129 protein-coding genes, 1 tRNA gene and 8 pseudogenes (2 of these 138 running past the window's edge) are annotated in these 230,686 nt (G+C 72.3%); 43 read left to right on the forward strand and 95 right to left on the reverse strand.

What is annotated here, in order from left to right:
* Nucleotides 1–652, reverse strand: the 5' portion of a protein-coding gene (locus AC0KTA_RS03900; RefSeq protein WP_481053675.1) for an ArsR/SmtB family transcription factor. The gene continues 179 nt to the left of window position 1, outside the view; 652 of the gene's 831 nt are visible here — the first part of the coding sequence; it begins with the start codon at nucleotides 650–652; its stop codon lies off the left edge, out of view.
* Between the two features lie 149 nt (nucleotides 653–801).
* Here AC0KTA_RS03900 and AC0KTA_RS03905 point away from each other — a divergent pair.
* Nucleotides 802–969: pseudogene (locus tag AC0KTA_RS03905) on the forward strand (MFS transporter); the annotation flags it as partial.
* A 144-nt stretch (nucleotides 970–1,113) separates the two neighbouring features.
* On the opposite strand, the gene AC0KTA_RS03910 reads toward AC0KTA_RS03905, so the two are convergent.
* The 5 genes from AC0KTA_RS03910 to AC0KTA_RS03930 all read right to left on the reverse strand — a co-directional run bounded on the left by AC0KTA_RS03910 (nucleotide 1,114) and on the right by AC0KTA_RS03930 (nucleotide 9,899).
* On the reverse strand, nucleotides 1,114–1,287 hold the full coding sequence (locus AC0KTA_RS03910) for a hypothetical protein (protein WP_481053676.1): 174 nt from the start codon (nucleotides 1,285–1,287) through the stop codon (nucleotides 1,114–1,116).
* Between the two features lie 248 nt (nucleotides 1,288–1,535).
* Nucleotides 1,536–3,023, reverse strand: coding sequence for an SDR family NAD(P)-dependent oxidoreductase (locus AC0KTA_RS03915; protein ID WP_481053677.1), 1,488 nt, complete (start codon nucleotides 3,021–3,023; stop codon nucleotides 1,536–1,538).
* A gap of 74 nt (nucleotides 3,024–3,097) precedes the next feature.
* On the reverse strand, nucleotides 3,098–4,492 hold the full coding sequence (locus AC0KTA_RS03920; RefSeq protein ID WP_481053678.1) for a wax ester/triacylglycerol synthase family O-acyltransferase: 1,395 nt from the start codon (nucleotides 4,490–4,492) through the stop codon (nucleotides 3,098–3,100).
* A 180-nt stretch (nucleotides 4,493–4,672) separates the two neighbouring features.
* Nucleotides 4,673–7,012 (reverse strand): GH92 family glycosyl hydrolase, encoded by a 2,340-nt coding sequence (locus AC0KTA_RS03925; protein ID WP_481053679.1) that lies wholly within the window; start codon nucleotides 7,010–7,012, stop codon nucleotides 4,673–4,675.
* Between the two features lie 229 nt (nucleotides 7,013–7,241).
* Entirely contained in the window at nucleotides 7,242–9,899 is a 2,658-nt protein-coding gene (locus AC0KTA_RS03930; protein ID WP_481053680.1) for a PA14 domain-containing protein, read from the reverse strand.
* 182 nt (nucleotides 9,900–10,081) lie between these two features.
* Between AC0KTA_RS03930 and AC0KTA_RS03935 the strand changes: the two genes are divergently transcribed.
* The 5 genes from AC0KTA_RS03935 (at nucleotide 10,082) to AC0KTA_RS03955 (ending at nucleotide 16,000) form a co-directional block, all read left to right on the forward strand.
* The gene (locus AC0KTA_RS03935; protein ID WP_481053681.1) at nucleotides 10,082–11,095 is read left to right on the forward strand and encodes a LacI family DNA-binding transcriptional regulator; all 1,014 of its coding nucleotides are present in this window, start codon (nucleotides 10,082–10,084) and stop codon (nucleotides 11,093–11,095) included.
* Between the two features lie 170 nt (nucleotides 11,096–11,265).
* Complete coding sequence (locus tag AC0KTA_RS03940; protein WP_481053682.1) at nucleotides 11,266–12,420, forward strand: ABC transporter substrate-binding protein; 1,155 nt, start codon at nucleotides 11,266–11,268, stop codon at nucleotides 12,418–12,420.
* Nucleotide 12,421: 1 nt separating this feature from the next.
* Nucleotides 12,422–14,020 carry a sugar ABC transporter ATP-binding protein gene (locus AC0KTA_RS03945; protein ID WP_481053683.1) on the forward strand — a complete coding sequence of 533 codons (1,599 nt, stop codon included), beginning with the start codon at nucleotides 12,422–12,424 and terminating at the stop codon, nucleotides 14,018–14,020.
* Nucleotides 14,013–14,978 carry an ABC transporter permease gene (locus tag AC0KTA_RS03950; RefSeq protein ID WP_481053684.1) on the forward strand — a complete coding sequence of 322 codons (966 nt, stop codon included), beginning with the start codon at nucleotides 14,013–14,015 and terminating at the stop codon, nucleotides 14,976–14,978. Before AC0KTA_RS03945 ends, AC0KTA_RS03950 begins: the two co-directional genes overlap by 8 nt.
* A gap of 29 nt (nucleotides 14,979–15,007) precedes the next feature.
* Entirely contained in the window at nucleotides 15,008–16,000 is a 993-nt protein-coding gene (locus tag AC0KTA_RS03955) for an ABC transporter permease (RefSeq protein WP_481053685.1), read from the forward strand.
* A gap of 14 nt (nucleotides 16,001–16,014) precedes the next feature.
* Here the strand turns inward: AC0KTA_RS03955 and glgC are convergent, their stop codons facing one another.
* The 3 genes from glgC to AC0KTA_RS03970 are packed head-to-tail and all read right to left on the reverse strand — an operon-like array spanning nucleotide 16,015 to nucleotide 19,282.
* Nucleotides 16,015–17,235 (reverse strand): glucose-1-phosphate adenylyltransferase, encoded by a 1,221-nt coding sequence (glgC, locus tag AC0KTA_RS03960; protein WP_481053686.1) that lies wholly within the window; start codon nucleotides 17,233–17,235, stop codon nucleotides 16,015–16,017.
* Nucleotides 17,236–17,257: 22 nt separating this feature from the next.
* On the reverse strand, nucleotides 17,258–18,427 hold the full coding sequence (gene glgA, locus AC0KTA_RS03965) for a glycogen synthase (protein WP_481053687.1): 1,170 nt from the start codon (nucleotides 18,425–18,427) through the stop codon (nucleotides 17,258–17,260).
* 36 nt (nucleotides 18,428–18,463) lie between these two features.
* A complete protein-coding gene (locus AC0KTA_RS03970; protein ID WP_481053688.1) occupies nucleotides 18,464–19,282 on the reverse strand; it encodes a (2Fe-2S)-binding protein in 819 nt (272 codons plus the stop codon).
* A gap of 238 nt (nucleotides 19,283–19,520) precedes the next feature.
* Here AC0KTA_RS03970 and AC0KTA_RS03975 point away from each other — a divergent pair, with 238 nt between their 5' ends.
* Nucleotides 19,521–20,747: a DMT family transporter gene (locus AC0KTA_RS03975; RefSeq protein WP_481053689.1), complete on the forward strand. Its 1,227-nt coding sequence runs from the start codon at nucleotides 19,521–19,523 to the stop codon at nucleotides 20,745–20,747.
* Between the two features lie 21 nt (nucleotides 20,748–20,768).
* On the opposite strand, the gene AC0KTA_RS03980 is transcribed toward AC0KTA_RS03975, so the two are convergent.
* The 3 genes and pseudogenes from AC0KTA_RS03980 to AC0KTA_RS03990 form a co-directional block, all read right to left on the reverse strand.
* On the reverse strand, nucleotides 20,769–21,317 hold the full coding sequence (locus tag AC0KTA_RS03980) for a M23 family metallopeptidase (protein ID WP_481056300.1): 549 nt from the start codon (nucleotides 21,315–21,317) through the stop codon (nucleotides 20,769–20,771).
* An 87-nt stretch (nucleotides 21,318–21,404) separates the two neighbouring features.
* A pseudogene (locus AC0KTA_RS03985) lies at nucleotides 21,405–22,082 on the reverse strand (transglycosylase family protein); the annotation flags it as partial.
* 151 nt (nucleotides 22,083–22,233) lie between these two features.
* The gene (locus AC0KTA_RS03990) at nucleotides 22,234–23,211 is read right to left on the reverse strand and encodes an acetylxylan esterase (protein WP_481056301.1); all 978 of its coding nucleotides are present in this window, start codon (nucleotides 23,209–23,211) and stop codon (nucleotides 22,234–22,236) included.
* Between the two features lie 109 nt (nucleotides 23,212–23,320).
* Between AC0KTA_RS03990 and gndA the strand changes: the two genes are divergently transcribed.
* Both gndA and AC0KTA_RS04000 read left to right on the forward strand, forming a co-directional pair.
* Nucleotides 23,321–24,760, forward strand: coding sequence for an NADP-dependent phosphogluconate dehydrogenase (gene gndA / locus AC0KTA_RS03995; RefSeq protein WP_481053690.1), 1,440 nt, complete (start codon nucleotides 23,321–23,323; stop codon nucleotides 24,758–24,760).
* Between the two features lie 153 nt (nucleotides 24,761–24,913).
* Nucleotides 24,914–25,435 carry a hypothetical protein gene (locus AC0KTA_RS04000; protein WP_481053691.1) on the forward strand — a complete coding sequence of 174 codons (522 nt, stop codon included), beginning with the start codon at nucleotides 24,914–24,916 and terminating at the stop codon, nucleotides 25,433–25,435.
* Nucleotides 25,436–25,983: 548 nt separating this feature from the next.
* Here AC0KTA_RS04000 and AC0KTA_RS04005 read toward each other — a convergent pair.
* The 5 genes from AC0KTA_RS04005 to AC0KTA_RS04025 all read right to left on the reverse strand — a co-directional run bounded on the left by AC0KTA_RS04005 (nucleotide 25,984) and on the right by AC0KTA_RS04025 (nucleotide 29,891).
* Nucleotides 25,984–26,424 carry a nitroreductase family deazaflavin-dependent oxidoreductase gene (locus tag AC0KTA_RS04005; RefSeq protein ID WP_481053692.1) on the reverse strand — a complete coding sequence of 147 codons (441 nt, stop codon included), beginning with the start codon at nucleotides 26,422–26,424 and terminating at the stop codon, nucleotides 25,984–25,986.
* 35 nt (nucleotides 26,425–26,459) lie between these two features.
* Nucleotides 26,460–27,158 (reverse strand): aspartate/glutamate racemase family protein, encoded by a 699-nt coding sequence (locus AC0KTA_RS04010; protein ID WP_481053693.1) that lies wholly within the window; start codon nucleotides 27,156–27,158, stop codon nucleotides 26,460–26,462.
* Nucleotides 27,152–27,511 (reverse strand): GNAT family N-acetyltransferase, encoded by a 360-nt coding sequence (locus tag AC0KTA_RS04015; RefSeq protein WP_481053694.1) that lies wholly within the window; start codon nucleotides 27,509–27,511, stop codon nucleotides 27,152–27,154. Before AC0KTA_RS04015 ends, AC0KTA_RS04010 begins: the two co-directional genes overlap by 7 nt.
* 104 nt (nucleotides 27,512–27,615) lie before the next feature.
* Nucleotides 27,616–28,041, reverse strand: a complete 426-nt coding sequence (locus tag AC0KTA_RS04020) for a cold-shock protein (protein ID WP_481053695.1) — start codon at nucleotides 28,039–28,041, stop codon at nucleotides 27,616–27,618.
* A 164-nt stretch (nucleotides 28,042–28,205) separates the two neighbouring features.
* Complete coding sequence (locus AC0KTA_RS04025) at nucleotides 28,206–29,891, reverse strand: flavin monoamine oxidase family protein (RefSeq protein ID WP_481053696.1); 1,686 nt, start codon at nucleotides 29,889–29,891, stop codon at nucleotides 28,206–28,208.
* A gap of 82 nt (nucleotides 29,892–29,973) precedes the next feature.
* On the opposite strand from AC0KTA_RS04025, the gene AC0KTA_RS04030 reads away from it, so the two are divergent.
* Both AC0KTA_RS04030 and AC0KTA_RS04035 read left to right on the forward strand, forming a co-directional pair.
* A complete protein-coding gene (locus AC0KTA_RS04030; RefSeq protein ID WP_481053697.1) occupies nucleotides 29,974–30,744 on the forward strand; it encodes a hypothetical protein in 771 nt (256 codons plus the stop codon).
* A gap of 101 nt (nucleotides 30,745–30,845) precedes the next feature.
* Nucleotides 30,846–31,094 carry a DUF5988 family protein gene (locus tag AC0KTA_RS04035; RefSeq protein WP_481053698.1) on the forward strand — a complete coding sequence of 83 codons (249 nt, stop codon included), beginning with the start codon at nucleotides 30,846–30,848 and terminating at the stop codon, nucleotides 31,092–31,094.
* A 113-nt stretch (nucleotides 31,095–31,207) separates the two neighbouring features.
* Here AC0KTA_RS04035 and AC0KTA_RS04040 read toward each other — a convergent pair whose 3' ends face one another.
* The 3 genes from AC0KTA_RS04040 to AC0KTA_RS04050 are packed head-to-tail and all read right to left on the reverse strand — an operon-like array spanning nucleotide 31,208 to nucleotide 35,577.
* Nucleotides 31,208–33,394 (reverse strand): MMPL family transporter, encoded by a 2,187-nt coding sequence (locus tag AC0KTA_RS04040; protein WP_481053699.1) that lies wholly within the window; start codon nucleotides 33,392–33,394, stop codon nucleotides 31,208–31,210.
* 60 nt (nucleotides 33,395–33,454) lie between these two features.
* Complete coding sequence (locus AC0KTA_RS04045) at nucleotides 33,455–35,029, reverse strand: PH domain-containing protein (RefSeq protein ID WP_481053700.1); 1,575 nt, start codon at nucleotides 35,027–35,029, stop codon at nucleotides 33,455–33,457.
* The gene (locus AC0KTA_RS04050) at nucleotides 35,026–35,577 is read right to left on the reverse strand and encodes a PH domain-containing protein (RefSeq protein WP_481053701.1); all 552 of its coding nucleotides are present in this window, start codon (nucleotides 35,575–35,577) and stop codon (nucleotides 35,026–35,028) included. Before AC0KTA_RS04050 ends, AC0KTA_RS04045 begins: the two co-directional genes overlap by 4 nt.
* 196 nt (nucleotides 35,578–35,773) lie before the next feature.
* On the opposite strand from AC0KTA_RS04050, the gene AC0KTA_RS04055 reads away from it, so the two are divergent.
* Nucleotides 35,774–37,084 (forward strand): sensor histidine kinase, encoded by a 1,311-nt coding sequence (locus AC0KTA_RS04055; RefSeq protein ID WP_481053702.1) that lies wholly within the window; start codon nucleotides 35,774–35,776, stop codon nucleotides 37,082–37,084.
* A gap of 160 nt (nucleotides 37,085–37,244) precedes the next feature.
* Here the strand turns inward: AC0KTA_RS04055 and AC0KTA_RS04060 are convergent, their stop codons facing one another.
* The gene (locus tag AC0KTA_RS04060) at nucleotides 37,245–37,907 is read right to left on the reverse strand and encodes a response regulator transcription factor (RefSeq protein ID WP_481053703.1); all 663 of its coding nucleotides are present in this window, start codon (nucleotides 37,905–37,907) and stop codon (nucleotides 37,245–37,247) included.
* 9 nt (nucleotides 37,908–37,916) lie between these two features.
* Nucleotides 37,917–39,266 carry a sensor histidine kinase gene (locus AC0KTA_RS04065; RefSeq protein WP_481053704.1) on the reverse strand — a complete coding sequence of 450 codons (1,350 nt, stop codon included), beginning with the start codon at nucleotides 39,264–39,266 and terminating at the stop codon, nucleotides 37,917–37,919.
* A 346-nt stretch (nucleotides 39,267–39,612) separates the two neighbouring features.
* On the opposite strand from AC0KTA_RS04065, the gene AC0KTA_RS04070 reads away from it, so the two are divergent.
* Nucleotides 39,613–39,813: a hypothetical protein gene (locus tag AC0KTA_RS04070; RefSeq protein WP_481053705.1), complete on the forward strand. Its 201-nt coding sequence runs from the start codon at nucleotides 39,613–39,615 to the stop codon at nucleotides 39,811–39,813.
* A gap of 279 nt (nucleotides 39,814–40,092) precedes the next feature.
* Here AC0KTA_RS04070 and AC0KTA_RS04075 read toward each other — a convergent pair whose 3' ends face one another.
* The 5 genes from AC0KTA_RS04075 to AC0KTA_RS04095 all read right to left on the reverse strand — a co-directional run bounded on the left by AC0KTA_RS04075 (nucleotide 40,093) and on the right by AC0KTA_RS04095 (nucleotide 45,992).
* Nucleotides 40,093–40,842, reverse strand: coding sequence for a thioesterase II family protein (locus AC0KTA_RS04075; protein ID WP_481053706.1), 750 nt, complete (start codon nucleotides 40,840–40,842; stop codon nucleotides 40,093–40,095).
* Between the two features lie 119 nt (nucleotides 40,843–40,961).
* Nucleotides 40,962–42,080, reverse strand: coding sequence for an agmatinase family protein (locus AC0KTA_RS04080; protein WP_481053707.1), 1,119 nt, complete (start codon nucleotides 42,078–42,080; stop codon nucleotides 40,962–40,964).
* A gap of 53 nt (nucleotides 42,081–42,133) precedes the next feature.
* Nucleotides 42,134–43,450, reverse strand: a complete 1,317-nt coding sequence (locus tag AC0KTA_RS04085) for a cytochrome P450 (protein ID WP_481053708.1) — start codon at nucleotides 43,448–43,450, stop codon at nucleotides 42,134–42,136.
* Nucleotides 43,450–44,427, reverse strand: a complete 978-nt coding sequence (locus AC0KTA_RS04090; RefSeq protein ID WP_481053709.1) for an ACP S-malonyltransferase — start codon at nucleotides 44,425–44,427, stop codon at nucleotides 43,450–43,452. The genes AC0KTA_RS04085 and AC0KTA_RS04090 overlap by 1 nt, the downstream gene beginning before the upstream one ends.
* A 128-nt stretch (nucleotides 44,428–44,555) precedes the next feature.
* Nucleotides 44,556–45,992: a class I adenylate-forming enzyme family protein gene (locus AC0KTA_RS04095; protein WP_481053710.1), complete on the reverse strand. Its 1,437-nt coding sequence runs from the start codon at nucleotides 45,990–45,992 to the stop codon at nucleotides 44,556–44,558.
* A gap of 261 nt (nucleotides 45,993–46,253) precedes the next feature.
* Here AC0KTA_RS04095 and AC0KTA_RS04100 point away from each other — a divergent pair, with 261 nt between their 5' ends.
* On the forward strand, nucleotides 46,254–47,861 hold the full coding sequence (locus AC0KTA_RS04100) for an ArnT family glycosyltransferase (protein ID WP_481053711.1): 1,608 nt from the start codon (nucleotides 46,254–46,256) through the stop codon (nucleotides 47,859–47,861).
* A 77-nt stretch (nucleotides 47,862–47,938) separates the two neighbouring features.
* Here the strand turns inward: AC0KTA_RS04100 and AC0KTA_RS04105 are convergent, their stop codons facing one another.
* From AC0KTA_RS04105 to AC0KTA_RS04140, 8 genes and pseudogenes are all read right to left on the reverse strand, one after another.
* Nucleotides 47,939–49,390, reverse strand: a complete 1,452-nt coding sequence (locus AC0KTA_RS04105; protein ID WP_481056302.1) for an amidase — start codon at nucleotides 49,388–49,390, stop codon at nucleotides 47,939–47,941.
* Nucleotides 49,391–49,542: 152 nt separating this feature from the next.
* Nucleotides 49,543–50,310, reverse strand: coding sequence for an alpha/beta fold hydrolase (locus tag AC0KTA_RS04110; protein WP_481056303.1), 768 nt, complete (start codon nucleotides 50,308–50,310; stop codon nucleotides 49,543–49,545).
* Between the two features lie 276 nt (nucleotides 50,311–50,586).
* Nucleotides 50,587–62,379 (reverse strand): annotated as a pseudogene (locus tag AC0KTA_RS04115) (SDR family NAD(P)-dependent oxidoreductase); the annotation flags it as partial.
* 86 nt (nucleotides 62,380–62,465) lie between these two features.
* On the reverse strand, nucleotides 62,466–78,512 hold the full coding sequence (locus AC0KTA_RS04120) for a type I polyketide synthase (RefSeq protein ID WP_481053712.1): 16,047 nt from the start codon (nucleotides 78,510–78,512) through the stop codon (nucleotides 62,466–62,468).
* A 110-nt stretch (nucleotides 78,513–78,622) separates the two neighbouring features.
* Nucleotides 78,623–88,906, reverse strand: a pseudogene (locus AC0KTA_RS04125) (type I polyketide synthase); the annotation flags it as partial.
* A 12-nt stretch (nucleotides 88,907–88,918) separates the two neighbouring features.
* Entirely contained in the window at nucleotides 88,919–104,779 is a 15,861-nt protein-coding gene (locus AC0KTA_RS04130) for a type I polyketide synthase (RefSeq protein ID WP_481053713.1), read from the reverse strand.
* Nucleotides 104,780–104,926: 147 nt separating this feature from the next.
* A complete protein-coding gene (locus AC0KTA_RS04135; RefSeq protein WP_481053714.1) occupies nucleotides 104,927–114,637 on the reverse strand; it encodes a type I polyketide synthase in 9,711 nt (3,236 codons plus the stop codon).
* A gap of 147 nt (nucleotides 114,638–114,784) precedes the next feature.
* On the reverse strand, nucleotides 114,785–130,471 hold the full coding sequence (locus AC0KTA_RS04140; protein ID WP_481053715.1) for a type I polyketide synthase: 15,687 nt from the start codon (nucleotides 130,469–130,471) through the stop codon (nucleotides 114,785–114,787).
* 284 nt (nucleotides 130,472–130,755) lie between these two features.
* Between AC0KTA_RS04140 and AC0KTA_RS04145 the strand changes: the two genes are divergently transcribed.
* Nucleotides 130,756–131,700, forward strand: a complete 945-nt coding sequence (locus AC0KTA_RS04145; RefSeq protein WP_481053716.1) for an ABC transporter ATP-binding protein — start codon at nucleotides 130,756–130,758, stop codon at nucleotides 131,698–131,700.
* Complete coding sequence (locus AC0KTA_RS04150) at nucleotides 131,697–132,530, forward strand: ABC transporter permease (protein ID WP_481053717.1); 834 nt, start codon at nucleotides 131,697–131,699, stop codon at nucleotides 132,528–132,530. Before AC0KTA_RS04145 ends, AC0KTA_RS04150 begins: the two co-directional genes overlap by 4 nt.
* A gap of 112 nt (nucleotides 132,531–132,642) precedes the next feature.
* Here the strand turns inward: AC0KTA_RS04150 and AC0KTA_RS04155 are convergent, their stop codons facing one another.
* Nucleotides 132,643–134,271, reverse strand: a complete 1,629-nt coding sequence (locus AC0KTA_RS04155) for a flavin monoamine oxidase family protein (RefSeq protein WP_481053718.1) — start codon at nucleotides 134,269–134,271, stop codon at nucleotides 132,643–132,645.
* A gap of 528 nt (nucleotides 134,272–134,799) precedes the next feature.
* Here AC0KTA_RS04155 and AC0KTA_RS04160 point away from each other — a divergent pair.
* The gene (locus AC0KTA_RS04160; protein ID WP_481053719.1) at nucleotides 134,800–135,549 is read left to right on the forward strand and encodes a P-loop NTPase family protein; all 750 of its coding nucleotides are present in this window, start codon (nucleotides 134,800–134,802) and stop codon (nucleotides 135,547–135,549) included.
* Nucleotides 135,550–135,595: 46 nt separating this feature from the next.
* On the opposite strand, the gene AC0KTA_RS04165 is transcribed toward AC0KTA_RS04160, so the two are convergent.
* On the reverse strand, nucleotides 135,596–138,415 hold the full coding sequence (locus AC0KTA_RS04165) for a helix-turn-helix transcriptional regulator (RefSeq protein ID WP_481053720.1): 2,820 nt from the start codon (nucleotides 138,413–138,415) through the stop codon (nucleotides 135,596–135,598).
* A gap of 1,386 nt (nucleotides 138,416–139,801) precedes the next feature.
* Here AC0KTA_RS04165 and AC0KTA_RS04170 point away from each other — a divergent pair.
* Both AC0KTA_RS04170 and AC0KTA_RS04175 read left to right on the forward strand, forming a co-directional pair.
* Complete coding sequence (locus tag AC0KTA_RS04170) at nucleotides 139,802–141,037, forward strand: glycosyltransferase (RefSeq protein WP_481053721.1); 1,236 nt, start codon at nucleotides 139,802–139,804, stop codon at nucleotides 141,035–141,037.
* A complete protein-coding gene (locus tag AC0KTA_RS04175) occupies nucleotides 141,034–141,861 on the forward strand; it encodes a 4'-phosphopantetheinyl transferase family protein (RefSeq protein ID WP_481053722.1) in 828 nt (275 codons plus the stop codon). The genes AC0KTA_RS04170 and AC0KTA_RS04175 overlap by 4 nt, the downstream gene beginning before the upstream one ends.
* Here AC0KTA_RS04175 and AC0KTA_RS04180 read toward each other — a convergent pair.
* Nucleotides 141,821–142,396 (reverse strand): TetR/AcrR family transcriptional regulator, encoded by a 576-nt coding sequence (locus AC0KTA_RS04180; RefSeq protein WP_481053723.1) that lies wholly within the window; start codon nucleotides 142,394–142,396, stop codon nucleotides 141,821–141,823. The genes AC0KTA_RS04175 and AC0KTA_RS04180 overlap by 41 nt on opposite strands.
* Before the next feature lie 368 nt (nucleotides 142,397–142,764).
* Nucleotides 142,765–144,666: an ABC transporter ATP-binding protein gene (locus tag AC0KTA_RS04185; protein ID WP_481053724.1), complete on the reverse strand. Its 1,902-nt coding sequence runs from the start codon at nucleotides 144,664–144,666 to the stop codon at nucleotides 142,765–142,767.
* A 179-nt stretch (nucleotides 144,667–144,845) separates the two neighbouring features.
* On the opposite strand from AC0KTA_RS04185, the gene AC0KTA_RS04190 reads away from it, so the two are divergent.
* A complete protein-coding gene (locus AC0KTA_RS04190) occupies nucleotides 144,846–147,149 on the forward strand; it encodes a glycoside hydrolase family 3 N-terminal domain-containing protein (RefSeq protein ID WP_481053725.1) in 2,304 nt (767 codons plus the stop codon).
* 58 nt (nucleotides 147,150–147,207) lie between these two features.
* Here the strand turns inward: AC0KTA_RS04190 and AC0KTA_RS04195 are convergent, their stop codons facing one another.
* Entirely contained in the window at nucleotides 147,208–148,107 is a 900-nt protein-coding gene (locus AC0KTA_RS04195) for a GNAT family N-acetyltransferase (protein WP_481053726.1), read from the reverse strand.
* A 169-nt stretch (nucleotides 148,108–148,276) separates the two neighbouring features.
* Nucleotides 148,277–148,990: a TetR/AcrR family transcriptional regulator gene (locus AC0KTA_RS04200; RefSeq protein ID WP_481053727.1), complete on the reverse strand. Its 714-nt coding sequence runs from the start codon at nucleotides 148,988–148,990 to the stop codon at nucleotides 148,277–148,279.
* Between the two features lie 145 nt (nucleotides 148,991–149,135).
* Here AC0KTA_RS04200 and AC0KTA_RS04205 point away from each other — a divergent pair, with 145 nt between their 5' ends.
* Nucleotides 149,136–150,269, forward strand: coding sequence for a medium chain dehydrogenase/reductase family protein (locus tag AC0KTA_RS04205; RefSeq protein ID WP_481053728.1), 1,134 nt, complete (start codon nucleotides 149,136–149,138; stop codon nucleotides 150,267–150,269).
* Between the two features lie 288 nt (nucleotides 150,270–150,557).
* A complete protein-coding gene (locus AC0KTA_RS04210) occupies nucleotides 150,558–152,594 on the forward strand; it encodes an ABC transporter ATP-binding protein (RefSeq protein ID WP_481053729.1) in 2,037 nt (678 codons plus the stop codon).
* On the opposite strand, the gene AC0KTA_RS04215 is transcribed toward AC0KTA_RS04210, so the two are convergent.
* From AC0KTA_RS04215 to AC0KTA_RS04265, 11 genes and pseudogenes are all read right to left on the reverse strand, one after another.
* Nucleotides 152,506–154,521, reverse strand: coding sequence for a helix-turn-helix domain-containing protein (locus tag AC0KTA_RS04215; protein WP_481053730.1), 2,016 nt, complete (start codon nucleotides 154,519–154,521; stop codon nucleotides 152,506–152,508). The genes AC0KTA_RS04210 and AC0KTA_RS04215 overlap by 89 nt on opposite strands.
* Before the next feature lie 60 nt (nucleotides 154,522–154,581).
* Nucleotides 154,582–155,702 (reverse strand): annotated as a pseudogene (locus AC0KTA_RS04220) (MFS transporter); the annotation flags it as partial.
* Nucleotides 155,702–156,061 (reverse strand): annotated as a pseudogene (locus AC0KTA_RS04225) (SDR family NAD(P)-dependent oxidoreductase); the annotation flags it as partial. The pseudogenes AC0KTA_RS04220 and AC0KTA_RS04225, both read right to left, overlap by 1 nt.
* 180 nt (nucleotides 156,062–156,241) lie before the next feature.
* Nucleotides 156,242–156,727: a phospholipase gene (locus AC0KTA_RS04230; RefSeq protein WP_481053731.1), complete on the reverse strand. Its 486-nt coding sequence runs from the start codon at nucleotides 156,725–156,727 to the stop codon at nucleotides 156,242–156,244.
* A gap of 258 nt (nucleotides 156,728–156,985) precedes the next feature.
* The gene (locus tag AC0KTA_RS04235; protein WP_481053732.1) at nucleotides 156,986–158,920 is read right to left on the reverse strand and encodes a DUF2264 domain-containing protein; all 1,935 of its coding nucleotides are present in this window, start codon (nucleotides 158,918–158,920) and stop codon (nucleotides 156,986–156,988) included.
* Nucleotides 158,917–159,897, reverse strand: coding sequence for a hydroxyacid dehydrogenase (locus AC0KTA_RS04240; protein WP_481056304.1), 981 nt, complete (start codon nucleotides 159,895–159,897; stop codon nucleotides 158,917–158,919). The genes AC0KTA_RS04235 and AC0KTA_RS04240 overlap by 4 nt, the downstream gene beginning before the upstream one ends.
* A 23-nt stretch (nucleotides 159,898–159,920) precedes the next feature.
* Nucleotides 159,921–160,784 (reverse strand): carbohydrate ABC transporter permease, encoded by an 864-nt coding sequence (locus AC0KTA_RS04245; RefSeq protein ID WP_481053733.1) that lies wholly within the window; start codon nucleotides 160,782–160,784, stop codon nucleotides 159,921–159,923.
* Nucleotides 160,781–161,767, reverse strand: a complete 987-nt coding sequence (locus AC0KTA_RS04250) for a carbohydrate ABC transporter permease (RefSeq protein WP_481053734.1) — start codon at nucleotides 161,765–161,767, stop codon at nucleotides 160,781–160,783. Before AC0KTA_RS04250 ends, AC0KTA_RS04245 begins: the two co-directional genes overlap by 4 nt.
* A 148-nt stretch (nucleotides 161,768–161,915) precedes the next feature.
* Nucleotides 161,916–163,259 carry an ABC transporter substrate-binding protein gene (locus tag AC0KTA_RS04255; protein WP_481053735.1) on the reverse strand — a complete coding sequence of 448 codons (1,344 nt, stop codon included), beginning with the start codon at nucleotides 163,257–163,259 and terminating at the stop codon, nucleotides 161,916–161,918.
* 106 nt (nucleotides 163,260–163,365) lie between these two features.
* Nucleotides 163,366–164,526, reverse strand: coding sequence for a substrate-binding domain-containing protein (locus tag AC0KTA_RS04260; protein ID WP_481053736.1), 1,161 nt, complete (start codon nucleotides 164,524–164,526; stop codon nucleotides 163,366–163,368).
* A gap of 195 nt (nucleotides 164,527–164,721) precedes the next feature.
* Nucleotides 164,722–164,795 (reverse strand) — tRNA-Pro (locus AC0KTA_RS04265).
* Nucleotides 164,796–164,939: 144 nt separating this feature from the next.
* On the opposite strand from AC0KTA_RS04265, the gene AC0KTA_RS04270 reads away from it, so the two are divergent.
* The 3 genes from AC0KTA_RS04270 to AC0KTA_RS04280 all read left to right on the forward strand — a co-directional run bounded on the left by AC0KTA_RS04270 (nucleotide 164,940) and on the right by AC0KTA_RS04280 (nucleotide 168,566).
* A complete protein-coding gene (locus AC0KTA_RS04270) occupies nucleotides 164,940–165,539 on the forward strand; it encodes a DUF309 domain-containing protein (RefSeq protein WP_481053737.1) in 600 nt (199 codons plus the stop codon).
* Nucleotides 165,540–165,584: 45 nt separating this feature from the next.
* Nucleotides 165,585–166,361, forward strand: coding sequence for a precorrin-6A synthase (deacetylating) (gene cobF, locus AC0KTA_RS04275; RefSeq protein ID WP_481053738.1), 777 nt, complete (start codon nucleotides 165,585–165,587; stop codon nucleotides 166,359–166,361).
* A 99-nt stretch (nucleotides 166,362–166,460) separates the two neighbouring features.
* A complete protein-coding gene (locus AC0KTA_RS04280; protein WP_481053739.1) occupies nucleotides 166,461–168,566 on the forward strand; it encodes an MDR family MFS transporter in 2,106 nt (701 codons plus the stop codon).
* A 10-nt stretch (nucleotides 168,567–168,576) separates the two neighbouring features.
* Here the strand turns inward: AC0KTA_RS04280 and AC0KTA_RS04285 are convergent, their stop codons facing one another.
* The 8 genes and pseudogenes from AC0KTA_RS04285 to AC0KTA_RS04320 form a co-directional block, all read right to left on the reverse strand.
* Nucleotides 168,577–169,329 (reverse strand): cobalt-precorrin-6A reductase, encoded by a 753-nt coding sequence (locus AC0KTA_RS04285; RefSeq protein WP_481053740.1) that lies wholly within the window; start codon nucleotides 169,327–169,329, stop codon nucleotides 168,577–168,579.
* Nucleotides 169,330–169,376: 47 nt separating this feature from the next.
* Entirely contained in the window at nucleotides 169,377–170,162 is a 786-nt protein-coding gene (locus AC0KTA_RS04290) for a sulfite exporter TauE/SafE family protein (protein ID WP_481053741.1), read from the reverse strand.
* Nucleotides 170,163–170,262: 100 nt separating this feature from the next.
* Nucleotides 170,263–171,450 (reverse strand): thiolase family protein, encoded by a 1,188-nt coding sequence (locus tag AC0KTA_RS04295; RefSeq protein ID WP_481053742.1) that lies wholly within the window; start codon nucleotides 171,448–171,450, stop codon nucleotides 170,263–170,265.
* Nucleotides 171,451–171,603: 153 nt separating this feature from the next.
* A pseudogene (locus AC0KTA_RS04300) lies at nucleotides 171,604–172,581 on the reverse strand (NAD(P)/FAD-dependent oxidoreductase); the annotation flags it as partial.
* The gene (locus AC0KTA_RS04305; protein ID WP_481056305.1) at nucleotides 172,578–174,071 is read right to left on the reverse strand and encodes an FAD-dependent oxidoreductase; all 1,494 of its coding nucleotides are present in this window, start codon (nucleotides 174,069–174,071) and stop codon (nucleotides 172,578–172,580) included. The pseudogene AC0KTA_RS04300 and the gene AC0KTA_RS04305, both read right to left, overlap by 4 nt.
* Nucleotides 174,072–174,079: 8 nt before the next feature.
* Complete coding sequence (locus AC0KTA_RS04310; protein ID WP_481053743.1) at nucleotides 174,080–175,519, reverse strand: FGGY family carbohydrate kinase; 1,440 nt, start codon at nucleotides 175,517–175,519, stop codon at nucleotides 174,080–174,082.
* A 186-nt stretch (nucleotides 175,520–175,705) separates the two neighbouring features.
* Entirely contained in the window at nucleotides 175,706–176,692 is a 987-nt protein-coding gene (locus AC0KTA_RS04315; protein WP_481056306.1) for an endonuclease/exonuclease/phosphatase family protein, read from the reverse strand.
* Between the two features lie 116 nt (nucleotides 176,693–176,808).
* Nucleotides 176,809–177,447: a M15 family metallopeptidase gene (locus AC0KTA_RS04320; protein ID WP_481053744.1), complete on the reverse strand. Its 639-nt coding sequence runs from the start codon at nucleotides 177,445–177,447 to the stop codon at nucleotides 176,809–176,811.
* An 87-nt stretch (nucleotides 177,448–177,534) separates the two neighbouring features.
* On the opposite strand from AC0KTA_RS04320, the gene AC0KTA_RS04325 reads away from it, so the two are divergent.
* Nucleotides 177,535–178,230, forward strand: coding sequence for a response regulator transcription factor (locus tag AC0KTA_RS04325; protein ID WP_481053745.1), 696 nt, complete (start codon nucleotides 177,535–177,537; stop codon nucleotides 178,228–178,230).
* Nucleotides 178,223–179,317: a sensor histidine kinase gene (locus AC0KTA_RS04330; protein WP_481053746.1), complete on the forward strand. Its 1,095-nt coding sequence runs from the start codon at nucleotides 178,223–178,225 to the stop codon at nucleotides 179,315–179,317. Before AC0KTA_RS04325 ends, AC0KTA_RS04330 begins: the two co-directional genes overlap by 8 nt.
* A 26-nt stretch (nucleotides 179,318–179,343) precedes the next feature.
* On the opposite strand, the gene AC0KTA_RS04335 is transcribed toward AC0KTA_RS04330, so the two are convergent.
* A complete protein-coding gene (locus AC0KTA_RS04335) occupies nucleotides 179,344–179,715 on the reverse strand; it encodes a winged helix-turn-helix transcriptional regulator (protein ID WP_481053747.1) in 372 nt (123 codons plus the stop codon).
* A gap of 93 nt (nucleotides 179,716–179,808) precedes the next feature.
* Here AC0KTA_RS04335 and AC0KTA_RS04340 point away from each other — a divergent pair, with 93 nt between their 5' ends.
* A complete protein-coding gene (locus AC0KTA_RS04340; protein WP_481053748.1) occupies nucleotides 179,809–180,648 on the forward strand; it encodes an SDR family oxidoreductase in 840 nt (279 codons plus the stop codon).
* A 70-nt stretch (nucleotides 180,649–180,718) separates the two neighbouring features.
* Here AC0KTA_RS04340 and AC0KTA_RS04345 read toward each other — a convergent pair whose 3' ends face one another.
* From AC0KTA_RS04345 to AC0KTA_RS04365, 5 genes are all read right to left on the reverse strand, one after another.
* Nucleotides 180,719–181,297 (reverse strand): L,D-transpeptidase family protein, encoded by a 579-nt coding sequence (locus AC0KTA_RS04345; RefSeq protein ID WP_481053749.1) that lies wholly within the window; start codon nucleotides 181,295–181,297, stop codon nucleotides 180,719–180,721.
* A 154-nt stretch (nucleotides 181,298–181,451) separates the two neighbouring features.
* Nucleotides 181,452–182,159 carry a hypothetical protein gene (locus AC0KTA_RS04350; protein WP_481053750.1) on the reverse strand — a complete coding sequence of 236 codons (708 nt, stop codon included), beginning with the start codon at nucleotides 182,157–182,159 and terminating at the stop codon, nucleotides 181,452–181,454.
* Nucleotides 182,160–182,369: 210 nt separating this feature from the next.
* Nucleotides 182,370–182,663, reverse strand: coding sequence for a hypothetical protein (locus tag AC0KTA_RS04355; RefSeq protein ID WP_481053751.1), 294 nt, complete (start codon nucleotides 182,661–182,663; stop codon nucleotides 182,370–182,372).
* Between the two features lie 112 nt (nucleotides 182,664–182,775).
* Nucleotides 182,776–184,770 (reverse strand): APC family permease, encoded by a 1,995-nt coding sequence (locus tag AC0KTA_RS04360; protein ID WP_481053752.1) that lies wholly within the window; start codon nucleotides 184,768–184,770, stop codon nucleotides 182,776–182,778.
* Between the two features lie 102 nt (nucleotides 184,771–184,872).
* Nucleotides 184,873–185,664 carry an MBL fold metallo-hydrolase gene (locus AC0KTA_RS04365; protein WP_481053753.1) on the reverse strand — a complete coding sequence of 264 codons (792 nt, stop codon included), beginning with the start codon at nucleotides 185,662–185,664 and terminating at the stop codon, nucleotides 184,873–184,875.
* A 79-nt stretch (nucleotides 185,665–185,743) separates the two neighbouring features.
* Between AC0KTA_RS04365 and AC0KTA_RS04370 the strand changes: the two genes are divergently transcribed.
* Nucleotides 185,744–186,352 carry a CGNR zinc finger domain-containing protein gene (locus tag AC0KTA_RS04370; RefSeq protein WP_481053754.1) on the forward strand — a complete coding sequence of 203 codons (609 nt, stop codon included), beginning with the start codon at nucleotides 185,744–185,746 and terminating at the stop codon, nucleotides 186,350–186,352.
* 508 nt (nucleotides 186,353–186,860) lie between these two features.
* Here the strand turns inward: AC0KTA_RS04370 and AC0KTA_RS04375 are convergent.
* On the reverse strand, nucleotides 186,861–188,096 hold the full coding sequence (locus tag AC0KTA_RS04375; RefSeq protein ID WP_481053755.1) for a glycosyltransferase: 1,236 nt from the start codon (nucleotides 188,094–188,096) through the stop codon (nucleotides 186,861–186,863).
* Between the two features lie 330 nt (nucleotides 188,097–188,426).
* Between AC0KTA_RS04375 and AC0KTA_RS04380 the strand changes: the two genes are divergently transcribed.
* Both AC0KTA_RS04380 and AC0KTA_RS04385 read left to right on the forward strand, forming a co-directional pair.
* Nucleotides 188,427–189,674, forward strand: coding sequence for a glycosyltransferase (locus tag AC0KTA_RS04380; protein WP_481053756.1), 1,248 nt, complete (start codon nucleotides 188,427–188,429; stop codon nucleotides 189,672–189,674).
* A gap of 423 nt (nucleotides 189,675–190,097) precedes the next feature.
* A complete protein-coding gene (locus AC0KTA_RS04385; protein ID WP_481053757.1) occupies nucleotides 190,098–190,826 on the forward strand; it encodes a class I SAM-dependent DNA methyltransferase in 729 nt (242 codons plus the stop codon).
* Nucleotides 190,827–190,960: 134 nt separating this feature from the next.
* Here the strand turns inward: AC0KTA_RS04385 and AC0KTA_RS04390 are convergent, their stop codons facing one another.
* The 4 genes from AC0KTA_RS04390 to AC0KTA_RS04405 all read right to left on the reverse strand — a co-directional run bounded on the left by AC0KTA_RS04390 (nucleotide 190,961) and on the right by AC0KTA_RS04405 (nucleotide 196,925).
* A complete protein-coding gene (locus tag AC0KTA_RS04390; RefSeq protein ID WP_481053758.1) occupies nucleotides 190,961–192,193 on the reverse strand; it encodes a glycosyltransferase in 1,233 nt (410 codons plus the stop codon).
* 308 nt (nucleotides 192,194–192,501) lie between these two features.
* A complete protein-coding gene (locus AC0KTA_RS04395; protein ID WP_481053759.1) occupies nucleotides 192,502–194,349 on the reverse strand; it encodes an aminotransferase class I/II-fold pyridoxal phosphate-dependent enzyme in 1,848 nt (615 codons plus the stop codon).
* A gap of 296 nt (nucleotides 194,350–194,645) precedes the next feature.
* Nucleotides 194,646–195,992, reverse strand: a complete 1,347-nt coding sequence (locus AC0KTA_RS04400; RefSeq protein WP_481053760.1) for a glycosyltransferase — start codon at nucleotides 195,990–195,992, stop codon at nucleotides 194,646–194,648.
* 198 nt (nucleotides 195,993–196,190) lie between these two features.
* Nucleotides 196,191–196,925, reverse strand: coding sequence for a LicD family protein (locus AC0KTA_RS04405; protein WP_481053761.1), 735 nt, complete (start codon nucleotides 196,923–196,925; stop codon nucleotides 196,191–196,193).
* Between the two features lie 501 nt (nucleotides 196,926–197,426).
* Here AC0KTA_RS04405 and AC0KTA_RS04410 point away from each other — a divergent pair.
* A complete protein-coding gene (locus tag AC0KTA_RS04410; protein ID WP_481053762.1) occupies nucleotides 197,427–197,972 on the forward strand; it encodes a transposase in 546 nt (181 codons plus the stop codon).
* Nucleotides 197,973–198,143: 171 nt separating this feature from the next.
* Here AC0KTA_RS04410 and AC0KTA_RS04415 read toward each other — a convergent pair whose 3' ends face one another.
* Nucleotides 198,144–198,476: a hypothetical protein gene (locus AC0KTA_RS04415; protein WP_481053763.1), complete on the reverse strand. Its 333-nt coding sequence runs from the start codon at nucleotides 198,474–198,476 to the stop codon at nucleotides 198,144–198,146.
* A 209-nt stretch (nucleotides 198,477–198,685) separates the two neighbouring features.
* Here AC0KTA_RS04415 and AC0KTA_RS04420 point away from each other — a divergent pair.
* Nucleotides 198,686–199,705: pseudogene (locus tag AC0KTA_RS04420) on the forward strand (MFS transporter); the annotation flags it as partial.
* An 83-nt stretch (nucleotides 199,706–199,788) separates the two neighbouring features.
* On the opposite strand, the gene AC0KTA_RS04425 reads toward AC0KTA_RS04420, so the two are convergent.
* From AC0KTA_RS04425 to AC0KTA_RS04460, 8 genes are all read right to left on the reverse strand, one after another.
* Nucleotides 199,789–200,859: a helix-turn-helix transcriptional regulator gene (locus AC0KTA_RS04425; protein ID WP_481053764.1), complete on the reverse strand. Its 1,071-nt coding sequence runs from the start codon at nucleotides 200,857–200,859 to the stop codon at nucleotides 199,789–199,791.
* Nucleotides 200,860–200,992: 133 nt separating this feature from the next.
* A complete protein-coding gene (locus tag AC0KTA_RS04430; RefSeq protein ID WP_481053765.1) occupies nucleotides 200,993–201,763 on the reverse strand; it encodes an MBL fold metallo-hydrolase in 771 nt (256 codons plus the stop codon).
* Between the two features lie 40 nt (nucleotides 201,764–201,803).
* Entirely contained in the window at nucleotides 201,804–202,823 is a 1,020-nt protein-coding gene (locus tag AC0KTA_RS04435; RefSeq protein ID WP_481053766.1) for a Leu/Phe/Val dehydrogenase, read from the reverse strand.
* A gap of 92 nt (nucleotides 202,824–202,915) precedes the next feature.
* Nucleotides 202,916–203,707 carry a class I SAM-dependent methyltransferase gene (locus AC0KTA_RS04440; RefSeq protein ID WP_481053767.1) on the reverse strand — a complete coding sequence of 264 codons (792 nt, stop codon included), beginning with the start codon at nucleotides 203,705–203,707 and terminating at the stop codon, nucleotides 202,916–202,918.
* Nucleotides 203,707–204,711: a hypothetical protein gene (locus AC0KTA_RS04445; protein WP_481053768.1), complete on the reverse strand. Its 1,005-nt coding sequence runs from the start codon at nucleotides 204,709–204,711 to the stop codon at nucleotides 203,707–203,709. The genes AC0KTA_RS04440 and AC0KTA_RS04445 overlap by 1 nt, the downstream gene beginning before the upstream one ends.
* Nucleotides 204,708–205,151, reverse strand: a complete 444-nt coding sequence (locus AC0KTA_RS04450; protein ID WP_481053769.1) for a MauE/DoxX family redox-associated membrane protein — start codon at nucleotides 205,149–205,151, stop codon at nucleotides 204,708–204,710. Before AC0KTA_RS04450 ends, AC0KTA_RS04445 begins: the two co-directional genes overlap by 4 nt.
* Nucleotides 205,152–205,223: 72 nt before the next feature.
* The gene (locus AC0KTA_RS04455) at nucleotides 205,224–205,670 is read right to left on the reverse strand and encodes a hypothetical protein (RefSeq protein WP_481053770.1); all 447 of its coding nucleotides are present in this window, start codon (nucleotides 205,668–205,670) and stop codon (nucleotides 205,224–205,226) included.
* Nucleotides 205,667–205,984, reverse strand: a complete 318-nt coding sequence (locus tag AC0KTA_RS04460) for a DUF427 domain-containing protein (RefSeq protein WP_481053771.1) — start codon at nucleotides 205,982–205,984, stop codon at nucleotides 205,667–205,669. The genes AC0KTA_RS04455 and AC0KTA_RS04460 overlap by 4 nt, the downstream gene beginning before the upstream one ends.
* Nucleotides 205,985–206,129: 145 nt before the next feature.
* Here AC0KTA_RS04460 and AC0KTA_RS04465 point away from each other — a divergent pair, with 145 nt between their 5' ends.
* Complete coding sequence (locus AC0KTA_RS04465; protein ID WP_481053772.1) at nucleotides 206,130–206,453, forward strand: hypothetical protein; 324 nt, start codon at nucleotides 206,130–206,132, stop codon at nucleotides 206,451–206,453.
* 94 nt (nucleotides 206,454–206,547) lie between these two features.
* Here AC0KTA_RS04465 and AC0KTA_RS04470 read toward each other — a convergent pair whose 3' ends face one another.
* On the reverse strand, nucleotides 206,548–207,402 hold the full coding sequence (locus AC0KTA_RS04470; protein ID WP_481053773.1) for an alpha/beta fold hydrolase: 855 nt from the start codon (nucleotides 207,400–207,402) through the stop codon (nucleotides 206,548–206,550).
* Between the two features lie 164 nt (nucleotides 207,403–207,566).
* Between AC0KTA_RS04470 and AC0KTA_RS04475 the strand changes: the two genes are divergently transcribed.
* Entirely contained in the window at nucleotides 207,567–208,067 is a 501-nt protein-coding gene (locus AC0KTA_RS04475; RefSeq protein ID WP_481053774.1) for a MarR family transcriptional regulator, read from the forward strand.
* Between the two features lie 174 nt (nucleotides 208,068–208,241).
* On the opposite strand, the gene AC0KTA_RS04480 is transcribed toward AC0KTA_RS04475, so the two are convergent.
* The 4 genes from AC0KTA_RS04480 to AC0KTA_RS04495 all read right to left on the reverse strand — a co-directional run bounded on the left by AC0KTA_RS04480 (nucleotide 208,242) and on the right by AC0KTA_RS04495 (nucleotide 210,400).
* Nucleotides 208,242–208,670: a VOC family protein gene (locus tag AC0KTA_RS04480; RefSeq protein WP_481053775.1), complete on the reverse strand. Its 429-nt coding sequence runs from the start codon at nucleotides 208,668–208,670 to the stop codon at nucleotides 208,242–208,244.
* A gap of 163 nt (nucleotides 208,671–208,833) precedes the next feature.
* Nucleotides 208,834–208,974 carry a hypothetical protein gene (locus tag AC0KTA_RS04485; RefSeq protein ID WP_481053776.1) on the reverse strand — a complete coding sequence of 47 codons (141 nt, stop codon included), beginning with the start codon at nucleotides 208,972–208,974 and terminating at the stop codon, nucleotides 208,834–208,836.
* 164 nt (nucleotides 208,975–209,138) lie between these two features.
* Nucleotides 209,139–209,531: a hypothetical protein gene (locus AC0KTA_RS04490; protein ID WP_481053777.1), complete on the reverse strand. Its 393-nt coding sequence runs from the start codon at nucleotides 209,529–209,531 to the stop codon at nucleotides 209,139–209,141.
* A gap of 122 nt (nucleotides 209,532–209,653) precedes the next feature.
* Nucleotides 209,654–210,400, reverse strand: a complete 747-nt coding sequence (locus AC0KTA_RS04495) for a phosphotransferase family protein (RefSeq protein WP_481053778.1) — start codon at nucleotides 210,398–210,400, stop codon at nucleotides 209,654–209,656.
* Between the two features lie 412 nt (nucleotides 210,401–210,812).
* Here AC0KTA_RS04495 and AC0KTA_RS04500 point away from each other — a divergent pair, with 412 nt between their 5' ends.
* Together AC0KTA_RS04500 and AC0KTA_RS04505 are read left to right on the forward strand one after the other, a co-directional pair.
* The gene (locus AC0KTA_RS04500) at nucleotides 210,813–211,820 is read left to right on the forward strand and encodes a hypothetical protein (protein ID WP_481053779.1); all 1,008 of its coding nucleotides are present in this window, start codon (nucleotides 210,813–210,815) and stop codon (nucleotides 211,818–211,820) included.
* A gap of 75 nt (nucleotides 211,821–211,895) precedes the next feature.
* Nucleotides 211,896–213,422, forward strand: coding sequence for an amino acid permease (locus AC0KTA_RS04505; protein ID WP_481053780.1), 1,527 nt, complete (start codon nucleotides 211,896–211,898; stop codon nucleotides 213,420–213,422).
* Nucleotides 213,423–213,496: 74 nt separating this feature from the next.
* Here the strand turns inward: AC0KTA_RS04505 and AC0KTA_RS04510 are convergent, their stop codons facing one another.
* Genes AC0KTA_RS04510 through AC0KTA_RS04520 form a run of 3 tightly spaced genes read right to left on the reverse strand, consistent with a single transcriptional unit; the run spans nucleotide 213,497 to nucleotide 216,145 of the window.
* Nucleotides 213,497–214,057, reverse strand: a complete 561-nt coding sequence (locus AC0KTA_RS04510) for a GNAT family N-acetyltransferase (RefSeq protein ID WP_481053781.1) — start codon at nucleotides 214,055–214,057, stop codon at nucleotides 213,497–213,499.
* A gap of 13 nt (nucleotides 214,058–214,070) precedes the next feature.
* Nucleotides 214,071–214,802, reverse strand: coding sequence for an SDR family NAD(P)-dependent oxidoreductase (locus tag AC0KTA_RS04515; protein WP_481056307.1), 732 nt, complete (start codon nucleotides 214,800–214,802; stop codon nucleotides 214,071–214,073).
* 32 nt (nucleotides 214,803–214,834) lie between these two features.
* Nucleotides 214,835–216,145 (reverse strand): radical SAM protein, encoded by a 1,311-nt coding sequence (locus AC0KTA_RS04520; protein WP_481053782.1) that lies wholly within the window; start codon nucleotides 216,143–216,145, stop codon nucleotides 214,835–214,837.
* Nucleotides 216,146–216,537: 392 nt separating this feature from the next.
* Between AC0KTA_RS04520 and AC0KTA_RS04525 the strand changes: the two genes are divergently transcribed.
* Nucleotides 216,538–217,998 carry a CAP domain-containing protein gene (locus AC0KTA_RS04525; protein ID WP_481053783.1) on the forward strand — a complete coding sequence of 487 codons (1,461 nt, stop codon included), beginning with the start codon at nucleotides 216,538–216,540 and terminating at the stop codon, nucleotides 217,996–217,998.
* Here the strand turns inward: AC0KTA_RS04525 and AC0KTA_RS04530 are convergent.
* Nucleotides 217,995–218,405, reverse strand: coding sequence for an LD-carboxypeptidase (locus AC0KTA_RS04530; protein WP_481053784.1), 411 nt, complete (start codon nucleotides 218,403–218,405; stop codon nucleotides 217,995–217,997). The two genes, AC0KTA_RS04525 and AC0KTA_RS04530, sit on opposite strands and share 4 nt — an antisense overlap.
* A gap of 212 nt (nucleotides 218,406–218,617) precedes the next feature.
* On the opposite strand from AC0KTA_RS04530, the gene AC0KTA_RS04535 reads away from it, so the two are divergent.
* Entirely contained in the window at nucleotides 218,618–220,378 is a 1,761-nt protein-coding gene (locus tag AC0KTA_RS04535; RefSeq protein WP_481053785.1) for an RICIN domain-containing protein, read from the forward strand.
* A 62-nt stretch (nucleotides 220,379–220,440) separates the two neighbouring features.
* Here the strand turns inward: AC0KTA_RS04535 and AC0KTA_RS04540 are convergent, their stop codons facing one another.
* The 6 genes from AC0KTA_RS04540 to AC0KTA_RS04565 form a co-directional block, all read right to left on the reverse strand.
* A complete protein-coding gene (locus AC0KTA_RS04540) occupies nucleotides 220,441–221,454 on the reverse strand; it encodes a Gfo/Idh/MocA family protein (RefSeq protein ID WP_481053786.1) in 1,014 nt (337 codons plus the stop codon).
* A complete protein-coding gene (locus tag AC0KTA_RS04545; protein WP_481053787.1) occupies nucleotides 221,451–222,488 on the reverse strand; it encodes a Gfo/Idh/MocA family protein in 1,038 nt (345 codons plus the stop codon). The genes AC0KTA_RS04540 and AC0KTA_RS04545 overlap by 4 nt, the downstream gene beginning before the upstream one ends.
* Before the next feature lie 36 nt (nucleotides 222,489–222,524).
* Nucleotides 222,525–223,418: a carbohydrate ABC transporter permease gene (locus tag AC0KTA_RS04550; RefSeq protein ID WP_481053788.1), complete on the reverse strand. Its 894-nt coding sequence runs from the start codon at nucleotides 223,416–223,418 to the stop codon at nucleotides 222,525–222,527.
* Nucleotides 223,411–224,355, reverse strand: coding sequence for a carbohydrate ABC transporter permease (locus AC0KTA_RS04555; RefSeq protein ID WP_481053789.1), 945 nt, complete (start codon nucleotides 224,353–224,355; stop codon nucleotides 223,411–223,413). The genes AC0KTA_RS04550 and AC0KTA_RS04555 overlap by 8 nt, the downstream gene beginning before the upstream one ends.
* A complete protein-coding gene (locus AC0KTA_RS04560) occupies nucleotides 224,352–225,617 on the reverse strand; it encodes an ABC transporter substrate-binding protein (RefSeq protein ID WP_481053790.1) in 1,266 nt (421 codons plus the stop codon). Before AC0KTA_RS04560 ends, AC0KTA_RS04555 begins: the two co-directional genes overlap by 4 nt.
* 105 nt (nucleotides 225,618–225,722) lie before the next feature.
* On the reverse strand, nucleotides 225,723–226,850 hold the full coding sequence (locus tag AC0KTA_RS04565) for an ROK family protein (RefSeq protein WP_481053791.1): 1,128 nt from the start codon (nucleotides 226,848–226,850) through the stop codon (nucleotides 225,723–225,725).
* A 273-nt stretch (nucleotides 226,851–227,123) separates the two neighbouring features.
* Here AC0KTA_RS04565 and AC0KTA_RS04570 point away from each other — a divergent pair, with 273 nt between their 5' ends.
* From AC0KTA_RS04570 to AC0KTA_RS04585, 4 genes are all read left to right on the forward strand, one after another.
* Nucleotides 227,124–227,936: an SAM-dependent methyltransferase gene (locus AC0KTA_RS04570; protein ID WP_481053792.1), complete on the forward strand. Its 813-nt coding sequence runs from the start codon at nucleotides 227,124–227,126 to the stop codon at nucleotides 227,934–227,936.
* A 78-nt stretch (nucleotides 227,937–228,014) separates the two neighbouring features.
* A complete protein-coding gene (locus AC0KTA_RS04575) occupies nucleotides 228,015–229,076 on the forward strand; it encodes an SPFH domain-containing protein (protein WP_481053793.1) in 1,062 nt (353 codons plus the stop codon).
* A complete protein-coding gene (locus tag AC0KTA_RS04580) occupies nucleotides 229,073–229,981 on the forward strand; it encodes a diacylglycerol kinase catalytic domain-containing protein (RefSeq protein ID WP_481053794.1) in 909 nt (302 codons plus the stop codon). The genes AC0KTA_RS04575 and AC0KTA_RS04580 overlap by 4 nt, the downstream gene beginning before the upstream one ends.
* A 170-nt stretch (nucleotides 229,982–230,151) precedes the next feature.
* A protein-coding gene (locus AC0KTA_RS04585) for a helix-turn-helix domain-containing protein (RefSeq protein WP_481053795.1) crosses the window boundary here: on the forward strand, nucleotides 230,152–230,686 show its 5' portion. The gene runs 455 nt beyond the window's last position; 535 of the gene's 990 nt are visible here — the first part of the coding sequence; it begins with the start codon at nucleotides 230,152–230,154; its stop codon lies beyond the right edge, outside the window.

Consider the following 230,686-nt stretch of genomic DNA (forward strand, 5'->3'; position numbering starts at 1 on the left):
CCGGGCCGTTCCCGTCCGCAGGAGTGCCCTCCCGCGCAGGGCCGTCCGCCGCCACACGCCCCGCGACCGGCAGCCTGGCGAAGAACACCATCACCTGCTCGGCCCGTGGATCCTCCGCGTCGCGGGCCGCGAGTTCCTCCAGCTTGTCCTCGTACGCCTGCTGGAGCTCGGCAAGGGACTCGGGCGTCAGGCGCGGCATCAGGTCCGCGATCCCGGAGTGGTCGAGCCACTCGCGCCCGAGCCGTCCTGCGGCGACGTCCGACTCGTACCGCGCCAGGGACGCCCCGAGGTGCTCGATCTGGCGCCGGGCCATGATGCCCGCGAAGTCGCGGCCGACCGGTGCGGCGTCCATCGCCGAGTGGTCCCAGGTGGTCACCGCGTGCACCGCGCGCCAGCGGCGCTCGCGTCCGTCGCGGTGCTCCGCCTCGGCGACGAAGGCGTACTTCGCGAGGACCCGCAGGTGGTAGCTGGTGGAGGCGGACGACTCGCCCGTCCTGGCCGCGAGCTCGCTCGCGGTGGCGGGCCCGTCCATGCGCAGCAGGCCGAGCAGCCGGATGCGCAGCGGGTGCGTGAGGGCCTTGACGGCGGCGGGCTCCCGCTCGGGGTCGAGCTTCCGCCGGCGTCCGGTCGACGGGCGTTCTTCGTCTGCCATACGGCGAGCGTAGGACGACGACAGGACTTCGCAAAAGTATTTTTGCAGAATTTCTTTGGGAAACTTAGTCAGCGCAGCACGGCCGCCAGCAGGTCGGTCCCCAGCGCCGTCAGGTCGGGCAGATTGAGGGTGTGGCGGACGTATCGACCGTGCCGCCGATCGCGCTCCCCCTGGTCCTGGTGACGCAGTTGCACGCGTCCCCGGTGTGGTCGGCGGCCGTCTTCGTGGCCAACACGGTGCTGGTGGTCACCGTGGTCTGCACCGTCGGCGAGATCGTCCATGCGGGCAGCGCCACCGCGCTCGTCACCGCCCTCGCCGGTCGCCACCGAGAAGGATCAAGGAACACGGCTCAGGGGTTCCTGACCTGTGTCAGACCGCTCGGAGAGCGGTGTGCCCCGCGCATGCCACGCCCCCCGCCGCGGGATCACGGCGGGGGGCGCAGGGCGCACGCGTGCAGGGGGTCAGTCGATACTGGGGAGGATGTGCGGCTCCGCGAGGTCGTCCTCGTATCCGGCGAGCCGGATAGGTGCCGCCTTGGCCCAGGCCTCCAGGTTGCGGAGCTTCTGGGGCCGACCGGCCCGCTCCCCGCCCCGCTCGGCCGACCGCTTCTCCTGCTGGGTCAGATCTGGTGTCACCGCGCACTCCTTCGTGTCGCGAAACGAAAGAACAATGGCTGCGCTTGCTCGCGCTGTCTGCTCGGTCGCGGTGGCGCCGTGTCCTGGCGGGATCGCGGCCGTTGGTCGCAGCCTGTCCCAGGACGGTGGAGGGGCGCCGGTGTGCGCCTTGTGGCCGTCCGTTCGCACTAGGTTAACCAAATGAGCGCGGCTCTGCTCGATGGCGCTCCCCCAAGGGGAGTAATCCGGACATCCCTGCTACGGAGTCGTCACCATTTGCCGGGCTTGTAGTCCTTGAGGAACACCCCGTACAGGTCCTCGCCCACCTCGCCGCGCACGACCGGGTCGTACACGCGGGCCGCGCCGTCGACGAGGTCGAGCGGGGCGTGGAAGCCCTCCTCGGCCAGGCGTAGCTTGTCGAAGTGGGGGCGCTCATCGGTGATCCAGCCGGTGTCGACCGAGGTCATGAGGATGCCGTCGGTCTGGAACATCTCCTGGGCGCTGGTCCGCGTCACCATGTTCATCGCGGCCTTGGCGGCATTCGTGTTCGGGTGACCCGCACCCTTGTAGCCACGGCCGAAGACGCCCTCCATCGCCGAGACGTTGACGACGTAGGCGCGGCCGCTCGCCGCCTTCTTCGCGGCGTCGGCCATCATCGGCCGCAGGTGGCTGATGAGGATGAACGGCGCCGTGTAGTTGCACAGCTGGGTCTCGAGCAGTTCCACCGGGGAGATCTGCTCGATGGTCTGCACCCAGGTGTTGCTGTCCACCACGTCCGGCACCAGGCCGCCCGCGTCGATGGCGCTGCCGTCGCGGTGCCGCTCGATGCTGGCGTGGCCCGCGACCAGGGCGAGATCGGCGACCTTCTGCGCGTCCAGGCCGCTGACGCCGACGGGCAGCGCGGTCAGACCGTCCACCGCGCCCGAGTTGAAGGCGCCGATGACGTGGTGGGCGGGCAGTTCCCCGGCGGGCAGCGGGGCGCTCTCGCCCTCGACGAGCGCGGCGTAGGCGGAGGGCAGGCGGCGCACGGTCTGCGTCGCGTTGTTGATGAGGATGTCCAGCGGGCCCTGCCCGGCGACCTGCTCGGCCAGGCCCACCACCTGCGCGGGGTCGCGCAGGTCGATGCCGACGACCTCCAGGCGGTGGATCCAGTCCGCCGAGTCGTCCATGGCCTTGAAGCGGCGGATGGCGTCCTTGGGGAAACGCGTCGTGATGGTGGTGTGCGCGCCGTCGCGAAGGAGGCGCAGCGCGATGTACATGCCGATCTTGGCGCGGCCGCCGGTGAGCAGCGCGCGCTTGCCGGTGAGGTCGGCGCGCGCGTCCCGCCGTGCGCGGTTCTCGGCGGCGCAGTCCTGGCAGAGCTGGTGGTAGAAGTAGTCGACCTCGACGTACCGCGCCTTGCAGGTGTAGCAGGAGCGCGGGCGCTGGAGTATCCCCGCGATCTCGCCCTTGGCCGTCGCCGACTGCGGCAGGATGCCCTCCGTCTCGTCGTCGATGCGCTGGGCGGAGCCGGTGGCCGTGGCCTCGGTGACCGCCTTGTCGTGGGCGGTCTTGGCGGCCCTGCGCTCCTGTCGGCGACGCTGCTTCACGGTCCGGTAGATCCCGGCGGTGGCGCGGCGCACGGTGACCGCGTCGGGGTGGTCGACGTCGAGCTTGTCCAGCTCGTCGAGCACGCTGAGGCAGACGGCGAGCCGCTCGGGGTCGATGCCCGGTCCGTACGAAACGGCGCCTTCCTGGCTGTCCTCTGTCACGGTCATCGCCGCTGTCGTTCCTCACCGCACTCGTGCCGCGGCTCGTCTGGGGTGACCGCGGAAGCTCCAAAAGCGGAACTTTACGTAGCCCGGGCGCCCGGTACCAAACCCGAACGGTCGCCCGCCACCCGCGGCCTCTCCTCGCAGGCCGCCACCAGAGCGGCCAGTTCGGCGCGCACGCACCGCGCGAGGAGGTCCAGGTCCGGCACCGCGGCGGCGTCCGCGACCAGGCCGTAGTGGACCCGGCCGCGGTACGTCGAGACGGCGACCGCGAGCGCCTGCCCGCGGGCCAGCGGGGCGAAGGGGTACACCTCCGTGAGCGGGTGGCCGGCCAGGCGCAGGCCGAGGCCGGGCAGCGGCACGCTGGTCACGAGGATGTCGAAGAGCAGCCGGGCGGCGTGCGCGACGGCGGGGCCGCCGACGCGGTGGCCGAGCGGCGGCACGTGGTCGGCGAGCAGCGCGACGGCGCCGGCGCCGCGCGTGGGTCCGCCGTCCTTGTTGCGGTCCATGGCACGGCGCACGGCGCGGAGCCGGGCGAGCGGGTCGGCGTCGTCGACGGGCAGCCGGACCAGATAGCCGGAGAGGCGGTTGCCCTGCGGGTGGGCCGCGCGGGGGCGGCGGCGCGAGACGGGCACGAGGGCGCGCGGGGCGACGCCGTCGCTGCCGTCGCCCCGCTCGTCGAGCCAGCGCCGCAGCGCCCCGGCGACCACGGCGATCAGGACGTCGTTGACGGTGCCTCCGGCCGTCTTGCGCACGCGGTGCACGTCGTCCAGGTCCAGCGCGACGCCCGCGGTGCGGCGGCTCCCGGTGGCCCGGGAGGTGAGGGCGTCGCAGGACCGCACGCCCCAGTTCGCCCGCGCCACGGAGGCGCCGATGTCCAGGGCCTGCCCGACGTCGGCGACCGTGGACCGGACGGTGGTGGCGACCCGGCCGGGCAGTCGGCGCGGGTCGAGGGCGCGCCACCAGGGCGGGACGGCGGCGGAGCGGGGTTCGCGCGCGGGCGGCAGCTCCGTGGGGTCCATGACGGCCGCGGCCAGCGTCAGCGCCCGCAGCCCGTCGGCGAGGGCGTGGTGGAACTTGAACAGGACGGCGAACGACGTCCCGTCCTCGGCGGGCAGGACGTGCGCCTCCCACGGCGGCCGGTCCCGGTCGAGCGGCCGCTGCATGAGCGCGCCCGCCGCGGCGTGGAAATCCGCGGCGGGCGGGGCGAGGTGCACGTGGTCGAGCGGGTCGAAGCCGGGCGCGGGCCGCCGCGCGGCGCCGCCGGGAGGCAGCAGCACGTCACGTATGCGCATGCGCATACCCGGCACACCCGCCGCGCGGGCGGCGAGCAGATCGGCGGCGTGCGCCGCGGCGGACGGCGAGTCGGCCGCGAAGACGCCGAGCGCCCCCAGATGCATGGGGTGTTCGGCGGACTCGATGCTCCAGAAGGCGAGATCGAGAGGGGCGAGCAGGTCTGAGCTCTCTGAGGTCATGGCTCGCTCTCGCGTCGGCAGTCTGCAACGGGAGCCAGCAGCCAATCACCCTCTCGCAATTACGGTCAAGTACGATCTAGCTACGCACAGTTAACAACAGATTAAGGCCCGCCCTTCCCGGAAACTCTCGGAACTCCTGGAACCTCCCGGGGAAGAGCGGGCCTCGCGGGACGCCTGTGGTCACCTCACCACGGGCGGCGCCGCCTCCGCCGACGTACCCCAGCGCGAGGGCTTCTCCCCCACGGTGAACGACAGCTCCCGCAGCCCCCGGATGTCACCGGTGCGCAGATACGTCTGGCCGTAGTCCGCGCCGTCGGCGCTCACCGACCGCACGTACCGCCGCTCCGGCGACGTACCGGGCGCCTTCACCGTGAACCGGCCGCGCGGGTAGTAGCGGCGGTCCAGGGCGAGGTCGACGCGCTCGAAGACGGGCGTCGACAGGCCCCAGGCGTCCGTGCCCGGCTGCACCGGGAAGATCCCGATGGACGAAAGCACGTTCCAGGCGGACATGGTGCCGAGGTCGTCGTTGCCGGTCATGCCGGTCGGGGTGTCCGTGAAGAGCGTGAGCGCGGCGTGCACCACGTCGGTCGACTTCCACGGCTGCCCGGTGGACAGGTACGTGTACGGGGCGATCAGGTCGGGCTCGTTCTGGGGGTTGTACTTGTCCGCGTTGTAGTAGTCGTAGGGGCCGTTGACCCATACCTCGCGTGCGGTCTTCGCCGGGTCCTTCAGGAGCTGTTCGTAGGCAAAGAAGGAGTCGAGGCGGTCGTTCGTGGCCTGCTTGCCGCCGATGAGGTCCACCATGCCCGGCAGGTCCTGCGGCACCAGCCACTGGTACTGCCAGGACGTGCCCTCGTGGAAGCCCTCGCTCTTGGCCGGATCGGCCGGTCCCGTGAACGCGCCGGCCTTGTCCCGGGCCCGGAAGAACCCGGTCGAACTGTCGAAGATCTTCCGGTAGTTCTGCGCACGAGCCGCGTATCGGGCGGCGTCCTCCTCATGTCCCAGCTCGCGCGCCATCTGCCCGAGCATCGCGTCCGACAGGGCGTACTCCAGCGTGGCCGACGCGCCGTGGTCGTAGTCGGAGTCGCCCGGCTTGGCGTGCGGGCGGCCCTTGACGTACGGCGCGAAACCCTCCGCAATGTACTCCTTGTTGGCCTCCCGGCCCACCGGCGCCGAGTCGGCCGGCGGCACCCCGTCGGCGTTCTTCTTCAGCGCGCGGTACGCGTCCTCCTCGTAGCCCTTCAACAGGCCCTGCTGGTAGGCGTTGGTGAGGAACGGCGTGACCGGGTCGCCGGTCATGATGTTCGTCTCGACGGTGCCGTAACCCCACTTGGGCAGCCAGCCGCTCTCGGCGTCGATCCTGAGGACGGACATCGCCATGTCGCGGGACTCGCGCGGCGCGAGCAGCGCGAGGAGCTGGGCCTGGGTGCGATAGGTGTCCCACAGGGACCAGTTCTGGTAGTAGGTGAAGCCCTTCGCGCGGTGGGTCTGCTGGTCCCAGCCGGTGTAGCGGCCGTCCACGTCGCTGCCAATGTTCGGCGCGAGGAACGAGCGGTAGAGGGACGAGTAGAAGGTGCGCCGCAGCGTCTCGCCGCCGCCCCGGGCCCGTACGTCGTCCAGCCGGTCCTCCCACTTCGCCCGCGCCGCGCGCTCGACGCGGTCGAAGGAACGGCCGCCCTCCGCACGGAGGTTGAGCGCCGCGCCCCTGGCGTCGACGTACGAGAGCGCGGTCGTCGCCTCGACGGTGCGGTCCTTCGCCGTGTCGAAGCGGACGTACGCGCCGTTGCGCTCGGCGTCGGCCGAGGACTTCTTGGAGCCCGCGGTGACGGTCCCGCCCTTCCAGGTGCCGGACGAGGCGAAGGGACGGTCGAAGCGGGTGACGGTGTAGAGGGTGTACGGCTTGGTGTCCTGGCAGAAGCCGCTGCCGGTGATCTTTGTGCGGACGGTGCGGCGGTCGAGGATCTCGACCTCGGTGCGGACCGACTTGTGCAGCGACTGGCCCGCGTTGATGAGGACGTTGGCCTTGTCCGTGGCCGGGAAGGTGTAGCGCTGCACGCCGGTGCGCTCGGTCGCGGTCAGCTCGGCGTCGACGCCGGACTTCAGGCCGACTTTGTAATAGCCGGGGCGCGCCTTCTCGGTGTCGTGGCTGAACTCCGCCGCGTACTTGGCGTAGTCCGTCTCCGTCACGTTCCCCGTCGTCGGCAGGACCGGCAGGTCCCCGCCGAGCCCGCAGCCCACGCCGGACAGATGCACGGCGGAGAAGCCGCGGATGTGTGTGTCGGAGTGGTCGTACCCGGTGTTGTGGCCGGTGTCGGGCGAGAGCTGCACCATGCCGAAGGGCACCGCGGCGCCCGGGTAGGTGTTGCCCTCGTTCTCGGTGCCGATGAACGGGTTGACCAGGTCGGTCAGCCGCTCCCCGGCCGGCGCGGCCTGGGCCGGCGGGACGGCGAGGACCCCGCCGAGGAGCGCGGCCGCCACGGCCACCGTCCCCGCGCCGCGCAGCCGTCGGTTCCATCTCATGGGTGGGAACGCCTCCTTGGACTCCTTGGACAACGTTGTCACTGCATCGGGCGCGCCCATTCTTCGGCCGCCTGCGTGTACTCGTCAAGGGTCGCGACGGGGTGGCGACGGGGGCGCCCCGACAAGGTCCGCACCCGCTGCCGGGGTACGGCGACGCGCCCCGGCCCGCCCCGCAGGGAGGACGAACCGGAGCGCATCGATCCGTCAGGCCGTCACACACTCAGGCCCTTCAGGCGCAGCCCCGCACAGGCGCCTGCGAGGCGTCCTTGATCAGGGACTCGTGCGCGGCGCGCAGCCGGGGCACATCGGGCTTGACGACGGCGCGGTCATACGTGAGCAGTCCGTTCAACTCCCCTTCCACATCGGAGATCTGGGTGTACACGGCGCCGTTGCCACCCTTGCAGGCGAGGGCGCGCACCTCGCGCAGCTTGGTGAGGTACTCCTCCGTGTACTTCGCCGGGTCCACGTCGACGTAGCTCTGCTGGACGGACCAGGCGTGGCCGGGCACCGCGAGTCCGAGGCCGCCGTACTCGCCGTTGATCAGGGCGCGTCTGCCGTCCGGTGACGGTGGCAGCGCGGGGCTGGGATAGCCGTGCTCGTCCATGATGTCGCCCTTGCCGCCGTCGGCCCCGAGGTTGAGCCCGGACATGCCGTTGACGAGGCGCGTGGGGTCCCAGGCCTTGGCCTGCTCGGCGACGCGGCCCATGTCGTACTGGCCCCAGCCCTCGTTGAAGGTGACCCACATGACGATGGACGGGCTGTTCGCGTGCTCGTCGATCATCTGCTTCATCTCGTGCTCGAACTGGGCCCGGGCGGCGGCGCTCGGGTTGCGGTCCGACCGCATGGACGGCATGTCCTGCCACACCATCAGGCCCAGCCGGTCCGCCCAGTAGAACCACCGGTCGGGCTCCACCTTGATGTGTTTGCGGACCGAGTTGAAGCCCATCTCCTTGTGCATCTTCAGGTCGTACGCGAGGGCCTCGTCGGTGGGCGCGGTGTGCAGGCCGTCGGGCCAGAAGCCCTGGTCGAGGGTGGCCATCAGGAAGACGGGCTTGCCGTTGAGGACGGTGCGCGGGGTGCCGTCGATCTTCTCGACGGCGATGGAGCGCATGCCGAAGTAGCTCTGCAGCCGGTCCACGCGCTTGGTGCCGCCGACGGTGACCTTCAGGTCGTACAGGAAGGGATCGTCGGGCGACCACAGGTGCGGCTTCTTCAGCGTGAGCTTCAGCGGCTTGCCGGTGCGGCCGCTCGCCTCGGCGACCTTCTGCTTCCCTTCGTACGCCGCTGCCCGTACGGGCACGCCCGCGCGGACGCCTTTGGGCTCGACGGTGACCTGCTTGGTGCCGACGTCGGGGGTGATCTTCAGGGATTCGGCGTGGTCGCGGGCGACCGGTTCCATCCACACCGTCTGCCAGATGCCGGACGACGGGGTGTACCAGATGCCGGACGGGTCCAGGCGCTGCTTGCCGACAGGCGGGTTCTCGCCGCTCGGTGAGTCGGTGGGGTCGTGGACGCCGACAATGAGTTCCTGGGTCCTGCCGGGCTTCAGAGCGTCGGTGACGTCGGCACTGAACTTGTCGTAGCCGCCCTTGTGGTCGGCGACCTCGGTGCCGTTGACGTACACCTTCGCGTGCCAGTCGACGGCGCCGAAGTTCAGCTTGAGCCGGCGGCCGTTCTCGGCGTCGCCGACCTGCCAGTCCGCGGGCACGGTGAAGGTGCGCCGGTACCACATGCGGTCCTCGTGCCGCTGGAGTCCGGAGAGCTGGGACTCGACCGGGTAGGGGACGAGGATCTTCTCCTTGAGCTTCTTGCCGACCGGCGGCCGCTCCCCCGCCTTGGCGGCGGCGAACTGCCAACTGCCGTTCAGATTGCGCCAGTCGGGGCGCTTGAGCTGCGGGCGCGGGTACTCGGGCAGCGCGTTGCCGGGGCCGACGTCGTCGGCCCACTTGGTGCGCAGTTCGTACGTCGACTCGTTGGGGCCGCTGCTCCAGAACGCGCCGACGTGCTTGCCGTCGGCGCCGGCCAGGCCGCCCTTGCCGTCGTAGCGCAGGTCGGCCGTGCCGCGGGCGGTGCCGGTCTTGTTGCCGACGACGGGCTGCTCGAGGGTGACGAGCAGGGCGCGCGGGTCGGCCGGGTCCAACTTGGCTGAATGCAAGGGCCACTTGGCGCCGCCGATGACCGCCTCGATGTGGTCGGTGAGTCCGGCCGGGGGTGCGGCGAGTTCCTGGACGAACTCCAGCTTCAGGGCGCGGCCGTCCTGCTGCACGGCGGCGGAGGTCGCGCCGTCGTAGTCGAAGCCGTCGGGGAGGCGGAAGGCGGACTGGGGGACGGCTTCCTTGGTGCCGCCGGGCTCGGTCCAGCGCAGGTGGAGGTTGGAGCCGCCGTAGTGCTCGAAGTACTCGACCTTGAGGTCGTAGGCCTTTCCTGCGGTCAACTCGACGGGCTGCGCGGTCTGTTCGCGGTCCCAGTCGTCGACCCAGTGGTCGATGGCGAGCTTGCCGTCGACCCACAGCCGGAAGCCGTTGTCGCCGATCATGGAGAAGGTGTGGGCGCCGGACTTCTCCGGGACGACCTTGCCGGTCCAGCGGACCGTGGCGTCGTCGGACTTCCCGGTGGCGAAGTTCAGCCGGGGTTCGAGGGTGTCGAAGTCGATGTTCCGGTCGAAGCCGGTGGCCTTGAGCTCGTGGAAGTCGAAGGCGCCGGGGGCGGACTGGGTGTAGTACTCGCCCTTCAGGCCGTGGACTTCGGGGGCCTGGACGCGCGGGGCCGGTGCCTCGTCCCCCGCCGCCGTCGCGGTGGACGCGGCGGCGAGGCCGGTGAACACGAGGGCGACGCTGAGCAGCAGGGCCAGTTGGTGCCGGAGCGTTCCTGATCGTCTAGGGCGCACGGATCCTCCTTGTCGAGGAAGGGTGGCGGCTCGTCGCTCCAGTCGGTACAACGAGTCTGTACAACGTTGGAAGAAACGGCAGTTGGCATGACAGCACGGCTCCGGCGCGCTGTCCAGGGTCGCGGCCGACATGCCAGAACGGCCCCGGCCGCCGGGGCACCCATCGACGCGAGGAGTGGCACGTGCGGGTGAGCCTCAAGGATGTCGCGGAGCGCGCGGGCGTCTCCATCAAGACCGTCTCGAACGTGGTGAACAAGTACCAGCACGTCACCCCGGCGATGCGGGCCCGTGTGCAGCAGGCCATCGACGAACTGGGCTACCGCCCGAACTTGACGGCCCGTCATCTGCGCAAGGGCCGCACCGGCATCATCGCGCTCGCCGTCCCCGAGCTCGGCAACCCGTACTTCGCGGAGCTGGCCGGAGCCGTCATCGACGCCGCCGCCGAGCACGACTTCACCGTCCTGCTCGACCACACCCGCGGCGACCGCGAGCAGGAGATCCTGGTCAGCCAGGGCTTCCGGGCCCGCGTCATCGACGGCTTGATCCTCAGCCCGCTGGAGCTGGAGTCGGAGGACCTCCGCAGCCGCGACGACGACGTGCCCCTCGTCCTGCTCGGCGAGCGCGAGTACGACCTGCCCCACCCGCACATCGCGATCGACAACGTCGCCGCCGCGCGCGTCGCGGTACGCCACCTCATCGGCCGCGGCCGCGGCTCCATCGCCTACCTCGGCGCCCGCACGGACTCCGCCAACCGCCCCGCCCACCTGCGCCTTCAGGGCTGGCGCGCCGAGCTGGCCGAGGCCGGCATCCCCGCGCCGGAGTCCCTGGTCGGCGCGGTCGGCGGCTGGAACAGGGACGACGGCGCGCAGGCGATGGCGCGGATGCTGGACTCCGGGGTGCGGCCGGACGCGGTGTTCGCGTACAACGACCTGGTCGCGATCGGCGCGATGCGGGTGCTGCACGAGCGGGGCCTGAGGGTGCCGTGGGACGTGGCGGTGGTCGGCTTCGACGACATCGCGGAGGGGCAGTTCGGCGCGGTGACGCTGACGACGATCGCGCCGGACAAGCAGGCCATCGCGCGGCTCGCGGTGGCCTCGCTGCTGCGCAGCCTGGAGGGGGCCGGGGAGCCCGAAGGGCAGGAACTCACCGCGGAATTCCGGCTGGTGGAGCGGGAGAGCACGCTCGGGCGGCGGTGAATCGCGGGCCCCGCTCGCGGGACAGCTCGGCCGACCGGCGGCGTGCGCGGAGGGTTTACAGCCTTCTTTCAACGATGTAAAAAGCTCCCCGTACCGCTGAGTTGACCGCAAACCCGTTCTTCCCGTGAGCGCTCTCAGTGTGCGCCGGGGCCGTGCCGTTTGGGGACTCCATGAAGCCGAACATCTTCCTTCGCCGTACCTCGGGCCGTACTTGGGGCCGTACTCCAGGCCGTACTTCGCGCCGCGCCTCGGCCGGCACCCTGCTCGCCGTCGGCCTCGCCGCGAGCCTCGCGCTCGCCGCCACTGGATGCGCCAAGTCGGAGGACGACTCCGACGGATCCGGGGACTCCAAGTCCGGTGCCGCCGAGGGCGACGCCGGGCAGGTCGTCTCCTCGCCGGGCGTCGGCGCCGAGACCTGCGTGATCGGTGACTACGGCGCCAAGAAGCTGGACCTGAAGTCCGCGACCGTGGGTTTCTCGCAGTCCGAGAAGGAGGCCAACCCGTTCCGGATCGCCGAGACCGCCTCCATCAAGGCCGAGGCGAAGAAGCGCGGCGTGCGACTCCTGACGGCGAACGCCCAGTCGCAGTTCTCCAAGCAGATCAGCGATGTCCAGGACCTCATCGCCAAGGGCGCCGACCTGCTGGTCGTCGCCCCGCTGAACTCCGACGGCTGGGAGCCGGTGCTCCGCCAGGCCAAGGCCGCGCACATCCCGATCGTCACCATCGACCGCAAGATCAACGCGGCTCCCTGCAAGGACTACGTGAGCTTCATCGGCTCCGACTTCGTCGAGCAGGGCCGGCGCGCCGCCGACCGCATGATCGCGGCGACGGGCGGCAAGGGCGAGATCGCGATCCTGCTCGGCGCGGCGGGCAACAACGTCACCACCGACCGCACCAAGGGATTCGAGCAGCAGGTCAAGAAGAAGGCCCCGGACCTGAAAGTTGTCTTCAAGCAGACCGGTGAGTTTGCGCGGGAGAAGGGCCAGCAGGTCACCGAGCAGCTGATCCAGTCCAAGCCGGGCATCGACGGGATCTACGCCGAGAACGACGAGATGGGCCTCGGCGCGGTCGGCGCGCTCAAGGGCGCGGGCAAGAAGGCCGGCGACGTGAAGATCGTGACCATCGACGGCACCAAGAACGCCGTCCGCGGCATCGTCGACGGCTGGATCGACGGCGTCGTCGAGTCCAACCCGCGCTTCGGACCGCTCGCCTTCCAGACCCTGGACACCTTCACCAAGGGCGGCAAGGTCGCGCGCGACATCGTTATCAAGGACAGCGCCTACACCAAGGACAACGCGGAGTCGGACCTCGGCAAGGCGTACTGACGTGCCGCCGGTGACGAACTCCGCCGTGCCGTCGGCGACCGGCTCCGCCGTCCTGTCGGTGTCGGGGCTCGGCAAGTCCTTCCCGGGCGTACGCGCCCTGGACGGCGTCGACTTCACGGCCCGCGCGGGCGAGGTGCACGCGCTGATCGGGGAGAACGGCGCCGGGAAGTCCACCCTCATCAAGGTCCTCACCGGCGTGTACCAGCCGAGCGAGGGCGAGGTGCGGTACGACGGCGCGGCCGTCCGCTTCGCCACGCCCCTCCAGGCCCAGCACGCGGGCATCTCCACCATCTACCAGGAAGTCAACCTGGTCCCGCTGATGAGCGTGGCCCGCAATCTCTTCCTCGGCCGCGAGCCGCGCGGCCGCCTCGGCCTGATCGACTTCCGCCGTATGCACCGCGAGGCGGAGGAGGCCCTGCGCGGCCTCGGCGTACGCGTCGACGTGCGCCGCCCGTTGCGTGAACTCGGCGTCGGCGCCCAGCAGATGGTGGCGTTGGCCCGCGCGGTGTCGGTCGACGCGCGCGTCGTCATCATGGACGAGCCGACGTCGTCCCTCGAACCGCGCGAGGTGGCCACGCTGTTCGACGTGATCCGGATGCTGCGCGGGCGCGGCATCGCGGTGATCTACGTCAGCCACCGCCTCGACGAGCTGTACGAGGTGTGCGACACCGTCACCGTGCTGCGGGACGGCAAGGCGGTGCACACCGGCCCCATCGCCGAGCTCGACCGGCTGCGTCTGGTCGCACTGATGCTCGGCCGGGAGGTCGGCGACGTACGCGAAGAGGGTCTGACGAAATTCAGCGGGAGCCACGACACCGAGTCCCAACCCGTCCTTGAAGCAAGCGAGTTGACGGCCCGGCATCAGCTCGACGGGGTGTCCCTGACGATCCGGCCCGGGGAGGTCGTCGGGCTCGGCGGGCTGCTCGGCTCGGGCCGCAGCGAGACCGCGAAGGCCATCGCCGGGGCGCTGCCGCCGGACTCGGGCCGGGTGGTGGTCGCCGGGGTGCCGGTGCGCACCGGCTCCACGCCCGCCGCCATCCGCGCCGGGGTCGGCCTGCTGCCGGAGGACCGCAAAGCCGAGGGCATCGTGCCGGGTCTTTCCGTCCGCGAGAACATCGCGCTCGCCGCGCTGCCGGGCCTGTCCCGCTTCGGCCTGGTCGACGAAGCGCGCGTCGACCGCGTCGTCGACACCTTCATGAAGCGCCTGCGCATCAAAGCGTCGGGGCCGCACCAGAAGGTCGGCGAACTCTCCGGCGGCAACCAGCAGAAGGTGCTCCTCGCCCGCTGGCTCGCCATGAACCCGAAGGTGCTGCTCCTGGACGAGCCGACGCGCGGCATCGACGTCGGCGCCAAGGCCGAGGTGCAGAAGCTCATCGACGAGCTGGCCGGCGACGGGCTCGGCGTGCTTCTGATCTCCTCCGACGTGGAGGAGCTGATCGAGGGCAGCGACCGCGTGGTGGTCCTCAAGGACGGCGCGGTCGTCGAGGAACTCACCGGTGACGCCGTCACGGAGGACCGCCTGATGCGCGCGATCGCGGCCACGCCCGCCACACAAGCCACGACCGCCACCGCCGCCACGCCTGGAGGTGACGATGACTGACATCGGCCTCGGCGACCGGACCCGCCTCGACCGCGACCGCCTCCTGCGGCTGCTCCAGGACTACGGCGTCCATCTGGGCGTCGCCGTCCTGCTCCTGGTGAACATCGCCTTCACCCCGCACTTCCTGTCCGCCGAGAACTTCCGCACCCAGGCCGTCCAAGTGGCGCCCGTCCTGATCGTGGCGCTCGGCATGGCGCTCGCCATCGGCAGCGAGGGCGTGGACCTGTCCGTCGGCTCGGTGATGGCGCTCTCCACGTCTCTGCTCTCGCTGTATCTCGGCTACGGCATGTGGATCGCGCTGCTCGTCGCCGTGCTCGGCGGGATCGCGGTCGGCGTGGCGAACGGGGCGCTGATCGCCTTCATCGGCGTCCAGCCGATCGTCGCCACGCTCGCCCTGATGGTGGCGGGCCGGGGCCTCGCCCAGGTCCTGCTCCCCCAGCTCAAGGACGTCCGCGACCCGACCATGGCCTCGCTCGGCTCCGGCGACCTGCTCGGCGTCCCCTACCTGGTCCTTATCGCGGTGGCGCTCGCGCTGCTCGTCGCGTTCGTCGTACGCCGCACGACCTTCGGCCGCCAGCTCCTGGCGATCGGCGACAGCCGCCCGGCGGCCAGGCTCGCCGGGCTGCCGGTGCGGCGGGTGCTCGTCCTCGTGTACGTGTGCTCGGGCGCCCTGGCCGCGATCGCGGGCGTCCTGGCGACCGCGCGCCTGACCGCGAGCGACCCGACGTCGCTCGGCAATCTGATGGAGCTGTCCGCGATCACCGCGGTCGTCGTCGGCGGCACCCCGCTCAGCGGCGGGCGCGTGCGCGTCGGCGGCACGGTGGCGGGCGCCGTCCTCATCCAATTGCTCACGGCCACGCTCATCAAGCACGACGTGTCGCCGTCGTGGACGCAGATCGCGCAGGCCGTGGTGATCGTCCTGGCCGTGTACACGGCACGCGAGAGGGGGAAGCGATGACGGTCGGCACGGAGAGTCCGGTGCGGCCCATGAGCACCGTCACGGAGGACGAGCCGCTCGGCGCGACGCGCTCGGAGCGCCTCAGCGCGCTGGCCCAGCAGCACGGCGCCCTGGTCACCCTGGTGATCGCCGTCCTCGCGGCCTGGCTGTCCTTCGACACGTTCATGACGGCCGACAACATGCAGAACATGGCGGTGTCCTCGGCGTTCCTGGCCGTCGTCGCGCTCGGCATGACGTTCGTGATCGTCACGGGCGGCATCGACCTGTCGGTGGGCTCGACGTTCGCACTCGGCGGCGTGCTCGCCGCGTGGGGCTCGCAGTACGGCTCGGCGGTGGCGCTGCTGCTTCCGCTCGCGGTGTGCGGGCTCATCGGTCTCGTGAACGGCCTGCTGATCGCCCGCTCCCGGCTCGCCCCGTTCATCGTGACGCTGGCGGCGCTGCTCGGCGCGCGCGGCATCCTGCTCGCCGTCACGGACGAGGGCTCGAAGACGTATCTCGTCGACAAGGACTCGTTCTTCGCGACGCTCGGCCAGGGCAAGCTGCTCGGCATCGGCACACCGGTGTGGATCACGGTGGGCCTGTTCGTGGCCGGTGCCGTCGTGCTGCGGCGCAGCCGCTTCGGGCAGTACGTGTACGCGGTCGGCGGCAACGAGGACGCGGCGGCGCTGATGGGCGCGCCCGTGGCCCGCACGAAGACGGCCGTCTACACCCTGTCCGGCCTGTGCGCGGGCCTCGCGGGCGCGCTCAACGCGGCCTGGCTCGCGTCCGGTGTGACCATCCTCGGCTCCGGCATGGAGCTGGAGGCGATCTCCGCCGTCGTCATCGGCGGCACGCTCCTGTCCGGCGGCTTCGGCTTCCTCGGCGGCTCGCTCGTCGGCGTCCTGCTCCTGAAGGTCATCCAGAACGTCATCAACCAGATCGGCTCCCTGGACTCCGCCTACCAACAGGTCGTCAGCGGCGGCTTCCTGGCGGTGGTCGTGGTCGCGCAGACGTGGCTGGGGCGCAGACGCCGGGTGCTGTAGCCGTACGTCCCGTACTACATCGGTACGTCCTGTCCCTTCCCCAGCGCGATCACGCCGCCCTTCGACACCGTGTACAGCTCCTCGTCCCGCTCCGGGTTCACGCCGATCGTGGCGCCGGGCGGGACGTCGACGTTCTTGTCGAGGACGGCGCCGCGCACCACCGCGCCGCGGCCGACGCGGACGTTGTCGTGCAGCACCGAGCCCTGGACGACGGCGCCCGAGCCGACGCTCACCCCGGGCGACAGGACGGAGCGGGTGACCTGGCCGCGGATGACGCAGCCGGGGCTGACGACGGACTCGCTCGCGATGCCGCCCGCGCAGAACTTGGCGGGCGGGAGCTGGCCGGGGTGGGTGTAGATGGGCCAGCGGTGGTTGTCGAGGTTGAAGACGGGCTGGTCGGAGATCAGGTCCATGTGCGCTTCGTAGTACGCGTCCAGGGTGCCGACGTCGCGCCAGTAGCCGTGGTCGCGGGCGGTCTCGCCGGGGACGTGGTTGTCGGCGAAGTCGTAGACCTGCGCGACGCCGCGCTCGGTGAGGGACGGCAGGATCGAGCCGCCCATGTCGTGCACGGAGTCCTGGTCCTCGGCGTCCCGTTGCAGCGCGTCGACGAGCGCCTTGGTCGTGAAGATGTAGTTGCCCATGGAGGCGAGCACCTGGTTCGGCGAGCCGGGCAGGCCGGGCGGTGCGGTCGGTTTCTCCAGGAAGCTCTCCACGCGGGTGCCGTCCCCGGCCGGGGTGATGATCCCGAACTGGGCGGCGTCCGCGCGCGGCACCCGGATCCCGGCGACCGTGACGCCCGCGCCGGACTCGATGTGCCGGGCCAGCATGTGGCGCGGGTCCATGCGGTAGACGTGGTCGGCGCCGAACACCGCGATGTAGTCGGGCTGTTCGTCGTGCACGAGGTTCAGGGACTGCAGGATGGCGTCGGCGCTCCCCAGGTACCAGCGCGGGCCGAGGCGCTGCTGGGCGGGGACGGGCGTGACGTAGTTGCCGAGCAGGCTGGACATCCGCCAGGTGGTGGAGACGTGCCGGTCCAGCGAGTGCGACTTGTACTGGGTGAGGACGCAGACGCGCAGGATGTCGCCGTTGACGAGGTTGGAGAGCACGAAGTCGACGAGGCGGTACGTCCCGCCGAAGGTCACCGCGGGTTTCGCCCGGTCGGCCGTGAGCGGCATCAGGCGTTTGCCCTCCCCGCCCGCCAGAACGATCCCGAGCACCGAAGGTCCACCGCGCATGGCCGCCCCCTGCCGCTGTCCGTCAGTTCTTGCGTAACTCCATGACGCCCTCGTACACGTCGACGGTGCGCCGCGCCACCGTGTCCCAGCCGAACTCGCGTACCGCGCGGTGCCGTCCGGCCGCTCCCATCGCGCCCGCCCGGCGCGGGTCGGCGGCCAGGTGGTTCAGGAGCACCGCGAGGTCGTGCTCGAATCGCTCCGGCGCACCGGCGTCGTACGGCGCGAGCAGGCCCGTGGTGCCGTCCGAGACGACCTCCGGGATGCCGCCGACGCGGGAGGCGACGACGGCGGTGCCGCAGGCCATCGCCTCCAGGTTCACGATGCCCAGCGGCTCGTACACCGAAGGGCACACGAACGCCGCGGCGTGGGTGAGGAGTTGGACGACCTCAGGGCGCGGCAGCATGCGCGGGATCCAGGTGACCCCGTCGCGTGCGCGGTTCAGTTCCTCGAAGAGGGTGCGGAACTCCCGGTCGATCTCGGGGGTGTCGGGGGCGCCCGCGCACAGCACGAGCTGGATCCCCGGGTCCAGCCGGCGCGCGGCGCGCAGCAGGTGGGGCACGCCCTTCTGGCGGGTGATGCGGCCGACGAAGAGGACGTAGGGGCGGCCGGTGTCGATGCCGTGGCGGTGCAGGGCGCTGGTGCCGGGGTCGGGCCGGTACAGGTCGGTGTCGATGCCGTTGTGGACGACGTGCACCTTCGCCGGGTCGACGGCCGGGTAGCAGCCGAGGATGTCCTCGCGCATGCCGTGGGAGACGGCGATGACGGCGTCGGCGGCCTCGACGGCGGTGCGCTCGGCCCAGCTCGACAGGGCGTATCCGCCGCCGAGTTGCTCGGCCTTCCAGGGGCGCAGCGGCTCCAGCGAGTGCGAGGTCATGACGTGCGGGATGCCGTAGAGGAGCTTGCCGACGTGGCCGGCGAGATTGGCGTACCAGGTGTGGGTGTGGACCAGGTCGCGGCCGTCGAGCGCGGCGGCCATGGACAGGTCCACGGACAGGGTGCGCAGCGCGTCGTTGGCGGTGTCGAGGTCGGCCCAGGCGCGGTGGCGAACGACACCGTCGGCCGCGCCCTCGCCCCAGCAGTGCACGTCAAGCTCGGTGAGGGCGCCCAACTCCCGTGCAAGGAACTCGACATGGACGCCCGCGCCGCCGTAGACGTCCGGCGGGTACTCGCGGGTGAGCAGTCCCACTTTCACGAGCGGAGCCCCCCTCGTCGGCCGGCTCCCTCATGCTCACCCAGACGCCGCTTCGTGGGAAGACCGCTGCGGCGGCCGGTCGAAACAGCAGTCGCCGCACAGGCCGCCGTTCGGACAGCGGTAGTAGAGGCAGCAGCTCCGGCGCCGGAAGGCGGTCCCGTCGAGGGTTCCGGTGGAGTTCAGCGCGGGCTGGGCGAAGAGTGCGGCGGCGAGGGCGAGGGCCCGCTCCCCCACGTCGGTCCTCCCGGTGCGCGCGGCCCAGGCGTGCAGCTCGCGGGCGGCGCCGGCGAGGGCCGAGCCCGCGTTGCCGCGCAGGAGGGCCGGGGAGATCCGGTAGCGGGCGTGCAAGGCGCGGGCGAGCGGCGCGAGGTGGCGGTTCTGTACGACGTCGTGGATGCGGGCGGCGTCGGCCGGGTAGGTGCGCCCGCCGGTGAGCCACAGGTCGTCCGGCGAGGTGCCGTCCGCGTCCCACAGCAGCAGCGCCGGGTCCAGGTCGGGCACCCGCCCGAACAGCGCGGCCGGGCCGAGCGCGAGGGACCACAGCCGGGCGGCGAGGCCGAGCTGCGCCACGGACGCGGCGACGCGGACCTCGGGGGCGCCGAGGCGGGCGCCGACCTTGGCGACGCGAAAGGCCAGCGGGTCACGGGCGACGTGGGAGGCCAGCGGGTCGCGACTCTCGTCACATCGAGTATGCGAGCTGTCACTCTTCGCAACCGAGTCGTCGCCTTCGTAGACACGTGCCAACGACACATGGCCCTCACCAGGCGTTTCTCCGACCTCGCCCGTCCTCACGGCGAAGAAGCCCCCGACGGACGCCACGGTCTCCCAGTCGATGCCCCGCGCTTCAGTGGTCATCGCAGCAGTACAGCAGGACACTGGTCAGCAGGGGCAACCAGACCTGGGGAGGACGTGGAGGTGGTCGTACTCCATCGGTAGTAGGACGGATTGACTGCTCAGGGACGACGACTTGGAGCGCTGCGCGCGACATTGTGGTGAACATGGAAGCCGACCGCTCGCCGCACCGGACGCACCGGATGCACAGGGACCCCCACGACCGCACCCACCGGTCGTGCCACGCGCCGGGGAGCACCTCATGAGCGCCCTCGCGCTGTCCGTCCTGCTCTCCCTGGTCTCCGCCGTGGCCTACGCCGGCGGCGCGATCATCCAGGAGCAGGTGGCGGCGAAGACCGCGGAACAGCAGTACGCGCCACTGCGCAACGGCGCCTGGTGGGTCGCGGTCGTCCTCAACGGCCTGGGCGGTCTCCTGCACGTCGTCGCGCTGGCCTTCGGCCCGCTGAGCGTGGTGCAGCCGCTGGGCGCCCTCACCATCGTGTTCGCGCTGCCGATGGCCGCGATGTTCGTACGCCGCCGGGCCGGGGCGACCGCGTGGCGCGGCGCCATCATGGCGACGGTCGGTCTCGCGGGGCTGCTCTCGCTGACACAGGCCACCGCCTCGCAGTCGCTCGCCGACACCGAGCGCGTCCTGCTCGCGGTCGGCACCGGCGCCGCGGTGGTGACGCTGATGTTGCTCGCGCACGCCGCCCACCGGCAGCCGGCGGTGCGCAGCATGCTGCTCGCCACGGCGGCGGGCATCGCGTTCGGCATCTCCTCGGTGTTCACCAAGACGGTCGCGGTGGACTGGGACGCGCACGAGCCGCTCATGCGGCAGGTGCCGAGCCTCGCGGTCATCGCGGTCCTCGCCGTGAGCGGGCTGCTGCTCTCCCAGGCCTCCTACCGCGGCGCGGGTCTCGCGGCGCCGCTGTCCGCGGTGACCGTCGTGAACCCGGTGATCGCGGCCGCGGTCGGGCTCACCCTGTTCGGCGAATCCTTCCGCTACGGCGCGACGGGCACAGCGGTCGCGCTCACCTGCGGTGTCGTCGCGGCGGGCGGTCTCATCCTGCTGACGACGGAACGTATCGGCGCCGGGCGCGCGACGGACGCGCCCGCCGCGACGGCTGAGGCGGCCGCCGAACAGCCCGCAGGGACGGGGGCGCAGGCCCTGACCATCGAAGGCGTCGGTGCTCTCGACGAGCTCAACGGGCTCAACGGCCCTGCCGGTGTCGACGCCCGGGATGTCGCCGCCGCGTCGTCCGCCGCCCGCACCGCCGAGGACGCCCAGGTCGCCGAGCAGCGCAGACCCGTCCACGACGAGCGCCCGTCGGTCGAACCCGGCAGCCGCCCACGGGCCGGAGAACAGCCCGCGCCGGAACAGCAACTGGTGACCGACTGCCTGGCGGGGCTGCCGCTGCAGCCGACGGTGAAGACGGCGTTCTCGCGTGCGCCACTGGCACGCCCTGCGCACGAACACAGCGTGTCCTGAACGGATCGGTTCACATACGGTTCAAATACGGACGCCGCGTGCCCGCAGGTAGGCGAGTGGGTCGATGTCCGAGCCGAAGCCCGGGCCGGTGCGGATCTCGAAGTGCAGGTGCGGGCCCGAGCTGTTGCCCGTCGAGCCGGAGCGGGCGATGCGCTGGCCCGCGCCGACCTTCTGCCCGGCCTTCACCGTGAGCGCCGACAGATGGCCGTACTGCGAGTACCTGCCGTCGGCGTGGCGGATGACGACTTCGTAGCCGTAACTGCCGCCCCAGCCCGACGAGACGACGGTGCCCGCGGCGACCGCCTTCACGGAGGTGCCGGTGGGCACCGGGAAGTCGACGCCCGTGTGGTAGCCCTTCGACCAGGAGCTGCCCGTCGCGTGGTACGGCGTGCCGATGGAGGCCGCGACCGGCGCGGTCGCCCCCGCCGACGACCCGGTGGCCTCGGCCCGCTGCCGGCCGGCGGGCGCGGTGTCGCGCTTCGGCTTGGGCTTGGGGGCGGGCTTGGCCTCCTTGGCCGGGGGACGCGTCCGCTCGGGCTTGTGCTCGGGCTTCTTCTGGTCGTGCTGCACGGGCCGCTTCTCCGGGCGCTTCTCGCGCTCGGGCGGGGTGCGGCGCTCCGGCGGGCGCGCGGGCTCCTTGCCCTTCTCCGCGCCGCGCAGCGAGAGCCGCTGCCCCGGCGAGATGAAGTCCGGGTCGCCGCCGATGGTGCGGCGGTTGTTCTCGTACAACTGCGGCCAGCCGCCCTGGACGCGGCGCTCCTCGGCGATGCCGGAGAGGGTGTCGCCGCGGACGACCGTGTACATCCGGGCGGTGCCCGCGGTGGACTGCGGCGTCACTTCGGGCTTGACGTCCCGCACCGTGCGCTTGGGCGTCTTCGGCGCGCCGTCGGTCTTCGCCGCGCCGGTCGACTTCTGCGTCTGCGGCGCTTCGGCGGGCCTGATGTCGGGGCTGTCGCCGCCGCGGGTGAGGCCGGCGCGCTCGGAGCACACCGGCCAGGCCCCGGGTCCCTGCCCGTCGAGGACCTTCTCGGCGACGGCGATCTGCTGGTCCCTGGTGGCGAGGTCGGCGCGCGGGGCGTAGGCCGTGCCGCCGTAGGCCTCCCAGGTGGACTGGGTGAACTGGAGACCGCCGTAGAAGCCGTTGCCGGTGTTGATGCTCCAGTTGTTGGTGGACTCGCAGGCCGCGACCTTGTTCCAGGTGTCCGCGTCCGCGGCGTGGCCCGTGCCCGCGGACATCAGCGGGAGGGCGATTCCGGCGCCGCCCGCCGTGACCGTGAGCGAGGCACGGTTGATCCGGCTCGGCTGGTACCGGCGATGCCGACCTCGTAAGGCCATGAAAGCCCCCTCAGACACACGTCAGACTATTGGTCACGCGTCAGCCACAGGACAAGCCCGCAAGCTAGCCGGTCGGCCATGGCTGTGACAAGAGCGGGACGCCGAAAGGGAGTTGAACCGGTCACCGGCGAGCCGGTTGTGCGCCGGTTCTTCAGCGGTCCCTCAAATGCCCCGGAAGCCACCGGAGTTGCACATCCTTCTGATAAGCACCGCCGCCCTCATGGTCGTTGAAGGAGTACACCTCCATCGACCTTTCCGACCCCGCATAGGCATTGAATGCCGCGAAAACGGTCGAGGGCGGGCAGGTTTCGTCCTCCAGCGCCGCCGAGAAGAGCGCGGGCGCACGCCCGCGGGCGGCGAAGTGCACGCCGTCGAAGTAGGAAAGGGTCTCGAACACGCGCGCCTCGAGGCCGCGCCGGGTCCGCAGGTAGTGGCCGATCTCCCGGTACGGCAGGCGGCCGGAGAGCGTCGTGGCGCGCGGGAAGTCGCACAGGAACGGCACGTCGGGGGCGATCGCCGCGAGGTCGGGCACCAGCCCGCCGACGGCCAGCGTGATGCCGCCGCCCTGGCTGCCGCCGACCGCGGCGACGCGCGCGGCATCCACCAGCGGGTGGGCGCGCGCGGCCTCCACGGCGCGCACGGCGTCGGTGAAAACGCGCCGGTAGTAGTAGTCGTGCGGGTCGTCGATGCCGCGCGTCATGTACCCGGGGTGCGCCGGGCCGCTGCCCACCGGGTCCGGGGTATCGCCCGCTCCCGTGCCGCCGGCGCCCTGCCCCCGCGTGTCCATCACGAAGTGCGCGAACCCGGCCGCCGACCACAGCAGCCGCTCGTGCGGCAGCCCGCGCCCGCCCCCGTACCCGATGTACTCGACGACGGCGGGCAGCGGCCCGTCCGCCCCCGCCGGAACCAGCAGCCACCCCTTGACCGGCTGGCCGCCGAAGCCCGCGTACGTCACGTCGAAGACCTCGACCGTCGCGAGCGGCACCTGGACGCGCTCGAACCGGGCATCCAGATCGTGGGCGCGGGCCGCCGAAAGGGTTTTCTCCCAGAACGCGTCGAAGTCCTCCGGCTCCGGCAATTCCGGTCGGTATCGGCGGAGTTCATCCAGAGGCAGGTCGAAATGGGGCACGGGCGGCTCCTCCTTCGGACGCTGTGTCGGGAAGTCACGGTACGCCGCGGGGTGATACTGGCGCCCGGATGCGGTACTTCGGATTTCCCAGGAACTCAGGAGCCAGAGCATGAGTGCTTCAGCGCAGATCGGTGTCACGGGACTCGCGGTGATGGGGCGCAACCTCGCCCGGAATTTCGCCCGCAACGGCTATACGGTCGCGGTGCACAATCGCACGGCGGCGAAGGCCCGGGCCCTCGTGGACGAGTTCGGCGACGAGGGCGAGTTCGTCCTCGCGGAGAGCCCCGAGGACTTCGTCGCCGCCCTGGAGCGCCCGCGCCGGCTCGTCGTCATGGTCAAGGCGGGCGAGCCGACGGACGCCGTCATCAAGGAGTTCGCGCCCCTCCTGGAGCCGGGCGACATGATCGTGGACGGCGGCAACGCGCACTTCGCGGACACCCGGCGGCGCGAGCGCGAACTGCGCGAGCGGGGCATCCACTTCGTCGGCACGGGCGTGTCCGGCGGCGAGGGGGGCGCGCTGAACGGCCCGAGCATCATGCCGGGCGGCTCCAAGGAGTCGTACGACGCGCTCGGCCCGATGCTGGAGAAGATCTCCGCGAAGGCCGCGGACGGCAGCCCCTGCACGGCGCACATCGGCCCGGACGGCGCCGGTCACTTCGTGAAGATGGTGCACAACGGCATCGAGTACGCGGACATGCAGCTCATCGCCGAGGCGTACCAGTTGCTCCGCGAGGTGGCCGGATACCGCCCCGCCGAGATCGCGGACATCTTCCGCACCTGGAACACCGGCCGCCTCGACTCGTATCTGATCGAGATCACCGCCGAGGTCCTCGCGCACGTCGACGCCGCGACCGGCGAGCCGTTCGTGGACGTCGTCCAGGACCGGGCCGAGCAGAAGGGCACCGGCCGCTGGACCGTGCAGATCGCCCTCGACCTGGGCGTGCCGGTGTCGGGCATCGCGGAGGCGGTGTTCGCCCGCTCGCTGTCCGGTCACAAGGACCTGCGCGACGCCTCGCGGGGCCTCGCGGGCCCGAAGCCGGAGCCGCTCACGAAGAACGAGGCAGCCGCGTTCGCCGACCGGGTCGAGCAGGCGCTGTACGCCTCGAAGATCGTGTCGTACACGCAGGGCTTCCACGAGATCGCGGCGGGCAGCGAGGAGTACGGCTGGGACATCGACCTGGGCGCGGTGTCCGCGATCTGGCGCGGCGGCTGCATCATCCGGGCCGCCTTCCTCGACCGCATCCGCGCCGCGTACGACGCCCGCGCCGACCTGCCGAGCCTGCTCGCCGACGAGGGCTTCGCGCGCGAGATCGGCGAGGCGCAGGACGACTGGCGTGCGGTGCTCGTCGCCGCGACGCGCCAGGGCGTGCCCGCACCGGGCTTCGCCGCGGCCCTCGCGTACTACGACGCGCTGCGCGCGGACCGGCTGCCGGCCGCGCTCACGCAGGGGCAGCGGGACTACTTCGGCGCGCACACCTACCGGCGCACGGACCGCGAGGGGTCGTTCCACACGCTGTGGGGCGGGGACCGCTCGGAGGTGTCGGCGTGACCGGCTGACCGGCGCAGGCGCACGGCCTCCCCTGACGCGTGTTTCGGCCCTGCCCGAAAGCCCTGCCTCCGTTCCCCGGCACGCGGCAGCGTGTACGCATCAAGGGGGAAGGCGCACCGGCCCCACAACTGCGGTGCGGAACGGGGAACACACATGCACTCCGCTCGAAAGGCCCTCATCGGCATAGGGGCCGCCTCCGTGCTCGCGACCGGCGGCGTGAGCACGGCGGCGGCGCAGTCCGCCACCGGAGCCCACACCACCGGTGCCGCCTCCGTGGCCTCGGCCGAGGACAGCCGGGTGATGGCGCCGGTGAAGGGCAAGGTGACGGCGAAGAAGAGTGGGATCGGCAAGGCGCAGGCCACCTTCAAGTGGAAGGGGCAGAACCGCACCGGCCCGTTCAAGATCTACGTCAAGGACACCAGCTGCGACGGGTATGACGCCTTCACCTTCCTGCAGTTCAAGATCAAGAAGCACGGCAACTTCAAGGTGATCACCGGCGACAGCCGCCTCTATGACTACACCTGTCGGCAGGGCGGCGGCGAGAGCAAGAAGCTCAAGCGCTACATCACCTCCTACAAGCTCCACAGCATCCGCATCGCCGTGTGCCAGAACGACAAGCTGGGTACGGGAGACACCTGCCACTTCGGGAAGTGGAAGAAGAACCCCAAGTACTGAGCGCGGAACCACCCGACGAGCAGCAGCGTGACTGTGCGCCCGGCCTCCCGGAAGGGGCCGGGCGCACACACGTTTACGGGGGCGGTTCTGGCGCGATCCTGCGGGATGTGGCCCGGGCACTAACCCCGCAGCGGCCTGGGCCGCCCCATCGGTGACGGTTCGGGGTCGGGGTCCGGCACGGGGTCCGGGCCCGGCGGCTTCGGTACCGGGGACGGCGGGGGTTCCGGCAGCGGCACGGGGTCCGGGTCGGGGCGCGGGGGGCCGCCGGGGTCGGGCGGCGGGCCCGGTTTGGGGCCCGGGCCGGGGCCGGGGCCCGGCGTGGGTCCCGGTGGTACGGGGTCGGGGAACGGGTGGGTCATGGTTCCTCCAGCGGGTCGGAGGCGGGTCGTGGCCGGGGCCGACGGGGGGGGCGGGCCCCGGCCGTTTCCACTCTCTCCCGCCTCGCGTGCCCACGCTCGGCGAGTCCACGCGTCCACTGCTCCGAAGGCGTGGCGGCGCGGGTCTTCGCGGTGCGGGTGGCCGCGATCGGCGGGCGCGGGCGGCCGCGGTCAGCCCTTGGTGCGGCTGAGGCGGACGACGGGGATGTCGCGGCTGGTCTTGCGCCGGTAGTCGGCGTACGGGGCGAAGATCTCGACGAGATGCGGCCAGACGCGTTCCTTGTCCTCCGCCGAAAGGGTCTCGGCGCGGGCGTCGAACCGCTCGGTGCCCACGCGCAACCGGACGTCCGGCTCGTCGCGCAGGTTGACGTACCACAGCGGGTGCTCGTCGGCGCCGCCGTTGGACGCCACGATCAGGTAGTCGTCGCCGTCGCGGCCGTAGATGAGGACGGTGCGCCGCCACTGCCCGGTGCGGCGGCCGCGGTAGTCGAGCAGGAGGCAGGGGGCGCCCTGGACGGTGGTGCCCTTGGTGCCGCCCGACTCCTCGTAGAGACGGGCCTGTTGGGCCACCCAGCCCGTCGGGCTGATCACGGCTTCTTCGGGTGAGGTCATGATCGAACCCTAGGACGGGCGACCGGCTCCCCGCCTCATGCCTGGGGCTGATCCACGGCCGGTTCCGGCTCCCGCGGCCCGCGCAGCCGCGCGGCCGCGCGCAGGCCCGTGCGGGGGCTGGCGAGCACGGGCACGGCGGCGGTCACGCGGTCGGCGGCGTCGGCCATGGACGCCTGCGCGAGGACGACGGCGTCGGCCGATCCGGCGATCTCCTCGACGGCGTCGACGACCAGCCGCAGGAACGCCTCCCGGTCCCCCGCCTCGAACCGCTCCCAGGCGCCGTCGACCAGGACGGTGCGTACGTCGACGGGGCGGCCGGCGCGCTCGGCCTCCTCCGCCACCAGGGCGCGGGTCGGCTCCAGGGTCGAGGCGACCGTGGCGACGACGGCGACGGTGCCGGTGCCGGTGCCGGACGAGCCCGCCCGCACCGCCGCGGCCGCCATCGGGCGGTCGACCCGGAGCACGGGCACGCCCACGGCGGCGGCGTGGGACTCGGCGATGCCGCCGATGGTCGAGCAGGTGCACAGCACGGCGTCCGCTCCCCCGGCGGCGGCTGCGACGAGCGCGGCCCGGACGTCGTCCGCGACGGCGTCCGGGCCTTCGGCGCGGGCGCGGGCGAGCAGGTCCTCGTGGACGGCGTGGCGCAGCGCGAGACCCGGGTGGTCCGCGTCGCGCAGCGCGTCGAAGACGGGGACGTGCACCGTCGAGGTGTGCAGCAGCGCCAGCGTCACCATGCCGAGGGGTCCTCCTTGGCCTTGGCGAGCGCGGCCTCGACGAGCGGGGCGGACGGGACCGGGGCGGCGCCCGGGTGGAGTTCGGCCCACTTGGCGACGTACGGACACAGCGGCACGACGGCGAGGCCCTCGCGGGCGGCCGTCGCGTACAGCTCCCGGGCGAGGGCGCCCGCGATGCCGCGGCCCGCGTGGGCCGACGGCACCTCGGTGTGCACGGGCACGAGCGCGGGCCGGGGCGTGCCGAGCGTGAAGTACACGATCTGCCCGACGGTCTCGCTGCCCCGCTCCGCGTTCAGGACGCCTTCGCCCCGGTGGTCGCGGATGTCGAAGTCCCTGCCGGTGTCGGTCATCATCACCACTCCTCTGCACCGTTCCTCTTCGAAGTGGCCCGGCTCCGCTATGAGTTGCCCGGCTTCGTTACGAGTTGACCCGTCTCGTTACGAGGTGACCCGGCTCGTTACGAGGTGACCCAGCCCCGTGCCCGCGCCAGGTCGACGACGCAGGCCCGCACCTGCTTGATCTGATCGCCCGTCAGCGAGCCCACGGAGTCCAGCAGGGCCTCCGTGAGGTCCCGCGTGAACGCGTCGGCCGCCGGCGCGGTCCGCTCGCCGGCCGGGGCGGGCGCGGACCGCACCGCCAGGCCGCCGCGCGGCAGTTGATGCGAGTTCGACTGGTGGACCAGGCGGATGTGGGAGGCCTTGGGCCCCTTCTCCCCCATCTCCATGAAGAACTCGACTTCGCTTCCCTCCTGGTAGAGATACTTCTCGTCCACCAAGTCGTTCGCGTGCATGAAGACGTCCTCGTCGCCCACCTCGGGGGCGATGAATCCGTACCCGCGGACCTCGTCGAACCGCAGGACCTTCCCCGCCGTCAGCCCGTCCATTGCCACCACACCTCACAGCCACCACACGACGGCATCACCCTGTGTGAGACCGCCACAGCCGAATGAACCCCGTATCCCGATCCCGGTGGATCGGTGTCCGGATGAACCTGTAGTCCGAATCTACCTTGCGGCGCGCCTCCGCGGCGACGCCGGCCGACCGCGCCTCAAGTGCACCCGCCGCACCCCAAGTGCTCCGTGAGCACGGCCTCCGCACCGGCGACCGCCCCTTCGACCGATCCGGGGTCGGGTGTCCAGCAGTCGCTGACGATGTGCACCGCCTCGCCGGGCAGCGGGGTGCGGACCCGGGGTGCGACGGCGTCGGGGTCGTGCCCCGGGCGCCACACGTGCCACGCGCCGTCGTGCGGCGGGCTGCCCCAGTCCTGCGCGAGGGCGGACAGCGGGGCCTCCAGGTGCGGCAGGCCGTGCATCCGGGCGAGCAGGCGGTGGGCGTGCCCGGCCCTGGCGCCGGGCTCGCGCAGGGCGCCCCACTCCCTTCCGGCGGGACCGCTCGGGTAGGCGGCGAGCAGCAGCGCGGGGCCGTCGTCGCGGGCGGGGCCGGGCGGCGGGCAGGTGCCGCCGTACCAGAGCTGCCGCAGCGGCAGGTCGGTCGTGGCGCGCCCGCGCGTCATGCCGAGCCGCTGCCACCACGCCGTCCGGTACAGCAGGAAGAGCTTGTGCGCGGGCACGGCCTCGACCGCGGCCAGGTCCGCGCGCAGCCGGGGTGTGAAGGGCAGTCCGTCCTGGTCGAGCCGGAGCAGCGGTCCCTGCGGCAGGGCGAGGACGACGGTGCGCGCGTGGACGTGGACGCGTTCCCCGGTGGCGCGGCCTTCGGGGTCCTCCAGGGCGAAGGTCAGGCGGTAGCGGGCGGGGCCCGGGGGCGGGGCGTCGTCCGGCACCGCGCGGCCCGGGGCTCCCGGCGTCGCGCGGTCGACGCGCAGGAGCCGGTGTCCGAGGCGGAGGCTGCCGCCGGCCGCCGTGAACCGGTCGCACAGGGCGAGCGGAAGGCTCTGCATGCCATGCCGCAGCGTCACGTACTCGGCGTCGGGTGGGGTGCGGAACTGGATGCCGAGTTGTTCGGCGGCGTTCTCGCCGCTGGAGACGATGTCGTAGCCGCCCGTGTCGTGGAGGAGCGCGAGGGCCTCGGCGCCGAGCACCGACCGCAGGGCCTCGGGGTACGTCGCCTGCCTCAACGGGCGCCCGTCGAGGGCCACTTGGTCGCTCCCTCTGCGGAATTCGGCGGCGCATCGCGCGGCCCGGCACGCGTCGCCCTGTGCCAGCGCCTCGTGGTGGGACCGGCGCAGCTCGGTGAACCCGGGGACGAGCGTGTTCGCCGCGCGCAGGACCAGCTCGCCGGGGCTCAGGCCGCGCTCGTCGTCCGCCAAGTCGTACGGGAGTGCCGCCGGGTCGGTCAACTGGCTCTGGCGCAGGCTCACTCCGCGTACGTGGACGAGGTTCTCGGGCCGGCCGAAGTCGAAGGGCACCAGGTCGGAGGCGAGGCCTGCCTCCTGGACGACGTCGAGGACCTGCCGCAGTCCGCGGTGCAGGCGCATCGCCCCGAGGTCGGCGATGAGCCCGTCCCCCATCGGCTCCGACCACAGCCGGCCGCCCACCCGGTGCGTGCGCTCGAAGAGCGCCACCTGTTCGGGCCGGAATTCACCGGCGCGTTCCCGGTGACGCGCGAGACGATGGGCCACGAGAGATCCACCGATTCCCGCGCCGACTATCGCGACGTCAAGCCAGGGAACGGCCGGAAACTGCCGGTGAGTTCGCGCGGGCGCCCGCGTATCCGTGTTTGCCACTGCATGGTTTACCGCGCTCTCTTGTTGATCTACAGTCGCGTTCACGTACACGTCTTAGCACATTCGGTTCCCCCTTCCCTTTTCGGACCGGACCGCACGTGTGAGCACTCCTGAGCGCGCTGGAGAGAAACTCATGATCTTCCGCAAGGATGTCGTCGCCGAAACCGCGGACGCCTATGGCACGTTGGCCGCCTACTTCCAGGACGTACGGTCGTTCTTCGAAGTCCTCAGCGTGCGTTTCAGCCTGCCCGAGTACGGGGTGCGGCTTCGCCCCATAGCCGGGAACGAACTGTTCTCGAATGCCAACAGCTATCTGCTCTCCGACGACAGTTCCTACCCGTACTACCTGTGGCTGCCGAGCTGGCTCGGCCGTTTCTACATCGACGCCGACCGGATCCCCGAGGGGCGGCGGGCCGACGACGTGAGCACGGCGCACGCCCGGCACATCGCCTTCGTCTGGCCGTGGCTCGGCTTCAACGACGCCTACGTGAAGGACGCCGGAGAGCCCGAGTGCTGGTTCGGCGTGGCCGACCCGCGGCCGCAGGATCCGGGCGAGACGGTGCGCACCACCGCGCAGAGCCTGTTCAACCACTTCCGTCTCGAGCACACCCTCGACGGCGCACACCACGGCTGGCTGACCGGCCACTTCACGCCCAACTCGGCGATCGGCTGCAACCTCGCGGGCCGCTGGCACCTGCGCCGGGTGCCGCTGTCGGCGCTCACGAGCTACTACGAGGTCGAGAAGAACGTCATTCAGCCCCTCGGGGAGAAATTCAGTGAGCTCGCGGGCCGTTCGGCCGGTTCGGAGGGATCGGCGAGTTCCGACCCGAGCCGTCGACTGTGCGATCGTGAACACCCCAGGGAGCACCTGCTCGTGAAGCAGCCGGGCGATAGGGGTTGTTGAGGGGTGCCGTGGGGCTATCCGAACCCCGCGTACCGCAGAACAATCTCACACGTCCGAGGTGCCAAGACGAGAGGTGACCCATGCGAGGAATCGACAACAGCATGTCCGCCATCACATTGAACTCCGTCCACCTCGAAGGCGGTCCGAGCACGCTTTCCGGGACTGTCGTCCTCGCCGATCTCAACGAAGTGATCTGCTCCACGGAGAAGATCAAGATTCGGCTCGGGAACGGTTATGAGCACTACGAGTTCATCGACGCCCCGGTGCGCTTCCAAGCGGCGGAAACCCACGACGAGGAATCCGGCCCCCTGAAGCTGCGCTGGGTCGGCCGCACAAAAATCGCCGAGTAGGCGGAATGGATTGGACGGAGTAAGGCGAGAGCCCGGCTTCGGATAGCCCCCCCCACGAGAATCGTGCCCCACCGCATTGCGCGGTGGGGCACGATTCTCGTGGGGGTCGTCGGTCAGTCGCGTCGGCCGCGCGGGGCGTACGAGCCGCCCTGGGCCGGAACCGGCGGCTGATGGTGGGATCCCGCGTGCGGTGGCACACCCTGCCGCGGCTGCCGCGGCCTGATGCGGCGCGGCCACCACGCGGCCCGCCCGAACAGGGCGGTGAGCGCGGGCGTGAAGAACATCGCCATCACGAACGCCCCGATGACGATGCCGAAGGCGACCGCGAACCCGATCTGGGCGAGCGAGACATCGCTGGCGAGCATCATCGACGCGAACGAACCCGCGAGGATCACACCGGCCGCGGCCACCGTCGGGCCCGCGTGCTGGATGCTCTTGGCGGTGGCCTCACGCGGGCCGAGCCCTTCCTTCGCCTCTTCCCGCAGCCGCGCGACCATCAGGATGTTGTAGTCGGTGCCGATGGCGACCACGAACAGATACATGATGACGGGCAGGAAGAACGTCAGGCCCGACTGCCCCTGGATCTGCTGGAAGAGGAGCACGCTGGCGCCGAGCGTGGCACCGAAGCCGAGCGCGACCGACACCATCAGATAGATCGGCGCGACGATGCTGCGCAGCAGCAGGCCGAGGATGAGCATGATGAGCGCCGCCGCGGTCGGGAAGACCACGGAGAAGTCCCGGTTGACGGCCTTGTTGATGTCGACGAACACCGACGTGACGCCGCCCACCTTCGTCTCGGTGCCCGGCGGGGCCGCTTCATGGGCGGCGGTGCGCAGCGGGCCGCGTACGACGTCCATCGCCTCGCGGCCGTTGGGGTCCATCGTCAGGACGGCGTTGAACTCGGCGGTCGTGCCGTCCTTGCTGAGCTGGGTGCGCGAGGCGCTGCCCACGCCCTTGACCTGCTTGAGCTCGGCGATGAAGGCCTTCATGTCCGCGTTGCGGAGCTTCTCGCCGTTGGTGGAGCGCATCAGGACGGTGCTGGGGTTGGTGCTGCCCGCCGGCAGGTCCTTGCTCATGGTGTGCAGCGCGACCTGCGACTCCTTCTTTGAGTTCTCGTCCTCCTGGCTCGCGAACGTCGGCTTGTAGCCGAACGCGCCCAGGGCGAGGACGATCATCAGCACTCCGGAGCCGATCACGAACAGTCCGGGGCGGCGCGCCACCGACTTGCCGACGGCCTCGAAGCGGGCCGCGCGCGGCTCCCGCTGCCACGACTTCGACGGCCAGAACACCTTCGTACCCATCAGCGAGATGATCGCCGGGATCAGGGTGAGACTGGCGAGCAGGGTCACGCCGATGGCGATGGCGAGGGCCGGGCCCATGGAGACCAGGAAGCTGAGCGAGGACAGCAGCAGCGCAAGGAAGCAGACGATGACGGCTCCGGCGGCCGAGGCGATGGCCTCACCGACCCGCCCGACGGCGGAGATCATCGCGGTCTTCGGATCCTCACCGAGCCGCAGCCGCTCCCGGTAACGGAACATCAGGAACAGGATGTAGTCGGTGCCGACGCCGAAGAGCACCACGATCAGCAGGGACGACACCGAACTGTCGGCCTTGAGGTGGAACTCCTTGGCGGCGATCGCGATCAGGCCGTTGGCGATCTGAGAGACCAGCGTGATGCCGACGATGGTGAGGACGGTGATCGTCGGACTGCGGAAGATGATCGTCATCAGGACGACGATCAGGACGATGGTGCCGATGAAGATCAGCCCGTCGGCCTTCTTGGACGCCTCCTCGTTGTCGAGCTGAGTGGCCGCGTCACCGGTGACGCCCACCTTGAGCCCCGAATCGGCGACGAGCGGCTTGAGGTCGTCGCGCATGTCCTCGACCGCGTGCTGCTGGCCCTTGTCGCCCGCCTTCACGTCGGCCATCGACACCATCACCGTCTGCACCTTCTTGTGCGGCGACGGCGGCGCCGTGATGACCTGCTCGACCTTCTCGTACTTCTTGGCCGCGAGCGCCTTGCCGACCTTGGTGACCTCGGCCGAGTCGGCCTTGTCCAGGGGCTTGCCGTCCTCGCGTGTGAACACCACGATCGCCGAGGGGCTGAAGCCCTTCGGGAACGCCTTCTCCTGGATCTTCTGCGCCTGGATCGACTCGTAGTGCTTGGGAAGGAACTCTGCCTGATCCGTTGTGGTGGTCAGCGACGGGGCGTAGCCGATGACGGCCGCCCCGGCGATGAGCCAGCCGATGATCACCAGCCATCGGTGGCCGACGACGAAACGTCCTAGTGCTTTGAACACGGTTCCTTCCTCCACTCCGGAACACACCGGAGTACTTGGTCTTTCAGGGGCTTTGTGGGGTCAGGGAAGTTCCGTCGGCGTATCGCAGAACGGTCTGAGCAGGCCCGGCAGCGCCGCCTCCGCGAGGCCGAGGCCCTCGGCGACGCCGATGTCGCGGATCCGCACCGCGCCCTTCCCGGCGGCGGTGGTGGCGGTCAGCGTGCACAGCCCGGCGCGTCGCTGCGGGTACGACTGCCTGCCGGTCCAGCCGACGATCCGGTCGCGCCTGAGCGCCACCGTGCGGCGGACGAACGTGCCCTGCCGTACGACGAGGTAGTCGCCGTGCAGCGCGTGTCCGAGGCCGCGGTAGGCGTCCCATGCGAGCGGGGCGCCGCAGGCCGCGGTGAGCAGGGCGGCCGCGGCGACGGTCCACCAGGGCAGCAGTCCACTTGCCGCACCGGCCCCGGCCAGGGCGGCCGCCGCGGCCGGGGCCAGCAGGCATCCGCGCACCAGACGGCGGCGCAGTGCGGGCCGGGGGTGACCGCGCAGCGCTGCCCGGGTGATCGGCGAAGTCGTCTCGTCGAGGACGTCCGCCGTGATCCGGTGCGCGGAGTCGAGCGGCGCGGCGGGCATCAGCTGCGCCGGGTTGGAGAAGCGGGCGCTGTGCCCGCCGAGCCCGGTGGCCAGGAGGTTCAGCCGGGCCGCGGCGAGCAGCCGCAGCGGCAGCGGCCGGGTGAGCTCCACGCCGCAGATCCGCCGCTCGGCCACGGACACCGACCGGGAGGTGAGCAGTCCGCGGACGAGGTGCAGGGAGCCCTCCGGTTCGCGTTCGAGGCGGTATCCGTACCAGGCCTCGGCGAAGGTCACCAGTGAGCCCGCGACGCCGACGGCGAGCAGCACCAGCGCGACGACGGCGACGGCCAGGGCGGGCGGCACGGAGGTCAGCCAGTCCCAGACGTCCCGCGCGGTGCCGCTGTCGGTGAGGTCGAGGCCGAGGGTGTCGAGGAGCTTGGAGGCGCCGGTGACCACGGCCAGGACCCCGGCGACGGTGGTGACGGTCAGCGGCGCGTACCGGGCCCAGGACCAGCGCAGCCGCGCGAGCGGCACGGGCAGCGCCGGGCTCGCGGCGGAGCCGTCGGGGTGCGTCGCGCCGCCGCGGCTCAGGAGCAGCGCGCGGAACTGGAGGGCCTGCTCGCGCGAGATCCCGTCGAGCACCAGCTCGTCGTCCTCGCTGCGGGCGGTGTGCTGACCGGTGCCGACCTTGACGGCCGCGAGCCCGAACAGCCGGTGCACCGGGTTCGCGGTCAGGTCGGCGCTGCGGACGCGGTCGCGGGGAATCGACTTGTCGGTACGGAAGAAGAGGCCGGAGTGCAGCTCGACCTTGCCGTCGGTGATCCGGAAGCGGGTGGTCCGGTAGCGCACCCACTCGTGGCCCGCCTGCACGCCGGCCACCACGATGTAGGAGCCGAGCACGATCAGGCCGTGCGCGTTGAGCAGGTCACGGGCCACGAAGATGGCGCCGAGCAGCGGCACCGCCGGGCCCACGAGCCAGCTCACGCTGACCACGATCATGCGGGGGTGGAGCCGCTGCCATGGCTGTCCGGCGTCCGGCTGCGGCGATTCGGGTGCGTCGAGCACCGGTGTACGCGTGCTCACGTGCCGTCCTCGTGCAGGGCGCGGACGCGCTCGGTGAGGTCCTGGACCAGGGCGGCGGCGAGGTCCTTGTCCAGGCCGTCGATGGTGACCGGGCCCGCCGCGGACGCGGTCGTCACGGTCACGGCGGACAGGCCGAAGAGCTGCATCAGCGGGCCGCGCTTGGTGTCCAGGGTCTGGATGCGCGTGAAGGGCACGACCCGCCATTCGCGGGTGAGCCAGCCGGACGTGGCGCACACGGCCTCGGTGCTCGCCTCCCACCGGTGCACGCGGTAGCGGTACCAGGGGGTGAGCAGCGCGTAGCCGACTCCCAGCGGGCACACGACCGCGAAGGCGGCCCACGACCAGGACGGGGCGTCCGGTAGCAGCGCCAGGGCCGCGAGCCCGGCGAGGACCGGCACGACGACCAGCAGGTTCTGCGTCAGCCACCAGTGGACGGCACGCCGGTCCGGGCGGCGGCCGGGCCTCGGCTCCGCGAGCAGGCGCGGCACGGCGGCGTCAGGGACCGCCTCCGGCCTGTCTCGTGGTGTCTGCCGCATCTGCTGTGGCACTGCCCCTCCGGCCCCTTGGCTGTTCTCTCCGGAACAGCCAAACAAGCGGGGCGGCGAGGCAGGCAGAGCGGTTCGTGTGGAGTGGAAGCGACCAAGGTTGCAACTTCAGCGGCGCGCTACCCACTTTCGTACGCTCCGCTGTTTCGTAGGGACCACGTCTGCTTCCGGGGCGCGCGGGCGACAGTAGGGTGACCGCGTGATAGGGCCGATTCGATGGTTGGGCCGCAGCGCCGTTCAGGACACCATCCTCGTCGCCACACTCGTCGCACTCAACGTCTTCGTCGCCTTCTGGAGCGGCTTTCCCCGGGAAGAGGATCCGCGGTTTGGGCCGTGGGCGGGGTTGGGGTTGCAGGTGGGTGTGGTGGTGGTGTTGGTGGTGCGGCGGGTGTGGCCGTTGGTGGTGTTGGGTGTGGCGACGGTGTCGGCGGTGTTGATGTCGTTGTCGGTGTGGTGGGTGCCGGGGTTGTTGGTGACGTCGGTGGATGGGTCGGGGGTGTGGGTGCCGTTGGCGGCGCCGTTTGCGGCGTATTCGGCGGTGGTGTATTCGTCGCGGCCGCGGGGTGCGTGGGTGTTGACGGGTGTGTTGACGCTGGTGGCGACGCGGTTGTGGGAGTTGTCGTTTGCGGTGGCGGCGTCGGGGGTGTTGTTGACGGCGGTGCCGGCGTTGTTGGGGATGTATGTGGCGGCGCGGCGGGGGTTGATTGTGGCGTTGACGGAGCGGGCGGAGCGGGCGGAGCGGGAGCAGTTTTTGTTGGCGGAGCGGGCGCGGGCGGAGGAGCGGGTGCGTTTGGCGGGGGAGATGCATGATGTGGTGACGCATCGGGTGTCGTTGATGGTGTTGCAGGCGGGGGCGTTGCGGGTGGTGGCGTCGGATGAGCGGGTGCGGGCGGAGGCGGAGGGGTTGCGGGCTGCGGGGTGTCAGGCGTTGGAGGAGTTGCGGGATTTGGTGGGGGTGTTGAGGTCGCCGGAGAGTGCGGCGGGGTTGGTGGATGCGGGGTCGGGTGTGGGGTCTGGTGTGGGTGGGTCTGGTGTGGGGTCGGGTGTGGGGGTGGGTGATTGGGGGTTGTCGGTGTTGGTGGAGGAGTCGCGGGCGGTGGGGGTTGAGGTGGAGTTGAGTGAGGTGGGGGATCGTTCGGTGTCGTCTCCGGTGGTGGCGCGGACGGCGTATCGGATTGTGCAGGAGGCGTTGACGAATGTGCGCAAGCATGCGCCGGGGAGTGGGGTGCGGGTGGAGGTGCGGTATGAGGCGGATCGGGTGCGGTTGAGGGTGCGGAATTCGGCGCCGACGGCGGTGGTGGACCGGGAGCTGGCGTCGAGTGGTTCGGGGAGTGGGTTGAAGGGGCTGCGGCAGCGGGTCGAGCTGGTGGGCGGGACCTTCGAGTCCGGACCCCGCCCCGACGGCGGCTTCCACGTCAAGTCGGTGCTGCCCACGTACGTTCCGACGACGGTGACCTGGATCCGCACGGACGGCCCGCCGGCGCCGGCGGGCCGGGCCTTCAACGAGTGACGCGCCGGACCGCCGAACGGTCACGTCGCGTACGCGGGCAGGTCGGTAGGTCGCGTACGCGGCAAGCGGGCAGGTGAACATAGGGGTGGGCCGGAACCTTGGTTCCGGCCCACCCCTATGTTCGACGTGAGGAGTACGTGGCCACCGGGGCCCGCGGCCCTCAGCGGGTGACGAGACCCGCGTCGTAGGCCAGCAGTCCCGCCTGCGTTCTGTTGGTGCACTCCAGCTTCACGAGCATGCGGGACACATAGCCCTTGACCGTGGCCTCGCTGAGGAACAGCTTCGTGGCGATCTGGGCGTTCGACAGGCCCTCGCCGAGGCAGGTGAGGACGTCCGTCTCGCGCTCGGTGAGCTTGCCGACCAGCGCCTTGGCCCGCTCGCGCGCCGCGTCCTCGTCGGACGAGGCGGCCACGATGCGGCGCATCGCGACGGGCGAGAGGACGGTGTGGCCGTCGGCGGCGACCCGGACGAGCCCGATGAGATCCTCGGGCGGAGTCGATTTCACAAGAAATCCGCTCGCACCGCTCCGCAGCGCCCGCATCACATACTGGTCGGCGTCAAATGTGGTGAGCGCGACGACCTTTGGCGGCTGGTCGAGTTTCATGATGCATTCGATCGCCGTGAGGCCGTCCACGCCCGGCATCCGCAAATCCATGAGGACGAGATCGGGGCGATGCCGCATCACGGCCTCCACCGCGGCGGCTCCGTCGTGGGCCGCGTCGACGACGTCGATATCCTCGGCCGAGCCGAGAATCGTTCTCAAATGCGCACAGACCATGGGTTCGTCATCAACGACCAGCACCTTTACGACTTCATGACCCATGTCGACAGTCTATCCATGGGGACCTTCCAGCGGCAGTACGGATTCGACGTGGAAGCCGCCGTCGGGGCGGGGTCCGGACTCGAAGGTCCCGCCCACCAGCTCGACCCGCTGCCGCAGCCCCTTCAACCCACTCCCCGAACCACTCGACGCCAGCTCCCGGTCCACCACCGCCGTCGGCGCCGAATTCCGCACCCTCAACCGCACCCGATCCGCCTCATACCGCACCTCCACCCGCACCCCACTCCCCGGCGCATGCTTGCGCACATTCGTCAACGCCTCCTGCACAATCCGATACGCCGTCCGCGCCACCACCGGAGACGACACCGAACGATCCCCCACCTCACTCAACTCCACCTCAACCCCCACCGCCCGCGACTCCTCCACCAACACCGACAACCCCCAATCACCCACCCCCACACCCGACCCCACACCAGACCCACCCACACCAGACCCCACACCCGACCCCGCATCCACCAACCCCGCCGCACTCTCCGGCGACCTCAACACCCCCACCAAATCCCGCAACTCCTCCAACGCCTGACACCCCGCAGCCCGCAACCCCTCCGCCTCCGCCCGCACCCGCTCATCCGACGCCACCACCCGCAACGCCCCCGCCTGCAACACCATCAACGACACCCGATGCGTCACCACATCATGCATCTCCCCCGCCAAACGCACCCGCTCCTCCGCCCGCGCCCGCTCCGCCAACAAAAACTGCTCCCGCTCCGCCCGCTCCGCCCGCTCCGTCAACGCCACAATCAACCCCCGCCGCGCCGCCACATACATCCCCAACAACGCCGGCACCGCCGTCAACAACACCCCCGACGCCGCCACCGCAAACGACAACTCCCACAACCGCGTCGCCACCAGCGTCAACACACCCGTCAACACCCACGCACCCCGCGGCCGCGACGAATACACCACCGCCGAATACGCCGCAAACGGCGCCGCCAACGGCACCCACACCCCCGACCCATCCACCGACGTCACCAACAACCCCGGCACCCACCACACCGACAACGACATCAACACCGCCGACACCGTCGCCACACCCAACACCACCAACGGCCACACCCGCCGCACCACCAACACCACCACCACACCCACCTGCAACCCCAACCCCGCCCACGGCCCAAACCGCGGATGACCCTCGTGGTGGGTCTCGTTCCAGACGGCCACGACGACGTTCAGCACGATCAGGACGGTCAGCAGGACGATGTCGGAGGAGGTGGGGCGCAGCGAGGGGCGCTTGCGGGACCGCTTGACGGAGGACTGGCCGGAGGATTGGGCAGAGGGCTGGTCGGGCGCCTCCGGGGTCGCGTCGGACCGCTGCTCTCCGGTTGTCCTTGCTGGCTGCACGACAAGCCCACCCCCGTACATGTCGGCTTCGCGCTCAGTGGGTCGTGGAGAGCTTAATGCGTACCGCCGCCAGACCGTAATCCCGGCTCTGACCTGGGACTTTAACGCCCTCTTAGCGGCTTTCGTGAGCTCCGTGCGGTGCCCGGGCCGCCACGGCCGTGCAGCTGCGCCGGGCGGCGCGCCAGGTCCACGAGAGGGGGAACGCCGTACTCGGTCACTACTTTCGTCGGTAGTGGTACCTACGTTTCCCTCTGCCCCGCCATGGGCCCGCACTGGTTGAATAGTTCTTGTTGGCAGAGCGAGAAGCACAAGACTGCTCACCCGAACAGAAATTTTGAGGAGCGACATGCTGTGGGTCGGCATCGTCCTGGCGGTTCAGGGATTCGGTTCATTCCTGACCGAGCGCATTTGGGACACAAAATTCGGTGTCACGGCATTGCTGGGCGATGACACGCCCTCGTGGGTGAGCCTGGTGATCGGTGTAGTGGGTCTCGTCGTCCTCGCGTTCTGCGCGAGTTCACGTTCCCGTAAGGCCGTTCACAACTGACCGTTCACAACTGACACAACGAGCGCCCCCTCCCCCAAGGGTGCTTCCCCCCTCCCCTGCTGCTGCGGGGGACACAGATTCCCGGTGGCCGGTTCTCCCCCGTAACTGGCCACCGGGTTTGTCATGCCCGTGAAACATATGGCGGCAAAAGCGGCTTGGCGGGGAGGTCACCACGTACACACGCGTGGTGACCTCCCCGCCAAGAGTCTTTTTATGAGGCCTTGAAATCTACGAGACCTTGAAATCTATGAGGTCCTCGCAGCTACGAGGTCCTGGAAGCTACGAAGTGAAGTGCGCCTTGAGGAGGGCGATGACCTCCTGGGCCTGGTCGGTCAGATAGAAGTGGCCGCCGGGGAACACCTTCATGTCGAAGGTGCCCAGGGTGTGCGGCTCCCAGGCGCGCGCCTCGTCGAGGGTCGTGCGCGGGTCGTCGTCGCCGACCAGGACGGTGATGGGGCTGCCGATCTGCGCGCCCGGCTCGGCCCGGTAGGTCTCGATGGCGGTGTAGTCGCTGCGGATCGCGGGCAGCACCATGCGCAGCACCTCGTCGTCGCCCAGGATCCGCGGGTCGGTGCCGCTGAGGCTGCGCATCTCGGCGATGACGCCGTCGTCGTCGCGCTGGTGGACGTTCTCGTTCCGGTGGCTGGAGGGGGCGCGGCGGCCGGAGGCGAAGACGTGCACCGGGGCCCGGCCGTTCTGTTCGAGACGGCGGGCCACCTCGAAGGCGAGCACGGCTCCCATGCTGTGGCCGAAGAAGGTCAGCGGCAGCGACGAGTCGTCGTAGGCCAGCAGGGCCTCGGTGGCGCGGTCCGCCAGTTCCGCGATGGTCTCTATGCCCTTCTCCGCATGGCGGTCCTGCCGGCCGGGGTACTGCACGGCGACCACGTCGGCGACCGGGCTGAGGGCGGCCGAGACGGGGAAGTAGAAGGTGGCCGAGCCGCCGGCGTGCGGGAAGCAGACGAGACGGGCGGTGGCGTCGGGCGTGGGGTGATAGCTGCGGACCCACAGGTCGGCGGCGGCTGTCGTCATGACGGGGTTCCCATCGTGGTCATCGTAATCTCGGCAGGACGTAAGGGTGGAGCAGGAGTTGAACGTACCGAAGGCGGGCCGTGGCCCGCCTTCGGTACGTGAGCGGTGTACGCCCGGGTTCACTTGAGCGGGAAGCGGACTTCACCGGCCACGATCGGGTTCGCGTAGTTCTTGCTGGAAATCTTGATCCGGTTCAGGGCGAGACCGGTCAGCGCCTCGAAGACGGCCCGGCGGGCGTTCATGGCGGTGGAGTAGCCCGCGTCCAGGTGGGGGGCGACCTCGACCACGTCCATGCCGATCAGGTCGGTCTCGTGCGCGATGCGGCGCAGCGCGGTGAACAGTTCGCGGGTGGTGAGCCCGGCGGGCTCGGGGGTGCCGGTGCCGGGTGCGAAGGCGGGGTCGAGGACGTCGATGTCCAGGGACAGGTAGACGTGGTCGGCGACCGCGCGGGCCTCCTCGATGACCTTGTCGATGACGGCGGCGAAGCCGATCCGCTCGATCTCGGCCATGAAGTGGGAGCGCATCCCGGCCCGGCGCATCCAGTTGAACAGCTGGTCGTCGGGGCCGGAGATGGTGCGGATGCCGACCTGGATGATGTTCGGTCCCGGCACCATCTCCTCGTCGATGAGGCGCCGGATCGGCGTGGTGTGGGTGGCGCGGTGCCCGAACAGCTCCTCGTGGCAGTCGGGGTGCGCGTCGAAGTGGATGACGGCGATGGAGCCGCGACCGTGCACCTCCGACAGGGCGCCGACGCTCGGCCACAGCAGGGAGTGGTCGCCGCCGAGCACGACCGGCCGGGCCCCGACCTCGGCGATCTCGCGGACCAGGCCGCGGATGGGCTCCATGGACCGGGTGATGTCGAAGGGGTCGACGGCCGCGTCGCCGTAGTCGACGACCTTGAGGATGTTGAACGGGTTGACGCGGGTCGCGGAGTGCACGAACCCCTCGGGCGTGCTGTAGAGGTAGCGCTCGTCGGCGCGGATGGCGCGCGGCCCGTAGGCGGCGCCCCGGTGTCCGCTGGAGACGTCCACCGGGCAGCCCACCACGGCCACGTCGACGCCGCCGGCGCGCAGGTCCTCCTGGGTGAGGGCGAGCGGGACGCCCATGAAGGTGGGCACGCCCGAGTAGGACGGCTGGACGTAGTAGCGGCGCAGGTCGATGGGGCCGGGGTCGCGCCGGGGGAAGGTGGAGCGATCGACCTCCCGCCGCCAGGCCTCGGACTCGGGTGTCTCGCTCATCTCTCTCCTCGGATACGCAAACGCTTCGCTGTGATTGCCACGATGGGCCGTCGTTAGCCTGCGGGCCGTCGTGGCTGGTCGCGCAGTTCCCCGCGCCCCTTCGGGGCGCTGCCGGTGACGGGCAGCCGGGTGCAGCCGCTGATCACCGGCGAGCTGCGGCGCCGCACCGGCCCGGCGACCCGCAGGTCGGGCAGCCGTTCGGCGAGGACGCGCAGCGCGGTCTCGCCCTCCATGCGGGCCAGCGGGGCGCCGATGCAGTAGTGGATGCCGCCGGAGAACGACAGGTGCTCGGCCGGGTTCTCGCGGGTCAGGTCGAAGCGGTCGGGCTCCTCGTACGCCTCGGGGTCGCGGTTGGCGGCGCCGATGAGGACGACCACGGAGCTGTTGGCCCGGATGTGGTGGCCGGCGAGCGCGATGTCCTCGTGCGGGACGCGCTGGGCCTGCAGGGCGGGCGAGTCGTAGCGCAGGGTCTCCTCGACGGCGCGCGGCGCGAGGTCCGGGTCGTCGCGCAGCAGGTCCCACTGGGCGCGGTCGCCGGTCATGGCGAGGACGGCGTTGCCGATGAGGTTGGTGGTGGTCTCGAAGCCGGTGACCGCGAGGACCGTACAGAAGGCGAGCAGTTCCTCGGTGGTGAGCTTGCCCTCGCCGTTGGCCACGGTGAGGCGGCTGATGAGGTCGTCGCCGGGGTCCTTTGCGCGCAGCGCGATCAGTTCGGTGAAGACCTGGTCGAGGTCGTCGACGGCGCCGCGGAACTCGCGGGCCATCTTCAGGGACTTGACGCCGTCGATGACCGGCCCGACCTTGCGGCCGGCGCGGATGAACCGCTCGTGGTACTCCTCGGGCACGCCGAGAAGTTCGCCGATCACCAGCAGGGGCAGCGGCCCGGCGAAGTCCTCGATGAGGTCGAAGCCGTCGCGGGCGGACAGCTGGTCGAGCAGGCCGTGGCACAGCTTCTCCACCTGGACCCGGTACTTGCTGATCATCCGGGGGCCGAAGGCGGGCTGCGCGAGGCGGCGCAGGCGGGTGTGGTCGGGCGGGTCGAGGCCGAGGATGGAGCTGTTCCAGGGGATCTCTTCCATCATCTCGTGCCCGGGCACGCCGCCCTGCTCGCGGTTGAGGAACAGGGCACGGTCGCGCAGGATCTTGCTGCCGAGCTCGTGGCTTCCGGTGACCCAACTGCCCAGGTGGCTGCGGTGGATGGGGCCCCGCCGACGGACCTTCTCGTACAGCGGATACGGGTCCTCGCGGCCCTGGAGGAGATGGGTGAACGGGTCGCCGAAGAGGCCGAAGGCGCGCAGGATCGCGCGGGTCGCGCCGAGCTTGGCGCTGAACTTGAACCCGGCCGACTTGCTGTCCATGAGCGTGGCCATCACTGCTCCTTGTGCGCGGAGGACGAGGCGGCGGACCGGGCGGAGGGCCGGGCGGGCCTGAGGGCCTGCTCGGGCCCGAGCGCCACGACGTCGAAGTGGCGGGTGGTGATGTCGAGGCGGTGGATGAGCCGGTCGGGGCCGGTGACGTGGACCGTGCGCACGCCCTGGTCGCGCAGGGTGTCCACGACGGGATGCCAGCGGACCGGGTGGTCGAAGGTGTCGAGGAGCAGCGTCCGCATCTGGTCCGCGCTCGTCACCAGGGAGCCGTCGTGGTCGGCGACGACCGGCAGTTCGGGGTCGGCCAGGTCGAACTTGGCCAGGACCTCTTCCTCGGCGCGGGCGCGCAGGCCCGACAGGGTCCGACAGTGCGCGGGCGGCTTCATCGAGTACAGGGAGTAGCCGCCGACGGCGCTGATGCGGCGCTGGAAGGACTCCAGGACCTGCTCGCGCATCGTGACCATGTGCATGCCCTCGTCGAGGTGGCCGGAGACCTCGTGGAACTCGCCGCGCTCGGCCAGTTCGCCCAGGACCTCCTGGAGCGCTGACTGGGGCACGCGGGTGAGGGTGAGCGTGACCAGGTCCTGGTGCTCCTCCTCGAAGAACCGCTGTTCGCAGAGGGCGAGTTCATGGGTGAGGCGGACGGCCTCGGTGAACGGCAGTGCCCCGCTGAACGCGGTCGCCGCCTTCTGGCCGAAGCTGAACCCGGCGCAGACGTCGGGCTCGAGGCCCTGGGTCTCGACGGCCCGGTCGGCCAGGGCCACCGAGTTGATGAAGAACGCGACCTGGGCGAATTCCCCGAAGTCCGTTCCCGCCGTGCGGAATCCGTCCAGGACCGAGCGGCCCAGTGCCTCGTCGGCGGCGGCGAGGCGCTTGCGCACGAAGGGGTCGATCATCATGAACTTGCCCACGTCGGTGAAGCGCGAGGGCCCCATGCCCGGAAACACCACGGCGCTGCGTGCCTGGTCGGTCGTCATCATGTCCGCTCTGTCTGGTCCGTCGGGTGGTTCTGGTGGTACGTGGGGGGGGGCTGCGCCGGTCTCCCGGGAGCGGCCGGCCGTTCGCGCAGGGGGCAGTCGTACGCGAACGGGGCCGCACCCGGGGGGTCTCAGGCGGAGGCGGCGAGTTCCTCCGTGGCCCGCTCGGCGGCCCGCTGTTCCAGGGCGCGCCGGTCGGGCTTGCCGTTGCGGTTGAGGGGGAAGCTGTCGATGACGACGACCCGGTTGGGGTGCTCGTACGAGGGCAGGGCGTCCTTGATGCGGGCGCGCCACTCGGCGGCCTCCCGGCCTGCCGGGTCCTCGACGAAGAAGACGAGTTCGCTGCCGCGGGCGTCGTCGGGCAGGGCCACCACCTTGACGGCGCAGCCCGCCACCGCGGCCTTCCGCTCGATGATCTCCGGGTAGAGCGTGTATCCCATGCGGTGCACGGCGAGCTTGCGGCCCGCGACGAAGAGGTTGCCGTCCGCGTCGAGGTGACCGAGGTCGCCGGTGCGGTACCAGCCCTGCTCGACGGGGGCCAGGGTGCCGTCCTCGGCGAGGTAGCCGGCCATCATGTCGGGGGTGTCGACGACGAGTTCGCCCATCTCGCCGGGCGCGAGGACATTGCCGTCGTCGTCCTGGACCGTCAGTTCCAGGCCCTTCATGACGCGGCCGCAGGCGACCGGGTTGTCGATGGTGGCGAAGGCGATGTTGCCGAGTTCGGTGCTGCCGTAGCTGTCGAGCAGCGGCTTGCCGAAGTCCTCGACGTACGCGTCGGACAGCGCCGGGTCGAGCGGGGCCGCGCCGCTGCAGAACATGCGCACGCCCCCCAGGGCGGCGCGCACGTCGGGCTGGCGCCGGGCGAGGTTGAGCATGCTGCGGTAGGTGGCCGGGGTCGCGTCGACGACGGTCACCCCGCACTGGCCGCCCATGAGCAGCGACCGGTCGAGCCGCCGGTGGGGCGCGACGACGAGGGAGCACTCGGCGAGCCAGGCGATCAGGACCATGGACAGGCCGTACTGGTGGGCGAAGGGCAGCAGCGGCAGCAGCACATCGCCCTTGCCGTGCCCCATGTGGTCGGCGTTGCGCCGCAGGTTCTCCAGGAAGCGGCCGCCGTTCTTCACGACGCCCTTGGGGGTGCCGGTGGAGCCGGAGGACCACATGATCAGGCCGTCCGGCAGGGCGCACCACGCGTCGAAGTCGAGGGCCGGCTCGGTCGGGACCAGGCCGGACGCCTCGACGAGCAGCTTGTACAGGTAGACGGCGTCGCGGGTCTCCGCCGGTACGGGGGCGTCGTCGTCGTACAGACAAAGCCGGGCGCGGGTGCGCTCGACGATGCGCGCGGTCTCGCGCGCGTGCTCCTGCTGGTCGACGAGCACGATGGAGGCGCCGACGTGCATCAGCGCGAAGAACGCGTTCAGCCAGGCCGCCGAGTTGCCGGCCTTGAGCAGCACCCGGTCTCCCGGCCCGACGCCCTGTGCGCGCAGGACCATCGCGACCCGCAAGGTGTCCTGCTCGAATTCGGCGAAGGTACGTGCCGAATCCCCCGTGAATATGTTGGGTGTCATCAAAGCCGCCCCCTTTCCCAGTTCTGAGAATCTTCGGGCACGATAAGGACGATAAGGTCGAGCTTTTCTCCCGCCCCGGTCAAGTCGCCGAGGACCTAGGGTAGAAGTTATTGAGCCCGCCTGAGCAGCAGAACCCCTATCTTCCCCCTAGCGGCCCCTGAGCAGTCGACTTGCCGCTTTCAGGGGCGAGCTGACGGGCCGTGCCAAGCGCTACCTTCGACGGTGTTTACGCCCTGTATCGCATAAGCCGCGGAGGCCCCGGTGGGAGTTCGGACGCAAGCCGGTCAAGTACCGGACCAGGAGCAGGATCAGGAACAGAATAAAGAGCAGCCGGGAGCGACGGCAGTCCAACAGGGGGAAAAGCCGCCTGCGGAAGGGGCACGGCCGCCGGAAAGTTCCGCGCCGCCGCCCTTCGCCGGTCGCTGGGTCGGCGCGGTCGCGGGCGCGTCCGGTCTGGCGCTGCTCCTGGTCAGCACGCGCTACGGCTTCCAGGGCGACGAGCTCTACTTCCTGGGCGCCGGGCAGCACTTGAGCTGGGGGTACGCGGACCAGCCGGTGCTGCTGCCGCTGCTCGCCCACGGCATCGACGCGCTGACCGGCGGCTCGCTGTTCGCGCTGCGGCTGCTGCCCGTGCTGCTCACCGTGGCGGGCGCGCTCGTCGCCGCCCTCATCGCCCGCGAGTTCGGCGGGGAGCGCCGCGCGCAGCTCCTCACCACGGCCGCCTACGGCTTCGCCCCGGCGGTCCTGATCAGCGGGCACGCGCTGTCCACGATGGCCGTCGACCTGTTCCTGTGGACGCTGGTCAACTGGCTCCTGGTGCGCTGGGTGCGCACCCGCGAGGACCGGCTGCTGCTGTTCGCCGGGCTTGCCACGGCCCTTGCCCTGCAGGGCAAGTATCTGATCGTCGGCTTCTGGGCGGTCCTGGCCGTGTGCCTGCTCGTCGTCGGCCCGCGCGAGCTGCTGCGCCGCAAGGCGCTGTGGCTCGGCGCGGCCGTCGCCGTCGTCACCTCGCTGCCCGGCCTCATCTGGCAGGCGCAGCACGACTGGCCGCAGCTGGAGATGTCCTCCGTCCTCGCCGACGAGGGCATCCTCGGCGGCCGCGCGGGCTTCCTGCCATATCTGATCGTCCTGTCCGGCGGCGTGTTCACCGTCGTCCTGGTCTACGGCCTGGTGCGGCTGTTCCGCTCGCCGCGGCTCGCGCCCTACCGGTTCCTGGCGTGGACGTTCCTCGGTCTGACGGCCGTTTTCCTGGTCACCGGCGGCCGGCCCGCGTACGTGGTGGGCGCGTTCGCGCCGCTGTGGGCGGCAGGCGCGGTCGAGCTGGCGCGCGGAGGCGGTGCCCGCTGGTGGCGGTGGCTGGCCGCGTGGCCGGTCGTCGCGCTGACGGCGCTGGTGACGGTGGCGCTGTCACTGCCGGTGTATCCGGTGTCGCAGGTGACGAAGACCGAGCAGCCGGACAACAACCCGATGACCGCCGAGACGCTGCGCTGGCCCAAGCTCATCGACGCGGTCGACAAGGCGAACCGCTCGCTGCCCGAGGCCGAGCGGAAGCGTGCCGTGGTGGTCACGCAGTACTACCAAGAGGCGGGCGCCGTCGACCACTTCGGCCCCGACCGCGACCTGCCGCCCGCCTACAGCGGCCACCGCGGCTACTGGTACTTCGGCGCACCGGCCGACTCCTCGGGCCCCGTCCTGTACGTGGGCTCCGACGTGGCGAAGCTCAAGCCGTACTTCTCGACGGTGAAGAAGGCGGCGACGGCCGCGGGCGGCCCCGGCGAGAGCTTCGTCGACGGCGTTCCCGTGTGGGTGCTCGACGGCCGCAAGAAGCCGTGGTCCAAGATCTGGCCGGACTACGGGCACCTGTCCTGATCCCCCTGAGGGACCGCACGGCGAAGGGCGAAGCGCTCGGCTGGGGTTTCCCGGCCGAGCGCTTCGCGTGGAGCGCCCTACTTCGGTGCCTGGAAGCCGCCGATCCGCTGCTCGAGCAGTTCGGCAAGACGCAGCGGGGTCCGGTCCTCGTACATCGGGCCGATGAGCTGTACTCCCACCGGCAGCCCCTCGGGGGACCGGCCCGCCGGCACGGCGGTGGCGGGCAGACCGGGCATGGTGGCCACACCGGCCCAGACGAGCTGGTCGAAGTACGGGTACTCGACGCCGTCGATGTCGAGCCGGCGTTCCCTCGGATCGGGGTGGTGGTCGTGCGGGAACGCGGGAGTGGGCGTGATGGGACACACCACGGCGTCGAACTCGGCGAAGAGCTGCCGCCAGCCGTTGCGGTGGAGCTCACGACGGCCGTGCGCCGCGACCCAGTCGCGGTGGCTGAGCACCATGGCGCGCAGCCGTGCCGCATCGAGGCTCTGGTCGTCCGCGCTCAGTCCGGCGGCGCGCGTCCGCAGCTCCTCGTACGCCTCGACGGGAAAACGCGCGACGGTGCTCGAGAACATCAAGTGGAAGTAGATCGTGGCGGCTTCGGCCAGGTCGGGCAGCAGCGGACTGTGCCGCTCGACGCGGGCGCCGCCGTCGGCGAGCGCGTCTGCCACCCGGTCCACGCCCGCCCGTACGGCGGCCCCGGTCGGAATGCAGGGATGCTCGTCGAGGACCAGGACCCGGAAGTCGCGGAGCCGCTCGTGGCGCGCGGGCGGCAGCCTCAAGTCGTGCGCCACACCGGACGTCAGCGGGTCCGGTCCCGCCATGACGTCGAGCAGGAGCGTGAGGTCGCGGGCAGAGCGCGCCATCGGACCGACGACGGCGAGGTCGGCTTCGGTGGGCAGGGCCGGTGCGGGCGGCGGGACCATGCCGCGGATTGCCGCCAGTCCGAGTGTCGGCTTGTGGGCGTAGACACCGCAGAAATGGGCGGGGGTGCGCAACGATCCCGCGAGGTCGGAGCCGATGGACAGGGCGCCGAATCCGCACGCCAGGGCCGCCGCCGAGCCGCCGGATGATCCGCCCGACGTACGACCGTGATTCCACGGGTTGTTGGTGGTTCCGTAGATCTCGTTGAAGCTCTGGATGTCCTGCAGCCCCACGGGCACATTGGTCTTGCCGAGCACCACGGCGCCCGCGGCCTTGAGGCGCGACACCTGCACCGCGTCCTCGGCCGGCAGGTGGTTCCGGTGCGCCGACATGCCCCAGGTCGTGGGCAGCCCGGCGACGTTGTACGACTCCTTGACCGTCACCGGAATGCCGAGCAGCGGCCGGTCCTCACCGCGGGCGCGCGCCCGGTCGGCGTCGCGCGCGGCGTCCCGTGCACGGTCGAAGTCCGGCACACAGATCGCGTTGATGTCCTTGTCGTCCCGCTCGATACGGGCTATCGCCTCGTCGGTCAGCTCCGCCGACGTCACGTCACCGGCACGCAGAGCAGCCGCGAGTTCTTCGGCCGTCAGATGGTTCCACTCCATGTTTTGGTCCATGTTTTGGACCGTATAGGCCCTTCTGAGAGGCCAGAAAATGCCGCTTCGCGCAACCACCGTGCGCCAGGGGCCCTGCCCCCGCGTTCTGCGGGGGCAGGGCCCTCACCGTGCTCGTGCCGCCGGGTCCGCCCGGCCGTCCGTCAGAGCCGGTCCAGCCACTCCTCCACCGTGCGGGCCGTGGTGCGGGAGTGCTCCTCCATCACCGTGAAGTGGGTGCCGGGCACGTCCACGGCGGTGTGCTCCAGCTTCCAGGACGGCCGCCAGTCGTACTCCTGGGTCCACTCCAGCAGCGGCTCGCTCGCCCGGACCAGGAGCGTCGGTGCCTCGATCGGGTCGGGCAGCAGGCCGAGGAACATGTAGCGGGCCATGGCGGTGACCCAGGCGTCGCCCCAGTCGTCGGCGTCCGCGCTGACCTCGGTGGTGTGCTCGGTGACCGGCCCGGAGTCGTAGCGGTCGCTGAGCTGCTTGCCCATCGCGGCGGCCATGTCGCCGAGCGCCTTCTCCTCGACGTACGTGTCGACGAGCACCACGCCCGCGGGCCCCGCGCCGCGGCTCTCCAGCTCCCGCGCGACGGCGTGCGCGACGAGCCCGCCGGAGGAGTGACCGGCGAGCACGACCGGCTTGCCGCCGGTGTGCCGCAGCACGGTGTCCGCGTGCAGCCGCACCAGGGCCTCCTTGTCGGCGGGCAGCAACTCGCCCTCCAGGAAACCGGGATGGGTGATCACGCTGACGTCGCGCCGGTCGCGGAAGTACGCGCCGAAGCGGGCGTAGTCGTACGCGCTGGAGCGGCCCACGAACGACGTGAAGAGCACCACGCCGACCGGGTCCGCGCCCCGGGACAGCGTGAACGGGACGCGCGGCGCGCCCAGTTCGGCCTCGTCGGTGAACGAGGCGCGGAACTGCGCCATGGTCCGCAGGAGCGGGATCAGGTCGTCGGCGCGGCCCTGCCGTGCGGCCTCGTCGTACAGCTCGGCGAGGCCGGTCGCGGGGCGGGGGTCGGCGGCCGGGAGGGTCGCGGCGGGGGCCGTCGCCTCCGGTGCCGGGGAGTGCCGGCGCGCGGCGTCCGACTGCTGTGGGGCCGGGGGCTGTGGTGCCCGGGCCTGCCGGGTGCTCTCCGGCTGCCCGGCCGCCGTCCGCTCGCGCGTCGGCGCCGTGTTGTCCCGGACCGCGGGTGCGGCCTGGTCCAGGTCGGCGGCGAGGCGCTCGGCGAGCGACCTCGGCGTGCGGTTCTGGAAGACCAGAGTCGCCGGGAGCCGCAGGCCGGTGGCGGCCATGAGGCGGTTGCGCAGCTCGACGCCGGTCAGGGAGTCGAAGCCGAGCTCCAGGAAGCCGCGCTCGTCCTCGACCCGGTCGGCGGACGCGAGGCCGAGTACGGCCGCTGCCTGGTCCCGGACCAGGGCGAGGAGCAGACCGGCGCGCTCGTCGGCGGACGCGGCCGCAAGGCGGCGGGCGAACGCCTCCGCCTCCGAGGCCGCGGCGCCGACGGCGGCCCGTCGGGCGGGGACCCGCACCAGGCGCCGCAGCAGCGGCGGCACGGCGTCCCCCTGCCGGGCGCCCGCGCGCAGGGCCGCCGTGTCGAGTCGTACGGGGAGCAGCAGCGGGGTGCCCGAGGAGCGGGCCGTGTCGAAGAGGGCGATGCCCTCCGCCGAGGACAGCGGCAGGACGCCGCCGCGCGAGATCCGGGTGCGGCGGGCCTCGTCGAGGTGCCCGGTCATCTCGCTGCTCTCGGCCCACAGGCCCCAGGCGAGCGCCGTCGCGGGTACGCCTCGTGCGCGCAGGTGGTGCGCGAAGGCGTCGAGGAAGGCGTTGGCGGCCGCGTAGTTGCCCTGTCCGGGGCTGCCGAAGGTGGCGGCGGCCGAGGAGAACAGGACGAACTCCGCGAGGTCGTGCCCCGCCGTCAGCTCGGCGAGGTTGAGGGCCGCGTCCAGCTTCGGCCGCAGCACCGCGTCCACGCGCTCGGGCGTCAGGGACGCGACGAGGGCGTCGTCCAGGACTCCGGCCGTGTGGACGACGGCGGTCAGCGGGTGCGCCGCCGGGACCGTGGCGAGCGCGGCGGCCAGCTCCTCGCGGTCCGCCGCGTCGCAGGCGACGACGCGGGCCTCGGCGCCGAGGGCCGCCAGTTCGGCGACGAGCTCGGCGGCGCCCGGGGCGTCCGGCCCCCGGCGGCTGGTCAGGAGCAGGTGCCGGGCGCCGTGCTCGGCCACCAGGTGGCGGGCGACGAGGGCGCCGAGGGTGCCGGTCGCGCCGGTGATGAGGACGGTGCCTTCGGGGTCGGGGGCGGGGCTGGGGGCGTCCGGGGTGGCCGTCGGTGCCGTCGCGGGCACCAGGCGCGGCACGAGGAGCGCTCCCCCGCGTACCGCCAACTGCGGCTCGTCCAGGGCCAGCCCGTACGACAGGAGCGCGGTGGCGGACTGCGGGGCGGCCGCGTCGGCGTCCAGGTCGACCAGGACCAGTCCGGCCCCGTCCGGTCCGCCCGCCTGCTCGGACTGGGCCGAGCGGGCCAGGCCCCACAGCGGGGCGTGGGCGAGGTCCGGGGCGTCGCCGTCGGTGGCGGCCACCGCGCCGCGCGTCAGCAGGACCAGGCGGGTGGCGGCGAGGCGTGCGTCGGACTGCCAGGTCTGGAGCAGGCCGAGGGCCCGGTTCAGGGCGGTGCGGGCCTGCTCGGCGGTGTTTCCGTCTCCGTGCGCGAAAGTGCTTCCGTCTCCGTGCGCGAACGTGACGAGCACCGTGTCCGGGGTGTCGGCGCCGGCGTCGAGGGCGGCGTACAGCGCGTCGGTGTCGGCGTACGTGTCCACGCGCGCGCCGGACGCGGCGAGTTCGGCGCCCACGTTCAGGGGGTCGGGGTTCAGGGGGTCGGACCCGACCGTCGCCCAGGTCGTGCCCGCCACGTCGGCCGCGCCTGCGGTCACCGGTGTCCACTCGACGCGGAACAGCGCGTCCCGGTGGCCGCCGTCGGAGGCCGCCCGCAGGTCCTCGGGGGCGACGGGGCGCAGTTCGAGGGAGTCGGCGCGGGCGACCGTGGCGCCGGTGTCGTCGGCGAACAGCAGCTCCACGCCCCCGGTGCCGGCGGGCCGCAGCCGGACGCGCAGGACGGTGGCGCCCTGCGCGACCAGGCCGACCCCGCTCCAGGCGAACGGCAGCCGCACCCCGTCGGCCTCCGCGAAGGGCGCGAGGGCCACGGCGTGCAGGGCGGCGTCGAGGAGAGCCGGGTGCACGCCGAACGCGCGGGCGTCCCGGTGTTCGCTGTCGGGCAGGTGCACCTCGGCGTAGACGGCGTCGCCCGCGGGGTCGCGCCAGGCGGCCCGCAGCCCCTGGAACGCGGGGCCGTAGGCGAGTCCGCCGTCGGCGAGGCGCTCGTAGAACCCGTCGAGGTCGACGGCCTGGGCGCCCTCGGGCGGCCACACGGTCAGCGGCTCGTCGGGCGCCTGCGGGGTGTCGGCGAGGGTGCCGGTGGCGTGCCGTGTCCACGGGGCGTCGGGGGTGCCCTGGGTCCGCGAGGACACCGTCAGCGGGCGCCGCCCGGTCGTGTCGGGGGCGCCGGCCCACACCTGGAGGGTCACGGTGTCGTCCTCGGCGACAACGAGCGGCGCGTGCAGGGTCAGTTCGTCGACGAGATCGCAGCCGACCTCGTCGCCGGCGCGCAGGGCCATCTCCACGTACGCGGTGCCGGGCAGCAGCACGGTATCCCCCACGGCGTGGTCCGCGAGCCAGGGGTGGGTGCGGCGGGAGAGGCGTCCGGTGAGCACGTACTGGTCGGCGTCGGCGAGTTCCACTGATGCGCCAAGCAGCGGGTGACCTGCCGACTCGATGCCCACGGCGGTGACGTCGCCCGTGCCCGCGGCGGCGGGCTCGGGCCAGTAGCGCTGCCGCTGGAAGGCGTACGTGGGCAGGTCGAGGGTGGTGCGGGCGCCGGGAAGCAGCGCCTGCCAGTCGAGTTCGGCGCCGTGGGCGTGCGCTTCTGCCAGGGAGGCGAGCAGCTGGTCCTGGCCGCCTTCGTCGCGGCGCAGGGAGCCGAGCGCGACGGCGTGGGTGTGCGGGGTGGCGTCGATGGTCTCCTGCACCGGGACGGTGAGCACCGGGTGGGGGCTCATCTCCAGGAACAGGCCGTGGCCTTCGGCGAGCAGGCCGCGCGTGGCCTGCTCGAAGAGGACGGTGTGACGCAGGTTGCGGTACCAGTACCCGGCGTCCATCGCGGTGTCGTCCAGCCAGGAGCCGGTGAGGGTCGAGTAGACCTGGACCTGGGCCTCCTGCGGAGCCACGTCCGCCAGGGCGTCCAGGATCCGGGCCTCGATCTGCTCCACGTACGTCGAATGCGAGGCGTAATCCACCGGGATCGTACGAGCCCTGATCTCCCGCTCGGCGCACCGGGCGACGAGTTCTTCCAGGGCCTGCGGGTCGCCGGAGACGACCACCTGGGAGGGGCCGTTGACGGCGGCGATCTCGACGCGGCCGTCCCAGGTCTCCAGGAGCGCTTCGGCCTCGCTCTGCGGCAGTACGACAGAGACCATGCCGCCCTTGCCGGACAGTTCCCGGATGGCCTGGCTGCGCAGGGCCACGACACGGGCCGCGTCCCGCAGCGACAGCGCCCCGGCCACGCAGGCCGCGGCGATCTCGCCCTGGCTGTGCCCGACGACGGCGGCAGGCTTCACACCGGCCGCCTGCCAGACGGCGGCGAGCGAGACCATCACGGCGAAGAGGACGGGCTGGACCACATCGACGCGGTCGAACCGCTCGCCGCCCAGCTCCTCCAGCAGGTCCCAGTCCACGAACTCGGACAGCGCGTCGGCGCACTCCCCCATCCGCTCCGCGAACACAGGGGACTCTTGGAGGAGTTCACGCGCCATGCCCGCCCACTGGGAGCCTTGCCCCGGGAACACGAACACCGGGCGGACCGTGCCGCCCTGGGCGCGGCCCGCGACGACGCCCTCGGCGGTCGTGTCGCCCTGCGCCAACCGGTCGAGTCCGGCGAGGAGTTCGTCGCGGTCCCGGCCGATGACGACGCCCCGGTGCTCGAACCGCGACCGTGTCAGAGCCAACGACCGGGCCACGTCGCCCAGTTCGAGGTCGGCGTGCTTGAGCAGATGTTCCCGGAGCCGGTCCGCCTGGCCCCGCAGGGCCTCCGGGGACTTCGCGGAGAGGGCCAGCGGTACGAGGCCCGGGACCACCGACGGCTCCGAGGCCTTCCCGGGCACCGGCTCCTCGGTGTCCGGCGCCTGCTCCAGGATCACGTGCGCGTTCGTCCCGCTGATGCCGAAGGAGGAGACACCCGCGCGGCGCGGCGCGCCGTCCTCGCGCGCGGGCCAGTCACGGGTCTCGGTCAGCAGCTCCACTCCCCCGCCGGTCCAGTCGACCTCGGGGGTGGGGGCGTCCACGTACAGCGTCTTCGGCAGGATGCCGTGCCGCATCGCCATGACGGTCTTGATGACGCCGCCGACACCGGCGGCGGCCTGGGTGTGGGCGATGTTGGACTTCAGGGAGCCGAGCCACAGCGGCCGCGCTGCGTCACCGGGCCGGTCCTTTCCGTACGTGGCGATGAGGGCCTGGGCCTCGATGGGGTCGCCGAGCGTGGTGCCCGTGCCGTGTGCCTCGACGGCGTCGACGTCGGCAGGGGTGAGCCGGGCGTTGGTGAGGGCGGCGCGGATGACGCGCTGCTGGGAGGGGCCGTTCGGGGCGGTCAGGCCGTTGCTCGCGCCGTCCTGATTGATCGCGGAGCCGCGTACGACGGCGAGGACCTGGTGGCCGTTGCGGCGCGCGTCGGAGAGCCGCTCCAGGACGAGCATGCCGACGCCTTCGCCCCAGCCGGTGCCGTCCGCCGACGCGGCGAACGACTTGCAGCGGCCGTCGGGGGCGAGGCCCCGCTGGCGGCTGAACTCGGCGAAGGAGGTGGGGGTCGGCATGACCGCCGCGCCGCCCGCGAGCGCCATCGTGCACTCGCCCTGGCGCAGCGCCTGCACGGCGAGGTGCAGCGCGACGAGCGAGGACGAGCAGGCGGTGTCGACGGTGACGGCCGGGCCTTCGAAGCCGAAGGAGTACGAGAGGCGGCCGGAGGCGACGCTCGCCGCGTCACCGGTCATGACGTAACCCTCGACGCCTTCGGCGCCGTTGAGGGTGGTCGAGTAGCCCTGGGTCGACAGGCCGACGAAGACGCCGGTCGCGCTGGCGCGCAGCGCCGACGGCACGATGCCCGCGCGCTCGATGGCTTCCCAGGAGGTCTCCAGGAGGAGCCGCTGCTGCGGGTCCATGGCGAGGGCCTCGCGCGGGTTGATGCCGAAGAACTCGGGGTCGAACTCGTCGGCGTCGTGGAGGAAGGCGCCGGTGGTGACGTACGTCAGGCCCTCGTCGCCGTCCACGCCGGCACCGTCGCCGTCGAAGCCCGCCGGGGCGGTGACGTCCCAGCCCCGGTTCTCGGGGAACCCGGACAGGCCGTCCGCACCGTCGAACACCATGCGCCACAGGTCCTCGGGCGAGCGTACGCCGCCGGGGTAGCGGCAGCTCATCGCGACGACGGCGATGGGGTCGTCGTCCTGCTCGGCCGCCTGGTCGGCGGTGCTCCGCGCGGCGGCGGGGGCGGCGGACTCGGGGAGCGAGCCGAGGAGTTCCGTCCGCAGGTGTCCGGCGAGGGCGACGGGCGTGGGGTAGTCGAAGACGAGACCGGCCGGCAGGCGCAGCGCGGTGGCGGCGCCGAGCCGGTTACGCAGCTCGACGGACGTCAGCGAGTCGAAGCCGAGCTCCTTGAACGCCTTGGTGGCGTCGACGGATTCGGGCGAGGGGTAGCCGAGTACGGCGGCGACGTCGGCTCGTACGAGGTCGACGAGGAACTGTTCGCGCTCCTCCGCGCCGAGTGCGGTGAGACGCTCGGCCAGGGATTCCTGGTCGTCGGCCGCCGAGGCGCCCGATTGCGGGGCGGCGGCCCTGCGGACCTGGGCGCGGATGAGGCTGCGGAACAGCGGGGGTATGTCGGTGCCGAACTGCTGGCGCAGGGTGTCGGTGTTGAGCTTCATCGGGACCAGGGCGCCGTCGGGCTGGGCCAGCGAGGCATCCAGCAGGGCCAGACCCTCCTCCGCCGACAGGGCCGCGACACCGGCCCGGTTCATGCGGTCGATGTCACCGTCCGCCAGCGCTCCGGCCATACCGCCCTGATCCGCCCACAACCCCCACGCAAGCGAGGTCGCGGGCAGTCCCTGCGCGCGACGGTGCTGGGCCAGCGCGTCCAGAAAGGCGTTGGCAGCCGCGTAGTTGGCCTGCCCCGCGCTGCCCAGCACACCGGCCGCCGAGGAGAACAGCACAAACGCCGACAGATCCAGACCCGCGGTCAGCTCGTGCAGGTTCACGGCCGCGTCCACCTTCGGCCGCAGCACCGTGTCCAGACGCTCCGGCGTCAGCGCGGTGACCACACCGTCATCGACCACACCCGCCACATGCACGACCGCGCTCAGCTCGCCGCGTACGTCCTCTACGAGCGCGGCCAGCGCGTCACGGTCGGCCACGTCGCAGGCGGCGATGGTGACGTTCGCGCCCAACTCCTCCAGTTCCGCCCGCACTTCACCCGCGCCCGGGGTGTCCTCACCCCGGCGCGAGACCAGCAGCAGATCCCGTACCCCGTGCTGCGCGGCCAGGTGCCGGGCCACGACCCGGCCCAGCCCACCCAGCGCACCCGTCACCAGCACAGTCCCCCGGCCCTCGAAGTGCGGCGGCAGGGTCAGCACCACCTTGCCCACATGCCGGGCCTGGCTCAGGTACCGGAACGCCTCCGGCGCCCGCCGCACATCCCACGCCTTGACCGGCAGCGGCTTCAGCACGCCCCGCTCGAACAGGGACAGCACCTCCGCCAGCATCTCCCGAATGCGATCGCGTCCTGCGTCGATCAAGTCGAAGCTCTGGTAGGTGACTCCGGTGTGCTCCTCGGCGACGGCGTGCGGGGCGCGGAGGTCGGTCTTGCCCATCTCCACGAAACGCCCGCCGCGCGGCAGCAGCCGCAGCGACGCGTCCACGAACTCCCGCGCCAGGGAGTTCAGTACGACGTCGACGCCCTGGCCCTCGGTCCGCTCAAGAACCGACGCCTCGAAGTCCAACGTCCGGGAGGACGCGATACGAGAGTCCTCGACCCCCAACTCCCGCAGCACGCCCCACTTTCCGGTGCTCGCGGTCCCGTACACCTCGGCACCGAAGTGCCGGGCCAACTGCACCGCGGCCATGCCCACCCCACCGGCAGCCGCATGCACCAGAACCGACTCGCCCGCCTCCAGGCCCGCCAGGTCCCGCAGCGCGTAATACGCCGTCAAGAACACCGTCGGCACCGACGCGGCCTGCGCGAACGTCCAGCCCTCCGGCATCCGCGCCACCATCCGCGCGTCCGCCACCGCCAGCGGCCCGAACGCGGCCTCCAGCAAGCCGAGGACCCGGTCACCGACGGCCAGGTCGGTGACCTCGGACCCGACTTCGACGACGACACCGGCGCCCTCGGTGCCCATCACCGCGTCGCCGGGGTACATGCCCAGCGCGATCAGCGGGTCACGGAAGTTGACACCGGCGGCGCGCACCTCGACCCGTACCTCGCCCGCTCCCAGGGGCCTGCCGCCGGACACTTCGGCGTCGTCGGCCACCGGCAGCAGCGCCAGGTTCTCCAGCGTGCCCCGGCCCGTCACCCCCAACTGCCAGGAATCGCCCGCCGGAACCGCCAACGCGCCACCACCGGCGCGCACCAGGCGCGGCACCCACACCACGTCGCCGCGCACCGCCACCTGCGGCTCGTCCAATTCCAGCGCTCCGGGCAGCAGCGCGAGAGCCTGCTCGCCGCCGTCGACGTCCGCGAGGACGAGCCGCCCCGGGTTCTCCGACTGCGCGGACCGCACCAGACCCCACACCGGCGAGTCCACCAGACCGGCCGTCGACACCACGTCACCGGAACCCACACCCACGGCCCCGGACGTCACCACCACCAGACGGGAGCCGTCGCCGCCCTCGAAGGCCAGCCACTCCCCCACGGTGCTCAAGGTGTCGTACAGGGACGAACGTACGGACCCGGCGACGCCCGGCGCGTGGTCGGCGGAGGCGGCGGCGCAGGCGACGAAGACGGTTTCGGGTACGGCAGCGCCGCCCTCGACCGCCGCGGCCAGAGCGGCCACGTCCGCGTACGCCGCCACCGTCGCACCGGCACTCTCCAGCGCGGCGCACAACCCCAACTCGTCCGCCCCCAGGACGGCATAGGCACCGCCCGACGCGGGCGCGGGCGCGGACACCACGCTCCAGTCCACGCGGAACAGCGAGTCGTGGCGGCCGCTCTGTTCGGCACCCGTGTCCGGTGCGGCGATGGGCCGCAGGACGAGGGAGTCCACGGCGGCGACCGGTGCGCCGGAGGCATCGGCGATGGACAGGGCGACGCCGTCCGTTCCGGCGGCGGTGAGGCGCACGCGCAGCGCTGACGCGCCGGTCGCGTGCAGGGTCACGCCGGTCCAGGAAAACGGCATGCGGCCCTGCTCGGTGTCGGACACGAAGGTGCCGAGGCCCAGCGGGTGCAGGGCGGCGTCGAGGAGCGCCGGGTGCAGGCCGTACGCGGCCGCCTCGTCGCGCTCCTCGTCGGGCAGCGCGACCTCGGCGAAGAGTTCGTCGCCGCGCCGCCACACGGATCGCAGCCCCTGGAACGCCGGGCCGTAGCTGAATCCGGCGGCGGCGAGGCTGTCGTACAGCGCGTCGGTCCCGGCCTGTTCGGCGTCGGCCGGGGGCCACTGGGTGAGGTCGGCGTCGGCGGGGTGGCCGGCCGGGGCCGGGGCGAGCGTTCCCGTGGCGTGGCGCAGCCAGGGCTCGTCGGACCACAGTTCGTCGGAGGACTGCTCGTGGGAGGGCGCTGCCTGGGTGCGCGAGTAGAGGTTCACCGGGCGGCGGCCGAAGGTGTCGGCGGCGCCCACGGCGAGCTGGAGCTGTACGGCGCCGCGCTCGGGCAGGACCAGGGGTGCCTGGAGCGTCAGCTCCTCCAGGTGGGCGCAGCCGACGCGGTGCCCGGCGTGCAGGGCGAGTTCGACGAAGGCCGTGGCCGGCAGCAGGACCGTGCCGCCCAGGGCGTGGCCCGCGAGCCAGGGGTGGGACGCGAGCGACAGTCTGCCGGTGAAGAGGTAGCCGTCGATGTCGGCGAGCGCGACGGCGGCGCCGAACAGCGGGTGCTCCGCCGGGTTCAGGCCGGTGGCGCGGACGTCGCCGGTGCCGCCGGTGCCGGGACGCGGCCAGTAGCGCCGGTGCTGGAAGGCGTATGTGGGGAGGTCCACGCGGCGGCGGGACTCGGCCGGGGCGTAGAGCGGCGTCCAGTCGACCTCGACGCCGCGCACGTGGGCCTTGGCGAGGGCGGTGAGGAAGGTGTCCGTCTCCGGGCGGTCCTTGCGCAGCGCGGCGATCAGGCCGGTCTGTGCGGCCGGGTCGGTGAGGGTGTCGTGGGCCATCGCCGTGAGGACGGAGTCGGGGCCCAGCTCCAGCAGCGTCGAAACGCCGAAGTCGGTGAGGGCGCCGAGGCCGTCGTGGAAGCGGACGGCTTCGCGGATGTGGCGGACCCAGTAGGCGGGGTCCTTCAGTTCGTCGGCGGTGGCGAGGCGCCCGGTCAGGTTCGACACGACCGGCAGGGCGGTGTCCCGGTAGGTCAGGTGCTCGGCGACCTTGCGGAAGTCGTCCAGGATCGGGTCCATGAGCGGCGAGTGGAAGGCGTGGGAGACCTTCAGCCAGCGCACCTTGCGGCCCTCGCCACGGAGAGTCTTCTCCAGGCCTTCCAGGACTCCGCGCTCGCCGGAGAGCACCACCTGTGCGGGACCGTTCACCGCCGCCACACCGGCACGGTCCTCCATGCCCTCCAGCAGCGGCAGCACGTCGGCCTCGGCCGCCTGCACGGCGAGCATCGCGCCGCCCTCGGGCAGGGATTGCATCAACTTGCCGCGTGCAGCGACCAGTTGGGCCGCGTCCTCCAACGACCAGAGTCCTGCTACGTGCGCGGCTGCCAGCTCGCCGATCGAATGCCCGCCGACGATCTCAGGCCGCACCCCGAAGGACTCGGCAAGCCGGTATAGGGCCACTTCCACGGCGAACAGCGCGGGCTGCGCGTACCCCGTCTGCTCCAGCAGCTCGGCATCCTCGCCGAACATGACGTCCCTCAGTGGACGCTCCAGCAAGGCATCCAGGTGGGCGCACACCTCGTCCAGCGCCTCGGCGAACACCGGGAACGTCTCGTACAACTCCCGGCCCATACCGATGCGTTGGCTGCCCTGCCCTGTGAACAGGACCCCCAGACGCCCCTCGACCACGAATCCCAGGACGGCCCCGGGCCCGCCGGAGGCGACGGCCTCAAGGCCGCCGAGGAACTCCTCCCGCTCCCGGCCGAAGACAACAGCCCGGTGTTCGAGGGGGGATCGCCCGGACAGCAGGGTCCAGCCGACGTCGACGGGGTCGAGGGCGCCGTCGGCGGTGACGTGGTCGCGCAGCCGGTCTGCCTGTGCCCGCAGGGCCTCCGCGCTCCGCGCCGACACCAACCACGGAACGGCACTGGATAGAACGCTCGTTTTAGTGGACTCGGTGGTCTCCTCCACCGGAGCCTGCTCCACGATCACGTGCGCGTTGGTGCCGCTCACGCCGAACGACGAGATGCCCGCGCGGCGCGGGCGTCCGGCCTCCGGCCACGCGCGGGCCTCGGTCAGCAGCTCGACGGCGCCCGCCGACCAGTCGACGTGCGTGCTGGGCCGGTCGGTGTGGAGGCTCTCGGGCAGGATGCCGTGGCGCATCGCCATGACCATCTTGATGACGCCCGCGACGCCCGAGGCGGCCTGGGTGTGGCCGATGTTGGACTTCACCGAGCCGAGCAGCAGCGGGCGGTCGGCGGGCCGGTCCTGGCCGTAGGTGGCGAGCAGCGCCTGGGCCTCGATGGGGTCGCCGAGGACCGTTCCGGTGCCGTGGCCCTCGACGGCGTCGATGTCGTCGGTGGCGAGGCGGGCGGCCGCGAGGGCCTGGCGGATGACGCGCTGCTGGGAGGGGCCGTTGGGGGCGGTGAGGCCGTTGCTGGCGCCGTCCTGGTTGACGGCGGAGCCGCGTACGACGGCGAGGATCTCGTGGCCGTTGCGGCGGGCGTCGGACAGGCGCTCCAGGGCGAGGACGCCGACGCCCTCGCCCCAGCCGGTGCCGTCGGCCGCCTCGGCGAAGGGCTTGCAGCGGCCGTCGGAGGCGAGGCCGCCCTGGCGGCCGAACTCCGCGAACGCGCCGGACGTGACCATCACGGCGACGCCGCCGGCCACGGCGAGGTCGCACTCGCCCTGCCGCAGCGCCTGCGCCGCCAGGTGCAGGGCGACCAGCGACGACGAGCAGGCCGTGTCGACGGTCACCGCGGGGCCTTCGAGGCCGAACACGTACGACACCCGGCCGGAGATGACGCTGGAGACGTCGCCGGTGAGCAGGTAGCCGTCGACGTTGTCGGGCGACGCCATGAGGGCGGGGCCGTAGCCCTGGGCGGTGGCGCCGACGAACACGCCGGTGCGGCTGCCGCGCAGCGAGGCCGCGGGGATACCGGCCCGCTCGAAGGTCTCCCACACGGACTCCAGGAGGAGGCGCTGCTGCGGGTCCATGGCCATGGCCTCGCGCGGTGAGATGCCGAAGAAGGCGGCGTCGAAGTCGCCCGCGTCGTAGACGAAGCCACCACCGCGCTCGGGGCGGCCGGAGCCGTCCGCGCCGCCCTCGGTACGGCCGTTGAGCGCGTCGACGTCCCAGCCCCGGTCGGTGGGGAAGGCGGAGAGCGCGTCGCGCCCGTCGGCGACGAGCCGCCACAGGTCCTCGGGGCCGCGTACGGCGCCGGGGTAGCGGCAGCTCATGCCGACGACGGCGACGGGCTCGGGCTCCTCCGCCTCGGCTTCGCGCAGCCGCCGGCGCGTCTCGTGGAGGTCGGCGGTCACCCGCTTGAGGTAGTCGAGGAGCTTTTGCTGGTCCGCCATCGGAAACTCACCTGTTCGCGTAGTCACAGAAAAACCGCACCGGTCGGGCCGGCCGGGCCGTGCGCCGGCCCGGCCGGACTGATTGGAGAAAATGCCGACACATGCCGGCTGATTCAGGACATGCCGAGCTCCTTGTCGATGAAGTCGAAGACCTCATCTGCCGACGCCGACTCGAGCCGCGAGGAGACCTCCTCGCCCTCGGCCGGTGTCTCGGCGTCCGCGCCCTTCCACTTCGACATCAGCGCCTCCAGGCGCATCGTGATGCGCATGCGGGAGCTGTCGTCGGGCGCGATGGAACCGAGGCCCGCCTCCAGGCGGTCCAGTTCACGCAGGGTCGAGTCCACTCCGTCGGCGTCGTCCTGGAGCAGCTCGGTGCGCAGGTACTGGGCCAGGACGACGGACGTCGGGTGGTCGAACACGAGGGTGGCGGGCAGCCGCAGCCCCGTGGCCTTGTTGAGCCGGTTGCGGACCTCCACGGCCGTCAGGGAGTCGAAGCCCAGCTCCCTGAAGGCCAGGTGGGCGTCGACGGACTCCGCGCCGGTGTAGCCGAGCACGGCGGCCGCGTGCGAGCGCACGATGTCGAGCAGGATCACCTCGCGCTCGGGCTCGGTGAGCGGTGCCAGGCGGCGGCGCAGCTCGCCCGCCGCGTCGTCGCCGGTGCCCGCGTCGGCCGCCGGTGCGACGGCGAGGGACTCCACGTACCGGCGCACTTCGGGCAGGTCGCCGATGAAGGGGCTCGTGCGGGCCGAGGTGAACGCGGGCGCGAACCGCCCCCAGTCCAGGTCGGCGACGGCGAGGAAGGTCTCGTCGTACGCCACCGCCTGGGCGAGCGCGGCGACCGCGAGGCCGGGTGCCATCGGCCGCAGGCCGCGGCGGCGGAACTGCTCCTCGCCGTCGTCCCCGGCCATGCCGCCCCCGGCCCACAGGCCCCAGGCCACGGAGGTGGCGGTGAGGCCGCGCGCCCGGCGCTGCTCGGCGAGCGCGTCGAGGTGCGCGTTGGCGGCGGCGTACGCGCCCTGGCTGCCGCTGCCCCACACGCCCGCGTTGGACGAGAACAGCACGAACGCGTCGAGGCCCGCCCCGGCGTCGAGGAGCGCGTCGAGGTGTTCGGCGCCCGCGACCTTCGCCTGCAGGACGTCGGCGATGTCGGCGGTCGTCGTCCCGTCCAGGGGCTGGCCCTGGCCGACGCCCGCCGCGTGGAAGACGGAGCGCAGGGTGTGCCCGTCCTCGGTGAGGCGGCCGAGCAGTCCCGCGACGGCGTCCCGGTCGGCGACGTCGCAGGCCGCGATGGTCACCTTGGCGCCCAACTCCTCCAGTTCCGCCTGGAGTTCGGCGGCGCCGGGCGCGTCGAGGCCGCGACGGCTGGTGAGGACGAGGTGCTCGACACCCTCGCGGGCCAGCCAGCGCGCCACGTGCCCGCCGATCGCACCGGTACCACCGGTGATCAGCGCGGTGCCGCGCGGCGTCCACTGCCGCGCCCCCTCGCCCGTCTGGCCCGCGCCGAGGGGAGCCCGTACGAACCGCCGCACGAGCACCCCCGCCTGCCGCACGGCGAGCTGGTCCTCGTCCCCGGCGCCCGCGAGGACCCCCGCGAGTTGGGCGGCCGCCCGGCTGTCGGGGGTCTCGGGCAGGTCGACCATGCCGCCCCAGCGGTCGGGGCACTCCAGGGCCGCGACCCGGCCGAGGCCCCACACCTGCGCCTGGGCGGGCCGGGCCGGGCGGTCGGCGCGGTCGGTGGCGACAGCGCCGCGCGTGACGGCCCACAGGCGGGCGCCGATCCCGGCGTCACCGAGGGCCTGCACGAGGGCGACGGTGTTGGCGAGTCCGGCGGAGACGGTGGGGTGGTCCGGGAGGGGGGACTCGTCGAGGGAGAGCAGGCAGAGGACGCCTGCCAGGTCCGTGTCGGTTCCGGCGGCCGCCCTGGCGACGTACTCGAACAGTCGCGCCGTCAGGGACTCGCGCGTCATCTCGCCCGCGGGGACGCGGAGTTCGACCGTCCGGGCCCCGGCCTGTGCCAGGGCGTCGGTGACGGCCGCCGTCCACGGCTGCTGCCCGGCGTCCGCGCCCTGCGTCGCCTCCGGTACGACGACGAGCCAGCGCCCGGTCAGGCCGGTGGCCGGAAGACCGCCCGCGAGGGGCTGCCAGGCCACCTGGTAGCGCCAACTGTCGAGGGTCGACCGCTCGCGCCGCTGCTTGCGCCACGACGACAGGACGGGAAGCACGGCGCCCAGCTCGGCGGCGGAGCCGTCCGCCACGGCGAGCTCGCCGGCCAGTTGCTCCAGGTCCTCCCGCTCCACGGCGTCCCAGAACCGCGACTCGACCTCGTCCGTGGCGAGCGGCGAGCCGACGCTCTGCTCCTCCTGCGGGGCGAGCAGCCAGTAGTGCTGGCGCTGGAAGGCGTACGTGGGGAGGTCGACGGTGATGCGATTGCCTGGGTAGAGGGCCTTCCAGTTGAGCTCCGCGCCGTGGGTGTGGGCTTCGGCGAGGGAGGCGGCCAGGCGGTCGGCGCCGCCTTCGTCGCGGCGGAGGGTGCCGAGGGTGGCGGCGGGGCTGTCGGTGGCGTCGATGGTGGCTTGGACCGGGACGGTGAGCACCGGGTGCGGGCTCATCTCGACGAACAGGCCATGGCCCTCGGTGAGCAGGCCGCGGGTGGCGTGCTCGAAGAGGACGGTCTGGCGCAGGTTGCGGTACCAATACCCGGCATCCATGGGGGTGTTGGCGTCCAGCCAGGCGCCGGTGAGGGTGGAGTACAGCGGGACCTCGGCAGCCTGCGGGCTGACCCCGTCCAGCGCTTCGGCTATCTGCTGCTCGATCTGCTCCACGTACGAGGAATGGGAGGCGTAGTCCACGGGGATGGTGCGGGCGCGGATGTCCTGCGCCGTGCACTGGGCGACCAGTTCCTCCAGCGCCTCGGGCTCGCCCGAAACGACCACCTGGGCGGGGCCGTTGACGGCCGCGAGCTCGATGCGACCGTCCCATGCGGCGATCAGCTCGCGCACCTCCTGCTCGGGCAGCGGCACGGACACCATGCCGCCCTTGCCCGACAGCTCGCGAATGGCGAGGCTGCGCAGCGCCACCACACGAGCCGCGTCCTCCAGCGACAACGCACCGGCCACGCAGGCCGCCGCGATCTCACCCTGGCTGTGACCGACCACGGCGGCGGGCTCGACACCGGCCGCACGCCAGACGGCGGCGAGCGAGACCATCACGGCGAAGAGGACGGGCTGGACCACGTCCACGCGGTCGAACCGCTCGCCGCCCAGCTCTTCCAGCAGGTCCCAGTCCACGAACGCGGACAGCGCGTCCGCGCACTCCCGCATCCGCTCCGCGAACACCGGGCTGGAGTCAAGGAGTTCACGCGCCATCCCGGCCCACTGCGACCCCTGCCCCGGGAACACGAACACCGGACGGACCACGCCGGTCTGCGCGCGGCCGGTCACCACGTGGGTGGCCGCCGCGTCGTCCCGCGCCAGCTCTTCGAGCCCGGCGAGGAGCGCGTCCCGGTCCCGGCCGAGGACGACGCCCCGGTGCTCGAAGCGGGAACGTGTCGTCGCCAACGACCAGGCGACGTCGCCGAGTTGGAGGCCGGTGTGTGCCAGCAGGTGCTCCCGAAGCCGTGCGGCCTGCTCCCGCAGGGCGCTCTCGGTCTTCGCGGAGAGGGCCAGCGGCACGACACCCGCGACCACCGAAGACGGTGCGACGTCCCCGGCGTCATCGGCGGCGTCGGGCGCCTCCGCCGACGGCACCTGCTCCAGGATCACGTGCGCGTTCGTGCCGCTCATGCCGAAGGAGGAGACGCCCGCGCGGCGCGGCGCGCCGCTCTCGTGCTCGGGCCAGTCACGGGCCTCGGTGAGGAGTTCGACGGCCCCTTCGGTCCAGTCGACCTCGGGGGTCGGCTCGTCGATGTGCAGCGTCTGGGGGAGCACGCCGTGCTGCATGGCGAGGACCATCTTCATGACGCCCGCGACGCCGGAAGCGGCCTGGCTGTGGCCGATGTTGGACTTGATGGAGCCCAGCCACAGGGGCTCGCCGGTCTCCGGCCGCTCCTGCCCGTACGTGGCGAGCAGCGCCTGCGCCTCGATCGGGTCGCCGAGCGTGGTGCCCGTGCCGTGCGCCTCGACGGCGTCCACCTCGGCCGCCGTGAGGCGGGCGTTGGCGAGCGCGGCGCGGATGACGCGCTGCTGGGAGGGGCCGTTGGGGGCGGTGAGGCCGTTGCTGGCACCGTCCTGGTTGATCGCGGAGCCACGTACGACGGCGAGGACGCGGTGGCCGTTGCGGCGCGCGTCGGACAACCGCTCCAGAAGCACCATGCCGACACCCTCGGCCATGCCCATGCCGTCGGCTCCGGCGGCGAACGCCTTGCAGCGGCCGTCGGCGGCGAGGCCGCGCTGCTGGCTGAAGGCGATCAGCGCGCCCGGCGACGACATCACGGCGACGCCGCCCGCGAGCGCGAGCGAGCACTCGCCCTGGCGCAGTGCCTGCGCGGCGAGGTGCATGGCGACGAGCGACGACGAGCAGGCCGTGTCGACGGTCACCGCCGGGCCTTCGAGGCCGAAGGTGTAGGCGATGCGCCCGGAGATGACGCTGGGCGCGCTGCCGGTGAGGATGTGCCCCTCGGCGCCGGCGGTGACCTGGCCGGGGGCCGTGCCGTAGTCCTGGTAGTTGGTGCCGACGAACACTCCGGCGGCCTCGCCGCGTACGGACCGCGGGTCGACCCCGGCGCGCTCGAAGGCCTCCCAGGAGGTCTCCAGGAGGAGGCGCTGCTGCGGGTCCATGGCGAGGGCCTCGCGCGGCGAGATGCCGAAGAAGGCCGGGTCGAAGTGGCCCGCGTCATGCAGGAAGCCGCCGCCCCTGGTCGTGGTGGTGCCGGGGGTCTCGGGGTCCGGGTCGTAGAGGTGGGCGGTGTCCCAGCCGCGGCCCGCGGGGTAGCCGCCGACGACGTCGGCGCGGTCCTGGAGGACCTCCCACATCCGCTCGGGGCTGCTGATGCCGCCGGGGTAGCGGCAGCTCATCGCGACGATGGCGATCGGATCGTCGGTGGCCGCCGCGACCGGCGCGACGGCGGCGGGGGCGGCCGCCGTGTCGGCGCCGAGGACCTGGGTGCGCAGATACGCGGCCAGGGCGATGCCGTTGGGGTGGTCGAAGACGACCGTGGTGGGCAGCTTCAGGCCGGTGGCGGCACCGAGCCGGTTGCGCAGGTCGACCGCGGTGAGCGAGTCGAAGCCGAACTCGCGGAAGGCCCGCTCGGGGTCGAGGGCCTGCGCGGACTCGTAGCCGAGGACGGCGGCCGCGTGCGTGAGCACGAGGTCGACCAGGAAGCGGTCCCGCTCGGGACCGGCGAGGCCGGTCAGGCGCTCGCGCAGCGCCGCCGCCTTGGTCGACGGCTCCCCGGCGGCCGCGTCGGCGCCCGCGTCGGCGGATCCGCCCTGGTCGGCCAGGACGCGCTGGGCGTCGGGCAGGTCGGCGAGCAGCGGGCGGGCGCGGCGCGAGGTGAACACCGGCGCGAACTGGTCCCAGTCCACGTCGGCCAGGGCCAGGAACGTCTCGTCGTCGTCCAGGGTCTGCCGCATGCCCGTGTACGCGAGGTCCGGGTCGAGGAACGGCAGTCCCTGGCGGCGCAGTTGCTCCGGGTCGACGTCGATCGGCGCGCTGCCGCTCTCGTGCGGGTTGACGACGTTCCACACGCCCCAGGCGATCGAGGTGGCGGTCAGGCCGCGCGCCCTGCGGTGCTCGGCGAGCGCGTCGAGGTGGGCGTTGGCGGCGGCGTACGCGGCGTGGTCGCCGCTGCCCCAGACACCGGCGATGGAGGAGAACAGCACGAACGCGTCGAGCGTCTCTGCCGCCTCGCCGTCGAGGAGTTCGTCGAGGACGACGGCGCCCGCGACCTTCGCGGCGACGATGTCGGCGAACTCACCGAGCGTGGTGGTGGCGATCGGCGCCAGCTCGATGAGTGCCGCCGCGTGGATGACGGCGCGCAGGGTGTGCCCGTCGGCGGCCAGCCGGTCCAGGAGCGCGGCGACGGAGTCGCGGTCGGCGACGTCGCAGGACGCGATGGTGACCTGGACGCCCAACTCCTCCAGTTCGGTACGGAGTTCGTCGGCGCCGGGCGCGTCCGGGCCACGGCGGCTGGTGAGGACGAGGTGCTCGGCGCCCTCATGGGCCAGGCGGCGCGCGATGTGCGGGCCGAGGGCGCCGGTGCCGCCGGTGATCAGGACGGTGCCGCGCGGGGTCCACGGGGAGCCCTTTGCGTTCGCGGAGGTGGCGGGCTCGGCCCGCACAAGGCGGCGTACGAAGACGCCGGAGCCGCGCACGGCCAGCTGGTCCTCGTCGCCGACGCCCGCCAGGATGCCGGCGAGACGGGCTCCCGCCCGGCCGTCGGGAGTCTCCGGCAGGTCGATGAGACCGCCCCAGCGGTCGGGGTGCTCCAGGGCCACGACGCGGCCGAGGCCCCAGGTCTGCGCCTGGGCGGGGCTGGTCACCTGATCGTTGCGGCCGGTGGAGACGGCTCCGCTGGAGACCGCCCACAGCCGCGCGCCGATCGCGGTGTCGCCGAGGGCCTGTACGAGGGCGACGGTGCCCGCGAGGCCCGCGGGCAGCACGGGGTGCTCCGGATGCGGCTGTTCGGCGAGGGCGAGCAGGGAGACGACACCGGCCAGTTCGGCGACGCCGTCCTGCTCGCGGAGGCGCGCGGCGAGGGCCTCGCGGCTCAACTCCTCGTTCGATACGCGGAGTTCGACGGCTTCGGCGCCCGCGCCGGTCAGCGCGTCGGTGACACCGGCCGCCCACGGGTGCGCGACTGCTTCCTCCGGTACGACGAGCAGCCAGCGGCCGGTGAGGACCGGCCCGGGCAGGCCGCCTGTCAGCGGCTTCCAGTTCACCCGGTAGCGCCAGCTGTCGATCGTCGAGCGCTCGCGCCGCTGCCGCCGCCACGACGACAGTGCGGGCAGGACGGCGCCGAGACCGGCGGAGGCGGAACCGTCCGCCACGTCCAGCTCGGCCGCCAGTTCCTCCAGGTCCTCGCGTTCCACGGCCTCCCAGAACCGCGCCTCGACCTCGTCCACGGCGGTGGCGGGCGCGGCGCCCGGCTCGTCCTCCGGCGAGAGGAGCCAGTAGTGCTGGTGCTGGAAGGCGTACGTGGGCAGGTCGACGGTGGTGCGGGCGCCGGGGAAGAGGGCCTGCCAGTCCAGCTCCACGCCGTGGACGTGGGCCTCGGCGAGCGAGGCGACCAGGCGGTCGGCACCGCCTTCGTCGCGGCGGAGTGAGCCGAGGGTGACCGCGGAACTGTCCGTGGCGTCGATGCTCGCCTGCACGGGGACGGTGAGGACCGGGTGCGGGCTCATCTCCAGGAACAGGCCGTGGCCCTCTTCGAGGAGGCCGCGCGTGGCGTGCTCGAAGAGGACGGTCCGGCGCAGGTTGCGGTACCAGTAGCCCGCGTCCATCGCGGTGTCCAGCCAGGAGCCGGTGAGGGTCGAGTAGACCGGGACCTGGGCCTCCTGCGGAGCCACGTCCGCCAGGGCCTCCAGGATCCGGGCCTCGATCTGCTCCACGTACGAGGAGTGCGACGCGTAGTCGACGGGGATCGTACGAGCCCGGATGTCCTGCGCGACGCACTGGGCGACCAGTTCCTCCAGCGCCTCCGCCTCACCGGAGACCACGACCTGGGCGGGCCCGTTGACGGCCGCGACGGAGACACGGTCGCCCCACGCGGTGATGAGCTCCCGGACTTCCTGCTCGGGCAGCGGTACGGACACCATGCCGCCCTTGCCCGACAGCTCCCGGATCGCGAGGCTCCGCAGCGCCACGACACGGGCCGCGTCCCGCAGCGACAGCGCGCCCGCGACACACGCGGCGGCGATCTCACCCTGGCTGTGCCCGACGACAGCGGAAGGCCGCACCCCGGCCGCCTGCCACACCGCGGCCAACGACACCATCACGGCGAACAGCACCGGCTGGACCACATCGACGCGGTCGAACCGGTCACCGTCGAGCTCCTCCAGCAGGTCCCAGTCCACGAACTCCGACAGAGCCTCGCCGCACTCCCGCATCCGCTCCGCGAACACAGGGCTGGAGTCGAGCAGTTCACGCGCCATCCCGGCCCACTGCGACCCCTGCCCCGGGAACACGAACACCGGACGGACGCCGTCACCCTGGGCGCGGCCCACGACGACGCCCTCGGCCGTCGCGTCGTCCTGCGCGAGCCGCTCAAGCGCGGCAAGGAGGTCGTCGCGGTCCCGCCCGAGGACGACACCCCGGTGCTCGAACCGCGACCGTGCCACAGCCAACGACCGGGCCACGTCGCCCAGTTCGAGGTCGGCGTGCGCAAGGAGGTGCTCCCGCAGCCTCGCGGCCTGCCCGCGCAGGGCCTCCGGCGTCTTCCCGGAGAGAGCCAGCGGCACGACACCCGCGATCACCGGCGGCGCCGCGTCGTCACCGGCGGACTCCGGCTCCGCGCCCGACGGCACCTGCTCCAGGATCACGTGCGCGTTCGTCCCGCTCACGCCGAACGACGACACACCCGCACGACGCGGCGCACCGCCCTCCCGCTCGGCCCACTCACGAGCCTCCGTCAGGAGCTCGACAGACCCTGCCGACCAGTCCACTTCGGGGGTCGGCGCGTCCAGGTTGAGGGTCTGCGGCAGCACGCCGTGCCGCATCGCCATGACCATCTTGATGACGCCCGCGACACCGGCGGCGGCCTGGGTGTGTCCGATGTTGGACTTCACCGAGCCGAGGAGCAGCGGCCGGTCGGCCGGGCGCTGCTTGCCATACGTGGCGATGAGCGCCTGGGCCTCGATCGGGTCGCCGAGAGGCGTGCCCGTGCCGTGCGCCTCGACCGCGTCGACGTCAGCCGCCGTGAGGCGGGCGTTGGCGAGGGCCTGGGTGATCACGCGCTGTTGGGCGGGCCCGTTGGGGGCGGTGAGGCCGTTGCTGGCGCCGTCCTGATTGATGGCGGAGCCGCGTACGACGGCGAGGACCTGGTGGCCGTTGCGGCGCGCGTCGGACAGGCGCTCCAGGACCAGCATGCCGACGCCTTCGCCCCAGCTCGTGCCGTCGGCGGCGGCCGCGAAGGGCTTGCAGCGGCCGTCGGGGGCGAGGCCGCGCTGGCGGCTGAACTCCAGGAAGGTGCCCGCCGTGGGCATCACGGTCACGCCGCCCGCGAGCGCGAGGGTGCACTCGCCCTGGCGCAGGGCCTGCGCGGCCAGGTGCATGGCGACCAGCGACGACGAGCAGGCCGTGTCGACGGTCACGGCCGGGCCTTCGAGGCCGAAGGAGTACGAGATGCGGCCCGAGGCGATGGCGCCGGAGCTGCCGGTGCCGAGGTAGCCCCCGAGGCCCTCGGGGACGCTGCTGAGCTGGGAGCCGTACTCGTGGTAGATGAGTCCGGCGAAGACGCCCGTGGGGCTGCCGTGCAGCGTGGCCGGATCGATTCCGGCGCGCTCGATGGCTTCCCAGGAGGTCTCCAGGAGGAGCCGCTGCTGCGGGTCCATGGCGAGGGCCTCGCGCGGCGAGATGCCGAAGAACGCGGCGTCGAACTCGCCCGCGTCGTGCAGGAAGCCGCCCTCGCGGGCGTAGCTGGTGCCGACGCGGTCGGGGTCGGGGTCGTAGAGGGACGCGGTGTCCCAGCCGCGGCCCTCCGGGAACTCGGTGATGGCCTCTTCGCCGTCGGTGAGCAGCCGCCACAGGTCTTCGGGGGTGTGGACGCCGCCGGGGAACCGGCAGCTCATCGCGACGATCGCGATGGGCTCGTCCTGGGCCGCGACCGCCGTCACCTGCGGTGCCCGGCCGGCCGCCGTGTCCGCCAGGTCGCCGAGGATTTCGGTGCCCAGGTACTGGGCGAGGACCTTCGGCGTGGGGTAGTCGAAGACGAGCCCGGCGGGCAGCCGGGTCTCGGTGGCGGCGTTGAGGCGGTTGCGGAGTTCGACGGAGGTGAGCGAGTCGAAGCCGAGCTCCTTGAACGCCTTGGTGGGGGTCACGTCCTCGCCGGAGGCGTAGCCGAGTACGGCGGCGACCTGCGCGCGGACCAGGTCGAGGAGGGCACGCTCGCGGTTCTCGGGCGGCAGCGCGGCCAGTTGGTCGGCGAACGAGGTGCCGGCCGCGGCGGGCCCGGACTCGACGACGCGACGGCTGCGTGCGCCGCCACGGATGAGGCTGCGGAAGAGCGGGGGTATGTCGGTGCCGAACTGCTGGCGCAGGGTGTCGGTGTTGAGCTTCATCGGGACCAGGGCGCCGTCGGGCTGGGCCAGCGAGGCATCCAGCAGGGCCAGACCCTCCTCCGCCGACAGGGCCGCGACACCGGCCCGGTTCATGCGGTCGATGTCACCGTCCGCGAGGGCGCCGGCCATACCGCCCTGATCCGCCCACAAACCCCACGCAAGCGAGGTCGCGGGCAGTCCCTGCGCGCGGCGGTGCTGGGCCAGCGCGTCCAGGAAGGCGTTGGCAGCCGCGTAGTTGGCCTGGCCCGCGCTGCCCAGCACACCGGCGGCCGAGGAGAACAGCACGAACGCCGACAGGTCCAGACCGGCGGTCAGCTCGTGCAGGTTGACGGCCGCGTCCACCTTCGGCCGCAGGACTGTGTCCAGCCGCTCCGGTGTCAGCGCGGTGACCACACCGTCATCGACCACACCGGCCACATGCACGATGGCAGTCAGGTCACGCACCCCATCGAGGACGGCACTGAGCGCCGCGCGGTCGGCGACATCGCAGGCCGTGATGGTGACGTGCGCGCCCAACTCCTCAAGTTCCGCCCGCACTTCACCCGCGCCCGGGGTGTCCTCACCCCGGCGCGAGACCAGCAGCAGATCCCGTACCCCGTGCTGCGCGGCCAGGTGCCGGGCCACGACCCGGCCCAGCCCACCCAGCGCACCCGTCACCAGCACAGTCCCCCGGCCCTCGAAGTGCGGCGGCAGGGTCAGCACCACCTTGCCCACATGCCGGGCCTGGCTCAGATACCGGAACGCCTCCGGCGCCCGCCGCACATCCCACGCCTTCACCGGCAGCGGCTCCAGCACCCCCCGCTCGAACAGGGACAGCACCTCCGCCAGCATGTCGTGGACGCGGTCGGGCGACAGCTCGGCGAGGTCGAAGCTCCGGTACTCGACGCCCTCGTGGGCGTCGGTCACGGTTTCGGGGTCGCGGAGGTCGGTCTTGCCCATCTCCACGAAACGCCCGCCGCGCGGCAGCAGCCGCAGCGACGCGTCCACGAACTCCCGCGCCAGGGAGTTCAGTACGACGTCCACGCCCCGGCCCTCGCTGGCCGCCAGCACGGACGCCTCGAAGTCGAGGGTGCGCGAGGAGGCGATACGGGAGTCCTCAATCCCCAACTCCCGCAGTACGCCCCACTTTCCGGCACTCGCGGTGCCGTACACCTCGGCACCGAAGTGCCGGGCCAACTGCACCGCGGCCATGCCCACCCCACCGGCAGCCGCATGCACCAGAACCGACTCGCCCGCCTCCAGGCCCGCCAGGTCCCGCAGCGCGTAATACGCCGTCAAGAACACGGTCGGCACCGACGCGGCCTGCGCGAACGACCAGTCCTCCGGCATCCGCGCCACCATCCGCGCGTCCGCCACCGCCAGCGGCCCGAAGCCGCCGTCGATGAGGCCCAGGACGCGGTCGCCGACGGCCAGGTCCGTCACGCCGGGTCCGACCTCGGTCACGACCCCGGCGCCTTCGGTGCCCATCTGGGCCTCGCCGGGGTACATGCCCAGCGCAATCAGCGCGTCGCGGAAGTTGACACCGGCGGCGCGTACGGAGATGCGTACTTCGCCCGCGCCGAGCGGCCTGCCGCCGAAGGCCTCGGCGTCCTCGGCCACCGGCAGCAGCGTCAGGTTCTCCAGCGTGCCCCGGCCCGTCACCCCCAACTGCCAGGAATCGGCGGCCGGGATCTCAAGCATCCCGGCGCCGGAACCGGCGCGCACCAACCGCGGCACCCACACCACGTCCCCGCGCACCGCCACCTGCGGCTCGTCGAGGCCGAGCACCCCGGGGAGCACTGCCGACGACTGCTCGCCGCCGTCCACGTCCACCAGAACCAGGCATCCGGGGTTCTCCGACTGCGCGGACCGCACCAGACCCCACACCGGGGCGTCCACCAGGCCCGCTGCCGACACGACATCACCGGAGCCCACACCCACGGCCCCCGACGTCACCACCACCAGACGGGAGCCATCGCCGCCCTCGAAGGCCAGCCACTCCCCCACGGTGCTCAAGGTGTCGTACAGGGACGAACGTACGGACCCGGCAGTGTCACCGTCACGCGCCTCACCGACGCATGTCACGAACACGGCCTCCGGCAAAGCAGCTCCACCGTCGACCGCCGCGGCCAGCGCGGCCACGTCCGCGTACGCCGCCACCGTCGCACCGGCACTCTCCAGCGCCGCGCACAACCCCAACTCGTCCGCACCCAGGACGGCATAGGCACCGCCCGACGCGGGTGCGGGCGCGGACACCACGCTCCAGTCCACGCGGAACAGCGAGTCGTCGTCGGCGGTACCGGTCGCGGCGTCCAGTTCGCCGGCGGCGAGGGCGCGGAGCACGAGGGAGTCCACGCTGGCGACCGGCCGGCCGGAGGTGTCGGCGACGGTGAGGGACACCTCGCCGGACGCGCCGGGTGTCAGGCGGACGCGCAGCTCCGACGCGCCGGTCGCGTACAGCGACACACCGCTCCACGAGAACGGCAGCCGTGCCCCCGTCTCCTGCTCGTCCTGGCCGATGGCCGACAGGGCGATGCCGTGGAGGCTCGCGTCGAGGAGCGCCGGGTGCAGGCCGTACTCGGCGGCCTCGTCCCGCTCCCTCTCCGGCAGCGCGACTTCGGCGAAGACGTCGTCGCCGCGGCGCCAGGCCGCTCGTACGCCCTGGAAGGCCGGGCCGTAGCCGAGGCCCGCGGCGGCGAAGCCTTCGTAGAGCGCCTCGGTCTCCACGGCTACGGCGCCGGTGGGCGGCCACTGGGCGAAGTCGGCGTCGGCGCCGGTCGGGCGCGCGGGGCCGGAAGACGGGTCGGCGGCGGTGAGGGCGCCCTGCGCGTGGCGGATCCACGGCTCGTCGGGGATGTCGTTCTGGCGCCGCGAGTGCAGCGTGAAGGTGCGCCGCCCGGTGTCGTCCGGTTCCTCCACCCACAACTGGAGCTGTACGCCGCTGCCGTCCTCGGGCAGGACCAGCGGGGCTTCCAGGATCAGCTCTTCGAGCAGGTCGCAGCCGACCTCGTCACCGGCGCGGACGGCCAGTTCGACGAAGGCCGTGCCGGGCAGCAGCGTCCGGCCGGCGACGGCGTGGTCGGCGAGCCAGGGGTGGGCGTCGATCGTCAGCAGGCTCGTGAACAGGCGCGCGTCGCTCCCGGCGACCTGGACGGCCGCACCGAGCAGCGGGTGGTCGGCGGCGGCGAGCCCGGCCGAGGTGACGTCGCCGGTCAGGGCGGGGGCGTGCAGCCAGTAGCTCTGGTGCTGGAAGGCGTACGTGGGCAGGTCCACGCGGTTGCGGGCCTCGACCGGGGCGTACAGCGGCGTCCAGTCGACCTCGACGCCGCGCACGTGGAGCTGGGCGAGGGCGGTCAGGAAGGTGTCCGCTTCCGGGCGGTCCTTGCGTACGGCCGCGACGAGGCCCGTCTGCGCGGCCGGGTCGGTGATCGTGTCGTGGGCCATCGCGGTCAGGACGGAGTCCGGGCCCAACTCCAGCAGCGTCGACACACCTTGGGTGGTGAGCGCGCCCAGGCCGTCGTGGAAGCGGACCGCCTCGCGGACGTGGCGCACCCAGTACTCGGGGTCCTGAAGCTGTGCCAACTCGGCCAGCTCACCGGTGACGTTGGAGACCACCGGCAGCTTCGGATCCTGGTACGTCAGGCCCCGGGCGACCTCGCGGAACTCGTCCAGAATCGGGTCCATCAACGGCGAGTGGAAGGCGTGCGAGACCTTCAGCCAGCGCACCTTGCGGCCATCGCCCCGGAGGGTCTCCTCCAGGCCTTCCAGAGCTGTGCGGTCACCGGAGAGCACCACCTGCGAAGGCCCGTTGACCGCCGCCACACCGGCACGGTCCGCCATGCCCTCCAGCAGCGGCAGCACCTCCGCCTCCGCCGCCTGCACGGCGAGCATCGCCCCGCCCTCAGGCAGAGACTGCATCAACCTGCCGCGCGCGGCCACCAGTTGGGCCGCGTCCTCCAACGACCACAGTCCGGCCACGTACGCCGCCGTCAGCTCACCGATCGAGTGCCCGCCCACCAGCTCAGGCCGCACCCCAAAGGACTCGGCAAGGCGATACAGCGCGACCTCGACGGCGAACAGCGCGGGCTGCGCGTACCCCGTCTGCTCCAACAGCCCGGCATCCTCGCCGAACATCACGCCCTTCAGCGGACGCTCAAGCAACCCGTCGAGCTGTGCACACACCTCGTCCAGCGCCTCGGCGAACACCGGGAACGCCTCGTACAACTCACGGCCCATACCGAGCCGCTGGCTCCCCTGCCCGGTGAAGACGACCCCCAGACGGCCCTCGGCCACCGCGCCCGAGACCACCCCGGGTCCGCCGGAGGCCAGCGTCTCGAGCCCGCTCAGGAACTCCTCCCGCTCCCGGCCGAAGACGACCGCCCGGTGGTCGTGCAGGGCGCGGGCCGACAGCAGGGTCCAGCCCACGTCGACGGGGTCGAGGCCGTCGCGTGCGGCCACGTGGTCGCGCAGCTTCTCGGCCTGCGCGCGCAGCGCCTCGGTGCTGCGGGCCGACACCAACCATGGCACGGCACTAAATAGAACGTCCGTTTTAGCGGACTCGGTGGTCTCCTCTGCGGCCGGAGCCTGCTCCACGATCACGTGGGCGTTCGTGCCGCTCACGCCGAACGACGAGACACCGGCCCGGCGCGGCGCGCCGTCCTCCCGCGCCGACCACTCGCGGGGCCGGGTCAGCAGTTCGACGGCCCCGACGGACCAGTCGACGTGGGTGCTGGGCTCGTCGACGTGGAGGGTCTGCGGCAGCACGCCTTCCCGCATCGCCATGACCATCTTCATGACGCCCGCGACACCGGCCGCCGCCTGGGTGTGCCCGATGTTGGACTTGATGGAGCCCAGCCACAGCGGCCGGTCCTCGGGCCGCTCCTGCCCGTACGTGGCGATGAGGGCCTGCGCCTCGATCGGGTCGCCGAGGGTGGTGCCGGTGCCGTGGCCCTCCACCGCGTCGATCTGCTCGGGGGCAAGGTGCGCGTTGGCGAGGGCCTGCAGGATGACGCGCTGCTGCGAGGGGCCGTTGGGGGCGGTGAGGCCGTTGCTGGCGCCGTCCTGGTTGACGGCGGAACCGCGTACGACCGCGAGGATGTCGTGGCCGTTGCGGCGCGCGTCGGACAGGCGCTCCAGGAGCAGCAGGCCCGCGCCCTCGCCCCAGCCGGTGCCGTCGGCGGCGTCCGCGTAGGGCTTGCAGCGGCCGTCGGAGGCGAGACCGCGCTGCTTGCTGAAGTCGACGAAGGTGCCCGGCGTGAACATCACGGTCACGCCGCCCGCGAGGGCGAGCGAGCACTCGCCCTGGCGCAGCGCCCGCATGGCGAGGTGCAGGGCGACCAGCGAGGAGGAGCAGGCCGTGTCGATGGTGACGGCGGGGCCCTCCAGGCCGAAGGTGTAGGCGACGCGGCCGGAGACGATGCTGCTGGAGGCGCCGGTGCCGAGGTAGCCCTCGACGTCCTCCGGGACCGAGTGCAGCCGGGAGGCGTAGTCGTGGTACATGACGCCCGCGAAGACGCCGGTGCTGCTGCCGCGCAGCGAGGCCGGGTCGATGCCGGCGCGCTCGAACAGCTCCCAGGAGGTCTCCAGGAGCAGTCGCTGCTGCGGGTCGGTGGCCAGTGCCTCACGCGGCGAGATGCCGAAGAACGGGGCGTCGAACCGGTCGGCCTCGTGCAGGAAGCCGCCCACGCGGGCGTACGTGGTGTCGGCGGCGTCCGGGTCCGGGTCGGCGAGCGCGTCGACGTCCCAGCCGCGGTCGGTGGGGAACGGCGTCAGGGCGTCGGTGCCGTCGGCGACGAGCCGCCACAGCTCTTCCGGGGTGCGGACGCCGCCGGGGTAGCGGCAGCTCATCGCGACGATGGCGATGGGCTCCTGGTCGCGCTCCTCCACCTCGCGCAGACGGCGACGAGCTTGACGCAAGTCGGATGTCGTCCGCTTGAGGTAGTCCCGAAGCTTCTCCTCGTTCGACATCTGGTCGTCAGCTCCTCGTGGTGTTGATAAAGGCCGCGCTGGTGGCGCTGGTCGTGCGGTTCACTTCGGGCACATCAGGTGCTGCAGGCGTGCTGGGGGCTTCGGTCACGTCAGTCGAGTCCCAGTTCGTCGTCGAGTGCGTTGAAGAGTTCCTCGTCCGAGACCGAGTCCAGGTCCAGGTCGTCGTCGTCCGCCGGGCCGGTGCCGCCCGCGCCCGCTCCCACTCCCTGGCTCTGCGGTGCGCTCCAGCGCGACAGCAGGGTCTGGAGCCGGATGGTGATCTTCGAGTGGGCGATGCTGTCCGTCTCCATCGCCAGCAACGACGACTCCAGGCGGTCCAGTTCGTCGAGCACCGAGAGCCCGCCTCCGCCCGCGCCGTCGCCGAGCGGCAGGGCCGTGGCCAGGTGCGCGGCGAGGGCGGCCGGGTTCGGGTAGTCGAAGATGAGGGTGGCGGGCAACCGCAGGCCGGTGGCGCCGTTCACGGCGTTGCGCAGCTCGACGGCGGTGAGCGAGTCGAAGCCGAGCTCCCTGAACGCGCGGTGGGCCTCGACGGCCGCTGCGGACTCGTAGCCGAGGACGGCGGCCACGTGGGTGCAGACCAGTTCGGTGAGCACCTTGTCGCGCTCGGCCGCGTCGAGTCCCGTGAGCTGGGCGAGCAGGGGTGCCTCGCCGGTCGATGCTGCCGATGCGGCCGTGGCGCCACCGGCTGCGGACCGCCGCAGCGGCGCGGGCACCAGGCCGCGCAGCAGCGTCGGGACCGCCTCGGTGTCCGTGCCCGCGGCGACGCGCAGGGCCGCGGTGTCCAGGCGTACGGGGACGAGGGCCGCGGGCGCCTCGGGTGCCGTCAGGTGCACGGCGGTGACCGCGGTGTCCAGGAGGGCCAGGCCCTCCTCCGTGGACAGCGCCGCCACGCCGCCGCGCGCCATGCGCTGGAGGTCGGCGTCGGCGAGGGTGCCGGTCATGTCGCTGTCCTGCGCCGCCCACAGGCCCCAGGCCAGGGAGGTCGCGGGCAGGCCTTGGGCTCGGCGGTGCTGGGCCAGTGCGTCCAGGTAGGCGTTCGCCGCCGCGTAGTTCGCCTGACCCGCGCCGCCGAAGACGCCGGAGGCCGAGGAGAACAGCACGAAGGCGGACAGGTCGAGACCGGAGGTCAACTCGTGCAGGTTCAGCGCCGCGTTCACCTTCGGGCGCAGCACCGCCTCCAAGCGGTCGGGAGTCAGGGACGTGACCAGGCCGTCGTCCAGGACTCCGGCCACGTGCACCACGGCGGACAGGTCCGCGCCACGCTCGGCGACGAGCGCGGCCAGGGCGTCACGGTCGGCCACGTCACACGCGGCCACGGTGACCTTCGCACCCAACTCCCGCAGTTCGTGCCGCAGTTCGTCCGCGCCCGACGCGTCGGGGCCGCGGCGCGAGACCAGCAGGAGGTCGCGTACACCGTGGTGCTCGGCCAGGTGTCGGGTCACGACCCGGCCCAGGCCGCCGAAGGCGCCCGTCACGAGGACGGTGCCTTCGCCCCACGGGGCGACCTCGCCGTCGGCCGACTCGGTGGAGACCCGGGACAGCCGGGGCACCCGGACCGAGCCGTCTCGTACCGCCACCTCTGGCTCACCGGATGCCAGTACGGCGCCGAGCACCGCGTCGTCCACGGCTGCGTCCGCGTCCGCGTCTGCGTCTACGTCCACGAGGACGAAGCGGCCCGGGTGCTCGGAGCGGGCCGACCGCACGAGACCCCACACCGCCGCGCTCGACGGATCAAGGGCTTCGCCCGTGTCTCCGGTCGCCACGGCGCCTCGCGTCACCACGACGAGGCGCGACGCCTCGAACCGCTCGTCCGCGAGCCAGCTCTGCACCACACGCAGTGCCTCGGTCAGACGTGCGGAGACGGTCTCCGGCCGCACGTCACTCTCGGTACCGCCACCGGCCTGCCACACCACGGCCGCAGGAGCGGCCTCTTCGGCGCCCAGGTCCTGGAGCGAGACCGCCGGCACCGGTTCGGCCGACGCCAGGGGCTGCCGCCTCCACTCGACGTGGAACATCGAGTCGCCGAGGTCGCCGCTCCTGAGCCGGTCCACCTCGACCGGCCGGAAGACCAGCGAGTCCACGGTGGCGACCGGTTCGCCGAGTCCGTCCGCGACGGTGAGCGTCACGGCGTCGTTGCCGGCCGGAGCCAGCCGGACGCGCAGGGCGGAGGCGCCGGTCGCGTGCAGCGAGACGCCGCTCCAGGCGAACGGCAGCCGTGCCCCGTCGCCCTCGCCGTCCTCGGCCGCCGCGTTGCCGCGCAGTACGCCGAGGCCGAGCACGTGCAGCGCCGCGTCAAGGAGCGCGGGGTGCAGCCGGAACGCTTCCGCGTTCTCGTGCTGCTCCTCGGGCAGGGCGACCTCGGCGAACACTTCGTCGCCGCGCCGCCAGGCGCCGCGCAGGCCCTGGAAGGCCTCGCCGTACGCGAAGCCGAGTTCCGTCAAGTGCCGGTACAGGCCCTCGACGTCGACCTCGGCGGCGTCGCGCGGCGGCCATTCGGCGAGCCGGAAGCCGGCCACCGGCTGCCCGTCGGCGAGCACGCCGCTCGCGTGGGCGGTCCAGCCGCCGTCACCGGCGTACCCGTCGCGGTCTTCGCGCTCCTCGCGGGAGTGCAGGGCGAGGCTCCGACGTCCGCTCTCGTCCGCCGCGCCGAGGCTGAGTTGCAGCTGTACGCCGCCACGCTCGGGCAGCACCAGCGGGGCCGCCAGCGTCAGCTCCTCCAGCACCCCGCAGCCGACCTCGTCACCGGCCCGTATCGCCAGCTCCACAAAGGCCGTACCGGGCAGCAGCACCCGCCCCGCCACGGCGTGATCGGCCAGCCACGGATGCGTGGCCACCGACAGCCGGCCGGTGAACAGGTACCCGTCCGCGTCCGCCAGCGGCACGGCCGCCCCCAGCAGCGGGTGCTCGGCGGAGGCAAGCCCCGTGGCCGACATGTCGCCGACCGCACCGGCCGCACCGACGGCCGCGCGCGGCCAGTAACGGCTCCGCTGGAAGGCGTACGTGGGCAGGTCGACGCGGCGGCGGGACTCGACGGGGGCGTACAGCGACGTCCAGTCGACCTCGACGCCGCGCACATGGGCGTGGGCGAGGGCGTTCAGGAAGGTGTCGGGCTCGTCGCGGTCCTTGCGCAGGGCGGCGATCAGGCCCGCCTGTGCGGCCGGGTCGGTGATCGTGTCGTGCGCCATGGCGGTCAGGACGGAGTCCGGGCCCAGCTCCAGCAGTGTGGACACACCTTGGGTGGTGAGCGTGGTCAGGCCGTCGTGGAAGCGGACGGCCTCACGCACGTGCCGCACCCAGTAGTCGGGGTCCTTCAGCTCGTCGGCGGTGGCGAGCTGACCGGTCAGGTTCGACACGACCGGCAGCACCGTCTCCTCGTACGTCAGGCCCTCGGCCACCCGCCGGAACTCGTCCAACACCGGGTCCATCAGGGGCGAGTGGAAGGCGTGGGACACCTTCAGCCACCGCACCTTGCGGCCCTGGCCCCGGAGGGTCTCCTCCAAGCCCTCCAGAACGACCCGCTCACCGGAGAGCACCACCTGGGCGAGACCATTCACGGCCGCCACACCGGCACGGTCTTCCATGCCCTCCAGCAGCGGGAGAACATCCTCCTCGGCCGCCTGCACGGCGAGCATCGCGCCGCCCTCGGGCAGGGACTGCATCAACTGGCCGCGTGCGGCGACCAGTTGAGCCGCATCCTCCAGCGACCAGAGCCCGGCTACGTACGCGGCCGTCAGCTCGCCGATCGAGTGTCCGCCGACGATCTCGGGACGTACCCCGAAGGACTCGGCAAGCCGGTACAGCGCGACCTCGACGGCGAACAGCGCGGGCTGCGCGTACGCCGTCTGCTCCAACAGCCCGGCGTCCTCGCCGAACATCACATCCTTCAGGGGCCGGTCCAGGAATCCGTCCAGGTGGGCGCACACCTCGTCCAAGGCATCCGCGAACACGGGGAAGGCGTCGTACAACTGCCGCCCCATGCCGAGCCGCTGGCTGCCCTGCCCGGTGAAGACCACGCCGAGTCGGCCCTCGACCACGGAGCCCGACACCACACCCGGACCACCACCGGAAGCCAACGCCTCCAATCCGGACAGGAACTGTCCTGATCCCCGGCCCAGGACGACAGCACGGTGTTCGAGCGGCGAGCGGCCCGACAGGAGGGACCAGCCCACATTCACCGGGTCGACGTCGGCGTGTGTCACGACGTGCTCGCGCAGGCGGTCGGCCTGCGCCCGCAGCCCCTCCGCGCTGCGCGCCGACACCAACCACGGCACATTGGATAGAACGCTCGTTTTAGCGGACTCGGTGGTCTCCGCCGCAGGAGCCTGCTCCACGATCACGTGCGCGTTCGTCCCGCTCACGCCGAAGGACGACACACCCGCGCGACGCGGCCGCTCGGCCGCGGGCCACTCGCGGGCCTCCGCGAGGAGTTCGACGGCCCCGGCGGACCAGTCGACATGGGTGCTCGGCTCGTCCACGTGCAGGGACCGCGGGAGGACACCCTCCCGCATCGCCATGACCATCTTGATGACACCGGCGACACCGGCGGCGGACTGCGTGTGCCCGATGTTGGACTTGATGGAGCCCAGCCACAGCGGCCGGTCGTCCGCCCGCTCCTGCCCGTACGTGGCGAGCAGCGCCTGCGCCTCGATCGGGTCCCCGAGCGTCGTACCCGTACCGTGCGCCTCGACGGCGTCGACGTCACCGGCCGTGAGCCCCGCGCTTGCCAACGCGGCGCGGATCACGCGCTGTTGGGACGGGCCGTTCGGGGCGGTGAGGCCGTTGCTGGCGCCGTCCTGGTTGATCGCCGATCCGCTGACGACCGCGAGGACTTCGTGGCCGTTGCGGCGGGCGTCGGAAAGGCGCTCCAGGAGGAGCAGGCCGACGCCCTCGCCCCAGCCCGTGCCGTCGGCGGCCTCCGCGAAGGGCTTGCAGCGGCCGTCGGCCGCGAGCCCGCGCTGGCGGCTGAACTCGATGAAGGCCGCGGGGCTGACCATGACGGTCACGCCGCCCGCGAGGGCCATGTCGCACTCGCCCTGGCGCAGCGCCTGCGCGGCCAGGTGCAGGGCGACCAGGGACGACGAGCACGCCGTGTCGACGGTCACCGCCGGGCCTTCGAGGCCGAAGCTGTAGGACAGGCGGCCGGAGATGACGCTGGTGGCGTCGCCGGTCATGAGGTAGCCCTCGACGCCTTCCGGGGCGTGGGCCAGGCCCGCCGACCAGCCCTGGGAGCAGGCTCCGACGAACACACCGGTGCTGCTGCCGTGCAGGCTCGACGGCGCGATGCCGGCGCGCTCGAACAGTTCCCAGGAGGTCTCCAGGAGGAGCCGCTGCTGCGGGTCCATGGCGAGGGCCTCGCGCGGCGAGATGCCGAAGAGACCCGCGTCGAACTCGGACACGTCATAGAGGAATCCGCCCTGCGCGGCGAAGCCCGCGTCGTCGGCGGAGCGGCCCTGGTCCGGCTGGAAGAGCCCGTCGGGGCCCCAGCCGCGGTCGGCCGGGAAGCCGGAGATGGCGTCCGTGCCGTCGGCGACAAGGCGCCACAGGGCGTCCGGGCTGGTGGCGCCGCCGGGGTAGCGGCAGCTCATGGACACGATGACGATCGGGTCGTCGTCCTCGGCACCCGCCGCACGTCCGGCCGGGACCACGGACGCACCCGGCGCCGACGTCGCCCCGCCCACCAACTGCGCCCGCAGATACCCCGCGAGCACGGCCGAGGTCGGGTAGTCGAAGACGAGGGTGGTGGGCAGCTTCAGGCCGGTCGCGGCGGCGAGCCGGTTGCGGACCTCGACCGCCGTCAGCGAGTCGAAGCCCAGCTCACGGAACGCCCGGCTCGGCTCGACCGCCTCTGCACCGGAGTAGCCGAGCACCGAGGCCGCCTGGCCGCGCACCAGGTCCAGCAGCAGCCGCTCCTGTTCCCGTTCGGCCAGACCCGCCAGCCGCTCGGCCCACTCGGAGCCCGCGCCGGAACCGCGCACGCCCGCGTCGGCCGTCGCCTCCGGCTCGGCGAGCGCGCGCCGCACCTCGGGCAGGTCTCCGATGAACGGGCTCGGCCGCACCGACGTGAACGAGGGCGCGAACCGCTCCCAGTCCACGTCCGCCACGGCCAGGAACGTCTCGTCGTACGCGACGGCCTGGGCCAGCGCCGCCACCGCACGCTCCGGCGCCATCGCCGTCACCCCACGGCGCCGCAGGTGCTCCTCGGCCTCCTCGGCGGCTGCCATGCCGCTGCCGCCCCAGGCGCCCCAGGCGACCGAGGTGGCGGGCAGACCGCGGGCACGGCGGCGCTGGGCGAGGGCGTCGAGGTAGGCGTTGGCAGCCGCGTACGCGCCCTGGCCTCCACCGCCCCACACACCGGAGTTGGAGGAGAAGAGGACGAAGGCGTCGAGGCCCTCGGCGTCCACCAGCTCGTCCAGGTGCATGGCACCCGCCGTCTTCGCGCCGAACACCTCCGCGATATCGGCCGCGGTCATGTCCGCGACCGTGTACGCCGGGCTCACACCGGCGGCATGGAAGACGGAGCGGACCCTGTGCCCGCTGGCCGCCAGGTCCTCCAGGAGACCGGCGACCGCGTCCCGGTCGGCGACGTCGCAGGCCGCGACGGTGACCTGGGCCCCCAACTCCTCCAGTTCGGCCTTGAGTTCACCGGCACCCGGCGCGTCGAGGCCACGACGGCTCGTCAGTACGAGGTGCTCGGCACCCTCGCGCGCCAGCCACCGCGCCACATGCCCACCGATGGCACCCGTGCCACCGGTGACGAGGGCCGTGCCGCGCGGCTTCCACTCCGGCTCCGCGCCCTGGTCCGCGTCCACGGGGGCGTGGGCGAAGCGGCGTACGAAGACGCCCGTGCCGCGCACGGCGAGCTGGTCCTCGTCGCCGATTCCCGTCAGGATCGCGGCGAGCCGGGAACCCGTGCGGGTGTCGTACGACGGGGGCAGGTCGATCAGGCCGCCCCACCGGTCCGGGTGCTCCAGCGCCACAACCCGGCCGAGCCCCCACAACTGCGCCTGAACCGGGGACTCCAGAGCGTCACTGCGCCCCGTCGAGACCGCACCGGACGTCACCGCCCACAGCCGCGCCCCGACCCCGGCATCACCCAGGGCCTGCACCAACGCGACGGTGCCCGCCAGGCCGACGGGTACGCCCTCGTGCTCCGCGTTCGCCGACTCGTCGAGGCCGAGCAGCGAGACCACGCCCGCGAGCCCCGCCTCCCCGGCCGCGTCCCGCAGCCGCCCGGCCAGCGCCTCGCGCGTCAACTCCTCTGCGGGCACGCTCAGTTCGACGATCTCCGCACCGGACTGCTTCAGCGCTTCGACGGCACCCGTCGACCACGCGTGACCGTCGGCGCTCTCCGGCGCCACGACAAGCCAGCGACCCGACAGGGTGGGGGTCGGCAGGCCGCCCGGCATCGGTTTCCAGGTGACCCGGTAGCGCCAGCCGTCGATCGCCGACCGCTCACGCCGCTGCCGCCGCCACGACGCGAGTCCCGGCAGCACCGCACCCAGCGAACGCTCGTCCACGTCGACGAGCGTGGACGTCAACTGCTCCAGGTCCTCGCGCTCCACGGCCTCCCAGAAGCGCGCCTCCACCTCGTCCACCGCCTGCGCGGCAGCGCCGTCGGTGTCCTCGTCGGGGGCCACCATCCAGTAGTGGTCGCGCTGGAAGGCGTAGGTGGGCAGGTCGACGGTGGTGCGGGAGCCCGGGAAGAGGGCCTTCCAGTCGAGTTCGGCGCCGTGGGTGTGGGCTTCGGCGAGGGAGGCGGCCAGGCGGTCGGCGCCTCCTTCGTCGCGGCGGAGGGAGCCGAGAGTGGCCGCTGGGCTGTCGGTGGCGTCGATGGTGGCTTGGACCGGGACGGTGAGCACCGGGTGCGGGCTCATCTCCAGGAACAGGCCGTGGCCTTCGGTGAGCAGGCCGCGGGTGGCGTGCTCGAACAGGACCGTCTGGCGCAGGTTGCGGTACCAATAGCCCGCGTCCATCGGGGCGTTGGCGTCCAGCCACTCCCCCGTAAGCGTCGAGTACAGCGGCACCTCGGCGGCCTGCGGGGCAACCCCGTCCAACGCCTCCACGATCTGCCGCTCGATCTGCTCCACGTACGAAGAATGCGAGGCGTAGTCCACCGGGATCGTTCGCGCCCGGACGTCCTGCGCCACGCACTGGGCGACCAGCTCCTCCAGCGCCTCGGGCTCGCCCGAAACCACCACCTGGGCGGGCCCGTTGACGGCCGCGAGCTCAATGCGACCGCCCCAGTCAGAGATCAGCTCGCGCACCTCGGCCTCGGGCAGCGGCACGGAAACCATGCCGCCCTTGCCCGACAGCTCCCGGATGGCCAGGCTCCGCAGCGCCACCACACGAGCCGCGTCGCGCAACGACAGCACACCGGCCACGCACGCGGCCGCGATCTCACCCTGGCTGTGACCCACCACGGCCGCAGGCTCCACACCCGCCGCCTGCCAGACGGCGGCGAGCGAGACCATCACGGCGAAGAGGACAGGCTGGACCACGTCCACCTCGTCGAACCGATCGCCGTTGAGCTCCTCCAGCAGGTCCCAGTCCACGAACTCCGACAGGGCCTCCGCGCACTCCCGCATCCGCCCGGCGAAAACCGGGCTGGAATCGAGCAGTTCACGCGCCATCCCGGCCCACTGCGACCCCTGCCCCGGGAAGACAAACACCGGGCGGGCCGTGCCGCCGCCCTGCGCCCGCCCCGTGACGACGTTCCGGTCGGTCGCGTCCCCCTGTGCCAGCTGCTCAAGCCCGGCCAGGAGTTCCGCACGATCCCGGCCGAGGACGACACCCCGGTGCTCGAACCGCGACCGCGCCACCGCCAACGACCAGGCAACATCACCCAGTTCGAGGTCGGCGTGCGCCTCGAGGTGGTCCCGCAGCCGATCCGCCTGTGCGCGCAGGGCCTCCGGTGTCCGGCCCGAGAGGGCCAGGGGCACCACGCCCGGCAGCACGGACGACGAGGGAGCCACAGCCGCCTCGGTCTCACCGGGAACCGGCGCCTGCTCCACGATCACATGCGCGTTCGTCCCGCTCACGCCGAACGACGACACACCCGCACGACGCGGCGCACCGCCTTCCCGCTCGCCCCACTCACGAGCCTCCGTCAGCAGCTCGACAGACCCCGCCGACCAGTCCACCTGCGGCGTCGGCTCATCGACATGCAGCGTCCTCGGCAGCACCCCCTGCCGCATCGCCATGACCATCTTGATCACGCCCGCCACACCGGCGGCGGCCTGCGTGTGCCCGATGTTCGACTTCAACGAGCCCAGCCACAAGGGCTGTTCGCCGGAGTGCTCCTTGCCGTACGTGGCGATCAGGGCCTGCGCCTCGATGGGGTCGCCGAGCGTGGTGCCCGTGCCGTGCGCCTCGACCGCGTCGACGTCGCCCGGCTTCAGGCCGGCGGCGGACAGCGCGTCCCGGATGACGCGCTGCTGGGAGGGGCCGTTCGGGGCGGTGAGACCGCTGCTCGCGCCGTCCTGGTTGACGGCGGAACCGCGGACGACCGCGAGGATCTTGTGGCCGTTGCGGCGGGCGTCGGACAGACGCTCCAGGAGCAGCAGGCCCGCGCCCTCGCCCCAGCCCGTGCCGTCGGCCGACGCGGCGAAGGACTTGCAGCGGCCGTCCGTCGACAGGCCGCGCTGACGGCTGAAGTCGATGAAGGTGCCCGCCGTGGGCATCACGGTCACGCCGCCCGCGAGGGCGAGCGAGCATTCTCCCTGGCGCAGGGCCTGCGCCGCCAGGTGCAGGGCCACCAGCGAGGACGAGCAGGCCGTGTCGACGGTCACCGCCGGGCCTTCGAGGCCGAGGGTGTAGGCGACGCGGCCCGAGACGACGGAGCCCGCGTTGCCGGTGCCGATGTAGCCCTCGACGCCTTCCGGCAGGGCGTGCAGGCGGGTCGCGTAGTCGTAGTACATGACGCCCGCGAAGACGCCGGTGCGGCTGCGGCGCAGCGAGACCGGGTCGATGCCCGCGCGCTCGATCGCCTCCCAGGCGGTCTCCAGGAGGAGCCGCTGCTGCGGGTCCATGGCTAGGGCCTCACGCGGTGAGACGCCGAAGAAGGAGGCGTCGAACTGCGGGGCGTCGTAGAGGAAGCCGCCCTCGGCGGTGGTGCTGGTGCCCTGGTTGTCCGGGTCGGGGTCGAACAGTTCGTCCGTGTCCCAGCCGCGGTCGGTGGGGAACGGGGAGATGGCGTCCACGCCGTCGGCCACGAGCCGCCACAGGTCTTCCGGCGTGTTCACGCCGCCCGGGTAGCGGCAGCTCATGCCGACGATCGCGACGGGCTCCTGCCGGGCGTCCTCCAGTTCGCGGACCCGGCGGCGGGCGTCGCGCAGATCGGCCGTCGCCCGCTTCAGGTATGCGAGGTACTTCTCCTCGTCCGCCATTTACAGCGCCTCCTCGAAGCGGTCGGGGCGGTCCGTGTCCGACCCGGTGTCTGAGCTGTCTTCGTGTGTGGGTGAAGGGGTCTGGAGCTCGCTGTCGAGCAGGTCGAAGAGTTCGTCGGCGGTGGTGCCTTCGAGGTCTTCGAGCTCCCGGTCGCGGTCCGGGGCCGTGCCCGCGGCCGCGTCACGCGCGGTGGTGCGGGCGGTGTCCCAGGCGGTGAGCAGGGAGCGCAGTCGGCCGGCGACGCGGTCGCGTTCGGCTCCTTCGATGCCTTCGCCGCTGTTGCCCGCGGCCTTCAGGACGCTCTCCAGGCGGTCGAGTTCGGTGTCCAGGTCACCGGGGTCGACCAGGCCGCCGGGGGGTGTGACGGCCGTCGTGGGCAGCTCTTCCGACAGGTGCTCGGCGAGTGCCGCCGGGTTCGGGTAGTCGAAGATCAGCGTGCTCGGCAGCCGCAGTTCGGTCTCCGCGGTGAGGCGGTTGCGCAGCTCGACGGCCGTGAGGGAGTCGAAGCCGAGTTCCAGGAAGCCCCGGCTCAGCTCGACGGCGTTCGGCGACGCGTAGCCGAGCACGCCCGCCACGTGGGTGCGGACGAGGTCGAGCAGCATCCGGTCGCGCTCGGCGCCCGTGCGGCCCGCCAGGCGCTCGGCCAGCGACTCGGTGCGGGCGGCGGCCGGGGTGTCCGTGCCGCTCTGTACGCGCCGGACGGCCGGCCGGACGAGTCCCCTGAGCAGTGCGGGCAGCGCCTCCGTCGGCTGGGTGCGCAGCGCCGCGGTGTCGATGCGGATGGGGACGAGGGCCGCGTGCTCGCTCGCCGGGGCGAGGTCGAGCAGAGGCAGCGCCTGGTCGGTGTCGAGCGCGAGGACGCCGCCGCGCGCCATGCGCCGGAGGTCGGCGTCGGCGAGGGTGCCGGTCATGTCGCTGTCCTGCGCGGCCCACAGGCCCCAGGCCAGCGATGTCGCCGGGAGGCCCTGGGCACGGCGGGTGGCCGCGAGCGCGTCGAGGTAGGCGTTCGCCGCCGCGTAGTTCGCCTGACCCGGGCCGCCGAACACGCCGGAGGCCGAGGAGAACAGCACGAAGGCGGACAGGTCCAGGCCGGAGGTCAACTCGTGCAGGTTCAGTGCCGCGTCCACCTTCGGTCGCAGGACGGTCGCCAGGCGCTCAGGGGTGAGGGAGGTGACGACGCCGTCGTCGAGGACTCCAGCCACGTGTACGACTGCCGACAGCTCGTCGCCGGACTTCTCCAGGAACGCGGCCAGGGCGTCGCGGTCGGCCACATCGCACGCGGCGACGGTGGCCGAGGTGCCCAACTGCGCCAGTTCCGCCTGGAGTTCGGCCGCGCCGTCGGCCTCAAGGCCACGGCGCGACACCAGCAGCAGATCCCGTACGCCGTGCCGCTCGGCCAAGTGCCGGACCACCACGCGGCCCAGTCCACCGAAGGCGCCGGTCACCAGAACCGTGCCGGAACCCCACGGCGCCTCGTTCTCGCCGGACGCAGTCGCAGCGGCCACGCGCGACAGCCGCGGTATCCACACCGCGCCCTCCCGCACCGCCACCTCGGGCTCACCCGACGCCAACGCCGCAGCGAGATCCGACGCTGCCACTTCAGGCCTGTCGGCGTCCACAAGCACGAACCGGCCCGGATGTTCGGTCTGGGCCGACCGCACCAGGCCCCCCACAGCGGCAGCCACCGGGTCAGGCGAGGCCGCACCCGTGCCGACCGCCACCGCACCTCGTGTCACTACGACAAGGCGGGACCCCTCAAAGCGCGCGTCGGCCAGCCAGTCCTGCACGGCACCCAGCGCCGCAGCCAGCGACGCGGAGACGGCCTCCGGGCGAGCCAGGCCCTCAAGGCCAACGGTCGAATGTTCGGCCGACCACACCACCGCCGCCGGAACCTCCTCCCCGGCTTCGACGGCCGCACCCAACACCGCGAGATCCGCGTACGCCCGCGCCCCCGGCACACGACCGGCATCACCGAGCACCGCCAACGGCACCTGCGCGGCCGCCGAAGTCACGGACTGCCGCTGCCACTCGACGTGGAACAGCGAATCCGCGTGCGGGTGCGTCGCGCTCATCTGCTCGATGAGCTCCTTCGACATGGGCCGGAAGACGAGCGCGTCGACCGAGGCCACGGGTGCGCCGGTGGCGTCCGCGACCTCCAGGGAGACGCCGTCCGTGCCGTTCGGCGTCAGCCGGACGCGGACCGTGGCGGCACCCGCGGCGTGCAGGGTGACACCGGTCCAGGTGAAGGGCAGCCCGCCGGCCGTGGGCGCCGTGTCCGCGGGGGCCTGCGTACGCGTACCCGCGGCACGGGCGTGCAGGGCTGCGTCGAGGATCGCCGGGTGCAGGCCGAAGGCTCCGGCCCGCGTGGTGTCGTCGTCGGGCAGGGCGACTTCGGCGAACACCTCGTCACCGCGCCGCCAGGCGCCGCGCAGCCCCTGGAACACCGGCCCGTAGTCGAAGCCCGCGGCGGCCAGCTCCTCGTAGAGTCCGTCGACCGCCAGCGGCTCCGCGTCGCGCGGCGGCCAGGAGGTCAGGTCGTCGGACGCCGTCGGGGCGGCGGCCGTGTCCGGCCCGGTCTCGGTGAGGGTTCCGGTGGCGTTCTTGGTCCAGGTGTCGGCCGACAGGCTCTCGGCCCCGGCGCCCGGCTCCGGACGCGAGTGCAGGCTGATGGGCCTGCGGCCGGAGGCGTCGGGTGCCTCGACACGCAACTGGAGCTGCACGCTGCCGTGTTCGGGCAGGACCAGCGGCGCGCCGAGCGTCAGCTCGTCGAGCGTGCCGCAGCCGATCTGGCCGCCCGCGTACCCGGCGAGCTCCACGAAGGCAGTCCCCGGCAGCAGCACCCGTCCGGCCACGGCGTGGTCGGCGAGCCACGGGTGCGTGGCCAGGGACAGGCGGCCCGTGAACAGGTACCCGTCCGTGTCGGCCAGCGGCATCCCGGCCCCGAGCAGCGGGTGCCCCGCCGGGGCGAGCCCCGCGGACTCGACGTCGGCGGAGCCGCCGGTCTGCCGGAGCCAGAAGCTCTGGTGCTGGAAGGCGTACGTGGGCAGGTCGACGCGGCGGCGGGACTCGACCGGGGCGTACAGCGGCGTCCAGTCGACCTCGACGCCGCGCACGTGGGCCTTGGCGAGGGCGGTCAGGAAGGTGTCCGTTTCCGGGCGGTCCTTGCGCAGCGCGCCGATCAGGCCTGCCTGATCGTCCGCGTCCGTGAGCGTGTCGAGCGCCATCGCGGTGAGTACGGAGTCGGGGCCCAGCTCCAGCAGCGTCGTCGCGCCGAAGTCGGTGAGGGCGCCGAGGCCGTCGTGGAAGCGGACCGCCTCGCGGACGTGGCGGACCCAGTACTCCGGGTCCTTCAGCTCGTCGGCGGTGGCGAGCCGCCCGGTCAGGTTCGAGACGACCGCCAGCGACGGGTCCTGGTACGTCAGGCTCTCGGCGACCTTGCGGAAGTCGTCGAGCACCGGGTCCATCAGGGGTGAGTGGAAGGCGTGCGAGACCTTCAGCCACCGCACCTTCCGGCCCTCACCGCGGAGGGTCTCCTCCAGGCCCTCCAAGACGCTGCGGTCGCCGGAGAGGACCACCTGCGTGGGGCCATTGACGGCCGCCACACCTACTCGCTCCGCCTCTCCCACCAGTAGCGGCAGTACGTCGTGCTCGGGCGCCTGCACGGCGAGCATCGCGCCGCCCTCGGGCAGCGCCTGCATCAACCGGCCGCGTGCGGAGACGAGTTGGGCCGCGTCCTCCAAGGACCAGAGCCCGGCTATGTACGCCGCCGTCAGCTCGCCGATCGAGTGTCCGCCGACGATCTCGGGACGTACACCGAAGGACTCGGCAAGCCGGTACAGCGCGACCTCGACGGCGAACAACGCGGGCTGCGCGTACCCCGTCTGCTCCAACGCCTCCGCGTCCGCACCGAACACGACCTCCTTCAGGGGCCGATCCAGCAACCCGTCCAAGTGTGCGCACACCTCGTCGAGCGCGTCCGCGAACACGGGGAAGGCTTCGTACAACTCCCGGCCCATACCGAGCCGCTGGCTGCCCTGCCCGGTGAACAGAACGCCGAGGCGGCCCTCGACCACCGACCCCGAGACCACACCGGCACCACCGGCGACCACGGCCTCAAGACCGTCGAGGAACTCCTCCCGCTCCCGGCCGAACACCACAGCCCGGTGCTCATGCAGGGCCCGGCCCGACAACAGCGACCAACCCACATCGACGGGCTCCAGCTCAGGGCGCCCGATCACGTGCTCACGCAGCCGATCGGCTTGTGCCCGCAGCGCCTCCGTGCTCCGCGCCGACACCAACCAAGGCAGACTAGATAGAACGACCGTTTTAGCCGACTCGGTAGTCTCCGCCGCCGGGACCTGCTCCACGATCACGTGGGCGTTCGTGCCGCTGACGCCGAACGACGACACACCCGCGCGACGCGGCCGCTCGGTCTCGGGCCACTCGCGTGCCTCCGTCAGCAGCTCGACAGCACCCGCCGACCAGTCGACGTGCGTGCTCGGCTCGTCCACGTGCAGCGTCTTCGGCAGGACTCCCGCCCGCATCGCCATCACCATCTTGATGACACCCGCGACACCGGCGGCGGACTGCGTGTGCCCGATGTTCGACTTCACCGATCCCAGCCACAGGGGCCGGTCTTCGGGCCGCTCCTGCCCGTACGTGGCGAGGAGGGCCTGGGCCTCGATCGGGTCGCCGAGTGTGGTGCCCGTGCCGTGGGCCTCGACGGCGTCCACCTCATCGGCGGTGAGACCGGCGGTCGCCAACGCGGCGCGGATGACGCGCTGTTGGGAGGGGCCGTTCGGGGCGGTGAGGCCGTTGCTGGCGCCGTCCTGGTTGACGGCGGAACCGCGGACGACCGCCAGGACTTCGTGGCCGTGGCGTCGCGCGTCCGACTGCCGCTCAAGAAGCAGCAGGCCGACACCCTCGCCCCAGCCCGTGCCGTCCGCCGCCTCCGCGAACGCCTTGCAGCGGCCGTCGGCCGCGAGCCCGCGCTGGCGGCTGAACTCGATGAAGGCGCCGGGGTTGGACATGACCGTGACGCCGCCCGCGAGGGCGAGGTCGCACTCGCCCTGGCGCAGGGCCTGCGCGGCCAGGTGCAGGGCGACCAGGGACGACGAGCAGGCCGTGTCGACGGTCACCGCCGGGCCTTCGAGGCCGAAGGAGTAGGCGAGACGGCCGGAGATGACGCTCGTCGCGCCGCCCGCCAGCAGATAGCCCTCGACGCCCTCGGGCGCCTGCTGGAGCCCGGAGCCGTAGCCCTGCGACGAGGCGCCGACGAACACACCGGCCTGGCTGCCGTGCAGTGTCGCCGGGTTGATGCCGGCGCGCTCGAACAGTTCCCAGGAGGTCTCCAGGAGGAGCCGCTGCTGCGGGTCCATGGCGAGGGCCTCGCGCGGCGAGATGCCGAAGAAGGCCGCGTCGAACTCGGCTGCGTCGTAGAGGAATCCGCCCTCCGCCTTGTAGGACGCCGCCCCGGTGCCCTCCCAGCCGCGGTCGGCGGGGAAGACGGAGATGGCGTCGGTGCCGTCGGCGACCAGGCGCCACAGGGCGTCGGGGCTGGTGGCGCCGCCGGGGTAACGGCAGCTCATCGAGACGATGGCGATGGGGTCGTCGGCCGTCGCGGGCGCGGCCGACGGTGTGCCCGTGGTCGTGGTGCCGGGCTCGTCGCCCAGTGCCTCGCGGCGCAGGTGCCCCGCGAGGACGGTCGAGGTCGGGTAGTCGAAGACGAGGGTTGCGGGCAGTTTCAGGCCGGTGGCGGCGCCGAGCCGGTTGCGCAGGTCGACGGCGGTGAGCGAGTCGAAGCCCAGCTCGCGGAAGGCCCGCCCGGGTTCGACGGCTTCCGCGCCCGCGTAGCCGAGGACGGCGGCGGCCTGTGCCCGTACCAGGTCGAGGACCGACCGCTCCCGCTCCGCCGGCGGCAGGGCGGCGAGCCGCTCGGCCCATGCGGAGCCCGTCACCGGGCTCTTCGCCCCGGACGCGACGGCCGTCTCCGGTCCGGTGAGCGCGCGCCGCACCTCGGGCAGGTCCCCGATGAAGGGGCTCGGCCGCACCGAGGTGAAAGCGGGCGCGAACCGCTCCCAGTCGACGTCCGCCACGGCCAGGAACGTCTCGTCGTACGCCACGGCCTCGGCCAGTGCCGCGATCGCGCGCCCTGGTGCCATCGCCGTGACGCCGAGGCGGCGCAGGGCTTCCTCGGCCTCCTCTCCGGCCATTGCGCTGCCGCCTCCCCACAGCCCCCACGCGACGGAGGTGGCGGTGAGGCCGCGGGCGCGCCGGGCTTCGGCGAGCGCGTCGAGGTGGGCGTTGGCGGCGGCGTACGCGCCCTGGCTGCCGCTGCCCCACACGCCCGCGTTGGAGGAGAACAGCACGAACGCGTCGAGCGATCCGGTGTCGAGGAGTGCGTCGAGGTGGGCGGCGCCCGCGACCTTCGCCTCCAGGACGTCGGCGATGTCGGCGGCGGTCATCCCGTCGAGGGGCTGCTCCTGGCCGACGCCCGCCGCGTGGAACACGGAGCGCAGGGTGCGTCCCTGGGCCGCGAGTTCGTCGAGGAGGCCCGTGACGGCGTCCCAGTCGGACACGTCGCAGGCGGCGACGGTCACTTCGGCGCCCAACTCCTCCAGTTCCGCCTTCAGTTCACCGGCGCCGGGGGCGTCGAGGCCGCGTCGGCTGGTGAGGACGAGGTGCTCGACGCCCTCGCGCGCCAGCCAGCGCGCCACGTGCCCGCCGACGGCACCCGTGCCGCCGGTGACAAGGGCCGTGCCGCGCGGCGTCCACTCCGGCTCCGCGCCCTTGCTCACGGCCGCCGCGTCCACGGGGGCGTGCGCGAAGCGGCGTACGAAGACACCCGTGTCCCGCACCGCGAGCTGGTCCTCGTCCCCGGCGTCCGCCAGCACGGCCGCGAAGCGCGACGCGGACCGGGCGTCGTACGCCCGGGGCAGGTCGATGAGACCGCCCCACCGGTCCGGGTGCTCCAGCGCCACGACCCGGCCCAGGCCCCACACCTGCGCCTGGACAGGGTTGACGACCCGGTCTCCGCGCCCGGTGGCGACGGCTCCGCCGGTCACCGCCCACAGCCGCGCCCCGATCCCGGCGTCACCGAGGGCCTGCACCAGGGCGACAGTGCCCGCGAGCCCCGCCGACACGGCCTCGTGCGCGTCATGAGCGGACTCGTCGAGGCCGAGCAGCGAGACCACACCGGCGAGCCCCGCCGCGTCGGCCACGTCCCGCAGCCGCACGGCGAGCGCCTCACGCGTCAACTCCTCGGCCGGTAGGGCCAGTTCGACGGGCTCTGCACCGGCCGTCGTCAGCGCTTCCCGCACACCCGCCGTCCACGGGTGGTCCACCGCGTCCTGCGGCAGCACGACGAGCCAGCGTCCGGAGAGCCCGGACGTCGGCAGGGTGCCGCTCGGCAGCGGCTTCCAGGTGACGCGGTAGCGCCAGCCGTCGAGTGTCGAGCGCTCGCGCCGCTGCCGCCGCCACGACGACAGCACCGGCAGGACGGCACCCAGTCCGGCGGACGTCGAATCGTCCGCCACGTCCAGCTCGGCGGCCAGCTCCTCCAGGTCCTCGCGCTCCACCGCTTCCCAGAACCGGGCCTCCACGTCGGCCACGGCGGACAGCGGCGTGCCGTCCGGCACCCGGCCGTCGTCCGTCAGCCAGTAGTACTGCCGCTGGAAGGCGTAGGTGGGCAGGTCGACGACGGTTCCCGCGCCGGGGTAGAGGGCGTTCCAGTCGAGTTCGACGCCGTGGGTGTGGGCTTCGGCGAGCGAGGCGGCGAGGCGGTCGGCGCCGCCCTCGTCGCGGCGCAGCGAGCCGAGGGTGGCCGCGGGGCTGTCGGTGGCGTCGATGGTGGCTTGGACCGGGACGGTGAGCACCGGGTGCGGGCTCATCTCGACGAACAGGCCGTGGCCTTCGGCGAGCAGGCCTCGGGTGGCGTGCTCGAAGAGGACCGTCTGGCGCAGGTTGCGGTACCAATAGCCCGCATCCATCGGGGTGTTGGCGTCCAGCCAGGCACCGGTGAGGGTCGAGTACAGCGGGACCTCGGCGTCCTGCGGGGTGACCCCGTCCAGCGCCTCGGCTATCTGCTGCTCGATCTGCTCCACGTACGAGGAGTGCGAGGCGTAGTCGACCGGGATCGTCCGCGCCCGGATGTCCTGCGCCACGCACTGGGCAACCAGCTCTTCCAGCGCCTCCGGCTCGCCCGAAACCACCACCTGGGCGGGGCCGTTGACGGCCGCGAGCTCGATCCGGCCGTCCCAGCCCGAGATCAGCTCGCGCACCTCGGCCTCGGGCAGCGGCACAGACACCATGCCGCCCTTGCCCGACAGCTCCCGGATGGCCAGGCTCCGCAGCGCCACCACACGGGCGGCATCGCGCAGAGTCAGCACACCGGCCACGCAGGCCGCCGCGATCTCACCCTGGCTGTGACCGACCACAGCCGCAGGCTCCACACCCGCCGCACGCCACACCGCAGCCAGCGACACCATCACCGCGAACAGCACCGGCTGGACCACATCCACCCGGTCGAACCGCTCGCCGTTGAGCTCCTCCAGCAGATCCCAGTCCACGAACGCGGACAGCGCCTCCGCGCACTCCCGCATCCGCTCCGCAAACACCGGCGACTCATCGAGCAGTTCACGCGCCATCCCGGCCCACTGCGACCCCTGACCGGGGAAGACAAACACCGGACGGACCGTGCCGCCGCCCTGCGCCCGCCCCATGACGACGCCCTGTGCGGTCGCGTCCCCCTGTGCCAGCTGCTCAAGCCCGGCCAGGAGTTCCGCACGATCGCGGCCGAGGACGACACCCCGGTGCTCGAACCGCGACCGCGCCACGGTCAGGGACCAGCCGACGTTCGCCAGGCCGATGCCCATGCCGTCGCCGTCGTCGTCGAGCAGCCGCTCCCGCAGCCGCGTCGCCTGCGCCCGCAGGGCGCTCTCGCTCTTCGCCGACAGGGCCAGCGGGACCACGCCCGGGACCACCGACGGCGCGGGGGTCTCGTCGGGCCGGTCGCCGGCGTCGTTGTCGGCGGGCAGTGGTTCCTCCATCGGCGCCTGCTCCACGATCACGTGCGCGTTGGTGCCGCTCATGCCGAAGGAGGAGACGCCCGCGCGACGCGGCCGTCCCGCCTCCCGCGCGGTCCACTCGCGCGCCTCGGTCAACAGCTCGACGGCCCCTTCGGACCAGTCGACCTCGGTCGTCGGCGCCTGTGCGTGCAGGGACTTGGGCAGGACGCCGTGCCGCATCGCCAGGACCATCTTCATGACGCCCGCGACGCCCGCGGCCGCCTGTGCGTGCCCGATGTTGGACTTGACCGAGCCGAGCCACAGCGGCTCCTGGCCCGCGGACCGGTCCTTGCCGTACGTGGCGATGAGGGCCTGGGCCTCGATCGGGTCGCCCAGTGACGTGCCCGTGCCGTGTGCCTCCACCGCGTCCACGTCGGCACCGGTGAGTCCGGCGCCGGCGAGGGCGGCGCGGATGACGCGCTGCTGGGAGGGTCCGTTCGGGGCGGTGAGGCCATTGCTGGCGCCGTCCTGGTTGACGGCGGAGCCGCGTACGACGGCGAGGACCTGGTGGCCGTTGCGGCGCGCGTCGGAAAGCCGCTCCAGGACCAGCATGCCCACGCCTTCGCCGACGCCGAAGCCGTCGGCGCCCTCGGCGAACGGCTTGCAGCGGCCGTCGGCGGCCAGGCCGCGCTGGCGGCTGAACGCGACGAGAGTGTCGGAAGTGGCCATGACCGTGGCGCCGCCCGCGAGGGCGAGCGAGCACTCGCCCTGTCGCAGCGCCTGCGCGGCCAGGTGCAGGGCGACCAGCGACGACGAGCAGGCCGTGTCGATGGTGACGGCGGGGCCTTCGAGGCCGAAGGAGTACGAGATGCGGCCGGAGACGACGCTCGTGGAGTTGCCGGTCATCAGGTGGCCTTCGAGGCCCTCGGGGATGTTGCGCACGCTCTCGCCGTAGCCCTGCGACGAGGCGCCGACGAACACGCCGCCCGCGCTGCCGCGCAGCGTGGCCGGGTCGATGCCGGCGCGCTCGAAGGCCTCCCAGGAGGTCTCCAGGAGGAGGCGCTGCTGCGGGTCCATGGCGAGGGCCTCGCGCGGGGAGATGCCGAAGAAGGAGGCGTCGAACTCGCCGGCCTCGTGCAGGAATCCGCCGCCGCGCGAGTACGTGGTGCCCTGGTGGTCGGGGTCGGGGTGGTAGAGGGACGCGGTGTCCCAGCCGCGGCCCTCGGGCAGCCCGGAGGTGGCGTCGGCGCCCGCGCCGACCAGCCGCCACAGGTCTTCGGGGCTCTCCACGCCGCCGGGGAAGCGGCAGCTCATCGCGACGATGGCGATGGGTTCGTCGGTGTGGTCGCGGTCGCCCGGTCCGCGGCCGGTCGCGGGGGCAGGGCTCGCCGTGTCCGTGTCGCCGCCGACGAGTTCGGCCTTGAGGTGGCGGGCCAGGGCGAGCGGGCTCGCGTAGTCGAAGACGAGGGTGGCGGGCAGCCGCAGGCCGGTCGACTCGTTGAGGCGGTTGCGCAGTTCGACGGCGGTCAGCGAGTCGAAGCCGAGGTCGCGGAAGGCCCGTTCGGAGTCCACCTGGTCGCCGGAGCCGTGGCCGAGGACGGCGGCGGCCTGGCCGCGCACGTGGTCGAGGAGGGCCCGGTCCCGCTCGTCGTCGGGCAGTCCGCGCAGACGGCGTACGAGGGCCGACGCCTCGCCGCCGGACCCGTCCCCGTCGGCGACGGCACGCCGGGCGGGGCCGTGCACGAGGCCACTGAGCAGCGGCGGCAGCTGCCGGCCGTGGGTGGTGCGCAGCGCGGCGGTGTCGAGGCGTACGGGAACCAGCGCGGCGGCGCCGAGTCCGAGCGCGGCGTCGAGCAGGCCGAGGCCCTGCTCGGTGGCGAGGGGCGCGATGCCGGAGCGGGTCATCCGGTCCAGGTCGTCGGCGGTGATCTGCCCGGCCATGCCGCCGCGTTCGGCCCACAGGCCCCAGGCGAGGGAGGTGGCGGGCACGCCCTGGCCGCGCAGGTGCTGCGCGTAGGCGTCGAGGAAGGTGTTGCCCGCGGCGTAGTTGCCCTGTCCGGCGCCGCCGAGGACGCCCGCGACGGAGGAGAACAGGACGAAAGCGGCCAGGTCGGCGCCGTGGGTGAGGGCGTGCAGATTGACGGCGGCGTCGACCTTGGGACGCAGGACGCGGCCGAGCTGCTCGGCGGTGAGCGAGGCGGTGATGCCGTCGTCGAAGACGCCCGCGGTGTGCACGACGGCGGTGAGCGGGTGCTCGCCGGGGACACGGGCCAGTGCTTCGGCCAGGGCGTCCCGGTCTGCGGCGTCGCAGGCGACGATGTCGGCGACCGCTCCCGACTGCGCGATGTCCGCAGCGAGTTCGGCGGCACCCGGCGCGTCGGGGCCGCGGCGGCCGAGGAACAGCAGGTGGCGTACGCCGTGTTCGGCGACGAGGTGCCGGGCGACGAGCCCGCCGAGGCCGCCGGGGGCGCCGGTGACCAGGGCCGTGCCGTCCGGGTTCAGGGCAGCCGGGGCCTCGGCGGGCTCACCGAGGCCGCGGCCGAGCCTGGGGACGTGTACGGCTCCGGCGCGGATCGCGCACTCGGGCTCACCGTGCGCGTACGCGGTGGGCAGCGCGCGCAGCGACTCGGGGTCGCCGTCCACATCGGCGAGGACGAACCGGCCGGGCTCCTCGGACTGCGCCGAACGCAGCAGGCCGAGGACGGCGGCGTGCGCCAGTCCGGACACCGGCTCGTCGGCGGTGACGGCGGCGGCACCACGCGTCAGGACGATCAGGCGCGCGTCGGCGAGGCGTTCGTCGGCAAGCCATTCCTGGAGGAGCGCGAGGGCGTCACCGGTGGCGGCGTGTACGGCTTCGGCGATCTCGCTCTCGCCCGAGTCATCGAGGTGGGCGAGCGGCCCGGCCGCGACGACGACGTCGGGCACGGTCGCGGTGCCGTCGGCGAGGGCTGTGGTGAGGTCCGCGAGGGTGGTGTACGAGGTGACGTCGACGCCGTCCTCACCGAGGAGGCGGGCCAGCTCGGCTGCGGCGGTGCCGTCGGTGCCGAGCACGGCCCAGGAGTCGGCGGCGGCGCGCTCCGCCTGGGCCGGGGCGACGGCCGGAGGCTGAACCCAGGCGACGCGGTACAGGTGCGGTACGCGGGTGCGCCGGGCGGCGAGGCTCCGGCTCACGTCGACGGTGCGGGACACCAGGGAGCCGATGCGCGCGACCGGCGCCCCGGAGTCGTCGGCGAGCAGCACCGACACGGAGTCGCCGCCGCTCCCGGAGCGGGACAGGCGTACGCGCAGGGACTTCGCCCCGGTGGCGTACAGGGCCACGTCGCTCCAGGAGAACGGCAGCCGCGGCGCGCCGCCCGCCTCGTCGGCGTCGTCCGAGGGGCCCTGGGCGAGGTGGGCCGCCTGGAGCGCGGCGTCGAGGAGTACGGGGTGCAGGCCGAACCGGCCCGCCTCGTCACGCCGGTCCTCGGGGATGGCGACCTCGGCGAACACCTCGTCGCCGCGCCGCCAGGCGCCGCGCAGCCCCTGGAAGGCAGGGCCGTACTGGACGTCCGCCGCGGCGAACTCCTCGTACAGACCGTCGATGCCGACCGCCTCCGCGTCGCGGGGCGGCCACTGGGCCAGGTCGAACTCGGCGGGCGCGGTCGACGCCTCGGGCGCGGTGCTCGCGGCGAGCACGCCGGTGGCGTGCCGGGTCCACGGCTCCGCGTCCGCGCCGTCCTCGTCGGGACCGGCTTCCGGCCGGGAGTGGAAGGCGAGGGTCCGCCGCCCGGAGGCGTCGGCGGCTCCCACGGTCAACTGGAGCTGTACGCCGCCCGTTTCGGGGACGACCAGGGGCATCTCCATGGTGAGCTCTTCGACCAGGTCGCAGTCGACCTGGTCGCCCGCGCGCGTCGCCAGCTCCACGAAGGCGGTCGCGGGCAGCAGCACGGCACCGGCGACGGCGTGGTCGGCCAGCCACGGATGCGTACGCAGCGAGAGCCGCCCCGTGAGCAGTTGCCCGTCCCCGTCGGCCAGCGGCACGGCCGCGCCCAGCAGGGGGTGACCCGTGTCCCCGAGCCCGACGGCGGTGACGTCACCGGCGCCGGGGTCGGCGTGCAGCCAGTAGTGCTGGTGCTGGAAGGGGTAGGTGGGGAGGTCGACGACGGTTCCCGCGCCGGGGTAGAGGGCGTTCCAGTCGAGTTCGGCGCCGTGGGTGTGGGCCTCGGCGAGGGAGGCGGCCAGGCGGTCGGCGCCGCCCTCGTCGCGGCGCAGCGAGCCGAGGGTGGCGGCGGGGCTGTCGGTGGCGTCGATGGTGGCTTGGACCGGGACGGTGAGCACCGGGTGCGGGCTCATTTCCAGGAACAGGCCGTGACCTTCGGTGAGCAGGCCGCGCGTGGCGTGCTCGAACAGGACCGTCTGGCGCAGGTTGCGGTACCAATACCCGGCGTCCATCGGGGTGTTGGCGTCCAGCCAGGCGCCGGTGAGGGTGGAGTACAGCGGGATCTCGGCGGCCTGCGGGGTGACCCCGTCCAGCGCTTCGGCTATCTGCTGCTCGATCTGCTCCACGTACGAGGAATGGGAGGCGTAGTCCACGGGGATGGTGCGGGCGCGGATGTCCTGCGCGACGCACTGGGCGACCAGCTCTTCCAGCGCCTCCGGCTCGCCGGAAACCACCACCTGGGCGGGGCCGTTGACGGCCGCGAGCTCGATCCGGCCGTCCCAGCCCGAGATCAGCTCGCGCACCTCGGCCTCGGGCAGCGGCACGGATACCATGCCGCCCTTGCCCGACAGCTCGCGGATGGCCAGGCTCCGCAGGGCGACCACGCGGGCGGCATCCTCCAGCGACAGCACACCGGCCACGCAGGCCGCCGCGATCTCACCCTGACTGTGACCCACCACAGCCGCAGGCTCCACACCCGCCGCACGCCACACCGCCGCCAGCGACACCATCACCGCGAACAGAACGGGCTGGACCACATCCACCCGGTCGAACCGATCGCCGTTGAGCTCCTCCAGCAGATCCCAGTCCACGTACGCGGACAGCGCGTCCGCGCACTCCCCCATCCGCTCCGCGAACACCGGCGACTCGTCGAGGAGTTCACGCGCCATCCCCGCCCACTGCGACCCCTGCCCCGGGAACACGAACACCGGACGGACCGTGCCGCCGCCCTGCGCCCGCCCAGTGACCACACCACCAGCCGCACTGTCACCCTCGGCCAACTGCTCAAGACCGGCCAGCAGCTCGTCCCGGTCCTGCCCGAGGACCACGCCCCGGTGCTCGAACCGCGACCGTGCCACCGCCAACGACCAGGCCAGGTCGCCCGGTTCAAGTCCGGCGTCGGCCAGCAGTCGCTCCCGTACCTGCCCGGCCTGCGCCTGCAGGGCGCTCTCGCTCTTCGCCGAAAGGACCAGCGGCACCACGCCCGCGATCACCGACGGAGCAGCAGCGCCCTCCGGCTCATCGGAGACCGGCTCCTCGTCCGCCGGAGCCTGCTCCACGATCACGTGCGCGTTCGTGCCGCTCATGCCGAACGAGGAGACGCCCGCGCGCCGGGGCAGCCCCGGCTCCCGCTCGGGCCAGTCCCGCGCCTGCGTGAGGAGTTCGACGGTGCCCGCCGACCAGTCCACTTCGGACGTCGGGGCGTCCACGTGCAGCGTCTTCGGCAGGACACCGGCACGCAGCGCCATCACCATCTTGATGACACCGGCGACACCGGCGGCGGACTGCGTGTGCCCGATGTTCGACTTCAACGAGCCCAGCCACAACGGCCGTTCCGCCGAGTGCTCCTTGCCGTACGTGGCGAGGAGGGCCTGGGCCTCGATGGGGTCGCCGAGCGTCGTGCCGGTGCCGTGCGCCTCCACGGCGTCCACATCGCCGGCCGCCAGGCCCGCGTTGGCCAGCGCGGCCCGGATCACGCGCCGCTGCGAGGGACCGTTGGGCGCGGTGAGGCCGTTGCTCGCGCCGTCCTGGTTGACCGCGGAGCCGCGTACGACCGCGAGGACGCGGTGGCCGTTGCGCCGGGCGTCGGAAAGGCGCTCGACGAGCAGCATGCCGACGCCCTCGCCCCAGCCCGTGCCGTCCGCGGCCTCCGCGAACGCCTTGCAGCGGCCGTCGGCGGCAAGGCCGCGCTGGCGGCTGAACTCCACGAAGGTCTCCGGCGACGACATGACCGTCACGCCGCCCGCGAGCGCCATCGTGCACTCGCCCTGGCGCAGCGCCTGCGCGGCCAGGTGCAGGGCGACCAGCGACGACGAGCACGCCGTGTCCACGGTCACGGCCGGGCCCTGGAGGCCGAGGACGTAGGAGAGGCGGCCGGACATGACGCTGGTGGTGTTGCCGGTGAGCAGGTGGCCCTCGACGCCTTCGGGGGCCTGTCGGACACCTTCGCCGTAGCCCTGGTAGCCGGAGCCGACGAACACGCCGGCGCGGGTGCCGCGCAGGGTGGCGGGGTCGATGCCCGCCCGTTCGAAGGCTTCCCAGGCGGTCTCCAGGAGGAGCCGCTGCTGCGGGTCCATGGCGAGGGCCTCGCGGGGCGAGATGCCGAAGAACGAGGCGTCGAAGTCCCCCGCTTCGTGCAGGAAGCCGCCGTGGCGGGCGTAGAAGGTGCCTTGCTTGTCCGGGTCGGGGTCGTAGAGTCCCTCGACGTCCCAGCCGCGGCCGTCGGGCAGTTCGCCGATGGCGTCGGCGCCGTCGGCGACGAGCCGCCACAGGTCCTCGGGGCCGCGTACGCCGCCGGGGAAGCGGCAGCTCATGCCGACGATCGCGATGGGCTCCCTGGAAGCCGCCGTGAGCTGCTGGTTCTGCCGTCGCAGCCGCTCGGTCTCCTTCAGAGACGCGCGCAGCGCTTCAACGACCGTGTCCGAAGGCCTCGTCATGTCCGGCTCCACATCCGTGCTGCGTCATTTCGTGCTGCGTGAGGAATTGGTCTGGGTCCCGCGCCGACTGCTCCGCGCCTGCGGCGCGTTTTGCTGCTGTCCACATCAGGAGCAGGAGTGCTGTCCACGTCAGGAGTGCTGTCCACGTCAGGAATCGCTGTTGTCCATGGCCATCTGGATCAGGTTGGCCACGTCCATGGCGTCGATCGAGGCGTCCGCGTCTTCGCCGTCGGGTGCGGCCGGGGCCGCGTCCGTGCTCTGCTCGGCCAGCCGCAGGAGGGCGTCCATCAGTCCCGCCTCGCGGATGCGGGCGATCGGCACGGCGGCGAGGGCTCGGCGGACTTCGGCGTCCGCCGGGTCGTCCAGCGGACCGTCCGCTTCGTCACCGGCGTCGGGCAGGAGTTCGGCGAGGAGTTGCAGGGACAGTTCCCCTGGGGTCGGGTGGTCGAAGACGAGGGTGCTGGGCAGGCTCAGTCCGGTCGCGGCGTTCAGGCGGGTGCGGAGTTCGACGGCGGTCAGCGAGTCGAAGCCGAAGTCCTTGAAGGCGCGGTCCTCGCGGACGGCCTCCGTGCCCGAGTGCCCGAGGACGGCGGCGACTTCCTCGCGTACCAGCTTCAGTACGGTCCGCTCGCGCTCGTCGCGCGAGGCGGCGGCGAGTCGCTCGCGCAGGGCGGCCGCGGCGTCGCCGGTTCCGGTCCCGTCGGCGGACACCGCGCCGGGTGCGCCGCCCGACGCGGCGTCCAGGGCGCGGCGGGCCTCCGGCAGGTCGTCGAGCAGCGGGCTCGGCCGCCGTACGGTGAAGGCCGGGGCGAACCGCTCCCAGTCGACGTCGGCGACGGTGACCAGGGCGTCGCGGGCACCGAGTGCGTGCCGCAGTGCGGCGACGGCCGACTCGGGCCGCATGACGGGCAGGCCCCGCTTGCGCAGGTGCGCCGCCGCCTCGTCGTCCCCGGCCATGCCCGAACCGGCCCACGGCCCCCAGGCGACCGACGTCACCGCACGCCGCTGGGCCCTGCGGCGCTCGGCGAGCCCGTCGAGGAAGGCGTTGGCGGCCGCGTACGCCGCCTGGCCGCCGCTGCCCCACACGCCGGCGATGGACGAGAACAGCACGAAGGCGTCCAGCGGGGTGTCGCCGAGCAGTTCGTCCAGGTGCGCCGCGCCCGCCGTCTTCGCCGTGACGATGGTGGCGAAGTCCTCCGGCCCCGTCTCGCCGATCACGCGGTCCTGGCCCAGGCCCGCCGCGTGCACGACGGCGCTGAGCGGCGCGTCCGCGGGGATCTCGTCCAGGAGCCGGGCCAGCGCGTCCCGGTCGGCCACGTCGCAGGCGGCGAGGGTGACCTTGGCACCCAACTCCTCCAGTTCGGCGCGGAGTTCGGTGGCGCCGGGCGCGTCGGGGCCGCGGCGGCTCGTCAGTACGAGGTGCCGGGCGCCGCCGCCCGCGCACCACCGCGCCACGTGGGCGCCGAGGGCGCCGGTGCCGCCGGTGATCAGTACGGTGCCGCGCGGCTGCCAGGGCCCGGCCGGGGCCGTGCTCCTGGGCGCCCGTACGAGGCGGCGTACGTGGACACCCGAGGGCCGGACGGCGAGTTGGTCCTCGGTGAAGTCGTCCGAGGCGGTGCGGGAGAGGAGGGTGGTGAGGTGAGTGGTGAGTCGGGTGGTGGTGGTCTCCGTGAGACCGAGGTCGATGAGGCCACCCCACATGTCCGGGTGCTCCAGGCCCACGACCCGCCCGAATCCCCATACCTGCGACTGCGCGACGCTTCGCACGGGCTCGGCGGCGCCGACGGACACCGCGCCGGACGTGCCGATCCACAGCCGTCCGCCGACCTCGGCGTCGACGACGGCCTGGGTCAACGCGAGGGTCGCGGCCATGCCCTGGGACAGGGACACCGAGTGCTCGTACGGGCGCTCGTCCAGGGCCAGGAGGGACAGCACACCGGCGAGGGGGGCATCCAGCTCCCGCAGCAGCGCCGTCAGCGCCGTACGGTCGGCGGCCTCGTCCCCGACGACGACGCGCCGGACGTCCGCCCCGGCAGCGGCGAGCGCGTCCTCGGCGGCCGCGCACCAGGCGTGTTCGGCCGTGGCCGCCGGGACCACCAGCGCCCAGGTGCCCCGGAGGGCCGGGCCGGTGCCGGGCGAGGAGTCGCCGGGCAGCGGCTTCCACGTGACCTGGTAGCGCAGGGCGTCCACCTCGTGCTGTTCCTGCTGCCTGCGGCGCCAGTTCGCGAGCGCGGGCAGCACCGACTTGAGGGAGGCCTCCTGGTCGAGTTCCAGCGTGTCCGCAAGGCCTTCGAGGTCCTCGCGCTGCACGACCTCCCAGAACTCGGCGTCCACGCCGACGCCCTCGCCGTCGGCCGCCGGACCGGAGTCCTTCGGCTGCGGCCAGTAGGTGCGGTGCTGGAAGGCGTACGTGGGGAGGTCGACGCGGCGACGTGCCTCGACCGGGGCGTACAGCGGCGTCCAGTCGACCTCGGCTCCGCGTACGTGGAGCTGGGCGAGGGCGGTCAGGAAGGTGTTCGGCTCCGGGCGGTCCTTGCGTACGGCGGCGATCAGACCGGTCTGCGCGGCCGGGTCGGTGATCGTGTCGTGCGCCATGGCGGTCAGGACGGAGTCGGGGCCGAGTTCGAGGAGTGTGGTCACGCCGAACTCGGTGAGGGCGCCGAGGCCGTCGTGGAAGCGGACCGCCTCGCGGACGTGCCGGACCCAGTACTCCGGGTCCTTCAGCTCGTCAGCGGTGGCGAGCCGCCCGGTCAGGTTCGAGACGACCGACAGCGCCGGGTCCTCGTACGTCAGGCTCTCGGCGACCTTGCGGAAGTCGTCGAGCACCGGGTCCATCAGGGGTGAGTGGAAGGCGTGCGAGACCTTCAGCCACCGCACCTTGCGACCCTGGCCCCGGAGTGTCCCCTCCAGTCCCTCCAGAACCTCGCGGTCACCGGAAAGCACCACCTGGGCGGGCCCGTTGACCGCTGCCACACCGACGCGGTCCGACACGTCCGCCAGCAGCGGCAGGACATCGCCCTCAGCTGCCTGCACGGCGAGCATCGCCCCACCCTCGGGCAGGGACTGCATCAACCTGCCGCGTGCGGCGACTAGTTGGGCCGCGTCCTCCAAGGACCAGAGCCCGGCTATGTACGCGGCCGTCAGCTCGCCGATCGAGTGGCCGCCGACGATTTCGGGACGTACGCCGAAGGACTCGGCCAGGCGGTACAGCGCGACTTCGACGGCGAACAGCGCGGGCTGCGCGTACCCCGTCTGCTCCAACGCCTCCGCGTCCTCGCCGAACATCACATCCTTCAAGGGCCGGTCGAGCAGTCCCTCCAGGTGCGCGCACACTTCGTCGAGCGCGTCCGCGAATACCGGGAAGGCCTCGTGCAACTCTCGGCCCATCCCGATCCGCTGGCTGCCCTGCCCGGTGAACACCACCCCGAGCCGCCCCTCGGTCACGGAGCCCAGGACGACTCCGGGCCCGCCGGAGGCGAGGGCCTCAAGACCGCCGAGGAACTCCTCCCGCTCCCGGCCGAACACCACAGCCCGGTGCTCATGCAGGGCCCGGCCCGACAACAACGACCAGCCCACGTCGGCAGGTTCGAGTTCAGGGCGCCCGGCCACGTGCTCGCGCAAGCGGCCGGCCTGCGCCCGCAGCGCCTCCGCACTCCGCGCCGACACCAACCACGGCACATTGGATAGAACGCTCGTTTTAGCGGACTCGGTGGTCTCCTCCGCCGGAGCCTGCTCCACGATCACGTGCGCGTTCGTCCCGCTCACACCGAACGACGACACACCCGCACGACGCGGCGCACTCTCACGCACCGACCACTCGCGCGCCTGCGTCAGCAGCTCGACAGCACCCGCCGACCAGTCCACATGCGTGCTCGGCTCGTCCACGTGCAGGGTCGGCGGCAGGACTCCGGCCCGCATCGCCATCACCATCTTGATGACGCCCGCGACACCGGCCGCAGCCTGCGTGTGCCCGATGTTCGACTTCACAGAGCCCAGCCACAGCGGCCGGTCGGCCGCCCGCTCCTGTCCGTACGTCGCGAGCAGCGCCTGCGCCTCGATCGGGTCGCCCAGCGACGTGCCTGTGCCGTGTGCCTCGACGGCGTCGACATCACCGGCCGACAGGCGGGCGTTGGCGAGGGCGGCCCGGATCACACGCTGCTGGGACGGACCGTTCGGCGCCGTCAGGCCATTGCTCGCCCCGTCCTGGTTGACCGCCGAGCCACGCACCACGGCCAACACCTCGTGGCCGTGACGCCGCGCGTCCGACAACCGCTCCAGAAGCAGCAGACCGACACCCTCACCCCAGCCGGTACCGTCCGCCGCCTCCGCGAACGCCTTGCACCGGCCGTCGGCCGCGAGCCCGCGCTGGCGGCTGAACTCGATGAAGGCGCTCGGCGTGGACATCACCGTCACGCCGCCGGCGAGCGCCATGTCGCACTCGCCCTGGCGCAGTGCCTGCGCGGCGAGGTGCAGTGCGACGAGGGCCGACGAGCACGCCGTGTCGACGGTCATGGCGGGGCCTTCGAAGCCGAAGGCGTACGACAGGCGGCCGGAGACCACGCTGGCGGCGTTGCCGGTGCCGATGTAGCCCTCGGCGCCGTCGGGCGCGTCCTTGAGGAGGTCCAGGTAGTCCTGGCCGTTGGTGCCCGCGAACACACCGGTGCGGCTGCCGTGCAGCGTCGGGGGCGCGATACCGGCCCGTTCGAAGAGCTCCCACGCGGTCTCCAGGAGGAGCCGCTGCTGCGGGTCCATGGCGAGGGCCTCGCGGGGCGAGATGCCGAAGAAGTCCGCGTCGAATCCGCCCGCGTCCGGCAGGAAACCGCCCTGGCGGGCGTAGGTGGAGCCGGGCGTCGCCGGGTCGGGGTCGTACAGCGCCGCCGTGTCCCAGCCACGGTCGGCGGGGAACTCGCCCAGCGCGTCGACGCCGTCCGCGACGAGCCGCCACAGGTCTTCCGGTCCGCATACGCCGCCGGGGAAGCGGCAGCTCATCGACACGATCGCGATGGGCTCGTCGTCGGCCGCCGTGCCCGTGGGCGACGACGCGGCGGCGAGGGTTTCGGTGGTGTCGCCGGTGAGGAGGTGGCCGGACAGGTAGTCGGCGACCGCGCGCGGCGAGGGGTGGTCGAAGACCAGGGTGGCCGGGAGGGTCAGGCCGGTCGCGGCGCCGAGCCGGTTGCGGAACTCGACCGAGGTGAGCGAGTCGAACCCGAGCCCCTTGAACGCGCCGTCCCCGGGCACGGCCTGCGTGCCGCCGTGCCCGAGCACGGCCGCGGCCTGGGACCGGACGAGGTCGAGCAGGGCCCGTTCGGCGTCCGGGCGGGCCAGGGCGGCCAACTGCTGCTTCAGGGGCGGGGTTTCGGTGTCGCCCGCGCCGGCGGAGTGGGTCGTGCGGGCGGCGGCCGCCTCCGGCAGGTCGTCGAAGAGGGTGCTGCGCCGGGTGGCGGTGAAGCCTTCGGCGAACCGGTCCCACACGACGTCGGCGACGACGAGCGCGGCGGCGGCCTGTCCCGGCGTCGACGCCGGGCCGTCCTCCGCCTGCGCGGCGTGCGCCGCCGCGTGCCGCGTCGCGCGGCGCAGTGCCTCGGTGGCGCGCGCGGGGTCCATGACGGGCAGTCCGGCCTGCCGCATCCGCTCCTCGGCGCCGTCGTCGGCGGCCATGCCGCTACCGCCCCACGGGCCCCAGGCGAGCGAGACGGCGGGCAGTCCGGCGGCGCGCCGCCGTTCGGCGAGGGCGTCGAGGAAGGCGTTCGCGGCGGCGTAGTTGCCCTGGCCCGGCGCTCCCACGGTCCCGGTGAGGGAGGAGAACAGGACGAAGGCGGACAGGTCGGCGTCGCGGGTCAGCTCGTCCAGGTGCCGGGCCGATTCCGCCTTCGCGTGGAACACGGAGGCGACGCGGTCCTCGGTCAGACCATCCAGCACTCCGTCGTCCAGGACTCCGGCGGTGTGGAAGACGCCGGTCAGCGGTGCGTCGTCGGGGATCTCGTCCAGGAGCCGCGCCAGCGCCTCCCGGTCCGCCGCGTCACACGCCGCGACGGTGACCCGTGCCCCCAACTCCTCCAATTCGGCCCGCAGTTCGGCTGCGCCGGGTGCGTCCGGGCCGCGGCGGCTCGTCAGTACGAGGTACTCGGCGCCCTCGCGCGCCAGCCACCGCGCGACGTGCGCGCCGAGGGCGCCCGTACCGCCGGTGACCAGAACCGTGCCACCGCTCGGGGACCACTCCCCCGCCGGTGCTTCGGCCCCGTCTGCGTCACCGAACGGGGCGCGCACCAACCGGCGTACGAACACTCCCGACCCGCGCACCGCCACCTGGTCCTCGCCCGACGCGGCCCCGAGGACCTGGGCGAGCCGTGTCGTTGTGCGCGTGTCCGGCGCCTCGGGCAGGTCGACCAGGCCGCCCCAGCGTTCCGGGTGTTCGAGGGCAGCGACCCGGCCCAGTCCCCACACCGCCGCGCGGTCGGCGTCGGCCACGGCGTCCGACGCGCCCACACTGACCGCGCCCCGCGTCGCCACCCACAGCGGGGCGGCCACGTCCGCGTCACCCAGGGCCTGGACGAGGACGAGGGTACGGAGCACTCCGGCCGGGACGCCTCCGAGGCAGGAACCGTCGCCGCAGGCCAGCAGGGACAGCACACCAGTCACGGATGTGTCCTGCTCCTGCCCCTCACTGTTGTCCGCGAGGGCACCCCTCAGCTTGTCCAGCAGCACGCCGCGGTCCGCGTCCCGCGGCTCCACCCGCAGCACGAGCGCCCGTGCCCCGCTCTGCTCCAACGCCCTTACGGACGCGTCGATCCACGGTTCCTCCGCCTCCCCGGCGGGGGCGACTACCAGCCAGGTGCCGGTGAGTCCGGCCCTCGCCGTCTTGGGCGACGGCTTCCACGTGATCCGGTACTGCCGGCGGTCCAGCTCGGACTGCTCGTGCCGCTGCCGCCGCCAGGCGGTCAGGGCGGGCAGCACCGACCGGAACGGCGCCTCCTCATCGACCTCCAAGGCACCCGCCAGCGCCGCGAGGTCCTCGTCCTCCACAGCCTTCCAGAACCTGGCGTCCACGGGGTCGGCGGCGTCGCCCGCCGTGGCCACCGCCGCCTGCTCCAGCGGGTTGAGCCAGTAGTGCTCGTGCTGGAAGGCGTACGTGGGCAGGTCCACGCGGCGGCGCGCCTCGACCGGCTGGAAGAACCGGGTCCAGTCGACGGTGACGCCGCGCACGTGGAGCCGGGCGAGGGCGGCCAGGAAGGTGTCCGCTTCCGGACGGTCCTTGCGCACGGCGGCGACGAGGCCCGCCTGCGCGGCCGGGTCCGTGATCGTGTCGTGCGCCATCGCGGTCAGGACGGAGTCCGGGCCCAACTCCAGCAGCGTCGACACGCCTTGCGCGGTAAGAGCGCCCAGGCCGTGGTGGAAGCGGACCGCCTCGCGGACGTGCCGTACCCAGTACTCGGGGTCCTGGAGCTGTGCCGACCCGGCGAGCTCACCGGTGACGTTGGAGACCACCGGCAGCTTCGGATCCTGGTACGTCAGGCCCCGGGCGACCGCGCGGAACTCGTCCAGGATCGGGTCCATCAACGGTGAGTGGAAGGCGTGAGACACCTTCAGCCACCGCACCTTCCGCCCCTGGCCACGGAGGGTCTCCTCCAGGCCTTCCAGAGCTGTGCGGTCACCGGAAAGCACCACCTGCGAAGGCCCGTTGACCGCGGCCACACCGGCACGGTCCTCCATGCCCTCCAGCAGCGGCAGCACCTCCGCCTCGGCCGCCTGGACGGCGAGCATCGCCCCACCCCCGGGCAGGGACTGCATCAACCTGCCGCGTGCGGCCACCAGTTGGGCCGCGTCCTCCAACGACCACACTCCGGCCACGTACGCCGCCGTCAGCTCGCCGATCGAATGCCCACCGACAACCTGGGGCCGCACCCCGAAGGACTCGGCAAGGCGATACAGCGCGACCTCGACGGCGAACAGCGCGGGCTGCGCGTACCCCGTCTGCTCCAACAGTCCGGCGTCCTCGCCGAAAATGACGTCCTTCAACGGGCGGCCCATCAGCCCGTCCAAGTGAGCGCACACCTCATCGAGCGCGTCCGCGAACACCGGGAACTTCTCGTACAACTCCCGGCCCATACCGATGCGTTGACTGCCCTGCCCGGTGAAGACGACCCCGAGACGCCCCTCGGCCACCGCGCCCGAGACCACCCCAGGCCCGCCGGAAGCCAGCGCATCGAGCCCGGCCAGGAACTCCTCCCGCTCCCGCCCGAAGACGACCGCCCGGTGCTCATGCGCAGCCCGGCCCGACAGCAACGACCAGCCCACGTTCACCGGATCGACGTCGGCCTGCGCGGCCATGTGCTCGCGCAGCTTCTCGGCCTGCGCCCGCAGCGCCTCCGCACTCCGCGCCGACACCAACCACGGCACGGCACTAAATAGAACGTCCGTTTTAGCGGACTCGGTGGTCTCCTCCGCCGCCGGAACCTGCTCCACGATCACATGCGCATTCGTGCCGCTCACGCCGAACGACGAGACACCGGCCCGACGCGGCGAACCGCCCGCCCGCTCGGCCCACTCACGAGCCTCCGTCAGCAGCTCGACAGCCCCCGCCGACCAGTCCACGTGCGCGTTCGGACGGTCCACGTGCAGCGTGCGCGGCAGCTGCCCGTGGCGCATCGCCATGACCATCTTGATGACCCCCGCGACACCGGCGGCGGCCTGGGTGTGGCCGAGGTTGGACTTCACCGAACCGAGCCACAGAGGTTCGCGGGCCCGGGACGGGCCTTCGGGCCGCTCCTGTCCGTACGTCGCGAGCAGCGCCTGGGCCTCGATGGGATCGCCGAGCGTCGTTCCCGTGCCGTGCGCCTCCACGGCGTCGACATCCGCCGCCGCGAGGCCGGCATTCGCCAGGGCGGCGCGGATGACGCGCTGTTGGGCGGGGCCGTTGGGGGCGGTGAGGCCGCTGCTGGCGCCGTCCTGGTTGACGGCGGAGCCGCGTACGACGGCCAGGACCTGGTGGCCGTTGCGGCGGGCGTCGGAAAGGCGCTCCAGGACGAGCAGTCCGACGCCTTCGCCCCAGCCGGTGCCGTCGGCCGCCTCGGCGAACGCCTTGCAGCGGCCGTCGGCCGCGAGGCCGCGCTGGCGGCTGAACTCCACGAACGTGTCCGGCGTCGACATGACGGTCACGCCGCCCGCCAGCGCCATCGTGCACTCGCCCTGGCGCAGCGCCTGCGCGGCCAGATGCAGGGCGACCAGCGAGGAGGAGCAGGCCGTGTCGATGGTGACGGCGGGGCCTTCGAGGCCGAACGTGTACGAGACGCGTCCGGACGCGATGCTGCCCGCGCTGCCGTTGCCGAGGTAGCCCTCGAATTCCTCCAGGCCCTCGGGGTTGCTGAGGATGCGGTTGCCGTAGTCGCCGTACATGACGCCGACGAAGACACCCGTCTTGGAGCCGCGTACGGACAGCGGGTCCACGCCCGCCCGCTCGAACGCCTCCCAGGTGGCTTCGAGGAGCAGGCGCTGCTGCGGGTCGATGGCGAGGGCCTCGCGCGGGGAGATGCCGAAGAACGCGGGGTCGAACTGTGCCGCGTCGTGCAGGAATCCGCCTTCGCGCGCATAGCTCTTGCCGGGGCGGTTCGGGTCGGGGTCGTGCAGGTCGGCGTCCCAGCCCCGGTCGTCCGGGAAGGGGGAGATCGCGTCGCCGCCCTCGGCGACGAGCCGCCACAGGTCTTCCGGCCCGGCGACCCCGCCGGGGTAGCGGCAGCTCATCGCGACGATGGCGATGGGTTCCCGGCTCTCGGACTCGGCGTCCTGCAGACGCTGCCGGGTCTGATGCAGATCCGCGGTAACTCGCTTGAGGTACTCGCGGAGTTTCTGCTCATTCGCCATTTCGGTGCGACTCCTTCAACGCAGAGGGCCGACCCCATCACATCGGCGGGAGGGCAGGAGCAACAACCCCTACCCTCCCCCTACGGACCCCTTTATGAATTTCTGTGAACTGCCTGCGGATTGCTCTGAGAATGCGAGCGGATTGCTTTAGGAGACGCCGAGTTCGTTGTCGATGAAGTCAAACATGTCATCGTCGTCGGCGTCTTCCAGCTGGTCCGCGATGGCCGCGCCGGCCGCCGTGGCGGGGTCGGCGGGTCCGCCTAGCTCGACGGCGTCCAGCTTGCCGAGCAGGGCGCGCAGCCTGCCGCGCAGGGCGGCACGTTCGTCGCCCGACGGCGGGCCCGCGGCCAGCGCCGCTTCCAGACCCGCGAGTTCGGCGACCACGCCGCCGGGGCGTGCCCCCACCGTGCTCTCCTCGGCCGTTCCGTCGGTCTGCGGCAGGTTCTCGTCCAGGTAGGACGCGAGAGCCGCGGGCGACGGGTAGTCGAAGATGAGGGTAGCGGGGAGACGCAGTCCGGAAAGGGAGTTGAGTCGATTCCGGAGTTCCACGGCGGTGAGCGAGTCGACGCCCAGTTCCAGGAATCCCCGGGTGGCGCCGATCGCCTCGGGCCCGGAATGGCCGAGCACCATGGCCACATTGCTGCGCACCGCATCGAGCAGTGCGCGTTCCCGTTCCGCTCCGGAAAGGCCCGCCAATTGCTGGACGAGGGCGGGGGCGCCGGGGTTGCCCGCGCCGTTGGCGGCCGCCGCGCTTCCGGAGCGGGCGGGCGCCCTGTCGACGCGGCGGGCCGAGGTGCGGACCAGGTCCGAGAAGACGGGCTGTACGCCGTCGGGGCCCGCGGAGGCCCGCAGGGACGCGGCGTCCAGACGGAGGGGGACGAGGGTCGCCGGTGCTTCGGCTGCCCTCAGGCTCACGGTGGTCACCGCGGCGTCCAGGAGGGCGAGGCCCTCCTCCGTGGACAGCGCCGCGACGCCGCCCCGCGCCATCCGCCCGAGATCCGTACCGCCCAACTTGCCCGTCATGTCGCTGTCCTGCGCCCACAGGCCCCAGGCCAGGGAGGTCGCCGGGAGGCCCTGGGCGCGGCGGACGACCGCGAGTGCGTCCAGGAGGCTGTTGGCGGCCGCGTAGTTGGCCTGCCCCGCGCTGCCGAGCACACCGGCGGCGGACGAGAACAGCACGAAGGCGGACAGGTCGAGGCCGGCCGTCAGCTCGTGCAGGTGGAGTGCCGCGTCCGCCTTGGGACGCAGGACCGCGTCGAGGCGCTCGGGCGTCAGGGAGGTGACGATGCCGTCGTCCAGGACTCCGGCCACGTGCACCACCGCCGACAGCTCGCCGCCGTTCTCCTTCAGGAAAGCGGCCAGCGCGTCGCGGTCCGCGACATCGCATGCGGCCACGGCCACCTTCGTGCCCGCCTCCTCCAGTTCGGCGCGCAGTTCGGCCGCGCCCTCGGCGGCGTCGCCCCTGCGGGAGACCAGGAGGAGGTCCCGTACGCCGTGCCGCTCGGCGAGGTGCCGCGTCACCACGCGCCCAAGGCCGCCGAAGGCACCCGTCACCAGGACCGTGCCAGTGCCGTACGGGGCGTCCACGTCCCCTTCCGCTTCCTCGGCCGGTGCGGCCGTCGGCACCCGCGTGAGCCGGGGCACCCACACCGCGCCGTCCCGCACGGCCACTTCGGGCTCGCCGGCCGCGAGCGCGGAGGCCAGCACCGACGGGTCCAGCACCTTCGCTTCGCCGCCCGTGTCTGCGTCCTTGTCCAGGTCCGTGGCATCTACGTCCACGAGGACGAACCGCCCCGGATGTTCCACCTGGGCCGACCGCACGAGGCCTCCTGTCGCCGCGCCCACGGGATCGAGGTCCGCGCCCGTGCCCGCGACCGGCGCCGCGCCCCGCGTCACGACCACGAGCCGCACGTCCACGAACCGCTCGTCGGCGAGCCATGCCTGCACTACGCCCAGTGCCTCGGCAAGCGCCGCGGAGACGGCCTCCGGGCGTACGAGCGGTCGTACGGGCCCGTCGCCCTCAACGGCCGACGGCCTGTCCACCGGCCACACCACCGCCGCCGGAAGCGGCTCTCCCGCGTCGACCGCCGCACCCAGCGCCGCGAGATCCGCGAACGACCGCGCACCCGGCATCAGTCCGTCCTCGCCGAGCACCGCCAAGGTCACCTGTTCGGCGGGGATCGCGGGCTGCCGCTTCCACTCGACGTGGAACATCGAGTCTCCGGCGGCCTTGCCACCGAGCTGGTCGTCCGACACCGGGCGCGACACGAGCGAGTCGACGGTGGCGACCACCTGGCCGGTCTCGTCCGCCAGCGTCAGGGTCACGGCGTCCGCTCCGACGCCTGCCAGTCGTACCCGGACCGTAGCGGCCCCTGCCCGGCGCAGCCGCACGCCGCTCCAGGCGAAGGGCAGCCCCAGGCCCTGGCGTTCGTCGTCGCCGTCCTGCCGCCGGGGCAGGAGCAGGGTGGCATGCAGCGCGGCGTCAAGGAGCGCCGGGTGCAGGGTGAAGGCCGCGGCGTCCGCTTCCTCGGGCAGGGCGACTTCGGCGAAGACCTCGTCGCCGCGCCGCCACGCCGCGCGCAGCCCCTGGAACACCGGCCCGTAGCCGTATCCCGTCTCGGCGAGGCGGTCGTACAGCGAGGCCGCTTCGTCGATGGGCTCGGCGTCCGCCGGCGGCCACTGGGCCAGGGCGCCGGGCTCCTCCGCATCGTTCGCGGAGGCTGCAGGGGTCGCGGTTTTCTCGGTGTCCTCGGAGGACAGGAATCCGGCGGCGTGGCGGGTCCACGGCCCCTCAGGGTCGCCCTCGTCGCGGGAGTGCACACTCACCGGCGAGCGCCCGTCCTCGTCCGCCGCGCCGACGCTCACCTGGATCTGTACGGCGCCACGCTCGGGCAGCACCAGCGGGGCCGCCAGCGTCAGCTCCTCCAGCACCCCGCAGCCGACCTCGTCACCGGCGCGTACGGCGAGTTCCACGAAGGCCGTACCGGGCAGCAGCACCCGCCCCGCCACGGCGTGATCGGCCAGCCACGGATGCGTGGCCACCGACAGCCGGCCGGTCAGCAGGTGGCCGCCCGTGTCCACGAGCGGCACCGCCGCGCCCAGCAACGGGTGCCCGGCCGACACGAGTCCCGTCGCCGACACGTCACCCGCCGCGGCGCCCGCGCCCGCCTGCGGCCAGTAGCGCCGCTTCTGGAAGGCGTAGGTGGGCAGGTCCACACGGCGGCGGGAATCGGCCGGGGCGTACAGCGGTGCCCAGTCGACGTCGGCCCCGCGCACGTGGAGCCGGGCGAGGGCGGCCAGGAAGGTGTCCGGCTCCGGACGGTCCCTGCGCACCGCCGTGATCAGGCCCGCCTGGCTCTCGGGTTCGGTGAGGGTGTCGTGGGCCATCGCGGTGAGTACGGCGTCGGGGCCCAGCTCAAGCAGCGTGGAGACGCCCTGTGCGGTGAGGGCGCGCAGGCCGTCGTGGAAACGGACCGCCTCGCGCACGTGCTGCACCCAGTACTCGGGGTCCTGGAGCTGGGCGGCCTCGGCCGGTTCACCGGTGACGTTGGAGACCACCGGCAGCACCGGGTCCTGGTACGTGAGGTTCTCGGCGACCTTGCGGAAGTCGTCCAGGATCGGGTCCATCAGGGGTGAGTGGAAGGCGTGGGACACCTTCAGCCACCGCACCTTGCGGCCCTCACCGCGGAGGGTCTCCTCCAGGCCCTCCAGCACCTCCCGCTCACCTGACAGCACGACCTGCGAGGGCCCGTTCACCGCAGCCACACCGGCACGGTCTTCCGTGCCCTTCAGCAGCGGCAGTACGTCGTCCTCGGCCGCCTGCACGGCGAGCATTGCGCCACCCTCGGGCAGAGACTGCATCAACTGGCCGCGCGCAGCGACGAGTTGGGCCGCGTCCTCCAGCGACCAGAGCCCGGCTACGTACGCGGCCGTCAGCTCGCCGATCGAGTGCCCGCCCACGATCTCGGGACGTACGCCGAAGGCCTCGGCCAGCCGGTACAGGGCCACCTCCACCGCGAACAGCGCGGGCTGCGCATACCCCGTCTGCTCCAACAGCCCGGCGTCCTCGCCGAACATCACATCCTTCAGGGGCCGGTCCAGGAGTCCGTCCAGGTAGGCGCACACCTCGTCCAGCGCGTCCGCGAACACCGGGAAGGTCTCGTACAACTCCCGGCCCATACCGAGCCGCTGGCTGCCTTGCCCGGTGAACACCACGCCGAGGCGGCCATCGACCACAGACCCAGACACCACACCACCCGGACCACCGGAAGCCACCGCCTCAAGCCCGGTCAGGAACTCCTCCCGCTCCCGGCCGAACACCACAGCCCGGTGCTCATGCAGGGCCCGGCCCGACAACAACGACCAACCCACGTTCACCGCGTCGACGTCGGGCTGCGTCACCACGTGCTCGCGCAACCGACCGGCCTGCGCCCGCAGCGCCTCCGCACTCCGCGCCGACACCAACCACGGCACACTAGATAGAACGACCGTTTTAGCCGACTCGGTGGGCTCCTCCGCCGCCGGAAGCTGCTCCACGATCACATGCGCATTCGTCCCGCTCACACCGAACGACGACACACCCGCACGACGCGGCCACTTGGCCTCGGGCCACTCGCGCGCCTCGGTCAGCAGCTCAACTGCCCCTGCCGACCAGTCCACATGCGTGCTCGGCTCATCGACATGCAGCGTCGGCGGCAGGACGCCCTCCCGCATCGCCATCACCATCTTGATCACACCGGCGACACCGGCAGCGGCCTGTGTGTGCCCGATGTTGGACTTGATGGAGCCGAGCCACAGAGGCCGGTCGGTCGACCTCTCCTTGCCGTACGTCGCGAGCAGCGCCTGCGCCTCGATCGGATCGCCCAGCGTGGTGCCCGTGCCGTGCGCCTCCACGGCGTCCACCTCACCGGCGGTGAGACCGGCGTTCGCCAACGCTGCCCGGATAACTCGCTGTTGGGACGGGCCGTTCGGGGCGGTGAGGCCGTTGCTGGCGCCGTCCTGGTTGACCGCCGAGCCGCGTACGACGGCCAAGACCTCATGGCCGTGACGCTGCGCGTCGGAAAGCCGCTCCAGGAGCAGCAGACCGACCCCCTCACCCCAGCCCGTACCGTCCGCAGCCTCCGCGAACGCCTTGCAGCGCCCGTCGACAGCAAGGCCACGCTGGCGGCTGAACTCCACGAAGGTGTCGGGCGTGGACATCACGGTCACGCCGCCCGCGAGGGCCATGTCGCACTCGCCCTGACGCAGCGCCTGCGCGGCCAGATGCAGCGCGACCAGCGACGACGAGCACGCCGTGTCGACCGTCACCGCCGGGCCTTCCAGGCCGAACGCGTACGACAGACGGCCGGACACGACGCTCGCCGCGTTGCCGGTGCCGAGGTAGCCCTCGCCGCGGTCGGGTGCGGTGCGCAGGACGTCCTCGTAGTCCTGGCCGTTGGTGCCGGAGAAGACTCCGGTGCGGCTGCCGCGCAGAGTGGCCGGGTCGATGCCCGCCCGTTCGAAGGCCTCCCAGGCGGTCTCCAGGAGGAGCCGCTGCTGCGGGTCCATGGCGAGGGCCTCGCGCGGGGAGATGCCGAAGAAGTCGGCGTCGAACTCGGCCATGTCGTGCAGGAAGCCGCCCTCGCGGACGTAGCTCGTCCCGGCGTGGTCGGGGTCCGGGTGGTAGAGGGCGTCCACGTTCCAGCCGCGGTCGTCCGGCATGTCGCCGATGGCGTCCTTGCCGTCGTGGAGGAGTCGCCACAGGTCCTCGGGGGACCGTACGCCGCCGGGGAAGCGGCAGCTCATCGCCACGATCGCGATCGGGTCGCCGTCCATCGGAGCCCCGGCCTCCGCCGAGGTGGCGGCCGCCGCCACGGCATCCTCCGGCACGAGGCCGTCGAGGAGTTCACCGCGCAGGTGTCCCGCGAGTGCCGCCGGTGTCGGGTGGTCGAAGACGAGTGTCGCCGGGAGGTGCAGGCCGCTGGCGGCGCCGATGAGGTTCCGCAGTTCGACCGCGGTCAGCGAGTCGAAGCCGAGGTCCTTGAAGGGGCGCGTGGCGTCGACGGTCTTGGTCGCGGGATAGCCGAGGACGGTGGCCACGCGGTCGCGCACGAGGTCGAGGAGCGCCCGCTCCCGTTCCGCCGCCGGGAGCGCCGCGAGCCGCTCCGCGAGCGAGGACGGGGACGAGGCCGCGCCCCGCGTCGGCTCACGGTCCCGGCCCGTGGTCGCCGCTCCGGCCGTCGGTCCGTCGGGCCCGGTGAGCTGGTCGAAGAGGTGGCAGGGGCGCGCCAGGGAGTACGTCGGCGCGTACTGGTCCCACTCGACGTCGGCGAGGACGACCGCCGCGGTGCCCGAGTCCGCCAGCACCGCGGCCATCGCGGCGACGGCCAGGTCCGGTGCCATGGCGGGCATGCCGCTGTCGCGCACCCGCTGCTCCACCACTCCGCCGTCGGCCGCCATGCCGCCGCCGGCCCACGGCCCCCAGGCCAGGGACACGGCGGGCAGGCCGAGCGACCTGCGGTGCTCGGCGAACGCGTCGAGGAAGGCGTTCGCGGCGGCGTAGTTGCCCTGGCCGCCGATGCCCAGGGAGCCCGCGACGGAGGAGAACAGCACGAAGGCCGTCAGGTGGTCGCTGTCGCGCGTCAACTCGTGCAGGTTCAGGGCCGCTTGGGCCTTGGGGCGGAAGACGGTGGCGAACCGCTCGGCGGTCAGGCCGTCGAGGACGCCGTCGTCCAGCACACCGGCCGTGTGGAAGACGCCGGTCAGCGGCATGTCCGCCGGAATGGCGTCCAGGACCCGGGCCAGGGACTCGCGGTCCGCCGCGTCGCACGCCGCGACGGTCACGCGTACGCCCGTCTCTTCCAATTCCGCCCGGAGTTCGGGCGCGCCGGGCGCGTCGAGGCCGCGGCGGCTCGTCAGTACGAGGTGCTCGGCGCCCGTGGCCGCCAGCCACCGCGCGACGTGCCCGCCCAGCGCGCCGGTACCGCCGGTGACCAGCGCCGTGCCCCGCGATGACCACTCTGGGGTACGCGTCTGGGACCGCGCCGGAGACTGCCCCGGACGCCCCTCCCCTGTCGACCCGTCGCCCAACGGCGCCCGGGCCAAGCGGCGCACGAACACCCCGGACCCGCGCACCGCCACCTGGTCCTCGCCCGACGCCGCGCCCAGGGCGTCGGCCAGCCGCAGCCCCGCCCGCTCGTCGGCGCTCGCCGGCAGGTCGACCAGGCCGCCCCACCGCTGGGGCTGCTCCAGGGCGGCCACCCGGCCCATGCCCCACACGGCCGCCTGCGAGGGCGCCGTCAGGAGGTCCGAGCGGCCAGTGGTCACCGCGCCGCGCGTGGCGGCCCACAGCGGCGCCGCCACCTCCGCGTCGCTCAGGGCCTGGAGGAGCGCGAGCACTCCCTCAAGGCCTGCGGCGACGGTCGGATGGGCCGAGCCTTCGGAGTCGTCGAGGGCGAGCAGCGAGAGCACGCCCTGGGGGGCGCCACCGGCACCCGAATCGCCCTCCCTGTCAAGGAGTTCACGCAGCTTGTGAGCCAACACGTCGCGCCGGGTCTCGTCACGGCCCACCGCAACCCGGACGGCGCGCGCGCCCCGCCCCTCAAGCCCGGCGACCGCGGCGGCCACCCACGGATGCGCCGCCTCGTCCGCCGGAGCGACCACCCACCACGTGCCGTCGAAGGCGGCGGGCGCGAGGCCCGTCAACGGCTTCCACGCCTCCCGGTACATCCACCGCCCGACCGTCGAGCTCTCGCGCCGCTGCCGCCGCCACGACGACAGCATCGGCAGCACCTCACCGAGCGCCACACCCCTGACATCGGCCTCCGCGCCCAACTCGGCACTCAGCGAGTCCAGGTCCTCCCGCTCCACGGCCTCCCAGAAACGGGCCTCCACCTCGTCGCCGACGAAACCGTCCGCACGACTGGCAGCGGCAGTAGACGTGTCCGCCAACTCCAGCCAGTAGTGGTCGCGTTGGAAGGCGTACGTGGGCAGATCGACGCGGCGCCGGGCCTCGACGGGGGCGTACAGCGGCGCCCAGTCGACCTCGACGCCCCGTACATAGGCCTTGGCGAGGGCGGCCAGGAAGGTCTCGGCTTCCGGACGGTCCTTGCGCAGGGCGGCAATGAGGCCCGCCTGCTCGGCCGGGTCGGTGATCGTGTCGTGGGCCATTGCCGTGAGGACGGAGTCCGGGCCCAGCTCCAGGAGCGTCGACACGCCGAAATCGGTGAGGGCGCCGAGACCGTCGTGGAAACGGACCGCCTCGCGCACATGCCGCACCCAGTAATCGGGGTCCTTCAACTCGTCGGCGGTGGCGAGCCGCCCGGTCAGGTTCGAGACGACCGACAGCGCCGGGTCCTGATACGTCAGGCCCTCCGCCACCCGCCGGAACTCGTCCAGGACCGGGTCCATCAGGGGTGAGTGGAAGGCGTGGGACACCTTCAGCCACCGCACCTTCCGCCCCTGACCACGAAGGGTCTCCTCCAGTCCCTCCAGAGCTGTGCGGTCACCGGAGAGAACCACCTGCGAAGGCCCGTTGACCGCCGCCAGGCCCACACGGTCCGATATGCCCTCCAGGAGCGGCAGCACATCAGCCTCCGCCGCCTGCACGGCCAGCATCGCCCCGCCCTCGGGCAGGGACTGCATCAACCGCCCTCGCGCGGCGACGAGTCGGGCCGCGTCCTCCAGCGACCACACCCCGGCCACGTACGCCGCTGCCAGCTCGCCGATCGAATGCCCACCGACGATCTCCGGCCGCACCCCAAAGGACTCCGCAAGCCGGTATAGGGCCACCTCCACGGCGAACAACGCGGGCTGCGCGTACCCCGTCTGCTCCAACAGCCCGGCATCCTCGCCGAACATCACGTCCTTCAACGGACGCTCAAGCAACCCATCCAGGTGCGCGCACACCTCGTCCAACGCGTCCGCGAACACCGGGAACGCCTCGTACAACTCCCGGCCCATACCGAGCCGCTGACTCCCCTGCCCGGTGAAGACGACCCCGAGACGCCCCTCGACCGCAGCCCCGGACACGACACCCGCAGCACCAGAAGCCAGCGCGTCAAGCCCGGTCAGGAACTCCTCCCGCTCCCGCCCGAACACCACAGCCCGGTGCTCATGAACGGCCCGGCCCGACAACAGCGACCAGCCCACATCAACGGGCTCCAGCTCAGAGCGCTCAGCCACGTGCTCACGCAACCGACCGGCCTGCGCCCGCAACGCCTCCGCACTCCGCGCCGACACCAACCACGGCACATTGGATAGAACGCTCGTTTTAGCCGACTCGATAGTCTCCGCCGCCGGAACCTGCTCCACGATCACATGCGCATTCGTCCCGCTCACACCGAACGACGACACACCCGCACGACGCGGCGCACCGCCGTCCCGCTCAGCCCACTCCCGCGCCTCGGTCAGCAGCTCAACAGCTCCCGCCGACCAGTCCACATGAGAACTCGGCTCATCGACGTGCAGCGTCGGCGGGAGCACGCCCTCCCGCATGGCCATCACCATCTTGATCACACCGGCGACACCGGCAGCGGCCTGCGTGTGCCCGATGTTCGACTTCACCGAGCCCAGCCACAGCGGCCGGTCGGCCGCCCGCTCCTGTCCGTACGTCGCGAGCAGCGCCTGCGCCTCGATCGGATCGCCCAGCGTCGTACCCGTACCGTGCGCCTCGACCGCGTCCACCTCAGCGGCCGACAGCCCGGCACTCGCCAACGCAGCCCGGATCACCCGCTGTTGGGACGGACCGTTCGGCGCCGTAAGCCCATTGCTGGCCCCGTCCTGATTGACCGCCGAGCCACGCACGACCGCCAGCACCTCATGCCCGTGACGCCGCGCGTCCGACAACCGCTCCAGCAACAGCAGACCGACACCCTCACCCCAGCCGGTACCGTCCGCCGCCTCCGCGAACGCCTTGCAGCGCCCGTCGACAGCAAGGCCACGCTGGCGGCTGAACTGCACGAACGTGTCCGGTGACGCCATGACCGTGACGCCGCCCGCGAGCGCCATGTCGCACTCGCCCTGCCGCAGCGCCTGCGCGGCCAGATGCAGGGCCACCAGGGACGCCGAGCAGGCCGTGTCGACCGTCACCGCCGGGCCTTCCAGGCCGAACGCGTACGACAGGCGGCCGGACATGACGCTCACGGCGTTGCCGGTGAGGACGTGGCTCTCGATGTCCTGGGGGACGGCGGCCATGCGGGAGATGTAATCGTCGCCGTTGGAGCCGACGAAGACCCCGGCGCGGGTGCCGCGCAGGGTCGTCGGGTCGATGCCCGCGCGCTCGAACAACTCCCAGGAGGTTTCCAGGAGGTGGCGCTGCTGCGGGTCCATGGCGAGGGCCTCGCGGGGCGAGATGCCGAAGAAGTCCGCGTCGAACTCGCCCGCGTCGCGCAGGAATCCGCCCTCGCGGACGTAGGTCCTGCCCGCCCGGTCGGGGTCCGGGTCGTACAGCTCGGCGAGGTCCCAGCCGCGGTCGCCGGGGAACTCGCCCATGGCGTCGCGGCCCTCGGCGACCAGGCGCCACAGGTCCTCCGGAGAGCGCACGTCGCCGGGGAAGCGGCAGGACATCGCGACGATCGCGATGGGGTCGCCGTCGTCCGGCGCCGCGTCGGCGGCCGAGCCGGGCGCGGGAGCGTTGCGGGATTGCTGCGCGGCGGCGGCTCCGAACGCCTCCTCGGCCAAGTAGGTGGCCAGGAGAGAGGAGTTGGGGTAGTCGAAGACCAGTGAGGCGGGCAGGCGCAGGCCGGTGGCTGTCTGGACGCGGTTGCGGAGTTCCACGGCGGTGAGCGAGTCGAAGCCCAGCTCGCGGAAGGCGCGAGCGGGGTCGATGGCGTCGGGCGCGGAGTGGCCGAGTACGGCGGCGGCCTGGGAGCGTACGAAGGCGACGAGGGCGGCGTCGCGTTCCGCGGCGGGGAGCGGGGCGAGCCGTCGTATCCACTCCGGGCCGGTGACGGCGGCGGCACCGGACGTGTCCGGGGCGCCGTCGGCCGCGTCGGCCGTCCGCTGCCGTACTTCGGGGAGCGCGTCGAAGAGCGGGTTGGGGCGGGCCGCGACGAAGCCCGGCAGGAAGGTGTCCCAGTCGACGGCGGCGATGACGACGTTGGCGTCGCCGCGTTCGACGGCGTCCCGCAGGGCGGCGACCGCGGGCCCGGGCGGCATCGGCGGCATGCCGTCGCGCCGCGCCCGCTCGGAGCGTACGGCGGTGTCGGCGAGCCCGGCGCCGTCCCAGGTGCCCCAGGCGACGGAGGTCGCGGGCAGCCCGTCGGCGCGGCGCTGTTCGGCGAGCGCGTCGAGGTAGGCGTTGGCGGCGGCGTAGTTGGCCTGGCCCGCGCTGCCGAGCGCGCCGGACGCCGACGAGTACAGGACGAACGCGTCCAGATCCAGGTCACGGGTGAGTTCGTGCAGCGTGGCGGCCGCCGGGGACTTGGGGCGCAGCACGCCGTCGAAGCGGGCGGGAGTGAGTCCGTCGACGACACCGTCGTCCAGGACTCCGGCGGTGTGGACGACGGCCGTCAGAGGCGCGTCGGCGGGTATCCCGTCCAGGACGCGAGCCAGCTCCTCGCGGTCCGCCACGTCGCAGGCCGCAACGGTCACCCGTACGCCCAACTCCTCCAATTCTGCGCGAAGCTCGGGCGCGCCGGGCGCGTCGAGACCGCGACGGCTCGTCAGTACGAGATGGGCGGCGCCCTCACGCGCCAGCCGGCGCGCGACGTGCCCGCCGAGCGCACCCGTCCCCCCGGTGACCAGGACCGTGCCCTTCGGCGTCCATGGGGTGCGGCGGGTGAGGTCGGCGCCCGTCGCCTCTCCCCTGAGGAGGCGGCGTACGACGACTCCGGAGCCGCGCACCGCGAGCTGATCCTCGGCACCGGCACCCTCCGGGGCGCCTTCCGGAGCGTCTCGGGTGGACGCCGCGAGGATCGCGGCGAGGCGGGCGCCCGCGCGCGTGTCGTAGGCGCGGGGTACGTCGACGAGCCCGCCCCAGCGGTCGGGGTGTTCGAGAGCGACGGTGCGGCCAAGGCCCCACAGGTGGGCCTGGACGGGGTGGTCGAGGCGGTCGCTGCGGCCCGTCGACACGGCGCCCTGGGTCAGGGCCCACAGGCGGGCCTCGCACCCGGTGTCGCCGAGCGCCTGCACCAGCGCCGCGGTGGCCGCGAGCCCGGCGGGCACGGCGGCGTGCTCCTCCAGGGGGGTCTCGTCGAGGCCGAGAAGCGAGACGACGCCGACGATCGGCACATCGCCGGAACCGGAGTCGGTGCCGGTGCGGGTGCCAGTGCCGGAGTCGTTGCCAGTTCCAGCACCGGCGAGCTCCGCGTCCGCGGATGCGTTGCCCCCGGTCACCTCCCGCAACCGCCCCGCCAGCCCCTCGCGCGTGGCCTCCCCCGCGCCCAGGCACCACGGCACCGCCTCGGCGCCCGCGTCCGTCAGCGCCTCGGTGACCCCCGTGACCCACGGGTGATCCTGCGCGCTGTCGGGCACCACGACGAGCCAGCGTCCCGACAGGCGTGCCGACGACAGGCGGCCGGCCGGCAGGGGCTGCCAGGCGACGCGGTAGCGCCAGCTGTCGATGACGGCGCGCTCGCGCCGCTGCCGCCGCCACGCGGACAGGCCGGGCAGCACCTCGCTGAGCGCGCCCTGTGCCACGTCGTCGAGGGATTCACCGAGGGTGGACGTCAGTTCGTCCACGTCCTCGCGCTCCACGGCCTCCCAGAAGCGCGCCTCGGCCGCGTCCTCGGCGGCGGGTCCGCCCGCGCCGGAGGTCCGCTCCTCGGTCAGCCAGTAGTGGCGGCGCTGGAAGGGGTACGTGGGCAGGTCCACGACGGTCCGCTCGCCGGGGAGGAGCGCGGTCCAGTCCGGCTCCGCGCCGTGGACGTGGGCTTCGGCGAGGGAGATGAGCAGGCGGTGGGCGCCGCCCTCGTCGCGGCGCAGCGAGCCGAGCGTGGCGGCGGTGCTTTCAGCGTCGTCGATGGTGGCCTGGACCGGGACGGTCAGGACCGGGTGCGGGCTCATCTCGACGAACAGGCCGTGGCCTTCGGCGAGGAGGCCGCGGGTGGCGTGCTCGAAGAGGACCGTCTGCCGCAGGTTGCGGTACCAGTAGTCCGCGTCCATGAGGGTGTCGTCGGCCAGCCAGTCGCCGGTGAGAGTGGAGTACAGCGGCACGTCGGGCGTACGGGGTGCGACCGGGGCGAGGACCCGCGCCAGGTGCTTCTCGATGGCTTCGACGTGCGCGGAGTGCGAGGCGTAGTCGACGGGGATGGTGCGGGCGCGGATGTCGCGGGCCACGCACTGCGCGACGAGTTCCTCCAGCGCCTGCGAGGCGCCGGAGACGACGACGTGGGCGGGGCCGTTGACCGCGGCGACCGAGAGGTCGTCGCCCCACTGGGCCAGGAGGGTGCGCACCTGCTCCTCGGGCAGGGGGACGGAGACCATGCCGCCGCGGCCGGACAGTTCGAGGATGGCCTGGCTGCGCAGCGCCACCACCCAGGCGGCGTCCTCCAGGGACAGCGCGCCCGCGACGCACGCGGCGGCGATCTCGCCCTGGCTGTGGCCGACCACGGCCGCGGGCTCGACACCGGCCGCGCGCCAGACGGCGGCCAGCGACACCATCACGGCGAACAGGACGGGCTGGACGACGTCCACGCGGTCGAACCGGTCGCCGTTCAGCTCCTGGAACAGGTCCCAGTCCACGAACGGGCCGAGCGCGTCCGCGCACTCCCGCATCCGCTCCGCGAACACCGGGGATTCGTCGAGGAGTTCACGGGCCATGCCCGCCCACTGCGAGCCCTGCCCCGGGAACACGAACACGGGCCGGACCGCGCCGCCACCGCTGCCGCCGCCCTGCGCCCGCCCGGTGACCACATCACCGGCGGCACCGTCGCCCTCGGCCAGGCGCTCGAGCCCGGCCATCAGCTCGTCCCGGTCCCGGCCCAGGACGACTCCCCGGTGCTCGAACCGCGACCGGGAAACCGCCAACGACCAGGCCACATCCCCCACACCCAACTCGGCGTGGGCGAGAAGGTGTTCGCGCAGCCGCTCCGCCTGCGCCCGCAGCGCCTCCGGAGTCTTCGCCGACAGGGCCACGGGGACGGCTCCCGCCACGACGGCCGGTGCGGCGGCCCCGGACGGCTCGCCCTCCGCGGCGGCGGCCACCGGCTCATCTGCCGGCGGCTGCTCGACGATGACGTGCGCGTTCGTGCCGCTCATCCCGAACGACGAGACGCCCGCGCGCCGCGGCGCGCCGTCGGCACGCTCGGGCCAGGCGCGCGCCTCGGTCAGCAGCTCGACGGAGCCCTCCGCCCAGTCCACGTGCGTGCTCGGCTCGTCCACGTGCAAGGTCTTCGGCAGCGTGCCCCGGTGGATCGCCTGGACCATCTTGATGACTCCGGCGACACCCGCGGCGGCCTGCGTGTGGCCGACGTTCGACTTCAACGAGCCGAGCCACAGCGGCTCCTGGCCCTCGGGCCGGTCCTTGCCGTACGTGGCGATCAGGGCCTGGGCCTCGATGGGGTCGCCGAGGGTGGTGCCCGTGCCGTGCGCCTCGACCGCGTCGACGTCGGCGGGCGTCAGGCCCGCGTCCGCGAGGGCGGCGCGGATGACGCGCTGCTGGGAGGGGCCGTTCGGCGCGGTGAGACCGTTGCTCGCGCCGTCCTGGTTGACCGCGGAGCCGCGTACGACGGCGAGGACGCGGTGGCCGTTGCGGCGTGCGTCGGAAAGACGCTCCAGGACGAGCATGCCGACGCCCTCGCCCCAGGCCGTGCCGTCCGCGGCCTGCGCGAACGGCTTGCAGCGGCCGTCCGGTGCCAGGCCGCGCTGGCGGCTGAAGGCCAGGAAGGAGCCGGGCGAGGCCATGACCACGACGCCGCCCGCGAGGGCGAGGGCGCACTCGCCCTGCCGCAGTGCCTGCACGGCCAGGTGCAGGGCGACCAGGGACGAGGAGCAGGCCGTGTCGACCGTCATCGTCGGGCCCTGGAGGCCGAGGGTGTAGGCGATGCGCCCGGAGGCCACGCTGGCGGCGGTGCCGGTGACGAGGTAGCCCTCCAGGCCGTCGCCCGCGTCGCTGAGGCGGGGGCCGTACTCCTGGGTCTCGGCGCCGACGAAGACGCCGGTGCCGGAGTCGCGCAGCGCGGCGGGGTCGATGCCCGCGCGCTCCAGGGCCTCCCAGGAGGCCTCCAGGAGGAGGCGCTGCTGGGGGTCCGTGGCGAGGGCCTCGCGGGGCGAGAGGCCGAAGAAGTCCGCGTCGAAGTCGCCCGCGTCGTGCAGGAAGCCGCCCTCGCGGACGTAGCTGGTGCCCGGCCGGTCGGGGTCGGTGTCGTACAGGGCGGCGAGGTCCCAGCCGCGGTCGGCCGGGAAGTCGGAGACGGCGTCCACGCCGTCGGCGACCAACTGCCAGAGCTCTTCGGGGGTTTCGACGCCGCCGGGCAGCCTGCAGCTCATGGCGACGATGGCGATGGGCTCGTCGTCGGCGCGGCGGGCCGCGGCGGGCACGTACGCGGCGTCGGCGGTGTCGAACAGTTCGGCGCGCAGATGGCGGGCGAGCGCGTCGGCGCTGGGGTGGTCGAAGACGGTGGTGACGGGCAGCTTGAGGCCGGTGGCCCGCTGGAGGCGGCGGTGCAGCTCCACGGCGGTCAGGGAGTCGAGTCCCAGATCCAGGAAGGGCCGTGACAGGTCGCCGGCCGGCCGCTCGCCGTCGGCGCCGCCACCGAGGACGGCGGCGACTTCCCCGGCCACCATGGCGCGCAGCCGCCGCTCCTGTTCGGGGCGCGGACGGCCTTCGAGGGTGTCACGCAGGTTCTCCGGGTGCGGCCGGACCTCCGGGTGAGCCGGGTGAGAATCGGCTGCGAATTCCTCGAAGTCGCTCAATGTTCCACTCCGTAGCACCGGCCGTGATGGCTTTCAGAAATTCCCTGACTGCATTCCGGGTGAATTTCCTGACTGCGCCTCAGAATTACTGACCGCAAGCACTGACCGCACTTCAGAGAAATTCGCCCACAATACCTGGGCAGGCTAACAGTGCGTACATCATTCTCCCTACCCCTAACCAGCCCCTACGGGGCCGGTGCGGCGGGCGGATACAGGGGTGTTCGGGAATGTCGCCCGGCTCTAGGGTCGGGCACGTGGAAAACGCTGTCCGGGTTGAGAATCTGGTGAAACAGTACGCGTCCGACGCACGCCGCGTGGTCGACGGCCTGAGCTTCGATGTGTATCGGGGCGAGGTGTTCGGCCTGCTCGGCCCCAATGGCGCGGGGAAAAGCACGACGGTGGGCATGATGACCACCCGGGTGCGGCCGACCTCGGGCGGCGTCGTCATCGACGGCGTGGACGTGGTCGCGCGGCCGAGACAGGCGAAGCGGGTGCTCGCGGTGGTGCCGCAGCGCAACAACCTCGACCGGTCACTCTCGGTGCGTCAGAACCTGCTGTTCCACGCCACGTACCACGGCATGCCGCGGGCCGAGCGGCGCGCGCGGGCCGATGAGCTCCTGGAGCAGATGGGCCTGGCGGACTACCGCAAGTCGAAGGTCGACGACATGTCCGGCGGGCAGGTGCAGCGCGTGATGATCGCGCGTGCGCTGATGCACCGGCCGAGCGTGCTGTTCCTGGACGAGCCCGCGACCGGACTCGATCCGCAGGCCCGCCTCTTCGTGCACGAACGGGTCGCCGAACTCGCCGAGCGCGGCGTGACGGTGGTCGTCACCACCCACGACATGGACGAGGCCGCCAAGCTCTGCGACCGCGTCGGCATCGTGGACCGGGGCACCCTGCTGGCCCTGGACACCCCCGAAGGCCTGGGCAAGCTGCTGCCCGCGCACTCGACGCTCGCCCTGACCGTGGAGTCGTCGCAGGGCCCGGAGCCGGTGGCCAAGCTGCTGTCGGAGCTTCCCGGGGTGCGCCAGGTCGACGAAGTGGACCCGGAGGCGCCGCCCGCGGACGGGTTCCGGTTCCGGATCTACACGGACACCGAACCCGTGGCGGCGCTCCAGCCGGCGCTCGCCGCGCTGACCGGCGGGGGGCACCGGGTGACGGATGTCGGCGTCGGAAAGGTGTCCCTGGAAGACGTCTTTCTCCACCTCACCGGAAAGAACCTGCGATGACTGCGACGACCGCGCCGACTTCGACGACCGCGGCGGATTCGGGTGGCCCGGCTCCGCGGGCCACGGGGCAGCTGCACACCTTCGGCGCCATCCTGTGGCGCGATGTCTTCGTCGCCCTGCGGCAGTTCCCGACGTTCATCGGGCAGGCCATCATCCAGCCGTTCTTCACGCTGTTCGTGTTCGGCGTGCTGCTGAGCGACGCGGGCTATGTGGACGGCGACTACAGCGCCGTCCTGCTGCCCGGTGTGCTCGCCCTGAACGGATTCCTCGGCGGCATGCAGAACACGGCACTGCCGCTCGTCGTCGACTTCTCGTACACACGGGAGATCGAGGACCGGCTGCTCTCGCCCATCTCGCTGCGCCTGGTGGCCGTGGAGAAGATCCTCTTCGGTGCCCTGTACGGATTCGTGGCGTCGCTGATGATGACGCCGGTCGGCATGGTGCTCCTGGATCTGTCGTGGCCGATCAGCAAGACGGTGCCCGCTCTCGGGATCGCCGGGCTCGGCGCCCTCGCGGGGGCCTCGATCGGCCTGTGCCTGGGCACGTCGGTCAGCAGCGACAAGGTCGACGTGATGTTCACCCTGGTCCTGATGCCCTTGCTGTTCACGGGCTCCACGCAGTTCCCGCTCGTCGCCCTGGACGAGGTCCGCTGGTTCCAGGTGATCTGCGGCGCCAATCCGCTGTCGTACGCCAGTGAGGGCATGCGGGCCGTGACGTCCCCGAACGTGGAGCACGTACCGCTGCCGATCACGCTGATCGTGCTCGTCGGATCCATCTGTCTCTTCGCGGCCATCGGCATCCGCGGATTCCTGCGCCGCGCGCAGGCGTGAGCCGTACACGCTGGAGCTGTACCCGCGTGAGCCGTACACACTGAAGGACCCCGGAGCGGTCGTCCGCTCCGGGGCCCTTTTCGTTCGTGGTCAGTTCGTGGTCAGTTCGTGGTCAGTTCTCGGGCAGGTCGATGGGCGCGAGCTCCTCGAACAGGTCCCCCGGGCCGGGGTTCAACGGCATGGTGGCGCCGCCGAGATGACGCTGGACGCCCCAGAGGGCGTTCAGGCCGGTCGTCACAGCTCCCTCGGCGAAGCCCGCCGTCCAGGAGACGTCGTCACCGGCGAGGAAGAAGCCGCGCTGCGTCCGCGCCAGGTCCTCCTGCATGAAGTGGGTGAACAGCCGCCGCTGGTAACGGTAATGGCCCGGCAGGTTCGCCTTGAACGCGCCCTGGAAGTGCGGATCGGTCTCCCACGTCACCGTGCGCGGAGGGGCGATGACGCGGGAGCGGATGTCGACGCCGGGATAGATGTCGGCGAGCGCGTCGAGGACGCCGTCCAGGCGCTCCTCGGGGGTGAGCGGGGCCATCTTCAGGGAGTCGTCGTTCCAGGTGTACGACAGGCACATGACGCCGGGGCGGTCCGGGCCCTCGTCGAAGAGGTAGACGCCGCGGGGCATGCGGTCGGTGAGGGTCGTACTCATCACGTCCCGGCCGGTGAGCGGATCCCGCTCGCGCCAGAAGGGGCGGTCGACGAGCACGAACAGCTTGGACGAGCCCATGTAGTGGCTGCGTTCCACCGCCGTCCACACGGGCGTGGGCAGCAGCGCCCGGTCGCAGCGGACGTTCGTGACCAGCGTCCGCTTGTGCGCGGTGAAGACGGCCACCGGGTAGGCGCGGGCCGTGCCGGCCTTGTCGTGGACGGTGATGCCGCGGGCGGTGCGCTCGATGCGGGCGACGCCGCCGCGCGGGCCGCCGCGGTGCAGGGTCTCCAGGGAGGTGCCTGCGGGCCAGTGCACGAGTTCATCGGGCGCGTGGGACCACAGCCGCAGGGGCAGCTGCTGGGAGCCGCCGACGACGAGCCGGTGGTCGTCCTCGGCGCCGGTGTAGACGACGCGCAGGATCTCCAGCATGGAGTTGGGGAAGTCGGTGTCCCAGCCGCCGGCGCCGAAGCCGACCTGGCCGAATATCTCGCGGTACTTGAAGGACTCGAAGGACGGTGAGCGGGCGATGAAGCCGTAGAACGACTCGTCGTCCAGGGCGCGCACCAGCGGGTTCCAGATGGCCTTGATGGCGGCGGTGTCGCGGCGGCGGATCGCGTCGTCCATGGCGAACAGCTCGGCGTGCTCCTGGAGGGTCTTGTCCCAGGCCATGCCGACTTCCTGATAGATGTCGGGGAGTTCGGCGGCGCGCCGGGCGTAGTGCCGCGCGCCGTTCAGGGCGACGACGGTGCTGCCGCTCGCGGCGGTCAGCGGGTTGGGGAACGGCCGCGTCTCGAGGCCGACCAGGTCCAGGTAGTGTCGCAGTGCGGCCGCCGACGCGGGGAAGCGCATGGCGCCGAGTTCGGCCACGGCGTCCGGGCCGCCGTCGAAGGCCGCCGAGCGCATCCGGCCGCCCACCTGCCCCGCCTCGTACACCACGGGGCGCAGCCCCATGCGCATGAGTTCGTACGCGGTGACGAGGCCCGAAATGCCCGCCCCGATGACGGCGACGGGCGTCCCGAACCCGTCTTCCGGAATTTCGCCGAGGCCGTGCGGACTCGACAGCCACGCGTCGTACGCGAAGGGAAAGTCCGGGCCCAGCATGGTGATGGAATCTGTTGTTCCGAGACGCGAACTGCCGTTGAGGGCAACCAACGGATACTCCTCTGACCGTGGTGGAGGCCGGCCCGGCGGTACGTTGCAGACGGCCGCGGTGAACCGGGCTTCGGCGGCAGGAGAAGGGTCCGCGATCAGCACGGCCGGGCCTCGCCCCGTGGGGGCCGGTCGGGCCCGCGAATCGCCTCCGATACACGGCACGTCTGACGGTGCCCTTGATTATGGCGACGGCGGCCGGGGGCTCAGAAACCCCTCAACATCCCCTTACGCCTCCTATGTTGGGCAGGGGTGGCGCCGGGCCCCGCGGTTGGCGAGGAAGAGGCGGTGCGAAAAAATCCGGACGACACACGGGCGACACGCAATGAGTACTTTAGTAGCCGGGCCTCGATCCTGAAGACTGTACGAAAGTCAGCGGAAGACTTGAAATGATCTAGGGTGTCCGCACCGCAGCACCAGCACCCCGCACAGTTCCCGCGTGCCCGAACCGCGCACCACTCGCCATGAAGGGGAGACTCCATGCATTCAGGGTCGGACGGCCGGAGGTTCGCGGTGCACGATCACCGGCCGGGTGCCACACCCGGCGGACCGCGGCCGGAGCCCATGGCCCTGGAAGTGCGGCACACGGCGGACGAGGCGTCGGGGGCCCACGGCACCGGTGCGGCGCGTCGGGAGCATCCGCTGCGGATCGAGCCCCACGCGTGCGTGGCGGCGCTCTCCGACGACGACGCGGCGGACCGGTTCCTGGCGCGGCTGCTCCGCGGCGACAGACCGGACCGCCGCGTGTCGGTGTACGGCGTGGACGTGCGCACCGACCGCGCGGCCGTGCAGCGGCTCGTCGGGGTGGTGTCCGTGGGCATGCCGCTGCCCGAAGTCCCGGTCCGTGACGCCTTGGTGACGGCGGGGAGGCACAAGGGCCTGTCTCCGGAGACGGCGTCGCAGCGCACGGCGGACTTAACGGATGTGCTCGGCCTGCGGGCGGTCGAGCACGCCGCCCCTTCCGGCCTCTCCCCCGGCCAGCGCTCACGCGTGGCCCTGGGCTGCGCGCTGCTGCACGTACCGAAGCTGCTCCTGCTGTGCCGGCCGCTGGACGGCGTGGACAGCGCCTCGGAGCAGATCATTTGCCGGGTGCTGAGCCACTACACGGCGTCGACCGGGACCGCGGTGTTCTCCACCCGGTCCCGGACGACCGCGCACCGCGTCGCGGACCGGATGTTCTCGGTCCACGACGACGAGGTGTGCTTCGGGTGCCCGTCGGCGCCCCACTGACCGCGATCACGGCCCGTCAGGGCCCCGGTCTCGCCCCGTCAGCCGGTCAGCACGCCGTGTCCGCGAGGAGGTCGTGCGGCAGATCCTTGCGGCGCGAGACGTTCAACTTGCGGTAGACACGGGTCAGATGCTGCTCGACGGTGCTGACCGTGATGAACAGTTTCCGCGCTATCTCGCGGTTGCTGTGCCCGAAGGACGCCAGTGAGGCCACGCGCCGCTCCGCGTCGGTCAGTTCCTCCGAGGGGCAGCTCTCGCCGTCCCGCGCGGGCCGGTCCGGTGTGCTCACTTCGCCGTCGCTGTAGGGCAGCAGGTGTTCGCAGAGCGCCTCGGCCCGGGCGTCCCGCGCGATGCGCCAGGCGCGCCGCGCCATCATGCGGGCCTGCCCCAGCTCGCCCAGGGCGTGGTGGGAGCGGCTGAGCGCCCCCAGGACCCGCACCAGTTCGAGCCGGTCCTCGCACTCCTCCAGTTCCTCGATCGCCTCGTGCAGCGCGTGGTGGTGGCGCCGCAGTCCGGCCACCTCGGCGAGCACGCGCAGCGTCAGGGCGCGCGTACGCGACTGCCCCGAGCCGCACTTGGAGAGCTGTTCCTTGACGAGCCGGTCGGCCTCGGCCTCGCCTCCCGTGCGCAGGTGCATCTCGGCGGCCGCGGACCGCCACGGCACCAGCGCCGGCTGGTCGATGCCCCAGCGCGTCATCAGCTCGCCGCAGGTGAGGAAGTCGTCGAGCGCCGGCCGGACCCGGCCGGTGGCTGCGTGGAGCTCGCCCCGCGCGTGGAGCAGTTCCAGGCCGTAGCGGGTTTCCGGGAGTCCTTCGGGGACGTGGTGGTCCAGGTAGGTCATGGCCTGCTCGTACTCGCCCATCGCGGTGTGCGCGGAGACCAGGGTGGCGAGGACCGAACCGATGCCGACTCCCCAGCCGAGCGGCGTCATCCACGACAGCGCGTTGACGCCGTACCGGACGGCGTCCGTGGCGTTGCCCTGCCGCAGCGCGATCTTGGCTCTGATCGAGGACAGCGGTGCCTGCCAGCCGGGGCCGCCGAGCTTGGTGGCTTCCCGCAGCAGCGCGTCGCACCAGTGCGCGGCCCGGGTGAGCCGGTCGGAGTAGACGAGGGCGGACAGGGAGCAGGTGAGCGCCTCCAGGGTGGCGTCGCTCAGCGGCGTGCCCTGCAGGACGGTCTCGGCCAGGTCGGCGGCGTGCTGGTCGGCGCCGCGGGTCAGCACCGTGGTCAGCGCGGCGCCCGCCCGGCTGCGCGGGTCGCAGCCGCGCGCCGTCATGAGGTCGGCGGGGCCTTGCGCGGCGGGCCAGTTGTCGGCGCCGACGCGCTCGCGCAGACCGGGGTAGGTGGTGCGTACGCCGCCGGTCGCCAGGTAGCCGGCGACGGCGGAGGAACCCTCGTACGCGCCCTGGCACTTGCGGGTGATCTCGGCGGCCTCGTCGAACCGGCCCTGCCACAGCAGGCCCGCGATCAGCACCGGCACGGCCTGCTCGCTGAGCCAGCCCTCGTCGAACGCGGCGCGCAGCGCGGTCAGGTGGGGTCCGACGGTGCAGGGGCGCAGCCGCCAGACGCAGCGGGCGAGTTCGGCGAGGATCTCGCTGCGGCGTGCGCCCCGCGGGCATGCCTGATCGGCGAGTTGGAGGCAGGCGATGGCCAGCGAGACGTCCTCGTCGCGCCGGGCGCGGGTGGCCGTCTCCCAGAGCACGTCGAGGGATTCGGTGTCCGGGACCTCGCCGGTGGCGACGATGTGCCGGGCGACGACGGGGGGTTCGGCGCCGCTGCGGCGCAGCAGTGCGGCCGCGCGCCGGTGCAGGTCGATCCGGTCCTCGCGGGTGAGGTCGTCGAGTACGGCCGTTCTCGCCAGCGGGTGACGAAACGTTCCCGCCTGGGTCAGTCCGGACGATTCGAGGGCGCGCCGGCTCAAGGTGACGGTGTCGTGGTCGAGTTCGAGCAGTCCGGCGAGCGTGGCGTCGGACGCGGCGTCGTCCAGGATCGCCAGGCCGCGAGCCACGGCGAGGACGGCGTCGTCGCCGCGGTGCAGGCAGCTGAGCACGGACTGGCGGTAGGCGTCGCCGACGGTGAGGGTGTGCAGGGCGGGCAGTGAGGTGTCGGAGCTCGGGCCGTGGGCGAGGATGTCGTGGGTCAGGGCGCGGATGAGGAGCGGGTTGCCGCCGCTGATCCGGTGGACGTCGGGGGCGAGGCGGCGCGCGCCGGCGTCGTCGATCTGCTCGCGCAGCATCTCGGCCGTGGCCCGCTCGCCGAGGGTGCCGAGGCGCAGCTGGGTCAGGCGCGGGTGGCGCAGCAGTTCCGTGCTGAACATGGGCCGTTCGGCGCCCGGTCCGGTGCGCAGGCCGAGGACGATCACGACGGGCTTCGCCCGCAGTTCACGCATCGCGTGCTGGAGGCACTGCAGGGACGGGACGTCGGCGTACTGGACGTCGTCGACGAGGATCGCGAGCGGCCGGCCCGCGGCCCTGGCGTGCAGGGCGGCGGTCAACGACCGCATGACATGGGCGCGTACGTGCTCCTCCCTTTCGCTGTCGGGGTCGCGCAGCATCGCGGTGAAGCGCGCGTCGTCGAGCAGCCGCTCCACGCGGGCGGCCGCCTCGCTCTTCGGCTCCTGCACCTGGTCGGTGTGCAGGAGCAGTTGGCCGAACATCGCCATGGGGGTCCGGCGCTCCGCTCGTAAACCGGTCGCCTTGAGGACCGTCAGACCGCGCGCCTCGGCCTGCTCGGCGACGCCGTTCAGCAGCTCGCTCTTGCCGGTGGCCACCGGCCCTCTCACCACGACGACGCGGGAAGGCCGCTCGGCGCTGTTCCCCAGAACCTCCTCCAACAGAGCCCATTCATCGACTCGCTCGACCAGGCTCATAGTGCGGTTTCCTCCCCGTAAGAAATTATCGCAAACTGCCCTGGGCGCCTTATTCACATAACGCACTCACCAAGTAACCACTGGAGCCGCGTTGAAGGATACCAGGGCATATTCCTGATATCCCGTCCGGCTTCTCGACGCCCCCGAGCAACAACACAACTATGACTGAATCTTGACGACGAGGTAGCCCCGAAAGAAGCGAGCCCACCCCCCAAATCCATGACGACTCGCAACGTTCAGCCCTCCCCGCTCCGGCCCAAGTTGTGGTATTGGGCCCGGCGTTGGGCGCCGCCACATGCGGAACTTTGAATTCCAATTGAAGGAATGGCGAAGACGAATCGGCCACACGGGCGACACGTGGAGATCATCAAGCCATCATGTCCGGAAACACTCCTGGCCACAGGGGAGGCACGCACAGGGTCACGCCGCTCCGCCCCTCCCCCCAACACCGCCCGGCCGCACGCCCGTCGACCCTCGGGCCGCCTCCTCGCACTCCGCCCGAGGGGCCGCGCCGCACTCCGCCTCGCCGCCGCACAGAGGTCCTCGGCCCGCCTTCGGCGGGTGTCGCCGTTAAGAACCCGTTAGGCGTTCGTGTCGGCCAAATCCCTTCTGGGAGATGCCGAAACGGTGAACTGAACACAATTCAAGGGCAATTAGAAGGCAAAATTCATCAAGGAAGTGCATGGAGTTCGGGGCGCACCGGCCACGGCCCGGCGGCGGTGCCGCCCGAAGTCACACCGCAGGTCGGCGCCCACACATACCGGGGCTGCCAGATGCGTCACATTGTTACGCCGGCGTTTCGAGCCGCGCTCCAATTCGTGGCGGATGGCCGACCGCTTCGTGGCGGGTGACCGACCGCTTCGTGGCGGGTGACCGACCGCTTCGTGGCGGGTGGCCGACCGCACGTCCGCGCGGGCCCGGCCGGGCCTGTCGGACAGGGCCTAGGGCGTGTCCGATGGGTCCGGTCGGCTGTGTTCCGGGTGCGTGTTTGTGGGGTCGAGCGGTGTCTGGTGCGTGTGGCTGCAAGGCGGAGGAGGGCGTCGACGCGGAGCGTCGGCAACCGACGACAACGCCGCAGACGCGCGTGCCAGGCGCCGCGACGCCGACGGGACCCGTCGGACACGCCCTAGGGGACGGATAGGGGTGGAGGGCGGCTCGGCGCGCGGATAGCCTCCGGCAGCGGGCAGCCATCCGTGATCCTCCCGGGACGCGGCTCTCCTTCCACGTGCACAGCAGACAGGCACAGCAGACAGGTTCACCGCCCGCCGCCGGCCACCGCCGGCCAGGGCACGCCGATGTGACGCGCACCCGCGCAGACCCGTAGAGGACGACCATGGCGAGAATTCACACCCGAGCGAGCGCGGTCCGCCCCGGGAGCGTGCCCCGATGACCGTGTCCGGCCCCGGCGCCGAGGAGACCGACGGCCGTGATCGCGCCGCCCCGGAGGGGGCGGCCGGTGACGCGCGCACCAGCGTCACGGTGATCATCCCGACCTTCAACGAGGCCGGAAACGTCGAGGAGTTGCTGACGCGGCTCGCCGCCGCCCTGCCCACGCACCTGGACTGCGAGGCCCTGTTCGTCGACGACAGCACCGACGACACCCCGGCCGCCATCGAACGCGCCGCCCTCACCTGCCCGTTCCCCGTGAACGTGATCCACCGCGAGGTGGCGACGGGCGGCCTGAGCGGAGCCGTGGTCGAGGGACTGAAGGCCGCCGCGTCGGAGTGGATCGTCGTCATGGACGCCGACCTCCAGCATCCGCCGTCCCTGATGCCCGAACTGGTGGAGACGGGACGCCGCGCGGGGGCCGACCTCGTGGTCGCCAGCCGGTACGCGGGCGGCGGCAGTCACGCCGGGCTCTCCGGCCGCTACCGCGTCGCGGTGTCGCGCACCTCGACGCTGGTGACGAAGGGGCTCTTCCCCTCGGCGCTGCGCGGCATCAGCGACCCGATGAGCGGCTTCTTCGCGATCCGCCGCGGCACGGTGCACGCCCACGCCGACATCCTCAAGCCGCTGGGCTACAAGATCCTGCTCGAGCTGGCCATCCGCTGCCGCCCGCGCGTCGTCGCCGAGGTGCCGTTCTCCTTCCAGGAGCGGTACGCGGGCGAGTCGAAGTCGACCGTGCGCGAGGGGCTGCGGTTCCTCGCGCACCTGGTGTCGCTGCGCACCGCGACCCCGGTGGCCCGGATGGTGGTGTTCGGCCTCATCGGCCTGACCGGCTTCCTGCCGAACCTGGCCGCCCTCGCCGCGCTCACGGCCACGGGGCTGCACTATCTGCCCGCCGAGGTGCTCGCCAACCAGTTCGGCGTGCTGTGGAACTTCCTCTTCATCGATCTGCTGCTCTTCCGCGACCGGCGCGGGCACCGCCACTGGGCCGACCGCCTCGGCCGGTTCGCGCTGCTCGCCAACGCCGACCTGGTGCTGCGCATCCCGCTGATCGCGCTGCTCGTCGACGGCATGGGGATGGCAGTGCTGCCCGCCACCGCCCTCGCGCTCCTGACGACGTTCGTCATCCGCTTCGCCGCCACGGAACTCCTGGTCTATCTCCCCCGGCGCGGCCCGGCGAAAGGCGTAGTCGCCGCGCCCGCGCCCGAGGAGCGGGAGAAGGAGGGCACGCCGTGAACACGGGCGTCCAACACGGCGGTACGCGCCCGGCGGCACCGCACCCCGACGCTCCACCGGCGGCTCTGTCGGCACGGACCGTGCCCGAAGCCCTGCCGGCGCAGGTCGCGCCCGAAGCCCTGCTGGCGCGGATCGTGCCCGACGACGTCGTCTGCCGGGAGTCCTGGGGCGACCCGGACGGCATCGTCCTGCACCCCGACGAGGAGGCGCTGATCGCGCGGTCCGTGGCGAGCCGCCGCCGCGAGTTCACCACCGGCCGCCACTGCGCGCACCGCGCCCTGGAGGACCTCGGGCAGCCCGCCGCGGCGATCCTCCCCGACGCCAAGGGCAGTCCGCAGTGGCCCGCTTCGGTCGTCGGCAGCATCACGCACTGCGACGGCTACCGTGCCGCCGCCGTCGCCCGTGCCGCCCGCGTGCGGTCGGTCGGCGTCGACGCCGAGCCCGGCGGGCCGCTCCCCGACGGCGTACTGGAGGCGGTGGCGCTGCCCGCGGAACAGCGGCGGGTGGCGGACCACTTGGCCCGGTGGCCCGCGGTGCGCTGGGACCGCCTGCTGTTCAGCGCCAAGGAGAGCATCTACAAGACCTGGTATCCGCTCATGCGGGCGCCCCTCGGGTTCGAGGAGGCCGACGTCGTGTTCCACCGCTCGGCGGAGGCGGAGACGGACACGTACACGGACACCGGCACCTTCACCGCGCGGATCGTTCCGCCGGTACGGAGACGAGGGTTCCCCCAGGAGCTCACCGGCCACTGGCTGGCGCGGGACGGACTGGTGCTCACCGCGATCACGCTGCGCGCAGCACCCGATGGGCGAGTTCCTCGATGAGCTTGTCGGTCGAGAACGGCGCGAGCAGGTCGGGCACCGTCAGGTCGTCCACGACCAGACCCAGCATGGCGAGGTAGAGCAGGACCACGCCGGTGCGGTCGCCGGGCAGCCGCGCGCCCAGGTGGAAGTCGATGTTGGCCTCGAGCTGCTCGGTCATGAACGTGGTGAGCTCGGCGTGCAGTTCGGGGCGGCGGGTGGCCTCCAGGCGCAGTTCGAGCAGCGCGAGGTGGCTGCTGCGGTCGCCCCGCATCCGCTCGACGAGCTGCTTCAGGAGCGTCACGACGAGGTCCGTGGACGGCGCCTCGCTCATGGTGTCCTGGAGCGCCGCGTCCTCCGGGGTGAGCCGCTCCAGGATCCGCCGCATGACCTGCGCGAGGAGCTCCGCGCGGTTCGGGAAGTAGTTGCTCGCGGTGCCCTTGGGCACCTCCGCCTGCGCGTCCAGCGCCCGGAGCGTGAGTCCGCGGGACCCCTCGCGCGCGAGCACCTCGATCGCGGCGTCCAGGAGCGCGGTGCGCCTGGCCGGATTCTGTCGCATGACGGTCCTCTCCCACTCCCTGTGCGGTTCCGCTCGCACGCTCACTGTGCGATTGGGCTCGCACGCTCACTGTGCGATTGCGCTCGCACGCCATGTACGGCACTGCTGGGCCGCTATGCGCGGTACCGTCGGCGCCCCCTGCACGGCGCCGCTCGCACTTCATGTGCAGTACTGCACGCTGACCACTGCATCCAGAGTGCCATGCCCGCCGCCCGCACCACCATCCGACCCCTCCGGCCCACCCGCTCCTACCACCCCACCCGCCCTGGTCGCCCACATCACCCCTGCCGCCCCAGCCGCCTCGGCCCGGCCACGGCCCCCACCCCCGCGCACCGAGCCGCGACCACACGCCGCACCGCGCCGCCGCCCTACGCGGCCACGACCACCTCCTCCCCCGAGCCCGCCTCGCCCTTCCCCGCGAACTGCGTCCGGTACAGCTCCGCGTACCGCCCCTCGACCGCGAGGAGCTCGTCGTGCGTCCCGCGTTCCACGATCCGCCCGCCCTCCACGACGAGGATCTGGTCGGCCGCGCGCACGGTCGACAGGCGGTGCGCGATGACCACGGCGGTGCGCTCGGCGAGCGCCTCCGCGAGCGCCTCCTGCACCGCGGCCTCGGACGTGTTGTCCAGGTGCGCGGTCGCCTCGTCGAGGATCACCACCCGCTGCCGGGCGAGCAGCAGCCGCGCGATGGTCATCCGCTGCCGCTCACCGCCCGAGAGCCGGTATCCGCGCTCGCCGACCACCGTGTCGAGCCCGTCGGGCAGCGACCGCACCAACTCGTCGAGGCGGGCCCGCCGCAGCACGTCCCACAGTTCGTCCTCGCTCGCGCCGGGCCGGGCGAGCAGCAGGTTGGCGCGCACCGACTCGTGGAAGAGGTGCCCGTCCTGGGTGACCATGCCGATGGTGGCGCGCAGCGAGTCGGCGGCCAGGTCGCGCACGTCCTCTCCGCCGACGCGTACGACTCCGGAGTCGGTGTCGTACAGCCGCGGCAGCAGTTGCGCGATGGTCGACTTGCCCGCGCCGGAGGAGCCGACGAGCGCCACGGTCTGACCGGGCTCGGCCCGGAAAGAGAGGCCGTGCAGGACTTCGTCGCCGCCGCGCCCGTCCAGGGAGGCGACTTCCTCCAGGGAGGCGAGGGAGACCTTGTCGGCGGACGGGTAGCCGAAGCGGACGTCCTCGAACTCGACGGCCACCGGCCCCTCGGGCACGCTCCGCGCCTCGGGCTTCTCGTCGATCAGCGGCTTCAGGTCGAGGACTTCGAAGACCCGCTCGAAGCTCACCAGGGCGCTCATCACCTCGACGCGCGCGCCGGCCAGCGCGGTCAGCGGCGCGTAAAGGCGGGTCAGGAGCAGCGCGAGCGAGACGACGGCCCCCGCCTCCAGCGTCCCTTCGAGCGCGAAGTACCCGCCGAGGCCGTAGACCAGCGCGAGGGCGAGCGCGGACACCAGGGTCAGGGCGGTGATGAAGGCCGACTGCGCCATGGCGGTGCGTACGCCGATGTCCCGCACCCGGCGCGCCCGGTCCGCGAACTCCGCGGACTCGTCCGCCGGGCGGCCGAACAGCTTGATGAGGGTGGCGCCGGGGGCCGAGAACCGCTCGGTCATGCGCGTGCCCATCGCGGCGTTGTGGTGGGCGGCCTCGCGCTGCAGGCGGGCCATCCGGGTGCCCATGCGCCGCGCGGGCACCACGAACACCGGAAGCAGCACCAGGGCGAGCAGCGTGATCTGCCAGGACAGGGCGAGCATCACGCCGAGGGTCAGCACGAGCGTGACGACGTTGGACACGACTCCGGAGAGCGTGTTGCTGAACGCCCGCTGCGCGCCGATGACGTCGTTGTTGAGGCGGCTGACGAGCGCGCCGGTGCGGGTGCGGGTGAAGAAGGCGACGGGCATGCGCTGCACATGGTCGAAGACGGCGGTGCGCAGGTCGAGGATCAGGCTCTCGCCCAGGTTCGCCGACAGCCAGCGGCTGAGCAGCCCCAGGCCTGCTTCGGCGATCGCGATGACCGCGATGAGCACGGCGTAGCGGACGACGGTCGAGGACTCGTCCCCGGACACGATCGCGTCCACGACGTTCCCGGCGAGTACGGGAGTCGCCACGGCGAGCAGGGCGGTCAGGACGCCGAGGAGGACGAAGTGGGTGATGCGGCGGCGGTGCGGGCGCGCGAAGGCGGCGATGCGGCGCAGCGTGGCGCGCGCGAAGGGTCGGCGTTCCTGCTCGGCGTTCATGACGCTGTGCAGCTGGGTCCAGGCTGTGGTCTCCATGCTCATGCGGAGAACCGTATGACCTCAAGTTAAGTTGAGGTCAAGGACGGCACCACACCGGCATCATTCGTCTCGCCGACCTCTGCCGCGTCTATTGACCCGCCTGTAACCGGCACGTACTTTCGCTTCAATTCTTGAGCGCACCCCTCCGGTTACTCGTGTCCCTGACGTGAGAAGGCGAACGCATGCGAGATGTACGAAGGCGCACTCTGCTGTCGGCGATCGGCGGCAGCGCCGTCGCGGGCGGCGCTCTGAACCCCGGGATCGCCGAGGCCGCACCGGGCGCACCAGCCGGTGCGCCCGCCGCGCCGGACCGCGGGACCCCGCACGACGACGAGGTACGCAAGCTCCTCGCCCGTATGACTGTCGAAGAGAAGCTCGGCCAGCTCCAGCAGCTCGCCTGGTCCTGGGACACCGGTCCGGGCGGCGGCGAGACCAAGGACGTGGAGGACGCCGCGCGGGCCGGCCGGCTCGGCTCGGTGCTCTCCATCTTCGGCGCCAGGAGCAGCAACGCCCTGCAGCGCATCGCGGTCGAGGAGTCCCGGCTCGGCATCCCGCTCCTCTTCGGCCTGGACGTGATCCACGGCTTCTGGACGACGTTCCCGATCCCGCTCGCGCAGGCGGCGAGCTTCGACCCGGACGTGCCGCGGGCGGACGCCGAGGTGTCCGCGAAGGAGGCCCGCTCCAACGGCGTGCACTGGGCGTTCTCGCCGATGATGGACGTCACGCACGAGCCGCGCTGGGGCCGGATCGCCGAGGGCTGCGGCGAAGACCCGTATCTGACCGCCGAGTTCGCCGCCGCCAAGGTCGAGGGCTACCAGGGCCAGGGGCGGCGCGGGTACGGCGCGAAGGACCGCGTGGCCGCGTGCGCCAAGCACTTCGTGGCGTACGGAGGGGCCGAGGGCGGGCGCGACTACAACACGGTCGACGTGTCGGAGTCACGCCTGCGCAACCTGTATCTGCCGCCGTTCAAGGCGGCCCTGGACGCGGGCGCCGCCACGGTGATGGCGTCCTTCAACACCGTCGGCGGCGTCCCCGCGCACGGCAACTCCCACACCCTGACCGGCATCCTGAAGAAGGAGTGGGGCTTCGACGGCGTCGTCGTCAGCGACTGGACCGGCGTCCAGGAGCTGATCACGCACGGCTTCGCCGAGGACGGCGCGGCGGCCGCCGAGCTGTCGCTGAACGCGGGCGTCGACATGGAGATGGTCAGCACCAATCTCCGCGACCACGGCAAGAAGCTGCTGCGCGATGGGAAGATCAGCGAGCGGCGCCTGGACGACGCGGTCGCCCGCATCCTGCGCCTGAAGTTCGCCCTCGGTCTCTTCGACGATCCGTACGTCGACGAGGACGCCGCGATCGACGGGCCGACCCCCGCCACCCGCAAGGCCGCCCGCGAGACCGCCGCCCGCTCGATGGTGCTCCTGAAGAACGCGGACGGGGCCCTGCCGCTGAAGACGTCCGCCAAGTCCATCGCCGTCGTCGGCCCGTTCGGGGACTCCGACGATCTGCTCGGCACCTGGGTGGTCCCGGCCGCCGCGAAGAAGTACCCGTCGGTGAAGGTCCTCGACGCGGTGAAGCGCGCGGCGCCGGGCGCGAAGGTGACGTACGCGCGCGGCGTCGACCCCGAGGGCAAGGAGACCGGTGGCATCCCGGCGGCGGTCGCCGCGGCGAAGGCCGCCGACGTGACGGTCGTCGTCGTGGGCGAGCCGCCGGCGATGAGCGGCGAGGCGGCCGCGCGCAGCGACATCAGCCTGCCCGGCGCGCAGGAGCGCCTCGTCGAGTCGATCGCGAGGACGGGCAAGCCGTTCGTGGTCGTCCTCGTGAACGGCCGCCCGCTGACCATGGGCGGCTGGCTGGAGTCGGCGCCCGCCGTCCTGGAGGCCTGGCACCCGGGCATCGAGGCGGGCAACGCCATCGCCGACGTCCTGTTCGGCAAGGTCGGCCCGGGCGGCAAGCTGCCCGTGTCGTTCCCGCGCACGGTCGGCCAGATCCCGATCCACTACAACCACGAGTCGACGGGCCGCCCGTACGACGCCGACAACAAGTACTCCTCCAAGTACCTGGACCTGCCGCCCGACCCGCAGTTCCCGTTCGGGCACGGCCTGAGCTACACGACGTTCGAGATCGGCGCGCCGAAGCTGAGCCGCGACAGCATCCCGGCGCGCGCCCTGCGCGCGGGCGACACCCTGGAGGTGTCCGTCACCGTCACCAACACCGGCCACCGCAAGGGCGACGAGGTCGTGCAGCTGTACGTCCACGACCTCGCGGCGAGCATCACCCAGCCGGTGCGCAAGCTGCGCGGCTTCCGGCGGATCACGCTCGGCGCGGGCCGGTCCACCGTCGTCCGCTTCCGGCTCGGCGCCGCGGACCTGGGGTTCTGGACGAACGACACCCACGGCGAATTCCGCGTCGAGGAAGGGAAGTTCGACCTGTATGTGGGCAACAGCTCCACGGCGAAGGGCAAGCGGACGCTGACGGTGACGTGAGGGGTGGTGACGTGAGCGGGCGAGGTGGGCGGCGCGGGCCGTCCACCTCAGGGTTCGGTCAGCCGAGCTCCAGCGTGGTGACCCCGAAGACCCGGTGCCGGGCGAACTCCCGCACCGGGCCCGTGTACATGCGCGCGGTGTCGAACGTCGGCTTCATGCCGCGCGCCTCGGCCAGCGCGACGGCCTCCGTGTTGGTCTCCGGCACGTCCAGGGCCACGGCCGCGCCGCCGGACTCGGCCGCCAGCGCGTCGAGCAGCGCCTCGGCGTCGGCGCGGGTGTCGGCGAACAGCGGCCCGACGCGCGGCGCGTCGCGGCCCGGGCGCAGCACCCCGTACCCGGTGACGCGCCCGTCGGCGACGCTCGCCAGCGCGCGGTGGCCCGGCGCCGTCAGCCAGGCGTCGAGGAACCGGGGCCGGTCGGCCGGGCAGCAGGCGCTGTCGTACGCGGCCACGGCGTCCCGGTCCGCCTCCGCCACCGGCTTGATGTGTGCGGGCATCGGTCCCGGCGCGCCCAGCGGCCCGAAGTAGCGCACGTTGCCGTGGGCGCGCTCGAAGCCGGAGCGCCGGTAGTTGTCCTGCTGCGCCGGCACGCCGTCCAGGCCCACGACCCGGTTCCCGGCGTGCGCGAGGGCGGTCTTCCAGGTGGTGAGACCGTGGCCGCGGCCGCGCTGGTCGGGGCGGACCAGATAGAAGCCCAGGAAGGCGTACGCGGCGTCGTAGTTGACCACCGAGATCGCCGACACCGGCTCGCCGTCGACCCGGCCCACGAAGAAACCCTCCGGGTCCTGCGCGAAGAAGGCCGCCGCGTCGGCGAGGCCCGGGTTCCAGCCCTCGCGCGCGGCCCACTCGGTGACCAGGCGCCAGTCGTCGGGCGTCGCCGTCGAAACGACGAGCTGTCCAGGCGCCGCGTTCTCCTGGCCGGGGGCCGCAAACCGCTGTCCGGGGGCCGTACTCTCCATCGCCGCACCTTCCTTGAGCCTTGCTTCCACGCATCCGCGGGTCCGCGGGTCCGCGGGTCCGCGGGTCTGCGGGTCTGCGGGTCCGCGCGCAACGGACCCCATCCTGCCCCGCCCGGCATGCCGTCGTCCGGCCCACCGAGCCGATCAAGCCGTACGGCGGCCGGGGCACCTACCCGGGCAGCCCCATCGCGTCGGCCAGCGCCTCCATCTCAGCCATGAGCAGCGTGCTCGGGCGGTGCCCCATCCCCTCGTACAGACCCTGCACTTCGAGGCTGACGACACCGTGCAGCCGGGCCCACGCCGTCACGGTGCCGGCGAGCGCCGTCGCCGGGTCGACGTCCGGGGCCCAGGCCTCGACCCACTCCCCCACGGCGGGACTGTCGTTCAGCCAGAACCGCATCTCCGCGCGCAACTCCAGCGCGGCGCCCCGGCAGTCGCCCCGCCCGAGCACGCCGAGCAGCGGCCCGAGCACGCCGCGGGCACGGTCGACGGTCTCCGGCGGCGCGTGGTAGCCGGGGGACGGTGTGCCCGCCAGGAGCTGGTAGACGTGCGGCGACTCGACCGCCCAGGCACGGAACGCCATGCCGAGGGCGAGGAGTTGCTCGCGGGGCGGGACGTCCGCGACGCGGTCGGCGGCCGCGCGCATGGCGGCCGCCGCGGCGTCATAGCCGTCGCAGATCAACTCCGTGAGGAGGTCGTCGCGCTTGCCGAAGTACTTGTACAGGGCCGGGCCGGTGAGGCCGAGGCCCTTCGCGACGGCGTTGAGGCTGAGCGCGGGGGCGCCGCCCGCGCGGATCTGCTCCAGGGCGGCCTGCTTGATCTCGCCGCGCACCTGGTCGCGGTAGCGCTGGCGCGGGGTGGGGGTGCTGCTGCCTGCTGCCACGGGGGCCCTTTCGCTCAGACGGCGACGCTTTGGTTAGAGAGTCTAACTCAAGCAAGGGGGTCTTGACGGGGTGATGAGCGAGGTGCACGCTGGAGTTAGAGCTTCTAATCAAAGCGATAGCTTCAATCACCAGAGAGGCGTCATCATGCGCGACACCCACACCATCGAGCACCGCCCGGCGACGGCCCCGACCCTCGCCACCGAGATCGTCCTGCCCGGCGTCGTCGAGCCCGACGGCCTGGAGGTCCGGCACGTCCCCGCGCCCGCCCCCGGCCGGGGCGAGGTGCTGCTCGCGATGGAGGCCACGGGTGTCTCGTTCGCCGAGCAGCAGATGCGGCGCGGGAAGTACTACGACCAGCCGCCGTTCCCCTTCGTGCCGGGGTACGACCTGGTCGGGCGGGTGGTGGCGCGCGGACCGGGGGTGGATCCCGCGCTCGCCGGGCGGCGGTTCGCGGCGCTGACCAAGACCGGCGGCTGGGCCAGCCACGTCGTGGTGGACGCCGCGGATCTCGTCGAGGTGCCGGACTCCGTGACCTCGGCGGACGCCGAGACGCTGGTCGTGAACGGCATCACGGCCTGGCAGATGCTGCACCGCACGGCCAAGGTCGAGCCCGGCGACACGGTCGTCGTGCTCGGCGCGAACGGCGGCGTCGGCTCCGCCCTCGTACAGCTCGCGCGGATCGCGGGCGTGCGGGTGATCGGTACGGCGTCGCGGCGCCACCACGACAAGCTGCGCGAGCTGGGCGTCACGCCCGTCGACTACCAGGACCCGGACCTGCGCGGACGGCTGCGCGGGCTCGCGCCGGGCGGGGTGCGCGCGGTCTTCGACCACGTGGGCGGCGAGGGGATCGTGGACTCGTTCCGGCTGCTCGCGCCGGGCGGCACGCTCGTGTCGTACGGCACGGCGTCCACGCGCGACGTCGCCGGGTCCTCCAAGGCCCCCGTCCTGAAGCTCTTCGCACGCCTCGCTCTGTGGAACGCGCTGCCCAACTCCCGGCACGCGCACTTCTTCAACATCTGGGCGGGCCGACGGCGCGCCGACGCCTTCCGCGAGCGGCTGCGCGCCGACCTCGGCCAGGTCTTCGCGCTGCTCGCCGAGGGCAGGATCCGGCCGCAGGTCGCCGCGCGCGTCCCGCTGTCGCGAGCGGCCGACGCGCTGCGGCTCGCGGAGTCCGGCACGGTCGCGGGGAAGGTCGTCCTCGTACCGGACAGCGAGGCGCAGGACGGCCAGGTACAGGACGGCGAGGCGCAGGGCGGCGAGCGGACGCCGGAGGCGTAGTGGTCACCCGGTGCGGGGCGAGCGCTCGGGTCACCGGCAGCGCCCACTTCCGGCCACATCATCAACTCCCGCCAATACAGGACGCTTTCAGACATCCGTACGAAAATTTCGCCCGTCATGCCCCCATACGCCGGTCTCCTCGACAGGATCGACAGGGCCGTCCGAGCAACCGCTGCGGACGCCCGTGACTGTCACCTGGGAGGAACTTTGGCACCTGGTCCTCAATCGGCCGGGAGGCGGCGGCCCGGCACCCCTTCGCCGCCCGAACAACTGCTCTTCGGCGGGCGGTTGCGTGGATCGTGGGGCTGGACCGCACACGAGGGCGCGCGGCTGAACACGTCGTTCCTGACGATCCTGCGGCAGATCCCCACCCTGTTCCGGCACACCGTGTCGCTGGCCTGGCGCGCCGACCCGTGGGCGCTGGTGGTGGTCGCGGTGGCCCAGCTGGGCCAGGCCGCGGCGACCGCGTTCGGACTGCTCGCCACCAACCGCGTGCTGGTGTCGCTGTTCGCCGCGGGGCCGACGCCCGACCGGGTGCGCGAGGCGCTGCCGTCCCTGGTGTGGGTGGCCGCCGCCAGCGCGTTCGCGGCGACGCTGCGCGCCGTGTCCTTCGCGGCCGCGGGCCAGCTCGGACCGAAGGTGGAGCGCGTGGCGGGGCTCTCCATGATGGAGAAGGTCATCCGGGTGGAGATGGAGCACATCGAGCGCTCCGACTTCCACGCGGTGGTGGATTCCGGGCAGCACGGCCAGACAGCGGCCCGCCGCCTCATCGAGCACACCCTCGGCATCGTCGAGGCGCTGATGGCGCTGCTCGCCGTCAGCGGGGTCCTCGCGGTGCTGCACCCGGTGCTGCTGCCGCTCCTGGCGGCCGTGGTCGTGCCCAAGGCCTGGGGCACGGTGCGGGCGGCGCGCCGTACGTACGAGTCGGTGCAGATCTGGCTGGAACACGTGCGCCAGCAGGGGATGTTACGGCGGCTGCTGATCTCGCAGAAGGCGGCGCCGGAGCTGCGCGTGCACGGCGCGGGGCCGTTCCTGCTCGACCAGTTCGACCAGATGGCGGCGCAGGCCGCGGACGAGCAGACCCGGCTCGCGCACCTGGAGGCCCGCACCGACCTGGCCACGTCCGCGCTGTCGGGGCTGACCGCCGGCGCCTCCTACGCCCTGCTCGGCTGGCTCCTGACGCGCGGTCACCTGCCGCTGGCGTCCGGCGCCACCGCCGCGCTCGCGCTGACCAGCGGCACGGCCGGGCTGCGGCGCATGGTGACGCACATCCACCATCTCTACGAACAGAGCCTGTTCATGAACGACTTGATCCGTGCCCGCGAGGAAGCGGGGCAGCGCGCCATCCCCGCCACCGGTACCCCGGTGCCGGAGCCGCCCGAGGTCATCGCGTTCGACCGGGTCACGTTCCGCTATCCCGAGCGCGAGACGCCCGCCCTCGAAGAGGTGTCCCTGACCATCCGCAAGGGCCAGGTGATCGCTCTGGTCGGCGCCAACGGATCGGGCAAGACGACGCTGAGCAAGCTCCTCGCGGGCCTGTACCTGCCCACGTCGGGCGCCGTCACCTGGGACGGCACCGACCTGCGCGCGCTGCGCCGCGACGACGTCTTCGGGCATGTCGCGCTGGTCCTGCAGAACTTCCAGCAGTGGCCGTTCACCGCCCGCGCCAATGTCGCCATCGGCCGTCCCACGGAGGTCCACGACGGGGACCGTCTCGACGCGGCGGCCGCGTACGCCGACGCGCACCGCGTGCTCGACGACCTGCCGTACGGCTGGGACACGCTGTGCGAGAAGGGGTACGAGGGCGGCGTCGACCTCTCCGGCGGCCAGTGGCAGCGCATCGCGCTGGCCCGTGCCTACTTCCGCGACGCGGACATTCTCATCTGCGACGAGCCGACCAGCAGCATGGACCCCGCCGCCGAGATCGACGCCTTCCGCAAGATCCGCGCGCTCGCGTCCGCCGACCAGACGATCGTCCTGGTCACCCACCGCCTGCACAGCGTCAAGGAGGCCGACGTCATCTACGTGCTCGACGAGGGCAGACTCGTCGAGCACGGCGACTTCGCCACGCTGATGTCCGACGACGGGCCCCGCCTCTTCCGGCGCCTCTTCGAGCTCCAGTCCCTCCAGTACCGCACGGACCTGCCGACCGGCACACCGTCCGATGCCGCGGCCGACACTCCGGCCGACACGCTGGATGCCGTGCCCACGCAGCGCGGCCCGGCCCGCGACGACGCTAGACCGGGCCGGTCCCCGGCGAACCGTCCGGGCCGGTCCCCGGTGAACGGTCCGGGTCAGTCCTCCGCGGGCGGCGCAGCCGGTTGAGCCGCAGCGCGAGCTGGAGTTCCAGGGCCCGGTCGGGGGTGTTCCAGTCCGGGCCGAGCAGCCGGCCCGTGCGGTCCAGACGCTGCACGACGGTGTTCACGTGGACGTGCAGCGCCTCCTTGGCGCGGGACAGGCTCGCGCCCGCCTCGAAGTAGGCGTCGAGGGTGCGGACGAGTTCGGTGCCGCGGCGGTCGTCGTAGTCGAGGACGGGCCCGAGGACGCGGCGTACGTAGCCGTCGATGTCCGTGCGGTCGCCGAGGAGTACGCCGACGAAGCCGAGGCCGGAGGCGCTCGCGCCCTCGCCGGTGCGGCCGAGGACCGTGAGCGCCTGGAGGCAGCGGACTGCTTCGCCGTGGACGGCGGGCAGTCGGGCCGGGCTGTCGGCGGGTCCGGCCGCGCCGCACGTCACCGGCGCGCCGATCGCCCGGCCGAGGTCGGCGGCCAGCCGCTCGGCGAGCGGTCCTGGCGTCGCGGTGGGTGCGAGCAGGACGACGTGGCCGCCCTGGGGCCCGGCGAGGCCGCGCAGGGTGCGGGCGTGCCGTGCGGCCTCGGTCGTCAGGCGGGAGCGCAGGCCGGGCGCGCAGTGCAGGACGAGGACGGACGTCGGTTCGGTGAGGTCGACGCCGAGGCGGCGGGCACGCAGGGTGAGGCTGCCGGCGCGGCGCGGGTCGCCGGCGTGGGCGGCGGTGAGCAGGTCGTCGAGGAGTTCGCCGCGCACCCGGTCCTCGGCTTCGGCCACGGAGCGGCGCAGGAGCAGCAGCAACGCCGTGTCCAGGCTGGCCCGTTCGAAGAGCCGCCGGTCGCTGTCGGTCAGGTCGGGGCGGCCGCTGAGCGCGATGCTGCCGAGCGGTTCGGGCCCGGCGAGCACGGCGGAGACCCAGACGCCGTCCACGGGCACGGCGCGGCCGCTCGCGCGGGAGGCGGCGACGCCGCGTGCGGGCGGGGCCGGTGATCGGGCGCCCACCCGGGCCAGTTCGGTGCCGTCGGCGTCCTGGACGACCAGGCCGCCGCCGAGGAGCGCGGCGATCTCGGCGGCGAGGTCGGAGATGTCGCCGCCGCGCAGCACCAGGTCGGTCAGCCGGTCGTGGGTCTCGGCGGCGCGGCGCATGGCCTCGCTCTGGGCACGGGCGGTGGCCGTCGCGGCGTTGAGCTCCACGAGGGCGGCGCGGGTCTCCTCGAGGAGGCGCGCGCTGTCGATGGCGACGGCCGCGTGGTCGGCGAGGGAGGCGAGCAGCGCGATCTGGTCGGGGGCGAAGTCGCGCTGCGTGCGGTCGGCCGCGTACAGCACGCCGATGACGCGGCTGCCGACGCGCAGCGGTACGCCGAGGATGCCGCGCAGACCCTCCTCGCCGACGCCCGCGTCGATGGTGGCGGTGTGCTTGAAGCGGGTGTCGGTCCGGTAGTCGGCGCTGGCGTAGGGCCGGGCGGTCTGCGCGACGAGGCCGCCGAGCCCCTCCCCCATGCCGAGCCGCAGTTGCTGGAACCTCGCGGACGTGGAGCCGTCGGTGACCCGCATGAACGTGTCGCCCGCGGTCGGGTCGTTGAGGGTCAGGTACGCCACGTCGGTGCGCAGCAGCAGGCGGGCGCGGCGCACGATGGCGCGCAGCACCGCGTCCAGGTCGCTGAGGGCGGCCAGGTCGCCGGCGGTGTCGAACAGCGCGGACAGCTCGGCCTCGCGGCGCCGGTGCTGGTCGAGGGTGCGGCGGATGGCGAGGGCGGTCGCGGCGGCCTCCTCCACGTAGGCGAGTTCCGCGGGTCCCGCCCCGGCCTCACGGGCAGCGGCGACGGGCCGGGCGAAGCTCTCGGCGGGAGCTTGTCGGCCGAGGAGGTCGAGCAGGTCCCGGAGGGCGGCGGCGGCGAAGCCGTGCGGCGCGGTGGCGGCGGGGCCGCCGGACGTCGGGGTGGCGGGGCCGTCAGGGGATGCCATGTCGCTGCTGCCTTCCGGCCGTCGTCCGTGGCCCGCTCGTGTCCCTCGGCCCGGATGCGCTCAGGACGGCTCGCCGGACCGTACTGGCGTGCGGGCGGTGTCGGTCCGCGGGGTGTCCGGCGTCTCGACGTGCCGCAGGTCCCGGCCGCGGGTCTCCTTGGCGAGGGCCACCGTCACCGTCGTCACCAGGGCCGCCGCGCACACGTACACGGAGACGGGCACCGACGAGTCGAAGTCCTTCAGGAGTTCGACGGCGATGATGGGGGCGAGCGCGCCCGCGACGATCGAGGCGAGCTGGGAGCCCATCGAGGCGCCGGAGTAGCGGACCCTGGTGTCGAACATCTCCGAGATGAACGCGGCCTGCGGCCCGTACATGGCGCCGTGCAGCAGCAGCCCCACGGTCACCGCCGCCGTGATGACGGCGAACGACTCGGAGTCGACGAGCGCGAAGAACGCGAACGCCCACAGCGCCATGCCCACCGACCCGATGAGCGTGACAGGGCGTCTCCCGATCCGGTCCGAGAGGGCGCCCCAGGCGGGGATCGCGGCGAAGTGCACGGCGGAGCCGATGAGGACGGCGTTGAGCGCGGTGCTCTTGGGCAGGTCCAGGTGCTTGGTGACGTACACGAGCACGAAGGAGGTGAGGACGTAGTACGAGATGTTCTCGCCGAAGCGCGTACCGATGGCCGTGAGGACCTGCCGCCAGCTCTTGCGGAACACCTCCACGACGGGCGGCTCGTCCTTGACGCCCTGCGCGGCGGCCGCCTCGGCCCTGGCCTGCGCCTCCAGGAAGACCGGCGACTCGGACACGGAGAGCCGGATCCACAGGCCGACCAGCACCAGGACCCCGGACAGCAGGAACGGCACCCGCCAGCCCCAGGCCTGGAAGGCGTCCTCGGACTGCACGGCGGCGAGCAGCGCGAGCACGCCGGTGGCGAGGAGGTTGCCGCCGGGCGCGCCGGACTGCGGCCAGGAGGCCCAGAAGCCGCGGTGCTTGTCGCCGCCGTGCTCGGAAACGATGAGGACGGCGCCGCCCACTCGCCGCCGAGCGCGAAGCCCTGCACCAGGCGCAGCACGGTGAGGAGGACGGGCGCGCCGATGCCGATGGCGTCGTACGTGGGCAGCAGCCCCATGGCGAAGGTCGCGCCGCCCATCAGGAGCAGGCTGAGCACGAGCAGTTCAGGAACGGCGCGGTCACCATGACCTGCTGGATGAGCGTGAAGCGCGCCGGGGGGAACTCGGTGAGCGGGGCGACGTGCTGGAGTCCCGCGCTGTTGACGAGGATGTCGACGGCGGTGGGCAGCGCCGCCACGGCCTCGGAGTCGGCGAGGTCCGCGATGTGCGCGTGCCCGCCGACGGCGTCCGCGACGGCCTTGGCCGACGCGGCGTCGATGTCGACGACGTGCGTGTCGGCGCCGGCCGCCGCGAGGGCCACCGCGCAGGCCCGGCCGATGCCGCTGCCGCCGCCCGTGACCAGGGCGACGCGCCCGCTCAAGTCGGCGCGGGGCGCGGCCGGGACGGTGTCAGGTGCGCTTGTCATGGCGGGAAACATAAGGTCGGGGCGCTGGGACGCCCATGTGGCCGGACGCCACACTCACCGCCGCTTTCATGGCGCCGGGGACCACACCTCGCCTTTGGCGGCTGTCAGTTGACACCAGGTGGGGCCGGGTGGGCGGGCGCCGTCACGGCACCCGCCCACCCGTTCACCGCCGCCGGACACTTACGCTGCGAGTCTCCCGTCGACGGCCGCCGAGCGGCCGAGCTTGTCGACGGCCTGGTAGTACGTCCAGGCCAGGGCGTCGCACGAGACCTTCTTCGCTCCGCTGTAGGCGGAGCACACCCGCTTCAGGTCGGCGTAGAAGGCGCTGTCGATCCGGGCCTTGTTGGCGTCGAAGGTGCCCATCTGCTTGTAGTTGCGGTACCCGAAGTCGTGCCGGGCACAGGACTTCTCGAAGGGGAAGCCGAACGGGTTGTCGGGGGACGAAGAGCAGTAGTCCGTGGACCAGTTGAACTGGTAGGCGCTCCAGGAGCCCTGGTTGTTCCGGGCCGAGAGCCAGGCGTTGTAGCTGCCCGCGTCGGTCTGGGTCCAGCGGCTGAGCACCTGCGCCTTGTCGGCCGGAACGGCGGCGGCCGGGGACGCGGCGAGCCCCGTCCCGAGGGTGAGGGCGGCGGCACTCATGGCCAGGGCGGCAAATCGGCGACGCATGGGGGTTCCTCCCGTTGGGTGTGACACGAATCGGCCGTGCACGCCGCACGGGCCCTCCGGCCCGATGGCCGAAAGATCCGCGCGGCAACTTGGCCATACACCACGGGAGTTGATGCCAAACCTGCACGCAGCGCGCGCGGGGTTCCGGGAGTGGTGCCACCACAAACGGGGGAAGGGCGCGCCAACTGCGCCGCACCGGCCGGTTCTTGTCCTGTCACAAGTACATGGCGGCCCGCCATGCGACGACTGTGCGACGGCTCAGCCGCACCGGACCCGCAGCGGCTCGAACCCGACGACGGTCTCGGGGCCGTCCGCCCAGCGCACCCTCACCTCGCCCTCGGAGCCTCCGGAACCCTCGGAGCCCTCGGCGCCCTCGGCACCCCCGGACAGAACGACGTCGCGGACCGCCTCGGCGAGCGGCACGTTCGGCCCGGCGGCACTCAGCGAGGCCAACGCCACGAACACCCCGGTCCCTTCGGCATCCGCCGCGAGCCGGGGCACCCGCACCCACGGCTCGTACGCCGTGCCCTCAGGCGCCCGCACCTCGTCCGCGTCGCGCCAGCCGTACAGGCCGACCAGCTCCGAGCGGAGCGCGTCCGTGGCCCACCCGGTCAGCGTCACCCGCGCCCCGCGCGGGGCGCCCACGACCCGGTGGACCCGCACCTCGTACCGGCCGCGCGCGACGGTCACGCTCTCGACGCGCAGGCCGGGCACCATCGGCGGCCCGGACCTGAACACCGGCCGGTGCCAGGACGCCGCCCAGCCCCACCCGTCACCCGCGCCCGCACCCAGCGGGTGGATCCGCCGCCGCACGCTCCCGACCCCGCCGACCTCGACCGACAGATGGTTGTCCGCGGCGTTGGCCAGGGAGGTGGGGCCGGTGTGCGTGGAGTACGCCTGCCGTCCGTAGTGCGCGTCGTCCTGGGACGCCGACTCGCCCTCGTGCGGGCGGACATGGTCGCTGCCGTGGTTGTGCAGCCGTACGATCCCGTCCGCCCGTGTCGACTGGACGAGCAGGCCCGGCGCGGGCAGCGCGAGCACCCGGTCGGGGCCCTCGCTCGGCGCGGGCTCCTCGGTCGCCGTCCACAGCGGATCACCCTCTGGCGCGAGGAGCGCCACGAAGCCCTTCGACGCCCAGTACGGGGACGCGGGGCCCGAGTAGTTCTGCAGCGTCGCGTCGTGCGGGCCGTGCCAGCCCAGGCTCAGCAGCCCGTCGGGCGTCACCGCGCCCCGGTCGAGGAAGTAGCGCAGATTGCCGCTTATCAGGCGGCGCGAGGTGCCGGGACTCAGCGGCGTGTGGCCGGTCACCGCGCCGATGCCGACGGCCGCCGACGCCGCGAACCGGTAGGCGAGGGAACGCCCGAAGTGGATCGGCGCGCCGTCGGCGCCGAAGAGGAGCGCGAAGCCGTCCAGGTGCTCGCGCAGGCGCGGTCCGAACCGGTCCGAAAGCCCAGCGTCCCCCGTCAGGTGCGCGTGCAGCAGCGGATAAAGGTGCAGGGCCCAGCCGTTGTAGTGGTCGAAGGCCCGTCCGTCGCCGTCCGCGTACCAGCCGTCGCCCCGGTACCACGTCTCCATCAGTTCAAGTGCCCTGTCCATGGCCCGCGTCGTGGCCGCGTCGCCCCGGCCGACGGACTCCAGGAAGGAGGCCACCATGAAGGGGAACAGGTACCAGTTGTTGGGCGCGGGTAGGTGCGTGAGCGCGCCGCGCAGCCACTGCTCCGCGCGGTCCTGTACGTCGCCGTCGAGCCGGTCCCACAGCCAGGGCCGGGTCAGCGCGAGGCCGAGCGCCACGGACGCGGACTCGACCATCGGCTGGCCCTGCACATGGTGGTCGAGGATCAGCGGCCAGGACTCGGTGTCGTCCCGGCCGGGTGCCCGGGTGCCCGCGGCGAGGCCGCGCGCGTACCGCTCGAGCCAGCCGTGCGGGTCCTTGCCGCCGGCGCCCGCGACGCGGAAGCCCGCCGCCAGGAACGTACGGGCATAGCCTTCGAGCCCGTCCGAGCGGACCCCGGACGCGGAGGGGCGGCCCGGCAGATCGAGGAGCGCGCCCTCGGGGGTGGCCCAGCGCCAGGCGGCGCCGAGCAGCCCGTCGGCGACGGCCTCCCAGTGGGCGCGCGTGTAACCGGTGTACGGGCTCAACTCCCGGTCTTCTTCGGGGAGTTCGAATTCGGGCAGGTCGAAGGGGACGGTCATGCCAGGAACGCCAGCCTTTCGCGTCGTACGGGATGGGCGAAGCCGTCGCCCGCGGCCCACCGGGCCACCTCGCCGACGGCCGTGTCGGCGAGGCGCTCCCACTCGCTGCCCTGGGAACCCGCCAGGTGCGGGGTGATCAGGGCGTTCGGGCAGTCCCACAGCGGGTGTTCGGCGGGCAGGACTTCGGGGTCCGTCACGTCGAGCACCGCCCGGATACGGCCCGCGCGCACCACGTCGGTGAGCGCGTCCTGGTCGATGACCGCCCCGCGCGAGGTGTTGATCAGGACAGTTCCTGTCCGCATCAGGGCGAGGAGTTCCCGGCCGACCAGGCCGCGCGTGGCGGGAAGCAGCGGCGTGTGGACGCTCAACAGGTGGCTGCGCGCGAAGAGTTCGGACAGGCCGACCCACTCCACGCCGAGGTCGGCGGCCTCCGCCTCGGTGACGTACGGGTCGTGCAGGAGCACCTCGAAGTCGAAGGGGCGCAGGAGCTCCATGACCCGGCGGCCGATCAGCGAGGCGGAGAGGATCCCCACGGTGCGGCGGTAGTTGCCGACCTCGCCGGGGGTGAGCAGCCACTCGTCGCGCGCGCGGGTCCGCCGGAAGTCGCGGGCCCGCTCCAGGACGTGCTTGCCGTGCAGCAGGATCATCGCGAGGGTGTACTCGGCGACCGGCAGCGCGTTGGCCGCGGCCGCCGACGACACCTCGACGCCCCGCTCCCAGCACGCGTCGGTGACGTGCCCGCGCACCGAACCGGCCGCGTGCACCACGGCCTTGAGGCGGGGCGCCGCCGCGAGGACGTCCGCGTCGAGCGGCGGACACCCCCACCCGGTGACGAGCACCTCGACGTCGGCCAGGACTTCCTTGGCGCGTACGGTCGTCAGGTCGTCCAGGACCGGCGGCGGCGTCAGGTCGCACACCTCGGCGAGCGCGGCGAGGGACCGGGGCGTGAAGACGGCCTCGGCGGCCTGGTGGGACATGGCCAACGCCGCCCGGGGCTCGCTCACTTGACCGCCCCCGCCGTCAGGCCGGATCGCCAGAACCGCTGGAGGAGGACGAACGCGAGGATGAGCGGGAGGACAGCGAGCAGCGAGCCCATGATCACCACCGGGTAGTACTCGGGCGAGACGGTCGCCTGGCTGTTCCACTGGTACAGGCCGAGGCTCACCGGATACAGGTCCTGGTCGGACAGCATCACCATAGGCAGGAAGAAGTTGTTCCAGATCGTGGTGAGCTGGAAGAGGAAGACCGTGACCAGGCCTGGGCCGAGCATCCGCAGGGAGACCCGGACGTACGTCGTCAGCTCGCCCGCGCCGTCCACCCGCGCCGCTTCCAGGACCTCGTTCGGCACATAGCCCTGGGCGAAGATGCGGCCGAGGTACACGCCGAACGGATTGAACAGGACCGGGATGAACACGGACCAGAAGGTGTTCACGACGCCGGTCTCGGAGGCGAGCAGGTACAGCGGCAACGCGAGCACCGTCTGCGGCACCATGACCGCCGCGAGCACCAGGCCGAACAGCTTCTCCTTGTGCCGGAAGTGGTACTTGTCGAAGGCGTACCCGCAGGCGACGCTGATCATCGCGCCGAGGGCCGCGCCCAGGACCGCGTACAACAGGCTGTTGCCGTACCAGCGGCTGTAGAGGCCGCCGTCCATCGCGAACAGGTCCTTGACGTTCTGGACGAAGGAGAAGTCGCTGAACGACAGGATGCTGCTGCCGAAGAGGGCGTCACGGGACTTCGACGCGGCGAGCACCAGCCACAGCACCGGAAGCAGCGTGTACAGGACGGAGATCGCGACGACGGCGTTGACCGTCGCGCGGCCCAGCAGGCGTGGGCGCAGGAGGGGCGAGTCCGGGGCGCTCATCGGGCGTTCTCCTCGGCCGGGTTGACGCGGTTGGTCCAGCGGGTGACCCCGTAGGAGACGGCGATGGTGATGATCAGCAGGATCACGGAGGCGGCGGCCGCGAGCGAGTAGTTGTTGCGGGAGAAGGCGGCGTCGTAGATGTACATGCTCGGCGAGAAGCGGGTGTCGACCATCTGCGAGGACTGGTGGAGCAGCATCGGCTCCGTGAACAGCTGCAGCGCCCAGATCAGCGTGAACATCGCGACCATGACGATGGAGGGGCGCACGAGCGGCGTCTTGACCTGGAGTGCCGTGCGCACCGGTCCCGCGCCGTCGACCACCGAAGCCTCCAGGACCTCGCGGGGGACGGCCTGCAGGGCCGCGTAGAAGATGACCATGTTGTAGCCGAGGTTGCTCCACAGGGCGATGTTCACGATCGACGGGAGCGTGGTGTGCAGGCCGAGGAAGTCGACGGTGATGTCGGCCTTGGCGAACGCATCGATGACCGGGCTGATGCCGGGTGTGTAGAGGTACAGCCAGATCAGGGCGGCGATGATGCCGGGCACCGCGTGCGGCAGGAACAGGCCCAACTGGGCCCAGGAGCGCAGCCGTACGACCCCGGAGTCGAGCAGCAGCGCCAGGGCGAGCGAGCCGAGGACCATCAGCGGGATGTAGATCGCGCAGTACAGGGCGACCCTGCCGAGGCCCGCGTGGAACGTGGGGTCGGTGAGCACGGCGGTGTACGAGCGCAGGCCCACGAACACGGTGCGCTCCGGGCCGAAGCCGAGGCCCGGCTGGTCGTCGCTGAAGAAGCTCAGCCACACCGCCGTACCGATCGGGATCAGGAAGACGAGCGTGAGGAGGAGGAAGAACGGGGTCATCAGGACGCCCGCGGCGCCGTTGCGGCGGCGCCTGGCGGCCCGCCGCGCCTTGCGCCGGGAGAGGTCGGCGGCCTGTCTGGGGGCGGCCTTCGCCGTGGGGGCGTCGGCTGTGGTCGCGGTCATGGGTGTCACCTGCCTTTCGTGCCTGGTGGGGTGCGGGTGCCCTTCGTGCCTTGTGCGGTGCGGGTGCCTTTCGCGCCTTGTGCGGTGCGGGTGCCCTTCGCGCCTTGTGCGGTGCGGGTGCCCTTCGCGCCTTGTGCGGTGCGGGCGTTCACGTGGAGTGCTCGGTGGTGGACAGGCCGAGCGCCTTGAGGTCGGGCATCGTGCCGTCCTGCGCAGCGCGCACGGCGGACAGGAGCGTCCCGGAACCGGCGCCCGCGCGGGCGAAGGCGTCCTGCATGACGAACTGGACGGGGGTCATGCGCGGGCCCCACACCCAGCCGTCGCGGATCTTGCCGGCCTCTTCCTCGAAGAGCCGGTAGACGTCCTGGCCGCCGTAGTACGAGCGGTCGAACGCCGCGCGGCCCACCTCGATCAGCTCGGTCACGGCCGGGTACTGGCTGCTCGCGCCGCTGGACAGGCGCGCCTTGAGGGCGTCGGGGTGGGCGACCTGCCACTCGATGAACTCCATGGCGGCCTCGGGCTGCTCGCTGTCCTTCGTCACGGCGAACGTGGAGCCGCCGTGGGTGCCGAGCCCGGGCCTGTCCACGTCCCACTGGGGCAGCGGCGCGATCCGCCACTTCCCCTTCTGCTCGGGCCGGGCGTTCATCTGCGCGCCCGCGTCCCAGGCGCCGCTGAGCCGGGCCAGGACCAGGCCGTTGCCGATCTGGGCGTCGTGGAGCCGGCTGCTGGACGCGTTCACATGGAGGAGGTCCTCGTCGATGAGCCGCTGCCAGTACGCGGCCACACGCCGGGTCGGCGCGTCGGCGAGGGAGACGTTCCAGGCGCCCTTCGACGTGTCGTACCACTGGGCGCCCGCCTGCCAGGCCCACGCGGCGAACTGGCTCATGCCGTCCGTGGGGAAGAGCGTGAGCCTGCGGTCGCCGCCCGTGCGCCGCACCTTGCGGGCGAGGTCGGTGAACTCGTCCCAGGTGGTGGGGACGTCGAAGCCGTACTTGTCGAAGAGGTCCTTGCGGTAGTGCAGGACCATCGGCTCGACGTCGAGCGGCACACTGAACGTGCGCTTCTCGAACGTCGTCAGGCCGAGGGACGCGGGCAGCAGCTTGGCCCGCAGCCCGTCGCTGATCATCGACGTGATGTCACGGGCGACGCCGTCTATGGCGAAGCCCGGGAGCTGGGGGTACTCGATGGTGGCGACGTCCGGGGCGTTGCCCGCGCGCGCCGCGTTGCTGAGCTTCAGGTATCCGCCTGCGGTACCCGCCGGAATCTGCTGGAAGTCGACCTGGATGTGGTCGTGCGTCTTGTTGAACGCGTCCACCACTTCCTGGCTGCCGCGCAGCGCGGACCAGAACGTGATGGTGGTCGTGCCGGACTTGCTGGTGCTCCGCGATCGAGTGGACGCGCCGCTGTCCCCGCTGCAGGCGCTCAGGGCGCCCGTCAGCGGCAGCGCGGTGATCGCGGCGAGAACAGATCGACGGCTCTGTCGACCAGGCATGGGCGCCTCCCGCGGCTCCTGCGTGTTCGAGTCACGGGAATACTGATCGGCTGAGCGAACCTGGTCAATAGATCGATCAGAAGAAGATGAAACGGTCAAACGCTCATTACGGTGCGGCAGTTGCGTCCGGGGTTCCGGTGGCGGACGCGTCGGCGTCCGCCGCGTACGGAGCCTGCGTCGACCCGCGGACCTGCAACGCCGGAAGGAGTTCCGTGCGCCGCACCGGGCCCTTCGCCCCGCCCGAGGACCGAGGTCCGAGGCGGCGCAGCAGCAGCTCCGCCGCCGCCGCGCCTATCTCGGCCTTCGGCGGGGACACGGCGGTCAGCGGCGTGCTGCCGAGCCCGGCGACCACGTCGTCGTACGCGATCACGGAGCAGTCCTCCGGGACCCGGGTCCCGCTGTCGCGCAGCGACTGCACCAGCATCAGCGCGTCCACGTCGCCGTGCAGGACGGCCGCCGTCGCCCCCAACTCGCCGAGCAGGGCGGGCAGGTCGACCGGCTCCTCGGCGGCCTCCGCCCGCGGGTCCGGGGCGCCGCCGGGAGAGCTGAGGGCGACGGCCCATTTGTCGACGCCGGGGTGGCCCGCCGCGATCTCGGCGAACGCGGAGCGCAGGGCGCGCGCCGTCGGGCTGTCGTCGCGCGCGGCGAGCACGATCCGCCGGTGGCCGAGGCCCGTGAGGTGCTCGACGGCGAGGTGGATGCCGTACCAGTGGTCCGTGCACACCGTGTCCACGGCGTGCAGCGCGCTGCCGCGGCGCGGCCTGCGCTCCATCACGACCGCGGGCACCTCAAGGCGCGACAGCCAGGTGTAGTCGGCCTCCTCCGTGGCGCGGCTGCGCCAGCGCGGCGCGATCAGCAGGCCGCGCGCGCCGTCCGCCAACGCCCGCTCGACAATGGGCTGTTCGGCGCCCGGCACGTTGGGCGCGATGTGCAGCGCGATGCGGATGCCGGCCGCTTCGAGCGCGGTGCGGGCGCCGTGCAGCATCTCGTACAGGTACGCGTGGCGCTCGGGGACGACGATCGCGACCGGGCCGCCGTCGGCCGTGGGTTCCGCGGGTCCGGCGGCCTGCTCCGTCTCGGGCAGGACCGGCCGGGCCACGCCGTGCCCGCGGCGCAGCTTCCCTTCGCGTGCCAGCTCCTCCACGTCACGCCGGAGGGTCACCACCGACACCGCGAGCTCCGCGGCGAGTTCGCTGACCCGGGTCGCGCCGCGCGACCGCACTACGGCGAGGATCCGCTGCCGCCTGAGATCGACCGGTTCGCGCATGCCGATGGCCCCCTCACTGCCCGCTGTTCGTTTGAGCGCTTCGCTGAACGCTTCGGCGGCAGCATAACCAGCGGGTGAGCAGGGAGGTCAGCCCTCCCTGGCGGGGGCTCTCCCGAGAACGATCGAGGGGCCGCCTCAGATCCCTCTGAAGCGGCCCCTCGACTTGCGACTTCGAAAACTTGCGACTTCGAAAAGTCGGGACGACAGGATTTGAACCTGCGACCCCTTGACCCCCAGTCAAGTGCGCTACCAAGCTGCGCCACGTCCCGGTGCGTTCCTCGCGGTGTCCCGCGTGATCACGCAGGTAGAACTCTACCGCACGTCACGGGGTGGTCCGAAGCAGCGGCGGCCTCGGTGGCGGCGCGTGGCCGCCCCGGTCTGCCCCTCGGCGCGGGGCGCGGGAGAATCGGCGTATGAGCAGCGCACTTGGACCTGACGGCGTGGGCAGCGGGCGGGACCGCGACGAGGAGGGCCGGGCCCGCAGCGCCCGGCCCCGCGACGGGCTCGGGCGGCCGTTGCCGTACGGCGCCGAAGGCGTGGAGCGGCAGCCGGAGGGGGTGGTGCGCATGCCCCGGGAGACCGTCGCCGAGGCGCAGGCGCTCCTCGACGCAGGCCGGCCCTTCCACGCGCACGAGGTCTTCGAGGACGCCTGGAAGTCCGGGCCCGAGGAGGAGCGCGGCCTGTGGAAGGGCCTCGCCCAGCTCGCCGTCGGCCTGACGCACTCCGCGCGCGGCAACGCCACGGGCGGCGCGCGGCTGCTGCTCCGGGGCGCGGGCGCCGTCTCGGCGTGGACCGAGGAGGCCTCGGGGCGGCAGCGGCCGTACGGGATCGACGTACCGGAACTGGTGGAGTGGGCGCGGGCCTTGGCGGCGCGCGTGGAACGGGACGGGGAGCGGGGCGGGGAGCCGCTGGACGCGGCGGAGTGCGCGCCGCGGCTGGCTTCCGGCAAGGACGGCGGGCACGACAGGGGCGGCAAGAACGACAGGGACGGCACGGGCGGCAAGGACGGCTGAGCACCCGCCCGCACCCCTCACTCTCCCGTGCGGCACACTCGCCCCGTGCGAAAGATTCATGTCATCGGCATCGGTGCGGGCGACCCCGACCAGCTCACCCTGCAGGCGGTCAAGGCGTTCGGGGACACGGACGTGTTCTTCATCCTCGGCAAGGGCGAGGAGAAGGCGGACCTCGTGGCGCTGCGCCGGGGCATGCTCGACACGCACCGGCCGGACGGGGCGTACCGCGTCGTCGAGGCGCGCGACCCGGAGCGCGACCGCAAGGCGGGCGGCGCACACTACTCGCCCGCCGTGGACGACTGGCGCAGCCGCCGCGCCGACATCTACGAGCGGCTCATCGCCGACGAGCTGGGCGCGGACGAGACCGGGGCGTTCCTGGTGTGGGGCGACCCGGCGCTGTACGACTCCACGATCGGGATCCTGGAGGAAGTGCTCGCACGCGGGTCCGTGGGCTTCGACTACGCCGTCGTACCGGGCATCAGCAGCGTCTCCGCGCTCGCCGCGCGCCACCGCACCGGCCTGAACCGCGTCGCGCGCCCGGTCCAGATCACCACGGGCCGCCGCCTCGCCGACGAGGGCTTCCCGGACGGGGTGGACGACGTGGTGGTGATGCTGGACGCCCGGCAGGCCTTCGGCCGGTACGCCGACCGGGACGACGTCGAGATCTATTGGGGCGCCTACATCGGCACCCCCGACGAGATCCTGGTCTCCGGCCCGCTCGCCGAGGCCGCCCCGCGCATCGAGCGGCTGCGCGCCGAGGCCCGCGCGCGCAAGGGCTGGATCATGGACACGTATCTGCTGCGCAGGCGCACGGACGGCTGACCCGGCCCCGGAGGGCTGAACCGGCCCGGGACCGCCATGAGCACCCCCGACCGGACGGCCCCGCATGCACCTGCCCGGTGCCGGTGTGAGGGTGAGCCTGTGACCGTTACCGAGCAGCCCGCGGCAGCGCAGGAGCAGGGCCCGCCGGTCCTGGACAAGCGCCGGCGCAATGTCGTCTTCGTGACGATCATGCTGGGCGTCCTCCTTGCCGCGCTCGACCAGACGATCGTCGGCACCGCGCTGCCGACGATCGTGTCGGACCTGGGCGGCGCCGAGCACATGTCGTGGGTCGTGACGGCGTACCTGCTCGCGGAGACGGTCGCGACGGTGCTCGTCGGCAAGTTCGGCGACCTGTTCGGGCGCAAGATCGTGTTCCAGGTGTCGGCGGTCGTCTTCATCACGGGCTCGTTCCTGTGCGGCCTCGCGACGAACATGACGCTGCTCATCGCCTGGCGTGCGTTGCAGGGCATCGGCGCGGGCGGCCTGATGGTCACGGCGATGGCGCTGATCGCCGACGTCATCCCGCTGCGGGAGCGCGGCAAGTACCAGGGCGCCATCGGCGCGGTCTTCGGCGTGTCGACGGTCATCGGGCCGCTGCTCGGCGGCCTGTTCACAGACCACCTGACCTGGCGCTGGGCGTTCTACGTCAACGTTCCCATCGCGATCCTCGTGGTCGTGGCCGCCGCCCGCACGATCCCGGTGGTGAAGTCGGTCTCGCGGCCCGTCATCGACTATCTGGGCATCGCGCTCGTCGCGGTCGGCGCGAGCGCCCTGATCCTCGCGACGAGCTGGGGCGGCAACGAGTACGCGTGGGGCTCGGGCACCATCATCGGCCTCTTCGCGGGCGGGCTGCTCGCGCTCGCCGCGTTCTGCCGGGTGGAGACACGGGCGGCGGAGCCGATGCTGCCGATGCGGCTCTTCGCGAACCCCGTCTTCACGGTCTGCTCCGTCCTCAGCTTCATCGTCGGCTTCGCGATGCTCGGCGCGATGACGTTCCTGCCGACCTATCTGCAGTACGTCGACGGGGACTCGGCCACGATCTCCGGCGTGCGGACGCTGCCGATGGTCGCCGGGCTGCTCATCGCGTCCGTCTTCAGCGGGAACGTCGTCAGCAAGGGCGGCGGGTACCGGATCTTCCCGATCGCGGGCTCGCTGGTGATGGCCCTCGGCCTCTACCTCCTCTCCCTCATGGGCCGCGACACCAACACGTGGCTGGAATCCCTGTACATGTTCGTGCTCGGCGCCGGCATCGGCCTGTCCATGCAGGTCCTGGTGATCGCCGTGCAGAACACCGTCGCGTACGCCGACCTCGGCACCGCGACGTCCGGCGTCACCTTCTTCCGTACGCTGGGCGCTTCGTTCGGCACGGCCGTGTTCGGCACGATCTACGCCAACACGCTCGCCTCGAACCTGCGGGACGGCGTGGCGGAGGCCGCGCGAACCGGCACGGCACCGCAGGACACGATCGCGAAGGCGGCCCAGAGCCCCCAGGGCCTGCACGACCTGCCGGACGAAGCGGCCGCCCCCGTCATCACGGCGTACGCCGACACCCTCCAGACCGTCTTCCTGTGGACCGTGCCGGTCGCGCTCGTCGGGTTCGTCGTCGCCCTGTTCCTCAAGCAGGTCGAACTGCGCGACAGCGCGCGGATGAGCTCGTCCGACATGGGTGAGGGCTTCGCGTCGCCGCAGGCCGGCGAGTCCGGGCGGCTGCTCGAACTCGCCGTCGGCAACATCATGCGCGCCAAGGGCCCGCAGACCGCGCGCGCCATCATCCAGCGGTCCGACACCCGCCTGGACATGGCGGGCGCCTGGGCCGTGATGCAGGTGGCCCTGTTCACGCGGATGGTCGGCCACGCCAACCTCAACCTCATCGCGGCCCGCCGCCAGCTGCCGCCCGAGGTCCTGGTGCCGGTCTTCGACCGCATGGTCGAGGAGGGCTATCTGACCCACACCGGCACGCTCTTCGAGCACACACCGGCGGGCGCGCGCGAGGCCGACGTGATCGGCAGGGCGTGGACGGCCTGGATCCGGGAGCAGCTGGAGAAGGACGGCGGCCGCGCCCTGGAAGAGGCGGCCGAGGGCGACGGGCGGCTGATGGCGGCGGTCGACGCGATCGCCAAGCGGCTGCTCGCGGAGGACCTGGCGCAGGGGCTCGCGCTGGACCGGGGGCAGGGCCCGCGGCCGGCGGGAGCGGCGTCGGCGTAGGCCGGATGACCTACATGCCCTCCAGCCCGAGTCGGGCGAGGGCCACCTCCTCGTCCGCCACCACCTCCACCCCCGGCGGCGGCTCCGGCCGGCGGACGATCACCACGGGCAGGGCCAGGGCGCGGGCGGCCGTGAGCTTGGCCGCGGTGGCCGCGCCGCCGCTGTCCTTGGTCACAAGGACGTCGATGCGGTGCGCGCGCAGCAGCGCCGTCTCGCCGTCGACGGTGTACGGGCCGCGGTCCAGGAGGATCTCCGCGTCCCGGGGCAGCGGTGGCTCGGGCGGCTCGACGGAGCGTACGAGGAAGTGGAGCGCGTCGTACGGGGCGAAGGCCGCGAGGCCCAGGCGGCCCGTCGTGAGGAAGACGCGGCGGCCGAGCGCGGGCAGCGCGGCGGCGGCCTCTTCTAGGGAGGCGGTCTCGTGCCAGTCGTCGCCGGGGCCGGGGCGCCAGCCCGGTCGGCGCAGGGCGAGCGCCGGGACGCCGGTGGCCCGCGCGGCCTGTGCCGCGTGCGCGCTGATGGTGGCCGCGAAGGGGTGCGTGGCGTCGACGAGGGCGGTCACGCGGTGCTCGCGCAGCCAGTCCGTGAGGCCGTCCGGGCCGCCGAAGCCTCCGACGCGTACGTCGCCGTCGAGTGCCGCGGGGCGGCTGACCCGGCCCGCGAGCGACGTCGTCACGCGCACGCCGGGCCGTGCGGCGAGGGCGGCGGCGAGGCGGCGGGCCTCGGTGGTGCCGCCGAGGACGAGCACGTGGGGCGCGTTGGGCATGGGCCGAGCGTACGTGGGAGCTCGGCCCCGGCAGCCCCCGCCCGGTGTCAGCGCAGCAGGAGCTGGAGGCCGCCGAGGACGGTCGCGCCGATGACGAGCTGTTCGAAGAGTCGCTGGTTGATGCGGTTCACGCACGCCTTGCCGAGGAGCGCGCCCGGTATCACGAACAGCGCGAGGGCCGCGTCGAGCAGCAGCGAAGGCCCGTCGATCAGGCCGAGCCCGACGCTGAAGGGCACCTTGGAGGTGTTGACGATGAGGAAGAACCACGCCGAAGTGCCCAGGAAGCTCAGCTTCTTGAAGCCCGCCGAGAGCAGATACATCGACATGACCGGGCCGCCCGCGTTGGCGACCATGGTCGTGAAGCCGCCGAGCACCCCGTAGGAGGGGGCGGCGACCCGGGCCGCCCCGGCCGGGGCCCGCTCCTCGGTCTCCGCCCGCTCGGCCGCGCGGCGGCGCCACACGGTCACGGCCGCCATCAGCAGCAGGATCGCCCCGATCGACGTACGCACTGTTCCGTCGTCGGCGAACATCAGGAACACCGTGCCCACGGCGACGCCCGCGCCGACTGCGGGGAACAGCCGCCACAGCGTGGGCCAGTGGGCGTGCCTGCGGTACGTGAGGACGGCGAGGACGTCGCCGACGATGAGGACCGGAAGCAGCACACCCGTCGACGCGCGGGCCGGAAGGACCGCGGCGAAGACGGCGAGGCTGATCGTGTTCGCGCCGCTGACGGCGGTCTTGGAGAAGCCGACGACCCCGGCGGCCAGGGCGAGCGCGCCGAACTCCCAGACGGTGAGGGCGGATATGGCGGAGGTGGCGGATGCGGCGTCCATGCTGGGCCGATGGTATGCCCAAGCACTTTGGGGCGGCGGGGCAGGGCGGGGTGGCCCCCCGTGCGACGGCCCGGGGGCCCGGGGTCCCGGCGCCCCGGGGTCAGTCGCGTTCGACCAGGAGCGCGCTGCCCTGGCCCACGCCCACGCACATCGTGGCGAGGCCGCGGGTGGTGCCGGTGCGGCGCATGCGGTGCAGGAGAGTGGTGAGGATGCGGGCGCCGGAGCAGCCGAGGGGGTGGCCGAGCGCGATGGCGCCGCCGTCGGGGTTGACCAGGTCCGGGTCGATGCCGAGCGCGTCCACGCAGGCCAGCGCCTGGGCGGCGAACGCCTCGTTGAACTCGGCCTCTTGGACGTCGGCGACGGTCCAGCCGACGCGGGCCAGGGCCTTCTGGGTGGCGGGCACGGGGCCGATGCCCATCACGTCCGGGTGCACACCGGCGGAGGCGCCCGCGGCGTAGCGGCCGAGGGACTCCAGGCCCAGGTCGTGCAGGGCCTCCTCGCTGACGAGGAGCAGCCCGGCCGCGCCGTCGTTCATCGGCGAGGCGTTGCCCGCGGTGACCGTTCCGCCCTTGCGGAACACCGGCCGGAGCGCGCTGAGTTTCTCGTACGAGGTGTCCTCGCGGACGCATTCGTCCGCGGTGACGACCGTGCCGTCGGGGGTGGTGACGGGCAGCAGTTCGTCGTCGAAGTGGCCCTTTCCGCGGGCGGCGGCGGCGCGCTGGTGGCTGCGCAGGGCGAAGGAGTCCTGGCGCTCGCGCGAGACGCCGTGCCGGGCCGCCACCTCCTCGGCCGTCTCGCCCATCGACAGGAGCCCGTGCAGCTCCTTCATCCTCGGGTTGACCAGCCGCCAGCCGAGGCGGGTGTCGGCGGTCTCCATGCGGTGCGGCAGGGCCTCGTCGGGGCGCGGCAGCACGAAGGGGGCGCGGCTCATGGACTCGGAGCCGCCCGCGAGCACGATGTCGGCGTCGCCCGCGGCGATGGTGCGGGCCGCCGTGGTGACCGCCTCCAGGCCCGAGGCGCACAGGCGGTTCACCGTGGCGCCGGGCACGGACTCCGGGAGGCCCGCGAGCAGGACGGCCATGCGGGCGACGTTGCGGTTGTCCTCGCCCGCCTGGTTGGCGGCGCCCCAGTAGACGTCGTCGATCCGGGCCGGGTCGAGCTGCGGCAGGTCGTCGAGCAGGCCGCGGACGACGGTCGCGGCGAGGTCGTCCGGGCGGACGGCGGACAGGGCGCCGCGGAGCTTGCCGATCGGGGTGCGGCGGGCGGCGACGAAGTGAACGGTGCGCACGGGGCTACTCCGGGGCGTGAGCGGTTTAATTAGCGCTGCTAGTTTCGGAGTGTACGGGGGCCTCGGGCGGCCGTCCAGGCACATCGGTTGCCGTCCCCCGGTCGGTGCGCCGGACGCCGTCCCGCTTCACCGCCAGGCCGCGCGCACGGCCGGTGGCCACTCCCCCGCGGCGAGGAAGCGGCGTACCGACGCCGCCGCGCGTCGCCCTTCCGCGGTCACCGCCCCGGCGGACCGCACCGCGTGCGTCACGTTTCCGACGGCGAAGACGCCGGGGATCTCCGTGCGGAACGCCGCGTCGATCGCGGGCCCCCGCGTGCCGGGGGCGAGCGGTACCCCGCCCCGGCGGGCCAGTTCGTGGTCGGGGACGAAGTCGCCGGTGAAGACGACGGTGTCGCAGGCCAGTCGGGCGCGGCGGCCGGTGCGGTGCCGCACGAGCACGGCGGACAGCCGCCCCCGGCCCGCCAGTTCGGTCACCGCCGTCTCGGTGAGGAGCGGGACGCCGTGCCGCAGCCGGGCCTCGGCGGCGCGCCAGGGCGAGGTGCGGTGCCGGGGCTCCGACGTCACCTGGGCGGCCACCGCGACGCCCGCGCGCCGCAGCGTGTCGAGTGCGGCGTACGCGACGGGCTCGGCGCCGACGACCACGGCCCGCGTCCCGATGTGCTGCCCGTACAGGTGGACGGCCTGCTGGAGTTCGCCGGTGGTGTAGACGCCCGCGGGGCGGGTGCCGGACACGAGGCGGGCGCTGCGGGGGCGTTCGCGGGCGCCGGTGGCGAGGACGACGGCCCGCGCGGTGAGGCGTTCCAGGCCGTCGGGCGAGGTCGTGTCGAGGGTGCGGGGCCCGGCCCATCCGGTGGCGGTGACGCCGGTGCGGACGGTCGCGCCCGCGCGCACCGCGGCGTCGACGAGGCTCCGCGCGTACCGGGGGCCGCTCGTGCCGGGTCCGGTCAGGCCCGCGAAGGTGCGGGCGCCGAAGCCGCCGTGGTGGCAGTGGCGCGGGACGCCGCCCGCCTGTGCCTCCCGCTCCAGGACCTCGACGCGGCCCGCGCCCGCCGCGGCGAGCCCGGCGGCCACCGCGAGTCCGGCCGGTCCGGCGCCGACGACCAGCACGTCGACGGTGCGCTCGTGCCTCATCGCGCCGCCCTCCGCGCCGCCGACCGGTCACGCCGGTCGAAGAGTTCGCGCACGGCGGCACCGCAGTAGAAGCCCTGGCACCGTCCGCCGCGGGCGCGGGTGCGGCGTCGCAGGCCGTCGAGGGAGCCGGGCGGCACCGTGCTCAGGAGCGCGTCGCGGATCTCGCCGCGCGTGACGCGCTCGCAGTGGCAGACGAGGGCGCCGTACTCGGGGTCCGCCGCGATCAGGTCGGCCCGCTGGTAGGGGCGCGGGGAGTTCTCGCCCAGGTTGGGCATCGTGACGGGCGTCAACTCCCGGGGTTCGCCGCCCAGGTCGAGGCCGGCGTCGGCGAGCAGGCCGGTGACGTACGCGGCGATGGCCATGGACGCGGTCAGGCCGGTGGAACGGATGCCGCCGACGGTGACGTACCGCTGTCCCGGCCGGACGTGGATCTGGTAGTCGTCGTGCTCGGTCGCCGCGCGCAGGCCCGCGTAGACGGCGGTGACGTCCTCGTCGAGGAGTCCGGGCAGGATGCGGGCGCCCTTCTCGCGCAGCCCCGCGAGGCCCTCGGCCGTGGAGCCGGTGGCCCGCTTGTCGTCCAGGTCCTCCGCCGTGGGGCCGAGCAGCACGTTCCCGTACACGGTCGGCGCGACCAGGACGCCCTTGCCGAGCGCCGTCGGCACCGGCAGCAGGATGTGCCGCACGAGGTCGCGGGCGAACTTGTCGAAGACGATGAGCTGGCCGCGGCGCGGGGTGACGGTGAAGGTGTCGTGGCCGAGCATGCGGTCGACGGTGTCGGCGTGCAGGCCCGCCGCGTTGACCAGGTAGCGGGTGCGGATGTCGCCGCGGCTGGTGTGCAGTGCGTGCGGGGTGCCGTCGGCCGCGTCGCCCTGGACGACCGCTGTCAGACGGCAGTTGAGGTGCAGGTCCACGCCGGAGCGCACCGCCTGCGTCGCGAAGGCCAGGGGTGTCGTCCAGGGGCAGATGATGCTCTCGCCGGGCACCGCGAGCGCGCCGAGCGCACCGGGACCGAGGTGCGGCTCGCGGGCGCGGACCTCGGCGGCGTCGAGCAGCGCCGCCTCGTCGTAACCGTTGCGCCCGGCCTTCTCCAACAGGCCGGGCAGCGCGGCGAGTTGGTCCTCGTCCCAGGCGACCAGGAGCGCGCCGGTCCGCTCCACGGGGATGCCGCACTCGGCGGCGTACGCGGACAGACGGCGCTGTCCGTCGCGGACCAGGCGGGCCTCCAGGGAACCCGGCACGGCGTCGAACCCGGTGTGCAGGATGGCCGTGTTGGCCTTGGACGTGCCCTCGCCCACGTCGTCGGACGCCTCCACGACGGCGACGCGCAGCCGGTACCGGGCCAGTTCGCGGGCGAGGGCGGCGCCCATCACGCCGGCGCCGACGACGGTGACGTCGTACGGCTCCCGCGGCAGGCCGCCGGACCTGGTGACGAGCCCGGCCCCGGCCCCGTCCGGGCCCGCAGGGTCGCCGCCGGGCCCGGTCGCACTCATCTCCCGGCTCATGAGAACGTTCTATCCAGTAGCGCCATCACGTGTTTACGGAAGGCATCCCGGCGCTCGGCCGCCTCGTCGGGGCCGATGCGCGGTTCGTACACGGCGGCGGGGCGCCAGTCGGGCACGACGTCGCGCAGGCCGAGCCGCGGGTCCAGGCCGAGGCGGGCGACCGCGCCCACGCCGAGGGCCGTGGCGTCGGGCAGCGCCGAGACCTCCACGGGGAGTTGCAGCAGGTCGGCCTGGGTCTGCAGGAGCAGGGCCGAGCGGGTCAGGCCCCCGTCGACCCGCAGGCTCCGCAGCGGTTCGCCCAGGTCGGCGGCCGCCGCGTCGGCCAGCTCGGCGACCTGCGCCGCGATGCCCTCGCACAAGGCGCGCACCAGGTGTCCGGGCGTGGTGTCCAGGCCGAGGCCGGTCAGCGAGCCGCGCAGGTCGCCGCGCCACCAGGGGGCCGCGAGCCCGGCCAGGGCGGGCACGAACGTGACGCCCCCGGCGTCGGGGACGGCCGAGCCGACCGGGTCGAGGTCCTGCGCGCCCCCGATCACTCCGAGGTCGGTGAGCCAGCGGACGGCGGAGGCGGCGGTGTAGACCTGCCCGTCCAGGCAGTAGCTGCTGCGTCCGCCGAGGCGCCAGGCGACGCAGGCGACGAGCCCGGAGCCGCTCCGGCGCGGCCGGGTGCCGGTCTGGGCGAGCAGGAACGCCCCGGTGCCGTAGGTGCACTTGGCGCTGCCCGGCTCCGTGACGTCCTGGGCGAGGAGGGCCGCCTGCTGGTCGACCAGGAGACCGGTCAGCGGGATCTCCCGGCCGAACTCCTTGGTGGTGCCGACCTCCCCGGCCGCGTCGACCACGCCCGGCAGTCGCTCGCCGGCGAGGCCGAACACGTCGAGAGCGCGCTCGGACCAGGTCGCGGATTCCAGGTCGAGGAGCTGAGTGCGGCCCGCGGTGGCCGCGTCGGTGACGAAGGCGCCGGTGAGACGGTGCACCAGCCAGGCGTCGCTGGTCGTGACCACGCCGTGCCGGGTGAGGTGGCGGCGTATCCACGCCATCTTGGGCGCGGCGAAGTACGGGTCGAGCGGCAGGCCGGTGAGCGCCTGCAACTCGTCGGCGTACGCGGCGAGTTCCGCGCACAGCGGCTCGGCGCGCCGGTCCTGCCACACCAGGGCGTCGGTCAGCGGCTCACCGGAGTCGGGGTCCCAGGCGAGCACCGTCTCACCCTGGTTGGCCAGGCCCACGGCGGCGACCGGCTCGCCCGCCTCCGCCAGGGCCGCGCGGCCCGCGTCGAGCACGGAGGAGAGCAGGTCGTCCGGCGCGACCTCGACGAGACCGCCGGGCAGATGGCGGGGGCGCACGGGCGCGGTGCCGGAACCGATCACGCCCCGCTCCGGGCAGACGACGAGCGCCTTCGTGCCGGAGGTCCCCTGGTCGACGGCGAGCACCGGGCCGGTCATCGCCGCCCTCCGTGACGCGGCACGCAGTAAGTCGTGATCACCGCGGAAGCCTGCTACAGGGGGCGCGGCCCCGTCAAGGGTCCCCGCATGCCTCAAATGCCGTAATCAGGGGTGCCGTTGAGCGGGCGCGGCGACAGCGGACCTGCGGGCGCCGCCGGACGGATCCGGAGGAGCTCTGCGCGACGTTCACCAGCTGATTCCGGCCGCCACCGGCAGGTGATCGCTGCCGGTGGCCGGCAGCACCCACGAGCTCTCCGGCTGCACGCCCCGGACCAGGATCTGGTCGATCCGCACCACCGGGAACTTCGCCGGCCAGCTGAAGCCGAAGCCGTCCCCGGCCGCGTCCTGGGCCGAGCGCAGGTGCGCGGTGATGCCTGCGAAGGCGCGGTCGTCCATGGTGCCGTTCAGGTCACCGAGCAGCACCACGCGCTCGTTGTGCTCGGCGGCGACGGCCTCGGCGAGCGCCTGGGCGTTTCTGTCCCGCGAGTCCGTCCAGAAGCCCGCCCTGGGATTTACCCGTACGGACCCCAGGTGGGCCACATACACGGCGAGGGGCCCCTGGTCCGTGGCCACCGTGGCGCGCAACGCCCGGTTGTCGGCCATCGTGACCTCGGCCGGCTTGGTGTCACCCAGCGGCCCGACGTCCTGCTCGATGTCGACCGGCCGGGTGTCCGACAGCGGCAGCTTGCTCCACAGCCCGACCGTGCCCTGCACCGTGCGGTACGGGTACGCCTTCGCCAGCTCCTTCTCGTACAGCGGCTTCGCCTGCGGGGTGATCTCCTCCAGGGCCAGCACGTCCGCGCCGGAGGCGGCCAGGTCGCGGGCGGTGCCGGCCGGGTCGGGGTTGTCGGCGTCGACGTTGTGGGTGGCCACGGTGAGATCGCCGCCCGAGTGGGACTTGTCGATGAGCAGCCCGCCGAAGAGGCTCAGCCACACCACGGCCGGCAGCAGCAGCGCGACCACCGCGGAGGCGGAGCGGCGCCACAGCGCCCCGGCCAGCAGCACCGGGATGAACAGGCCGAACCACGGCAGGAAGGTCTCCACTAGGCTGCCGAGGCTTCCGCGGTCCGTGATCTGTGCGTGCAGCAGCATGAGCAGGCCGAGCAGCAGCGCCAGCGCCGCGAGCACCGGGCCGCGCTTCCAGGGCCCCGGGCGGTAGGCGATGCTGATCACTCGGCGGATGCCCGCGCGCCAGGTGCCGGAGCCGGTGTCCCGGCGGCCGACCCCCTCCTGTCCGGTCTGCTCCGCCGTGTCGACCTGCACGATCGTCTGCCCTCGCTCACTACCGGTCACTGCTGCGCCCTCGGGTCCTTGGTGGGGTCGGCATACATCCGCGGGCAGCCGTGATCGATCGCCTCGGAGCGCAGCTCGTAGTGCCAGGGCTCGTTCCGGTAGATCTGACAGATCCCGTACTCGGCGCCGTGTTCGGACAGCCACGCCGTCGCGTCGGAGCCCCCGATGTCGACCGCCTCCCCCGACACATGAGGAGACGTCTTGGCGGTGGCCACCCACCGGGCGGCCTCGGCTTCGGACCCGTACTTGGAGACCGCCTTGCGAAGAAGCCGGTCCTGGTATTCCGGGGAACGCCAGCCACTGTTTGCGTAGAACTCGACTCCGTCGTCCGAGGCAGCCGTCGCAGCCTTGCGCAGGGCTTCGAGCAGATTCGGATCGAGGTTGGCCACAGCCGGAATGTCGTCGTCGAAGACCGTCGTGCCGTCGGGGACGGCACCGGCGGCCTCGCCCAGCGCACCACGGCGCTCACCGTGAGGAACCTTCGAGAGCGAGGGGGCCGAAGAAGAAGATGAGGAATTCTGTGTCTGATGGGCGAAGGCTGCGGCGATCACTGCGATGACGGCTATCAGGCCGACAAGAAGACGCCGGTGAATCCGGCGCGTCGTTGTTCGCGCTGATGGCGGGTTGTGATTCATGCCGTCAGTCAAGGCAGTGCGGTGTTGCCGGCACGTATGCGGTTTTCGATACGCCGACGATATGTGCCGGCTCGTAGCATCGAGAGCATGCGTGTGTTGATCGTCGAGGACGAACCCTTTCTGGCAGAAGCCGTCCGCGACGGTCTGCGCCTGGAAGCGATCGCGGCGGACATCGCCGGTGACGGCTACACCGCTCTGGCACTGCTGAGCGTCAACGCCTACGACATCGCCGTCCTCGACCGGGACATCCCCGGACCGTCCGGTGACGAGATCGCCCAACGCATCGTCGCCTCCGGCAGCGGCATGCCGATCCTCATGCTCACCGCTGCCGACCGGCTCGACGACAAGGCATCAGGGTTCGAACTCGGCGCCGACGACTACCTCACGAAGCCTTTCGAGCTCCGAGAACTCGCGCTCAGGCTCAGAGCACTCGACCGCAGACGCGCCCACAACAGACCGCCCGTGCGAGAGATCGCGGGGCTGCGGGTGGATCCGTTCCGCAGGGAGGTCTACCGGGATGGCCGCTATGTCGCGCTGACCAGGAAGCAGTTCGCCGTGCTCGAAGTCCTCGTCGCTGCCGAAGGCGGTGTCGTCAGCGCCGAGGAACTCCTGGAACGGGCGTGGGACGAGAACGCCGACCCGTTCACCAACGCCGTGCGCATCACCGTCTCGGCACTGCGCAAGCGCCTCGGCGAACCCTGGATCATCGCCACCGTGCCGGGCGTCGGCTACCGCATCGACACAGCACCCGTCACCGGGCATGGGGGTGGTGACCGTGGATAGGCAGCCCGGCTTGAGCGTCCGCCTCAAACTCACCCTCAGCTACGCCGGATTCCTCATGCTCGCGGGTGCCTTGCTGCTCGCCGCCATTGGTGTATTTCTCCTGCAACAGGGGTGGCTGCAAACCAACGCAGAGGGGGCATGGAGAGCAACGCCAGGCACCGCCTTCGTACGCGGATTCGCCCCGACGGCAGCCGCCGTCATGCTGTTCCTCCTGGTGTTCGGCCTGCTGGGGGGATGGATCCTCGCCGGGCGCATGCTCGCCCCCCTGGACCGAATCACCCGCGCCACCCGCACGGCCGCGGCCGGATCGCTGTCCCACCGGATCCGGCTACCGGGCCGCGAAGACGAGTTCCGCGAACTCGCCGACGCCTTCGACACGATGCTCGCACGGCTCGAAGCACACGTCGCCGAACAGCAGAGATTCGCGGCCAACGCCTCGCACGAGTTGCGCACCCCGCTGGCGATCTCGAAGGCCCTGCTCGACGTGGCCCGCACCGACCCGGCACACGTCACCGGCGAACTCGTCGACCGCCTCCACGCCGTCAACACCCGAGCCATCGACCTCACCGAGGCCCTGCTCCTGCTCAGCCGCGCCAACCAGCGGTCGTTCACCCGAGAACACGTCGACCTGTCCCTCCTGGCGGAGGAAGCCACCGAAACGCTCCTCCCCCTCGCGGAAAAGCACGGCGTCACCCTCGAGACCAGCGGCGACATCACCCCCACGAGCGGATCCCAAGCGCTTCTGCTGCAGCTGACCACGAACCTCGTGCACAACGCGATCGTCCACAACCTGCCTGACCAGGGCACCGTGTGGGTCCACACCAGCGTCCGCCCCAAGACCGTGGTGCTCACCGTCGAAAACACCGGCGAGCAGGTCCCCCCGGAGCTGGCCTCGACACTCACCGAACCGTTCCGGCGCGGCACCGAACGCGTACACGCCGACCACACGGGAGTCGGCCTCGGCCTGGCGATCGCCAAGACCATCACCGAGGCACACGACGGAACGCTCACCCTCACCCCGCGCCCTGCCGGCGGGCTCCGTATCACCGTGGAACTACCGGCGACAGCCCCGCACACCGGCAGGTGAAGCGCCACGCAAGCGTCGATCGCGCACTACGCCGTGGTGCGCGGCGGCAGCCGCTGTGTGATCCGGTCGAACAAGTCCGTCAGCGGCTCACCGAGGTCCTGGCCGAACTCGGTCAGCCCGTAGGTGACCTGGGGTGGCGTCGTCGGCTCGACCTCCCGCCAGACCAGGCCGTCCTGGACCAGCACGCGCAGGGTCGACGCGAGCATCTTCTCGCTGATGCCCTGGATGCTGTCGCGCAGCTCGTAGAACCGAAGGTCGTTGCTCCGCAAGGAGATCAGCACCCAGATGCCCCACCTGCTGGTCACGTGGTCGACCACGTCACGCGCGGGGCAGTCGGTGTGAAACACCTCATACCGACGGCCCGCCTCGGCCTGCGTCAGCTGCGCGCCTTCGTTCATGTCCGGAGCTTACCTCTGGGTACGTCCTTACGAAGAGTAAGCCCACCCTCCTAGCGTCAATTGCCGTAGTACACAACGGACTAGGAGCTGAACATGATCGTGGTGACCGGGGCTACCGGGAATGTGGGCCGGCCTCTGACGCAGGCCCTGGCCGAGGCGGGCGAGCAGGTGACGGCGGTGTCGCGACACGCGGCGGCAATGCCGGACGGGGTCCGGCACGTGGCGGCCGACCTGACCCAACCGGCAAGCCTCACGCCCGCGTTGGACGGGGCGAAGGCGCTGTTCCTCCTGCTGTCCGGCGACCTGCACGCCCCCGAAGCCAGGCCGGCCGACATCATCGGCCTCGCCGCGGCCAGCGGGGTCCGTCGGGTCGTCCTGCTGTCTTCGCAGGGCGTGGCGACCAGGCCGCTCGGCCCGACGCGGGTCGCGATGCGCGCCTTGGAGGACGCGTTGCGGGAGTCCGGCCTCGACTGGGCCGTCCTGCGGCCGGGCGGCTTCGCCTCCAACGCCCTGGCCTGGGCGGAGTCCGTCCGCACGCAAGGGACGGTCGCCGCACCCTTCGGCGATGTCGGGGTGCCGGTCGTCGACCCGGCGGACATCGCCGAGGTCGCGGCGGCCTGCCTGCTGGACGACCGGCACACCGGCGGGGTGTACGAGCTGACCGGGCCCGAGGTGATCACGCCGCGTCAGCAGACGGAGACCATCGCCGCCGCGCTCGGCTCGCCGGTGCGGTTCCACGAACTCACCCGCGACGAGGCCAAGGCCACGATGACCCGGTTCGTGCCGGCGGAACTCGCCGACGACACCCTGGACATCATCTCCGCCCCGAACCCGGCCGAACTGCGGATCAGCCCCGACGTGGAACGCGTCCTCGGCCGCGCCCCGCGCCCCTTCAACGACTGGGTCGCCCGCAACATCGCCGCGTTCCGCTGAGGCACCACTCAACTGAAGCACCCGGGCAGCCTCGTGCGGCTGCGACCGCACGAGGCGCCCACGTCCTGGACTAGTTGACGACCTTCAGCTTCGTCGGCCAGCCCCTGCTGTCGGCGGCGGCGAAGAGGTTCTTGATGTGGGAGGGATGGAGTTTGATGCAGCCGTTGGACTTGTAGTCCGAGGGGCCGTCCCAGCGGAAGCGCTCGGTGCCGCCCTGCCCGCCGTTACGGGTCATCTCGCTGTGGATGAACAGGTCGTTGCGCAGAGTGCCGCCGGGGCGGCACCGCTTGTCCGAGATCTTGATGACGTAGCCCTTGATGAGGCTGCCGTTGTAACGCCGCGTGTGGAACTGGATGTCGTAGGTGCCGTTGGGCAGCCAGCCCCTGAAGCGGGTGCACGCGGACTTGGTGACACCGGAGCCGGCCCGGTACTTCTTGATCACCTTGTCCGGGCCGGAGGCGCGCTTCATCAGGTACAGCGTCGAATTGGTCTGATTGCGCTGGTTCTTGTCGAACTTCAGGTAGTGGCTGCGGGCCGCTGCGGACGCGCCCGACGCGCTCGCGGCGGGCGTGGTCGCACCGAGCATCAGCCCGCTCGCGACCGTGGTGATGGCCACGGCTGTGGCGGTGGATCGTCTGACGATGGCCATGGTGGGCAATGTGCTGCTCCTCCTGTGTGAGCCGGCGACGCCTGCTGCGGCGCCGTGCCGGGCACCAGTAGTCCAGCCATGGCCGATCACCGGTAGCCTGCTCCGGCACAGGGCTGGCCGGGACACCTCGGCGGTGGTATCGATCTGCCGGTCCTCAGCCGCTCCGGCGCAGCGACAGGTCAAGGTGCTCTTCGGAGAATTCGAGGTAGCGAGCTTGGATCAACCCGTACAGAAAGTCGGGGCGGGTCACAGAAGGCGGCTGCGGGAACCCGAGAGCCTCGGCCTTGTCGCGAGCCCCACTCAGACGCACGCGGATAGCGCTCGTCGAAATGTCGAATTTGCGCGCGACTTGCTTGAGAGGCGCAGCCACGGGGCGGAGCTTCGGCGGCCAGGCCAGGTAGTCCCGAAAGACTTCACGCAGCGCCACTTCCTCGCAACGGGTCAGCGGTGGCGGTGGCTCACTGATTTCCGTATACGAGGCCACATCCCGCTCAGCATCAAGAGCACGATTGCCGGAACTCTCCATGAGGGCCCAATATTCTCGGCCCTCGCCACCAATTATTCGCACAGCCACGTGCGGCTCGAAGAGCACCCTTTCGAGACAGCGGATGCGCCGCGGCGGCAAACCCCATAAGTGCAGGTCAACACCGTTACGATTCTCCGGCAGGATACGCCACCCACCATGCGCGGCCGTGACGACCAACGCACGTCGTGACACTTTCGCGTCGACCGGATCCACACCCGCCGCGAGGTCACCGGTTCGCCCCACCGTCAGCGACTCCCTGTACGACAGCGGAATGCTGCCGCGCAGCCGAACCCCACCGGCGGTGCGTTCGACCATGCGAATCAGCCGTTTCGCCATGACTGTTGCCTTTCACGGAGCCGCGCGGCCACGCAAGAACCCTGCCCAGCAGAATGGCGGCAGACATCGTAGATTTCCGACTCGCCGCCGTCAGCGATGACAATGTAGCAGCGGAAAAGTGGCTGGAAGAATTTCCCCGAACCCGCTTGACAATTGCCTTTCACCCTGTGTATTGGCCGGTCGGTTTGGTGGGATCGCTCTCGATGAGAATTAATCGGCGGGCTGCTCGGCAGGTGTCCGGCCGGCGAGGACGTCCTCGAGTCGCTGAGTGCCGAGCCGTACGGCTTGTTGGGTGGAGTCGCCTTCGGCGACGGGTGAGGCGCTCGCCTTCCCGGCCTTGGTGCCGCGGGAGCCGTCCTCGTGGCTGTCCGAGCAGGCCGCCGTGGTCAGCAGGGTGCCCGCTGCCAGAGCCAAGGCGCAGACATGGGCGGCGCGGACGGGCACCATGACGTCCACCTTGCGGCTGCCGCACTGCGGGCACACGGCGTCGGCCAGCGGTGTCACCCCCGGCTCCCAGGGCACAACGCCCGAGGGCCCACGGCAATTCGCCGGCACCGGCCACTCGCGTACGGCGCGGCGTCGAGGGCGAAAGCTCACGGCCGCGGTGAGGGTGCACTCAGTCCACAGGGCCCTTCGACGACCGCGACGCCCCGTGCGGCCTCGGCTCTGGGGCGGTGACGACGGTGTAGGGGAGGATCGTCACCGCCACGGACGGCAGCCGGTCCAGCGCACGGGCGACGCGCTCGGCGGTGCCGCGGTGCAGGAGGTGCCCGAGCACCGTGGAGTAAGTGCGGCGCGGGATCAGCAGAGTCAGTGCGGTCTGCCCATCGGCGACGGTGCCGGTGGCGAGTTCGGTGAGCGCCCGCTCGAGCCTGCGGTCGGGGCAGTCGACGACCTCCAGAGGCACCTCGGTGGCCCGGGACGCCTGCCACCGCTCGGCCAGCCGGTGGGCGCGGACCGTCTCGACCGCGGCGTGCACGGCCCGTACCTCGTCGGGCCGCAGCTCGTGCGCGTACCGCAGAGCCTGGAAGACCGCTGGATCAACGGCGTCGATGAGGACGTACACCACGTGCCGCTGCCAGCGTGGCCGGTCGCTCTCGTGCGCGGGTGGCAGCATCTCCAGCGCGGCGGCCTCGGCGCGGTATTCACGGTTGATGCGGATCAGCGCCCACACGCCGATCGGGAAGACCACCACGACCAGCCAGGCGCCCTCGGTGAACTTGGTGACCGCGAAGATCAGCACCACAGCCGCCGAGACCACCGCGGCCGCTCCGTTGACGGCGAGCTTCCAGGCGCGGCCCGCCTCCCGGCGGCGCAGATGGTATGCGGTCAGGCCCGCCCCGGCCATGGTGAACGCGGTGAACACCCCGATCGCGTACAGCGCCACCAGCTTGTCCACGTTCGCGTCGGTCACCAGCAGCAGCGCCAGGGCGACCACAGTCAGCGTGATGATTCCGTTGGAGAACGCCAGCCGGTGCCCGCGCCGGGTCAGCTGCCGGGGCAGGAAGCGGTCTTCGGCGACGAAGTCGGCCAGGTAGGGGAAGCCGACGAAAGGCGTGTTGGCACCCGTGTACAGAATCAACGCGGTCGCGATCTGCACGAAGACCAGGCCGGCTGTTCCCGCCCAGGAGTCACCGAAGACGAGGTGGGCCTCCTGCGCGATGACGGTCGGGGTGCCGTCGGTGTACGGGATGGCGTGCGTGACGTGCGCCAGTCCGGAGACGCCGAGCACCAACGTACCCAGCACGCAGCTCATGGCGATCAGGGTGCGGCGGGCATTGCGGCCCTGCGGCTCGCGGAACACGGAGATGCCGTTGGAGATCGCCTCCAGGCCGGTGAGGGAGGAGCCGCCGTTGGCGAACGCGCGCAGCACCATGAACAGCGTCGCCCCGTACAGCCAGCCGCTCCCCGCCTCCCCCAGCGGCACCGCGCCGGCGGCGCGCACGTCCGCGTGCGGCAGGTCCCCGAGCGCCCACCGTGCCAGCCCGACGGCGAGCATCAGCCCGACCGCACCCATGAACAGGAACGCGGGCACCGCGAATACCCGGCCCGCCTCCCGAAGCCCCCGCAGGTTGCCGTACGCCAGGAGCACCACCACCCCGATGCTGACCGGCACCTGGAGATGGTCCAGGCCCGTCCAGCCGCCACCGACCAGGTGCGCGAGCGAGATGAGCGCGTTTGTGCCCGCCGAGACCTGCACGGCGACCGTGACGACGTAGTCGACCAGCAGCGCCACCGCGGCGATCTGCGCCACGCCGGGCCCGAAGTTCTCCCGGGCCACGACGTAACTGCCGCCGGCCCGCGTGTAGATCATGACGACATCGCTGTAGCAGAGCGTCAACAGCACGAGGACGAACAGGATCGCCCCGGTCACCGGCATGAGCAGCGTGAACGCGGCGACCCCGACGACGGGCACCAGGACCCGCAGCATCTCCTCGCTGCCGTAGGCCGACGAACTGACGCAGTCCGACGCCAGCACGCCCAGCGCCGTGCGGTTGCCCAGCTTCTCCTGCCTGCTTTTCGCGGTCACCAACGGTGGCCCCAGCAGCCGCCGCTTGAGGCGATAAGCGAGCGGCTCGGGCAGGTCGGGGTCACGATCGGTGGTGAGCATGGGCTCATCACAGCCGTGTTCACGTCCCGGGCCGAGCGGCCACTCCGGTCGGCGGCCGACCGAGGGACCCGTTGCCCCGCGGTGTCAGCGGAGCGGCCTCGGTCAGCCGCGGTGGCCCAGGTCCAGGCGGTCGGCCAGGCCCGCGGCGGTGAAGGCGGCGACCAGTTCGTCGCGGCCCTCGGTGAAGTGGGCCCAGCTGTCGTAGTGGACGGGTACGACCCGGCGGGCGTCGAGGAGTTGGGCGGCCTCGGCGGCCTGGGCGCTGTCGAGGACGATGCACGCGCCATCGAAGAGGACGGCGAAGCGGGGAGCGCCGGCGAAGAGGAGGGCGGTGTCCACGGGGGCGAAGTGTGCGGCTGTCTCCTTGACGAGGTCGAGCGAGGCGTTGTCGCCGCTGACGTAGACCGTGGGCAGGCCGTCTCCGGTCAGGACGAAGCCGACGACCTCGCCGAGAACCGGCTCGACCTCCTCGCGGGATCCGGGACCGTGCAGGGCGGGAACACCGGTCACCGTGATCGTGCCGCCGCCGGGACGCTCCAGCTCGACCGACTCCCAGTCGGCCAGCCCCTTGGCCCGCTCCCCGAGGCGCTGCCCGCCGCCGGGGGTCGTGAGCGTGAGCGGGACGTCGGCCAGCAGGGCCCGGCCGGAGGTGTCGAGGTTGTCGGGGTGCTCGTCGTGGGAGAGCAGGACCACGTCGATGCGGCCGAGGTCGGCGGGGCTGCCCGCAGGGGGTGCCGTCTTGGTCAGCGACCCTCCTTGCGCCGGGTAGTCGCCGGGGGCGTCGAAGGTCGGGTCGGTCAGGAACCGCAGGCCGCCGTACTCGAAGAAGGCGGTCGGGCCGCCGAGTACGCGCACGGGGAACTGCTCACCGGTCGTTGTGCCGGAGGAAGTCATGAAGCACCAATCTCATGGATGGCGGGCTGATATCCGTGAGTACACCGTAGCAGTTCTCACGAATAGCGCGAGCTGTACCATGAGAATCATGAATGAGGCCACGGCCGCCGAGCCCCTTCCCCTGCCCGCTCCGGGCGCCGGGACGTACCCCGCGCTGGACTTCGCCAACAGCGCCATCACCCTGCCCGGCGGGCGGTACGTCGACTACCTCGGCACCCCGGCGGCGGCCGATCAGTGGCTCGCCGAGCACGATCTCGCGCCCGCCGACGCCGGGCTGCAGGAGATGTGCACGGCACAACTGCGCTCCCTGCGCGAACAGATCAGGTCCCTCCTGGCCAGCCGTGTCGCCGCACTGCCCGCGCTGCCCGCCGCCCTGTCCGCCGTCAACGACGCGTTGATCAAGGCCCCGGCGGTCGCGCTCCTGCACTGGGACCAGAAGGACGGCCCCTACCGGGCGGCCCCGCACCCCACCACCCAAATCCTCGACCACGCCCTGGCGGCCCTCGCCGACAACACCGCCGACCTGCTCACCGGCCCCGACGCCGAACGCCTCACCGCCTGCGGCTCCAGCCCCTGCAACCGATACCTCCTCCGCCACGGCCGCCGCCACTGGTGCTCCACCCGCTGCGGCGACCGCGCCCGCGCGGCCCGCGCGTACGCCCGCCGCACCAGCGCCCAGGACGACTGAACGACAGGCGACTTCACCTCCGGCTCGCCCCGGGGCCCCTCCTCCACTCCGCCGTATCCGACACGTACGGACGCGCCGGGTTCAGGTCCGGCCCGGGCCGCGCTCATACGTCGGAGGCGTGCACCACCTCCGGTAAACGACACCGGCATGCCCACCGTGTCGCCGAAGTTGGCGCGGCCGGACATCGAGCGCGACAGCGTCTGCCGGTAGCCGAGCTGCTGAGGCGCTCCTCGTCCGAGACGCGGGAGACATCTAGAGGCACAGGCTTTCCGTCCTTCCTCCATACGGGAGGCGTACGCCCTTCGCGGCGGGACGATGGCCCCAAGTACGCCTGAGCAGCGTGCCGGTCACCGAGTCGCGGTGCCTGTGTTTCGGGGGTGAGGCCGACCGTACGAACGATGCGCCGTGAGCCGTTCGCGGCGGAAACGGCTGTCCGGGTCCGCCACCGCGCAGCTTTGGCGCGGTCGCGTCGGCAGGATCTGAGGCTTCGTCGCGTCCACGCGACCAGTCAGCCGGGCGTCGTGTGGCGGGTGAGTTGTTCGAGTGCGTGGAGGGCGTTCTCGGTGCCGTCCTCGTCGGCGAGTTCCTTGGCGATCTGTTGGGCGTTGCGCCGGTGGGCGGGGTCGTGGACGGCGCGGCTGATCGCCGCGGCGAGGCGTTCGACGGTGAGTTCGGACATGGGCACGATCTGCGGTGCCACGCCGAGGGCGTGGAGACGGCGGGCCCAGAACGGCTGATCGTTGGCGATGGGCACCGGCACCGCGGGTACGCCCGCCCGCAGGCCGGCCGCGGCGGTGCCGGCCCCGGCGTGGTGGACGACGGCGCTGGTGCGGGGGAACAGCCACTGGTGGTCGGCCTCTCCGATGGCCAGCACGTCGTCGCCGTGCGCCTGAATGCCTGCCCAGCCGCTTTGTACGATGCCGCGGACGCGGGCGCGGCGCAGTGCGGCGACGGCGAGGTCGCCGAGTTGCCCGGCGCGGGCGGGCTGCATGCTGCCGAATCCGATGTAGACCGGCGGTGGTCCGGCGTCGAGGAAGTCCACGAGGGCGGAGTCGGGCTGCCAGTGCTGCGGACTGTGCGGCCACCAGAAGCCGGTGACGCGATGCCAGGACGGCCATTCGGCGGGCCGGGGGGCGACGTGGGGGCTGAAGCCGTACCAGACCGGAACCTGCTGCAGGCTCGCGTTACGGTGCAGCCGGCGAGCCCAGGGCAGGCCCAGCCGTCGGCGCACGCGCCGGGCCAGGACGGCGCATTCGACGGTGCTCATCTTCATGTAGGCATGGGAGGCCGTCAGGTTGCCGCGTCGGCCCAGGGAGTGACGGCCGAGCAGGATGGGTGGCCAGTCGGCGGTGGGCGTGTGCGGTTGCAGGAGCAGCCCGGCGCGTGGAATTCCCAGTGCGTCGGCTACGGCTTTGCCGGGTACTGCGGCGTGTTGGCCGGCCAGCACGGCGTCCACGCCGCGGGAGGCGGCTCCCAGGATCGCGTCGGTGGTGTGCAGGATCAAGGGGGAGATCTGCTGGACTCCGGCCAGGGTTCCGCGAATTCCGTCTGCGCGTGCCGAGGCGCGCCATGGAGGCATGGGGGGAAGCGGGAGGAACTCCGTGCAGCAGTCCTGGACCACCGGCTCGAAGGCGGCGTGGGTCATGAAGGTGACCTGGTGCCCTGCTTCGAGTATGCGTTTGGCGAGTCCGGTCAGCGGTGCCACGTCTCCGGTGGTGCCGATCGTGGCCAGCAGCACCCGCATGGGTGTGTCCTTTCCCTTGTCCCGCTATGTCGGCGTTCCGTGGCATCGAGGGGCATCGCGAGCCTCCGGACGACCGCGTGCCGCGCTCGAGACGCTCGGCGCCTTGGACGCGCGTTCGCCCCGACGTGTGTGGACGAGCGGCTGGTGGCACGCGGACGGTCGACCGGCGGGGTGGGACACGGGTCACCACATCACTGTAACGTGACTTAAAGTAGTCGATACAATACTGTAGGTTATCTGTTTGGCGGTGATGTGCTGGTCAGCGCTCCGGCAGCCCCTCACACAGCTGCGGCTCGTCGGCTTTCCGTCGAAGACAAGGAGGTTGCCGCTGTGCGGGTGCTCATCGCCAGTGTCGGATCCACCGGCGACGTCGCGCCTTACACGGGCCTGGGGCGTGCCCTGCGGGACGCAGGCCACGACGTCGCCGTCGCCGCACAGGTGCCCTTCGCGTCGATGATCCGCCAAAGTGGCCTGGAGTTCCGGCCCCTGGCCGGGGATCCCCGCGACCATGTTCCCTCGCCCGGTCAGTGGCGCCCGACGCGGACGGACGGCGTGCGAGGCCAACTCGCCGCGCTGCGCTCTTTCCTCCCCACCCTCCCCGCCGTCGCCGAGGGGCTCCTCGACGCAGCGCGGCACGGCGCCGACGCGATGCTGCTGGGCGGCACGAGCGTGCTGGCGGGCAAGGCCATCGCCGACGCACTCGGCGTCCCCAGCGCCGGCGTGCTGCTCCAGCCGCATACCCCGACCCGGGACTGGCCGCCGATATTCCTGGGGCGGCACACGCTGGGCCGTCGCGGCGACTTCGCCGCCGGACAGGCCCTGCTCACAGCGGCCCTGGCGGTGGCGGCGCCGCTGACTGCCCGGCTACGAGGCGAGCTCGGGCTGCCCGCCCAGCCGCTGCGGCGGCAGTACGCCGACCTTCAGCGCTGGCCCCTGTGGTACGGCTTCAGCCCCGCCGTCGTGCCCCGTCCCGCCGGGTGGCCCGCGACCACCCGCGTCACCGGCTACTGGTGGCCGCACTCCCACCCCGACTGGCAACCCGCCCCCGCCCTGCAGGACTTCCTCGCCGCCGGATCGCCACCGGTCTACATCGGCTTCGGCAGCATGGCCCCGGCGCACGCCGATCGGCTCACCGCCACCGCCCTGGCCGCGCTGCGCCGTGCCCGGGTTCGCGGCATCATCCACAGCGGGTGGGCGGGCCTGCACGCCACCGGCGACGACGTGCTCACCATCGACAACACCTGCCATCAATGGCTGTTCCCGCGCACCGCCGCCGTCGTCCACCACGCCGGCGCCGGCACCGCCGCGGCGGGACTGCGAGCGGGCGTGCCAACGGTGCCCGTCCCGGTCTTCCACGACCAGACGTTCTGGGCCAGACGGCTCCACCGGCTCGGCGTCAGCCCCGGCGTCCTGCCCTTGACCGACCTGACCACCACCCGCCTCAGCGACGCGATCACGCGCGTCGTCCACCATCCCGCCTACCGTCACCGTGCCGGCCGGATCGCCGCCCACCTCGCCGAGGAAGACAGCGCCAAGAACTCGCTCGTCGCACTCGAAGACCTGACCCGCACCTTCTGAACCACACGACAGGCAACGACGCACGGCCCCCGGGGAGACGACGCGACCCGCCGCCGCGCCGGGGCCGCGCACTACGCCTCAGAGCTGCGCACCGATTGCGTCACGTGGCCGCCCGGCTCGCCCAAACGAGTTGAGTTGCCGACGCCTGCGCGGTGCTCCCGTCGACAGCCGTTTAGATGGCAAGTGTCGGAGCCGAATCCGCGCAGGAGGACCCACTGGTACGGCCGCCAGGACGCTGAGAATCCCTTCAGGTCGAGATGCCGGTGGACCAGGTCTGTTCAACCGCCCGTCGGATCGATGGATCCCGTACTCGGGGTGCGGTCGGCATGAGCTCCGCGCCCGACTCCGGCTGAGTTGCACCACCGCGGCAGACCGCGGCGCCACGGCAGCGGACCGCTGTCCCCCATCGAGATCGGAACCGAGATGACCACAGAGACCTTGGCCTACGGCGCTGACTACTCCGGTGCCTACGACTTGGTGTACGACCTGCGCGGCAAGGACTACCCGGGCGAAGCGGCGACAGTGCGCGACCATGTCCTGGCCCACAACCCCGACGCCCGCTCCCTGCTGGACGTCGCCTGCGGCACGGGGCGCCACCTGGACCATCTGCGTGTGTGGTTCCAGGACGTCGAAGGCGTCGACGCAAGCGTCGAGATGCTCGCGCACGCGCAACAGCGGCTGCCCGAGGTCCCGCTGCACCGCGGCGACATGCGGACCCTCCGTCTCAGCCGCACCTTCGATGCGGTGACCTGCCTGTTCGCGAGCATCGCCTACCTGCGCACGCCCGCGGAACTCAACGGCGCCATCAAGGCGTTCGCGGCGCACCTCAATCCCGGCGGCGTGGTGGCCGTGGAACCGTGGTTCACTCCCGACACCTTCCCGTCGGATCCGATCGACTTCACCGCCGGCGCCGTGGGCAGCTACGACCTCGCCCGCATGGTCCACCGCAGCGTCGACGGCCGCCGGTCCTTGTGGTCGATGCAGATGATCGTCGGCGGCCCTGAGGGCATCCGGCACCACACCGAGGACCATGAGCTGACGTTGTTCACCGACGACGAGTACCGCGCGGCCTTCACCGCCGCCGGGATGACCGTCAGGACCGACCCGGGCTGGCCCGCCCGCCCCCTGTACATCGGCACGGTCCCGCGCTGATGCCGTGGCGGGCGACGCATCGGGGATCTTGGCCGCGGCCCCGCAATGGGGTCCTGGCTGGCAATGCCGACATGGCTTGAGCCCGGTCGGTGACGATCGAGGCACCCTGCGGCTGGGCCGAAGGCAGGCTCACGTCACGTGGCTGTGGAAGTGGTGAGGTGTTCGAGTGCGTGGAGGGCGTTGTCGGTGCCGTCCTCGAAGGCGAGGTCCGCAGCGATGCGCTGAGCACTCTTGCGGTGGACGGGGTCGTGGACGGCGCGGGTGATCGCAGCGGCGAGGCGTTCGGCAGACAGTTCGGCCATCGGCACGATCTCGGGTGCCACGTCCAGGGCGTGGAGACGGCGTGACCAGAAGGTCTGGTCGAACGCGGTGGGAACAGGCACCGTGGGGACCGCGGCGCGCAGGCCGACCGCAGCGGTGCCGGGACCGGCGTGGTGGACGACGGCGGCAGTGCGCGGGAACAGCCACTGGTGATCGACGTCTCCCACGGTCAGCACGTCGTCCCCGTCCACCTGAACGTTCGCCCAGCCGCTTTGTACGATGCCGCGGACGCGGGCGCGGCGCAGTGCGGCGACGGCGAGGTCGCCGAGTTGCCCGGCGCGGGCGGGCTGCATGCTGCCGAATCCGATGTAGACCGGCGGTGGTCCGGCGTCGAGGAAGTCCACGAGGGCGGAGTCGGGCTGCCAGTGCTGCGGACTGTGCGGCCACCAGAAGCCGGTGACGCGATGCCAGGGCGGCCACGCTTCGGGCCGCGGCACGACGGCGGGGCTGAAGCCGTACCAGACCGGCAGCCGCCGAAGGCTCGCGTGACGGCGCAGGCCGTCGGCCCAGGGCAGGCCCAGCCGTCGGCGCACGCGCCGGGCCAGAACCGCGGACAGCGCCGTTTGCATACCGATTTCGCCCTGTGCGGCGATCAGGTCGCCGCGGCGGCCCAGGGAGTGACGGCCGAGCAAGATGGGCGGCCACTGCCCAGTAGGGCTGTGCGGGTGCAGGAGCAGCGCCGCGCACGGAACGCCCAGTGCGTCGGCCACGGCCTTGCCCGGTACCGCGGCGTGCCCGTTGGCGAGCACGGCATCCACGCCGCGCAAGGCCGCACCCAAGATCGCATCGGTGGTGTGGACCACCAACGGGGAGACCTGCCGGCAGGCGGCGAGCAGTCCGCGGATGCCGTCCGCGCGGGCCGGTGGGCGCCACGGCATCAGCGGAGGCAGCGGGAGGAACTCCGTGCAGCAGTCCTGGACCACCGGCTCGAAGGCGGCGTGGGTCATGAAGGTGACCTGGTGCCCCGCGTCGGTCAGGCGCTTGGCGAGTCCGGTCAGCGGTGCCACGTCTCCCATGCTGCCGATCGTGGCAAGTAGCACCCGCATGCCTTGTCCCTCCGGCCGTCCGCAGATGTGTCGGGGGTCCCGTTGTAGCGCATCGGTCGTTGTTCACCGGCCTCTGTGCAGTACGGGTGGCCGCCGGGTCGTCCCCGCATGTTCCCGTGCGGCGAACGGGGTTCGTCCACTACTGAGATTCCGCGCGTGACGTCGCATGGCGGCAGGCCCTCTGAGCTGGGGCCATGGGCGACCACAAGGCGACACCATGCAGAGATCATCAGCAACGGGCAACCGAGTGTGCCGGGAAACGTTCACCCGAAGAGGCGGCGGCCGATGGTGTCTCCGCGCCGGTCGTGTCAGTGCGGCGGTGAAACGAGGATGTCTGCCAACGCCACGGTCAGACGCCGGTTGTCCGGTGCGGTGCGGCTCGCCAGCCGCAGATACCGTTCGCCGTGGGGCATGCTCTTGCCTGCGCAGCCCTTGGCAAGGATGCGGTACCGGTGGAACAGTGCGCGGGCCATGGCGGGCCCGGTCCACGGCTCCGGCAGTTCGACCAGGACGAAGTTGGCGTGAGGGAGGCGGGCAGTCACGCCGGGGATCGCCCTGGCGGCGTGGAAGAGACTGCTCGTCTCGGCGCGGACCCTGGCGATACTTGCGGCGTACTCGGCGCGGTAGCGCGGGAGCAGCCGCAGGAAGGACTCGGCCACCCCGTTGATGTTCCAGATCGGCAGGGCGCCGCGTACGGCCGCCGCGAAGTCGGGGTCCGCGGTGGCCAGGTAGCCCAGGCGCAGGCCGCCGATGCCGTAGGCCTTACTCATGCTCTTGACCACAGCGATGTTGCGGTGTTCGGCCAGGTCCGGTTCGAGGCTGGCACCGGGCTCGGTGAAGTCGACGAACGACTCGTCGACGATGAGCCGCACGTCGTGCGGGGCGAGCGCGCCGGCCAGACGCAGCAAATCGGTGCGGGGTACCAGGGTCGATGTCGGGTTGTTCGGCGAGGTGATCAGAACCGCATCGGCGCCCGCCGCTGCGGCCTGGGCGAGCGCGTCGACGTCACAGGCGAAGTCCGGTGGCATCAGCACCATGCGGTGCACGGTGGCGGCCGGCCGGTCGGCGAGCGCGTGTTCGTACTCGTTGAAGTTGGGGACGGTCAGCACGACGTCCCCGAGGACCGTGCCCAGCGCCGTGATCAGTTCGCACGCTCCGTTCGCCACGACAACATGCCCAGGCGGCTGGTCGATCGCCCCGGCCAGCAGCGCGGCGAGATGGCGCTGGCCGGGCGGGTAGTGGGCCAGGGCGTGCCCCAGTTCGGCAGCGAGCGCGTCCATCATCGCCGGTGGGGGGAAGTACGGGTTGTGCAAGAGCCGGTGGTCGGTGACGTCGTGGCGCCAGTAGCCACCGTGCATGTGCTCGAGCAGGTCGTACCGCTGCTCGTCAGTGGCGAAGACATATTGGGCGTCGGCTTCGTCGGCGGGCGTGTCGATCTCAGCCCAGCGCAGGTCCCGGCAGTCCACGCCGTGGATCGCAGTGTGCCCCCGGGCGACGCTGGCGGCCAACACCGCCTCGTAGAAAGCGTGGTGCCCTCCGGACGCGATCAGGTCGTCCAGAAGTGGCAGGAACTCGTCGCGCGCATACGCTTCGCGTAGTAGGTACGCGTTCACGGTCTTGTAGGTGCCCGCCAGTGATCCGTGCTGTTCCTGGCGGTCTTTGAGTACGAACTCGCCGATGATGCCGTCGCCGTTCAGCAATGTGACGGTACCGTCCATGCCCGCTTGCCACGGGGTGACCGCAGCGGCTGCCGCGCCCCCGCTGGCGGCCAACCGCTTCAACATCGTGGCGTCGAAGGCCACATCCCCGTCCAGCACGAACACGTCCTGGTTCATGTGCTCGCGGGCGAGCCACAACGAGTAGGCATTGTTGGTCTCGGCGTACCGGTCCGCATGCACGTACCGCACGCGCAGTCCCGCGAACCGCGGGCCGGTGGCCGCGATGAGTTCGTCCGCCCGGTGTCCCACGACGACCACCGCCTGCCGCACCCCGTACGCGGCCAGCTCCCGCAGCGCACGGTGCAACACCGGCACGCCCCCGATCTGGCGTAGCGGCTTGGACGGCCCGACAGTGCTCCCCAGCCGACTACCTGTCCCCGCTGCCAGGATGACCGCCAGCTTCACCTCCGCACACGGGGTCAACGGCTGCTCACGCATAGGGTCTCCCGCAGATCCGTGCTCTTCCACGCCGCGACAGCGCCCCCCTGCGCCCGGCCGCGGCAGCGACGCCGCAGAACGACGTCAGCGCAACCGCAGCCTCGACGAGCGTGGGCCGGCTTTCGCGGGCACTGGCGTTCGTCGTGCACGAAACTACTGCCCCAACCCTGAACTTCCCGTGGACGACGTCTTCGGTGGGCGCGTCACGCGGCTGGCGGCGGGACATCAACCGCAGCCACTCACCGAACAGGTCCGCGGTCATGCTTCCCCGGCCACCGACGTGACTTTCGGCCGGGCTAGCCCGGCCGGGCCGCCGTCCTGGTGCCGTCATGCGGCGGCTCGGCGTCCGGCTTGCCGGCTGCGACGCGCAGTGATGGCGTGTCAGATTCGCCGCGGTCGCTGCGGGCGAGGGCGTGTCGGTAGACGTCCAGGAGATGCTCGGTTTGGCGTCGGCTGGTGTACCGGGGGGCAAGGGCTCGGGAGGCATCTCCCATCACGCGGCGCCGGGAGGGGTCGTCGAGAAGGGCTGCAATGCCCTCGGCGAGCGAGGCGGGGTCCGCAGCGGTGAGCAGGGAGTTGTCGGGGGTGACGCCGTCGGTCAGGCGGGGGTCGCAGTAGACGATGGGCAGACCCGCCGCCGCGGCCTCCACCAGGACCATGGCCTGGGTGTCGGCCAGGGAAGTGAGGACAAACACCGCTGAACGCCGCATCAGCGCCTGGACTTCGCTATGGGGTTGCGGTGACATCAGCGTCACCCGCGTATCGAGCTTGTGCTCTCGAATCCGGCGACGGCATGCCGTTTCGAGTCGGCCGGCGCCGCACAGGCCCGCTGTCCACGGACCGGAGCCGGAGTCCGCTGCGAGGCGCGCGAGGGCATCGATGAACACCAGCGGGCGTTTCTCCCGGTCCAGTCTCCCGACCCACAACAGGGTCGGACTCGTCTGCGAGCAGCCGGGCAGCGCATCGGAGCTCGCGGGGCTGTCGTCGAGGAGGTCCCCGCCGTGGCCGTTGGGGACGGCGACACTGCAGGCGGTGAGGCCGTGCGCGACCAGGTCGCGGCGGAAGTACTCGGACGGGGTGACCACGACATCGGCCAGGTTCGCGCGCTGGACGAGAGCCCGCCAGACCGAGCGCTCAAGACGGGTGAGACCGTCTGCAACGGCACCCACTGGACGCGTCGGCGGTTCCCGCAAGCGGTTCCACACGTTGGCGACGGCAACGAGCGCCGGAATGCCCGCCCGGATGATCGGGCCCTGGGATGCCGCGATGTCGGCGACGTTGCCGTGCACCGTGGCCACCAACGGGACGCGGAGCAGCCGGGCGACCTGCCGGCCAAGCACGCTCACACTCCCTTCGCTGTGACAGTGCACGACATCGACCGGCCCACGGGCTTCCACCCGGCGGCGCAGACGTGCAGCCGCCCCCGGCCCCTTGACATACACGCCATCGAGCCGGGTGATCCGTGCGCCGGGGCCCGGCAGACGGATCACGTCGGGATCTGGGATGTCGCGCCGCCCATACCTTGGGCATACGACGGTCATGGTGTGACCCAGTTCGGCCATCACCCGCTGCTGATTGGCGATCGTCACTGGAATCCCTCCTACCACCGGATGGTAGAAATCGGTGAAGGCGACGATGTGCATCTGCTTCTCTCTCGTCGGTTGTCGAAGTCGAAGGACTAGTGGTGTTCGGCGGACGTCCGCATGATTCGCCACCGTTCCAGGGTTGGCGGGCTCGGATTGTCGCCGCCCTGCTGGCGTCTCGCGCACGCCGGAAGACACCCGGGACCCGCGAGTCGAGCCACTCAGCGCTTCGCTCCGCTCAGGCAAACCGACAGGGCGCTAAGGGGAACCAGGAGGAGTTGCCGCGTTCTCGGCTGGAGGAGGTGACGGATCGTCCACCCACGAGGCCACGGTTGTCGGCGACGGCAGTGCCGGAGGAAACGTGTCAGAGCTGTACGGCCGCCGCCACCAGAACCTGACCCACTTCTCAAACGTCGCGTGCGTTCGCCAGTTCGGCCCGTAGGTGGCGGCGAGGTAGCGGTGGGCGACGTCGGGAGGCGGACCGGGTACGGTCAGCGGCCCGAACCCGTACATGGTGGCGTCGTCAAAGCTCGAGACGTCGAAGCGTTCCTGGGGCCAGACCCGACGGAATGAGGCGGACGCGAGCTCCCATTGGCCAGGACGCGTTTCGGCCATGGTGAAGATGTCGACCCAAGGCAGTCGATAGCGGGGGCAGTCAAAGAAGCGCGTCTTAGGCCCTTGCTCGGCATAGACCTTGAACAAGCCCTCGCGGTGGCGCCTCGCCACGAAGCCGTGGGGGCGGACTGATCGGTGCAGTTCGTGCAGCAGGCGCGGAAAGTGCTCGGCACTCACGCTGACGTCGACGTCCTGGTCCCACGGAATCAGGCCACCGTGGCGGACCGCCCCGAGCAGCGTGCCGCCGGACACGAAGTACGGAACGTCGAGGTCGGCAAGAGCCCTGTCGACGGTGTGCAGCACGGTATACATCCCATCGATCAACTGCTGCCGCAGGCACGGGTACCCGTCGGATTTGCTCCACATCACGCGGACCATCCGGTACTCCGTTTCAGCACTGTGCGACCTGGGAATTTACGCCGCCGCAAGACGGTCCACCCGCAATCGCGGCGACCCTACCCTCCAGGCGCTACCGCCGCCGTGTGCCTCCCGGCCCGGACTTGTCGGTTAGCCCCCAACGGGCGGAAGAGATCATCAATCCGGCGGATAGCCCAGCGGCCCGCTCGGCCACGCCAAGGCTGTGTCGCCACCCGGCACATGGCTTACCGCGGTCGACGGCCTTCGCACGGTTCCCCATCGAGGCCAGACCTATCCGAAGGGGGGCACGGACCCATTGAACGGGGTCGCCAACCCATCGACGACGGATTCAGCAAGCTCAGCGGCATCCTGATCGTGGCTGGCTCGGGCGCCCTGAGTTGGAGGCACGGCGGTTCACCTGCGGGAACACCGCTCCCTCGCATCGGACGTTCGCCGAGCAGATACCCGCTCGGACGCGCCCGGCTCGCACGCCGGATGTCCGCAACCACGTGCAAGGACACGATGCTGCGGCTGATCAGGGCGCTGCCCGAGCCGGGTATCGGCCCCGTCCAAGTCCTCGGCGTCGACGAGTTCACGCTGCGCCGCGGGTGGAAGTACGCGACGATCTTGATCGGCATGTCCACCCACCAGCCCGTCGACGTTCTTGTCGGCCGGACCGCCGAGACGTTCGTGGCCTGGCTGCGCCAGCACCCGGAAGTCCAGATGATCTGCCGCGACCGCGCCGGAACCTTCCGTGACGGCGCCTGCGAAGGCACGCTGCGCGTGCCGGCGCGGGGCGGTCGGCTTCGTGGGCGTACGTCGCGGCGAACGGGTGCCATTGCGGCTGCCTGGCCGGGCGCCACCGTTGCCGGGGCGGGACGGGTTCGTTGGCCGCATATGGAAGCCTTCGGTTCTGGGCGGAGCACGGCCCTCGACGTCCGACGTACCGACTCGGAAGGCACAGCAGTCCAAGGAGATGACGCGGGCGGCGATGTCCGCGCTGGCTGCTGTCACGATCACCGCTGCTGCGCTGGATGGAGACATGATCCCGCGCAGGTGTTCACCTGAGCCGCTCGCAGGGGTGGTTTCGGGAGTGATCGGTTCGGCGGCGGACAGGCTCGTTGGCGGGGCGGCTGTGGCGGTGGTCCCCCACGGCGCTGCCACAGCCGTCCTCGGACGGCGTGCCGCTGCCGACGGTGGTGACATCGGGGTTCTGGTTCTGTCCATGTCTTGGCCGGGTCAAGTGAACAGCCATGAGGTGACCGCCCAGCCGGCATCGCTCAGTACCCACATGCGGTGGGACGACAGTGCTGCGACCGCGAAGAGGAAGCCGTCGCCGAAACCGCTGACCCGCATGCCGAGCGCCATGACCCGCCCCACCGCGATGGTGGCCACGAGCAACGTGGAGCAGTACGCCACCGCGACGAAGCCGAGCCCTTCCAGACGGTAGGCGTGGCCGAGCGCGGCTGCGACCGGGTCAGGCGCGGATGCGTTGGCGCCGGCCGGTCCGTTGTTTCGATTGATCAGGGAGCCGGAGTCAATGTCGGCGAGGTCGTTGTCGGGAGTGAGCACTTGCGAGGGGCGTACGGCCCGGGATGATGCGTTCAGTCTCTCGCCACGTGGCCCACACCTCCCGATTGGCCATGAACAACCCACGGTTTGGCCACAGTTGGCCTGCGGAATCCGACGAGGCAATCAGAACGTGGCGCAGCTTGTACCTGGAACGGTGTGCGGACACTTCACTGACAGAAGATGTCAGTGAACCTCCGGACAGTGGTGCCATGATCCTCAGTCACCACTCCCGCCGGGCCGAGCGGCTGCTCGTGCCCGCTGCCTTCGCCACCGCGCTCGGCAACAATGTCCAGCTCATCGTCGGTGCACTGCTCATGATCAGAGAGCAGCGGACCATGATGGCCGTCGGCTGGCTCTTCATCGCCGTGGCCGGGCCGCAGGCGCTGCTGTCGCCCTTCTTCGGGCGGCTGGCCGACCGCTTCGACCGGCGGACCCTGTGGATCGGCTGCGATGTCACCAGCGCGGCGCTGGCCCTCGCGCTGCCGCTGTGGCTGGCCTGCGGCGGCGCTCCGGGGCCCGGGATCTACGGCGCCAATCTGGCGCTCGCCGTGGTGGGGGCCCTGTTCTTCCCGGCAAGCTCCGCGCTGATCAAGGAACGGGTCCCGGCCGACCGGCTGCGACGGTTCAACGCCCGCTACGAGATGGGGACCCAGGCGGGGATGCTGCTGTCGGCCACGGTCGGCGGGCTGTGCGTGCAGGCGTTCGGTGCCGTGCCGCTGCTGGTGTTCAACGCCGGGACCTTCGTCGTCTCGGCGCTCTGCGTCGGCGCGGTGGGGCGCCGCCCGGACCGGGCGCCGACGGCCACCGCCGTCGGGGAGCCGGCGCCGGCGGCGGCTCCTCGCAAGCCGCTGCGGATGCGCCGCTTCATCCTGCTCTACGCCCAGGGGAGCGTGGTCGTCACGGTCTTCAACGCTCTGCTGCCCACCGCCGTCATCGGTGAACTCCAGCTGGGGGCGGCGACGTTCGGTGCGGTGGACGCTCTCGGATGCCTCGGTTTCCTGGCGGCCACCGGTGCGTACCGGATCGTCAGCAGGCGCAGTCCAGACCTTCGCATCGCCGTCGTGGGCTTTCTGCTCTGCAATGTCGGCCTGGTGCTGCAGAGCCAGTTCGGGATCGTCGGCTATCTCGTGGGGGTGCCGCTGGGCGCGTTCTTCTTCGGGCAGGCCCGGATCGCCTCCCGGACCATGCTGATGGCCTCGGCCGACGATGCCACTGTGGGCAGGGTCTTCGGGCTGGCGAACGGTGGCGGTCTTGCGGCCACCGTCGCGGTGATGTTCCTGGTCGCGACGGTCACCGACCACAGTGACACGCGCTACGGCTTCGGGGTCCTCGCCGCCCTTGCGCTGCTCGCGACCCTGTCCGCGGGACTGCTGCTGAGGTCGCCGGCCCCCGCCCGGCCTGATGCGTCCGCCAGCCGGTACCGGTCGAGCACGGCCGCCGCCGTCTCCGCGATCTGGCGGCGCAGCTCCTCGGGGGCGAGCACCTCGATGTCCGGCCCCAGTGACAGCAGTGTGGGCACCGCCAGCTCGACTGATTCCAGCGGCACCGTCGCCGTCACCCAGCCGTCTTCCTCCGGCGGCCCCGCCGAGGCCTCGACGGCGCGCACCAGCGCCGCGTCCAGGCGGTCCGGCAGCGCGGACAACAACGCCGGAGCAATCCGGACGGAGGCCTGAAGGCGCAGCCTGCGGGCGTCGTAGACGGTGAGGTAGTCCTGCCAGTGGGCGGCCAGGTCGAACCCCTCGGGGCGCTCGAAACCGACCTCCCCGACGTCCAGACGGAGGATCGAAGACACCCGGTACGTCCGCACCGCGCCGTCCACCGCCGCGACGAGGTACCAGACGCCCGCCTTGAGGACCAGGCCGTAGGGAGCGAGCTCGCGCTCGACCTCCTGCGGCTCGGCCCAGCGGCGGTAGCGCACCTGGATCCGCCGCTGGTTCCACACCGCGTCGGCGAGCGCCGCGAGAGTGGGTGGGGAGTCCTGTTCCCGGTACCAGCCGAGAGCGTCGAGGTGGAACCGCTCACGGACCCGGCCGGCCCGGTCCCGCAGCGGTGCGGGCAGCGCCGCGGTCAGTTTCAGCTGTGCCGCTGCCAGCACCTCCCCCAGCCCCAGGTCGTCCGCGGCGCCCGGCAGCCCGGCCAGAAACAGGGACTCGGCCTCGTCGGCGTGCAGCCCGGTGAGCCGGGTCCGGTAGCCGCCGAGCAGCTGGTATCCGCCGCCGTGCCCGCCGTCTCCGTAGACCGGAATGCCCGCGCCGCTCAGCGAGTCGATGTCCCGATAGACGGTCCGGACCGAGACACCCAGCTCCTCAGCGAGCTCACCAGCCGTCAGCCTGCCCCGGTTCTGCAGCAGGAGCAGGAGGGAGAGAAGCCGGGCCGCGCGCATGAACCAATCATTCCAGGCCCGGGCCCGGCTCGGGTTCGGGCACCTGAGTTCGCCCCGGCCGGTGCAGGCGCCTCGCGTGAACGACCAGCGCGTCGACGAGGTGACAGGCGAGCGCAAGCGGCCGGTTCGGCGCCTAGCCGATCGAGAAGGTGGTACCGGGCTCGGCATGGTCGACGGGGCCGCTGAACCGGGTCGAGGCGCGGGCCACCGCCTGCTGCGGAGTGAGGAAACGTCCGACGTGGGTGACGATCAACCGGTCCGCCCGGGCCGTGGTCGCCGTGGCGCCGGCGTCTTCGGGCGTGTGGTGCACCTGATCGCCCTCGGCCGGCGCCTGTGCGCTCTCGGCCTCGCACAGCAACACATCGCACCCGTCGGCCAGTTGTGTGAGGTTCGCGCACGGCGCGGTGTCCCCGGAGTAGACCAGCGATCGGCCTTCGGCCTCGATGCGTACGGCGAAGGCCGGGATGCCGTGCTCCACCGCACGGCTGGTCACAGTGAGCGCGCCGACGCGCGCGTGATGCCCGTCGTGCAGCTCATGGACGGCGAAGGCGGACTCGACCGGGCTGCGTGTCGAGCTGTTGGTCAGGAAGTGAGCCAGCCGGTCGGCGATGCCCGGCGGTCCGTACAGAGGGATGGGGGCGGCGAGCTGGATGTCCGCGAAGAGCGCCGCGTAGTAGGCGGTGAGGAGGTCCGCGCTGTGATCAGCGTGCAGGTGCGAGATCCAGATCGCGTCCACCTCGTCGAGCCGCACATGCCGCTGCAACTGCGCCAGCGTCCCGCTGCCCGCGTCCACCCAGACGCGAGTCCCGCCGCTGGACACCAGATAGCCGGAGCACGGATTGTCCACGCTCGCATAGGGCGTCGCGCACCCCAGGACGGTGAGGCGGGGGAGATCGCTGGTCATCCGGCGAGTCTATAGAACACATGATCCCAGGTATGGAGAGTCAGCCGAGCCGTGTCCTGGCCAGGGTGAGCGCGGCCTCCGTCGTGGGCACACCGGAGCGACGGGCATGCTCGATGACCGTTGCCACGCGCTCGCCGACCCGACGGACCCGGTGCTCCGCCCGAGCGTCGTCATGGCCGAGGAGCCGCTCCTCGAGGAAGATCAAGCCGCCCGCGTTGACGCAGAAGTCGGGCGCGTAGAGGATTCCGCGGGCCTCGAGCGCGGCGGCGTGCTCGGGGGCGGCGAGCACATTGTTCGCACCGCCCGCGATGACCCTGCAGCGCAGGTCCGGCAGTGTGCGGTCGTCGACGACGCCTCCGAGGGCACAGGGGGCGAGCACATCGCACTCGGCGACCGCCGCGGTCACGGGGTCGATGACGCGCGCTCCAACGCTTTGGGCGACGGCGTCGGCTCGTCGAGCGTCGGTGTCGGACACCAGCAACTCCGCGGACTCCGCAGCCAGAAGACGGGCGAGCGCGGCACCCACGTTGCCCGCGCCTTGCACGCACACCCGCACGCCCCGCAGACTCCCGTCGCCACCGGTGGCGCGCAGACACGCCCGTATCCCTTCCAGGACACCGAGGGCCGTCATGGGAGAAGGGTCGCCGTCGGCGCAGACCGGTGCGGCTTCGGTGCCGATCACCTTCAGGTCGGCCTGCGTGGTGCCGACGTCGTTGACGGGGATGAACCGCCCGCCGAGGGTGGCGATGAAGCGGCCGTGGGCACGCAGCAACGCCTCGGTCTTGTCGCGTGCCGGATCACCCATGATGACGCTCCAGCCGCCGCCGAGATCGAGGCCCGCCGCCGCGGCCTTGAGGGTCATGGCCTGCGCGAGGCGCAGCCCGTCTTCGAGGGCGGCGGTCTCGTCCTCGTACGGGTGCATGCGGACGCCGCCCAGCGCGGGGCCGAGCGTGGTGTCGTGGACGACGACGAGGGAACGCAGCCCGGTCTCGGCGTCGTGACTGAACAGAGCCTGCTCGAAGCCGCCGGACCGGAGCCGGTCGAAGATCGTGGAGGTCATCCATCCATCGTCGCAGCGGCCACTGACAACTCCGGTCGGGCCACGGCTCTGAGACGCCTTCGCGGCAGGTTCGGCCGGTGGCCGTACGGCCGTCAGGGGGATTTCTCGGCGACGAGCAGGGCGTAGCCTAGGTCGCCGTCGGCTACGGCGGTGCGGGCCGCCTCCAGGACGCCGGGCGCCGCGGCGAGGTCCACCCCGGCGTCCGCGAGTTTCGCCGCGGCGGTGATGCGCAGCAGGTTCAGGCGGGCCTCGATCTGGTCGATCATGCGGAGCATGGCCTGGTCGTGGCGTTCGGTGCGCAGGGTGCGCAGCCCGGCCGTGGCGAGGATCTCGGCGTACTCGGCGAGCGGGCGGGCATCCGCGATGCACGCGATCCGGGCGGCCGGCGTGGAGAGTTCGGGCGGGAGGCGGTCGGGGGCAGCGGTGACGTCGGTGATGCCGAGGCGTCCGCCGGGCCGCAGGACGCGGGCGAACTCGGCGGCGGCCCGCTCCTTGTCCGGGAAGGTGCACAGGGCGCATTCGCACACCACGGCGTCGAAGCCCCCGGCGTCGTAGGGAAGGTGCTCGGCGTCGCCGGTGGTGAAGACGGCCCGCTGCGCGAGACCGGCGGCCTGGGCGGCGCCTTGGGCCAGGGATGTGCTGGCCGCCGAGTAGTCCACTCCGTCCACGCGGGCGCCGTAGGCATCGGCCAGGAGCAGGGCGGTGGTGCCGCGCCCGGAGGCCACGTCCAGGACGCGGCTGTCCGACGTCAGCGCGAGCTGGTCGGCGAGGCGGCGGGTCAGGGCGGTGCCGCCGGGGTGGTAGGAGTCCCCGAGCAGCAGGCCGACGATGTCGGAGGAGTACGCGGCGGCGCAGCACGCCTTGAGGTCGTCCTCGGCGGTCATCACGAACCTCCTTGCGTACGTACGGTCTTGGAGCCGTACGGCGTCGGGGTCAGCTGGTCCCGAAGGGGCAGGGCGTTGGGCACCACGCCGTCGACCGGGACACCGGACATGGCGGAGCGGACCTGTTCGCGGTAGCCGACGGAGTTGTGGGCGCAGAACGGGATGAGCCGTCCGTCGGGGGTGATCTCCTCGACGCAGCACTTCATCAGCTGCTTGACGTTGAGGGTGTAGGGGTCCTGGAAGTCCTGCACCACGATCACGAACGTCTTGTCGTTCAACTCCCGTACGGCAGCAGGGAGATCGATGCCGCAGTCGTCCGCGCAGTCCAGCGCTTCGGCGGTCGCCCGGAGCTTCTCCTCGGTCGTCTCCGTACCCATGAAGGCGGAGGCGGACCACAGCTTCTCCAGGGCCTCGCGGATGCCGGTGTCGGGCAGGACGCGGTTGGTGACGTAATCGAGGTAGTCCTCGACCTGGAGCAGCCGGGGGATGGGGACCACGGTGCGGTTGCCCGGCTCACCGCCCACCAGGAGGTAGGTGACGGAGCGGCAGGTTGGCTGGAAGGCCACCGAGCGGACGGCCGGGTGGTCGAGGCCGTACTCGATGACGGCGCCCAACTCGTGCTCGTTCAGGCCGCGTTCGACGGCGGCGACCAGCGTGACGGTCAGCCCGGCCTCGGCACAGTGGTCCAGCGCGCGCTGCTTGAAGACGCGCAGGTCGCGCCCCCGGATCTCCAGATGGGTGCGCTCCTCGAAGCCGTCGAGCATGCGCTCGCACTGCTCGTGGGTGAGGGAGTAGCCGTCGCTCTGGTGCCCGGAGTCGGCGAAGCAGTAGACCAGCGCCTCGAACTGCCCGTGCTCGCGGCAGCGTTTACGGAGGAAGACCTTGTTCTCGCGGACGTTCACCTGAGCGTCGACGGGCGACTTGCACACCGGGCAGATGGACTTGGTGAACTCGACGAACACCTCGTCCCGGTCTGCTTCCTGCGGCTTCTTCCGCACTGTCATCGCGTCTCCATCGGGAGGTGAGAGGCCGGCGCCGCGGACCCGCGGTGCCGGGTGGCGCGCACAAGCAGCACCGCGTACAGGAGGGTCAGGGCGTCCTGTACGAGGACGATCCAGCTGAGCCGCTGGCGCAGATAGCGGCCGAAGCAGCCGCAGTTGGGGACGTCGAGTCCGCGTACGTACGCCTGCACGGCCAGCAGCGACCACACCAGCGACACCGCCGTGTACGCCACCACCGGCACCCACGCCCGTGACCGCGGCCGGGACACGAACCAGATGCCGCACACCAGCTCGCCCGCGATCAGCCCGACCGCGAGGACCCCTGCGGCAGCCCCGCTGACCAGCCCGTACGCGGCCAGGATGCCCGGCATGCGAGGCAGCGAGACCAGCTGGCCCACAGCCATCGCCGTATAGACCGTGCCCAGCACGATGCGCAACACCATGCTCGCGACGCTAGGCCCGCGCCCCGGCCCCGGACTGTAAGCGCGCTCACCGAGCACGAGGCAGACACGGGATCAGCGGAGCCGGGCGCGCCGCTCGGCCCCGCCCGCGGCCTCTTCGGTGAGCACGAAGGACTCCGCCACCCGCGGCACGGGGCCGCGCACCAGGCGGAAGTCGACGCGCTCGGGCCGGGTGAACCGCACCGTCTCGACGGTGACGGCCTTCAACGACCCACGCAGCGGCGTGACGTGCGCGGCCAGCACCATGTCACCGCCCCGCTCCAGGACCTGTACCTTCTCGCGCACGGCCCGTGTCGCCCGGCCCAGATACGGCTCGGCCACGACATCGAAGACGGTCTCGCGCGGGGCAGCGATGCGTACCGTCCGCGGGCCGAGACGGCGCGTGCGCCTGCCCACGCCCAGATCCAGCGGCAGCGCTCCCGTCACCAGCCCCACGTACACGCCCCCGCAGGCTGCGGCTGCCGACGCCGCGCCGACGACGATCCGAGTCGCCGCCCTCACGATGTTTCCTTCGCTTCCTTCGCTTCCTTCTCGCCCTCGACCACGACGCCCTGCCCGAACGCGACGTGATTCTTGATCCGCCGGGCCAGCGGGGTGGGGTGCGGGTAGTACCAGGCCGCGTTCGGGCTGGCCTGGTCGCCGGCTCGTACGGTGTAGTAGCGGGCGATGCCCTTCCACGGGCACAGCGACCAGGTCCGGCTCTTCTCCAGGTACTCCCGGTGCACGGACTCCGGCGGGAAGTAGTGGTTGCCTTCGACGACCTTGGTGCGCGGGGCCTCCGCGATCACCGTGCCGTTCCACACTGCGCGCAGCACGACCTGCCTCCTTACGAGGGTGCTCTCATGGCGACGCTAGAACGCTGCCGGGCCGTCGTCGGTGAGCGCGCTTACAGTTCCGCGCCCGCGTCACCTCGTACGGTCAAGGAGTACGCAGACCTCTGCGGCGGCAAGGAGGAGCGCCATGGACCGCAGCGAGAGGAACGCCATGGAACTGATCGTGCTCGCCGTGCCGGACTGCCCGAACGCCGCTCTGCTCAAAGACCGCCTGGAGCAGATCGAGCCCGGCCTCGGCGCCCGGGCCCCCGTACACGAGATCACCGACGAGGCGGAAGCCGCCGCGCACGGCATGCACGGCTCCCCCACCCTGCTCGTCGACGGCGTCGACCCCTTCGCCCTGCCGGGTACCCCGACCGGTTTCGCGTGCCGCATCTACCGCGACGAACAGGGCCGCCCCGACGGCGCACCGAGCACCGACCGGCTCCGACGGGTACTGCAGGACACCTGAAAGAGCGAGGATCGCCACGGATCGATCAAGGACGATGCCGGGTAGTTGGCCAACATCGACGGCCGCCGTTCGGAGGCGGGTGCCCGTGCGGCGCTCAGGCCAGGAACTGCGTCAGCAGACGGTTGAGCTCGGCGGGCCGCTCGGTGGGAATGGAGTGGTGGGAGGCGCCCGGCAGGATGACAACGCCTTCCTCGGGAAGGAGGCCGCGGGCCGCGGCCGCCACCCGCTGCGCGTCGTGGGCCCGGCTGCGTTCGGCCAGGAGCACCAGGGTCGGAACGGTGCAGGCCCGCACATCCTCCGGCCGGGGGCGGCGCATGGCGATGACCTTGGACCGCACCGCTGTCGTGGTGCTGTCGAGGAATTCCTGCCACGCGGGGTCTTCGGGGGTCCGACCGGTCTCCCACAAGTGGAAGGCCCGCTGTCGCGCGACGGTGGGCCTCAGGAGCGTGGGAAGCGCACGCAGCAGATAGCGCACGCTCAGCCCGGCGAAACAGTTGGTGGGGTCGAGAAGGGCCAGTCGGCTGACGCGGCGGGGCGCGTGCAGCGCGTAGTTGAGCGCGATCGCGGCCCCGTAGGAGTGGCCGCACAACCGCGTCTCCGCCAGGTCGAGGCCCTCCAGAACCGCATCCAGCCACGCCATCAGATCCCCGGTGCCACGCAGCGGCGCCCCGTCGTGGACGCTGCGGCCGATGTCGCCCATCAGATCGACCGCGTACACCCGGTGGTCACGGCAGAGGTCCTTGACGTTGGCGAACCACACCATGGAGGTGGTTCCGCCTCCGGGCAGCAGCACGAGCGGGGCGCCGCCTTCCGGGCCGCAGACGTGGACCCGCGTGCTGCCGTACGGCGACGGCACCTCGATGCCGGTGACGTCAACGGGCCAGCGTCGCAGCATGGCGTCGTACGCCGCGAAGAAGGTCGCCTGGTCGCCGGTGTTGCCCCGCCCCATGTCCTGCCCCCTGATGCCGTACCGCTGCTGTCGCTGTCGTGGCCGCTCGCACGAAACCTCGCTCAGCAATTATATCGATGAGTGAGATAATAGCGGCGGACGACAAAGGCAGACGCGAGACAAAGACAGACTCGGGACGAAGATAGACGAGGAAGGCGAGCAACGTGAGCGATCCACCCCCGACGCCGGACGAGCAGGACCCCGGTCTGCAGCTGGTGCACCTCCTACGAGCCGTCACGGTCGAACTCGACTTGTTCGGCGCCGAGTTCGCCGCCCGCAACGGGCTGCATCCCACGGACGTACGCGCGTTGATCAGCCTCCTCGACGCCACCCGTTCGGACACCACGGCCACCCCGGGATGGCTGGGCGCGCAATTGGGGCTCAACTCGGCGGCCGTGACGGCTCTCGTCGACCGGCTCGAGTGGATGGGGCTCGTACGCCGTGAGCGTGACACCCGCGACCGGCGCCGGGTGCTGTTGGCCGTCGAGGACAAGGCCGTCGCCTTGGGCTGGTCGTTCTTCGGGCCGCTGATCAACGAGATGGTCGCCGCGATGCACTCCTTCGACGAGCAGGACCTGGCCGTGGTGCAGCGCTTCCTGCTGGCCATGCGCCACGTCACCGCCGCTGGACGACGAACCCAACGGGACGACTCCGCTGGACAATGAACACACGTCCGCCGAGCCTCGCCGGTTCGGCGCATCCCGGCCCTGGGCCTGCGGTGCGCGGCATCGCCCGGCTGCACAGCCTCGCCCTCATGGGCCAACCCCCGCCCCGGACGGGCTCAGCGAGGTCCGAGGGAGGCGGCTCCCCGCCTCGCCGGCTCGGAGGGTGCTCGATGCTCAGTCGATACAGAACTCGTTGCCCTCGATGTCCAGCATCGGGATGCACGCATCATTGCCGTCATACAGCGTTCGCACGTGTACGGCGCCGAGCGGGATCAGCCGTGCGCATTCGGCCTCAAGTGCGGCGAGGCGCTCTTCGCCCACGAGTCCGGTGCCGACCCGCACATCGAGATGCACCCGGTTCTTGGCGGCCTTCCCTTCGGGGACGCGCTGGAAGTACAGCCGCGGGCCCACACCTGAGGGATCTATGCAGGCGAACCATGAATCCCGCTGCTCAGGTGGCTGCGAACGCTTGAAATCGTCCCAAGTGGCAAACCCCTCCGGTGGCGGCGGTACGACGTACCCCAACACCTCGCACCAAAAGCGAGCGAGACGCCCAGGTTCCGCGCAGTCGAAGGTGACTTGGAACTGCTTGATCGATGACATCGGCGCACCCTAACAGGGGGACTCTGTTGCTCATTGTTGCTCATTCGCCTTCCCCGCCGACACGGGGCGGGTGTTCCAGGAGCTGCCCGCGGCCGTCGCCGCGCTGTTCGGCGGGCGTCGTCATGACGATGCGGTTCGCCCTCATCGAGCTGGACAAGGCGCTTCACAAGGACTGTGCGAGTGGCTTCGGGATCCGGCCGCCCGAGCGGGCCTTGAGGTCCTGCATGCGTGTGAGGCGCAGTACGAAGACGATGGCGTCGACGAGCGGGTGCGAGGCGCGGGACACCGTCGCGTCCAGGGTCACGGTGACCGCCCGCGTCCCTCCCCAGGGCGCACAGCGGCCACCGGACCGTATCAGCGCGTTTCACGAACTCGCCCCAGAAGAAGGCGGGCTGGGGCTGCGCTCCCCGACTTCACGCCGGCGAGGCCTCATCCGCAGGTGAACGGGAGACTGCTACGACAGTGAACCTAGTCGGCGCGCCGGAAGCGGAAGGGCTTCCCACTCTGCCGGCCCGTGGGAGTGGCCTCCAAGGTGTCCCCGTCGACCACGACCTCCAGACTCACCGGGACGCTGACCGTGATGCACGCAGAGCTGAACGCGATGCGGTACTCGGCGCCGTCGCCCTCGTCCTCGTCCTTGGCCGTCACCTTCGCGTCCCCGCACAGGCTCGTCGGCGAGGTGCCGAGTACGGCCTTGCCGCTCTTGTCGACGCGGATCATTGCCCGGTCCGCGAAGTCGGAGAACCCCGGCGGCTGCGGCCCGTCCGCGACCCACTCCCCGGTGATCGGCTCCGTCTCCTCGGAACACCCGACGAGCAGCAGTCCGACGGCGAGGGCGGTCACAGCGGGCGTTCGACGCATGCGGGGCTCCCCGTGACGGACGGCAGGCTGGGCCGCATTCAAGCAGACGCGGTGCGAGGCGCGTCAGCCCGCCGGCAGGCTGTCCGGTCGCCGGTTACCGGGACGCTCCGGCCCGCGCAGCCTCACATCCGGGATCTCAGCACGTCGACCTCGCAGCCCGGCGCGAACGGGTCGAAGCCGTGCTCGACCAGCCAGCGAACGCCCAGCAGGCTTCGCAACGACCACCACGCGCGGATCACCTCGACGTCGACATCGGTGCCATAGCCGGCGATGACGTCGCCGAGGCGCTTCTCGTGTCCGAGCGTCAAGGTGGCGAGGTCGAACAAGGCATCTCCCCGGCCCGCCTCCGACCAGTCGATGATGCCGGTGACCTCGTCGCCGTCGACAAAGACGTGGTCGACCTGCAGGTCGCCGTGCGCGAACACCGGAGTCCACGGCCGCAGCGCGGCCTCGGCGACCTGGCGGTTGCGGGTGACCAGGTCGGCGGGCAGGATGCCGTTCGCCACGAGCAACTCGCACTCGCCGTCGAGTTCCGCCGCCAATTCGCCGGGACTCCGGCGGCGCCGGCCGGGCCAGGGCGGCAACGGCGCGTCGTGCAGCTTCCGGACGGCGGCACCCGCCGCGGCCCACGCCGCCTGCGACGCGGTCGACGGCTCGCCGAGGCGGCCGAGCGCCGTCCCCGGGACCGCGGCGATCGCGAGCACGGGCGGCTTGCGCCACAGGACCTTCGGGGTCGGGACCGGCACCAGGGCCATCGCCTCGACCTCGGCGTCGATGCGCGCCTGATCGGCGTCCACCTTCAAGAACACGTCGCCCACGTGCAGGGTCGCGCGCTCGGAATGGGCGACGACGACTTTGACCTCATCCATGGGCGACCAGTATCCCGGGGATGATCGTCGACGTCGCCGGGTTTATCGCGTGCGCTTGCGCGGCTGACCGCGTCCCGCCCTCATCAGCCTGCTTCCCCGACGAGCGGCCCATCGGGGCGGACCCGCCGGCCGGTGCCGTCAGGGCAAACGAGTTGGACTGTGCGCAAAATGCACACCGGCGCGCCGTGTCGACACAACTTGGTCAAGAAAGATCCGAGGACCAGCCGGTAATCGGAAGACTCGGCTCTACACTGACCGCCGAACAACATCAGCCACCCACACACCAGTTCACGCCTTCTCGCCCACTTCACGCCTTCTCTCCACTTCACGCCTTCTTTCCCACCTACGGCTCACCCCCATACACCACCGCGGACACCCCCCACCCGCTCCAGAGCCAGAGCCCAGAGGACCCATGCCGATGCCGTTAGCCCGACCGGTGTACCACCCGGCCGGTCACGACGCTCCCCTGCGCGCCGTGCTCCAGGACCTCAAGGCAGGCCGCTGGGTGTCGACGAGAAACCTGCTCACCGAGACCCCCGACTGGGGGCTGTGGACGCAGCGTACGCAGATCCTGGCGGCGGCCCTGGCCGGTTCCGACGTGGTGCGTGCCTGGCTCTCCGAGGAGCCGCGCAGCGTCGCCGCGACGATCCTGCACACCCGCGTCACGGTGGAGCGCGCCCTGCGCGCGCACCGCGCGGGCCACCGGCACACCAACGAGCTGTGGCGGGAGGCGAACGACGCCTGCCGTGTCGCCTCGCAGACCTCGCCGGAGGACCCCGTCCCCTGGATCTGCCTGCTCGCCCTCGCCCAGCTCGACGAGGGTCAGCGGTGGGACGAGCACCGCGTCGCGGCGCCGGAGCCGATGCTCTTCCCCGGCCCGTGGGGGATCCTCGCCGAGGCCGACAAGCGCGATCCCGGCAACCGCGAGGCGTACCACCGCATGCTCCAGTTCGCCTACCACCGCAGGCGCGGAGCGCCGCTGACCGAGGCGGTCAACTTCGTGCACTGGGCGTCCGCGGCGGCGCCCGCGGGCTCGGCGCTGCACGTCCTTCCGCTGTACGCGCGCGTGGAGCGCTACCGCCGCGAGGGCGGCAACGAGCGTGCCCTGGACCTGCATTGGGTCGCGGAGGACGCGACGCGCAGCGCGCTCAGGGCGCTGCAGCTCTGGTTCGACCACGCGCGGCCGGAGTCGACCTCGCTGCTCGACCTCAACTACCTCGCGCACGCGCTGTGGGGTGCCCATCAATTCCACGACACGGTCCGGGTGTTCGAGGCTCTGGACCCGTTCTTCACGGTCGTGCCGTGGACGTACCGCACCGATGCGCCCGGGGACGCGGACGCGGCCGCCGAGGCCTTCGTCCACGCCCGCTCGCGCTGTTATCACGCGGCGCGCGGCCCGGGCACGGGTCCGCACGGCTGACGGCTGATCAACACCCGTACCCCCTCGGAAGACTCCACACCACCGCACCCCCCGCTCATCCCCGGAGGTTCACCAGTGTCCCGCACCACCGTGTCGAGCTCCGTCCCGGCGCCCGCGCTCCCGGACGAGGAACAACGGCTCAGAGAGCTCGGCTACCAGCCCGTCCTGGCCCGCCGCATGGGCGGGTTCGGCAACTTCGCCATCAGCTTCTCCGTCATATCCGTGCTGTCCGGCTGCATGACGCTGTACGGCTTCGGGCTCGGCACCGGCGGGCCCGCGGTGATGATGTGGGGCTGGGTGGGTGTCGGCCTCATGGTCCTGTTCGTCGGCCTGGCCCTGGCGGAGGTCACCAGCGCGTACCCGACGTCGGGTGCCCTCTACTACATGGCGGACCGGCTCGGCGGGCGCCGCTGGGGCTGGTACACGGGCTGGCTGAACCTGCTCGGCCTGCTGGGCGCGATCGCCGGCATCGACTACGGCGCGGCGCTGTTCAGCGGCGCCCTGCTGAGCATGCACACGGACTTCACGCCGACGGCCGGCTCCACGTTCGTGATCTTCCTGTGCATCCTGCTGCTGCACGCGCTGTTGAACCTGTTCAACGTCCGTCTGGTCAGCCTCCTCAACTCCATTTCCGTGTGGTGGCACCTGACGGGTGTCGCGGTGATCGTCGGTGTCCTCGCGATCGTCCCCGACTCGCACCAGTCGCCGTCGCAGGTGTTCGGTGACTTCGTCAACGACACCGGCTGGTCGAGCCCGCTGTACGTGTGCATGATCGGTCTGCTGCTCGCCCAGTACACGTTCTCCGGGTACGACGCGTCGGCGCACCTGTCGGAGGAGACCTCCAACGCCTCCGTGACCGCCGCGCGCGGCATCGTGCGCGCCATCTGGGTCTCCTGGATCGCCGGGTTCGTGCTGCTCGCCGGGCTCACCTTCGCCATCCAGGACTACAAGGGCACGCAGGAGAGCGCGACGGGCGTGCCGCCCGCGCAGATCTTCATCGACGGGGTCGGCACGTCCGGCGCCACCGCACTGCTGCTCATCGTGATCGTGGCGCAGCTGTTCTGCGGCAACGCCGAGACCGCCGCCGCGAGCCGCATGGTGTTCGCCTTCAGCCGCGACAACGCCCTGCCCGGCTCCAAGGTGTGGCGCAAGGTGAGCCACAAGACGCAGGTGCCGGTCCCCGCGGTCTGGCTCTCGGTCGGCCTCGCCGGTGTCATCGCGCTGCCGTCCCTGTACTCGTCGACCGCGTACGGCGCCGTCACCGCCATCAACGTCATCGGGATCACGCCCGCGTACGCCATTCCCGTGCTGCTGCGCCTGCGGGCGGGCGACCGCTTCCAACCGGGCCCGTGGAACCTCGGCAAGTGGAGCAAGCCCGTCGGCTGGATCGCGGTGTGCTGGGTCGCTTTCGTGACCGTCCTGTTCTGCCTGCCGCAGGCGTCCCCGGTGACCGTCGACAGCATGAACTACGCGTCCATCGCCCTCGCCGTCGTCCTGATCCTCGCCACCGTCTGGTGGTTCGTGGCCCGGCGCTCCTACAGCACACCGTCCGCGTACGGCACGGACAAGGAGCAGGCGGACATCGCGGAGGACATCATCTAGGCCCGACCGAGCCGACCGTGGGCCCGAAAGGGCCTACGGCTCATGGTCGTTCGGGCCCCTGGGTCCCAAGGCGGTTACGGCTCGCGGTCGTTGAGGATCCGCTGGAAGAGGCGGTGGTCGCGCCAGGCGCCGTTGATGTGGAGGTAGTTGCGCGCGAGGCCGTACTCCTCGAAGCCGCACTTGGCGAGCACCCGCTGCGACGCCGTGTTGTCGACGAGGGTGCCCGCCTCGATCCGGTGCAGGCGCAGCCGCTCGTCGGCGGCCGCGCACACCGCGGTCACGGCGGCGGTGGCCAGGCCGCGGCCCGCGTACGTGACGTCCGTCCAGTAGCCGAGGACGGCGCTGCGGAACGGGCCGAGGGAGATGTTCGAGAGGGTGAGCGCGCCGGCGACTTCACCGGCGCCCTCGTCCCACATCAGCCACCTCGCCTCCAGGCCCGCCTCACTCTTCTCCTCGTAGGCGCGCAGCCGTTCCGCCTGTCCCTCCGGGGTGAAGAAGCGCTCCGGGCGGATCGGCTCCCAGGGGCTGAGGTGGGCGCGGCTGCGCCGGTAGGAGCGGGCCAGCGCCTCGGCGTCGGCGAGGGCCGCGGGGCGCAGGACGGTGTCGTCGGTGAGGCGGACGGTTTCGGAGCTCATGCCGGTCATTGGCTCACATGCCGCCCGCCACGCGCAGGACCGCCCCCGTCGTGTACGACGCGTCGTCCGACAGCAGCCAGGAGACGGCGCCGGAGATCTCGTCGGGGCGGCCCGAACGGCCCATGGGGATGGTGTGCGCGAGCTTCGCCGGGCGCTCGGGGTCCTCGTGGAACTCGGTCCAGATGACGCCCGGGGCGACGCAGTTGACGCGGATGCCGAGCGGGGCGACCTCCTTGGCGAGGCCCACGGTCATGGTGTCCGTCGCGGCCTTGGTGGCGGCGTAGTGGACGTACTGGCCGGGGCTGCCGAGGGTCGCCGCGCCGGAGGAGATGTTCACGATGGCGCCGCCGCCGGTGCGGGTCATGTCGCGCACGGCGCGGCGGGCGCAGAGCAGATAGCCGAGTACGTTCACGTCGATGGCGCGGCGCATGCCCTCGGCGTCGGCGTCCGCGAGCGGGCCGTTGGGGCCGCTGACGCCCGCGTTGTTCACCAGCCCGGTGACGGTGCCGAGTTCGGCGGCGGCCGTCTCGAAGAGCCGGTCCACGTCCTTCTCGTCCGTCGTGTCCAGGCGGACCGCCAGGCAGCGGCGGCCGGTCGCGCGGACGGCCTCCGCCGTGCGTTCGGCGGCCTGCTCGTCGGAGCGGTAGCCGACGGCGACGTCGTGGCCGTCCTGCGCGAGGCGCAGGGCGATCGCGGCGCCGATGCCGCGGGTGCCACCGGTGATGACGGTCACGTGCTGTTCCATGGGGCCTCCGGCCGGGGTCGTGGGGGTGGGGGTCACGCGGGGAGGCTGTCCATGAAGCTGCTCACCGAGAAGACCGCGTTGCCGGGGCCCGCGGGGCCGTATCCGGGCGGTGAGGACAGGCCGAACTCCTCCATCGTCGCGCGGTACTCCTGGAGCAGCCGCACGTGGTACTCCAGGGGCGCGCCCAGCGGGTTGGCCTTGCCGAGCGGCGTCGTGGGCTCCGGGCACCAGGTGGTGAACCGGGGCGTGATGCCGTGCCCCATGAAGTACCGCAGGCCTTCGACGGTGGAGTCGATGGCCTCGTCGACGGTCTTGAACCCGAAGGGCTCGGCCATCTCGACACCCGCGACGAAGTTGGGGATGACGTTGCGCGGCCCGAACACCTCGGCGGAGTCCAGGATGCGCCGGTGCCACTCGTCGCGGCCGACGTAGCGCTCCTTGCCGGGGCAGAACAGCTCGAACAGGCGCCGGTCCCACACCTCGTAGTTGGGGTGGTAGATGCGCACGCCGTAGTCGTGGAAGCGCTGCACGTCCTCCTTGGGCAGCGCCTGGGCGACGACCTTGCCGATCCAGCGGCCGGGGAAGCGCTCCTCGATGGCCTTCGCGTACTGGCCGTAGAAGTCGGCCTCGTCCTTGCCGCCGATCTGCGAGGTGACGGCGCCGCCGGTCAGCGTGTACGCCGTGGACGCCTTCGCGGTGTCGTACTTGTCGATGATCTCGAGGGCCTCCAGGACCTCCTCCACGGGCTTGACGCCGGTATAGGGGCGGCCCGCGGCCTTGTGCTGGCGCCAGTTGTGGTTGATGTCGCAGTACTGGCACTCCTCCTTGGCGCCGAAGTACTGGCAGACGCGGAAGACGGTGAGGTAGATCAGGTAGCCCCACTGGATGGTCGGGGCGACCTCCATGACGGACTTGCCGTTCGCGAGCTTGTGCCGGTAGTAGTCCGGCATCGGGGGCAGGCCCACGTCGGAGATGCGCTGACCGTCCAGGTAGAGGCCGAGCATGCCGTCGGCGTCGGCCGCCACGCGGTACGGCGAGGACGGGTTCACCCGCACCGACACCACCGTGCGGCGCAGCTCGTAGGGGCCGCCGGTGAGCACGATCTCCTCCGGCGGGCGGCGCAGCGCGGCCTCGCCCAGCTCGGGCAGGGTGCCGTGGTCGAAGGAGAAGATGAAGTACGACTTCGGCTTGACGTCGCCGGAGGCCTCGTTGGCGCTGTCGCTGAGCGCCGACTCGTCGAAGGCGATCCCGCCGCGCAGCAGGTCCTCCTTGATGACGGCCTCGCGCGGCACCTGGGAGTGCCGCTGCATGAGTCCTTCGATCAGCTCCGTACGCCTGGGCATGGGGCGGGCACCTCGGATCCTCTTGAGCTTTGACGTTGTATGGACGTCACATAGGCGCCGTTTGGCGTTGCTTGTCCGCATACGTCCGGTTTTGTACGGCGCTCGGGATCACCGCGCGCAAGGTCCACGCTAATACCGGCCCGCGCGGCGCCGAATCCGCCTCCGGTCGCAGCCGTCGTCCGCCTTCGGTCCCAGCCGTCGCGGCCGGGGCTCCGCACGGCGCGGGGGCGCCCTCGTCCCCGGGGTGGACCCCGCGGTGGTGGCCGGGGTGGGGCGCGGGGTAGAGCCCGGGGCGGTGGCCGGGAACCCAGCCGCCGGGCCTGCGCGTTCACCAAGTCACGCGACCGACCAGCCGAACTCACCCGACCCGACCCGATGCGCAGGGGGCGCCGATGACCGATCTGATCCCGGGAGGCAATCTGCCGCTGCCGGACGGCGCCCTCACCCTCCGCGTGCCCGGCCCCTTCGACCTGTCCGTGCTGATCACGGGCGACAGCGGCAAGGTCGCGGGCGACGCCGACTTCGTCTTCTACAACCAGCCCGCCACGTCCGGCGCCCGCCTCAGCGGCGACACGGTGACGGTCGACGCGCGCCGCCTGCGGACCGGCGCGAGCCGGGTCACGGTCGTCGTGAGCCCCGCCGAGCCCGGCACCCCGCTCGGCCGGCTGCCCTCGATAGCCCTCCAGGTCAGCGGCCCGCGCGGCGAAACCGTCGCCCGCTTCAGGCCGCCGCGCCCGGACCACGAGACGGTGCTGCTGCTCGCCGAGATCTACCGCCGCGGCGCCGCGTGGAAGCTGCGCGCGCTCGGGCAGGGGTATGCGGACGGACTCGCCGGGGTGGCGCGGGACTTCGGCATCGACGTGGCCGACGAAACGGCGCCGCCTGCGCCGCCCTCCCCCACGCTGCCGCCCCGAGCATCCCGTCTGCCTGCCCCTCCGGGCCCCGGAATCCCCGCCTCCTCCGGCAGCACTTCCGGCCCTCCCCGCCCCCGGACCCCCACCGCTCCCCCACCCCCGACGGCATCCCCCTCCCCCTGGCCCGCACGCCCCGCCCCGGCCCAGGCCCCGCCGCCCCCGACCACCGACACCTTCCTCATCCTCGTGAACGCCGCGCGCGCCCGCGCCGGAGCCCCGCCCGTCGCGCTCGACGCCCGGCTCACCGAGGCCGCCCGGGCGCACGCCGCCGGGATGGCGGCGCGGGGGCGGCTCGGCTCCGAGGGCGCGGACGGCGTCTCGCTCCACCAGCGCGTGGCCGCGGGGGGCTATGCGTACCTGGCGATCGGCGAGCACCTCGTGTCGGGCCCGCGCACCCCGGCCGACTTCCTCGACTACTGCCTGGGCGACGACCGCTCCCGGCAGACGGTCCTGGAGCGCGGGTACAGCCACGTCGGCGTGGCGCACGTCCCTGACGCACGCTCCGGGGACGTGTTCTGGACGGCGCTGTGGGCCGAGCCCTTCTCCCCGCAGGGCCTGGCCCGCACGACGGCCGACGTGCTCACGCTCACCAACTCCCACCGGACGGCGGCCGGGCTGCGCCCCCTCGCGCCCGATCCCCGGCTGACGGCCGCCGCCCAGGCCCACAGCGCCGACATGGTCGCCCGCGCCTTCTACTCCCACACCGCGCCGGACGGCAGCGAGCCCTGGCACCGCGCCGCCGCCGCGGGCAGCGCGCACCGCACGGTCGGCGAGAACATCGCGTGCGGCCAGCGCTCGGCCGCCGAGGTCGTCCAGGGCTGGATGGACAGCCCCGGCCACCGCGCCAACATCCTCAAGCCCGCCTTCACCCACCTCGGCGTCGGCTTCGCGGGCGGCGGCTCGGCGGGGACGTACTGGACACAGCTCTTCGGGGGCTAGGGCGTGCCCGATGGGTCCGGTCGGCCATGTTCCCGGTGCCAGGTGGTGCAGGTGCCGTTCCCGCACCCCAGCATGTCCTGCAGCACGTCGGCTGCATCGACTTGACGGTTGAGGTCGAGCCGGCAGGGTCGTGGAAGGCTCGTGGATCTCGGTTGGCGGCGTAGGCGGACACGATCACGGCCTCGCCCTGCGTGCGATGGGCGCGCGCTGCCAGTGCCCGCCGAGTCCAGGGGTGGCCAAGTCGAAGTGGAAGCCGACCAGACCGGGTAGAGCACCAGATGCAGCAGCGAGATGTCGCTGTAGCCGGGGATCGGCTTGGGGTCGGCAGTGATCGCCTCGACGTCGATCAGGTCAAGGTATCCGAGCGCCGTTGTCCCACCGCTTGAGGTCAGGCTCGTAAACGGCATGGAGCGGCCCGGACAGTGATGCGACAACGACGAGATCTCCGGGTCCCGACACCCTCAGCACCACGCGACACCATCATTGGCGCCGCCGCCCCAGCCAAATCAGCGGCCCGGGCTGGGTGTAGCTCCTTGGGAGGGACCGCCTCACTGCGCGGAGCGGGAGCTGCACCGATACCCGTTTGTTCCGTAACTATTGGTCAATTACTGTACAGCGCATGTTTTTGAAGCCAGGCAGTCGCCGTCGGGGGCGGAGCGCAGCGGTGCTGCTCGCGCTGTCCTCGGTGGCGGCATTGATATCGGGCAGTCAGCAGGCGGTCGCCGCCGAGAAGCCAAACGACAGCGGCAAGCTGTTCAGCAGCAAGGACCGGTCCGGCTTTGTTCTCCATCCGCGGGAGATGCCGGGTGTCAGCGAGGGGCAGACGGCGCGCTCCGTCATCGAGGGGGCCGAGGCGAAGGGCGTCGTGACGCGGGTCTCCCCGCTGAGCGTCGCCCAGTCCAGGCAGCACATCGGCCGCAAGCTGTGCCACACGACCGGCATCAACGGCACGTTCAAGTACAACGGGTTCTGCTGGGACGAGACCGACGACAAGACCGACGCCTACTCCCAGGCCGGGGGCTGGCACCCGCAGGGCTTCACCGCCTCGCACGACGCGGACCCGAGCGGCAAGGTCGACGGCAGCCACCTGTACATGGCGTCCTGGTACTACGGCAAGGGGGACGTGCGGGGCACGAAGGGCCGCATCTCCATCGTCAAGTCGACCGGCACGGAGTGGACTTACGGGCACGTTCTGCTCGTCAAGCCCACCGGCAGCCGCGCCAACCCGCAGTTCACCTCGGTCGACGACATGCACTCCGACGGCGTGGTCTGGTACGGGAACAGGCTGTTCGTGGCCAACGGCGGCGAACTGCAGATCTACGACCTCAACCACCTGTGGAAGGTGAACTCCATCTCCAAGGAGTCGGGCATCTCGGGCGGCACGTCCGCGGCCGAGTACCACCAGTGGGCCCTGCCCATGGTCGCCCGCTACTCGAACCGCACCAAGGCCCAGCAGGACGCGGCCCCGAAGGACAAGCGCTCCAACTTGAACTGCGACGGAGCCGTGGCCTGCCTGAACACGCTGAGTCTGGACCGCAGTGTGTCACCGCCGCGCCTGGTGTCCGGACGCTACGGGAACGCGAAACGACCCGATCCTGTGGACGTGATCCGCTGGCCGCTCGACCTCATCGGGGAAGGCGGCACGTCCCCCATCACGGCGACGGCAGCCTACGCCGCTCCCGTCCACGGCTTGCAGGGCGTGGCCACCGACGGCACGTACTACTACATGTCGGCGATGTGCGACAAGAACTACAGGGAAGTCGCCAATCCCGTGAACGAGGACTCCTTCTACTGCATCTGGCAGGCCAAGCCGGACCGCGCCGTGAGGATGCTCACCACCACGTCGCCCCTCACCCAGAACCTGTCCTACTCGCACTCCTCGGGCCGCCTGTGGGGCATGAGCGAGCGCATCCCCAGCCGCACCGTCTTCTCCCTGCAGCCGCGGAGGGCCGACAACTCCCAGTATCTGTCCAACGACTACAGCAAGCTGTGCGCGGGCGTCGGCGCCAAGCTCGGCCAGAGCAAGCCGGTCATCCAGTGGGGCTGCAACAACAAGGAGGACGAGCGCTGGGTCCTGGAGAAGACCAAGGACAACAAGGGCAACCCCGCCTACTTCATTCAGAACGAGTACTCCGGCAAGTGCCTGGGCACCGGCAACAGCCTCGCCAACGGCAAGGGCATGATCCAGTACTCCTGCACCGGCGCGGTGGACTTGAAGTGGTGGTACGACCAGGACACCCACACGCTGCAGAACGTCTACTCGGGCAAGTGCCTGGGCCTGGGCTCCGCCGCCAAGAAGGGCAGCCAGCTCATCCAGTGGACCTGCAACGGCGCGAAGGACGAACGCTGGACCATCTCCAGGACCGCCCCCAACGTGTGACCTGAACACCCGTCGCATACGGCCCGCCGACCGAGTCGGCGGGCCGTTGCGCGCGATGGCTTCTAAGACGAGACCGCCACCGGCGCCCCCCTCCGCGCCGACTCGTACCCCGCCGCCACGATCCGCAGCGTGCGCAGGCCGCCCTCGCCGTCCGCGACGTCCATGCCGTCCGGTCCGGGGCCGGACAGGAAGGCGCGCAGCATGCGGGCGTCGAGGTCGATGCCGAAGGGGATCTCCAGGGGGCGGGCGTCGCGTTCGCTGTGGCCGTGGAGTTTCTGGTCGAAGGCGTCCATCTCCAGGGTGGCGTGCTCGCCGACGAGGGTCAGTTCCAGGCCGCCCCAGGTGGGGTGGGAGCGCGGGTGGGACCAGCTGCAGTCGATCGTGGCCACCGCGCCGTTGTCGTACATCACGGTCACCAGGCCGCTGGTCTCGGCGGCGACCTCGTCCCCGTACAGAAGGTTGTTGGTCTGGGCGTAGACCTCCACCGCGCGGGCCGCGAACAGGTCGTCGAGGAGGTCGGCGATGTGGACGGTGTGGTCCATCAGGGCGCCGCCGCCCGCGAGTTCGGGGTCGGCGAACCAGCGGCGCGCGCGGGTCGGCATATGGCCGTTGTTGGCGCCGGACACGGTCAGGACGCGGCCGGTCTCACCGGCGGCCACGGCCCGCTTCACGGCCGCGTACGCCGGGCTGAAGCGCACCGGGAACGCCACCGCGAGCCGCACTCCGACGGCCCGGCACGCGGCGACCATCGCCTCGCCGTCCGCCACCGTCGTGGCAAGGGGTTTCTCGCACAGCACGTCCGCGCCGTGCGCGGCGGCGCGTTCGACCAGCGGGCGGTGCCGGGCGTTCTCCGAGCAGACGACCACCGCGTCGGGCCGCCACGCGAAGACCTCCTCGTACGTGTCCGCGTACGGAACGCCGTGTTGCTCGGCGAACGCCCGGCCGCGTGTCTCGCCGGGCGCGGCGAGATCGGTGTCCGGGTCGCTGCCCAGGACCTGCACGCCCGGCATGTCGCGCAGCAGGGTCAGATACGCGGCCGCGTGGACGTGGGCGAAGGACAGCACGGCGACCTTCATCGGACGACCTCCCCGATCTCGGTTCCCCATGGTTGAAGCTCGACCGCACGGCCCGTGCGGTTCGACTCCACCGCCGCTCGCGCGATCCGCACCGCCTCTATGCCGTCGCGGGCGCTCACCCGTGGCCGGACGGTGCCGTCGTCCCAGGACGTGGCGAACTCGCGGAGTTCGGTGAGGTAGGGGCTCTCCGTCATCGGGCTCGACGGGATGCCCTCGTTGGCGGCGCGCACGCCCTGGGCGGTGATGCGGAAACCGGGCACGGCGGTGGAGTCGTGGCGCAGCAGCCCGTCCGCGCCCGCGATCCGGAACGTCGTACGGAACTGCTGGTCGGGCAGCCCCCACAGGCCGCTGACGTGGCTGATCGCGCCGGAGGCGTGGGTGAGTACGGCCGTGGCGGTGACGACGTCGGCCGGTGCGCCGGTGGCGCGTTCGGAGCCGCGGGTGCGGGCGTGGACGCGGACGACGTCGCCCGCGACCCAGCGGGCGATGTCGATGTCGTGCACCATCAAGTCCATGATCACGCCGCCGGACTTGGCGGGGTCGCCGAACCACGGTGCCCACTGCGGCCGCGCCCCGCCCCGCGTGAAGCGCAGCACGGCGAGCGGGCCGAGCTCGCCGCGGACGACGGCGTCCCGCATGGCGGCGTACGCAGGGAAGTAGCGCACCACGTGCGCCGGATGGAGCCGCACGCCCGCCGCGTCGGCGGCCGCCGCGATCTCCTCGGCGTCCGGCACGGTCAGCGCGAGCGGCTTCTCGCAGACGACGTGCCTGCCCGCGGCGACGGCGGCGAGCGCCAGGTCCTTGTGGGTGGGGGTGGGGGTGCAGATGTCGACGGCGCGGCAGTCGGCGAGCAGATCGTCGAGCGTCGGTACGGCGGTGACGTCGTGGCCGAGCTCCGCGTACTCGCCGGCGAGCTTCTCGGCGGAGCCGTCCGGGGTGTGGACGCTCACCCGCGCGCCCAGTTCGAGCCAGCCGGGGAGGTGCGCGCGGGCGATGCCGCCCGCGCCGAGCAGGCCGATGTGAAGCGGTGGCATGAAGGATCTGGCCTTTCTCAGGTACGGGGGTGTGCGTCAGCCCTTGGATCCGGTGAAGGCGACGCTCTGTACGAAGTGCCGCTGCAGGAAGACGTAGACGAGCAGCATGGGCAGGCTCGCGATCAGCGAACCGGCCATCATGACCGGGTAGTTGGTCTCGTACTGGCCCTCCAGCGAGGTCAGGCCCGCGCTGATCGGCATGGCCTTGGGGTCGGTGTTGACGATGAGGGGCCACAGCAGGTCGTTCCAGGCGGTCATCGCGGTGATGACGGCGAGCGCGGCGAGCGCGGGCCGGATCAGCGGCAGCATGATCGACCAGAAGACGCGGAAGGAGCCCGCGCCGTCGATGCGCGCGGCCTCCTCCAGCTCCTTGGGCAGCGCGAGGAACGCCTGCCGCAGCAGGAACGTGCCGAAGGCGCTGAACATGCCCGGAAGGAACAGCGCGGGCGTCGAGTTGAGCAGCCCGAACTGCTGGATGATGTCGTACTGCGGCAGCACGAGCAGCGAGCTCGGCACCATCAGGACGGACAGGAAGAGCCCGAACAGCAGGTCACGGCCGCGGAATTGCATGCGCGCGAACGCGTAGGCGGCCAGCGAGCAGAACACGAGCTGGCCCGCCGTGCGCCCGGCGGTGGCGAGCGCGCTGTTGGTGAGCATCTCGCGGAACGGCAGCGCGGTGAAGACCTCGTCGAAGCTCGACCAGTTCCAGTCGTCGGGCAGCAGCGTGGGCGGCACCCGGGAGACCTCGGCGAGCGACTTGAGCGCGGTGAGCGCCTGCCAGAGGAAGGGGAAGACCATCACGAGCGCGCCGAGCGAAAGCACCAAGTGGGTCGCCACGGAGCCGGAGTTGATACGCCGCCGGGGCCCGCGCGGGGCCCCTGACTGAGCGCCCGCCGTCCGCGCGCCGGTGACCTCGGTGGTGTCAGCCATAGTGCACCCACTTCCGCTGGAGCCGGAACTGCAGATAGGTGAGGCCCGCGATGAGCAGCATCAGCAGGAAGGCCAGGGCGGCCGCGGCGCCCTGCGCGTTCTCCATGAACGCCCACTTGTAGAAGAGGCCGACGACCGACTGGGTGTCGCCGACGGCGGGGTTCTTCTCGCCCATCATGATGTAGATCAGGTCGAAGGTCTGCAGGGACTGGATCATGCAGATGACCGAGGCGAAGAACAGGGTCGGGCTGAGCAGCGGCAGCGTGATGGTGAAGAAGCGGCGCAGCGGGCCGGCGCCGTCGATCTCCGCGGCCTCGTAGTAGTCCTGCGGGATCGACTTGATGCCCGCCATGAAGATGATCAAGTAGTAGCCGGTGGTCGACCAGACCATGACCGCGCCGATGGCGAACACCGCCGTCGTGGGGTCGGAGACCCAGTAGTGCCGGTCGACGCCGAACCAGCCCAGGATCTCGTTGAGCAGGCCGAAGTCGCCGTTGTAGAGCCAGTTCCAGACGAGGCCGACGGCGACGGGCAGCGTCACGAACGGCACGAAGTACAGCGCGCGGTAGACGGCGACCCCGCGCAGGCCGCGGCGGTTGAGCAGGGCGGCGATCACGATCGCGAGCGGCAGCGCGAGCAGCCCGATACCGCAGTAGATGAGCGTGTTGCCGAGGGCCTGCCAGACGGTGACGTCCCGCAGCACGCGCGCGTAGTTGTCGGTGCCGGTCCAGGTGTGGCCGCCGAAGGGGCCGAACTCCGTGAAGCTGAAGTAGAACGTCTGGATCATCGGCCAGAAGTAGAAGATCGCGAAGCCGATGCCGAGCGGCGCGATGAACCCGTACGCGGCCCGCTGACCGCGCGAGGGGCGCCGCGCGGCGGCTCCGGGCGCCCGGCGCCCGGCCGACTTCGCGGCCGCCGTGGCGGGAAAGACACTCATGAGTCGCGCTCCTCCTTCAGGGCCCGGTCCATCTGCTCGCCCAGGGTGCGGGCGGCGCCCTCGATGCCGCCCTTGCCGCTGAACGCGGCGCCGAGGAGCGGGTATTGGAGGTTCTCCCAGACGGCGGTGTTCTTCGAGCTCGGGTACGGGACGCCGTACTTCTCCATGTCGATGAAGTGCTTCAGGTCGAACTCCGGCATCGACTCCAGCCAGGCGTCCTGCGTGCCCGCGTAACTGGAGATGGTGACGCCCGACTTCGCCTGGATCTCGGCGGCCCTGCGGCCCGCCATGAAGTGCACGAACTTCCAGGCCGCGGCCTTCTTGTGGCTCTTCGCGGAGATCACGTTGGCCAGGCCGTGGATGATCGTGGTGCGCTCGCGGCCCTTGGGCAGCACGGTGACGCCGCCGTGATCCTTGATGGCGGGCACCGCGTACATCTGCCCGGCCATCGCCGACAGGTCGTGCACCATGGCCGCCTTCTCCGACCAGAAGCGCACCCGGCCGATGTTCTCCACCATGGCGCTCTGCGGCGGCGACCAGCCGCGGTCGATCATGTCGGTGAGGAAGCGAAGCCCTTCGATGGAACGCTCGTCGCCGAAGCCGGAGTGCCCGTCGCGCAGTACGTACCCGCCCGCGGCGTGGATGGCGGGGTAGAGGACGAGCTGGCGCTGCATCTCGGAGCAGAAGCCGTGCACGCGCTCGCGCGGGTTGGTGAGTTCGGCGGCCGCGTCCCGCAGGTCGTCCCAGGTCCAGCTCGTGTCGGGGTACTTGATGCCCGCCTTGTCGAAGAGCGCCTTGTTGTACCAGAGGCCGATGGTGTCGAAGTCCTTGGGCAGGCCGTACTGGGTGCCGTCGTAGGCGTAGAGCCGAACGAGCTGCTCGGGGTGGCGGTCCACCGGGGTCGCGTCGCGCTCGATGTGCTCGGAAAGGGGTTCCAGGACGTCGTGGGCCGCGTACAGCTGGAAGTTGACGGCGTTCATCCAGAACACGTCGGGGGCGGTGCCGCCGCGCATCGACGTCTTCAGGGTGGTCCAGTAGCTCGCCCAGGGCGTGAGCTCGATGCGCACCGAGATGTCCGGGTGCTCCTTCTCGAACGCCGCGATGATCTGCTGCATGCCCGGGACCTGGGCGGGGTCCCACATGCCGTACGACAGGGTGGTGCGGCCGCCGCCCTCGGCGGTGCCGCCCTCGTCCGAGCAGGCGGCCAGCGCAGGTGCCGACGCCGCCGCGAGGCCTGAGCAGAGGAGGGTCCTCCTGCGCATGCGTGCCTCCGCTTCCGTTGGGGTGTCAAGGGAGTTGGGGTCGTCGGGAATCTCAGGGAAATCGCAGGGGGGCACCGGAGGCCGGCCCGGCACCGGCGCGGCGCGCTAGCCGGCCGGGTCCGCGAGCAGTTCCTCCTCCACGCGGTCGAGCGCCTTGCGCACGGCGCCGAGGGCGACACCGCGGTCGCCGAGCGCGCTCAGCGCGATCCGCGGGACGTGCAGCGTGAGGGGGCGCAGCCGCTCCTCCAGGAGCGGTACGAGATGGGTGCCGAGCGGGGTCGCGCCGCCGGTGAGGACGACGAGTTCCGGGTCGACGGCGAGCGCGAGGGCCGCGATGCCGGGCGACAGGCGGTCGGCGAAGTCGGCGATCGCGTCGAGCGCGCGCGGGTCGGCGGCGTCGGCGGCGCGGGCGAGGGCGGCCACCTCGGACTCCCCGGCGCGCAGCCCGTCCTTCCAGGCGAGGGCTTCCTGGGCGGTGTTCATGCCGAGCAGCGGGAGCAGGCCGAGTTCGCCCGCGCCGCCGCGGTTGCCGCGGTGCAGTTGGCCGCCGATGGTCAGGCTGCAGGAGACGCGGTGGCCGGTGAGGACGCAGACCACGTCGCCGGCGAGGGTCGCGGCGCCCTGCCAGCGCTCGGCGAGGACGGCGAGGTTCACGTCGTTCTCGACCAGCGTGTGGCCGCTCTCGCCGTCGGCCAGGAGGCGGCCGAGGTCCACGCCGGTCCACTCGGGCACGACGAAGGAGGTGATGAGGCCGCCCGCGTCGACGACGCCGGGGACGCCGACGCAGCGGGCGAGCACCAGGTCGCGGCGGACGGTGTGGGCGTCGAGGAAGGCGTCGAGCCCGTCCTGGAGGAGCGCGAGCCGGGCGCCGCCGCCCAGGTCGGGGTCGATGTCGGCGCGTTCGGCGGCGAGGACGGTGCCGCCGAGGTCGGTGAGGAGCAGCACCATCTTGTGCAGCCCTATGTCGGCGCCGAGCACGTACCCGGCCTCCACCCGGAACCGGAACCTCCGCGCGGGGCGCCCCCGCACCCGCTCCCCCGCCTCCGCCTCGGTGACCCACCCCTGCGCGGTGAGCTCCTCCAGGGCCGCGTCCACGGTGGGCCGGGACAGGCCGGTGCCGGCGGCGAGTTCGGCGAGGGTCTGGGGGCTGCGGCGGTGCAGGGCGCGCAGGACGACGGTGGTGTTGAGGCGGCGCAGGGCGGCCAGGTCGTGGCCGCGCGTCCGTTTTCGCATCAGCTCTGCACCTCAGGAGGCGTAGTGGGACAGCACAAGTACGGCCTCCTTGAGGGGCCGTTGCTCGTCTCGCACCGAGATTTGGGAGGAGAGTTGCATAAAGCGGGGCCGCCGGGAAGACCCCGCGCACGGACCTTTCTGCGGACGGCCGCGCGGGCGGGGCGCGTGGGGAGGCGTCTCCGGAGGCACAGACGGACGCGCACCCGTTCTCGGTACCGTCTCGTGGCCGGGCCCCGCGGCCCGAACGACCGTCCCCGACCCGGGAGTTGCCCCATGACCGCAGTACCGCCCGCCGCCGACGACGGCCTGGACACCGGCACGCCGCACCCCGCCCGCGTCTACGACTGGTTCCTGGGCGGCACCCACCACTACCCGGCGGACGCGGAGTTCGGCGCGCAGATCGTGGCGCTCGACGCGACGGCCAAGTACGGCGCCCGGCACAACCGGTGGTTCATGCAGCGCGCCACGCGCCATCTCGCGGGCCCGGCGGGGATGCGCCAGTTCCTGGACATCGGCAGCGGCATCCCGACGGAGCCGAACCTCCACCGGGTCGCGCAGGGTCTCGCGCCGGACGCCCGGGTGGTGTACGTGGACAACGACCCGATCGTCCGCGCACTCGCGGCGGGCCTCCTGCACGGGACCGAGGAGGGCGCCACGGCGTTCGTCCAGGCGGACGCGCGCGAGCCGGATCTGGTGCTCGAACGCGCCGCGGAGGTCCTGGACTTCACCCGGCCCGTGGCCCTGTCGCTCATCGCCGTGGCGCACTTCATCGGCGGCGAGTACGACGCCCACGCCGTCGTGGCCCGCCTGACCGACGCGCTCGCGCCCGGCAGCCACCTGACGCTCTCGCAGCTGGCCGGCGACGAGGAGACCGCGTGGGTCGACGAGGCCGTGGACCGGTACAGGGCGGACGGGGTGACGCTCGTGCCGCGGTCGCGGGCGGAGACGGAGCGCTTCTTCGATGGGTTCACGCTCCTCGATCCGGGACTGGTGCAGCCGCCGGACTGGCGGCCCGAACTCGGCGTGGGCGAGGTGCGGGACGGGACGCGGGTGCCGTTGTACGCGGGGGTGGGCCGCAAGAGGTAGAGCACCCTTTTAGTCGCCTTGACGATAATCACTCGTACGCCATATCGTCGAGGTGACGAAAACGGGAGGGGTTCCACCATGGCCGACATCACCCGGCGCCTGGGCCTGCGCCATCTGCGGTCCGCGCCGACCGCCCACATCCGCCACCACAGGAACGGGCGGCTCGCCCACGACGGGCCGGGGCTGAGCTTCTGGTTCCGGCCGCTGAGCGCCGCCCTGTCCGAAGTGCCCGTCGACGACCGGGAGCTGGCGGTCGCCTTCCACGCGCGCACCGCCGACTTCCAGGACGTCACGGTCCAGGCCACGGTCACGTACCGCGTCAGCGACCCGGCGCTGGCCGCCGCGCGCCTGGACTTCTCCGTCGACCCCGACACCGGGTCCTGGCGGTCCGCACCGCTGGAGCAACTGTCCACCCTGCTCACCGAGTCGGCACAGCAGCACGCCCTGGACGTGCTGGCCCGCACCCCGCTCGCGGCGGCGCTGGCGGACGGTGTGGCGGCGGTGCGCGAGCGGATCGGCGCGGGGCTCGCCGCCGAGCCCCGGCTGCCCGCCACCGGGATCGAGGTCGTCGCCGTCCGGGTGGTGGCGATCCGGCCCGAGCCGGAGGTGGAGCGGGCGCTGCGCACCCCGGCGCGCGAGCGCATCCAGCAGGACGCGGACAGCGCGACGTACGAACGCCGGGCCGTCGCGGTGCAGCGCGAGCGCGCCATCGCCGAGAACGAGCTGGCCAGCCGCATCGAACTGGCCCGCCAGGAGGAGCGGTTGGTCGAGCAGCACGGCACCAACGCACGGCGCGAGGCCGAGGAGAAGGCCGCCGCCGACGCCGTGCGCGCCGAGTCCGAGGCCGCCCGCACGGTGGCGCTGGCCCGGGCCGAGGCGGAGTCCGCGCGCACCGTCGGCGAGGCCCGGGCCGCCGCGCAGCGCTCCTGGCTCGCGGCCCACGCGAGCGCCGACCCGGCGGTGCTGCACGCCCTCGCGGCCACGCGGCTCGCCGAGAACGTACCGCGCATCGAGAGCCTCACGCTCTCCCCCGACGTGGTCACGGGACTGCTGGAGCGGCTGGGGCGCGGGGGCGGGGCGACCAGCGGCGGGCACGGCGGCGGCGAGCCGGGCAGCGGGCACGGCGGTGGGCGGTCGTGACGCTCGCCCCGCGCGCCGTCCTCGTCCACCGCACCACCGAGTACGAGGAGTTGATCGCCCGGCACGGCACGCACGGGCAGGCCGCGTTCTTCCTGTCCTCGCGCGGCCGGGACATCGACGAGGTGGCCGGGCGGCACCGGCTCGCGCGGCGGGCGCTCGCCGACGTGGCGGCCGCCGTGCCGCTGCGCTGGCGGAGCGCCCGGGTGGAGCGCGCCGACCTGGACCGGTTCCTGTTCGCGCCGGAGGACGTGGTGGTCGTGGTGGGGCAGGACGGGCTCGTGGCGAACGCCGCGAAGTACCTGACGGGCCAGCCGGTCGTGGGCATCGACGCCGAGCCGGGGCGCAATCCGGGTGTGCTGGTACGGCACCGGGCCGCCGACGCCGCGAAGCTGCTGCCGCACGCGGCGGCGGGCGCGGCCGGTGCCGAGGAACTCACCATGGTCGAGGCCGTCACGGACGACGGCCAGCGGCTGCGGGCCCTGAACGAGATCTACGTCGGCGCCGCGGGCCACCAGACCGCCAGGTACCGCATCAGCTCCGGCGCCGGTCCCGGCACGCCGGGGAGTTCGGAGGCCCAGGCGTCCTCCGGCGTGGTCATCGGCACCGGGGCGGGGGCCACCGGCTGGCTGGGGTCGCTGCGGCGGCAGTGCGGGGGCGAGCTGTGCCCGCCGAGGCCGCACGAGGGGCGGCTGCTGTGGTTCGTACGGGAGGCCTGGCCGTCCCCGGCGACCGGGACCTCGCTCGTGCGCGGCGAACTGACACGGGAGCAGCGGCTGTGGCTCACCGTCGAGTCGGACCGCCTCGTGGCCTTCGGCGACGGGATGGAGGCCGACGCGCTGGGGCTCGGGTGGGGGCAGAGCGTGCGGGTGGGGGTGGCGGACGTCGCGCTGCGGCTCGTCGGCTGAGGCCTTCGGATGGCCCTGCCACTCCCGAGATGTCCACCCAGGGGGTTGCAGATTCAGCCAAGCTTTGCGCAACTCGGACGGTGCAGGGTGCGGCCTCGGTGGCCCATCCGGTGTTCGGCGGAGTGGCTCGCCCATCCGGTCGAGCACCTGTCGAGTACCCAGGGGGACGAGTGATCGAGACATCTTTCACCACGGAGAACCTGCCCACGGAAGAGCGATTCGCGGGCTGGCACGAGCTGTCCTGCCGCGTCCTCATTCCCACCCATGTGCGGTGTGACGACGAAGCGGAATTCCACGCCTCGGTGCTGTTACGCGGCTCTGGGCCCGTCCAGTTGTCAACCGGAACCGTGCGGTCGTTCCGCGCGGAGCGCACTCCGAGGCTCATCCGCCAGTCGGATCCGGAGCAGTACGTGCTGGACGTCGTCCGTACCGGCACCGCCGGAGTCAGCCAAGGGAACCAGGAAACCGCCCTGAGAGCCGGTGACCTGGTCCTCACCGACTCCTCGCAACCGTTCCGGGCCCGGCACAAGACCGGCACGCACGAGACCCTCGTCGTCCCCAAGGCCCTCCTGCCGTTCCCCACGGCGGAGCTGGCCCCCCTGCTGGCCCGAAGCCTCCCCGGGGACACGGGCATCGGCGCGGTCCTCTCCCGCTGCCTGCACGAGGCCGTCAGGCCGGGCACCCGATACCGGGCCGCGGACATCG

The sequence above is a fragment of the Streptomyces sp. Y309 genome (genome assembly GCF_056712025.1).

What these genes read in the sequence shown, in the direction of transcription:
- AC0KTA_RS04515 (WP_481056307.1), bottom strand. Translation starts at nt 214,802, where the DNA reads ATGGAACAGCACGTGACCGTCATCACCGGTGGCACCCGCGGCATCGGC.
- AC0KTA_RS04405 (WP_481053761.1), bottom strand. Translation starts at nt 196,925, where the DNA reads ATGGTCCGCGTGATGTGGAGCAAATCCGACGGGTACCCGTGCCTGCGG.
- AC0KTA_RS04240 (WP_481056304.1), bottom strand. Translation starts at nt 159,897, where the DNA reads ATGTCCCACCAGGCCGCCGAGGCCGTCTTCACGCCCCGGTCCCTCGCC.
- AC0KTA_RS04535 (WP_481053785.1), top strand. Translation starts at nt 218,618, where the DNA reads ATGTTTTTGAAGCCAGGCAGTCGCCGTCGGGGGCGGAGCGCAGCGGTG.
- AC0KTA_RS04310 (WP_481053743.1), bottom strand. Translation starts at nt 175,519, where the DNA reads ATGACCGGCCCGGTGCTCGCCGTCGACCAGGGGACCTCCGGCACGAAG.
- AC0KTA_RS04385 (WP_481053757.1), top strand. Translation starts at nt 190,098, where the DNA reads ATGACCACAGAGACCTTGGCCTACGGCGCTGACTACTCCGGTGCCTAC.
- AC0KTA_RS04335 (WP_481053747.1), bottom strand. Translation starts at nt 179,715, where the DNA reads ATGAACGAAGGCGCGCAGCTGACGCAGGCCGAGGCGGGCCGTCGGTAT.
- AC0KTA_RS04005 (WP_481053692.1), bottom strand. Translation starts at nt 26,424, where the DNA reads ATGACCTCACCCGAAGAAGCCGTGATCAGCCCGACGGGCTGGGTGGCC.
- AC0KTA_RS04435 (WP_481053766.1), bottom strand. Translation starts at nt 202,823, where the DNA reads ATGACCTCCACGATCTTCGACCGGCTCCGGTCCGGCGGCTTCGAGCAG.
- AC0KTA_RS04390 (WP_481053758.1), bottom strand. Translation starts at nt 192,193, where the DNA reads ATGCGGGTGCTACTTGCCACGATCGGCAGCATGGGAGACGTGGCACCG.
- AC0KTA_RS04550 (WP_481053788.1), bottom strand. Translation starts at nt 223,418, where the DNA reads ATGGCTGACACCACCGAGGTCACCGGCGCGCGGACGGCGGGCGCTCAG.
- AC0KTA_RS04520 (WP_481053782.1), bottom strand. Translation starts at nt 216,145, where the DNA reads ATGCCCAGGCGTACGGAGCTGATCGAAGGACTCATGCAGCGGCACTCC.
- AC0KTA_RS04250 (WP_481053734.1), bottom strand. Translation starts at nt 161,767, where the DNA reads ATGACCGCGACCACAGCCGACGCCCCCACGGCGAAGGCCGCCCCCAGA.
- AC0KTA_RS03915 (WP_481053677.1), bottom strand. Translation starts at nt 3,023, where the DNA reads ATGACCGTGACAGAGGACAGCCAGGAAGGCGCCGTTTCGTACGGACCG.
- AC0KTA_RS04230 (WP_481053731.1), bottom strand. Translation starts at nt 156,727, where the DNA reads ATGCGTCGCCGATTTGCCGCCCTGGCCATGAGTGCCGCCGCCCTCACC.
- AC0KTA_RS04495 (WP_481053778.1), bottom strand. Translation starts at nt 210,400, where the DNA reads ATGGATGAGGTCAAAGTCGTCGTCGCCCATTCCGAGCGCGCGACCCTG.
- AC0KTA_RS03925 (WP_481053679.1), bottom strand. Translation starts at nt 7,012, where the DNA reads ATGAGATGGAACCGACGGCTGCGCGGCGCGGGGACGGTGGCCGTGGCG.
- AC0KTA_RS04260 (WP_481053736.1), bottom strand. Translation starts at nt 164,526, where the DNA reads ATGCGCGAACCGGTCGATCTCAGGCGGCAGCGGATCCTCGCCGTAGTG.
- AC0KTA_RS04085 (WP_481053708.1), bottom strand. Translation starts at nt 43,450, where the DNA reads ATGGCCACGCTCATGGACAGCAAGTCGGCCGGGTTCAAGTTCAGCGCC.
- AC0KTA_RS04410 (WP_481053762.1), top strand. Translation starts at nt 197,427, where the DNA reads ATGCTGCGGCTGATCAGGGCGCTGCCCGAGCCGGGTATCGGCCCCGTC.
- AC0KTA_RS04080 (WP_481053707.1), bottom strand. Translation starts at nt 42,080, where the DNA reads ATGAGCGAGACACCCGAGTCCGAGGCCTGGCGGCGGGAGGTCGATCGC.
- AC0KTA_RS04165 (WP_481053720.1), bottom strand. Translation starts at nt 138,415, where the DNA reads ATGAGCCTGGTCGAGCGAGTCGATGAATGGGCTCTGTTGGAGGAGGTT.
- AC0KTA_RS04215 (WP_481053730.1), bottom strand. Translation starts at nt 154,521, where the DNA reads ATGGCATCCCCTGACGGCCCCGCCACCCCGACGTCCGGCGGCCCCGCC.
- AC0KTA_RS04105 (WP_481056302.1), bottom strand. Translation starts at nt 49,390, where the DNA reads ATGGAGTGGAACCATCTGACGGCCGAAGAACTCGCGGCTGCTCTGCGT.
- AC0KTA_RS04150 (WP_481053717.1), top strand. Translation starts at nt 131,697, where the DNA reads ATGACTGCGACGACCGCGCCGACTTCGACGACCGCGGCGGATTCGGGT.
- AC0KTA_RS04500 (WP_481053779.1), top strand. Translation starts at nt 210,813, where the DNA reads ATGCCGATGCCGTTAGCCCGACCGGTGTACCACCCGGCCGGTCACGAC.
- AC0KTA_RS04305 (WP_481056305.1), bottom strand. Translation starts at nt 174,071, where the DNA reads ATGAGTGCGACCGGGCCCGGCGGCGACCCTGCGGGCCCGGACGGGGCC.
- AC0KTA_RS04510 (WP_481053781.1), bottom strand. Translation starts at nt 214,057, where the DNA reads ATGAGCTCCGAAACCGTCCGCCTCACCGACGACACCGTCCTGCGCCCC.
- AC0KTA_RS03970 (WP_481053688.1), bottom strand. Translation starts at nt 19,282, where the DNA reads ATGACCACTGAAGCGCGGGGCATCGACTGGGAGACCGTGGCGTCCGTC.
- AC0KTA_RS04340 (WP_481053748.1), top strand. Translation starts at nt 179,809, where the DNA reads ATGATCGTGGTGACCGGGGCTACCGGGAATGTGGGCCGGCCTCTGACG.
- AC0KTA_RS04430 (WP_481053765.1), bottom strand. Translation starts at nt 201,763, where the DNA reads ATGACCAGCGATCTCCCCCGCCTCACCGTCCTGGGGTGCGCGACGCCC.
- AC0KTA_RS04255 (WP_481053735.1), bottom strand. Translation starts at nt 163,259, where the DNA reads ATGCCTGGTCGACAGAGCCGTCGATCTGTTCTCGCCGCGATCACCGCG.
- AC0KTA_RS04365 (WP_481053753.1), bottom strand. Translation starts at nt 185,664, where the DNA reads ATGACTTCCTCCGGCACAACGACCGGTGAGCAGTTCCCCGTGCGCGTA.
- AC0KTA_RS04070 (WP_481053705.1), top strand. Translation starts at nt 39,613, where the DNA reads ATGCTGTGGGTCGGCATCGTCCTGGCGGTTCAGGGATTCGGTTCATTC.
- AC0KTA_RS04120 (WP_481053712.1), bottom strand. Translation starts at nt 78,512, where the DNA reads ATGTCGAACGAGGAGAAGCTTCGGGACTACCTCAAGCGGACGACATCC.
- AC0KTA_RS04325 (WP_481053745.1), top strand. Translation starts at nt 177,535, where the DNA reads ATGCGTGTGTTGATCGTCGAGGACGAACCCTTTCTGGCAGAAGCCGTC.
- AC0KTA_RS04185 (WP_481053724.1), bottom strand. Translation starts at nt 144,666, where the DNA reads ATGAGCATGGAGACCACAGCCTGGACCCAGCTGCACAGCGTCATGAAC.
- AC0KTA_RS04375 (WP_481053755.1), bottom strand. Translation starts at nt 188,096, where the DNA reads ATGCGGGTGCTGCTGGCCACGATCGGCACCACCGGAGACGTGGCACCG.
- AC0KTA_RS04565 (WP_481053791.1), bottom strand. Translation starts at nt 226,850, where the DNA reads ATGCGAAAACGGACGCGCGGCCACGACCTGGCCGCCCTGCGCCGCCTC.
- AC0KTA_RS04155 (WP_481053718.1), bottom strand. Translation starts at nt 134,271, where the DNA reads ATGCTGGGCCCGGACTTTCCCTTCGCGTACGACGCGTGGCTGTCGAGT.
- AC0KTA_RS04350 (WP_481053750.1), bottom strand. Translation starts at nt 182,159, where the DNA reads ATGGCGAAACGGCTGATTCGCATGGTCGAACGCACCGCCGGTGGGGTT.
- AC0KTA_RS04205 (WP_481053728.1), top strand. Translation starts at nt 149,136, where the DNA reads ATGCGCGACACCCACACCATCGAGCACCGCCCGGCGACGGCCCCGACC.
- AC0KTA_RS04000 (WP_481053691.1), top strand. Translation starts at nt 24,914, where the DNA reads ATGCACTCCGCTCGAAAGGCCCTCATCGGCATAGGGGCCGCCTCCGTG.
- AC0KTA_RS04245 (WP_481053733.1), bottom strand. Translation starts at nt 160,784, where the DNA reads ATGAGCGCCCCGGACTCGCCCCTCCTGCGCCCACGCCTGCTGGGCCGC.
- AC0KTA_RS04035 (WP_481053698.1), top strand. Translation starts at nt 30,846, where the DNA reads ATGTCCGCCATCACATTGAACTCCGTCCACCTCGAAGGCGGTCCGAGC.
- AC0KTA_RS04015 (WP_481053694.1), bottom strand. Translation starts at nt 27,511, where the DNA reads ATGATGACCGACACCGGCAGGGACTTCGACATCCGCGACCACCGGGGC.
- AC0KTA_RS04270 (WP_481053737.1), top strand. Translation starts at nt 164,940, where the DNA reads ATGAGCAGCGCACTTGGACCTGACGGCGTGGGCAGCGGGCGGGACCGC.
- AC0KTA_RS04540 (WP_481053786.1), bottom strand. Translation starts at nt 221,454, where the DNA reads ATGAAGGTCGCCGTGCTGTCCTTCGCCCACGTCCACGCGGCCGCGTAT.
- AC0KTA_RS04170 (WP_481053721.1), top strand. Translation starts at nt 139,802, where the DNA reads ATGACCGTGTCCGGCCCCGGCGCCGAGGAGACCGACGGCCGTGATCGC.
- AC0KTA_RS04480 (WP_481053775.1), bottom strand. Translation starts at nt 208,670, where the DNA reads ATGTCATCGATCAAGCAGTTCCAAGTCACCTTCGACTGCGCGGAACCT.
- AC0KTA_RS04440 (WP_481053767.1), bottom strand. Translation starts at nt 203,707, where the DNA reads ATGACCGCCGAGGACGACCTCAAGGCGTGCTGCGCCGCCGCGTACTCC.
- AC0KTA_RS04345 (WP_481053749.1), bottom strand. Translation starts at nt 181,297, where the DNA reads ATGGCCATCGTCAGACGATCCACCGCCACAGCCGTGGCCATCACCACG.
- gndA (WP_481053690.1), top strand. Translation starts at nt 23,321, where the DNA reads ATGAGTGCTTCAGCGCAGATCGGTGTCACGGGACTCGCGGTGATGGGG.
- AC0KTA_RS04320 (WP_481053744.1), bottom strand. Translation starts at nt 177,447, where the DNA reads ATGAATCACAACCCGCCATCAGCGCGAACAACGACGCGCCGGATTCAC.
- AC0KTA_RS04235 (WP_481053732.1), bottom strand. Translation starts at nt 158,920, where the DNA reads ATGACCGTCCCCTTCGACCTGCCCGAATTCGAACTCCCCGAAGAAGAC.
- AC0KTA_RS04370 (WP_481053754.1), top strand. Translation starts at nt 185,744, where the DNA reads ATGAGAATCATGAATGAGGCCACGGCCGCCGAGCCCCTTCCCCTGCCC.
- AC0KTA_RS04095 (WP_481053710.1), bottom strand. Translation starts at nt 45,992, where the DNA reads ATGACACCCAACATATTCACGGGGGATTCGGCACGTACCTTCGCCGAA.
- AC0KTA_RS04160 (WP_481053719.1), top strand. Translation starts at nt 134,800, where the DNA reads ATGCATTCAGGGTCGGACGGCCGGAGGTTCGCGGTGCACGATCACCGG.
- AC0KTA_RS04075 (WP_481053706.1), bottom strand. Translation starts at nt 40,842, where the DNA reads ATGACGACAGCCGCCGCCGACCTGTGGGTCCGCAGCTATCACCCCACG.
- AC0KTA_RS04060 (WP_481053703.1), bottom strand. Translation starts at nt 37,907, where the DNA reads ATGGGTCATGAAGTCGTAAAGGTGCTGGTCGTTGATGACGAACCCATG.
- AC0KTA_RS04450 (WP_481053769.1), bottom strand. Translation starts at nt 205,151, where the DNA reads ATGGTGTTGCGCATCGTGCTGGGCACGGTCTATACGGCGATGGCTGTG.
- AC0KTA_RS03955 (WP_481053685.1), top strand. Translation starts at nt 15,008, where the DNA reads ATGAGCACCGTCACGGAGGACGAGCCGCTCGGCGCGACGCGCTCGGAG.
- AC0KTA_RS04195 (WP_481053726.1), bottom strand. Translation starts at nt 148,107, where the DNA reads ATGGAGAGTACGGCCCCCGGACAGCGGTTTGCGGCCCCCGGCCAGGAG.
- AC0KTA_RS04525 (WP_481053783.1), top strand. Translation starts at nt 216,538, where the DNA reads ATGACCGATCTGATCCCGGGAGGCAATCTGCCGCTGCCGGACGGCGCC.
- AC0KTA_RS04445 (WP_481053768.1), bottom strand. Translation starts at nt 204,711, where the DNA reads ATGACAGTGCGGAAGAAGCCGCAGGAAGCAGACCGGGACGAGGTGTTC.
- AC0KTA_RS04465 (WP_481053772.1), top strand. Translation starts at nt 206,130, where the DNA reads ATGGACCGCAGCGAGAGGAACGCCATGGAACTGATCGTGCTCGCCGTG.
- AC0KTA_RS04425 (WP_481053764.1), bottom strand. Translation starts at nt 200,859, where the DNA reads ATGCGCGCGGCCCGGCTTCTCTCCCTCCTGCTCCTGCTGCAGAACCGG.
- AC0KTA_RS04010 (WP_481053693.1), bottom strand. Translation starts at nt 27,158, where the DNA reads ATGGTGACGCTGGCGCTGCTGCACACCTCGACGGTGCACGTCCCCGTC.
- AC0KTA_RS04400 (WP_481053760.1), bottom strand. Translation starts at nt 195,992, where the DNA reads ATGCACATCGTCGCCTTCACCGATTTCTACCATCCGGTGGTAGGAGGG.
- AC0KTA_RS04290 (WP_481053741.1), bottom strand. Translation starts at nt 170,162, where the DNA reads ATGGACGCCGCATCCGCCACCTCCGCCATATCCGCCCTCACCGTCTGG.
- AC0KTA_RS04180 (WP_481053723.1), bottom strand. Translation starts at nt 142,396, where the DNA reads ATGCGACAGAATCCGGCCAGGCGCACCGCGCTCCTGGACGCCGCGATC.
- AC0KTA_RS04545 (WP_481053787.1), bottom strand. Translation starts at nt 222,488, where the DNA reads ATGCCACCGCTTCACATCGGCCTGCTCGGCGCGGGCGGCATCGCCCGC.
- AC0KTA_RS03975 (WP_481053689.1), top strand. Translation starts at nt 19,521, where the DNA reads ATGAGCGCCCTCGCGCTGTCCGTCCTGCTCTCCCTGGTCTCCGCCGTG.
- AC0KTA_RS04130 (WP_481053713.1), bottom strand. Translation starts at nt 104,779, where the DNA reads ATGACGAGGCCTTCGGACACGGTCGTTGAAGCGCTGCGCGCGTCTCTG.
- AC0KTA_RS04570 (WP_481053792.1), top strand. Translation starts at nt 227,124, where the DNA reads ATGACCGCAGTACCGCCCGCCGCCGACGACGGCCTGGACACCGGCACG.
- AC0KTA_RS04360 (WP_481053752.1), bottom strand. Translation starts at nt 184,770, where the DNA reads ATGCTCACCACCGATCGTGACCCCGACCTGCCCGAGCCGCTCGCTTAT.
- glgC (WP_481053686.1), bottom strand. Translation starts at nt 17,235, where the DNA reads ATGCGCGGTGGACCTTCGGTGCTCGGGATCGTTCTGGCGGGCGGGGAG.
- AC0KTA_RS04395 (WP_481053759.1), bottom strand. Translation starts at nt 194,349, where the DNA reads ATGCGTGAGCAGCCGTTGACCCCGTGTGCGGAGGTGAAGCTGGCGGTC.
- AC0KTA_RS04020 (WP_481053695.1), bottom strand. Translation starts at nt 28,041, where the DNA reads ATGGACGGGCTGACGGCGGGGAAGGTCCTGCGGTTCGACGAGGTCCGC.
- AC0KTA_RS04490 (WP_481053777.1), bottom strand. Translation starts at nt 209,531, where the DNA reads ATGCGTCGAACGCCCGCTGTGACCGCCCTCGCCGTCGGACTGCTGCTC.
- AC0KTA_RS04470 (WP_481053773.1), bottom strand. Translation starts at nt 207,402, where the DNA reads ATGGGGCGGGGCAACACCGGCGACCAGGCGACCTTCTTCGCGGCGTAC.
- AC0KTA_RS04560 (WP_481053790.1), bottom strand. Translation starts at nt 225,617, where the DNA reads ATGCGCAGGAGGACCCTCCTCTGCTCAGGCCTCGCGGCGGCGTCGGCA.
- AC0KTA_RS04190 (WP_481053725.1), top strand. Translation starts at nt 144,846, where the DNA reads ATGCGAGATGTACGAAGGCGCACTCTGCTGTCGGCGATCGGCGGCAGC.
- AC0KTA_RS03950 (WP_481053684.1), top strand. Translation starts at nt 14,013, where the DNA reads ATGACTGACATCGGCCTCGGCGACCGGACCCGCCTCGACCGCGACCGC.
- AC0KTA_RS04285 (WP_481053740.1), bottom strand. Translation starts at nt 169,329, where the DNA reads ATGCCCAACGCGCCCCACGTGCTCGTCCTCGGCGGCACCACCGAGGCC.
- AC0KTA_RS04090 (WP_481053709.1), bottom strand. Translation starts at nt 44,427, where the DNA reads ATGATGACGACCGACCAGGCACGCAGCGCCGTGGTGTTTCCGGGCATG.
- AC0KTA_RS04030 (WP_481053697.1), top strand. Translation starts at nt 29,974, where the DNA reads ATGATCTTCCGCAAGGATGTCGTCGCCGAAACCGCGGACGCCTATGGC.
- AC0KTA_RS04555 (WP_481053789.1), bottom strand. Translation starts at nt 224,355, where the DNA reads ATGAGTGTCTTTCCCGCCACGGCGGCCGCGAAGTCGGCCGGGCGCCGG.
- AC0KTA_RS04135 (WP_481053714.1), bottom strand. Translation starts at nt 114,637, where the DNA reads ATGGCGAATGAGCAGAAACTCCGCGAGTACCTCAAGCGAGTTACCGCG.
- AC0KTA_RS04575 (WP_481053793.1), top strand. Translation starts at nt 228,015, where the DNA reads ATGGCCGACATCACCCGGCGCCTGGGCCTGCGCCATCTGCGGTCCGCG.
- AC0KTA_RS03940 (WP_481053682.1), top strand. Translation starts at nt 11,266, where the DNA reads ATGAAGCCGAACATCTTCCTTCGCCGTACCTCGGGCCGTACTTGGGGC.
- AC0KTA_RS04110 (WP_481056303.1), bottom strand. Translation starts at nt 50,310, where the DNA reads ATGGCGCAGTTCCGCGCCTCGTTCACCGACGAGGCCGAACTGGGCGCG.
- AC0KTA_RS04530 (WP_481053784.1), bottom strand. Translation starts at nt 218,405, where the DNA reads ATGCCGTTTACGAGCCTGACCTCAAGCGGTGGGACAACGGCGCTCGGA.
- AC0KTA_RS03920 (WP_481053678.1), bottom strand. Translation starts at nt 4,492, where the DNA reads ATGACCTCAGAGAGCTCAGACCTGCTCGCCCCTCTCGATCTCGCCTTC.